Raw genomic sequence first — 230,686 nt, 5'->3', positions numbered from 1 at the left:
TTACTTTCAAATTCTGAAAATATTATGAAGCTTGTTAGAAGAATTACAAAAAAGGTGAAATGAACCCAGAGAGATGCTTTGAGATAAGTTTTATTTTTAAATAATACCCATATAATACTTAAAGAGATTGTTAGATTGATTAGAAAGCGTAGTGTTAGTGAATATGTTAATCGTACTATGTTAAAATCAGGGATTGGTAAATTTTGAAAGTTACTTTTGAAGTAAAAATTGAAAGGATCGTAAAATAAATTTGATTCAAAAACTCTTACTGATATCAATGCTACGATTAATAGAGAAACGGAGATAATCATCTGGACTTTACGCATTTTTAATATGTTTGATCCAGTATAGCCAAAGTGCGATAACAGCACCGTAGATAATAGTTGGGAATATTATTTCATGAGCAAAATGTGCATGTTCTTTATAGGATACATATATTAATGCCAACAGTACTAATCTAATTAAATTAACTATGTATATAAAGACTATTCCAAATAATATAAATAAAAGTGTTTTCTTCAAGCTTTGAGCAAAAGCAATGATAAATGATGTAAATAAGATCATTACGCTTACCGCATTACAACCTTCTATTACTCTATAAATTCTCATTTCATTTATAAACATAATTACAGATGGATGCTTTGGTGAATTGATGGTTTCTGCTTGATGTCCTATTAAGTTGAGAATTCTTTTAGTTTGATGTCCTATTTGTGAAGTTATAGGGTCTGGATAGTTGTAACTACTCCAATCCCAATTTAAAAACAGATAATAACTTATTGAAAGCAGAATGTATATACCGAAAAAAACAGCAACAAACTTGAATATAGGATAATAAGGTTTTAATGTTTCCAAATAGATTTATTTTACACAAATTTAGTTATTATAAGGAAACCAAATACTAGCTTTGCTTTTAATTAAAGTTAGAATATGAATTTAGATACCTTAAAGCCTCAAATTACAGATATTATAAATAATAATGTTGATGTTAAGAAAACTATGCAATCAATTTGTGATCTACTACAGAGTAATATCGATACATATAACTGGGTAGGTTTTTATATGGCGCATCAGTCTGAGCCTACCTTGCATCTTTGGAGCCAGGCAGGGATACCGACAGACCACTTAGTAATACCATTTGGTAAAGGTATTTGCGGACAAGTAGCTGTCTCTAACTCTAATTTTGTTGTCGAAGATGTGCATGCGCAGGATAATTATATTGCTTGTAGTATTCATGTGAAAAGTGAGGTAGTTATTCCCATGTTTAAAGATGGTAAAAATATCGGTCAGATCGATATAGATAGTAATACTATAAATGCTTTTAATGAATCTGATGAGCGTTTTCTTGAGTGGATTAATGTTCAAGTGGCAACATTACTATAAGATGTTTATTTTTAAGTAAATTGCAGTATGAATAATTTACTCTATTTTGATGCTGGTCTTGGAATGATGATTGCTCAGGGAGCTATTGCAGCACTAGCAGGTTTTGTTTTGTTTTACAAAAAAGTTAATACTATTATAAAGGGTTGGTTCGGTTTAAGAAAAGCGGCAAAGGAGAGTAGTTTTGAAAGTAATTACAACAAAGACTCTGAAATTAAGTAATATTGAGACACCCTTCATCATATAGAGATCCTTCTGGATTTATTTTTAAAGAGAATAATAAAGTCTATAGACAGATTAATCCGGTATTTTTTGATGAGTATAAAGCCGCGGTGTCTGCAGGTATATATAATTCTCTATTTGATAAAAAATGGTTAGTCCGACATAAGGAAATATCTTCTGATTCTAGTAGAATTGTACTAGAGCCAGTGCCATTAGATTTCATTACTTATCCGTATGAGTGGAGTTTTACACAATATAAACATGCTGCGCAATTAACTCTCAGATTGCAAATATGGTTATTAGAGAATAATTTTTCCCTTAAAGATGCCACTGCCTTTAATGTAACGTTTCAAAAGGGAAAGGCAATCTTTATAGATACTCTTAGTATAGAGCAATATAAAATAAATACGCCATGGAGAGGGCTCAAACAGTTTAATGAGCATTTTTTTGGGCCTCTTTTACTTGCTCAATACCATGGAAGTTTACATTTGAAAACTCTGCAACATTCTATCAATGGTATTGATCTTAATGTGGTAAAAAGGCAATTACCTTTTATTAGTAGATTTAATCCTACGGTTTACAGTCATATTTACTTATTATCTAAATCTGAAGCAGAAAATGATAATAAAGAAGGTGGATCTGACCGATCTGTGGAGCTTAGTAAAGCTAGACAGATAAAAATGCTATCTGCCCTGGAGATGTATATAGATGGCATGGAATCCAAGGAGAACACAGAGTGGTCTAAATATTATTCTGAGACCAACTATAATAAGAAGTCTTTTAAGTTTAAGAAAGATCTTATTGTCAAATGGAATAAAGAATTAAATTCCAAAAAGGTTATTGATCTAGGTGGTAACGACGGTACGTTTGGTAAAGAATTATTACCACAGATAGATCAACTCATAGTGTGTGATATAGATCAGCCTGCTATTGATCAATGTTATCTAGAACACATTAAAAATGATTCTAGTAAGTTAACATGTTTGGTAAATGATCTGTTGCAACCATCTCCAGCAATAGGGTTTAATAGCCAGGAGAGAGCTTCTTTTAATTCTAGAGTTATTGATTTTGCACCAGATTTGAGCATGGCGTTAGCTTTAATTCATCATATTACTTTAAGTGGAAACGTTCCATTTGAAATGAGTGCTCAATATTTTTCGCAGCTTTCTAAATACTTAATTATTGAATTCCCAGATAGAGAAGATAGTTGGGTTGAATTTATTCTAAATAGTAAGCGAGAGGCTCGTCATTTATTTGATGATTATACTATTTCTGCTTTCGCGAAAGCGTATCAAAAGTATTTTAATTTGATTAAATCTGAAAAGATACAAGGAACAGCACGTACATTATTCTTGTTTCAAAGACTGTAGTGACGAGAATTTAGATGTGTCTATATTTCTTTGATTATTATTCTTTCTTCATCATTCTAAATAAATAGATAATGTTTGTTTAATTGATTTAAGTAAAATCAACTTGTAGTTTCTTATATATGTTAGATGAAGACGATAATGAGTTTTTACAGCTGATTTAACTCATGATATTCTTGTGGTTACTGCCCTTTGAGATTCTACTTGATGAGTTTTATGTTTTTGCGCTGTGTTAAGCTCTTTAGAGGTCTTACTTTCTATTTTAACGCATACCTATTCTTTTTAGGTGAATACATTGCTTAAAAGCTGCTGTAAGCCTTTATGGGTGTTTCTTATGGAATCGGTTGTGACCTATTTTGGAAAGAGTAAATCAATAGTATAAGATGATTGATTTTAATGAATTTTTCATGCTGTTAATTTAAGCTTGTTTCTGCTTAAATTTATTGCATAAAAAAAAGGTCTTCATTTCTGAAGACCTTTTGTGGGCGCTAAGGGATTCGAACCCCTGACCCCTTGGGTGTAAACCAAGTGCTCTGAACCAACTGAGCTAAGCGCCCTAAGCGGTTGCAAATATACGACCCTTTTTTGGAACACAAAGAATTTTTAGAAGTTTTTTTTAAATTATTTCTGAAATAACAAATGTACTACCAGTTACAAGGATCAAATCTTCATGTTTTGCAGCTGTTTTTGCTGCTTCAAATGCCTGATTTAGAGTAGTAAAGATGGTGTTGGGTAAATTGTGATTATTTAAATGAGAACTTAAAATATTTTTTTTCATTCCTCGAGGAATATTTGGTGTTGAGATGTAATATGTGGCATTTTTGGGTAAAAATTGGATAACACTATCCGCATCTTTATCGCTTACCATTCCTAAAACTATGTGTAATTCTTGAAATGACTCCTTTTTTACCTGATTTATCAATAGATTTATTCCTGCTACATTATGTGCGGTATCTAATATTGTTTTAGGATGCTCGTTAATTACATCATATCTGCCTCTTAATCCTGTATTGTGGGCCACGCTCAGTAAACCTTTGCTTATGTGTTCTTTTGTAATGGTGAAGTGTGTTGGACTAATTAACTCTATCATTTTACTCGCAACTCTTACATTTGACTTTTGATAATTGCCTTTAAGATCTGTTGGTAAGCTCGTTGTTCTATGGTCTATGATATGTATAGGGCTGTCTAGCTCATTAGCAATTTGGGTGAATAGCTGTTTTAAGTAGCTTCTTTTTTCACCTATAACTACCGGTACAGAATTTTTAATAATACCTGCTTTTTCTATTGCTATTTTAGAATAAGTATTACCTAAAATAGCAGTATGATCTTTATCTATATTAGTAATAGCACTGATAATAGGAGTGATGATATTAGTAGAGTCTAGTCTACCACCTAGACCTGTTTCTATCACAGCTATATCAACATTCTCTTCTTTAAAGTATTGAAAAGCCATGCCTACGGTCATTTCAAAAAATGATAGTTGGTTGTTCTTAAAGAATGTTTGATGTTTGTGGATAAAATCTATTACAAACTGTTCGGTACACATTTTACCGTTTATCCTTATGCGTTCTCTAAAATCCTTGAGATGTGGTGATGTGTATAAGCCTACTTTGTAACCAGCTTCTTGTAATACGCTAGCAATCATGTGGCTGGTAGATCCCTTACCATTAGTACCTGCTAGGTGTATTGTTTTATATGCTTTATGAGGGTTACCTAGATAATTATCTAGGTTTATGGTGTTTTGTAAATCGGCTTTATAGGCTGCTTTTCCAGCTCTTTGATACATAGGTAGCTGTGAGAATAGCCAGTCTAAGGTTTCTTTATAAGTAAGCAATGTTATTCTCCTACTTTAAATATGACTTCTATAAACCCTACTTGTGTAGGCTGGGCTTTAGGTGCAGGGCTAAATTTATAAGTCATAGCACTTTGTTTTGCTGCTTGTAATAAACAATTTGCTTTATTTGTGGTTCCTTTCTTACCTGGGAATGCTTGTGTAACCTTTCCAGATCGATCTACATGAATCTCTACGATTACTTTACCACTTTCAAAACAGTCAGGAGTAACGCCGCTACCAGCAACTTTACCGCGACCATTTAATCCATATCCTTTACCGCCTTGTCCGCTGCCAGGTGCTCCATAATACGTGTTTGCATATGGATCTCCATTAATGTCTCCTTTATTACCAGGACCGTCTCCAGGACCTTGTCCTGTGCTAGTTTCTCCATCTACAGTTTCTGCTCCTGCGACACTATTTAAAGCATCTAATACTGAAGAATCTGGTTTAGGTTCTGGCTTAGGTTTTACAGGTTTGGTGACTGGTTTAGTTACAGGCTTCGGATCTGGTTTTGCATCAGGATTTGATTCTACCGTAGGTGCGTCTGTATTTTCTTGTGTGACTATATTTTCAGATTGGGGCGTTTCTTGTTGTTCAACCTCTTCTGGTTTAGATTCAGGAGCAACCTTAGTAGGTTTTGCTGGTTCAACAGGTCCAGATCCTACAGCTGTGTTACCAAAGTTGATAGCGATACCAGCATCTTCTGGTGGTTCAATTACATTAATTACAGAGACAAATCTGAATACGAGAATAAGCATCAGAATAAGTAGAGTACTTATTCCTGCAGATATCTTTTGTTCTTTTGTCTTTAAGTAACTCATGTTTAATTGTTTTTGACCGCTAGGACTATTTGAATTTTATTCCTATTTGCAATATCCATTACTTTGACAGAGTAACTTACTGCAGCGTCTTTGTCAGATCGCAACATGATAGTAGGTTTTTCTTTGCCTTGTAAGGTGTTCAATATTCTGCTTTCTAGATCTTCTTCTGTTGCCTGTGTTGCATCTACATAGTACACACCTTCTTTAGAGATGCTTACAGTTACCTTACCTTGTGTAGATGTTTTACCGCCAGCACTAGGTAATAATAGGTCCAGAGCTTCTGGAGTTATAGATGGAGATGTAAGCAAAAAGAATACCAAAAGTAAAAACACGATATCAGTCATGGACGACATCGAGAATTCTGGACTAACTTTATTTCTACCTCTTAAATTCATAATTAAGCAGGTTCGTTTAATAGATCTAAGAAGTCAGATGCATTCTCTTCCATCTGGTGTACCACCTTGTCAGTTTTTACAACTAGATGATTGTAACCTATATAAGCAACGATACCTACTATAAGGCCGGCAACTGTAGTAATCATAGCTGTGTAAATACCACCAGCTAGGCTACCCATGTCTGCACTACCACCAGCATCTGCTAGTGTTTTAAAGGCTAGCACCATACCGATAACGGTACCTAAGAATCCTATCATAGGTGCGGCACCTGCAATAGTTGCTAGCATGCTCACGTTTTTCTCTAATTTGTAAACCTCTAATTTACCAGCGTTTTCTATCGCACTATTGATATCTTCTAGAGGTGAGCCTATACGGCTTATACCTTTTTCAGTCAGTCTTGCAACTGGAGAATCTTCTTTTGCACAAAGCATTTTTGCACTGTCTAGTCTACCATTAGAGATATGGTCTTTAATGTTAAGCATGAATGAGCTGTCTATTTTAGAACTAGATCTTATTTTCATAAGTCGCTCAAAATAAATGTACAAAGCAAAAAATAACAAAAGAATTAATACAGCTATAATGATAGTTCCAGATGGTCCACCAGCGGTAATTAATCCTAGCAAAGATTCAGATTGTTCGTTTACTAGAGGTGCTGCCTCTGTGGTAACGTCTGCGGTTTCTTGAAAAAGTAGGCTCATTAATTAAGTAATTTGTATGGTTGTTAACGCAATTTAAGGGCGTTTCATTGCCTTTTAAATTGCGTTTTAATTTTAAATGTTCCGCTTTCGCGAAAGCGAGATCACAACAATCTCTTACAATAATACTCTTTTATTATAAAAAGTATACTACACAACCTAATCCTACTAGTGTCAATACAATAGTATAAGGTAAAGCCATTTTCACCATTTTACCATATGATAAATTGATAAGAGGTGCTAGTGCCGATGTAAGTAAGAATAAGAATGCCGCCTGACCATTAGGTGTTGCAACACTAGGCAGGTTAGTTCCTGTGTTAATAGCTACTGCTAGATGTTCATACTGTTCTCTTGTGATAGTTCCTGCGGTATAAGCGTTACTAACCTCGTTAATATATACGGTTGCAACAAAAACATTGTCTGAGATCATACTTAAGAAACCATTTGCAAGGTAAAATATTGCTGGCTGACTAGATGCGTCCTGGCTTAATGCCCATTCTATAATAGGAGCAAATAAGTGTTGATCATGTATCATAGCAACGATTACAAAGAAAACAACTAATAAACCTGTAAAAGGTAATGCTTCTTCAAATGCTTTACCTAGACTGTGCTCGTCAGTGATACCCATAAATGCAGTTTGAATCACTATTAATCCTAGTCCTATAAATCCTACTGGGGCAAGGTGTAATGCAAGAGCGGCAATTAATAAAACAGCAGATATACCTTGTACAACTAATGCATATTTTTCTTTACTAGTTCTTTCTGCATCTCTTTTTTCCATCCATCCTTCAATAATAGATCTAACTACTGGAGGCATTTTTTGACCAAAACCAAAAGTTTTAGTCGTTTCTAAAAAGACAGTTGTCAATACACCGGCAACGAGTACAGGCATAGTGATAATAGACATTACTTTAAAGAATTCAATGAAATCCCAACCCATTTTAGAACCTATCAATAGGTTTTGAGGTTCTCCTACTATTGTACAAACACCACCTAGTGCAGTACCTACAACACCGTGCATTACTAAACTACGTAAGAAAGCACGGAACTGTTCAAGAGTTTCACCACTTAATTGTTCTCTATCTAATTTGTTGTCTTTATCTAAATCTAGATCACTAGAATGAATAGTGTGATATACATTATAGAAACCTATACCTACACTTATTAATACAGCTGTCACAGTAAGAGCATCTAAGAAAGCAGATAGAATCGCACTTAATAAGAGGAATACTAGTGATAGAACTATTTTTGATTTAATCTTAGTAAAAAGTTTTACAAAGATGTACATTAATAGAGGTTTCATGAAGTAGATACCTGCTACCATGAATACCAGAAGAAGAATTACCTCTAGGTTTTGAGCAACCTCTGCATATACACCACCCAGCACATGATTACCTAGCTCATCCAGAACAGGCTTGTGTGTGTCGTGGTCTATTTTATACATAGGGTGCGTTAACCCTAAAACTAAAACTTGTATGGCTAGTAGACCACCAGATTGTAGTGGGTAACATTTTAATGCCATCGCTAGACAGAAAATAAATTCTGCAATGAAAACCCATCCCATGACCATACCGCTTAGTGCAAAGTAACCGATCACGTTAAAGATTAAGAAAAATATCATGGTTAATTTAAACCACTTGGGACTATTACCTAAAAAGTATTTCATCAAACTAATTGTTTAAGTGCTATTTCAAATGCAGTAGAACTGATTTGTTTTTTTGAACTGTTATTATTAAAAGTATTCTGAATAGCATTACGTATAGTCATGCTAGTATCATTAAAAATTGCTTCGTCGGTCATTTGTACACGACGCTCCATGAAGTAGGCAAATACTCTAGCCATACCACAATTAGAGATAAAGTCAGGGATTAAACTAACTTGCTCATCTGTATGCTCCATAATAGAGCCGAAGAAAATTTCCTTATCTGCAAACGGAACATTTGCACCACAAGAAATAACCTCTAATCCAGATGCGATCATTTGATCTATTTGATCTTGAGATATTAATCTAGAAGCCGCACAAGGAGCAAAAATCTCAGTTTTGATTTTCCAGATGCGATCATTTACTTCTTCAAAAGGTATAAGATTTTTTGCCTTAAGAGTATTTCCGTCCTTATTTAAAAATAATTGGGTAATCTCTTCATGGCTAAAACCATCTTCATTAATCAAACCACCAGCGCGATCTATAATTCCTACTATTTTTGCTCCCATTTGAGAAAGGTAAAAAGCAGCAGAGCTACCTACATTACCAAATCCTTGAACAACCGCGCGTTTTCCTTTTACGTTACCACCATAAATATCATAGAAATGCTTTACGGCCTCTGCAACACCATAACCGGTGATCATGTCTGCAACAGTATATTTTCTAGAAACGTCTGGAGAAAATGTTGGGTTTTCTATAACTTTAATTACACCCTGACGCAATTGTCCGATGCGATTAATTTTATCTGCTTCACTAGGAGAAAAATGTCCGGTAAAAACACCTTCTTGTGGGTGCCATACTCCACAATCTTCTGTCATAGGTATAACCTCGTGAATTTCATCTACGTTAAGGTCTCCACCGGTACCATAATAACTTTTTAATAATGGAGAGACTGCTTTGTACCATCTTTCTAGAACGCCTTTTTTACGAGGGTCTTGTGGGTCAAAGTTAATTCCAGATTTTGCTCCACCTATTGCTGGACCAGAAACTGTAAACTTTATTTCCATTGTTTTTGCTAGAGAAAGCACCTCGTTTTTATCAAGTCCTTTTCTCATTCTAGTACCACCACCTGCTGCACCACCACGTAAACTATTAATAACTGTCCATCCTTCGGCATCTGTTTCTGGATCATTCCAGTGGAAAACGATTTCGGGACTCGCGTTTTCATAACGTTTAAGTAGTTCTTTCATTTAGCTAGATTAGTTTGCACAAATATAATATAGTGACAATTGGAAATCTACTTTTTTACAATTTCTTAAGGTACGTAGATGACACCGCTGCTATGGTCTTTACTTGCTCCAGTAACACTTGATAAACAGTTGTTTGTGTTGCGTAATTTTAAAACGCCTAGTAATGCAAATATTAAAGCTTCCTTATTTTCTACAATTTCATCTTCTGGAATAGTGATTTTTACCGCTGTATGTTTCTTTAGAGAATCTATTAAATAAGTGTTGAAAGTACCGCCACCAGTGATTAATAATGTTTTTTTATCTTGTAATTGGTTTGCTATTTGAATTGCAACGTGTTCTGTGAATGTAGCTATAGCATCTATGCTTTGAATAGAGTCTAGGATCTTAAAAATGTGTTCATTCACCCATTCCATGCCTAGGGATTTAGGGGCGACTTCTTGATAAAATGCTAGTTGATTTAATAATTTTAATTGAGGTGTTTGAATTTTTCCCGCTTTCGCGAAAGCGCCACCTGCATCATACTCTTTACCTAATTTTAGGGAATAGTGATTGAGAACAACATTTACAGGGCATATGTCATAAGCGATTCTTTGCGTGTGTTTTTCAAAACTCAGGTTTGCAAATCCGCCTAGGTTAAGACAGTAGTCGTAATTTCCAAATAATAAACGATCGCCTATGGGTACTAATGGTGCTCCCTGCCCATGTAATTCTACATCTTGTACTCTAAAATCGCATACCACGCGTTCTTTAATAATTTTAGCTAGATGAGGAAGATTACCTATTTGTAGCGTATATTTTTCTTGTGGTTTATGAAAAATGGTATGACCGTGAGAACAAACGGCTACTATTTCTTTGATTTGATTATTAGTGATAAAGGTATTTATTGTGTTACCTAAATACTCAGTGTATTCTTCATTTAGTTCTTTTATTGCCGCAGGATCAAAGTGAATAGCCTCGGCTAGTTTTTGTTTCATCGATGGCGTGTAGGCTATAGTTTCTGCACTGTGAATTTGAAAGCTCCAGACATCTTTGCGTACTAATGTAATGTGTGCGATGTCTATGCCGTCTAGGGAAGTTCCGGACATTACTCCTAAAACGTTATAGTACTGATGATTCATAAGTTAAAGGTGTTGAAAATGGTGTAGAATAACATTAGATTTGCAAAACGGAAAAATAACTAAAAAAATACAAGAATAAATGGATTTTGGCCTAACAGAAGAGCATCTAATGATAAGAGATGCTGCAAGAGATTTTGCAAGAACAGAGCTTTTACCTGGAGTTATAGAAAGAGATAATCTTCAAAGATTTCCTGCTGAGCAGGTTAAGAAAATGGGTGAGCTAGGTTTTCTAGGTATGATGGCTTCTCCTAAGTATGGTGGTGGTGGTATGGATACTATTTCTTATGTACTAGTGATGGAAGAGCTTTCTAAAATAGACGCAAGTGCATCAGTAATCGTTTCTGTAAATAATTCATTAGTATGTTGGGGTCTTGATACATATGGTACAGAGGCTCAAAAGGAAAAATATCTAACTAAGCTTACTACTGGAGAATCTATAGGTGCTTTTTGTTTATCTGAGCCAGAAGCTGGTAGTGATGCTACATCTCAAAAGACTACAGCTATAGATAAAGGTGACCATTATGTACTTAATGGAACTAAAAACTGGATTACTAATGGTAATAGCGCAGATTTTTACCTTGTGATCGCGCAAACCGATAAAGAGAAAAAACATAAAGGTATCAACGCTTTTATAGTAGAAAAAGGTTGGGACGGTTTTGAAGTAGGTGCAAAAGAAGATAAGTTAGGAATACGTGGTAGTGATACTCATTCTTTAATTTTCAATGATGTTAAAGTGCCTAAAGAAAATAGAATAGGTAAAGATGGTTTTGGATTTAAATTTGCCATGAAAACTCTTTCTGGTGGTCGTATTGGTATTGCTGCACAGGCATTAGGTATCGCGTCTGGTGCTTATGAGCTAGCTAGAGATTATTCTAAGGTGAGAAAAGCATTTGGTACTGAGATCTGTAATCACCAAGCTATTGCTTTTAAACTAGCAGATATGCACACTAATATTACTGCTGCTCGTCATCTAGTTATGCAAAGTGCTTGGGATAAAGATCAAGGTCGTAATTATGATATGAGTGGTGCTATGGCAAAACTTTTTGCTTCACAAACTGCAATGGACGTGTCTGTAGAAGCGGTGCAAGTGCATGGAGGTAATGGTTTTGTTAAAGAATATCACGTAGAACGTTTAATGAGAGATGCAAAAATTACTCAGATTTATGAAGGTACTAGCGAGATTCAAAAAATAGTAATCTCTAGAGGATTACTTAAAGACTAATATTCTTAAAAGAATATAATTTAAAGAGCTGTAATTTTTACAGCTCTTTTTTTTATGTATTTTATTTAAATAATGTAGTTTTACAATCTATGAAAATATTAGTAACAGGAGGTTTAGGTTATATAGGTTCTCATGTGGTGGTGGAGCTACAAGAACAAGGTTATGAGGTTGTAATTATAGATAACTTATCTAACACTTCTATTGATGTTCTAGATAATATAAAATCCATTACTAATATTGAGCCGGCGTTTGAAAATGTAGACGTAAGAGACAAAGATGGTCTGTCTAAGTTTTTTAATCAGTATCCAGATATATCCGGAATTATTCATTTTGCCGCTTCAAAAGCGGTAGGCGAGAGCGTGAATAATCCATTATTGTACTATGAGAATAATATTAACGCATTAGTTTATCTATTACAAAATGTTCAGGATAAAGAAATGAGTATTATATTTAGTTCTTCTTGTACTGTTTATGGTCAGGCAGACGTGTTGCCAGTTACTGAAAATGCACCTATAAAACCTGCGGAATCTCCATATGGTAATACAAAGCAAGTAGGGGAAGAGATAATTAAGGACACATGTAAAGTAAAACCTAACCTTAAAGCGATTGCATTAAGGTATTTTAACCCTATAGGTGCTCATGAAAGTGCAAAAATAGGCGAGTTGCCACTAGGAGTACCTCAAAACCTAGTTCCATATATAACTCAAACCGCTATAGGTTTAAGAGAACAACTTTCTGTTTATGGAGATGATTACCCAACTAGAGATGGTACAGCTATAAGAGATTATATTCATGTAGTGGATCTAGCTAAAGCTCATGTAGCGGCTCTATCCAGACTGTTAGAAAAGAAAGCTGATGAAAACTTTGAAGTATTTAACGTAGGTACAGGAACTGGGTCAACTGTGTTAGAAGTTATTGCTGCTTTTGAAAAAGCTAGTGGACAAAAATTAAATTATAAAATAGTAGGCCGCCGTGCAGGAGATGTGGTAGAGGCTTATGCTCAAACTGATAAAGTAAGAAATATTCTGGGTTGGGAATCAAAATATAGTCTGGAAGAAGCATTAGGTAGTTCTTGGGTTTGGGAAAAAAGAGTGAGGAATAAATAAATAATATTTATATTTTAAAAGCAGCCGATTCATTACTTATGAGTCGGCTTTTTTATGGTTACACTTTCTCCATCCTGATTAAAGTATTGATAGACGCCACTATTACTCGTCTCTTTAATTATTATGTAACTAGATGCATCTCTAGTGGTTTGAGGTTGGGACTGGCCCGATAGGTAAGTGAATAGTTCTGGAAATAAGTTGATAGAACTGGTTATTCGTTCTTGATAAGGGGCAAACGATTCAGGTGCTTTAACTGCTAGCAAAGAATTAAATATACTTTTCTTTAATTCTAAATTATTAGTAATTTCCTGATAAGCCTTCTCGGTATATTTAAAGCCGGCAAACCCTCCATGATCTGCTGCAATTATAATTATTCCATCCTTGTCATGAGTTGTAATTAAATTTATAAGCTTATTTACCTCTGTGTTGATATCAGGTATTTTTTCTAAATAAATCTCAGTTTCTTTTTCAATTCCTAAACTAAATGTTTTGCTGTGACTAATATGACTAGGGCTCAATATCTCTATAAAGAAAAATTGCGGTGCTGTACTTTGGTTATCGTTCAACCTATTTTTGAAGTCAAAATAATAATCAATATTATTATGAAATACGGGAAAAAAGGAAATGTCTTCCATTTCTATGTTTGTATAATCATAGAACACATCAGGTCTATTATATAATAAGTAGTTACTCTGTAGAATAGCATTTGTCTCGTATCCATTATTTTTAAAAGTTCTCAAGACTGGATTTGCTCCCATGATTTTGTCTCTGGCATTAAATAGCTCGTTCTTTGCCTTGCCTTGGTTAAAATAATGATGTTGTGCGTTAAATAGTGTACTGTTAGATGATAGTGTAGAGGGATAGTTACTGCGGTAATTATGATTAAAATTAAAGTTGTAGGTTTCTAGATTATCATAAAATTGATCATTTGGGTAATTGTATAGCTGTCCAGTCATCGTGGGTTTACCTACATAACCATCTGGTTGAATAAGATATATATTAGGTTTTTTTTGAAAAGTGAATTTTTCAAAATCTTCTGGTGTAGACCATTCTTGAAGACTGTATACAGATTGATAATAATAATTGCCAAATTGTAATACTGCTGGAATAATCATAAGACCTAAAAGTAGTACGCCTATTTTATAGAATTTAGATAAGTATTTAGAAGTAGCTATGGTTATTATAAATACTAGAATAAGAGGTTTCCATCTCCACCTCATAAAAACAAATAAGGATAGAATGATAGCAAGGTTAATGATTAAAAAACAATAGTATAAATGTTTTCGGTCTATACAGACTTTCTTTTTGAATACCAAGTCCAATAAAACTAGAGCTGTAGATGGGGCAACTATAAAATAAATTAAGAAGGCTATAAACTGCTCCCATGAATTAATTAAAGTAAAGTTGTTTTGGTATAAATATAACAGAGAATAGATGCCTGGTAAAACAGCTACGGTCCACCAGTAATGATGGTCGTTTTTCAAATATTCTAAAATTTTGGCTTTCATATTTTAATTGGAATATTCGTTTTCTTCTTAATATAGTTTAAGGATGGAGTAGGAAGTAAAGTGAATATGGTTAGGAATCAAATATAAATAAATAGCTTTTAAGTGTGGATTATGATATCTATTCAGTTGATTTTATTGAATAGAAAAAGCCGATTCATTTAAATGAATCGGCTTTTGATGAATTTCTAAATGTAAACTAATTACTTAGGATCAAGTATCATGTTAATTCTTTCTACTAAATCTTGTAGGTGAATTTTAGATAACTTATCACTAGTACGACTAGCTGCACGAGTAGCATCTCTTTTAAGAGTAACTAACTCTGCACGTACGATAGGTCTAATATCGCTTTGTTCTACATCTACTCTTGTACCACCAAAACGGCTTCTAGGAGCTTCATTAGTCATGATAAACTCAAGTCTTTCTACATAAGCACGTTGTAGGTTACGACGGTAACGATCAATAGTTTGACCTTTAGGTAGTTCTTTGAAGAGACCTTTTCTTAATTCAGTCATCATATCAAGTAAACCATATGCATTGCTACCGTTAACTTCTTCATTTTCCATAAGTCTAGCCATACGGCCAAAGTCAAGAACACTATTAAGTGTGCGTACTTGCATACCACGTATTCTCTCTATACCACCAGCAGATTCTATTTTATTGAAAATATTTTGATCGATTAACCACTCTGGTGTATCAAATAATTGAGTGTGTAAGAAAGCCATTGCACGTTGTTGTTTGTCCTTTGAAGCATGCTCATAAACAGCACCTTCTTGGCCATAAGCTTTGTAAGTTTCTTTAACTCCACCTATGTTTCCAGTAACGTGACCCATATAACGGTTAAATTGTCCTACAAGTTGACCATACATACCTTCTAACTCGTCAAAGTTCTCACCTTCTTCACCTGTCCATTTACCTAAGTTAGGAACAATACGTTTTAAGTTTTTAATACCGTATTCACTAGCACGCATAGAGTCATCCCCTAAATCTTCAGTTTGTGAAGTATGGTCTACCACACCAAATTGCTGACGACCAAATCTGTAAACTGGATCTCCAGCCTTTTCAAGAATCCAGCTATCAAGTGTTTTCTTTTCTTCAATTGCAGTTTTATCAGGTATAGGCATGTAACCCCATTTGATAGAGTATTTATCATAAGGACCTACTTCTGGCATAAGAGCTACATCTCCATCTTCTGGCTGTGCGATATAATTAAAACGAGCATAATCCATAATAGATGGTGCAGTACCGAATTCTTTAGTAAAAGCAGGGTCTCTTAATTTTTCTACAGGGTAAGCAATAGAACTACCCATGTTATGAGGTAAACCTAGTGTGTGACCTACTTCATGAGAACTTACAAAACGTATTAAACGTCCCATAACCTCGTCATCAAAGTTATTCATACGTGCATCTGGATTAATTGCAGCCGTTTGTATAAAGAACCAGTTGTGTAATAAAGTCATTACATTGTGGTACCAATTGATGTCGCTTTCTAGAATCTCTCCAGATCTTGGGTCACTTACGTGAGGTCCATTTGCATTAGGAATAGGAGATGCTAAGTATCTTACCGTTGAGAATCTAACATCTTCAGGACTCCATTCTGGGTCTTCTTCTTTGGTAGGTGCATCTTTTGCTATGATAGCTTCTTTAAAACCAGCAGCTTCAAAAGCAACTTGCCAGTCTTCAATACCTTGCTTGATATATTTTCTCCATTGAACAGGTGTTGCAGGATCGATATAATAAACGATTTGCTTTTTAGGTACTACTAATTCACCAGCCTTAAATTTAGCCATGTCCTCATCTCTTACCTCAAGTCTCCATCGGTCTAGGTAGGTAACTGTTTTTGTTTTCTGATCATTAAGACCGTAATCTTGTTGGCCTCTAGCAAACCATCCTACACGCTGGTCAAAGTAACGTCTCTTCATAGGTACTTTAGGTAAAAGTATCATAGAGTTACTTAATTCTAATGATATAGATTGCACACTTCTGTTAGAAGGTGGTGCGCTAGAAAAGTATGTTTTTACGTGTCTAGTTTCTATATTTTGTGGATAAGAACGTAGGGTGTCTATGTATGATCTCGTAGCGTCGACTCTACTTACTTTGTATCTTGTTCTAGCTCTTTGTGGAAAACCTATAGCCTTAACATCCTTAGTAAAGAAGTCTGTTACGTCTATTACTGTGTTGTTAGTAACACTGTCTTTCTTTATAGCTTTAATAGGGAAAGAGTAAAGAATAGGTTCAAAATTTGAGTTTTCTACTGCAATACTTACCGGTAAAGAGTCTGCTGCAACTACTTGATGAGATACAACTCTTAGAAGTACGTCTTTATTTTTCTTTTGCCATCTTAAGGTTTGGGTATTTTGTTTACCACCTCCGAAACCTAAGCCTGAAGCAGTTTTTGCAATACGAGTTACCATTAACATCTCTCTATTAAAAAGGCTGTCAGGTATTTCATAGAACCACTTTTCACCTACTTGATGCACGGTAAATAAACCTTCATCACTTTTGGCTTTTTTAGTGATTACCTTTGAGTAAGGTTGTATGTCACCTTTTTTAGGTTTCTTAGCTGCTGCGCTTGTCTTAGGCGCTGTTTTCTTTTTCCCTTGGAAAACAGAACAGCTTGTTGTCATGAAGACTGCTAGTAGCAGCATCATCAACATTTTAATTTTGCTCATTGATTTTGTTTTTTTATTGATGCCTAAATATATTGTCATAAACCTCAATATTTCTTAACAAGACGTTAACGCGATATAGGAATTTCTGTTAAAGTTAATTTTTGTAAATGAATTCTTACGTATTCCGCTTTCGCGAAAGCGAGATTAAAACAAAAAAACTCGATAATTAAATTATCGAGTTTCTAGTAAGGAGATTCAAAATAGCGATCTCTATTTTTTTAATGTAAGTTCATTTTTAGATTAAGCAACAAGGGTGTTTTGTTAACTCACTAATTTTTTTTTTTGATAAAATTCTTACTTTGAACTCATTTTATTATTTAAGACTAGTTAAATAAATACATCGTTCGTTTCTGATCGTTAGGTAGGCCTATTATATTATTAGCATAATCTTCTTGGTAGATCATGTCGCCTTTTTTAATATAGCCTTGTGCATAAGGGACACATGTTGCCCATGATCCTGATGGTTTGCACTTAGAGACATCGTCTATTTTTACTACTGTATGGTTTTCTACGGTGATAAAAATGTATTTAAAATCTGTAGCTTTTTTTAAAGCTTCTCCAAAGTTTTCTTTTGAAATATCGATTTTTTCTGCTGCGGTGTCATCGGCAAGTTTTTGAAAATTTTCAATAGAGTTCCCTTTTTCAGATCGAGCAAACGACTTTATATCTTTTAAAAAATCAGTAACGCTGCCACTAGCGACTATTGCATTGCTTTTTGTAGCTGAGGTTACTGTGTTACTATCTGCGTGTTGGTCAGTAGAAGTGGCTGCGGTGTTTTCATTTGCAGGAGGTAGGCTAGTGGTGATTTCTTTATCTTCTTTACAGCTTACTAATAAAGTTAGTAGAAAAAGAATACTTAAATATTTCATAGTTCGGTTTTATGATTAACGGTTTTTGGGATTCTATATTTTATATAGCCCAATGTACGTGAGTTAATTAAAATATAAAAGCCATCTCTTAAGAGATGGCTTTTATTTAAAATAAGGTTAAGAAAAATAATTTACATCATTCCGCCCATTCCTCCTGGCATACCAGCAGGCATACCGCCACCAGCGTTATCTTCCTTAATTTCTATAAGTGCACACTCTGTAGTAAGTATCATTCCAGAAACAGATGCTGCATTTTCTAATGCAACACGCGTTACTTTTTTAGGATCGATAATTCCTTCTTTAAGCATGTCTACATATTTATCGTTTTTGGCATCATAACCATTAGATCCTTTAGTTTCTAATACTTTTGATACGACAACACTTCCTTCACCACCAGCATTTTCTACGATAGTTCTTAGAGGTGCTTCTATAGCACGAGCTACGATAGAGATTCCTGTTTCTTCGTCTGCATTGTTAGCTTTAACTTTAGAAAGAACAGATTTTGCACGTACTAGAGCAACACCACCACCGGCTACAATACCTTCTTCTACAGCTGCACGAGTTGCATGAAGTGCGTCATCTACACGGTCCTTCTTTTCTTTCATTTCTACTTCACTTGCAGCACCTACATAAAGTACAGCAACACCACCTGCAAGTTTTGCTAGACGTTCTTGAAGTTTTTCTTTATCATAGTCAGATGTAGTATTCTCAATTTGAGATTTGATCTGTCCTACTCTAGATTTAATATCGGCATTATTACCAGCACCGTTAACTAGAGTTGTGTTATCTTTATTGATATCTGCTTTTTCACAAGTACCTAGCATTTCTAGAGTTGTGTTTTCTAAAGTAAATCCTCTTTCTTCAGATATTACAGTACCGCCAGTAAGAATAGCAATGTCTTCTAACATAGCTTTTCTTCTATCTCCAAAACCTGGTGCTTTAACAGCAGCAATTTTTAAAGAACCTCTTAATTTGTTTACTACTAATGTGGCAAGAGCTTCTCCATCTACATCTTCAGCAATAATAAGGAGAGGTTTACCAGTCTGAGCAACTGGTTCTAGAACTGGCATTAATTCTTTCATGGTAGAGATCTTCTTGTCGAATAACAAGATGTATGGATTCTCCAGTTCGGTAGTCATCTTTTCAGAATTAGTTACGAAGTATGGAGATAGATATCCACGATCGAACTGCATTCCTTCTACTACGTCCACGTAAGTCTCGGTTCCTTTAGCTTCTTCTACGGTGATAACACCTTCTTTACCTACTTTTCCAAAAGCCTTAGCGATAAGATCACCTACTACCTCGTCATTATTTGCAGATATAGATGCTACTTGCTTAATCATCTCGCTAGAGTCACCTACCTTTTTAGCTTGCTTTTCAAGATCTTTTACGATAGATTCAACAGCTTTGTCGATACCGCGTTTTAAATCCATAGGATTTGCTCCAGCAGCTACATTTTTAAGACCTTCTTTTACGATAGCTTGTGCAAGTACAGTAGCAGTTGTAGTACCATCACCTGCAAGGTCATTAGTTCTAGAAGCAACTTCTTTTACCATTTGCGCACCCATGTTTTCCAGCTCGTTTTCTAGCTCGATTTCTTTGGCAACACTTACCCCATCTTTTGTTACTACAGGAGCACCAAATGATTTACCTATAATTACATTACGACCTTTAGGGCCTAATGTTACTTTTACTGCATTAGCAAGTGCGTCAACTCCACGTTTGATTCCGTCTCTTGCTTCTATATCAAATTTTATGTCTTTAGCCATTTCTTTAATTTTTTAAAATTTACTGTTTTGAACAGTTGTTTTTTTAATCGTTAAAATTATTGATGTTGTTCTCGCTTTCGCGAAAGCGGATCATTTTATTAAACTATCGCTAGAATATCATCCTCTCGCATGATAAGGTAATCGCTACCGTCTAATTTTAATTCTGTACCACTGTATTTACCATAAAGAACGGTATCACCCACTTTTACAGTCATGTCGTGATCTTTTTTTCCATTTCCTACAGCAACTACTTTACCTTGTTGAGGTTTTTCTTTTGCTGTATCAGGAATATATAAACCAGAAGCTGTTTTTTGCTCTGCAGCAGTTGGTTCTATAACTACTCTGTCTGATAAAGGTTGAATATTTAATGCCATTTTAAAAAATGTTTATTTGATTATTAATGATGTTGGGAGTTCCATAAATATGCCAATTTATTTTCACTGACAAAACTTCTGTAAACAAAAATATCCAGCCTTGTGGGCTGGATATTTTGTCAGTTTATGATGTAGTGATTTACTATTTACTGTCAGTATCTGTACCTTCAGTAGTGTTAGTAGCATCGCTAGGTATATTGTTAGTTGTGCTTTCTACAGCTGTAGGATCTGTTACCTGGATAGAGCTTACAGACTTACCTTGAATTAAAGATGTACTAGCAAGAAGTATAAGGACAAGAAGTGCAGTAGAAAGTATCCATGTACTTTTATCTAAAAAATCACCTGTTTTCTTTACACCACCTAATTGTTGTGTGCCGCCACCACCAAAGCTAGAAGATAAACCACCTCCTTTAGGGTTTTGTACCATGATAACTACTATTAGTAAAAATGCTACTAAAACGATGAGTGCTAAAAAAATATAAAATGTTGTCATTATGTGTTGTTACTTTGTAAATTCTTAATTTCTTGAATTTGGTCTGCAAATAAACCACTTTTTTCTGGATGTTGCAATACTAAAATCTCATAAGCCTTCAAGGCTTTGGAATAGTTTTTTTGTGCAAGGTAAACTTTAGCAAGAGTTTCAGTCATAAATTGACTCGGATCTTGATATTGATTTGCTACATTAATCGAGGGACTGGGCGATTTACGAGGCTTTATCTTTGGTTTTTCGGCAAGAAATTGATCAATGCGAGCCATCTTTCTAGCGCGATCATCTTCTTCCTGAATTATTTCTGAAGATATTAAATTTTCATTTATTTCTTCTTCTTTTTTTGAAGTAACCTGCTTTTCATCTTCAATTTGCGTTGTTCTATCAATAGGTTGAAGACTGGTTAATTGCAACCACTGAGAGAAACTATAGGTTTCATTTTTGTTAAACTCTAATGGCTCATCTGCTATAGAGGTGCTTTTCTTTTTTTCAAAAAGATCTATATCTGTTACTTGCGTGAAATCAGTGCTGGCATTAAAGTCTTCTTCTATAGGTTTTTGAATAGCAAGTACTTCAGGAGTAGTTGATAATGTATTTTCAACATTTTCGTTTTCCTTTTCTTCTTCTCGAAGTTGCTTTATTTGTTCACTAACTTTATTCTGTATAAATGAATCTGACGTGATGAAGTCAAATAATACGGATCTGTCTGTAGTGTGTGAGGCTGTCCTTTGTAATTCTTTATTATATAAAGGACTGCTTTCATTTTTTAGTCCTTTAAGATAAATGCTGCGAGCCGCCTGGAAATATGGGAACTTTATAAGTGTCTCTTGTAGCAAGGCTATATGATCTACAGTGACCTGGTCAGGTTGTGCAAGTACATTATTTATGTGATTTACATCTACCATTTAGCTAGTGTGTCGTTTACAATATCTTGTGTGATTTGCTCATAGATTACCTCTAGGGCTGTTTCTAGAGCAGCGCCTTGTAATTGCACATTTGCGCTGTAGTCATAGAAAAAACTGTATTTCTTTTCAAAACTCTCTTCGTCTCTCTTAGTGTCTGTAAATCGTACATTTATCTCTATAGTTAATCGGTTTTGAGAGGCTGTACTATTTGCGGTAGCAGTCATAGGAGCGATGTAGTATCTAGTAATTTCTCCTTGATATATGTAATCGCCATTTTTAGTAACTAGATTTAAAGATGATTGATCTTGAATAAGTTCTTCTAATTTTATTTTAAAATCTCTTTCTATACCTGGTTCTACTAAGGTTGCCTGATAACCGAAGTAATCTACTTGATAGGTCTTAATGTCTGCCGGTATGGTTACTCCACTTAAACTATAAAGCCCACAAGAACTTAAGCTTAAAAAAGCGAGTCCAATAATTAAAAAGCGTAGATTCTTAAAGATCATATTGTTTTATTTTACGGTATAGAGTGCGCTCTGAGATCCCTAGATCGTCTGCAGCGGCTTTTCTTTTACCTTTATGTCTGTCTAACGATTTTTTAATCAGTTCTATTTCCTTATCGGCTAGAGAAAGTGATTCTTCTTCTTCTATTTCTTGTGCAAAGTCATAACGGTCACTACTAGGTTGTACAGGTTCTACATAGTGATTATCTATGTTTGCTTTTTGAACAGGCGCTATGTGTTCTTCTTGTGTGTAGTCGTATGCGTTATCTATAACGTCTTCATAATCCTGCTCATTTTCTTTATGGTTCCCATAAATACGTTTAATTAAACCAGGATTCTCTTCTCTTACATCTTTTGCGTTACCTTTTTCCATCAACTCATTGGTGAGTTTTTTGAGATCGTTCAAGTCATTTTTCATGTCAAATAAGACTTTGTACAAGATCTCACGCTCGTTTGCAAACTCACTATCGGTTTTTTTCTTCTCACCTATAACAGCAGGTAAGTTTTTACCAGCGTCTGGTAAGTAATTGTGTAAAGTTGCGGCGGTTATATTTCTTTCTTTTTCTAGAACACTTATTTGCTCTGCAATGTTGCGCAACTGTCTTATGTTACCACTCCATCTATAATTGGTAAGCATGGAGATAGCATTTTCATCTAGACGCAAAGTGGGCATCTTGTACTTCATTGCAAAATCACTTGCAAATTTTCTGAAAAGCAAATGAATATCTCCCTTGCGTTCTCTTAATGGCGGTAAGTCTATTTCTACAGTGCTTAGTCTGTAGTAAAGGTCTTCTCTAAATTTTCCTTTTTCAATCGCATCATACATTCTTACGTTAGTGGCTGCAACTATGCGTACATCAGTTTTTTGTGTGGTAGAAGATCCTACTTTAAGAAACTCACCATTTTCTAATACACGTAATAAACGTACTTGTGTAGGTAGCGGTAATTCTCCTACTTCGTCCAGGAATATGGTTCCGCCGTCTGCTACCTCAAAATATCCAGATCTAGTAGAAGTGGCACCTGTAAAAGCACCTTTTTCATGACCAAATAATTCTGAGTCTATGGTTCCCTCTGGGATTGCACCACAGTTTACAGCGATATATTTTGCATGTTTCCTAAAAGATTGTGAGTGTATGATTTTGGGTATACTTTCTTTACCGACTCCACTCTCTCCAGTAACAAGTACAGAAATATCTGTAGGAGCGACCTGTAATGACTTTTCTATCGCTCTATTAAAGCCGGGATCATTACCTATTAATTCAAAACGCTGTTTTACTGATTGTACACTTTCCATATTATACGGTGTCGTAAGTTAATGGTCCTTTCATGTCGCTATACCCTATAGCTTTTCCTTTAAGAGTAGCGCTTGTACAGTCTGTAATTTCTACCATAACATATTCACCTACTTTGTAATCTTCTTTATCAAAAATAGCAACGTAGTTTTGGGTATTTCTTCCAGCCCAGTGTCGATCAGATTTTTTAGATTCCTTTTCAATGAGGCATTCTACTGTTTTACCTACAAAGTATTGTGCTCTTTCATGACCAGTTCTTCTTTGTACGGCTATAATCTCACTAAGTCTCCTGCTTTTTACTTCTTCAGGTACATCGTCTTCTAGTTTACGAGCTGCCATTGTTCCTGGTCGCTCAGAATAAGAAAACATGAATCCATAATCATACTTTACATATTCCATAAGACTTAAAGTGTCTTGATGGTCTTCTTCTGTTTCTGTTGGGAAACCAGTGATCATATCTTGAGAGACCGCACATTCTGGTATAATAGCGTGTACACGATCTATTAGATTCATGTATTCTTCACGAGTGTGTAGTCTGTTCATTTCTTTTAAGATACGATTGCTGCCAGACTGTACAGGCAGGTGTATGTAATTACATATGTTTCTATGGGCTGCAATAGCATGTAAAACATCATCACTGATATCTTGTGGATTACTTGTAGAAAAACGTATTCTTAAGTCTGGATGTGCGTTTGCTACTTTGTGTAATAATTGAGCAAAATCTACCGCAGTGGCCTTTGCCATTTTACTAGCTTTCTTAAAATCTTTTTTAAGACCACCACCGTACCACAAGAAAGAATCTACATTCTGTCCTAATAAAGTGATTTCTTTAAAACCCTTATTCCATAAATCATTTACCTCTTCTAGAATAGAATGTGGGTCACGACTGCGTTCACGACCACGAGTAAATGGTACTACACAAAACGTGCACATGTTATCACAACCTCTGGTAATAGATACAAAAGCAGTTACTCCATTTGAATTTAATCTTACCGGCGCGATGTCTCCATAAGTCTCTTCTTTAGATAGAAGTACATTTACAGCATCTCTTCCTTCATCTATTTCTGCAACGAGATTAGGTAGGTCTTTATAAGCATCTGGTCCTACGACCATATCTACTATTTTTTCTTCTTCAAGAAACTTAGATTTCAACCTTTCGGCCATGCAGCCTAGAACACCTACTTTCATGTTAGGGTTCTTACGTTCCTTAACACGGTTATATTTTTCTAATCTTTTACGTACAGTTTGTTCGGCTTTGTCTCTAATAGAACAGGTGTTAACTAATACTAGATCAGCTTCCTCCATGTTGTTAGTAGTGTTGAATCCTTCTTTTGCAAGAATAGAAGCAACTATCTCACTATCAGAAAAATTCATCTGACATCCGTAACTTTCTATATAGAGTTTGCGTGTGTTGGTGGCATTGTGTTCTAACACGACAGCAGTCCCTTGCTTATCTTCTTCAATAATCTTTTCCATCAATCGTCATCATTAATATAACGTTGCAAAGATATGTTTTATGACACAATGGCAGCATTAAGTTGGTTAATATTTTTTCAACCTAATTTAAGGCCTCCTTTCATAGAGGTAATAAACAATATAATAAGGACGGTTTTTGATGTGGTTTCGCTTTCGCGAAAGCGGAATTCTAAACGTCTTTTTACACAAAAAAACATTTTTATAGAGTAAAATAATGGTAAGATACAGATATGTGCCTAAGGTTAAACGTCAAGAACTGAACGGTTTAAAATTTCAAGAGTCTTTTTAACTACTTGTTTAACAGATGTTTGTGGAGGTCATAAAAATAACTCATACCTTTGCATTTCAAAAATCATAGTTTAATGGCAAAGAATCTTGTTATTGTAGAGTCGCCGGCTAAGGCGAAAACGATAGAAAAATTTCTAGGTAAAGATTTTAAAGTGGCGTCCAGTTTTGGGCATATTGCAGACTTACCTTCTAAGGAATTAGGTGTAGATGTAGATAAGAATTTTGAGCCTAAATACATAGTGAGTAGTGACAAGAAGGATCTTGTTAGAAAACTCAAAAAAATGGCTGCCGATGCAGAAATGGTCTGGCTAGCAAGTGATGAGGATCGAGAAGGTGAGGCCATTGCCTGGCACCTGGCAGAACAACTGGATCTTAAAGCAGGAAATATTAAGCGTATCGTGTTTAATGCGATTACTAAAAGTGCTGTGCAAAACGCGATTGATAACCCACGTACTATAGATTATGACCTAGTTAATGCGCAACAAGCGCGTCGTATACTAGATCGTATAGTTGGGTATGAAATTTCACCTATTTTATGGCGTAAGGTAAAAGGTGGAGCGAGCGCAGGACGTGTACAGTCGGTAGCTGTGCGTTTAATCGTAGAACGTGAGGATGAAATACTGAACTTTAATTCTGATAATTTTTTCAGAGTCGATGCAGATTTTAATACGGAAGAAGGAGCGTTACTTAAAGCAAAGCTACCTAGCAATTTAAAGTCACTTAAAGAGGCTCAAGATTTTCTTGAGGTAAATAAAGGGGCTAAATTTGAAGTAGCAGACCTTGTTAAAAAGCCGGCTAAAAAATCTCCAGCACCACCATTTACTACTTCTACTTTACAACAAGAAGCATCACGTAAATTGTTTTTTAACGTAAGTCGCACCATGCAACTAGCACAGCGTCTTTATGAGGCTGGTTTAATTACTTATATGAGAACAGATTCTGTTAACTTAAGTAAGGAGGCAAAGCAAGGTGCTGAAGAGGAGATACATAAAGCTTATGGAAGTGAATTCCATAAGGAACGTAATTATAAAGGAAAGTCTAAAGGTGCTCAAGAGGCGCATGAGGCTATACGTCCTACTAATTTTGCTGTCCATAGTTCTGGAGCAGATCGCGACCAGATACGTCTGTATGAATTGATCTGGAAAAGAGCAATTGCAAGTCAGATGAGTGATGCAAAATTAGAACGAACTAATGTTACTATATCTGCAGATAAGCATGAGAAGAATTTTACTGCTAGTGGTGAGATTGTAAAGTTTGAAGGTTTCTTAAAAGTATATTTAGAAAGTACGGATGATGAAGATCTTGAGCAGCAAGGATTATTACCAGATCTTAAAATAGGGCAATCGTTACTAAATAAAAGAATTACGGCTACAGAGAGGTTTACTAGACCACCTTACAGGTATACTGAAGCGTCTCTAGTTAAACAGTTAGAAGAATTAGGTATAGGACGTCCATCTACATATGCGCCTACTATTACCACTATTCAAAATAGAAAATATATAGAAAAAGGACAGTCAGAAGGTCTAGAGCGTGATTATGTTCAACTTACTTTAAGTAAAGATAAGGTGGCAGAGAAAAAGCTTACTGAAAAGACTGGGTCTGATAAAAATAAAATGATTCCTACCGATGTTGGTAGAGTTGTGAACAGCTTTTTAGTAGAACACTTTGGTAGTATTTTAGATTATAATTTCACAGCAAATGTGGAAGAGTCTTTTGATAATATCGCCGAAGGTAAGGAGGAATGGACCGACATGATGGGGCATTTTTATAAGAGTTTTCATCCTACGGTACAAGATGTTGCTGAAAATGCAGAGCGTGAAGTGGGAGAACGTGTATTAGGAGTCCATCCAGAAAGTGGTAAGCCTATTAGTGTGCGTTTAGGAAGATTCGGTGCTATGGCGCAAATAGGTACAGTAGAAGATGAAGAGAAACCTGAGTTTGCTAGTTTGTTACCTACTCAACACCTGAATACGATTACTCTAGAAGAGGTAATGGAGTTGTTTAAATTGCCTAGAACTGTAGGTGAGTATAATGGTTATCCAGTAGAGGTGAATCAAGGGCGTTTTGGTCCCTATGTGAAATTTAATGAAAAGACCTTTGTAAGTCTAGAGAAGGATGATGACCCTATGACTCTTACATTTGAGCGTGCTGCAGAGTTGATTCAGATGAAAGAAAAAGCAGATGCTCCTATTTATAGTTATGACGAGCAGCCTGTGACTAAAGGTGTTGGTCGTTTTGGTCCGTATATTAAATGGGCAGGCATGTTTATTTCTGTAAACAAGAAATATGATTTTGATAATCTTTCTAATGACGATATTGAAACCTTGATAAAGGACAAGATTCAGAAAGAGAAGGATAAGCTTATCGTAGACTGGGAAGAAGAGGGAATACGAATTGAGAAGGCTAGATGGGGTAGGCATAATGTTATTAAAGGAAAGATTAAGGTTGAGCTTTCTAAGGATATCGATCCGTTGAAAATAACATTAGAAAAAGCTCAAGAGCTTATCGCAAAAAAGGCTCCTAAGAAAAAAGCAGCGGCTAAAAAGAAGGCGCCTGCAAAAAAGAAAACCGTTGCTAAGAAAAAAACACCGGTTAAAAAGAAAACAACAAAGAAATAAGTAAATGGCTTTAGAGTTTCTAAAACCTCTCAACGATACCGTTGTTACACATGCCGAATTGCAACCTAGTCAGACTATAGCAAAAACTATAAGGTTGCATACTGTACAAGATGGCTTGCCTAGTTTAAAAGGTGTGCAGTTAGTTCTTATAGGCGTATTAGAAAATCGTAGAGATTCTAATGCACTTTTTCAAGTGGAAAGCCTGGACCATGTGCGTGAGAAATTATATGAACTATATCCTGGTAACTGGAGTAGTGCGCTAGCAGATCTTGGAGATGTTCACGCTGGAGATAGTGTTGAAGACACGTATTATGTAGTTCGACAAATTACGGAGTTTTTCTTAAGAGAAGGTATTATTCCTATATTCTTAGGAGGTAGTCAGGATTTAATGTATCCTATATATCGTGCTTTTGACGAATTTCAACACATGATAAACGTGGTGAACGTAGATTGCAGATTTGATTTAGGTGATATTGAGCTACCTATTACTTCTCGCAGTTATGTAGGTAAAATGATTGCGTTAGAACCTTACAATTTATTTAATTATAGCAATCTAGGTTTTCAGACTTATTTTAACTCACAAGATGAGATAGATCTTTTAGATAGGATGTATTTTGATGCAATACGATTGGGGCACTTGGATAATGATATTACGTTAGCTGAACCTGTTATTAGAGATGCAGATATTGTTGGGGTAGATATGAGTGTGGTGAGAGCTGGAGATCTTTCTTACAAAAAAGCAAACCCAAACGGACTTGATGGAAAGCAAGTATGCAGTTTGTCGAGATATGCAGGGATAAGTGATCGGCTTAAAGTTTTTGGAGTTTTTGAGATTAATAGCGAGAGAAATTCTGGAGCTCAACTTGCAGCAGAGATGATTTGGTACTTCATCGAAGGATTCAATTATCGAAGTTTTGAGTATCCTGTCGATATCTCAAATGGATGTATGATCTATAAAGTACCTATTGATGACGAAATTCTTACCTTTTACAAATCTAATGATAGTGGACGCTGGTGGATTGAATTACCATTTATTTCAAATGTTAATAATAAACTAAAACAAAATACGTTATTACCATGCGATCGACGAGATTATGAGATGGCATGTGATCAAATTCTTCCTGATAGATGGTTGAAAGCGAGACGTAAGAATGAAATATAGAGAAGTAATCTTTTCTTATATTAATTTATTGATAAAAAAAAGTTGTGGAATCGAAATCTTTTAGATAGGTTTACGGCCTTAATTCATAAAGAAAACTTAAAATACCCTTATGAAAAAGTTATTTGTCCTTTTAGCAGTAGTAGCACTGTTTGCAAGTTGTGGAAAAGGAGACCGAGGAATGGTTACAGGAGAGCGTGGAAAGAAATGGCATCCAGAAAAACCTTATGGTATGACGTTAGTGCCTGGTGGTGCATTTATTATGGGTAAATCCGATGATGATATTGCGGCAACTCGTAACGCGCCTACTAAGACCGTTACAGTTCCTTCCTATTATATGGATGAAACTGAAATTACTAATGCAGAATATCGTCAGTTCGTTTACTGGACAAGAGATTCTTTATTCAGAACTAATCTTGCGATTATGGCTGATGAGAATGGAGCTCTTCCTGGAGATGATGGAATCGGTGAGTTTGCATTTCTTGACTCTGAAGGGGTTGAAGGAGAGGAGTTAACGCCTTGGGAGCAATATGTTCAAGATAACTATGTAGGGTTAGGTCCTACAGGTTATGAAGGTCGTAAATTGAATCATGATATTGATTTAATTTGGGATACGGAAGATATGCCGGATGAATTCTATGCAGAAGTTTATGATAATATGATCATACCTTTTGAAGAAGCTTATAACGGAGAGCGTACTATTGATACAGAGAAAATTATCTTTACTTATACGAGTCTTGATGTGAATGCGGCGGCTAGAAACCGTGATGAGTCTAAGTCAAGAAAAGATTTTATCGAGCAGGTTCCTGTAAAAATCTATCCTGATACAACTGTATGGATTCGTGACTTTAACTATAGTTATAATGAGCCTATGCATAATGATTATTTCTATCATGAAGCATATAGTGATTACCCTGTAGTAGGTGTTAACTGGAATCAGGCTAAAGCTTTTTGTCAGTGGAGAACATTGTATCACAATGCTTACCGTAAGCAAAGAAATGTAGAGCGTGTAAATGAATACCGTCTTCCTACTGAGGCAGAATGGGAGTATGCTGCTCGTGGTGGTTTAGAAGGAGCGACTTATCCTTGGGGTGGTCCTTATGCAAAGAATGATAGAGGTTGTTTCTTAGCTAACTTTAAACCTTTAAGAGGTGATTATGCTGCTGATCAAGCTTTGTATACTGTAGAGGCTGATGCATATGAGCCTAATGAGTATAATCTTTATAACATGGCAGGTAACGTTTCAGAATGGGTAAACTCTTCTTATGAAGCTGGTGCATATGAGCATATGTCTTCTATGAGTCCTGTAGTGAATGATGCGAGTAATAAGCGTAAAGGTGTACGTGGTGGATCTTGGAAAGATGTTTCTTATTTCCTTCAAGTTGGTACACGTGATTATGAATATCAAGATAGCGCAAGAAGTTATATAGGTTTCCGTACGGTACAATCGTACATGGGTACTGATGTTACTCTTAACGCTGCAACTAACTAGATTTTCAATCAAGTAAATAATAACTTAACTTAACTTAATTTAAAAAACTTAACACAATGGCACAGTCTAAAACAACAAAGAAAATATTTAACATGGCTTACGGTATCGGAGCCTCTGTAGTAATTGTTGGAGCATTATTTAAAATCCTTCACTGGGATTTCGGATACGGTTTTTCTGGAAACAACCTTCTTATGATCGGTTTGATCACTGAAGCAGTTATTTTCTTTATCTCTGCATTTGAACCAGTAGAAGATGAATTAGACTGGTCTCTAGTATACCCAGAATTAGCTGGTGGACAATTAGCTAATAAAAAAGCCGTTAAAAAAGAAGAGCCTAAAGATGCTCAAGGATTATTATCTCAAAAGTTAGATGCTATGCTTAAAGAAGCTAAGCTTGATGGTGAGTTGATGTCTAGTTTAGGTAACAGTATCCGTTCTTTTGAAGGTGCTGCTAAAGGAATTGCTCCAACTGCTGAAGCAATGTCTTCTACTAAAAAATATTCTGAAGAAATGGCTCTTGCTGCTGCTCAAATGGAATCTTTAAACAGCCTTTATAAAGTTCAAGTTGAAAGCTCTTCTCGTCAAGCGCAAGCTAATGAAGCTATTGCAGAAAATGCAACAAAACTTCAAGAGCAAATGGCAGGTCTTACTAATAACTTGTCTTCTCTTAACGGAGTTTATGGTAACATGTTAGGAGCTATGAAAGCTTAATTAGTTTATTGTTAAAACTATTATTAAAAATAACTAATTAGAATATTATGGCAGGAGGAAAACAGTCCCCAAGACAGAAGATGGTAAACCTGATGTATCTGGTTTTTATCTCAATGTTAGCATTAAACATGAGTAAAGAGGTGCTTAATGCATTCGGTTTACTTAATGTAAATATAGAAGAGAGTAATGTTGCTGCAACTGCAAAGAATAATGCAGCTATGGCAGGATTAGCAGAGCTAGCTGGTGAGCAACCTGAGAAGTATGCACCGCTTAAAGTTAAAGGTGAGCAAGTAGAAAAAATTTCTAACGATTATTATTCTTATCTAGAAGCTCTTAAAGGTGAAATGGAAGGTAGTGTTGAAGATGCAACTGACTATGCAACTATGGATAAAGGAGATTTTCTTGACGTAAAATTCCTTAAAGGAGGTGTTATTACTGAAGATGGTCAAGAGTTTTTATCTAAAATGGATACTTACCGTAAGGATATGCAAGCAATCGTTCCTGAGAATAAGGAAATTCAAACGGCATTAGGTGCTAAATTTACTCCTAGTGATGTAGAAAACGGTGAAGGTGTAACAATGTCTTATTTAGACTATAACTATAAAGGTTATCCTATCATTGCTTCTATTGCTAAGGTTACTTTATTACAAAGTCAAGTTAAAACAACACAAGCTGAAGTTCTTAGTTCTTTACTTGCTGGACAGATGAAGAAAGAAGTTAGTATGGATAATTATACTACTCTTATGGAATCTCCTAAGTCAGCTTACTATAATGGTGAAACTTTTGATGGTCAAATCGTATTGGGTCGTAAAGACGCAACTTTAAAGCCTAAAAGAGTAGAGCTTAAATTAGACGGTAATACACTTAGTGAAAATCAATATACTATCGAGTCTGGTAGGATTAGTCTTAAAGTTGGAGCAGGGTCTGCAGGTGATCATAAGATTACTGGTGCACTTTATTTTGACGAGGATGGTGAGGAAAAAGAAGTTGTTGTAGATCAATCTTTCGCAACTATTCCTAAGCCTAATTCAGCAACTATTGCTGCAGATAAGATGAATGTTGTTTACCGTGGTGTGGCTAACCCAATGACTATCTCTTTTGCAGGTATTTCTGGAAATAGCGTTAATGCTTCTGCACCTGGTTTAACTAAGAAGAGCGGTAATAGTTATATGATGAGTCCTGGTTCAGGTAAAACTGTTAAAATTAATGTAACAGGAACTCTGCCTGATGGAGCTAAGGTTTCAGATTCAAAAGAATTTCGTATTAAGAATTTACCTCGTCCTACAGGTATGATAAGTAAGTCTTATGAAAATGTGAGTAAGACACGTTCTAACCTTGGTATTTCTACGGTTTCTGCTGAGTTTTTAGACTTTGATTTTGACTTAAAACCTCGTGTTACAGGTTTCTTATTTAAAGTTCCTGGACAGCCTTCTGTGCCTGTTTCTGGTACTAAGTTAAATTCATCTGCTAAGAATACTTTGAAGAAAGCACGTAAGGGAGATATTGTTCAGATTACTAAAATCAAGGCGTCATTGCCTGGTGTTAATGTGAAGAGTGTTTCTGACATCGCTATCGAAATTACAGATTAATAAAAATTTAAATTCAAATTATGAATAAGATCATAGTTTTATTGGCAGCAGTTGTTCTTTCAGGGACGGCTTATGCACAAAACAATATCCTTAACGCTAAAAGTCCAGCTGAGTTCGGTACTAAAACTGAATCTCAAATGGAAAATGATAACGATAAGCCATTACCTTATGGTTTTGTAGGAGATCGTGATATCTTATGGCAACGTACGGTATGGGAATCTATAGATCTTGATGAGAGAGTTAATTTCCCATTATACTATCCTGTAGATACTAACTATGTCGGTAAGGAACGTCGTTCTTTATATCATGTCTTGACTAAGGCGGCAATGTCTGGTGAGATTACCCTTTTTGGTGATTCTTATTTCAACGAAGCTCGTGAGTTTAAAGATATTGAGAGTACTTTAAAAAGTCAGATTATTACCAATGCTGGTATTGATGTTCTTAATGACGAAGGAGTTGTTGTTGATGAAGGTGTTAGGCCTTTAGATATAGATACTACTTATAATATTCCTGGCTTTGATGAATATATCGAGACTAAAGCTATAGGTGCTGATGATGTAAAGGAATATAGAATTAGAGGTTTATGGTATTTTGATACACGTCAAAGCGAATTAAGATATAGATTATTGGGTATTTGTCCAGTAACTCCAGATGTAAACTTCCCAGATGACCCAACAGGTGTTGAGTTGTTTTGGATCTATTATCCAGACGCAAGAGAGATGTTACATAATTCAAAAGCGTTTAATACTTTGAATTCTGCTAGACCTATTTCTTTTGATCACATTTTAAATTCAAGAAGATTCAATGCTCTTATTTATAAGATGGATAACGTTCAAGGAGATAGAGAGATCGATCAGTATATTTCTGATAACTCTATGATGCAACTTCTAGAGTCTGATAGACTTAAGGAGATCGTTCGTAATTTTGAAATTGATATGTGGAACTATTAATAGTTCACGTATGATAATATTAATGCCTCGCAATAGCGAGGCATTTTTTTTGCTTTTAATTTTAAATCATATTTGTAACTTATATCATCTTTATTAAATATTATGAGTTTAAAAAAATCGGTAGATGTAGTAATTGTAGGTTCTGGAATTGCTGGTTGTACGCTTGCCTGGCAGTGGATTTTAAAAGGGAAATCTATTATTATGATTTCTGATGTAGAGAAAGGGTCTTCAGCAGTTGCAGCAGGTGTTTATAATCCTACTATACTAAAAAGGTTTACTAGTGTGTGGAAGTCTAGGGAACAATTAGAGGTTCTTAATTCATTTTATCCTTTAGTGGAGCAAACGGTAGGCGTTTCTTTTCTGCATCCTATCAATATTCTTAGAAGATTTCATGACGATAAAGAAATTAAGACATGGTTAAGAAAATCTTATAAGGAGGATTTGAAGGATTTCATGTATTCGGACATAATCGACCGTGATATTTATGGTATTGATGCTCCATTTAATTTTGGTCTTGTAAAAGAAACCGGTTGGTTGGATACTATTGGTTTTATGAATGCTAGTTTAGATTATTTCAAGAGTTTGTCTTCATTGATTTTGGAGTCCTTTGATTTTGATCAATTGTCTCATCACGAAGATTATATTTATTATAAAGAGATTAAGGTAAATAAAATCATTTTTGCTGAGGGTTTTAAAATGCGATCTAATCCTTATTTTAGTGATTTGCCTTTACAGGGTAATAAAGGCGAGGTGCTTACTATAAAAGTTCCTGGTTTAAAGTTGGATCATATTGTTAAATCATCTGTTTTTCTCATGCCTTATGTAGATGATTTGTTTTGGGTAGGCGCGACATATAGTAGAGAAGATCTTACAGATAATTCTACAGAAATCGCAAAGGAGTTTTTAACCTCTAGGTTAGAACGTTTCCTGAGTTTGCCTTATGAAGTTATAGATCATAAACACGGTATAAGACCTACTACACTAGATAGGAGGCCGTTTATAGGATCACACAAAGATTATAAGAATTATTATGTGTTTAACGGTATGGGCAGTAGAGCAGTGTTAATTGCGCCTTGGGCTGCACAAAATTTATACGATAGTATGTATCATGATGCAGATATTAATGAAGAAATGAATGTGGGAAGGTGTTATAAATAATTCACACAGTTCTATATATTAAAATTACAAAAGCCGCTTTAAAATATTTTAAAGCGGCTTTTGTAATATGTGTACTAGCTTAGTTTGCTATCTTTTTTTGTCTTTTGTTTTATCATAATCCATGAATATATTGATCCATATATTTCTAGATACCCTTATAACCATTGGTAAGGTAATTATAGAAATTAATGTAATAGCTATGAATATATTCCATCGAGATAAGTCTAGTACGTAGTAACCCAGTACAAAAGTGGCGATAGCAATAGCTACACCTACTCCATAACTCACATACATCGATCCGTAGAAAAAGCTAGGTTCGATTTTATACTTAGTATCACAATGACTGCATCTCTCGTTCATTTCCTGTGTTTTACTAGGATTATAGAGATTGTGACTAGTGTACATGGACTCATTTTGGCATACAGGGCATGTTCCTGTAAAAATGCTGTATAATTTAGTACCTTTTAGCATAAGAAAGCTTTAGTGTTAACGCGCAGTTGCGCATCTTTGCAAAGATACAAAACGACTATGCTCAACGTTCACGATTTACATGTAAGTTTCGGTGGAGAACCGTTATTTGAAGAAATTACTTTTAGGCTTAATCCGGGCAACCGTGTAGGTTTAATAGGTAAAAATGGTGCTGGAAAATCTACACTGTTAAAAGTTATTTCTGGTGATATCCCTTATGACCAAGGTAATATTGCTATCGAGAAGGACATCAGTATAGGTTTCCTTAAACAAGATATCGACTTTGTAAAAGGCCGTACGGTTTTAGAAGAGGCGTATACCGCTTTCGCGAAAGCGAGACAAATAGAAGCTCAAATAGAGATAATCAACGAGCAGCTAGCCACTAGAACCGATTATGAGTCTGACTCGTATTCTAAATTAATAGAAGATATAGGAGATCTTAATCATGAATATGAAATTATAGGTGGATATCAATACAAAGGAGAGACAGAAAAAATTCTTAAAGGTCTTGCTTTTAAACCAGAGCAATTTGACAAGCTCACAGATGAGCTTTCTGGTGGATGGCGCATGAGGATCGAACTCGCAAAACTATTATTAGAAAAGCATGACATTCTTCTATTAGATGAGCCTACTAACCACCTTGATATAGATTCTATTCTTTGGTTAGAATCATTTTTACAAACTTATCCAGGTGCAGTCGTTATAGTAAGTCACGATAAGATGTTTCTAGATAATGTAACTAATCGTACTATAGAGATAAGTCTAGGTCGTATTTATGATTATCCAAAACCTTATACTAAATTCTTAGCACTACGTGCAGAGATGCGCGAGCAGCAAGAAGCTACCTTTAAGAATCAACAAAAGGAAATAGAACGTACAGAAAAGTTAATTCAAAAATTTAAAGCCAAAGCCAGCAAAGCTACCATGGCGCAGTCGCTAGTTAAAAAACTAGACCGTATGGATGTGGTGGAGATAGAGCAGACAGATAATGCTGCGATGAATATAAATTTTGCTAAGTCCATACAGCCTGGTAAAATAGTTCTTGAGATCGATCAGGTGAGTAAATCATTTGGTGATAAAGATGTCTTAGATAACGTAAGTCTTACTCTAGAGCGTGGTAAGCGTGTCGCTTTTGTAGGCCAGAATGGAATGGGGAAATCTACCTTAGCAAAAATTATTGTGGGTGATGTAAAAGCTCAAGGTGATATTAATTTAGGACACAATGTTCAATTAGGATACTTTGCTCAAAATCAGGCAGAGTATTTAGACGGAGAGAAAACCGTGTTAGATATCATGCTAGATGCTGCTACAGACAGTAATAGGGTAAAAGTGCGTGATATGTTAGGTTCCTTTCTTTTTAGAGGTGACGAGGCAGAGAAGAAAGTGAAAGTACTTAGTGGTGGAGAGCGCAATAGATTAGCATTATGTAAACTGTTGTTACAGCCATTTAATGTTCTAATTATGGATGAGCCTACTAACCACTTAGATATTCAGTCTAAGAATGTACTTAAGGCTGCCTTATTAAAATTTGATGGAACCTTAATTGTAGTATCTCACGATAGGGAATTCTTACAGGGTTTAACAGAGACGGTTTATGAATTCCGCGATCATAAATTAAACTTATACCTCGGTGATATAGATTATTATCTAGGTAAAAGAAAGGCCGAAGATATGAGGGCGATTGAAAAAGTAGATGTGGTTAAAGATGTTTCGCTTTCGCGAAAGCAAGAAACAGAAAAGAAACAACTCTCTTATGAAGATCAGAAAAAGCAAAAATCCCTTAATAATAGACTCTCTAAAGCCGAAGCTAAGATTAACGACTTAGAAAAAACCATTAAAAAGCTAGATGCAGAGCTTGCTGCAAACTATGATGAACTGGTTAAGAAAGAAGGTTTCTTTGATGGTTACCAAGCAAAAAAGAAAGAGTTAGAAGAGTGGATGACAAAGTGGGAAACCGTGTCTGAAGAATTAGATCAGTTTAACAGCTAGCTTTAAGGATAATTTAAGATTCGTGAATTTTTACTGAAGTAGATTTGGTGTCGCTGCAAAGCCTCACTAAATCAATACAATGCGTAAAGCTATTCTTACAATTCTTGCTGTTATAATTATCATTGGAGCTTATTTTGCTTCACAAATGATTGCTGATAGTAAAACAGCTCCTAAACCTATAGTAAAAAAGGACGTTAAAATCGTTGTTACAGACACGATCCAAAACACAACAGTACCCATTATAATTCCAGCAAATGGAATTTTACAAGCTAAAAAGCGTGTGGAATTATATGCAGAAGTTAGTGGTGTCTTTAATTCTACCGGTAAGTTGTTTAGAAAAGGTCAAGAATACAGCGCAGGTCAGACCATGATAAGCATGGATAACAGAGAATTTTATGCACAGGTACAAAGTGCTAGAAGTAATCTTAATAATCAAATTACTGCAATCATGCCCGATTTAAGACTGGATTATCCAGATTCTTTTGCGCAGTGGCAGTCTTATCTTTCTAACTGGAATAGTAACGCAAGTACTCCAGCTTTACCTACTGCTGTTAATGAGCAAGAAAAGTACTTTATTACAGGACGTAATATCTATACTACTTATTATAATATTAAAAATCTAGAAAGTCGTTTAAGTAAATATAGAATTAGCGCTCCTTTTAAAGGTGTGCTTACTGAGGCTATGGTGACTGAAGGTACTCTAATAAGAAGTGGGCAGCAGCTAGGTGAGTTTATACAGACAGGATCTTATGAATTGCAAGTTGCTATAAGTGCAGATTTTGCTGACTTGTTAAAAGTAGGAGAAGAAGTAGAACTCAAAAATATTTCTAGTTTAAAATCTTATCAAGGAAAGGTGACTCGTATTAATGGAAAAGTAGATCAAGCATCTCAAACTATTACTACAGTTATAGAAGTAAACAACGACAGCCTTAAAGAAGGTATGTACCTTACAGCAAATCTAGATGCACAACAAATTGAAGACGCAGTAGAGTTGGATCGTAGTTTAATACAAAATGAGAATCAATTATTTGCTGTTAAGGATGGTAAACTAGATTTGATAACCGTACAGCCTATTCATTACTCAGATAAAACAGTGGTGGTTAAAGGTATCAAAGATGGAACAGTTATAATATCTCAATCAGTGCCTGGAGCTTATCAAGGAATGATCGTGGAGACAGAAGAAACTGCAAGTAAGGCCAGTAATGATGAGTTAGATTCTAAAAAAGCAGCATGAGATCAATAATAGGTTATTTCATAAAGCATAGTGTTGCTGTAAATGTCGTTATAGTAGGGATGATAATTTTTGGGGTTTTTGGGATGGTTTCCCTTAAATCTTCTTTCTTCCCACTTACTGACTCAAAAATCATAAATATAAATGCGACTTACCCTGGAGCATCGCCTCAAGAGATAGAAGAAGGTGTTGTTCTTAAGATTGAGGATAATCTTAAAGGTATAGAGGGAATAGATAGGGTAACGTCTGCATCTCGAGAAAACTCAGGAAGCATTACTGTAGAGATACTTAAGGGGTATAATATAGACTTCATGTTGTTAGAGGTGAAAAATGCGGTAGATCGCGTTTCTTCTTTTCCTGTTGGTATGGAGCCATTAGTTGTTTCTAAAAGAGAAGAGTCTAGGCCTACTATATCTTTTGCCCTTAGTGGTGAAGACGTGCCGCTTAGAACCTTAAAACAACTAGCTAGAGAGATAGAAAATGATCTAAGAGGTATAGACGGTATTTCTCAAATAGCCATAGAAGGATATCCAGATGAAGAAATAGAGATCGCTGTAAATGAAAATACACTTAATGGATATGGTCTTAGTTTTCAGGATATTTCTGACGCTGTATCTAGTTCAAATATTCTCACCACTGGTGGTAATATTAAAACAGATACAGAAGAATACCTGATTAGAGCAAATAGTAGATCTTATTATGGTGATGAATTAAGTCATATCCCTGTAAAAACATTGTCCGACGGTAGAAGTGTTCTTTTAAAAGATGTTGCTATAATTAGAGATCGATTTTCTGAAACACCTAATGCTACTTATTTTGATGATAAACTTGCTGTAAATATTACAGTAACAAGTACAAATGCCGAGGATTTAATAGACGCGGCAGATAATGTTAAAGAGTATATAGAAAATTATAATCAACGATTTACTAACGTACATCTAGATATTGTTAGAGATCTCTCTGTAACTTTAAATCAGCGTACAGCACTATTGACAGAAAACGCTATCGTCGGTATGTTGTTAGTTTTGTTGTTTCTTTCTGTGTTCTTAAACACTAGATTAGCATTTTGGGTAGCCTTTGGTTTACCTATTGCATTTTTAGGAATGTTCATATTTGCAGGTCAGTTTGATGTTACCATAAATGTACTTTCCCTCTTTGGGATGATTATCGTAATAGGTATTCTAGTAGATGACGGTATTGTGATAGCCGAAAATATCTACCAACATTATGAAGATGGTAAGTCACCGGTACAAGCAGCTATCGATGGTACTATGGAGGTGATTCCACCTATTTTAAGTGCTATCATAACTACATTACTCGCGTTTTCTACATTTTTATTTTTAGAAGGTAGAATAGGAGATATTTTTGGAGAAGTCTCAGTCATTGTTATTTTAACTCTTATTGTGTCGCTAGTAGAAGCGCTGGTTATACTTCCTGCTCACTTAGCACACTCTAAAGCTCTACAGCCTAAGTCGGATAAGCCTAAAAAAGGTATTGCAAAGGCATTTCAAAAAATGCGAGTGATTAATGAATATGGAGATAAATCTATGAACTGGATGCGTGATAAATTGTACGCACCTGTTTTGAAATTTTCATTATCTCATAAACTTTTTGTTTTCTCACTATTCTTTGCGGCATTGTTTTTAACAGTAGGGTCTATGAATGGAGGTGTTATTAAAAGAGCCTTCTTTCCACGTATATCAAGTGATCAAGTTACAGTGACACTAGCCATGCCTAACGGTACGTCAGAGTTTATAACAGACTCGATCATTAACTCGATAGAGGTAAAAGCGCTGCAGGTAAACAAAGAATTTACAGCAAAATATTTGCAAGACGAGATTTATGGTGATAGCATCCAGTTGTTTGAGAATATCATTAAATCACAAACATCGTCCTCATCAGCTAGTTTACGTATCAATTTATTGCCTGGAGAGAGTAGGCCAGATGATCTAGACGCCGCCATAGTGTCTAATTATTTGAGAGATCTTGTAGGGGTTGTTCCTAGTGCAGAAACTCTTACTTATGGTTCTGGTGGTAACTTTGGTGGTAGTCCTGTGGCAGTTTCTTTACTAAGTAATGATATTACAGAACTTAAAGCCGCCACAGCAGAGTTTAAAGAAATACTAGCGGCAAATCCTTTGTTGAAAGATATAGAAGATAACGACCCTGCTGGTATAAAAGAAATCAATCTAGTATTGAAAGAGACAGCCTATTCACTAGGTCTAACCACTAGAACAGTTATGGCACAGGTGCGATCTGGTTTCTTTGGGACAGAGGCACAACGTTTTCAGCGTGGTCAGGATGAAATAAGAGTGTGGGTGCGTTATGATCGAGATAATCGTAATAGTATTAAAGACTTAGATGAATTTAGGGTATTAACTCCTGCTGGTGACCGTGTGCCACTAAGAGATGTAGCATCTTACACGATAGAAAGAGGAGATGTTGTCATCAATCACCTAGAAGGTAGAAGAGAGGTTCTTATTAGTGCAGATCTTAAAGACCCAAGCCAGGATGCTACAGAGATATTAGAAAATATTAAGTCAGAGGTTATTCCTAGTCTACAAAACAAATATCCGACTATATCGCCTAATTATTTGAGTGGTCAGGCACGTGAGGCAGATAAATTTATATCGAGCCTTAATGTAGCAGGTCCGGTTATCTTGCTATTGATTTATTTTGTGATTGCATTCACCTTCCGTAGTTGGTTGCAGCCAATCATGCTTATTGTTCTTATACCTTTTAGTTTTGTAGCTGTAGGGTGGGGACACTGGATTCATGGTTTTCCGGTTAATATTTTATCATTGCTCGGTATTATCGCCTTGATAGGTATTATGGTAAATGATGGACTTGTGCTTATAGGTAAGTTTAATAGCTCCATAAAAGAAGGGTTGAGTTTTGATGATGCTCTTTTTGAGGCGGGAAAAAGCCGTTTCAGGGCAATTTTCTTAACCTCTATAACTACTATAGCTGGTCTAGCGCCACTATTATTAGAAAAGAGTAGGCAGGCACAGTTTTTAAAACCTATGGCTATTTCTATTTCTTATGGTATAGCAATGGCTACCGTGCTAACCTTGATTATGTTGCCACTATTTTTAAGTTTTGGTAATAGTGCAGAGGCTGCTATATATTGGTTACGTACTGGTAAAAAGGCTAAAAAAAGAGATTTGACAGGTGTCGCACCAGAGCAAAATGAACTAGATGATAATGAAAATGAATAAGCAATTATATAGTTTAGGTCTTGTTATGTGTTTCGCTTTCGCGAAAGCGTACTCACAACAATTCACAGAGACATTATTGAGTAGGGAGCAGGCTGTTGAGCTCATGCTGGAAAATAACTACGGTATTAAAATAGCAAAGAACACGACTGAAATTGCTGAAAATAATGCAGGTATATTAAATTCAGGTTACCTACCTTCTTTACAAGGAACTGCTAGTGCTAGTTATGACGATACAGATTCTACTACAGACTTTGACGGTGCGCTAGATGCGAGTGGAGTGCCGCGCACAAACATTGAGATCAATGATGCAGAAACTAGACAGTACAATGCTGGTATCGCTTTAAATTATACTTTATTTGACGGATTAGGTAGGTTATATAATTACAAGCGTTTAAAAGAACAATATAGTCTAAGCAAATTAGACGCTCGAGCGACTGTAGAGAATACGACTTTACAATTAATGAGTGTTTACCTAGAGATTTCAAGAATTACAGAAAACTTAAGGGTTTTTGAACAAACGTTGGAAATTTCTAAAAAACGAGAAGAGAGAGCACAGTACCAGTTTGAGTACGGCCAGGTAAATAAACTAGAGGTGCTCAATGCTAGGGTAGATATAAATACGGATAGTGTAAATGTTCTTAATACTAGACAACAGCTGCGTAATTCTAAACGCGATCTTAATTTGTTATTAAATAGAGATTTAACAAGTGATTTTAAGGTAGATACTACTATTGTACTTCAAAATTTATTAAAAGTAGATAGTTATCTGGAAAAGGTAAGTGAAAATAACATACGTCTATTGCAGTCTGCATCTACTTTACAAATAAGTGATTATGATATAAAGACGAGTAAAGCACTGTTACTACCTAATATCGGTTTATCTGGTTCTTATGGATGGAATCAAACTGATAGTCCATCTAGTGCGTTTTTTCCTGCTACTACTAGAACAAGTGGTTCTTTGAGAGTAGGAGCAACTCTAACATGGGATATTTTTGATGGTGGTAGAAGTATTACTGGACTGCGCAATGCAAAAATAGCTTTTAAGAATGAAGAGTTTTTTAAGAAGCAAGTAGAGCAAGAGGTAGGTAGAGATATAGCAAATGCCAAAGGCAATTATACCAATGCCCTTGCTATTTATAGAATGCAGCAGCAAAATGTGCTCACTAATAATAGTAATTTTGAAAGAACTGAAGAGCAATTTAAGTTGGGACAGGTTTCAAGTATCGAGTTTAGACAGGCGCAAGTAAACTTGTTAAATGCAAAAACTATTGAGAATCTAGCAAAATATGATGCAAAACTAGCGGAGTATCAATTGCTACAACTAGCTGGTCAATTGCTTAATATCCCTTTATGATAGAACATTTTTTCATGTGTCCTCATTGCTGGCAAGAGATATCTATGTTATTAGATCCGGCTTATTCACAGGTTTATGTCGAGGATTGTGAAGTGTGTTGTAATCCTATTGAGTTAAAAGTAACTTTTTTTGATGGTGAAATGTCTGATTTTGAGGCTAGAGAGATTGGGCAGTAAAAGTTTTTTCAAAAAAGCTTGTGTAAGGTTTAAAGGCTGCGTATATTTGCAGCCCATTAGAACAGGAAGTTGTCAGAGTAATGATCTGAGGTTGTAAAACAAGTAACTGATCGTTTTTAAATCGCGAGGTAGAGCAGTAGGTAGCTCGTCGGGCTCATAACCCGAAGGTCGCTGGTTCGAGTCCAGTCCTCGCTACTAAGAAAAGAAAGCTCTTGAGAAATCAAGGGCTTTTTTTGGTTTTATATATTTAAGTGCGGCCCGCTTTTATGGGAAAACACTATTTTTATATTAGAATATTTTTCAAATGATTTCAAGAACAACTGTAGATGCTGTATTTGACGCTGCTCGTGTAGAGGAGGTGATCGGTGATTTTGTTCAATTAAAGAAGTCTGGTTCTAATTTTAAAGGATTAAGTCCTTTTACCGAAGAACGATCGCCTAGTTTTATGGTTAGTCCGGTTAAGCAAATTTGGAAAGACTTTAGTTCTGGTAAGGGTGGTAATGCGGTTACTTTTATTATGGAACATGAGCATTTTACGTTTCCTGAAGCGATAAAATGGCTGGCAAAAAAGTATGGCATTGAAATCGAAGAAACACAACAAACTGATGAGCAGAAACAGGTTCAAAATGAGAAAGAGTCTATGTTTCTGGTTTCTAAGTATGCAGCAGATTGGTTTCATGGGCAGTTAAAAACTGATGAAGGTAAAGCGATAGGATATAGCTATTTTAAAGAGCGTGGCTTTACAGATGAAACGATAGATTATTTTCAGTTAGGTTATAATCCAGATCAATGGAGTGCTTTTACCGACGCAGCTATAAAAGCAGGTTATCAACTAGAGTTTTTAAATAAGACAGGTGTTTCAATTGTTAAGGAGGACAAGAAATTTGATCGATTCAAAGGTCGTGTTATGTTTCCTATACGTAGTCTTTCTGGGCGAGTTTTAGGTTTTGGAGGTAGAATTCTCAATAATGAGAAAAAAGCGGCTAAATATCTCAATTCTCCACAGAGTGAGATTTATGATAAATCAAATGTTCTTTACGGTATATATGAGGCAAAGCAGGCTATAGCAAAAGAAGATCTCTGTTATCTAGTTGAGGGTTATACTGATGTAATTCAATTGCATCAGGCAGGAGTTAAGAATGTGGTTTCTAGTTCTGGTACTGCGCTGACTAGTCAACAAATTAGATTAATACAGCGACTTACAAAGAATATTACTGTATTATATGATGGTGATGCGGCTGGTATGAGAGCGGCCATAAGAGGTACTGATCTTATATTAGAAACCGGAATGAATGTACGTGTTTGCACTTTTCCTGATGGTGAGGATCCAGACTCTTTTGCAAAATCTCATACGGAATCTGAAATAGTAGATTTTCTTACTAATAATGCTCGTGATTTTATTTCGTTTAAATCAAACCTTCTTAAAGAAGAAGCTGCTGGTGATCCCATTAAGAAAGCTGATATGATTAGGGATATAGTAAATAGTATAGCAAAAATACCTGATGATATATCTAGAGAGATATATGTTAGAGAAAGTGCTGCTATTCTAGATATAGGTGAAGATGTGTTGTTTTCTACCCTAGCACAAGTACGCAATTCTGGACTAATAGAGCAAAAAAAGAAGCAGGTCAAAGAAAAAGCGCAAGCGCCTATGACTAAAGTGGAGATTTCTCCAGAGAACTTAAATGTAGACCGTAGAGGATTGTTAGAACGCTCTATTATTGCTATCTTGTTATTATACGGAGGAAAAGATGAAGTTTTTGAAGATGAATATATTCAGGATGGTAGTGGTGTAGAAGTCGAATATGAAACAGTAAAAGGAGAGCAACGTGTTTATGAGAAAATATACATGGACCTACACTCTGATGAGATTAAGTTTGCTAATCCTGATTTTCAGGCGATATATACTAAAATAATTGATGTTCTACTATTAGAGCAAAAGCTGGACGTTCAATTGATACTATCTGCTTTTGAGGGGCAATATGCAAGTGTTATCGCAGATATTACCATGTCAGATGATAAGTATAGTCTTCATGATTGGGAGCGTAATCAGATTTTTCCTAAACACAAAGATCAGTCTGTGTCGGAATATACTAGTCAAGTTCTATTGCATTTTAGGCAGTTTCTTATTTATGATCTAGTGGAGAATATTAATAGGATTATAGCAAAAAACTCCCCTGAAATTGATAATCAAGAGGCTTTAAGGCAAGTAATGGATTATAATTTGTTAAGGACTAAAATTGATTTAAAAAACAGAACGGTTATACCTTCTGATGGTTTAAGTAGGTTCTTGTTTAGCTAGTGATTTGTAATAAGCGTGACTGATGTATTAAGTCTGCTATATTATCAACGTTTAGTTTTTTAAGTAATCTAGTTTTATAAGTACTTACTGTTTTCTCATTGATAGATAGTTGTTGAGCTATTTCTTTATTACGCTTACCTCTAGATAATAAGTTTAAGACCTCTATCTCTCTAGTAGATAGTTTTTTGAATTTAAGAATATTACTAGTTTGCTTGTTGTTTAATTGATTTTTAATATCCTCAGAGAGGAATGTTTCTCCACTGGCAACAGTAAGTAATGATTTTCTTATTTCTTTTACAGAACGCGTTTTTGCTATGTAGCCATTTGCGCCTGCCTTTACTGAGCTTATAGCGTATATTTCTTCAGGATGACAGCTTACAACTAGAATTTTGATATTTGGAAAATGAGACCTTATTTCTCTAAGGGATCCCACACCGTTAGAATTGGGTAAATCGACTTCGAGAATTAGCACATCGGGATCGTGTTTTGTGATACCAGAAATAAGATCTTTACCGTCATCTATTTTGCCTACAAATTGAAAGTCTTTATAGTCTTTCATCATAGCTTTTAACCCTTTATTAAAGATGGGATGATGGTCTGCTAATAAAATGTCCATTTCTTATTAATTATTGTATCTACAAATATATACAGCTCATAGTAATTCTTACAAAATCAAGTGTGCGTATTGCCTTACATCACAGAGAATTAGGTGTTAAAAATTACCTAAAATTAGAGGGTATTTCGCACACGGGAATAGGGTTCATCTTGTGTTGATTCCTTCTGTTAAATGATAAATAAATGTTTAACACTTCTTGCTCTCTATCGCTTAAATCTTCAACATTATGACCTTTATCTATTTGATTCATAGCCCATTCTAGCTCGTCATAACTGGCTCCTATTTGGTCTTCGTCTGTTTTTTCAGCTCCATAAAGACCGTCACTAGGTGCTGCTTTCATAATGCTTTCAGGTACGTTTACCAGTTTACCGATGGCATAAACCTCACTTTTCATTAAATCTGCAATAGGACTAACGTCCACACCGCCGTCGCCATATTTAGTGTAAAAACCAACTCCAAAATCTTCTACTTTATTACCTGTTCCAGCAACTAATAAGCCATTTACACCTCCATGATAATAGAGTGTGGTCATTCTCAATCTTGCTCTAGTGTTTCCTAGAGTTAGTTCTACCTGTGGAGTGCTGTCTATGCTAGGCATGTTTGATTTGAAAATATCAAAAACAGGTGTTAGGTCACTACGTACATCGCTAACATTGCTGAAACGATTTTTTAGTTGCTCTATGTGTTCTTGAGCTCTTGTCACATGATCTTCATGCTGGTGGATAGGCATTTCTACGCAAAGTAGATCTAGCCCGGTCATTGCGCATAAAGTAGAGGTAACGGCGCTATCTATACCGCCACTTACGCCTACCACATAACCTTTAACTCCGGCTTTCGTAGCATAATCTTTTAACCATTTTACTATATAATCAGTAACTTTATCAGTTTTCATAATCGTATTTTTGCAAGCCTAAAAATAAATAAAATAATAGCGAGTTATTGATGTATGAAGATTAAGTTATTTAAGTTTTTTGTTATTGTCGCTTTCGCGAAAGCGATAACCTCATGTACATCTAGTTCAAAAGTAGAAGATGAGATTTCTAATATACCTCTAGATGTAGAGTTCGTGAAGTTTCATGAGGAATTTGCAGATGCTCAAAAAGCAGATTTGTCTACGATGAAAGGAGAATATCCACTGTTTTTTCCAGTAACAGTGCCTGATAGCGTGTGGATGGCAAAAATGGAAGGTAAAGATTCTATACATAATGTATTAGAAAAAGCCGTAGACGACGCTGATTTTAATTATGTAGAAATAGAAGAAGAGTTAGAAGATGTGATGCGACACGTGGTGTATTATTTTCCAGATTTTGAGCCCACTCTTGTTGTAACAGTCCTGTCAGATGTGAATTATAGACAGAAGGTGATACCTACTGCAAGTCAATTAATAGTTTCTATAGATACTTATTTAGGTAAGGACCATGAGTTGTACATAGGGATTAATAAGTATCAGAGGGAGAATTTAAACATAGAACAGCTACCGGCTGATGCTTCTCTAGCGTATGCGCGACTCTTTGTTGAGCCTAGTATGGAACGTAGTTTACTGGGTAATATGATTTATCACGGTAAGTTACATTATCTACAAGAATTATTTGCGCCTAACGCAACTGGTGATCAGTTGTTTAGTTATACTCCTGAGAAATATGCTTTTACTGTTGAGAATGAAGGTGAGATGTGGAGGTATTTTATAGATAACGAGTTATTATACGATACAGATTCAAAATTATTATCTCGTTTCATACTACCAGCACCTTTTTCTAAATTCTATCTAGAGGTAGACCAGCAGACGCCAGGTGGTGTAGGTCGCTATATAGGATACAGAATGGTGAAATCATTTATGGAGAATAACGAGGTGGATATAGAAACAATGATTCAATTAAAACCAGAAGAAATTTTTAAACGATCTAAATACAAACCATTACAATAATGTCAGATAATAAAAATAGATCTACTATTAAGATAGGGATCGAGCTAGATGAAAATAGAGTGCCAGAACACATAAGATGGAGTGCGCCAGATGGTGGTGTAGATGCTGCAGAGGCTAAGGCTATGATGGTTTCTATGTGGAATAGTGTAGAGAAGGAGTCTTTCCGTATAGATTTATGGACCAAAGATATGCCTGTGGATGAGATGAGAGTCTTTTTTCATCAGACACTTGTTTCTATGGCAGACACTTATCATCGTGCTACAAATGATGATAAAATGAGAGATACGATGATTGATTTTTGCGATTATTTTGCAGAAAAATTAAACCTTAAAGAGAGTAAGTAACTCTTTTAAATAAATGGAAGAACCATTATTTGATCACAATCTATTGATAGAAATGTCATGGTATAAAATGCCCTTCGGTGCTCACAAAGGTAAATTCCTTAGTGAGTTACCGGAGTCGTATTATGTCTGGTTTAGAAGGCAGGGGTTTCCTAAAGGTAAATTAGGTAACTATATGACGACTGTTTTTGATATGAAAGTAAATGGTATCGAGGATATCTTACGTGAGATACGTAAAAATACCGTTAATGATAGACCAGTTTTTTAACGGTCTTATAAGCTATCGTTTATACCTCCTATGTATTCTAATAGTTCTTCTTTTCCTTGATTGTTTGAAGAGCTAGTGACAAAGTATGGAGGCATTTCTTCCCAAGATCCTTCAGTAAGGTACTTTTTGTAAGCCTCTACATTACGTTCTAAAGCATTAGGCTTTAATTTGTCAGCTTTGGTAAAAATGATACTAAAAGGAATACCACTCTCGCCTAGCCATTCCATGAATTCAACGTCTATAGGTTGTGGCTCATGTCTTACATCTACTAATACAAATCCTGAGATTAACTGCTTGCGCTGTTCAAAATATTTAGTGATAAATTTTTGAAACTTTGCTTTGCTAGTCTTAGAAACTCTCGCATATCCATAACCAGGTAAATCGACTAGGTGCCAAGATTTATTGATTAGAAAATGGTTGATTAATTGCGTTTTTCCAGGTCTGCCAGATGTTTTTGCTAGGCTCTTCTTGTTTGTAAGCATGTTGATTAAAGAAGATTTTCCTACGTTAGATCTACCTATAAATGCATATTCTGGAATTCCAGAGTTAGGACATCTTTTTACGTCTTGGTTAGATATAACAAATTCTGCGCTAGTAATTTTCATATGGCAAAGGTAATGATTAGTCGGCTAGATTTATGATCAGACAGTGTATAGTAACTGTTTGATTCACGATGACTATGGATTAATAATGGAAAAATATTTCTTTATAATAAATTTCTTTTTACTAGCCAGCTATTAAGAATTTCATTGAACTCATCAGGGTGTTCCATCATGGCTGCATGCCCACATTTATCTATCCAGTACAGGTCGCTGTCTGCAAGTTTTTCATGAAACTCGTCTGCAACTGCAGGTGGTGTCACGCTATCTTGTTTACCCCATATGATACAAACCGGAGTTGTCATGTTAGGTAAATCCTTAGACATGTTATGTCTAATAGCACTTTTTGCTATGGCTAGTGTTTTAAGCAGTTTATTGCGATCGTTAACCGTGGCAAATACTTCGTCTACTATTTCTTTAGTAGCGACAGCAGGATCATAAAATACGTCTTGACTTTTTTCTTTGATGTAGTCGTAATTTCCTTTTTTAGGATAACTCTCACCCATCGCGCTTTCATAAAGGCCAGAACTACCGGTGATTATAAGGGCTTTAATTTTTTCAGGGAATAACTTTGTAGTAACTAGTCCGATATGGCCTCCTAGAGAATTGCCTAGTAAAATAACCTCTTTCCAGCCCATATGGTCGATAAAGGCGTTGATGTGCTTTGCAAATGTACCGACGCTAGTTTTAATAAGTGGCGTGGTGTACAGCGGTAAAGTAGGCACAACTACTTGATAACCTTTTGAGGGGAAATAATCGATCACACCCTGGAAATTACTCAATCCACCCATTAAACCATGAAGTATGATTATAGGTGTTCCTTCTCCTGTAATGTAATATTCAAATTTACCGTCTTTGATTAAGTCGTGCGTCATAGGGTAATTCTAAGTGGCAAATATAGTTGTTTTGAATGTAGCAAGATGCCTCAATTTCTTTAGTTTTTAAAGAGAAAATTCAGTTTTCATTTAAAATATTAAATGTTGCTGTCTCGCTTTCGCGAAAGCGGAATTAACATCCTTTTTGAATATTAAGTACCGATTCTTAAATTGTTAATAACTAGGGTAGTTATTCAGAATAAGGCTCACTTATCAACAATGTGGTAAAATGTGGTAAAAAGTGGTATTTAATTTCTTATTTTTGATTTAATAGCGCTAAACAGCTATTTCTAGTGAACAATTTTATAGGTACATACGAGTGTAAAACTGACGCCAAAGGGCGATTTATGATGCCAGCTGCTTTAAAAAAGCAAATGACACCGGTCGTTCAGGATGGTTTTGTGATTAAACGAGCTGTTTTTCAGCCTTGTTTAGAGCTCTATCCTATGAGTCAGTGGAATAAAATGATGGAAAAATTGAACGGTTTAAATCGTTTCAATAGAAAGCATAATGATTTTATACGTCGTTTTACAGCAGGAGTTAAAACTGTTGAGGTAGATGCAAATGGACGATTACTTATACCTAAGGATCTTATAACCTTTGCTGGAATTACAAAAGAAGTAACCGTGTCGAGTGCGGTGAATATATTAGAAATCTGGGATAAGCAAAAGTATGAAGCGGCTATAGATGACTCGCTAGATGACTTTGCTGATCTCGCTGAAGAAGTAATGGGAAATGACACAATCGACCTCTTATCATAATCCGGTTCTTTTAAAAGAGACCGTAGATGGATTAAATATTAATCCGTCAGGAACGTATGTGGACGTCACCTTTGGTGGTGGTGGTCACTCCCGTGAGATTCTCTCACGTTTAGGTCCGGATGGAAGACTGTTTGCATTTGATCAAGATACAGATGCGCTGGCAAATGCCATTGATGACGATCGTTTTATGTTGATCAATCAAAATTTTGGTTACATGAAAAGGTTTTTAAGGCTTTATGGAGCTAAAGAGGTGGATGGTATTCTTGCTGACTTGGGTGTTAGTTCTCATCAATTTGACGAGGCTGCGCGTGGTTTTTCTACTCGATTTGACGCTAGACTTGATATGCGTATGAATCAAGAACAAGAGTTAGACGCTGTAGTCGTAGTTAATGAGTATGATGAAGAAGATCTCGTAAGGATTTTTAAGGCTTATGGAGAGTTGCGTATTGCGCATAAACTAGCTAGAAGAATAGTAAGTGCTAGAGCAGAGGCTGAGATATTAACCGTCGCAGACCTTAAAGAGATTTGTTCACCACTTGTGCCGGAGAGAATTGAGCATAAGTTAATGGCTCAAGTGTTTCAGGCTATACGTATAGAAGTGAATAAGGAAATGGAGGTGCTGTATGATTTTTTAAGACAGTCAGAAGAGGTGCTTAAAGTGGGTGGTAGATTGAGTGTTATTTCTTATCACTCTTTAGAAGATAGGCCTGTAAAAAGGTTTATGCGCAATGGTCTTTTTGAAGGAGAACCAGAGAAGGATGTTTTCGGTAGATCTAGTGTTCCTTTTAAAAGGATAGGTAAAATGATTATCCCTTCTAAAGAAGAGATAAAAATGAATAATAGGGCAAGAAGTGCCAAGTTGCGTATAGCAGAAAAAATAGAGAGAGAATAAATGGCTACCAAAGTATATGACATATTAAAGGGTAGTTTCTTAACTAATGACGACGCTTTTAAAAACTGGCGTTTCATATTATTTGCTGCGGTACTTGCAATTGCTATGATTTTTACTGGTCATAGTTATGAGAGAAAAGTGCATAAGCTAGCTGCTGTTAATGAACAAGTGACAGAGCTGCATAGCGAGTATACAGATTTAGAAAGAAGATTAATGTTTATGCAAATGGAGTCTACCATTGCAAGAAAAATAGGAAATAAAGGGATTGCTCCGGCTAAGAGTCCGCCGCAGAAAATAGTAATTGTAAAAAGCAAAGATGGCAACAACTAATAAAAATATATTGAACAAGATGTACTTGGTGAGTGCACTGTTTGTTGTTGTTGCGTTATTGGTAGTGGTTCAAATTATCAATATTCAATTTATTGAAGGAGATGATTACCGTGCCAAAGCAGAGCAACGCGTTTTTAGAAACGACACTATTCCTTCTACTAGAGGTAATTTATATGATGCAAATGGACAGTTGCTAGCAACTTCTATAAGTAAGTACGATATACGATTTGATGCTTTAGCGCCATCTAGTAAAGATTTTAATGAGAATATAGCTGCTCTTGCTGAGGAGTTGGGAAAGAAATTTGACAAATCTAAAAGTTATTATTTACAGAAATTAAGAAAAGCGCATAGTAACAAAAATCGTTACATGCTTATTGCAAAAAATCTCAATTATGGAGATTATAAAGAGATAAGAGAATTTCCTCTTTTTGAAAAAGGGCCTTACCGTGGTGGTTTAATAGTAGAGAAAAGAATAGTGCGCGAGCATCCGTTAGGTAAAATGGCAGAGCGTATCGTGGGTTATGATCGCAGAGGAAGTGCTCCTGTAGGATTGGAAGGTGCTTTTGCTCCATATTTGAGAGGTAGTGATGGTGTTAAGTTAGAGCAGAAAATAGGTAAAAATCAATGGAAACCCATTAATAGCGAGAATGAATTAGATCCTAATGATGGTTTTGACGTATACACGACCATAGATGTGAATATGCAGGATGTTGCGCATCATGCATTACTAAAACAATTAGAATATTTTGAAGCAGATCATGGTACTGCGGTAGTAATGGAGGTTGCAACAGGTGAGATTAAGGCGTTATCTAATCTAGGTAGAGGAGATAACGGTAAGTATTTTGAAAAGAGAAATTATGCTGTATGGGAATCTCATGAACCTGGTTCTACATTTAAATTGATGAGTGTTATCGCTGCGCTAGAAGATAAAGTAGTAGATACCAGTACTGTGTTTGATACAAAAGGCGGTAAGATTTCTTATTACGGCCGTAATGTACGCGATTCTAAATATGGTGGTTATGGTAAAATAAGCGTGGCTAAAGCCTTTGAGGTTTCTTCAAATACAGCACTTGTGCAAATGATACAGAATAATTATAAATCTAATCCAGAAGATTATGTGGATAGATTATATAGTATGAATCTTAACGAGAAGTTGAGCCTGCCTATTAAAGGAGAAGGTGTTCCTATGATACCTCACCCAGATGATAAGAACTGGAGTGGATTATCCTTGCCGTGGATGGGGTTTGGTTATGGGGTGCAATTAACGCCTTTGCAAACTCTTACATTTTATAATGCTGTTGCAAATAATGGTGTAATGGTAAAGCCTAGATTAATTAGAGAAGTGAAGTCAAAGGAAAAGGTCATTGAAAAATTTGATCGAGAGATAATAAACCCTGCGATATGTTCTCAGAATACAATTGATAAGGTAAAAGTAATGATGGAGAATGTGGTGAAAAGAGGGACTGCAGATAACCTGTATAGTGAAAACTTTTCTATGGCTGGTAAAACAGGGACATGTCAGACAGAATACTGGAAGTCTTCAGGTAATTATATAGCTTCTTTTGCAGGGTATTTTCCGGCAGATAAGCCTAAATATAGCTGCATAGTGGTGATAACAAAACCTAGTGTTAGAAAAGGGTATTACGGTAATATAGTTGCTGGACCTGTTTTTAAAACAATTGCGCAAAAAATATATGCTAACAATCCTTTAATAGATCAGCTAGAGTTGCAACAGGCTATTCCAACACAAATGGTTGTTTCAACAGATTCTTATTTAAGTAAAGCTCATGCCCAAAATGAAGTTTCTTCCATGAAGATTCCTAGTTTGATAGGTATGGAAGCGATGGATGCCATTGCAATAGTAGAAAATTTAGGAGCTAATGTTATTCTAAAAGGTTCTGGAAAAGTAAAATCACAAAGTCTAAAAGCAGGTACTAAAATATCTCCATCAGATAAAGTAACTCTAACATTGATATGATGATTCTAAAAGACATATTATATAAAGTCGGTCTAGATATAGTTATTGGCTCAACAGATGTTCAGATCAATGATATACATTTTGATTCTAGAGCTGTAAAAGAGAATGATCTTTTTGTGGCTATTAAAGGAACAGCTGTAGATGGTCATGATTACATTGAAAAAGCAGTGTCACAAGGGGCTAAAGCTGTCGTTCTTGAGGTAATGCCAGATTATCAAGATGAAAATGTGACTTATATAAAAGTTGAGAACGCACATAAAGCGCTGGCTTTAATGGCTGCTAACTTTTATGAAAACCCATCTAGACAACTAAAGTTGGTAGGAGTTACTGGAACAAATGGTAAAACGACTACAACATCTTTATTATACCAGCTTTTTAAAAAGTCCGGTTTTAAGACAGGTTTAATTTCTACCGTAGAGATTTTAATTGATGAGAAAGTAGTTGCGACAAAGCATACAACTCCAGATCCTATGACCATTAATAAACATCTTGCAGCTATGGTTGCGATAGGTGTAGATTATTGTTTTATGGAGGTAAGTAGTCATGGAATAGCGCAAGAAAGAGTGACAGGCCTTGAGTTTGCAGGAGGAGTGTTTACTAACCTTACTCATGATCATTTAGATTACCACAGCACTTTTGCAGAATATCGAGATGTGAAGAAAAGATTCTTTGATCAGTTGCCTAAAGATGCATTTGCATTAACAAATCTAGACGATAAGAATGGAGCTGTGATGCTGCAAAATACAAAGGCTAAAAAGCTGGGGTATGCATTAAAGACATTTACAGACTATCGCGCTCAGATTATAGAAAATCAGTTCGGTGGTTTGTTGTTAAAGATCAATGAGCATGAAGTGTGGTCTAAAATGGTAGGTGAATTTAATGCCTATAATGTTTTGGCTATTTATGCTTGTGCTATAGAATTAGGACTAGAAGAGATAGAGGTGTTAGAAGTGATCTCCCAGTTAGAAGGTGTGTCAGGTAGGTTTCAATATTTTACTACGGTAGAGAATAGAATTACTGCCATTGTAGATTATGCCCATACACCAGACGCTCTCAAGAATGTATTAGAAACTATTAATTCTATACGTACTAGAAATGAGACTGTAATAACAGTAGTAGGTTGTGGTGGCGATCGTGATACATCAAAAAGGCCTAAAATGGCTCACATAGCTGCTGCTTTAAGTGACCAAGTTATTTTCACAAGTGATAATCCTCGTACAGAAGATCCACAATTGATTCTTGATGATATGGAAGCAGGAGTAGAGCCACAGGATTATAAAAAAACTATAACTATTCTAGATAGAAGTCAGGCTATTAAAGCGGCAGCAAAAATGGCAGATAAAAATGACATTATTCTAATAGCAGGAAAAGGTCACGAAACATACCAAGAGATAAATGGTGTACGATCTGATTTTGATGATCGTAAAATAATAGCCGATATCCTTAATAAACTCAACAAGTAACAAATGTTATATTATTTATTTAAATATTTTGAAGAAGAATTTAATATGCCAGGGGCATCACTTTTTGGGTTCATAACCTTTAGAGCTGCCATAGCATTTGTTCTTTCTTTAGCATTTTCTACCATTTATGGTAAGCGTATTATTACATTTTTACAAAGACAACAAGTGGGCGAGACTGTTCGTGATCTTGGACTAGAAGGTCAGGCGCAAAAGGCTGGTACGCCTACCATGGGTGGTATTATAATTATACTAGCGACTTTAATACCGGTATTTCTATTATGTCAACTAGATAACATTTATGTGGTTATGCTTATCATCACTACAGTATGGATGGGGCTAATAGGTTTTACAGACGATTATATTAAAATCTTTAAAAAAGATAAGGGTGGTCTTAAAGGTATATTTAAAGTAATAGGTCAGGTAGGTTTAGGTGCTATTATAGGTTCTATTATGTTTTTTCATGATGGGGTTACTATAAAAGAAGAAAAAGTAAACCCAAAGAACTCACAGGAATTAATTACTCAAAACTCACCTATCGAGTTTGAAGCTGCAAAAAAGTCTACAAAAACGACTATTCCTTTTGTAAGAGATAATGAGTTTGATTATGCGAGCTTAATCGATTGGATAGATCCTAGTCTTGCTAACTGGGCTTGGTTAGTTTTTATACCTATAGTAATCATAATAGTGACAGCAGTTTCTAACGGTGCAAATCTTACAGACGGTATAGATGGGCTTGCTGCAGGAACCAGTGCTATAGTTGTGATAACTCTGGCATTGTTTGCATGGATTTCAGGAAATATCGTTTTTTCAGATTATCTCAATGTTATGTATATACCTAACTCTGGTGAGATGGTAGTTTTTATTACCGCATTTGCTGGTGCTTTAGTTGGTTTTTTATGGTACAATACTTTCCCTGCGCAAGTATTTATGGGAGATACTGGTAGTTTAACTATAGGTGGAATCATTGCGGTACTGGCTATTGCTACTAGAAAAGAATTATTAATACCTATTCTTTGTGGGGTTTTCTTAATGGAAAATCTTTCTGTTATGATGCAAGTAAGTTGGTTTAAGTATACTAAAAAGAGACATGGAGAAGGCCGCCGTATATTCTTGATGTCACCTTTACACCATCATTATCAAAAACGTGGTATTCATGAAAGTAAAATAGTCGTGAGATTTTGGATCGTTGGTATTTTACTTGCGATCATAAGTGTGGTAACCCTTAAAATGCGATAATGAATCAATCGCAAAAACATATCGATAGAAAACGCCTGGTTATTCTAGGTGGTGGAATCAGTGGCATGGGAGCGGCAATGTTAGGGGCTCAAAAAGGCTACGATGTTTTTTTAAGTGATGGAGGTGATTTAGGTTCCGCTTTCGCGAAAGCGTTACAAAAACATTCTATTACCTATGAATCTGGAGGGCATTCTATGGATAAGATTCTTGATGCATCTCTAGTGGTAAAAAGTCCTGGGATACCAGATACCGCCGCGATGATTTTAAAGATTAAATCTGAAGGTATTGAAGTAATTTCTGAAATAGAATTTGCGTCTAGGTTTACTGAAGAAAATATTATTGCTGTGACAGGAGCAAATGGTAAGACTACCGTTACTAGTCTCATAGATCATATTTTAAATGTGGCGGAGTTAGATCATACTACCGGTGGGAATATCGGTAAGAGTTTTGCTCAGCAAGTATTTGAAGGTGAATCAGAGAATAGATTACTAGAAGTGAGTAGTTTTCAATTAGATGGAATAACCAGTTTTAAACCTCACATCGCGATTATTTTAAATATCACTCCAGATCATCTGGATAGGTATGATTACAAGTTTGAAAACTATGTCGCTAGTAAAATGCGTATTACGATGAATCAAGATGAGAACGATTACCTCATTTACAATATCGATGATATAGCAATTACAGACGCGATAGAAAAATTAGATATTAAAGCACAACTCATTCCTTTTTCAATGGAAAGAGAATTAAAAACAGGAGCGTGTTTGCTCGATAACAACATACATATTAACACCCATAACTCAGTATTTACTATGCCTACAGAAAAATTATCAATTAAAGGGAAGCACAACACTGCAAATGCAATGGCAGCTTCTACTGCGTCAAAACTTTTACAGATAAGAAAAGAGACTATTAGACAAAGTCTTACTTCATTTGAAGGAGTGGAGCACCGCCTGGAAAATGTGTTGAAAATCAATAAGGTTCAATACATCAATGATTCTAAGGCTACTAATGTAAATGCTACTTATTATGCGCTAGATACTATGGAGCAACCTACGGTATGGATAGTAGGAGGTGTTGATAAAGGAAACAATTATTCAGAACTTTATAGTCTGGTAAATCGTAATGTAAAAGCAATCGTATGTTTAGGAGAAGATAACTCTAAGATAGTAGAGGCTTTTGGCAATTGTGTAGAGCAAATGGTAGAGACTAGTAGTATGGAAGACGCAGTTAGAGTAGCTTATAAATTAGCTCAGGCTGGTGATAACGTATTATTGAGTCCTGCTTGTGCAAGTTTTGATCTTTTCAAAAACTATGAAGATCGTGGACGTCAGTTTAAAAATGCAGTAAGAGGATTATAAATTGAGGATTAAAAACTACATATCTGGAGATACCTTTTTGTGGGCGCTAGTAATCATATTGCTGGTGTTTTCTTTCCTGCCTGTATATAGCGCAAGTGCAAATCTTGCCTACATAGGTAAGGGAACAGGTAATACTACCAAATTTTTGGTAAAGCATTTTGGTCATGTAGTTATAGGTTTGGGGCTTTTGTACTCTGTACATAAAATCCCTTATAGATATTTTAGAGGATTGAGTGTATTGCTACTTCCGGTGGTGATAATTTTACTAGGTTACACTGCTATGCAAGGCACCGTTATGGGTGGTGCTAGCGCAAGTAGATGGATGACAGTTCCTGTTATAGGAATGAAATTTCAGACCAGTACGTTTGCCTTTGTAGTACTTATGGCATATGTGGCAAAATATCTAGCCTCAATTAAGGATAAAGTAGTAACGTTTAAAGAATCTATACTACCATTGTGGGTTCCTGTAGGGATTATTTTGATGCTTATCGTTCCTTTTAATCTGTCTACTGCTGTACTCATTTTTGCGATGATTTTATTGATTTGTTTTGTAGGTGGGTATCCTTTAAAGTATTTACTAGCGATGTTAGGTGTAGGGTTTGTAGCGCTTACTTTATTCGTTTTAACTGCTAAAGCTTTTCCTGGTGTATTCCCTAATCGTGTAGATACTTGGGTGTCGCGTATTGCTACATTCGGTGGTGAGGGAGATTCAGATTCTACATATCAAGTAGAGCGAGCAAAAACAGCTATCGCAAATGGTTATATAGTAGGAGTAGGTCCAGGTAAAAGTGTTACAAAGCATGTGTTACCGCAGTCTGCTAGTGATTTTATATTTGCTATTATCCTAGAAGAATTTGGAATTATAGGTGGTTTAATTATTCTGTCTTTGTACCTATTCTTCTTGTTTAGGCTTATAATAATATCAACAAAGGCTGCTTCTGTTTTTGGGCAGTTGCTGGTTATAGGCGTAGGATTCCCTATTGTTTTTCAGGCACTGACTAATATGGCTGTGGCGGTAAATTTAATACCGGTTACAGGACAGACGCTACCATTAATAAGTAGCGGTGGTACTTCTATTTTGATGACTTGTATGGCAGTTGGGATAGTGTTAAGTGTAAGCGCGCAAAGAGAAGAGGTGAAAGCCCGAGAGAAAATAAAAGAAGATGAAATGAACCCTTTAGACGTACTTAGTGAAGCCATTTAAAATAATCATATCAGGAGGAGGAACAGGTGGTCACATCTATCCAGCTATTTCTATTGCAAATGAATGCAGGAGAAGGTGGGCAGACTGTGAGATACTTTTTGTAGGAGCAAGCGATCGTATGGAGATGGAAAAAGTCCCTGCAGCTGGTTATGACATTAAGGGATTGTGGATAAGTGGTATTCAAAGAAGCTTGTCGCTCAAGAACCTTGCTTTTCCGCTTAAAGTAATAAAGAGTTTATATGATGCTGGTAAGATTATTAAATCTTTTCAACCAGATATTGCTATAGGTACTGGAGGATTTGCTAGCGGTCCTTTACTTTTCATGGCAAATAAAAAAGGGATCCCTACATTGATACAAGAGCAAAATTCTTATCCTGGAATTACTAATAAATTGCTGAGTAAGAAAGTAAATAAAATATGTGTCGCGAGTACAGGTCTGGAGCGATTTTTCCCAAAGGAAAAGATAGTTTTAACTGGTAACCCTGTACGTCAGGACTTACTTAACGTTGACTCTTTAAGAGCAGAAGCTTTATCGCATTATAATCTAGACGCAAGTAAAAAAACATTACTTGTTCTGGGTGGTAGTCTAGGAGCAAGAAGAGTAAATCAATTAATAGATAGTAATCTAGAGTTGTTTACAAAAGAAAATGTTCAAGTAATCTGGCAATGTGGTAAGTTTTATTATCAAGAATATAAAGAAAAGGCACAACCAGGAATTCAGGTACATGCATTTTTAAACAGAATGGACCTGGCATATGCCGCTGCAGATTTTATTATCTCGAGAGCAGGTGCAGGCTCTATTTCAGAATTATGTATAGTAGGTAAACCGGTAGTTTTTATTCCTTCACCTCACGTTGCTGAAGATCACCAAACCAAAAATGCACAAGCAATCACTGCTCAGGATGCTGCCTTAATGATTAAAGAAGTAGATCTAGATCAAAACTTTAAAACCTTATGGACCGGTTTATTATCAAATATAGAATTGCAGAAAAAACTTTCTGAAAATATAAAGAAACAAGCACTTCCAGATGCTACTAAAACTATAGTTAACGAGTTAGAGCAATTATTAAAATGAAAGAACTAGAACACATATCGCATTTTTATTTCATCGGTATCGGTGGGATAGGTATGAGTGCGCTTGCTCGTTACTTAAATGATCAAGGTAAGCACGTGGCTGGTTATGACCGCGTCGTGACAGCTCTTTCTAAAAAGTTGGAGGATGAAGGTATCTCCATTCATTATTCTGATAGTTTTGGTAAAATACCTGAAGAGTTTAAAAACATAGAAACGGCACAAGTAATTTATACACCAGCTGTTCCAGCAGATTTTGGAGAATTAGTTCGCTTTCGCGAAAGCGGAATTAACATCTTAAAACGTGCCCAATTATTAGGTCAGATTTCTAGAACCATGACCTGTCTTGCAATTGCAGGAACGCATGGTAAAACAACAACTAGTGCTATACTAGCGCACTTGCTTTATAAGAGTGACGTTAAGGTAACTGCCTTTTTAGGTGGGATTCTAGAAGGCTACGACACTAATTATTTGTGTTCTGGTACAGATGTTATGGTGGTAGAAGCAGACGAGTTTGATAGGTCTTTCATGCAGTTAGATCCGGATATCGCAGGAATAACATCAATGGATGCAGACCATCTTGATATTTATGGAGATGCTGCGACTTTTGAAAAGACTTTCCATGATTTTGCCGGTTTACTCGATGGTAAAACCTTGCTATTAAATGAAAAATTAGACCTTCAAGGTTTAAAAGTAGGATTAGATTCTGGTGATTATGAGGCTGTCGATGAGGTCATCATAGATGGTGCTTATCATTTTGATTTGATAACACCGCAAGGTAAAATAGATAAATGTCTTTTAAAATTACCAGGTAAACATAACTTGAGTAATGCTATACTAGCTATGGCTGTCGCATTAGAGCAAGGTGCAAATCCTGAAAAATTAAAATATGCACTCGCATCATTTCCAGGTGTGAAACGTAGATTTACTTACAGGGTTGATAATGAGCGTAGGGTTTTAATTGATGATTATGCACATCACCCTAAGGAGATAGATGCAGTTTATCAAGCGGTTACAGAAATGTATCCTGAGCAAGAAAAGCTAGTAGTTTTTCAGCCGCATTTGTTTTCTAGAACACGAGATTTTATAGATGAATTTGCATTATCGTTGAGTAAGTTTGATAAAGTAGCTCTTCTAGACATTTATCCAGCTAGAGAATTGCCTATAGAGGGTATAACGTCAGAGTTGCTATGCAGAAAGATTAATGCACTAGAGCAATCACCTGAGGTGGTTACCGTTGTAGAAAAAGACGATATAGAAGAGTTTATTAACGATATGGGCACGAGAATTGTTATTATGTTAGGTGCTGGAGATATAGGAGTGGAGATAAATAAATTAACTGAAAAGTGGTCCAATGCATAAAATAAAAAACATCATAAAATTGGTGTTGGTTATCGTGTTGGTAATCAGTCTTTACGCATTTGCGTCAAATAGATATGAAGCTAGAAAGCTTAAAGATGTAAGTATCACATTTACAGATTATAGTGATCCTTTGATATCTGAAAAGAACGTTAATAAATTGTTGATACAAAATAACGATTCTATAGAGAACTTGACGATAGAAAATCTAGATTTGAATAAGAGTGAATTACGACTTGTTCAAAACGCAATGATCAGAGATGCAGAGGTTTCCGTTTCTCTCGATGGATTGCTTAAAGCTGTTGTGCGCCCTAGAAAGCCTATTGCAAGGATTATGGGTACGCCAGATGCTTATCTAGATCAGGATAATTTAATGATGCCGTTATCAAAAGAACACACTGTTAATGTGCCTCTCGTTTACGGTTTTACTGAAAATGTGCAGGATAAAACATTTGAGCTGATCAATTTTATTAGAAATGACGAGTTATTAAAAGCATCTTTTACTCAAATCAAATTTGATAAAAGAGAAGAAGTAACACTTTCTGTAAGAGCTTTAGATTTTAAAGTGAAGCTGGGGAGAGTTGAAAAACTAGATCATAAGATGATCAATTACAAAGCGTTTCTAACAAAAATGCAAAAAGATAAACAACTAGGTGATATTAAAACAATAGACTTGAGATTTGATAATCAAGTAGTAGTAACAAAAAGGTAGGGAAATGGAACAACAAGAATATGCAGTAGGTCTGGATATAGGTACAACAAAGATTGTAGCTATGATAGGTCGCAAGAATGAATACGGCAAACTTGAGATTCTAGGTGTAGGTAAGTCAAAAAGTTTAGGAGTACACAGAGGTGTAGTGAATAACATCACACAAACTATAACATCTATACAGCAGGCGGTTAGTCAGGCCGAAGGTGTGAGTGGTATAAAAATAAATGATGTTACTGTAGGTATAGCAGGACAGCACATACGCAGCTTGCAACACAGTGATTATATCACACGTGGAGATAGCGAGACAGTAATTGATCAAGAGGATATTACAAAATTATGTAATCAGGTTTTAAAATTAGTCATGTTACCTGGTGAAGAGATTATACATGTTTTACCTCAAGAATATAAAATAGACGGGCAGTCAGACGTTAAAGAGCCTGTCGGGATGTACGGCGGTCGCTTAGAGGCAAATTTTCATGTTGTTGTAGGTCAGGTGGCTTCTATACGCAATATTTATCGTTGTGTTAAAAGTGCTAATTTAGGACTGAAAGCTATTACATTAGAACCTCTTGCTAGTGCAGACGCTGTATTGAGTCAAGAAGAAAAAGAAGCCGGTGTTGCGCTTATCGATATAGGTGGTGGTACTACAGATCTTGCTATTTTTAAAGATGGTATTATACGTCATACAGCTGTAATCCCTCAAGGAGGTAATATCATTACTCAAGATATTAAAGAAGGTTGTTCTATAATTGAAAAGCAGGCAGAATTGCTCAAAACTAAATTCGGTAGTGCGTGGCCTGGAGAGAATAAAGAAAATGAAATAGTTTCCATTCCTGGATTAAGAGGTCGCGAGCCTAAAGAAATTACACTTAAAAATTTAAGTAAGATTATTCATGCTCGTGTCATTGAAATTTTAGAAACAGTTTTTGTTGAGATAAAAAACTATGGTCATGAAGAGCCTAAAAAGCAATTGATAGCCGGCGTGGTTTTAACAGGTGGTGGTAGCCAGTTAAAGCATATCAAGCAACTGGCAGAGTATGTAACAGGAATGCCTAGTAGAATTGGATATCCTAACGAGCATCTTGCTGGTGGTAGTGATACAGAAAACACAAGTCCTTTATTTGCAACCGCAGTAGGATTAGTGATGAAAGGTCTAGATGCACAACAAGAAGAAGTGGTAGAGGAAGAAGAGGTGATTGAACCTGAAGTAGAAGAGGTTGTAGAAGAGGAAGAAGAGAAAGTAGTAGAAGAGGAGCAAGAAGAAAATACCACACCTCAAGAAAATAAAAGTAAAGGGATTTTTGATTCTTGGGCAACTAAGTTCAAAGAGTTCTTAGATAAAGCAGAATAACGATCTATTGATAGTTAATTTTGTAGATTGAAAAAGAAAGAAAAAGAAAAATACCGTGGTGTTAGAGCCACAAGCTTAAACCATAAAGTAGCAATATTATGAGTGAAGAATTTAACAGCATCGCGTTTGATTTGCCTAAAAACAAATCTAACGTAATCAAAGTCATCGGTGTAGGTGGTGGTGGTAGTAATGCTATCAAACACATGTACCAGCAGGGAATTAAAGGAGTGGATTTTGTAATCTGTAATACAGATTCTCAGGCACTAGATAATAGCCCTGTGCCTAATAAAATACAGCTAGGTGTTACCTTAACAGAAGGTCTAGGTGCTGGAGCAAATCCAGAGGTAGGAGAGCATGCAGCAAAAGAAAGTATAGAAGACGTTAGAGCATTATTAGATAGTAATACTAAGATGGTTTTCATCACAGCAGGAATGGGTGGTGGTACTGGTACAGGTGCTGCGCCAGTTATCGCTCAAATTGCTCGTGATATGGACATACTTACAGTAGGTATAGTTACAACACCGTTTCAGTTTGAAGGAAAAGTACGTAATGAACAAGCGCAAAAGGGAATTGAAAAATTCCGCAGTAGTGTAGATTCTCTAATAATTATCAATAACAATAAACTGAGAGATGTGTATGGAAACTTAGGTTTCAAAGCAGGATTCTCAAAAGCAGATGAGGTACTTGCTACTGCCTCTCGCGGTATTGCAGAGGTTATTACAAATCACTACACTCAAAACATTGATTTACGTGATGCAAAAACAGTACTCGCTAATAGTGGTACTGCTATCATGGGTAGTGCACAGTCTACTGGTTCTAACCGTGCTCAAGAAGGGATTCTTAAAGCATTAGATTCTCCACTTTTAAATGATAATAAAATATCTGGAGCAAAGAACGTGTTGCTGTTAATAGTTTCTGGTACAGAAGAGATTACTATTGATGAAATAGGTGAAGTAAACGAGCACATTCAAAATGAAGCTGGTGGTGTCGCAAACATTATTATGGGTGTAGGTGAAGATGAAGCTCTGGGAGACGCCATCTCTATTACGGTTATTGCTACTGGTTTTGATGTAGAACAGCAAAATGAGATCTCAAATACTGAGGCAAAAAGAATTATCCATACGCTAGAAGAAGAGCAACGTGCTACGGCTATCCTGGACGAGGCAAACAGCGATATTGTTGCAGGTGAGCTTATCATGGACCTTGAAGAAGAGGTGGTTGAGGATATCGCTTTCGCGGAAGCGGAACCAGAACCAATTCCTGTGCCAGCGGAGCCTGAAAAACCTTTAGTTATTGTTCATGAATTAGGTGAAGAAGAGCCAGAAGAAGCCGCTATTCCAGTTGTTGAAGAAAATGTTTTGATACCTACTACAGAGTTTATAAATAACTTAAATGTGGTTTATGAAGAAGTTTTAGATCAAACTCAAGACTTCGTGATCAAAGAAGTATCTGCAGAAAAAGTAGAGACCGAAGAACAGATGGTAATTAAGGAAGAAATTGAAGTAAAAGAGGAGGATGAAGATCAGTTCTTTTTAGACTTTGACATGCCATTATCTGCTCAATTAAAAGAAGAAGAGCAAACGCCACCAGCAAAGAAGTATCATCAATTAGAAGATATTGAAGTTAACGAGCCGATTAATGTTGTCCCTGTTAATGATGATACTAAAGAAGGTGTTACAGTTTATTCTCTAGAAGATTATGCTGAAGAAGAAGAGCGTTTAAATAATGCAAAGCCACAACATAGAATTGAAGAGAAGGAAGTGGTTGTAGAGCCAGAACCTGAGATTAAAATCGTTTCTAAAACTGCCCCTGTAACACCGCAAGAATCTAAAACTGAAATACTAGATAAAGATGTAGATCCTACAGATTTACCGCTTAATGAGGTTTTAGTGCAAAGAGCAGAAGAACGTAAACGTAAAATGCATGCTTATAATTATAAATTTAAAAACTCTCATAGATTAGATGAGATAGAAAAGCAGCCAGCATATTTGAGACAAGGTGTTGAATTGGATAAATTACCTAAAGAAGGAGAAAGGTCTAGAACCACTCTTTCTACAGATGAGAATAATGAAATCCAGTTCAGATCTAACAATAATTCTTTTCTACATGATAATGTAGACTAGAAGCATTTTCCCCTAAATGCACATAGCCCAAATACTGTAATGGTATTTGGGTTTTTTTATGCAATTCAAATTCGTATTTTTGAAAGGTATTAAGAGCTATATAAAACATAATCGTTGTGACGGATTAAATGTACAGCGGTGAATAGATAATAAAATTATGAGTTTAGAAAAAGATATAATGGCAGCTATGAAAGAAGCCATGAAAGCAAAAGATCAAGTTGCACTGGCGTCTTTAAGAGCGGTAAAAAGCGAGTTGTTATTATCAAAAACATCTGGAGGTGGAGAATTAACCGAGGAAGATGAAATCAAAATTGTCCAAAAACTAGTTAAGCAACGCAAGGATAGCGCTCGTATATTTTCTGAACAAAATAGAGAAGATCTTTCTGAGCCAGAACTAGCTCAAGCGGCTGTATTAGAAAAATTCTTGCCAGAGCAATTAAGTGAAGAAGATGTTGCTGCCATAGTCAAGGAAATTATTTCTAAGACTGGAGCAACTGGTATGAAAGATATGGGTAAAGTAATGGGCATGGCAAACAAAGAACTTGCTGGTAAAGCAGATGGTAGAACTATAAGTACTGTAGTAAAAGCACAGCTTACATAACCTATTTAAAATTATTTTGTAAAAAAGGCTGCAATCTCTCGCAGCCTTTTTTTTTTGTGTAAATTTCTGTAATTGCTTGTATTAATAGGTGATTAAGACGCATTATTGATAGAGAAAATTATACTCATTAGGTACAGGATTGTATAATTATTGCACAAATCTATTGATATGCCTTAAGTTTGTGCCTCAACTAAAAGAAATTATGTCACAAAAAGTAGTAACTCTAGGTGAGGTTTTGATGAGATTAACCGTGCCTAATAATAAAAGATTATTTCAAACTGTCAATTTTGATGTGACCTTTGGTGGTTCAGAGGCTAACGTAGGTGTTTCTCTTGCTCATTTTGGATTAAAAGCTACACACATAACCGCTTTACCTCATAATGATTTAGGAGAGCGCGTTTCTCGTTTTCTAAAATTAAATGGTGTAAGTAATAAAGGAGTGGTCCGTAAAGAAGGACGTTTAGGTATCTATTATTTAGAATCTGGCGCAATGCAAAGACCTTCTAGGATAGTTTATGACCGTTTTGACACCACTTTTGGAGATCTAGATGAGTCAGAAGTAAATTGGGATGTAGTTTTTAAAGGTGCTGACTGGTTTCATTACAGTGGTATTACACCAGCTATTTCTCAAAAAGCTGCAGATGTTACTCTACGCGCTTTAAAAGAAGCTCGTAAAAGAGGTATAACGACTAGTGGGGATATCAACTATCGAAGAAATTTATGGCAATATGGTAAGCAGCCGCTAGATGTAATGCCTGGTCTTGTAGAACTTACAGATGTGGTAGTAGGTGGACGTGTAGATCTAGAAAACTGTTTAGGTATAGTTAATGAAGACTGGGAGACTAATTGTAAAATGGTACAGGAAAAATATCCTCACATAAAGGCTTTTTCTAAAACTATACGTAATGCAATGTCTGCTTCTAGAAATGAACTGACAGCAGTAATGTATAAAGACGGTAAGATGTATACATCTAAGACCTATGAAATGAAAAACATTGTAGACCGTATAGGTGGTGGAGATGCGTTCATGGCAGGCTTAATTTATGGATTACTAAATTTAGAAGAGCAACAAACTGTAGAGTTTGCAATAGCAGCCTCTGTTTTAAAACACAGTACAATAGGTGATGTGAACTTGAGCAGTAAAGAAGAAGTAGAAGAACTAGTTAGTGGTAATAGTGTAGGAAGACTTTTAAGATAATGGATACTAAAAATTTTATAAAACTTACAGAAGATCATAAAATAGTGCCTGTTTTTTTTAATGAAAACAGTGACGTTGTGATCAAAACGATACAAGCCTCTTATAATGGAGGAGTTAGGATTTTTGAATTTGTAAATCGTGGTACAAATGGTTTAGAAACTTTTAAAAAGGTTTCTAAGCATTTTTCTGATTTAACCGATTTAATTCTAGGTGTGGGAACTATTTATGATTCTCAAACAGCTCAAACTTTTATCGAGAGTGGAGCGCAATTTATTGTTTCGCCTGGCCTTGTTATTGAACTGGGTGAGTATTGTAAGGAAAGTAATATTGCTTACATTCCTGGAGTTGCTACTATTACAGAAACGATCACTGCTATGCACTTAGGTTGTGAGATGATTAAGATATTTCCAGCAAATGTTATTGGTTCCGCTTTCGCGAAAGCGGTAAAATCAGTTATGCCTCACTTAGCAATTATGCCTACAGGAGGTGTAGAGCCTACCAGCGACTCTATGGGAGAATGGTTTAATGCAGGAGTAAATTGTGTAGGAATGGGAAGTCAGCTTTTTGATAAAAAGAAAATAAGCAGTGGCGACTTTGAAGGATTAGAGAAAGATATATCAATCGCGGTAGAAGTTGCGAAAACGATAAATATGTAGCCTTTTATTGACATATGTTCATCTAAAAATGCAAATATTACTAAATCTAAAAATTTTTGGCTTAGAATATTTGCATATCTCTAACTATTCACTTTAATTTGGGCAACCAGATTGGTAAACCAATTTTTGAATGCTAGAACACGGTCTACAACTTGTAAATTTAATAACTGATAACGATAACGATGTAGATCGCGACGTTGAGGTTATGAATAAAATAAAAGCACTAATTGAAAAACATCAATTAGAGGTTGGAGATAAGTTACCCTCAGAACGAAAGCTTTCTGAAAAGCTTAGTGTATCACGTAATCAGATACGTGCAGCGATTCAAAAATTAGAGTTTTATGGTATTATTAAAACAATGCCTCAAAGTGGTTCTGTAATTACAGGTATAGGAATGCCATCTATCAATAGTATGATGACAGATATTCTAGACCTAGAGTTACCAGATTTTAGATCTTTAGTAGAAACGAGAGTCATTATAGAGACGCAAGCTATAAAACTAGCAGCTGTTAGACGTAGTGAAGAGTCTTTAAAAGAATTAGAAGAAGCTCAATTAGATTTTCAAGAGAAAATACTTAATGGAGAACCTTCTGTAATTGAAGATTTGAAATTTCATCTTGCTATAGTTAAATGTAGTGAGAATACAGTAATATATGGCCTTATGAAAATTATTGTTCCAGGTATTATCGGTCACTTTAATAAGGAGCATATATGTGATAGATCTGAGGCTGTGAAATTGAATAAAGAACACAATGCTATTTTAAAAGGGATAAAAGATAAAAATCCAGAAGAAGCTTTAAAAGCAATGGAGATTCATTTTACCGCCTTGAGAGAATACATTAAAAAATAAAAAAGCACGAGCTGCCACTCATGCTTTTTATGAAAATTAAAATAATCAACAAAAAGAGTAAGACTCTTTAATAGCGAAATTAACAATTTAGGCGCATTTTTTATAAGAATGTGATGCTTATTTTGATGATTTTAAGTTAAAGTGTCTTAACAAATATTTTAAAAATGAATATGAGAAAGATACTTTTTATTTTCTGCTTACTTTGTTTACCCACTATATCGATTGCGCAAAGTGGTAAGGAAGTCACTGGTACTGTGACATCTGGAGCAGATTTAGAGTCTATTTTAGGCGCTACTGTCCAAATTTTAAATACCAATAGAGCTGCTGTTACAGATTTAGATGGGAAATTTAAAATTATGGCAAGTCCAGAAGATGTTCTGGTTATTAGTTCTTTGGGTTTTAAGACTCAAAACATTATTGTAGGTGATAAAACTACATTTGAAATCATCATGCAAGAAGATGAAGAAACTTTAGATGAAGTAATAGTAGTCGCTTACGGTAAGTCTTCCAGAAGTAACCTTACTAACTCTGTAAGTCAGCTTAAAAATGAAAACCTTGATGAATTAACTTACTCAGGTGTAGGTGACGCTTTAAAAGGTAAGTTGGCAGGGGTGCAAATTAAGAACACATCAGGTCAAGTAGGTGATGCCCCAGAGATTAGTATTCGTGGTTTATCTTCTATTACTGCTAGTGGTACACCTTTAATAGTGGTAGATGGTTTTCCTATCGCAGATGCGTTAGAGTTTATCAATCCTAGTTCTATTAAATCTATTGAGGTTCTTAAAGACGCTAGTTCTGCTGCTCTTTATGGTTCTCGTGGTGCTAACGGTGTTATTTTAGTTACTACTAAAGATGGAGACGGTGAGCCTAAGTTTAGTTTCAAAGCATTTACAGGTGTAAAATCTGTTTTAAGATTGCCTGAGATTTTAAATACTACTGAGTTTACTGAGTTAACAAGAAATGAAAGACAAATAGCAGAAAATGCAACTGCATTGAGTGAAGGTCGTGATCCAGCTTCAATTGGTTTTTCTAATTTAGAACTTGCTCGTCGTATCATTGCTCAAGGAACAAGTGGGAGTACAGATGGTACAGACTGGTTAGAAGAGGCTAAGGCAGATGATGTGACTATACAGAATTATCAATTTGATGTAGGTGGTGGTAGTCGTTTAACTAAATACTATTTCTCTGGTCAGTATATACAGGATGAAGGATTAGTAAAAGGTATGGATTATAAAGCGTTGAACCTTCAGGCACGTTTTAATACTAAATTAAACGACAAGGTGAAGTTAGGTGTTAACTTTAGACCTTCTTATTCTAGACAGCAACGTACTGCATTAGATTTCTCAAATTTTTCTAGAAATTATAATTTCTTTGCTCCTTATCACAATGAGTTCAGTAGTAATTTAACAGGACAGCCTGTAGGTAGTTATGCACACCCTAGACATTTTACAAACTTAGATTTAAGTTATGTAGATGACGAAGGTCAACAACAAGACTTTACACAGTCTAGTATTTGGGGTTCTAGTAATAACAATCCATTATCTAGATTATTAGAAGATAAAAGAGTACGTTATGAATACCGTTTTGTAGCAGATGGTAAGCTAGATTGGAAAATTGCAAAGAATTTTAATTATCAAGGTAGAGTAGGTGCTTATTTCAGATTAAGAGTTGATGAGCGTTTTAGAACATCTGAAGGTAATAGTAATGGGCAGTCTTTTGGTGAAGATGTGAATAGCATAAGAAACCGTGTAGTAACTGAGCATACATTTGATTATAACTACAAAACTGGTGATCATAATTTTGACTTTTTAGCAGGTGGTACTTATGAGTATACTTTCTTAAAAACTTCAAGCATTTTGGGTAACAATTTCCCAACAGACTTTATTGAGACAATTAATGCAGCTACTATTATTGATGCAAATGATACATTTACTCTTAAAGAAGAGATAGGTTTACTTTCTGGTCTTGCTCGTGTAAACTATAATTATGATAACAAATATTTGATTTCTGTTGCTGCTAGAGCAGATGGTAGTTCTTTATTTGGTCCTGAGAATAGATATGGTTTCTTCCCTTCAGCTAGTGCGGGATGGAATATTCATAATGAAGATTTTTTCAATGAAAAAGTTCCTTTCTTCAATCAATTAAAAATGAGAGCTAGTTATGGTGTTGTAGGTAATAATAATATTGACAACTATTCATTTACTAACTTATTATTCCCATCAAACTATTCATTAGGTGATGGACCTGGAGCGATTGTTTCTGGTCTTGCAGAGAGTGGAAATACTCTTGCAAACAGAAGTATCAGTTGGGAGCAAACAGATTCTTACGATTTAGGTATCGATGCAGCTATCTTAGATAAAAGGGTAAGATTTACTGCAGATTATTATTATTCGATCACAAAAGATCTATTGCTTAATCAAAATGTTTCTTTTGCTACTGGTCATGATAATTTCATAAATAATGTTGGTAAAATTCAAAATCAAGGTATTGAATTTGCAGTTTCTACTGATTTTGATTTTGGTGATCTTAACTGGGTATTCTCAGGTAACATAAGTTCTAATAGTAATAAATTAATATCTCTAGGTGGAGAAGAGCAATTTATTAATAACGGAGAAAGAGAAGATCAATACATTTCTAGAGTAGGTGAAGAAGCTATTCAGTTTTATGGATATCAATCTATAGGTGTATGGCAAAGTCAAGCAGAAATTGATGCAAATCCTAGTTCTGCAGAAGACGCGCCAGGAGGAATAAGAGTAGCTGATATTAACGAAGATGGTGTTATAACAACAGCAGATAGAACTACTTTAGGTAGTCCTTTCCCTGACTTTACTTGGGGTGTGTCTAACACGTTTAAGTATAAAGGATTTGACTTATACTTCTTGTTACAAGGTAGCCATGGTGCTGAAGTGTTTTATGGTGATGGATTCTATATTGAAACTAGAGCATTACATGCAGACTTCTTAGAAGATCGTTGGGTACATGCAGACGTACCAGCTAGTCAGCCTACTGGTCGTGTAGGTCGTGAGTGGACAGCAACAGATCAGTTAATTCAAGATGCTAGTTATGTAGCATTAAGAGAAGCTGTTTTAGGTTACACTTTTACAGATAAAGTAACAGAGTCTATGGGTATTGAATCTTTTAGAATCTTTGCTTCGGCACAAAACTTATTTTACATTTTTGCCGATGATTATTATGGTAATAATCCTGAAGAAGTACGTACGTCAGGACAGTATGCTTCACCTTTAGTTTCTGGATACCAGAGAGGTGCTGACCCATTAAGCAGACAGTTTGCAGTAGGAATTGATATTACATTTTAAAAAGTAGCAGGATGAAGACATATATTTATAAAATAGCCGCCTTAATAGTAATTGCAACTGCATTACACTCATGTGAGGACGCCATAGATTTAGAACCTATATCAGACATCGGTGCTGATGGTTTTTATGCCAATGCAGATCAGGTAAATCTTGGTATAATAGGAGCTTATAACTCTTTACAAGAAAAACAATTTGATGAATGGGTGGTTACAGAATTGCGTAGTGATAATACTCAATTAAGTTTTGATAATTCACAAAATGCAAACGTACCTTACCGTCAGTTAGACCAGTTCGTTTCTAACCCATTAAATGAATTTACTTCTAGCTACTGGAGAGCATCTTATAAAACTATAGGTTTAAGTAATCACGTAATTGAAGCGATAGATGTAGTAGAAGATGCAACTCTTGCAGCACAGTATGAAGGCGAGGCAAGATTTTTAAGAGGTCACTCTTTATTTAATTTAGTTAGATTATACGGTGGTGTATTTATAGTTACAGAAACAGTTGATGCTTCTCAGGCTAGAAACCTAGAGCGTAAAAGTATTGAAGAGGCTTATACAGTTATTATAGAAGACCTAGAATTTGCTTATAACAATTTACCGGACAGTTATGGTTCTGATCAAGCAGGTAGAGCAACCAAATGGGCTGCAGGTTTAGAATTAGGTAAAGCATTACTAACATTAGGGACTAGTGATAGTAAAGTAAGAGCAGAGATTGTTTTACGTGATGTAGTTTCCTCTAGTGGTGGACGTCTGTTAGATAATTATGAAGATGTATTTGATACCAATAATGAAATGAATGACGAGATATTCTTTGCAGTTCGTTATCAATCAGGCCTAGTAGGTTTAGGTGCTCCATTTGCAAATTTATTCTCACCTAGAGCGAGTGAAAATTCTGTAGTATTCGGTGGTGGAGATGAGTTTAACGTTCCTACAGAAGGTATGGAATCTCTTTATGCTGCAAATGATCCTAGAGCTGGTGTTAACTTTTCAACTTCATGGGTTGATAATGTTGGTAATACAAATTTTGAACGTTTCATCAGTAAATATAATTCTGATTTTGGTAATGTAGATGACGCTCCTAACGACTGGGTTATCAGCCGCTATGCAGATGCTGTTTTACTTCTTGCTGAAACAATCAATGAAAATTCAGGTCCAACTACAGAAGCTGTAGATTTATTAAACCTTGTGAAAAATAGAGCAAACCAACCAGACGCAGTTGCAACAGATGTGGATACTTTCTTTGAATTTAAGTTAGCGCTAGAAGAGGAAAGACGTAAAGAATTTGCATTTGAAAATCACAGATGGTTTGATTTAGTTCGTAATAATAGAGCTGTTACAGTAATGAATAATCACTTTGCAACAGATTTTCAATACAATGATCCAGACGCACCATTTTTCAATACTGCGCCTATTCAACAGTTTCAGACTTTGCTTCCTATTCCTCAGTATGAGATCGATTTAAATCCGTCAGTTGCACAAAACGTAGGTTATTAATGAAGATTAGAGTTAACATAATCATATGGTTTGTTTTGTGTTTCGCTTTCGCGAAAGCGCAAAATATACCAGTAGATAATTCTCAATCTCTTAATGCAGCTATTAAAAAAGCTGTGCCAGGTGATACTATTATCATGGCAGATCAAGAATGGCGTGATATAGACATTAAATTTAAATCTAATGGTACTGCTGATAAACCAGTTGTTCTTAGAGCCCAAACACCTGGTAAAGTAAAATTAACAGGTAGCTCTTCATTGAGAATAGGAGGAGATTATCTAGAGGTTCATGGATTATGGTTTGATGGTGGAGATACCGGAAAAAATAATGTCATCAGATTTGAGGCAGACTCAGATACGCCTGCGAGATATAGTAGACTGACTAATTGTGCCATAATAGGTGTAGGACCAGAGCAAAGAGATATTACTTCTTATTATGTAGCATTACATGGTAAGAATAATAGAGTAGATCATTGTGCTTTTTTAGGTAAAACTAATAAGGGACCTACGGTAGCTGTTAGACTTAAAAATGGTGCCGATAATCAACATAGGATTGACCATAATTATTTTGGTGAACGCATACCGTTAGGGTTTAATGGTGGCGAGACTATACGTATAGGTACTTCTACTTACTCGATGGAATCTTCTCGTACTATAGTAGAGAATAATTTTTTTGAAAAGTGTAATGGTGAAATAGAAATTATCTCTATTAAATCTGGGAATAACATTGTACGTAACAATTTAATTCTAGGAAGTGAAGGGACTATTACTCTACGTCATGGTAATAATAATTTAATTGATGGTAACGTCATTATAGGTAACAATGTACCTAAGTCTGGTGGTATCAGAATGATTAATAAAGGTAATATCGTTCAGAATAACATCTTAATAGGAATAAAAGGAAAGGAATATCGAGCACCTTTAGTTATCATGAATGGAATTCCTAATACTGAGTTGAATGGCTACCATCAGGTTGAAAACGGTATTATTCAAAACAATACTATCATTAACTCTGCACCAGTTGCACTAGCAATTAATTCCAGAAAAGGAGCTGATGCCGCACCACTGAATACTAAGTTTTTAAATAATCTTTTTTATAGTGATGATAGATCGTTAGTTGCAGCTGCCTTTGGAGATGTAACTGGTATTCATATGGACGGTAATGTCGCAAGTACGTTTGTTATTCAGGATTTTAAAGGAATAAAGACGATAGATTTTAAGATGACTGCGGTTAATGGTATTGCTGTGCCGTCTAGAGAATTTGATTCATTACTTGTAGGAGTAAAAACGAAACCTAAAGTACGTGTTGACGCTACAGGAACTCTTAGATCTAATCTGAGAGCTGGTGCAGTTGTACCAGGTAACTTTAAGCCACCATTGGCCTTAGTGTCTGAAGCAGGTGTAAGTTTTATCAGTATAGCAGAGATGAGAGCTATTGCTGAGAAGGTGTCTGAAGTGGTTGTTAAAGTCGCTCCAGGAGAACGTACGCTAGAAAAAGCAATTAAAAATACGATAGGTCCCACTACAATTATTCTTGAAGAAGGTATTTACTCTCTTTCTAAAGGGAATAAAATAGCCAATGAAATTACTATTAAAGGTGCAGGGATAGATAAAACATTTATTAAGATAGCTGAAAATGTAGAGAAAACACCTCAATATATTTTTAGAATGGATGGTTCAAAGTCTTTGACTGTTCAAGATGTTAGTATCGACGGTGCTAATGAAGGAAACGATGCTGTGAAGTATGCGTTTACTTCTCCTAATAATGCTACTACTCAAATTTATAACCTTTTTGTTCACAATGTAAGGTTGGATAATTTTAATAATTCTGATGGAGGCGCTGTCTATAAAGCTTATAAAGGTACTAAGGCAGATACAATCTCTTTTTCAAATACACATATTAAGAACGCTTTTAGAGGTCTGAATCTTTCTTATGAAAAAAGTTCTGACGGTAAGTATAATGCAGAAAATATAATGATTTTCAACAGTTCGTTTACAGATATAGAAGAGTTTGCAATTAACTATTCTAGAAAAGGTAAAGAATTGGGGACTACTGGTGGAAACCTTTTAATAGATCATTGTGTCTTTTATAGAGTAGATGATTCTGAAAAAGGTAGAATTATAAAAGTCCAAGGAATAGAAAATGTTAGCATTAAAAATTCAATCATTGATAATTCTAGAAATACTGAAAGTATCATTCAGTTAAAAGGTGCTAATCAAAAAATTGAAAATTGTGTTATTTATAATAGCGGTAAAGTGAAAATCACGGGAGGCGCTTCAGATAATAATATATTAAGAACTAACCCTAAGTGGGATAGTTTAGAGTCTTTCTCATTAAAAAGTAATTCTGAGCTTTTAAATGCAGGAACAGATCAAAAGAATATCGGATTAATTAAATAGGAAATTAAAAATTCAAATCATGAAAAACATATACAAATTACTTGTTGTTTTGACCATATTTGCTGGAGTGTTTATCGCTTGTGATGCAGATGTTGAGATAGACCAAACAGTAGAGGAGATCCAGTCGGCACAGCCTACCATTACTTCTTTTTCACCTGGTACAGCTGCAGTAAACTCTATTGTTACAGTAGAAGGTACATTTTTGAACTTTGCTACAGAAGCTTATATCAATGATGTTGAAGCAGTTATTACATCTAGAATTACAGGTGAAACATTACAAATTCAAGTACCTAATAATGCAACGAGTGGAGTGATTAAGATCGTAACAGAGCAAGGGAAAGAAGCTGAAAGCGCAGACGGTCTAACAGTTACTTATCCTGTTCCTGCAGTGACTAATACTTTACCTGCGGCAGGCGATGTGAATTCTGTTATTAATTTAACTGGTACTGATCTAGCTGGTGTAACAGAAGTTTCTTTTGGAGGTACTCCAGCAGTTATTGAATTTCAAGAAGATCAAGCTTTAGTAATTCGTGTTCCTAATAACGTAGGATTTGTGGATGTAGCTATTAACTATTTATCTTCTACCGGCCCTGAATCTACAATTATAGCAACAGGTTTTGAAGTAATTCTTCCACAGCCTACAATAGGAGGTTTTCCATCTGTGTTAACTCGTGATAATGAAGTAATCGTTACAGGTCAAGATATGAACCTTATTACTGATGGTAATGTTAATGGTACTAATGTTGTTTTTACAACACAAACACCTACAGAAGTAAGATTTAATGTGCCTACTTCAATCGTTACTGGATATGTAGACGTTAATCTTAACTTTCAAGGAGGTGGTACTATATCGCAAACAGGTTTACCATATATTAACGGTCAGTTTGAGCAATTATATGAATTTGATTCAGATTCTGCATCTGTTTTTGCAATTGATGCTTCTAAAGATCCACTAGCAGTAGTAACAGTTAATGGTAATGTGCCACAACCTCCATTTCCTGGTAACAATTATTATGCACTAGAGATGAACACATCTACTAGTTCTACAGTAGGTAGAGCAAAAATTCATGATACTACGACTAGCGCAACATTCAATAATATTCTAGACGCTGGTAACTACGGTGATAATCCAGTACTACACTTCTGGATGAATACTGAAGATACTGAGATGGCATTTAAAATATACCTTGGTGGTACAGGTTCTGCTAATAGACGTAGTCTTCAAGGAGCTGAGGCAAATACTGGTAATAACTGGAAACTTCACGCCGTAAGACTTAATGGATTTATTCCAAATCAGTCTAGTGTAGCTAATGTTTTTGAATTAAGAATTACACCAGGTAGTAGTAGTGCAGCAGTACCAGCTTATTTCAATTTTGATTGGTTGATTGTTACTGATAGAGTACTTACTGAATTTGGTGCAGTAGATGTAACTGATGACTTTAGACCAGCAGGATAGACTTAGCTCTATTGTAAAAAGAAAATATTTTTTAAATCAAAATATATAGTAAAAGCGGTATTGTTTAAAATGCCGCTTTAAGTAAAAAAAAGATTATTACTCTATACAGTTCATGCTGTAGAAGCTATACTATTTTGGTGTCATTTTAATTTAATCCATATTTATTTATGAAAACAAAATTACCTTTAATAGCTATGCTTTTTGGAATGTTTGCTTTTGCGCAACTTCCAGGAGATATCATTGTTTCAGAGATCATGATCGATCCTAACGGTGATGAGAGAGTAAGAGAATGGTTTGAAGTTTACAACACAACTTCTACTGCCATTGACATGAATGGATGGACCATTTTAGATAAATCTAGTAACGGTAGAGCTCACGTTATCACTTCTGCTACACCAGTGATGGTTCCAGCGGGAGAGTATGCTGTATTAGCAAATAGTACAGATGTATTATTAAATGGCGGTATGACTGCTGCCACAAATAATATTATATATGTATACAGTTACAATAGCCCAGTAGGTGGACCAGCAACTCCAGGTGTAGGAACAGACTGGCCTACATGGAACAATGAAACAACGTATTCTGGTGGATCTACAAATGACGATGGTATCGGACTAGAAACAGCGTCAGGAGTTTTGATAGATGAAATTCTTTACGGTTTTGGCTATGCAGGTCTTAATGCATGGCCAGCACAAGGTGCTCCACAGTTTACAAGTTACCAGTTAGATGCCTCTACACTAGATAGTGCTTCTAATGATGTTGCTGCAAACTGGTTAGAAAGCACTGCTTCTTATGGTACAGATGGAGCTGTAGGGACTCCAGGATTAGCAAATTTCTCTGCAGGTGGTACAGCAGCTATTAATGCTGGAGATATTGTTATTACAGAAATGATGATAGACCCAGACGGTACTGAAGCAAACACGGAATGGTTTGAAGTTTATAATACTACGTCTAATCCTATTGACATGATGGGATGGACTATAGGTGATGAATCTTCTAGTAGCCGTATTCATGAAATTACTACTTCAGTAATAGTAGCGCCAGGTTCATATGCTGTATTCTCACCTACTTCTGATGCGACACTTAATGATGGGATTACAAACGTGGCTTATGCATATGGTTTTGACTCACCAGTAGGTGGTCCAGTAAATTTAATGGGTACTAGTTTCCCTAGATTCAATAATGAATCTTCTTTTAACGATTCAGATCAAACAGATAATGAAACTGATGGTATCATACTTACCTCTGACACTGGTCTTGTAATTGACGAGGCGCTTTATGATTATGGTTATGGTACTGCGCCTATAGGCTGGCCAGCTCAAGGTACTTCTGGAGGTGCTAGTTGGGAATCAAATACATTTGATAATGTAGCAAACGATATGTCTTCAGCATGGGATAGAGCTACTGCTACTTATGGTAGTAGAAGTACTTTGCAACAAGGTACTCCTGGTGTAAGAAATACATTAAGTGTGTCTACTGCTACTTTAGGAACTATTAAATTATACCCTAACCCTTCTCAAGATTTTATTTCTATTACTATGGATAATGGTCAGTGGGATACTTTGCAAGTTTATAATGTAACTGGTCAGGTTGTAATGAATGTTACTAACTATACAGAAAGAGTAAACGTTACTTCTTTAAATACAGGTACATATTTTGTAAAAGTTAATGCAACGCAAGGATCTGAAACTATACAGTTTCTAGTTAAATAAAGTTCACTTAAATAGTGATGTTAATCACAGCCTTATCTTTACTTTTTAAGTAGGATAAGGCTGTTTTTATTTAAGATTACTAGATATGTCTTAATGATGTTTTAAATTTCAATGGCTAGTGGTAGAATATATTAGTAATTCATGAGATTTGAAACTAATAATAGCAATTTAAGATACAATGGTAATAACTTTTATACGATGTGATACTATTGAAATATAAACATTCGATATTTGTTAAGTGCCGAGTAATTGAAGGTGTAGGTTCAGAAAGTTATTTAAAACTTTCGGATCTAATTATTCTAGGAAGAAGTAGTTTGAAGGTTACGCTTTCGCGAAAGCGAGATACCCACAAAATCCATATCTATAATTATTACTGGTTTATGTAGTGAGATGAAACGATGTTTTACATACTAACAATGGTTTTGTATAGGGCTCAATATGCTCAACAGCTATGATCGGTTATGGAATGAGAAAGTGAAATGGAATGTTTAATTATAACAAGTTTAAAATTATTAACATGAGGATTTATATTATACTAGTACTATTAATGTCAAGTTTATCTGGAGTGTGTCAATCACAGAAAGAAGATCTTATTAGAATTCTAGTCGCTCCGGTAAGTGATAGTTATGAATATGAAGTAGGTGAAAGAGCAGACTTTGAGATCTCTATTTTTAAATATGGTAAATTAGTAAAGAATGCAAAGGTTCAATATACCATTGCTGAAGAACAAATGTTACCTACTATTAATTCTACCATTACACTTAAAACAGGTCATGGTACTATAGAGGGAATTAAGATGGATCAACCAGGTTTTTTAAGGTTAACGGTAAATTATAAAGAGAATGGCAAGACTTTTTCTAATACTGCCACAGCAGGAATAGATGTGGATAATATCAAGACCTTTACTCAAATGCCAGCAGATTTTGATTCTTTTTGGAAAAAAGCGATAAGACAAGCTCGTAAAATAGAACTGAATCCCCAGTATACAAGACTTCCAGAGCAGGATACAGATAAGAACCTTGCTTATCATATAAGATTTAATCACGGTAAGAAGTCTTACATATATGGAATTTTAATGATGCCTAAAAAAGAAGGGATTTATCCAGCTGTGTTAACTGTTCCAGGTGCAGGTGTGCGTTCTTATAAAGGCACTAATAAGAGTGATGACGTTATTTCTTTACAAATAGGTATTCATGGTATACCAGTAAACTTATATGGCAGCGATGTTTATGATAACCTTGATAAAGGAGCTTTATATAAATATTACTGGAATAGAATGGACGACCGTGATGCGTATTATTACAAGCGTGTGTACACTGCTTGTATTAGAGCGATAGATTTTATTCATACGATTGATAAATTTGATGGTGATAACCTAGCAGTAATGGGTGGATCTCAAGGTGGAGCGCTTACTATAATGACAGCTGCTCTAGATGATAGGGTAGATGCTATTGCGGCATTTTATCCGGCTCTAGCAGATCTAGATGGTTTTAATAATGGGCGCGCAGGTGGCTGGCCTAGAATTTTTGAAAGAGGATTTGATTTTACAGAAGAAAAAAGAGCAGTAGCTAGATATTATGACATCGTGAATTTTGCTAGAAATCTTAAAACGCCAGGTTATTATGCTTATGGTTATAATGACAATATAGTTCCGGCCAGCTCTGTTACCGCTATGTTACAGGAGATAAAAGCAAAGAAAACCATAGAGATCGCATATGATGCTGCCCACTGGATGTACCCAGAAGTACAACAACAAGGTAAAAAATGGTTGTTCAAAAAAATTAAAGTGTCTGGATATTAATCCTCAACCTATATTAGATAATTTGATTTTGATAACACAGGGATTTCTGTGTTTATCTTAAGAGTGGTATGTATTCTATGATATTAATCGCTATACCTGTCTTTTTAACACGGCAACGCTAGTTAAATTAGATACCTAAAAGTCGCAATTTGTTTTCTATTTGCGCAATACATTTATACTAATTTTCATAAGTAATGTCAATTGTGTAACCGTTGGAATCAATAAGAATTAAATAAAAAAATAGACAACTAACTTATTACATAGTAGTTTATCTAAGCTTACAGTAAAATGGTTTAAAATCAAACTATTTAACTATTTTTAAACCCCAACTTATTTTACTCTTTATGTGTAGATCGCTTTGCGCCATTATATTTATTTTTTCTTGTATTGCGACTGCCCAGACCGGTCGTTTTCAATTTAAACATTTGTCTACAGATGACGGTCTGTCTCAAAGTAGCGCTACTGCCATAGAACAAGATAATTTAGGGCAAGTATGGATAGCCACTAGAGATGGTCTTAATCGCTATGATGGTCATAAAATTTCTGTATTTAAAACAGAAGATGGAAATGATAATTCTTTAAGTAGTAGCGATATATTATCATTAGAAACAGGTCTAGATGGTAAATTATGGATAGGTACGTATAATGGATTAAATAATTATGATCCTAGGACAGAGTTGTTTACTCGATTTTTTGCACAAGAAGGAATTAATTCTATTCTAAGTAATAGAATACAAGAAGTTTACGCTACAAAAGATGGTCATATATGGTTAGGTACTTCTAAGGGGCTTTCTATATATAACCCTCAAGAAAATGTCTTTTATAATGATGTTTTTAATGTAAATCACTCTTCAATAAAAGTAGAAAGTGTTTTAGAATTAGAAAACGATTCTTATTTAGTAGCTTCTAATAAGGGGCTATGGCTAATTATAAAGCAAAATAAAGGTAAATATGACGCCCAAAAAATACCAGTTTTTAAAGATGAACATATATCAGATTTAATTCCTGCTGGTGGAGATGATTATTTACTTGCCACTAACAGCTCTGGGGTTTTAATTTATAATAAAAATACCAAAGCAATAGTTCCACATCCTATCAATAAAGTTCAAAAGATTGATGAAATTAGAAAATTAAGGGTGGATAATTCTGGACGATTATGGATCGGTACCGATAACGGTATCTATATTTATGAAGACGGCATAGTAACTCATCTCCAAAATAATCTAGAAGATAAAAATAGCCTCTCAAAAAATTTGGTAAAATCACTGCATAAAGACTCTAGTGGATCTATATGGGTAGGAACCTATTATGGAGGTGCAAATATTTGGAACGCTACAAATGGTAATTTTAGAAATTATATAAACAATGGTGAAAAGTCTGGTCTCAACTATTCTGTCGTAAGCTCGTTACAAGCAAATGATAAATATTTATTTATAGGCACAGAACAAGGAGGATTAAATATCCTTGATCTACAGACAGAACTTTTCTCTTATCTAACCACAGCAAATAGTGAGTTGTTGGATGATAATATAAAATCCAGCTATCTGGATAAAAATAGATTGTTTATCGGTACTTTATCTCATGGTTTTCAAATCTATAATATCAATACCAACTCATTTGAAAAGGAAGATAGATTTGCTGCGATAAATGATTCTTTGCTTAGTACAGGGGTTTATGCTTTTGCCAAAGATCAAGACCAGTTATTTATAGGTACTGCTGGTAAAGGAATAGGTGTGGTGTCTACCCTGCTAGATGCAGAAGTGTCATTTTTTAATAAAAACAATGGTTTGAGTAGCAATATTGTGAGAACCTTATTGCTAGACAATAATAAAACTTTGTGGATAGGAACAGAAAATGGATTAAATGCTCTTGATGAGAATAAAAATATAAAAAGCTATTTGTACAACAGTAATCAAGCGGCTGGTTTTAATATATTAACTGTCTTCCAGTCTTTTGATAATAAGTTATGGGTAGGTACTAAGGCTCATGGACTTTTTGTGAAATCTAACGACACATTTAATCAGGTGCCTCTTAATTATGAAGGAAATGATATAACGACCATTCACGCTATTCTACAAGATAAAGATGGTTATTTATGGTTAAGTAGTAATCAAGGCGTGTTACAGTATGATGTTGTAGAACAAAAGGTAATTGCACTTAAAGGTAAAAAGGATGGTTTGGTCGGAAACGAGTTTAGCAATGGATCTGCCATTAAATTGTTTAATGACGATTTACTCTTTGGCGGTATATCTGGGATTACACGTTTTAACACCGCTAGATTGTTTAAAGATTCTTTCGTCCCTTCAGTTTTGATAACTGGTTTTTCTACAGGTTATGACAGTAAACCGATCTTAGAATATGAGGGAGATGTTGTTGATAATATCGCTTTCGCGAAAGCGGTAAAACTAGATCATCATCAACGTAATTTTACTATAGAATTTGCTATGCCTAGCTTTCATAACGCATCGAGCAATACTTATGAGTATAGATTAAATGGTCTAGAAGAAAACTGGAATACGACTAGTCAAAATGCGGCTACCTATACATTACAAAATTCTGGAAATTATGTTTTTGAAGTAAGAGGTATTAATGGAGATGGAGCAAAAAGCGGTATTACTAGACTAGATGTGGCTGCAAAACCTACTCCGTGGTTGAGCTGGTGGGCTTTATTAGGATATGCGTTAGTCCTAGGGATAGCGATTTATTTTATTCTTAACGTGTTAAAATCTAAAACTCGATTACAGCAAGAGCTTAAATTCGAGCAATTACAGAAAGAAAGAGATCGCGGTATAAACGAGGCAAAATTAAAATTCTTTACAAACATTTCTCACGAGTTTAGAACACCTCTTACGCTCATTTTAGGTCCATTGCAGCAATTACTTGCCGATTATAAGGGAAGTAATAAGATGTACAAAAAATTACTCGTTGTAGAGAGCAATGCAAATCATCTCTTACAATTGATTAATAGATTAATGGATTTTAGAAAGCTAGAACAAAATCAATTTGAGCTACAAAGCGCTCGAGGTAATATTGTTAAATTTCTAGAAGAGATCTATCTTAGTTTTAATGAATATGCTAAAGTAGGAGAGTACGACTACAGCTTTGAGTCTGTAGAAGATGAGATTTTAGTTTATTATGATAGAAAAAAGCTAGAAAGAGTTTTCTTTAACCTTATTTCTAATGCATTTAAATATACGGACAAAGGCGGTGCCATTGATATTAAAGTGACTAAAAGTGATCGAGAAATATTTGTGTCTATTAATGACACTGGTATAGGGATATCACCAGTAGAACAAGATAAAGTATTTGATAGGTTTTATGAGGTAGAAGCAGATAGAGAAAAACCTTCTCCATACCATCAAGGTACCGGTATAGGTTTAAATATTGCAAAGAACATAGTAGAATTACATCATGGTACGATAATCATAGAAAGTGAAAAAGGTCAGGGATCTAGTTTTAAAGTTGCTTTAAAATTGGGAAGAGAGCACCTTGAAGATCATGAGATTTTAAAAGATTTTAAATTTAGTGACGACCTATCTCAATATACATCGCAGTTAAGTGAACTTCCTACATTTTCAAATAGTGAAGATCTAGATCTATTAAGTGACGATGATAAGCCTACCATACTAGTTGTGGAAGACAACCACTCATTACTTTCTTTTATGGTTAATTTATTAAAACCAGATTTTAATGTTATCGAAGCAGATAATGGAGAAGACGCTTTTAAACTAGCTATTAAAAACAGTCCAGACTTAATAGTAAGTGATGTGGTGATGCCTAAGATGGCAGGTACAGAGCTATGTGCAAATGTTAAAAAGGATATTAGAACTAGCCATATACAGGTGATTCTTTTAACATCTAGATCTTCTTTAATATATAAACTTGAGGGACTAGAAAGTGGTGCAGATGATTATATAAGTAAACCGTTTAATATAAATGAGTTTCAATTACGTATTAAAAACTTACTGCATAGTAAGGCAAAACTGAAAGAAAAATTTGGTTCTTCAAATGACTTCTCTCCCGAGGAGATAAATGTAACCTCTGTAGATGAGCAATTACTTAAAAAAGCCATTGCTATAGTCGAGGAGAACATTCCTAATGAACAATTTGATATTCCATCATTCAGTTCTGAATTAGGTGTAAGTCGTACCATGTTATTTATTAAAGTAAAGGCATGGACTAATTTTACTCCTAATGAATTTATTCAACATTTTAGAATGAAAAGAGCGGCTCAACTTCTTGAATTAGGAACTCTTAATATTTCTGAAGTGAGTTATAAAGTTGGGTTTAGAAACCCAAAATATTTCAGTAAATGCTTCCAAAAAGCATATGGAGAAACGCCTTCTAATTATTCAAAGAAATTCTCAGAGTAATTTACGGAAAATGTAAATTTTTCACCGTGAAGCCTATATTTTTAAGGGTTTCGGATTTTTGTATACCCTTTTCTGAATTATTGATCGCTAAGGTTAAGTTAATTTTATCACAACGTTAAAGAGGTGTTCTCTGCCGCATGGTTTTCGCAAACGATGTAGGACATTTTTTTAAAAACTAACTTAAAATATTTCAACTTAAAGAAAATCTTATGCAACAAAAAAACAAACCGCAATTATTAAGATATGGACTCTTGCTAATTTGCATTTTTGGTTCATTCTTAACCTATGCGCAAACTTCTACAATAACAGGTAAAGTTGTGAGTACTGAAGGAGAAGAGCTATTAGGTGTGAGTGTTTCTATAAAAGGTACATCTACAGGTACATCTACAGATTTTAATGGTGATTATACGATAACAGTTCCTAATGCAGAGGCTGTATTAATGTTTAGTTCTATAGGTTACACTACGTTAGATGTTCCTGTTAACGGACAGACTGTAATTAATGTTACTTTACAAGATGATCTAGCTTTACTAGACCAAGTAGTAGTTATAGGTTATGGTACTCGTAAAAAAAGTGATGTAACTGGCGCCGTTAGTTCTGTAAAATCAGAAGAACTTAATGCTTTCCCAGTATTAGATGCTGCTCAGGCTCTTCAAGGTCGTGCGGCAGGAGTTGAGGTGCAAACAAATAATGGTGGTGAGCCTGGCGCGCCCATTAATATACGTATTAGAGGTAATACATCTATAAACGCTAGTAGTAGTCCTTTAATAGTTGTTGATGGATTTGTAGGAGCTAATTTTCCACAACCAGCAGATATTGCTTCCATAGAGGTGTTAAAAGATGCGTCAGCAACTGCAATTTACGGTTCTCGTGGTTCTAACGGTGTTGTACTTGTTACTACTAAGAGAGGTAAGGTTGGAAAAATAAGTGTTGAATATAATTTTAATTATTCTAACCAAAGAACCGCAAATGAGTTAGATTTATTAAATGCAGATCAATTTACGACTTATCAGCAGATAATTAATCCAGCATATGTTTCAAATGGATCTAATACAGATTGGCAAGATTTGATTTATCAAAATGGAAACATTCAACAACATCAATTTTCATTCTCAGGAGGAACTGAGGATATAAATTTCTATGCTTCTGCAAATTACTTTGATCAAGAAGGTGTGGTTGTGAATTCTGACTTTGAAAGGTTTACATTCTTATCTAATCTTGATGCTCAAGTAAATGACAAATTAAAATTAGGACTGAATTTATTTGCAAGCAGAGGAACTCAAAACGGTGTACCTACTCAATCAAACGGTAATCTGGCTAACGGTGGTGGAGATGATGTAGTTGCATCTTCATTTAGATTTGCACCAGATTTAGGTGTCTTTGATACAGATGGAAACTTTACAGTGAATTCTGTAGGTGATGATATTGACAACCCATTTGCTGTAGCAACACAAAGTGTTAATGAAACCAAAAATGATTTATATCGTGCTAACTTGTCTCTTAATTATGAAATAATTGAAGGTTTAACTTTTAGATCATCCTTAGGTTATGAGTCAGAAAATGAAACTGCTGGAGTATTCAGACCATCTTCATTAACTATTACTGCTGGTGGAGTAGGTGGAGTAGCTGCAATAAGTAGTTTTAAACGATCTAATTTATTGAGTGAGAACTTCCTTACTTACAAGCGTGAAATAGGAAAAGGAGATCTAACTTTACTAGGTGGATATTCTTATCAAAATTTAACAAATCAGAATTATGCAGCTGGTGCTCAGCAATTTATTTCTGATTCATTCTCTTACTTCAATCTAGGTGGTGGTTCTGTTCAATTGATACCATCATCTTCAAGAACCGTTTCTGAAATTCAGTCGCAATTCGGTCGTGTCAATTATGATTATGATGATAAATATTTAATAACAGCTACCATACGTCGTGATGGTGCTTCAAATTTTGCAGAAAATGAAAAGCATGCGGTTTTTCCTTCTGGGGCGATTGGATGGAAAATTTCAAATGAACCTTTCTTTGCTAACGTAAATAATATTTCTGAATTAAAGTTGCGAGCAAGTTATGGTGCTACAGGTAATCAAGGGATTTCTGCTTTCCAATCGCTTGCTAGGTTTAATAGCGTTTATGCTGTAATCAATGGTGATGCAGTTAATAATGTGGTTCCAGATCAGCCGGCAAATCCAAATCTTAAGTGGGAAACATCTTATCAAACAAATGTAGGTCTAGATGTAGGTTTATTAAATGATAGAATAACTTTATCTGCGGATTATTATAATATTGATACAGAGGATTTAATTATTGCTGATGACAGTCAAGCAGAATACCTAGGTTTCTTGACTACCGCCAGTTTACGTAATATTGGAGAGGTTAATAATAAAGGATTTGAATTTAATATTAATAGTAGGAATATTGTTGGTGAGAATTTTACTTGGTCTACAGATTTTAATATCTCTACAAATCGTAATGAAGTTAGCACATTACTTAATGGTGAAGATATTTTCTTAGACGCTTCTCCAGGATATTTTAATATTGATGAGACTCATGTTTTAAGAGAAGGAGAATCGACTGGAGCTTTTTATGGATATGAATATAGAGGTGTGTATCAAGGAGGTGCTCTTCCTGAAGGAACCGCAGTTTTCAGTGGTTCTGTAGCTGGAGATCCTTTGTATACTGATATACCTAATGAAGATGGAATGATAGATGGTGAGATTACGACAGCTGATCGTAAAATTCTAGGTGATCCTAATCCGGATTTTTCTTTTGGTTTCAGTAATAATTTTACTTATAAGAATTTTGATATGAATATATTCTTTCAAGGTGCGGTCGGTGGAGATATTATGAATTTAACAGCTTTACAACTTAATAGTGGTGATTCTAATGCTTCTACCGATATTTTAAATGCTTGGACTCCTTCAAATACGAATACAAATATTCCTAGTGTTGCTTTAAGAACAAAGAGAATTTCGTCTCAATTCTTAGAAGATGGAAGTTATGTGAGACTTAAAAATATCTCTGTGGGTTATACTTTTCCTAATACGTTTGTGGAAAAAATGGGGGTCAGTAGTGTTAGGTTAGCAATTAGTGCGCAAAATCTGTTTACTATAACTAATTATTCTGGTCTTGATCCTGAAGCTAGTTATTTCGGTGCTGGCTCAGTTTCAAACAGAGATTCAAATACAACGAGAGGTTTTGATTTTGGTAACTATCCTACATTAAGATCGTTTAACTTCAGTGCAAATATTAAATTTTAATAAAATAACATCAAAATAAATAGAAATATGAAAGCTTATAAATATATATTCCTAGTTATAGGATTGTCGATATTGGGTTGTTCAGATCTAGAAGAGGAACCTGTAGGACTGCTTGCTCCAGAAGGATTCTTTCAGTCAACACAAGATATTCAGACTGCGGTAAATGGAACTTATGGTCATATGTTGCATGAAGATTTTTGGGGGCGTAAGATGTCCTTAACCTTAATGCTTCGTAGTGACATGGTTGCCATAGGAGATCCGACAACCTCATCCCGAAGAATTGAGCATGACCAATTCAACGTTCCTGCAGATAATGGTATGATTTCAGGATACTGGAATAGAACGTATCAAATTATTGCTGCTGCAAATAACGCTATCGCCGGAGCAGAGTTGGTAGCTGATACTGATGAGAATAAAAACCCTATCGTTGCTCAAGCATATTTTGCAAGGGCGTTTACCTATTTTCATCTCGTTAGGCAATTTGGTGCGATACCTTATTTAAGTGAACCGGTAACAGATGTTCAAGCGGCCAATAGTATCAGTAAGACTTCAGTTGACGATGTATACGCAAATATTATTGCTGACTTAGAATTTGCAGAGCAGTGGTTACCAGATACACAACCTGCAAGATCCCTGCCGGCAAAATCTGCAGCGCAGTCATACCTTGCTCTTGTTTATTTAACACGTGGAGAGCATCAGCCTGCTTATGATTGGGCATTTGAAGTAATTAGTAATGAAGGTGCTTACAACTTAGATTTAGATCCTGATTTTCAAAACTTATTTAATGCAGATGCAGTAGATTCTTCTGTAGAGCCTATCTTTTCTTTAGACTTTAACGGTTTTAGTCCTAGTGATGATGGAAGAGATTACATGCCAGCATTAACAGGAATAAGAGGTGATGAGCAATATGAACCTAATGTAACAGGTGGCGGTTGGTCAGTAGGGGTGCCTACTCTAGCTGTATATAATGACTGGGATGATAATGATTACAGAAAAGAAGTGAGTTTTGATGATACTAACATAGTAGACGATGTAGAAAATTCTTTCACGATTTTTCAAAGTTTAGATTCTCGAGCAGTGAATAGACCGCATATAGCAAAATACACGAGATTTACTGGTCTAACAGGTAATGGTAATGGTAGAAACTCTAGCCATAACTACCATTTTATGCGCTATGCCGAGGTTCTTTTGATCGCAGCAGAAGCTTTAAATGAAGTTAGTGGTGGTAGTGATGAAGCTATGGGGTATGTTAATCGTGTTAGGGCAAGAGCTCGTAGTGGTAATGGTTCTGCTTTTCCAGCAGATGTATCTGGATTAAATCAAGATGATTTAAGAGATGTTATTATAGATGAGAGAAGATTAGAATTAGCTTTTGAGTTTAAAAGATGGTATGATATAGCTAGATTAAGAAATGGTAGTGAGGTATTCGGATCTACCGGTTATGAAGGTCTTGTTCCTGGATTTGATCCAGCGCAAGATTATTTATTGCCTCTTCCAGCAGATGAACTTTCTAGAAATCCTAATTTATTACCTCAAAATCCAGGTTACTAAATAGAAGATTGAAATAGCCAATTGCTTTAATCCCAACGATGTTAATTCGTTGGGATTTTTGTTTGCTTAAATTTAAGTAGCATTTATCAAAGCTATTTATTTTTATCCATTTAATTAGAGAATTAAAAGTCATAATAAAACTAGACGTTGTAGTTTTGTCGGCTGTATAATTGACTAGTATATTATTAATAACTCAACATCATTGATGTTTTATTTTATTTAAAGTGAAAGACCTACAAAAAGCTATTGTTTACATGTTGTTCAGTACACTGGCATTTGCAGTTATGAATGGACTTGTAAAATATTTGATAGATTTCAGTGCCTATGAATTAGTGTTTTTTAGATCGCTAGGGACTTTAATTCTTACTATGGTGTTCTTACTTTATAAGAAAATACCAATATTAGGGAATAAAAGAAGTTTATTAGTAACTAGAGGTATTGCTGGTGCTGTTTCTTTAATATTATTTTTTCTTTCTTTAAAGTATTTACCTGTAGGGACTGCCGTTGTACTTAGGTACTTATCACCTGTATTTGCAGCTATTTTTGCTGTGATATGGCTCAAGGAAAAAATAAGACCTATTCAATGGTTGTTCTTTCTATTAGCTTTTTCTGGTGTGTTAGTAATGAAAGGTTTTGATAACGACCTTAGTTTAATTGGTCTCGTCTTGATATTTTCATCTGCATTGGTAATGGGAATCGTATTTGTAACTATTTCTAAAATAGGTAAGCAAGATCACCCTATTGTAATCATTAATTATTTTATGGCGATAGGAACTTTGCTAGGAGGTGTTTTGGCTCTCAATGATTGGAGGACTCCTCAAGGTAATGAGTGGATTATTTTAAGTAGTCTAGGTGTTGTAGGCTTTGTAGGGCAACTTTTTATGACCAAAGCTTTTCAAATAGCATCTACAAATCAAGTTGCACCTCTTAAATATCTAGAAGTTATTTTTACTGTCCTTATAGGCGCGTTCTGGTTTATGGAAACCTATACGATATGGGCTATTTTAGGTATGGTGATGGTCATTGCAGGATTATTACTTAATATCTTTTACAAGTCAAGAAAAGTAAGCTAAAACACTCTTATTTTTAATGAGTTAATTCCTAGTGTTTCACAAATAATACATCTCTTTCTTAAGATAGATGCCTTTGTGTCTATAATTCCTTAAACAAACTATAGTTTAATTTGCAAATTCGCATTTATTGTCTTTAATTTGGGCAACCAGATTGGTCAACCAATTTATCTTTATCTTTTGATAATACTATTGGTTTTTACTCAATTAACCTTCTAGAAGATTATGAATTGGAAATTAATTTTAATTGTATGCCTTTTAGGTGTTGTCTCTTGCGAGGACAGTACTACTGCAGGTGGTGATACTACAACGATAGAGGCTACTAACTCTAGTTCAAAATTGCTTTTAAGCGACGATGGAATAGCAGATTTTAAATCCTCAAATAGTGATGTTGTAAAAAACACTTTAAAAGAATTATCACAATCTGTAGATGTTATTCTTACTGCACCTATAGAGATACCGCAACCAGTAGATGCAGGTGGTGGTTATTCTCATGAAAAACACAAACAAAATTATGCCGAACTTTATAAAGTAGCATTATCTCAAAGTTTAGATCCTCAAGAAGATAAGCTTACTTATATAAGAAATATGTTTGATGGATATGCAAATATGTATCCTACCTTAGGTATGCACCCTAAAGACAAGGAGAATCATCCAGGCGGTAAATTATACTGGCAAGGTCTTAACGAGGCAGTAACTCTTTTTTATATGATACAATCATATGATCTTACTCGTGGTTATCTAACCGAAGATGAACGCTTAAAAATAGAAAAAGATTTATTACGCCCTATGGCAAAATTCTTAAGTGAAGATAGTTATGAGGTTTTTAATAAAATCCACAATCATGGAACATGGTCTGTAGCTGCTGTCGGTATGACTGGTATGGTGTTAGGAGATGATGATATGGTACAAAGATCTATTTATGGATCTAATAAAGATGGTAAAACTGGTTTTATTGCACAACTAGATCATTTATTCTCTAGCGACGGTTTCTATAGTGAAGGTCCTTATTACCATAGGTATGCTATTTTGCCCTTTATTGCATTTGCTCAAGCTATTGAAAATAATGAACCAGAGGTTAAGATCTTTGAACATAGAGATGGTATTCTTAGAAAAGCGGTAACTACATTACTGCAACTTACAGATGAGCAAGGAAGATTTTATCCTATTAATGATGCCATTAAAAGTAAGACATGGGAAAGTGATGAGGTAGTCTTTGCCACTAACATAGCTTATAAGCAATATAAAGATGCAAGTCTTTTACCAGTCATTAAAATGATGAATAAAATATCATACACTGACGCTGGTGTTATAGCTGCCAATGCTATTACAGACGATACAGAAGATTTCTATAACAGACCTAGTATGTTTATAGCAGATGGTGTAGAAGGAAAAAGCGGTGGTCTTGCATTAATGCGCAGTCCACAAAATACATCAGGTCAACTACAGGCGGTTCTTAAATTTTCTACTCAAGGAATGGGTCATGGACACTTTGATAGATTAAGTTTATCTGTATATGATTATGGTAACGAGATCATGCCAGATTATGGTGCGGCACGTTTTTTAAATATAGAAACTAAAAGAGGTGGTAGGTATCTACCAGAAAATAAAACATATGCACAGCATACCATTGCACATGGAGCAGTTGTTCTAGATGAGAAATCTCAATATAAAGGAAATGTAAAATATTCTGAAGAACATGTTTCTCATGCTGTAAAAACAGATATGAGTGGAGAACGTTTGCAAGTAAGTATAGCAGCAGATTCAACAGCATATAATGGTACAAACTTGTCTCGTTCTATAACCATGATTAATGAACCAGAAATTTCTAACAGACCATTCCTTATTGATTTGTATCACATCGATTCTAAAACGAGTCATCAAATGGATTTAAATTATCCTTTCTTTGGTGATATTATAGATACTCAATTTGATTATAGCAGACCAGTTAACAAAACGGTTTTAGGAAAAGATAATGGTTATAATCATCTAGAAGTATTAGCACAAGGTTCTCCTAAATCAAATGCTACTAACACTCAGTTTTCATTCTTACAAGCACAACGTTTTTATAGTATTACTAGTGTTACTGATGCTAGTACCCAACTATTTATTACCCAAACTGGTGCTAATGATCCTGAATTTAATATAAACCTACAGAGACAGTATTTAATAAGACAGCCTAAGAATAAAACTAGTCACACATTTGCAAGTGTTATTGAGCCTCATGGATTCTTTGATCCTGTTAAAGAGACAGTGACTTATCCTAAATCTGTAATTTCAAACTTAAAGCATGAGCAGCAAGATGGTTATGATATCGTGACCTTTAATGCTGGCGGTGCTATGTATTTATATACGCTTTCGCGAAAGCGAGATAACAACAAGAATCATACAATAGAATATAACGGGAAATCCTATTCTTGGGATGGAACACACCAATTAATAAAATTATAAGTCATGAAAAGATATAGTGAAAAGTACATTCTTACAGAAGAAATGAAATGGGAAAATCTAGGAGGTGGAGTTTCTCGTAAATTTTTAGGGTACGATAACCAGATAATGATGGTTCAAGTAAAGTTTGAAAAAGGAGCTGAAGGAGCGCCACACAAACATTTTCATACACAAACTACTTATGTAGCGGCTGGTAAGTTTGAATTTATTATTGATGGAGTAAAGCAAATAGTGAGCGCTGGAGACGGTGTTTATATGGAACCTAACCTTTTACATAGCGCAGTATGCCTAGAAGAAGGGATGTTAATTGATGTTTTTGCACCTGTACGTGAAGATTTTTTAGATGGTAGTGGTGTATCTTATTTTGGAGACAAAGAGGCATAATCTATGAAAGTCAAAGGATTAAGATGGTGGGTAGTAGGGTTAATTGCCCTAGCAGCCGTAATAAATTATATAGACAGACAGGCGTTTTCTGTTTTATGGGAAACTGAAGGAGGTATTGCTGATGAGCTTTACCCTGAATTAGATGCAGACGGTAGAAAAAAAATATATGGAAGTATTGGTACATATTTCATTATCGCCTATGCTTTAGGTCAGGCATTATTCGGTAGAATTTTTGATAAATTAGGAACACGTTTTGGTTTTGCTTTATCTATTGGTTTTTGGTCACTAGCGACTGGTTTACATGCTTTAGTAAGTGGTGTTCTAGGTTTTACATTTGTGAGATCTCTTTTAGGACTAGCTGAAGCTGGTAACTGGCCTGGTGCTGCAAAAGGTAATGCAGAGTGGTTCCCTACTAATGAGCGTGCAATCGCCCAAGGTATATTTAATTTTGGTGCTTCTTTTGGAGCGTTAATATCGATACCTCTTATTGGATTTATGGCACAAAAACTACATTGGCACATCATCTTTATGATTATCGCTTTACTAGGGTTTCTTTGGTTAATACCATGGTTAGTTGTTGTGAAAATTGGACCTAAAAAACACCCTTGGCTTACAGATGAGGAAAAAGATCGTATTCTTAATGGTCAGAAAAATGAAGTTGCCACTGTAGAAGGTGAGGTAGAACCTAAGAGTATGTCTTACGGTAAATTATTAGGCTTTAAACAAAGTTGGGGTGTTATTATAGCATCTGCGGCTATAGACCCTATCTGGTGGATTTTTGTAGTCTGGATACCTAACTACCTTGTAAACGTATTCGGTGTGGGTATAGAAGGTATTACGAAATATGGATGGATACCTTATCTAGGTGCTATGATTGGTGCTTGGTTCGGTGGTTTGTTAGCAAAGAATTTCTTTAATAGAGGATGGGATGTTAACAAGGTAAGAAAAACAACTATAGGTGTAGGGTGTGCAATCATGCTTCCTGCATTATTATCATTAAGTAATCCTGGTAGTCCATTAATAGCTGTTTTAATCATGGCTGTCGTTTTATTCGGATTCCAAACTGCGATAGGAAATATTCAAACTTTACCTAGTGATTTATATAGTGGTAAATCGGTTGGTACGCTATCAGGACTAGCTGGTATGTCTGCAAAGTTTGCTGCTGCAGGACTAACATGGTACATAGGTTCAAAATTACCAGCAGATAAGTATTCTTTTGTATTTCTTATAGGGGCTGTACTTGTAGCAATCGTTGTGTTTGCTGTTTGGGTACTTATCCCTAAGATTAAGCCATTACAAAGAGCTTAAAAAATTAAAAAAAAATAAATTTAAACTAAATCAATAATATGAAATTTGAAGGAAAAGTAGCGGTAGTAACTGGGGCAACTGGTGGTATCGGTTTTGAAGTAGCAAAAAGATTAGGTAAAGATGGTTATACGGTTGTTTTAAACGGTATAGATGATGAGGCTGGAGCAAAAAGAGTTGAAGAACTTACTGCTGAAGGTGTTACTGCTGAATACCTAGGTTTTGATGTTACTAAAGAAGATGCTGTAACTGCTAATATTACTGAAATAGGTAATAAATATGGTAGAATTGATGTGCTAGTAAACAACGCTGGTGGTTTAGGTGGTAGATCTAGATTTGAAGAGATGACTACTGAGTTTTATAGATTTGTAATGGCTCTTAACCTTGATTCTGTATTTTTTGCATCAAGAGCAGCTATACCATTTCTTAAAAATGGAGAACACCCTTCTATAATTAACTATACTTCTAACGCTGCATGGAATGCTGGTGGACCAGGTGCAGGTATTTATGGAACGTCTAAAGCTGGTGTGCATGCTATTACAAGAGCACTTGCAAAGGATCTTGCAGAATATGGAATTAGAGTAAATGCAGTATCTCCTGGTACTATTGATACTCCTTTCCATGCGCAAATCAAATCTACTAAGCCAGAAGTATTTGCTTCTTGGGCAAATAATATCTTATTAGGTAGACTAGGACAGCCAGAAGATGTTGCTGGTGTTGTTTCTTTCTTAGCTAGTAAAGATGCATCATTCATAACTGCAGAAACTATCCAAATAGGTGGTGGTCAGGCATTAGGTATCTAATAGTAGATACTATGAATTCTGAAAAATCAATTTGATTTTTCAATAAATTAGCCAACATGTTTAAGAATTATCCCTGATAGATTTCCTATCAGGGATTTTTTTATGCAAAATTTTGAGATTTATTTTTCAATTTGATAGTGAACTATAAATCTTAAAATAGAGGCTTTCTTCCATGTTTGTACAAAGTGTTCTTGTATTATGATGCTATATAAATCTATAGAAAGAGCTGTTTCATGAACTTAATTTGCATAGAATAAGATTATACAAATGATTGACCATGTTCAATGATGTCCTTATGAAGAGATATAAGGGAGGTTTACTAAAAGCAGGTAATAGTTTACGATACGAGCTTTATAAGTGATTTATATATATCTATTTAGAAAGATTGGGCGCTATTTTACTAGTGTTTATGGATTTTAGGATTATATGAAAGCACATAAAAAAAGCCTAATGACATTCAAATCATTAGGCTTTACTTTAAGAGAATTAAAAATTAATTCTACAATATTCTTTAAATTAATAAACTAGTTTCAATTCTATATTTTCAACTACTTTAATTTCACCAGAGTTAGTAACTGTATTGTTAACCGGTTGTTGCCCTTTGGCACCCCATAAAACAGCTGTAAACTTAGTGTCGTTATTAGTAAAAGTATTGTTCTCAAAAGTCACGTTTACGATACCTCTAGTATTGATTAGAATTTCATCTTTATCTAGTTTACCAGAGTTGGTAAAAGTGTTGCCAGAAAGGTTTAAAATACCTCCTATGGTAGACTCATCATAACCACCTCTATAGAAATCTATCACTTCGTTAGATATGTTGTCAAAATTAGATTTTGTTATAGTTAGAAACTCTACGTTGTAATCTCCTTTATCATCTATTTCCTTGTCTAGCAAAAATCCGTTGATACAGTTTTTAAAAGTAGAATTGTTAACTATAATCTCATCTGCAAATGAACTTTTAGACGCATCTAACACAGATTTGAAATTTTCAACACTTATGTCATTAAGATGTATACCATATGCCTTAGACATATCCTTATCTTCTGTCCTGAAGAAATCTTGGTCTGCAGTACCTAGAATATTTAAATTTTCTAAATGTAAAATACCTTTAGGTTGCATTAAGAAAGCAGTCTTTAAATTATCAAATTGTATAGTTGCTCTAGCATCTTTATTGGCAGATGTTATTTTTAACTCCTTAGCTAGTGTGATCGTTTCATCTATCAAGTAAGTACCTTCTTTTAAAGAAAGAATATCTTCAGAATTAGCATCTTTAATAGCTGCCATGAACTCACTCGCATTTGTAACTGTATGAGTTTTTATATCTTTATTTCCAGTAGAAGGTGTAAACCATTTTGCACCATAAATAGAATAATCTACCGTTGCTTTTTTATCGCTCACTGGTGGGATAATAGCACCTATGTAATTTTGATCTTGGTTTCTAGATTTACCAAAAAGATCTACATCGATATCATTAAAACCATAACCATCATATAACTTACCATCATACTGTGCAGGAGTGTAAAAAAGCTCGTCACCTAACGTATTAGAGATAGATTTTAATGTGAAATCTTCACGATCAGAATCCATGTTTTTATTACTTAACAGTAAATTGTTTTTAAATTTCACACCATCTATTTTATCATAAGCCTTAATAGGATAAGAAGTAAATCTGTCATTATAAACAAGATTATTAGCAAATATGACTCTTTTAGGACGTGCAGATCTTATTTCAGACGGTGGTAAAACCTCTGCCTGATCAGTGTTTACACCTACAGAAAAATGTATAGGTTGTTCACAGTCTATCCAGCTATTGTGCGCTATAACTACATCAGTTACCTGGTTATATCTATTTAAAGGAGATTTAGGGATACCGTTCATAACAGCCAGTCCACTACGGAATTCTGTACCGCGCATTTTATAGAAATAATTATTAGTTACTACGTGACCAGTATTAATAACACGTATTCCACCTACATAAGGGTTATCATTACCTATAAATATGTTACCACTTATAGTTGCATAATTACCATGTCTAGTTACTACAGATCCTTCACTCTCTAGAAATACGTTATTAGAAAAGTTATTAAAATTAGATTTACTAGAAATAATTTCTACCTCACCATTACATTTTTCAAAAAGGTTATTAGTTACTTGAGTATAGGACGGTGTCATAGACGTTGTACTAGCACCTAGTTGCATAGTCTCAGCCTTAGGACCACCTTTTCTAGGTCTAGGCCCGAAATGGTTGTCATGTATCTTATGATAATTATTTACATGTTCGTTACCATTAAGATATACCTTTAAAGTAGGTCCTTCATTAGATTTTCCAGCAATATAACTGTGATCTAGTTCATTATGTTTGCCATAAAACTCTATCCAGTGATCTTTTCTATGACGATCAGGTTGTGTAAACTCTTCTATAACTGTACCAGTAACACGACAGTTAAAAGCGATAGAGTCAGGGGAGTTTCTAAATATTATAACTGCTTCGTCTGGTGTGTATCCATTCTTAAAATAAAGATCTTTGGCAACTAGATATTCACCACTTAATTTTAAAAAAGACTGTCCTTCTAAGATTACCTCACCAGGTGTTTCTGCTTTTAAAACTATAGGTTTTTGCTCTGTTCCCATTCCATGAAATTTGATTTGAGCATCCTTCCAGATACCGTTTTTCATGGTGATAACATCTCCGGCTTTTGAGTCGTCAATTGCACTTTGCAGCTCGTCTATATTTGATACGTTTATAGAAGTCAGCTTTTGATCATTACATGAGATTAAAGCTATGGCTAGCGCTAGTAAAAATATTCTTTTCATAGGTTGTTTTAAGAGAATTCAAGATACCTACTAAAACGATATAGCTAGGTCTTAAAGAGTCCTAAATGAAGTATAGAATCGTACCGTTTTCATTAATTTCTCTATTTGAAGCCACTAAAACAGAGAGATTCTCATTTTTAGACAATTGTTTGTAGTAATTCCGCTTTCGCGAAAGCGGAACCTAAATCACATAGCTATAATTAATAAAAAGCCTATCTTTATGAACCAACTTAGCTTTATGAAATCAATAAAACATTACGATATAGGATATGCAGATATATTCATTTTTAAACTTTATTTAATTGTACAAGTTAAAGAGGGATATTCTGTTGAAGTAGATGATATCGATATCTTCCATGCGTTGATTGAAAATCATTTCAGCGATCAAAAATTCATTTATATTTCTAACCGAGTGTATTCCTATTCAGTAAATCCGTTAATTTACCCTAAGGTTGCAGCTGTTGAGAATTTAATCGGTATGGCTGTAGTTGCAGACAATGGAATTAAAATCAAAACAGCTAGTTTTGAAAAAAACTTTTTATCAAAGCCTTTTATAATTTGTTCTACACTAGATGAGGCTATCATTTGGGCTTCACAACAATTTTAAGTGCTGTATTGATATTTCTACTTTACAGCACAACATTTTGCTTCTTTCTTAACACCCAATTTAACTAGAATAGTTTCTAGTAAACACCACTTTGTAAATGCAGACTGTATAAGGTTAACACCTATAAATACCGTAAACCACATCCAGTTTGGGTTTACATAAACGGTTAACACCACGCTTAAAAGTACCATGGTACCTACGATTACTCTAAAATATGTATTTAACATTGCTTGATTTTATTATTTATAATTTTTCTTTTCTATCATATAATAAACTAATGGTACTACCAGTAGGGTCAATACAGTAGACACAATAGTTCCACCCATTAATGATATTGCCAACCCTTGAAAAATAGGGTCAAATAGTATGACAAATGCGCCTATAACAACTGTACCTGCTGTAAGCAAGATAGGAGTGGTACGTACCGCACCAGCTTCAATAGCAGCCTGTTTAAGAGGCACACCTTCGGCAGTTCTTAAATTAATGAAGTCTATTAATAGTACAGAGTTCCTAACCATAATACCGGCTAGGGCTATCATTCCTATAAAAGATGTTGCGGTAAAGAAAGCACCCATAATCCAGTGACCTAAAATAATACCGATTAGGGATAACGGTATGGCCACCATCATAACGATAGGTGCTTTAAAATTTTGAAACCATCCTACAATCAATATGTAGATTAATATAATGGCACCTAGAAATGCAATTCCCAGATCTCTAAATACTTCTAATGTTATTTGCCATTCGCCATCCCACTTTACCGTATAATCATCTTCAAAATCTGGTTGACCTAAATACATTTCGCTTATACTGTAGCCTTCAGGCATAGGAATTGATTTTAATTTTTCTTCCATGCCTAGGATAGCATATGCAGGACTTTCTAGTTCTCCTGCCATATCTGCCATGACGTATACGACTCTTTTTTGATTTTTACGATAAATACTTTTTGCACTTATAGACTCACTGATCTCTACTAAGTCTGCGATAGGTACCATGGTTCCCTGATTAGAAGCAACTTTAAGTTGTGAAATGTCTTGAATCGTTGACTTCTCTTTTTCATCTAGTGCTAGTACGATACCTATTTGTTGAACTGCATCTTCATCATATAAATTAGTTACAGGTCTATCAGATAGTGCTAGGTGCATGGTGTAGGCTATTTGTTGCGGTGCCACGCCATATAACATTGCCTTTTCTTTGTTGATAGTAAATTGATATTCAGTTTGGTCGTTTTCTACCATCCAGTCTATATCAACTACATCATCCGTGTTCTTTAAAATATTTTGCACCTCATTTGCTACAGTAATTTGTTGCTCATAATCTGGACCATAAATTTCTGCAACAATTGTGGAAAGTACTGGTGGTCCTGGCGGTACTTCAACTAGTTTTACATTGGCATTATACTTCGCAGCGATTTTTTGAATATCAGGACGAAATAAGCTAGCGATATCATGACTTTGTGCACTACGTTTTTCTTTATCAATTAGATTAACTTGTATGTCAGCCATATTACTACCACCACGCAAATCATAATGACGCACTAGTCCGTTAAAAGTGATAGGTGCAGATGTCCCGATGTAATTTTGATAATTGACTACTTCTGGTCTAGTAGATAAATACTGAGATATTTCTTGAGCGACCACACCAGTGCGTTCTAGAGTTGTACCTTCAGGCATATCTATGACCACTTGAAACTCGTTTTTATTGTCAAATGGCAACATTTTTACCGCAACAGAATTTGTGAAAAACAATCCCATGGTAACTAATAATATCACAAACGTACCACTTAGAAATAACCATCGTTTGAAACGATTCTCCATTAAAGGACGTTCAAATTTATTATACAATCGATAAATAAGAGTTTCTTCAAGCGGCTTCTCCGTTTTTACAACAGCACCTTTTTTCTCTTTTTCTCTTAGGAATATATAACCTAAGTATGGAGTAATGGTTAAGGCTACAAACAAAGATAAAATCATAGCAATGGAAGCTCCTATAGGCATAGGTGCCATATATGGTCCCATTAATCCAGATACAAAAGCCATAGGTAATACAGATGCGATTACCGTAAAGGTTGCTAGGATAGTAGGGTTCCCTACTTCGTTTATAGCATATAAGGCAGCATCTTTAAAAGGCAATCGCTTCATTTTAAAGTGTCGGTGCATATTCTCTGCTATAATGATGGAATCATCAACTACAATACCGGTTACAAACACTAATGCAAATAAGGTAATCCTGTTTAAGGTGTAGTCCAGCATGTAATAACTCAATAAAGTTAATGCAAACGTGATCGGTACAGAAAGAAATACAACGAGTCCACCACGCCAGCCCATCGCTAGCATTACAACAAAGGTTACAGCAATAATGGAACCTATAAGGTGCAATAATAATTCTGACACTTTATGAGATGCCGTCTCGCCATAATTACGTGTAATTTCTACTTGTACATCATCTGGTATTAAAGTCTTACGCAGGTGTTCAACTTTGGTAATAATGACATCTGCAATTTTCATAGCATCTGCACCTTTACGTTTTGCAACAGATATAGTTACCGCTGGATATTCAGATAAGAAACCGGTTTTTTTATCACTTCCTTGACCAAAGCCTAAACTCACATAACTTTGAGGTACCTCTGGTCCATCAATTATTTGAGCGACTTGTTTTAAATAGATAGGTTGATTTTGTTGCACACCAACTACAAGATTTTCAACATCAGTAGTACTGGCTAGAAAATCACCAGTGTTAACGATAAACTCGGTGTCGTTTTTATCAAATTTACCAGCATTAAGTTGGGCATTATTAGCCTTGATCATTTGAGATACTTGCATAAAATCTAAACCACTAGAGGCTAGTTTATCCTTATCTAAAACAACTCTTAATTGACGTTCTCTACCACCTATTTTATGTGTGATAGCGACATCATTTATTTTTTTTATTTCGGCTTCTAATTCATGAGCCATCTGTCCTAGTTGATAATCACTATAATTCTCACTCCATAAAGTAAGGCCTAGCATAGGGACATCATCTATGGCACGTGTTTTTACCAGTGGCATGGTCACGCCTTCAGGCATTTGATCCATGTGTTTATTGATCTCGTTATAGAGTTTTACAAAACTGCGTTCAATATCCTCGCCTACATAAAACTGTACAATCACCATTCCTTGTTCCTTCATAGAAGTAGAGTAGACGTACTCGACACCTTTGATGTTAGAAATAAGTTGCTCCAGTGGTTTAATAACACGAGATTCCACCTCAGTAGGGCTAGCACCTGGATAACCTACAAAGATATCTGCCATAGGTACATCGATCTGTGGTTCTTCTTCACGTGGTATTAAAAATGAGCTGTATACTCCTACGACCATAAAGACGATCATTAAGAGCACAGTCAGCTTTGAATTCATAAAGACTTTGGCAACTTTACCAGCTAATCCTTCTTTCATTAGATATATTTTTTGGGCGTTTTAACAGGCTATCCGTTACAATCTTTTTGAAGGCAGTTTTCGCGAAAGCGAAAAAAACCACAAAAAGGATTTTCACTACTATCCTTAACGCAATATTGAATTATTGTATAGTCACTTTTGCACCGTTAAATAGCTTACCATTTGATGAGGTAATGTATTTTTCATCGGCATTAAGTCCTGATAATATTTCTACTTGATCATCTAGAGTTCTACCTAATCGCAACCAGCGTAGCATAGCAGTATTATTCTCGCTGATGGTGTACACACCAGTAAGTTGACCTTTTGTAATAAGTGCCGATGACGGAATTAGAACATTATGATTTGCAGCTTTTCTTTCAACTGGGAAAGCAATAGTGGCAAACATGCCAGATAGAACCGGTACATCTGTTTTATCTAACGTTATTTTTACTAGATACTGACCACCAGTTTGTTGTGCAGATGTACTTACTTCTTTTACCTTACCAGTTAATGTTTGTTGAATGGAAGATATCGTTACCTGTACTTCTGTTTCTTTTTTAATTTGAGAGATCTCAGTTTCAGGTACCATAGCCATTACTTCAAAATCGCCAGGCGCCTCTATTGAAAGTAACGGCTGTCCAGGATTTGCCATGTCACCTTTTTTAATGTTTTTGCTAGTAATAACACCATTAAAAGGCGCGGTTATATTAGAATAAGCAAACTGAGCATTAATTTCGTTTTTCATTTGCTGTGTACCTTCTAGACGAGCCTTGGCCATGTTAAAATTTGCCGTGATGTCATCTAGTTCTTTTTGTGACGCACTATTATCTGCAAACAGGTTTTTGAATCTGTTGTAATCTTTTTGAGCATTATTAAATGCTGCAGTAGCTTCGGTAATACTTGCGTTTACTTGTCCCTTTTTTGCCTGTAAATCTGCATTATTAATGGACACTAACAACTGACCTTTTTTTACTGGATCACCTACGTTAACTAGAACATTATTTACAAATCCCATCATGCGTGTACTTAATTGTGCGCTATTTGCGGCTTGCACTTTACCACTTACCGCAAGAAAAGGACTGCTATTGTTGTCAATTACTGCCTGTACCGTTACAGGAATTGCAGGAGAATTGTCCACCACTGGTTGAGACTCTTTTTCACCACAGCTCATTATTAGTAAGGTAAAGACTGCGGTTAATAGGATATATGATTTTTTCATTCTTTATATTTTATAAATAAAAAGCTTGGGCTCTTTTATTAGATGGATTTGTTATTCTGACTTGGTTAAAAAGTTGATATACGCCTGTGCATAGTTGAATTCAAAAACCGTTTGATAATATTCTAATTGTTTTTGAGCAAATTGCGTTTCGGCATTTAGTAGGTCTGATGTTTTTTCAAGACCTTCTTTAAATCTATTGGTACGTATGCGTAATGATTCTTTAGACTGATCCAGTGCTAGTTGTGCTAGTTTTATTCTGTTTTCTGCATCATTTAGCATGCGCTGCGCTTTATTAATTTCTAATTTTGATTTAGAAACATATTGCTCATATTGTAATTTTGATTTCTCTAATGTTGCTTTACTTTTATTAGCCTGACCGATACGTTGTGATCCTTTAAAAAGATCCCAGCTCAATTGTGCACCTACCACATATCCATTTGCACTTGCTTGAAATAGGTTTTCATCATACAATTCATAGGATCCAAATGCATTAAGTCTAGGTAGAAAAGCCATCTTGTCTGCCTTGTTTGCTGCTTCATAAGCAGTAGTAGCAAGCTGCATGGCTTTAATATCTGATCTGTTTTCAGAAAAGTTATTATCCTTTATAGTGATGCTTTTAATCGTTAAGCTATCACTAGGCTGGTATATGGTATAACCATTGTCATCCATTAAATAAGAAAGATAGTCAGATGCATTTTGCACGTTACTACGCGCAGTTTGTAGTTGGTTTTGAACTTCTGTAAGTCTTACTTCTACGTTTAATACATCTGCACGTTGCAGGTATCCTTGCTTTAATCTGTTTTGCGCTAGTTTTAAATTCTCTTGAGCGGCTTCTTGAACTTTTTCTAGCACCGCAATTCCTTTGTAAGCTAGTTGTAATTGCATGTAAGCGTTTTCTACTTCAAAAGATAGATATTCTTCTGTGCGCTGTTTTTTAAGTAAAACGGCTTCCATTGAGGCTCTTGCAGCTTTACGTTGGTACAATCCATCTATATTGATTAAGGGTTGTTGGACTTCTATTATAGTTGCAAAGTTTTGAATCTGATCTGGATCATTAAGAAGATCTGGATTGAAGTCGTTTGAAGTTAAGATTCCTTGATTTAATTTAGAACCAAAAGCCATCAATGGATTAGTGGTGATAATACCAGTATGACTTGCGGTTATATTAGGCAAGAAAACAGCTTTAGTCTGATCAAAATCTGCTTTTGCTTCTAGAAATTCTTGCTCAGATATTTTTATAGAATTGTTGTTTTTAACCACTTTTTCAGCAACTTCTTCTTTTGAAATTAGAGTAGTTTGCTGTGCTGTCGCTTGCGTTAATATCGCAATGCTAAAGGTTATAAATAATAAGATTTTCTTCATTACAAGAGATTAGTAAAGCAAATTTAACTCGCTATTTTTCTTGCTAGAGTAACCTATGTTACTCAACCTTATTTAAATTAAAAAGCCACCTATTAATAGATGGCTTTTTGTTGATTTATCTCGCTTTCGCGAAAGCGTAATTATAACACTTTATGACTAGTAACTGGTATCGTCTAATTGAACTTTACCATTAAATGTTTTATATAAAAAGATAAGATATCCAGCAAGAAGTGGAGCTCCTACGACTACCATAGTAAGCATGATTCCTAATGATTTTTGAGAAGATGCTGCATTGTATATAGTAACGCTAAAAGCCGGATCTATCGTTGATGGTAATAATACTGGATATAGTTGAAAGGCTACTAACATTAATAAAAAGGCCATCGTTAAAGATGAAAAGATCAATGCTTGAAAATATTTTTTCTTAGAGACCAATCGAGGCACATTTGCCACTGCTAGAAATGCTAATATAGGAAGTGCAAAAAATAATGGTTGTTCCTTAAACCGATCAGTCACACCTGGTAAGAATATGAGTGTGTATAACGAGGTTACTGCAAAACTAATGATAAAGAAAATCATCCCTTTTTTGAGTAAAAAAGTTAATCTGCTGTGTAGTCTTCCTTCTGTTTTAAGCAACAAGAAAATAGCACCTTGGGTCATGAATAAAGATAGTGTTGTAAATCCAGCCATGATGGCATAAGGACTTAGAAAAGCAAAGAAAATCCCGCCTTTATAGGTATAATTTTCTCCTAGTTCAAAACCTTGTAAAACATTACCTAAAACTACTCCTAATAAAAATGCAATTAATGTATTAGATATAAAGTAGATGATGTCCCAAGTGGTGCGCCACCATTTCATCTCTTCAGAACTTCTAAATTTAATGGCAGATGATCTTAGGACCAGCAATAATAAAAACAGCATAAATGGAATGTACATAGCAGATAACATGGTAGCGTACATCACAGGAAACCCTGCAAATAAGGCACCACCACCTATAATAAGCCATACTTGATTTGCATCCCATAAAGGTCCTATGGCATTAATAGCGATACGTCGACTTAAATCTTTTTTGAAAAATAAATGCCATGCTCCAGCACCATAATCAAAGCCTTCTAAAATTGCATATCCTGAGAATAATAATCCAACAACTAAATACCATAGTGTAGGGTAATCTATACCTAAAAAAGTTTCCATAATGCTGGTCTTAAACGTATTTTAAAAATTCATCTGGGTTTTTTGCCTCGTCATATGGGCCGTGCTTTATCTTCTTATTTACGGAATAAATAAATAAAAGAAACAATACTGTGTAAACCACTAAGAATAAAATTAACGAGAACAATATCTGATTAGATGATACTTCTTGAGAGAATCCTTCATCAGTTCTTAAATGACCATAGACTATCCATGGTTGTCTTCCCATCTCTGCAGCAAACCAGCCTACTTGATTTGCTATTTGTGGTAAAAGAACTGAGTAAGCAAATATCTTCAACAGCCATTTTTTATCAAATAAAGTACCTCGCCACCATAAATAGCATGCGTATAAGGTCAATCCTATTAAAAACATGCCTATCGATATCATAATATGATAAAACTGGAAAACAGCATTTACCTGTCCAGGACGTTCATTTTCTGGAAAAGCGTTTAAACCTGTGATAGGCTCTTCAAAATCTTGATGTACTAGAAATGAGAGTCCGCCAGGTAATTTGATACCGGTGACTTCTTGCGTGTCATTATCTACCCAACCGAACAGGTATAGATCTGCAGGTGCAGATTTTTCATAATGGCCTTCCATCGCAGCTAGCTTTGCCGGTTGATTAACGGCAACGCCATCTGCAGAGCTGTGTCCAGAAAGCAATTGTGTTAAAGAAATAATAGTTGCAACGGCTAGGGAAATTTTAAAGGCTTTTTTTGATATTTCTACATATCGACCTTTTAATAAATAGTAAGCATGTACACTAAGAACTAGAAAAGTTCCAGCAAGAAAAGCACCTTGCCAGACGTGAATGATTCTATCGACACTCGATGGGTTAAAAACCATAGCCCAGAAGTCAGTCACTTCAGCTCTGGCATCAAATCCTTCACCTACGATATGGTATCCGGCCGGTGTTTGTTGCCAGCTATTTGCCACAACAATCCATACCGCAGAAAACATAGAACCTAAGAACACCATTATAGTTGAGAAGAAGTGAACCTTAGGAGAAACTCGATTCCACCCAAAAAGTAGAATTCCTAGAAAAGTACTCTCCAGACCAAATGCAAAGAGACCTTCGGCAGCAAGTGCACTTCCAAAAATATCTCCTACATATCTAGAGTAAACTGACCAATTAGTACCAAATTCAAATTCCATGATGATACCAGTCGCAACACCTATCCCAAAAGTGATCGCAAATATTTTTAACCAAAAACGAGTCAGGACCTCATATTGTTTATTACCGGTTTTGAGATATAAACCTTCCATAATTGCCATAATTAATCCTATCCCTATACTTAAAGGTGGATATATGTAGTGAAAGGCAATGGTAAAAGCAAATTGTATACGGGCTAGAATTTCTGTATCCATCGTGACATGATTTTGTTTTACAAAAATAGGTTCTAGACTTAGTTTCTTATGTTACAATAGTCACTTAAAACCGTTAATTTTTTAAAATCTCGCTTTCGCGAAAGCGGGATCATCTGTCACATTTTCATAGATTCCATTTCAGGAAAGTCATAAATATTTATGAATGGTATGTAATGGAGTTACACGTAACTTTAGAACATGATCTGCTATTTCAGCTAACTGCATTAATGCACCGTGTAACTTTTTAAATTTAAGATGTATAGTTCAATGATTTTCTCCATTTATATCCATTGAAACATCTTAGGTTCATGTAAAGTAATTGATAGTTTGTGAGAAAATAATTAAGCTCAATTGCTGCGATTTAATCGACTGATAGCTTTATTTATATTTCTCCTGATTTTCTATTTAAATAGATAAAGTTGTCTACCTCCAGTTCATAAAGCCACCTTGTAAATCATAAATTTCTTTAAAACCTATGTTTTCAAGTTTTCTAGCGGCATTATTACTACGGCTACCAGAACGACAGTATAAATAAATGGCCTTTTCTTTATCATATTTTTGTAACGCATCCATAAATTTAGACGTGTTAAAAAAGTCAATATTAACGGCGCCTTTAATGTGACCACTCTTAAATTCGCTAGGTGTTCTTACATCTACTAATTGTTTTGTCTTGTCCATACTTTTAATAGCCTGCTTAAAATCTACAGGAGATAATTTCTTTATTTGATCAGACGATGATTTTGTGCCAAAAAGGCTGCTTAAAAATGACATAAGAATAGTGTTATTAATTTTTCAATATAAAAATACCACGTCCTAAGCTATTTAAAAGTGACCTTTGTTACACTAATTCATTATAATTACAAATGTTAGATTATTAAATTTACACTTATGAATTTTGAGCAAACAAATGACCTGCTAGGTGGTATTGATATTTATATTATTGACCAGATTTTAAAAAATCGATATCAACCACAACAATCTATTTTAGATGCAGGTTGTGGTAAAGGAAGAAATTTAAAATGGTTCTATGACAATGATTTTGAGATCTATGGTAATGATGTAGACTCTGATTTTCTCGCTTTCGCGAAAGCGAAATACCCAAAGAGTAAAGCTAATTTTATAAATTCAAATCTGGATGAACTACCGTATAAGGATAGTAATTTTGACCACGTTTTATGTTGTGCTGTATTGCATTTTGCAAAAAGCGAAAAGCAATTTACAGAAATGTTTAAAGAGTTGATACGAGTATTAAAACCTGGTGGCACTCTATTAATTAGAATGGCCTCAAACATCGGGCTTGATGGTAATGCCCCAATAGTACGGTTTAAAGATAATGGACAAAAAGGTACTTATTATTTAACCAGAGAACGCATTACATTATTGCTTTCAGAATTTCAATTAGAATTATTAGAACCGGTAAAAACGACTAATGTGCAAGATGAACGAGCCATGACAACTTTAGTTCTATCCAAATAAAAAAAGCGACAATTTCTTGCCGCTTTCAACTAACTCAACCATAATTTGATACCTTACTAAAGTGTCGATGGACAGACATAATTAGTAACAGCGATATCAGTTTCTTTAATAGCGTTAAATCCTCCTTCTACATTTATTAAATTATGTATACCTCGACTTTTTAATATCGATGCTGCAATCATGCTTCTATAACCACCAGCGCAGTGAATGAAAAAAGTGTTTTCTGGAAATGATGCTAGGTGATCATTAATGTAATCTAGTGGAGTGTTGTGAGCGTCCACGACATGTTCTGATAAAAACTCACCTTCTTTACGTACATCAAAAATAGGCAGATGACGTTCATTTTGCTCTTCTTCAAATTGCTTAACTGTTATTGAGGTCACTTTATCATATTCCATAGCGGCTTGTTTCCATGCTTCAAATCCGCCTTTTAAGAAGCCAATTGTTTGGTCAAAGCCTACTCGGGAAAGTCTTGTTAGAGTTTCTTTTTCTCGACCTTTTGTTGTAATAAGTAATAATGGTTGTTTGACATCTGCAATTAGCGATCCTACCCATTGTGCAAAATTACCGTCTAAACCTACAAATATGGATCTAGGGATATGACCGTTTGCAAATTCTTCTTGAGATCTTACATCTAGGATGATTGCTCCAGTTTCATTTGCTGCAGCTTCAAACGCTGCTGGTGATAGAGCTTTTGTCGCCCTATCCATAACGGTGTCTAAACTTTCATAACCTTTAATATTCATCATTACATTTTGAGGGAAATAACCTGGTGGTGGTGTGAGACCAGTAAGAAGTGCTTTTTTAAATTCTTCTTTACTCATTTCTTGCAATGCATAATTGGTTTGTTTCTGGTTCCCTAAGGTATCTGTCGTTTCCTTGCTCATCATTTTACCACATGCTGATCCAGCACCATGATTAGGGTACACAATTAAATCATCGCTTAAAGGCAAAATTTTGTTACGCAGCGAATCGTACAAGTAACCAGCTAGTTTGTCTTCTGTAAGATCTTCTACAACATGCTGAGCTAGATCTGGACGTCCTACATCTCCTATAAATAAAGTATCTCCTGTAATGATACCGTGTTCTTTACCATCTTGATCGATTAATAAATAGGTCGTACTTTCCATAGTGTGACCAGGAGTATGGATTACTTTTATTTTATAATCACCTAACTCAAAAACCTGCTCGTCTTTTGCAATTAAAGCGTCGTAACCAGGTTGTGCCGTAGGTCCAAAAACAATTTGTGCTCCTGTTCGTTCACGTAGGTCTAGGTGACCGCTCACAAAATCGGCATGAAAATGAGTCTCAAAAACATACTTAATCTTTGCGTTATCTTTTGCTGCTCTTTCTATATAAGGATTCACCTCTCTTAGAGGATCAAATACCGCAGCTTCACCATTGCTTTCTATGTAATATGCAGCGTGAGCAATGCATCCTGTATAAATTTGTTCTATTTTCATGATGATTTTATTTCTTGTTTAAAATTAAAAAAAGTGATCATTTAAAATGGTAACATAAGTCACATAACAAGTTCTTTGATGATGATATATATACCCATCACCAAGACAAACCAACCAAATGCTTTTTTTAGTTTTTTACCGTCTATAAATTTATTGAGATAGATTCCTAAGAAAATTCCAATAATAGAAAGCGCTGTAAAGGGTAATAAAAAGAACCAATCTATTTCCAGATTTTTTACATCACCTAGAAATCCTATCAATGAATTTATGGAAATAATGAATAGGGAAGTGGCTACTGCTTTTTTCATGGGTAGTTTTGCGAGTAGTACTAAAGAAGGTATGATTAAAAATCCACCACCAGCGCCTACTATTCCAGTAATGGTACCGACTACCAAACCTTCTACAATAATTATGGGGTAGTTGTAAGTTACCACGCTGTCATCATCGCTTTCTTTGCGCTTATTACGTATCATGGAAAAAGATGCTAATAACATTACAAAAGCAAAAAATAGCATGATTGCAAGGTTTTTAGTTAGCACAAATCCGTTTACCGTAAATAATTCATCTGGTATCGCTGGTATTAAATACGCTCTAGTTAGGTAAACCGCTATAAAGGCTGGAATGGCAAATATGATAGCGGTTTTAAAGTCTACCAAACCTTTAGTCATATTCTTGATAGCACCTACGAGAGATGTCGTACCTACTACAAAAAGAGAATATGCAGTGGCTAGAACAGGGTTTAATGTAAGGGCATAGACTAAAATGGGTACAGTAAGAATGGAACCACCGCCGCCTACAAGCCCAAGAACAAAGCCTATTAAAAGAGCTCCTATAAATCCTAATATTTCTATTATTTCCATTCTATAAATTTTAAAAACTCAAATATAGAAGGAGCTTAATCGCATGTTTGTAACAGATGTTACACGACTTCAATAAAACTGCGGTGTAGCTTTATCTTATTAATATTTTCCATTTTTTTAAGTAGTCGAGAGATGACAACTCTGCTGGTATGTAAATCTGCAGCAATTTCTTTGTGAGTAGTATAGATATGTTTACTATTAAGAATTTTAATTTTATCGTTCAAGTAATTCTCTAAGCGCTCATCCATATTATTAAAAGCAATATTATCTACACTTTCTAATAGCTCCATCATACGTGTGTGATAACTGGTAAAGACAAAATTGCGCCAAGTCTTATATTTAGAAGACCATTCTTCCATTTTTGTAACAGGTATCATTAATAGTTTAACTGGAGTCTCTGTAACAGCATGAATTTCACTTTTAGTATTTCCTACACAGCAAGTCATAGTCATGGCACAAGTGTTACCTTTTTCTAGATGGTAGAGTAATAACTCATTGCCATCAGCATCGGGACGCATAATTTTAATGCTTCCAGAAAGTAAAAGTGGCATGGATTTAATGTATTGACCAGGCTTTATTAAATCCTGTCCAGCAGGAACTTCCATAAAAGTTGCCACGCTATTGATGTCTTCTATAAGTGCTAGCTCAAATTGTGAACCATAATATTCTTTAAGCTCTTGTATCATTTTTAACTTGTTTTGCAATTATAGGATCGTACTTAAAAAAAAGATGTGCCCATATCGCTTTAGAAACGGCACCTATATATGGAAATGTTAAGGCGAGTATGGCAACTATCGCTATAAAGATAGTTAAAGGATTATCTGCAACACCTAAAAATAATAAAATTACATATGTTGCTACTGCAAAAGCGATTCCTACAGCATAACTAACATACATCGCACCAGTATAGAAACTAGGTTCAATACTGAATTTTAATTCACATTTTGAACATCTTTCTTTTACCTTATTCATCTTAGAAATTTTATAAGGATTTGCTTCAAGAAAATTCCCTTGACGGCATTGAGGACATTTTAAAAAGAGGATACTGTATATAATAGATTTCTTAAACATCTTTTTATTTCAAAGCTACTTATTGCAGCCTCTTTTATGTGTAACAATAGTTACATACATACTGAATTGACAACGGTAATTCTATTTTAAAAATAAGACTTTGTTCCTTTATTTAAGAAGATTAACTCATAGGCCGCATTATAGTGTGCTATTATAAAATTCTTATTTTAAAGCTGTTTTGTTTTTAAATAGATATGAAATGGGGCGATTATTAACAGATTTTAAAATAAACAGTTAAAATATATCGATTGTAAATGTTTGTGCTCTACATTTAAAAAAAAATAAACGATGTTCAAGAATTTTACTTTTTACGCGTTGCTTATAGCCACTGTTGGGATTTTTTCATGTTCTTCAGAATCTGATGAACAAAATAATTTTATACAATTAGTGCCTAATGATGATGATACTACAGATGGTGATACAACAGAAATCGATAATGTACCAGGTGATAATTTTGCATTAGCTACACTTCAAATAGAAACCAGCTGGAACACGGCAGATAGAGCTACCGTTTCTGAAGATGCAACCACTCATGGCCCGACGGCATATTACTTTATGGAGAATCAAGAAATGGTTTTAATAAGTAAAGAACCAGATGGCAAACGCACAGAGCTTAAAGAAACTCCTGGACAAGAGCGTTCTCTAGATGTGGTGAAATCACTTTCTTACACAGCTACTATATTTAATATACCAGAAAACGGTGTGACTATCGCACAAGTACATAATAGAAGTACTGGTGTATTAAGACCACTAGTCAGAGTTTATATAGACGACGACCACAGGATTAAATTTAAACTAACGGACGACCCAGATAGCGATTCTCAATATACTACTATAAATGGACCTTTGTACCAAGAAGGAGAGACCATACAAGTTTCTATGAGTACATCAAATGGAACAGCGTCTTTTACAGCAACGACACCAGCTGGTACATTTTCTGAAACCTTTACACCTTCTAATAACTGGACACCATACAGTAATGGGTACTATTTTAAAGCAGGTGTTTATACAGAAGGAAATGATACTCGTGCCGAAATTCGCTTCTCTGAATTTGAATTAATTAAATAAAATTAAACTACAAGAACTATAACAACATCGTTATTTATTAAAGCCCAAGAAGTGAATAATCAAAATCACTGACGGGCTTTTTTGCTTTTTTTAATACCCATAAACCTTCGGCAGGAGGTATTTCTAGATCTAGATTTTCATCCATTTCATTTTGCATAAACCATATACCATTCATGGCTTTCTTCTTATAATCAAAAGAGCCATTATAAACGATCTCAAAATTGTGTTCTATCTCTTCTGTATTGAAACCATCTTCTAGAATAACATCATTACTGGTATAAGAGACCGTTAAAGAAATTAGATTTTGTTCCCAAAACCCAGTAAAATTTACCGTTCTACCAGTTGAGAATGGTCCTTTTTCTTCGGTATGATGACCGGTTATAATGCCGTCTTTGAATTCCATTTCGGTAAATAACCTGACTTTTTCTCCAAAGAAAGGAAGATCAAAACCTAATCCATAGATAAAATAACCTTCCCAATAACCGCTTAATTCCTCCATTATTTTTTCTCTTTCTCAATCACGAGATACTTTAAATTCAATGCATTAAACTGCTCGTTGAATTTTTTAATATCAGATTGTAAAACTTGGTCAAAAATAGCTAGTTGCTTTTCAATCTCAGCAGTTAATTCATCTTTAACTTCTATACTTTGTGAAGTAGGAGCAAAGTCACCTATTTGTGCCAGACTATTTAAATGAGCCAGTTTATTAGTTAATCTTATAGGGAAATTTAAAGGGTCTTGACCACTGCGGTTTTTAGTTTGATAAAGTGCTTTTTCTACCTCGCTAAATTTCTTTTTCATCTCCTTAGACATGGCAATCATATCTTTAACACCTTGTTCTTCTCTATCTCCATACAACGCTTCAAAAGCACTTAATTTTTTATTGAATGCACGTATGTTTTTAATTGATTTGTGAGCTTTGTCTACAGTAGCGTTTACTTCATTTACATAATTAAATTGTGCTAGCATATCTGCATCGCTAGCCTCGCTATTAGGAGTAGATATAATAGTGATAGGTTGTGATTCCATTTTACCATTTACTGATAATTCTACTTTGTAAGATCCAGGTACGGCCTTAGGTCCAGACATATTTGCCCACCATAGAATCATACCTGGTAGTTTTTCTGCTCCATCATAAACCGTATTCCAATTAAAAGAGTTGGCTCCTTCTTTTACTTTTAATTTGTTCTTTTTATCATAGGTAGCATAGGTTTTTATCAACTCGTTTTTAGAATCATAAAAAGAAAGTGATACACTATCTTTTTCTTTCAACGTCGGAATATAAAAATGTACTTGTACTCCTGCGGGATGATTTGCTCCTGCGGTAAGTGAACCTGCACGACCATTTCCTGCCATACGGTAAGAGGTTTTAGGTTTGAAAAGTTTGTTTTCGTCTTGCTTTCGCGAAAGCGAACTAGAAAAAGCTTCTCTCACTAATCCTAGATCATCATGTACCCATAAACTTCTACCTTGTGTCGCGATAATTAGATTGTTATCCTTTACAGCTAGATCTGTAACTGGTACGATAGGTAAATTCATCTGGAATGATTTCCATGATTTTCCATCGTCGGTAGAAATGTATAAACCAGTTTCTGTTCCTGCATACAGCATTCCTTGTACTTGATCATCTTCTCTTACGACTCTAGAAAAATGCTCTGATGGGATGCCATTTGTTATTTTTTTCCATGATTTACCATAATCTGTAGTTCTATATAAGTAAGGGGTAAAATCGCCTAATTTATAACGTGTAGCAGCGACATAACAAGTAGCCGCGTCATAACGGCTAGGTTCTATGCTGTTAATTTGTGCCCATTCTGGTAATCCCTTAGGTGTAATATTACTCCAGTTTTTACCACCATCTTTAGAAAGGTGTATGAGTCCATCGTCGCTACCTATCCATAACTCGCCAGCGTTTAAAGGAGATTCTGCTGCGGCAAAAATGGTACAGTAATACTCTACACTTGTATTATCTTGAGTAATCGGTCCACCGCTAGAAACTAGTTTTGTTGGATCGTTTCTAGTTAGATCAGGTGAGATGGTTTCCCAGCTCTGACCTTCATTAGTAGTGACGTGTACATTGTTAGAAAATGCATAGAGTTTATTAGGCTCATGTTGAGAGAACAGAATAGGGAAATTCCACTGAAAGCGGTATTTCATTCCTTCGGCACCATGTCCCATAGGGTTATCTGGCCATACATTAATCGCTCTTTGTGATTTAGTCTTGTGATTATAACGAGTTAAATAACCACCATAACTACCTCCATAAACGATGTCGTTATCTTTAGGATCTACAGCAATATGTGCACTCTCGCCACCTGCAGTTCCTTCCCAATCGTTATCTGTAATGCTACGTCCAGTGGTGCGATGAGGTAATCTTATCGTCCCATTATCTTGTTGTGCTACATAGATTCTATAAGGAAAAGAGTTATCTGTAGTCACACGATAATATTGTGCTGTAGGCTGATTGTGATACGTACTCCACGTCTCACCACCGTCATAAGTGATTTGTGCGCCACCGTCATCTCCCATAATCATACGGTCAGAATCTTCTGGTGCGATCCATAAATCGTGATGATCACCATGTGGTGCTCTCGCGCTAGAAAAGTTTTTACCACCATCGGTACTTTTATGATAGTTGACATTAACGACATAAACTTTATCGACATCTTTTGTGTCTGCATAAATACGTGTATAATACCAGGCACGTTGTCTTAAACTGCGATCACTGTTTGTCTTTTTCCATGTTAAACCTGCATCATCACTGCGGTACAATCCACCTTGATCTTTATTTTCTACGATGGCATATAATCTGTCAGAATCTACAGGTGAGACGGTAATTCCCATAATTCCTAGAGTTCCTTTTGCAAAACCTTCATTTTTTGAGATCTCTTTCCACGTTTCTCCATAATCAGTACTTTTCCATAAAGCACTACCATCGCCACCACTAGATAGACTGTATGGTGTACGTTGTAATCTCCAGGTACTTGCATACAATACACGTGGATTACTAGGGTCTATGATTAAATCTACCGCACCGGCTAGCTCATTAGTAAATAGTTTTTTACTCCATGTTTTACCACCATCGGTACTTTTATAAACGCCACGATCTGTAGTAGGCTTATAAATGTTACCTAACACGGCGGCATAAACGGTATTATGATCGTTAGGATCTATAACTATTCTAGGTACGTGACGGCTTTTAGGTAATCCAGCCTCAGTCCATGTTTTACCGGCATCTTCTGTTTTCCATATGCCATAGCCGCTGGAAACATTACCACGCACCGTTTTCTCGCCACCACCTACATAAATTACGTTATGATCGCTAGGCGCAACAGTTACGGCACCTATAGAACCGCCAAAAAATCCATCAGAGATATTGCTCCAGGTACGTCCACCATCTAAAGTCTTCCAAACGCCACCACCTGTACTACCGAAATAGAAAAGATTAGGTTTTCCGGGAACTCCGGTAACCGCAGCACTACGTCCACCACGGAATGGTCCCAAGAGTCTAAATTCCTGCGATTCATAGAACTTCTGTTCTTTTGGTGGTTCTGGTAATTGTTGTGATTCCGCTTTCGCGAAAGCGAGAACAACAAATACAAATAGTATATAGTACAACTTATTCATGGTAGGAAAATTTCCTATAAAGATACTACACCATTTGTAATTTATCGTATCGGGAATAATAGAACAGTACTCGGGAAATGAACACATTTTTAAAGGCTACTTACTGTCGCATCTTTGTAGTGTCCTAAGGGATAAGAAAATAACAATAATTAAAAGTATATAATATCATGGCAACATTTAATGTACCACAAAGAAGTGAAGTAAACGAAGTGAATCAAGGAATTTTTGATAACCTAGAAAAGCAATTAGGTTTTGTTCCTAATTTATATGCCACTTATGCATTATCTAATAACGCATTAAATAATTACCTTTCTTTATCTGGAGCAAAAACATCTTTAAACAATAAAGAAAAAGAAGTAGTAAACCTAGCAGTAAGTGAAGTAAATGGTTGTGATTACTGTCTTGCAGCGCATACGGCTATAGCGCAAATGAATGGTTTTACTCAAGAACAAACTCTAGAATTAAGAGCTGGTAAAGCGTCTTTCCAGACTAGTTATAATGCTCTTGCAGGTCTAGCAAAAAACATTACAGAGAATAGAGGTAGAGCAGATAAGGCTGTAGTAGATTCTTTTCTAGCGGCAGGTTATACTCAAGAAAATCTAGTAGATACTATAGTTTTAGTAGGTGATAAAACCATCTCAAACTATTTACACAATACAACTCAAGTACCAGTTGATTTCCCAGCGGTACAACCTTTAGATGCTTAATAACATTTAGGTAAGAGTTAAATTTTTCATAGTTGGTTAGTTGAAACAGGTCTGTCTCTTAGGAGTACGGGCCTGTTTTGTTATATCTAATATTGAAAAGTAATGGTTAAAAATAAAAGCGAGTTACCACCTAGTTTTATAGGACAGTAACTCACTTTTATACGTACTTAAAATACGTTGTTTTTTTAATTTATTGCTTTCTAAAGGAAAGTGGAGAGGTGCCCACTTGCTTTTTAAAGAATTTAGAAAAATGACTAGGCTCATTATAACCTAGTTCATAAGCTATCTCTTCGGCACTTTTGTCAGAGTAGAGTAAAAGTCTTTTAGCCTCTGCAGTGATGCGCTCGTTGATTATCTTAAGAGGTGATTTTACATCATGCTTCTTAAAAAAGTTAGAAAGTGTTTTAGGAGATTTAAAAAGTAAGTCTGCATAGTCTGCTACCTGGTGCTTTTCTTTGAAATGCTGTTCTACTAGTATGTTAAATCGTCTTACTAGATCGACTTGCTTTACCGTTAAATCTGGCTGGTAACTTTCTTGTTTAATCAGTCTGGTAGAGGTAATCAACATTCTTTTTAATAAAGTACGTAACATCTCACCCTGAATATGATCTTTAGTATCAAATTCTTCCTGAAATAAAACCAGCATCGCATTAAAACTAGCTTGTTCTTTTACAGTTAAGTCTATTATAGGTGCTGTAGAAGAACCGAAAAACAACATTCCCATACAGGATACCTCAGAATCATTATGCTGTATGCAATAGAACTCACGGTTAAACACAAACGCTATTAATCCATAATTATCCTTTGGGATTTCTACTATGTTCACAGGGGTACAAAAAAGTACTTGATTCTTTTTAAGTACGACTTCATATCCATCTACAATAAGGCGTTCTTCACCTTCTGTACACCAGACTATTTTATATAAACCCTTTTTTTTAAGTAGCTGTAATGATGGTCCACATTGAAAACTTGTCACAGTAAACCTTCCTTCGTCTTTGATGTTATGGTAATCTAATTTCATAGATTAAAAATAGGAAGAATATATAACTAAAGTATCACGACTTCAAATATTTTCTCATAGAACCTATACCACCGGCATTTACAACTTTATAACCATTGGCTTTTAATTTTCCAGCAGCGATATTACTTCTTCCTCCCATGGCACAGTACACGATTAATGGCTTTTCTTTATCGAGAGCATTCATTTGTTGATCAATAACTTGAACAGGTATATTTTTAGACCCTTCTATATGACCGCCGTTAAATTCAGATGCGGTACGCACATCCAGTAATTGTGCACCTTCTTTAAGGTATTTCTGTATTGTTTCTTTTTTCTTATTTTTAAATAGACCGAACATAGTTTTCTTTATTGAGACGTTTGTTTTTAGTTTACTTACCTGCAAAGTAGTAAATTGTTATTATAATTTCGCTTTCGCGAAAGCGGAACCACAACATTTCACTTTTAATACCTACATTAGGATCATGGGAGCAATTATTGGGTACATTTTTGTCGGTTTACTAGTAGGACTAGTAGTTATTCAGTTTTTAAAAGAGTTGGATAGAAAAGAAGTACAAGCTAGAAAGCTGGTAGGAGCAAAGGGTCTGCATAAATTGGAAATACAACGCAATGCTATTTTACAAGAACTAGAACAAAAGTCTCCGGAAAAAACAGCCGTTAAAACAAAGGCAGTTTCATTGATCTATAAACTTGCAGCCAGTAAAAATAAATTTACTTTAAAAGATATAGAGCATACCACTCAACAACTTCAAAACCTGTATGACCAGAACATAGAAGGTGCATCTGTCTATAAAATTAATTTTCCAGAAAAGGAATTACTCAATTTTGAACCTAGAGAGATCTTGTCTTTATTAATTATTATTAATGAAGGCTTGCACAACGCAGCTATTCATTCTCAAGCTAACTATATATTCAATATCGCATCTATAGAAGACGATTCCTTACATATAATTACCCACGATAACGGACTAGGTTATGATCGTAAAGCTGTCGCAAATGGTGATGGTATTCAACAAATCACGACAGCTGTAAATGAATTAAATGGTGACTTAAAACTGACCAGCACACAAGGTAATGGTACTGTTGTAAATGCCATTATACCATTAACTGATTTTAGTTAACCTATCAATTCTTCAATCTCCTCAATAAGCAGCCACTGCTCAGGATAATCATTTTCTACTTGAGCTTTTAATTCCTCAAGTAACGGTTTATTTATTTTATCTTCTTCTCTATAATTGCGTACTTTCTCGTATAAACCTTGAATGGTAATCTCTCTTTTTGAGAAAACGGGCTTTATGGTTTTAGTATCACTCTCATGAAAAACAAGGTCAAAACTGTAATAGTCTGCAGGGCCAGCATAGGCACTTACTATTTCTTTTCCTACGGCTAGGTTAAGCATGCCGTCTTCTGGCGTAAATAGAACCTCGTCCTTATAAGTTACGGTGCAGTCGGTAAACTGAATGAGCATTAATTTACCATTCAAATTACGCTGTCCAGTGACGTTTAAACCTTCTACTTTAATTCCACTTTCATAGGTGAATTCAATGCGCTCGTTATCATAAAAATTATAAGCCTGTAAATCACGAGGTCCCATATCTTCTATAGCTAGATTGATTCCCTTAAGTTTCCCTAGCGGACTCAAAAAACCGTTTTTATGTGTACTGCGGCCATGACCTATAAGCTCTTTTTCTCTATAGGCAAGAGCATTCTCTCCAGTCGTTTCAAAGAAAACCACCTCGTTGTCATCATTAGTAATCATGCGTGTAAAATGACCACTTATTTGTAATCCAGTACTTAACTCAATAGTCCCAAGAGATTTTGAATTAATTAATTTTTGTAAGCCACGATGTCCGCCTTTACGCACTGCCATGGTGTTTGCAAATTCTTCTAGTACCTCACTAAGGGTCGCAAAATTAGGCGTTACATAAAGATGAGGTTGCTTGCGCGTGATATCAAAATCTTGATAAGCTGCATCAATAGTATACAGTCTTTTTTCTACCGCAGGTTCTAGACAGCTTTTACTTTCTCCTAGACTTGATAATAATCCGGCACCATAAAGTTTAGGATTATCTAGCGTACCTACCAGACCGTATTCTACCGTCCACCAGTGTAAATTTCTAATTAAAGACATTTCACTAGGTTCTACATCTTTGTTTTGAAGACGCTCTATATTTGCCTCGGCAGCTGCGATTTCTTTATCCAGCTCTGGGTTTTCTGTCTCGCTACGAGTTTCTTTAAGAATAGAAATCTTGCGCACTGCCTCATACATTTCATGATCGTGTGCGCTAGAAATAGCTTTGCTGCCTATCTCGCCAAAACGTCTTAAATATTCTGCATAATCTGGGCTTGCGATAATAGGAGCGTGCCCAGCAGCTTCATGAATAATGTCTGGTGCAGGAGTGTATTCTATGTTATCCAGCTTTCTTATGTCTGCCGCAATGACTAATATTTTATAAGCCTGAAATTCCATAAAAGCTGCTGGCGGTATAAAACCATCTACAGCAACAGCTGCCCAGCCTATTTCTTTTAGAATGCGATTCATACCATACATGGACGGTATGTTATCTATAGAAATACCTGTTTTCTTAAGTCCAGCAATATAAGATCCATGAGCCACCTGACTCAAGAATTCTACATTTTTGCTCATCACATGACGCCACACAGCCTGATCTTGATAGGTATAAAGTTCATAATTTTGAGGCTTTATAAACTGTTTTAGATGCGGTGGTAATCTTTCAAGAAGCGGATTAATTTCTATATTCTCTAACATTGTCGTAGGGTAAAGTTCAAAGCTAGTCTAAAACAAATTATTCTAATTATTGTGAATAGACTTTTAATCAATTTTATGATAGTCATGTTCTATTATATTTGCAACTTATGTCTCGCAAAAAACAAATTCTCAAAACAGCTGCTCAACTTTTCAAAGAACGTGGTTATAGCGCTGTCACCATGCGCGATCTCGCTGCCGCTATGGATATGAAAGCGGCTAGTTTGTACAATCATATCTCTGGGAAACAAGAAATTCTTGCCACACTCATTCTAGAAGTTGCTCATGAATTTACAACTGGTATGGATACGGTAGAGATGGATGATAAGTCCGCTTTCGCGAAAGCGGAACAGCTCATTCTATTACACATAAAAATAGCACTAGAATATACGGATGCACTGGCTGTATTAAATACCGACTGGATGCACCTAGAAGGAGTGCCTTATCAAGAATATATCAAGTTGCGTAAAGACTATGAACTAGATTTTAAAAATATATTAGAGAGTGGAATAAAAGCTGATGAGTTTAAATTATTGAACGTGGAGACCATGCTTTTTAATCTTCTAAGCACGTTAAGATCCATATACCTATGGATACCAAAAAAGTCGACTACCGAAGTAGCCGACCTTAAAAAAGAGTTGCCTCAAATATTACTTACAGGAATTAGTTCTTAGCCTTTTCTTCTTCTAAAGTAGGGTAGTCTGTATAACCTTCACGACCTTGTGTATAAAAGGTTTCCATATTCCAGTCTGCTGTTTCAGCCTTTAATTCAAAACGATGTGCAAGATCTGGATTAGAAATAAATAATTTACCAAAGGCAACCAGGTCTGCATGACCTTCTTCAATTACCTTATTACCAGATTCACGATCAAATTGATTGTTGATCATTAAGTTTCCATTGTAAATAGGACGGTAATGTTTTGCTATTTCACTTACCAGAAAATCGATCTTACTTACATCTGTAAATGGCTCTGAAAGGTGTAAATAAGCCAGGTCGTATTCATTTAATCTATTAATTAAATAATCAAAAAACGGAATAGTATCTGGTGTTCCATCAATTCCAAAAACTCCATTTAATGATGGATTTAATCTACATCCTATTCTATTATTTGGGAATGATTCTTTTACCGCATCTAAAACTTCAAAGAAAAAACGAGCTTTATTCTCATTGCTACCTCCATACTCGTCTGTACGTAAGTTAGATTTATTATTAAAAAATTGGTGTATTAAATATCCATTAGAACTGTGTATTTCTACACCATCAAAACCTGCCTTTTTAGCATTTGCAGCAGCGTTTCCATAATCTTTTACTGTTTGCTCTATTTCTTCTACCGTCATAGCGTGTGGCGTCACAGTCATTTTCTTCTCGCCAGTAGGGTTTCTATGTTCCACTTCTGGATTTACAGCACTAGGTGCCCAAGGTAACTGGCCGTCATGAAAATCTGGCAAAGAAATACGTCCTACGTGCCATAATTGTAAAACTATTTTCCCGCCTTCTTTATGTACACTATCTACGACATTTTTCCATCCTTCTACTTGGGCTTCATTAAATATTCCAGCCACATGTGCATATCCTCTTGCTTGTTTTGATATCTCACTAGCTTCTGTTATAATAAGTCCAGCACCAGCTCGCTGCGTGTAATAATCTATGTGTTTTTGATCTGGCGATTGGTTCTCATTAGTGGCTCTAGATCTAGTTAGAGGCGCCATTACAATTCTGTTTTTTAATTCAATTGCTCCTAGGCTTATCGGTTTTAAAAGGGGTTGTGTCGTGCTCATATCTGTTTTTAAGTAAAAATATTGTATGTACAAGTAAATACGGTTAAGAGCGCGTTAATTAGAGTTTTTTTAAAGTTTTGGAGCATTAAAAAAGCGGTTATATCATCAAATTTGATACAACCGCTTTTATTATTTATAAATAAATATTATCCTATTTATTTATGCCTTTTAGCGAGCTCTTTCTCAATATCTGCTAGAGATAATCCTTTTGCTTTAAGCAACACTAGATAATGGTACATCAAATCACCAGCTTCGTAAATAAAATCTTCTTCCTTACCATTTATAGCATCGATAACGGTTTCCACAGCTTCTTCACCTACTTTTTGAGCTACTTTATTAATTCCTTTTTGGATTAAAGAATAGGTATAAGATCCTTCTACTTGATCGTCAATACGCTGGTGGATGGTTTTCTCAAGATCATTAATTGTAAAGCTGTTCTCGCTTTCGCGCAAGCGAGATTCATCACCATTATCAAAACAACTCACCGTACCGGTATGACAAGTAGGTCCATGTGCATTTGCTTTAATAAGAATGGTATCTTGATCACAATCGATTTTTATAGCTACCACATCTAGAAAATTATTGGAAGATTCTCCTTTGGTCCAAAGTCGTTGTTTGCTACGTGAGTAAAAAGTCACTCTGTTTTCAGCTTTAGTTTTTTCAAAAGCCTCTTCATTCATATAGCCTAACATCAACACTTCTTTGTTAGTAGCGTCTTGTACAATTACAGGCAATAATCCGTTTTCTCCTTTATTCCAGTCTAGTTTCATATTTGTTCCCACGAAAGTGGGAATCTCTTCGATTCAACACTTTCGATTTTATTTACGCAGGCGGAAATCTTCATTTCCCCACCGCAATCATTTTTAATGTCAAGCCATCGTAGGCCAGACTTTATGTTGTCATTCCGCTACGTAGCGGAATCGTTTTATTTTATCGCAATCCTATTTTAATTTCTCACAGCAACTCCAGCCGCAGCCAATTGTTTTTTCAACTCAGGAACTGGTAATTCTCCAAAATGGAAAATACTTGCTGCTAGTCCCGCACTCGCTTCTGTGTCTTTAAATAAGTCTGCAAAATGAGCACTTGTTCCTCCACCACCTGATGCAATGATAGGAATACTCAATTTTCTAGAAATGGCATCGGTAAGTTCTAGAGCAAAACCATTTTTTGTACCATCATGATCCATACTCGTAAGCAAGATTTCTCCAGCACCTAATCGTTCAATTTCTTGACACCAAGAAATAGTTTCTAATTCGGTCTCTACACGTCCACCAGCTACATAGACTTTATTTCCGCGCAGGCGGAAATCTGTAGGTGTTGACTCGCTAGGCTTTCTTTTTGAATCAGCTAGATCCTCACTTTCCTGGGAATGCTTCGTATCCACCGCAACCACAATACACTGACTACCTAACTCAGCAGCGAGTTCACTAATTAGTTCTGGTCTTTTTACGGCTGCACTATTGATAGCTATTTTATCAGCACCAGCTTTAATGATTTCTTTGGCAAGAGCTACGTCGTTAATTCCGCCACCTACTGTAAATGGAATATTTAAAACAGCAGCGATTTCACGAACTAGCGGTACTAAAGTGTCACGCTTCTCAATAGTTGCGGTAATATCTAGAAAACATAACTCGTCAGCACCTTGAGCAGCATATTGCTTTGCAAGTTCTACTGGATCACCAGCATCTCGCAATCCAACAAAGTTGATCCCTTTTACGGTACGTCCATCCTTAATATCAAGGCATGGTATAATTCTTTTTTTTAAGCTCATACAAATTCTCTCAATTCCTTAAATGTAATTCTACCTTCATAGAATGCTTTTCCTACTATGGCTCCTTCACAATTCATTTCGCGCAAGCGATATAAATCTTCTACGACAGCAACGCCACCGCTAGCTATTAATTTAACAGGTGCTGTGTTAAGGATTTCCTTATACAGCTCATTACTAGTTCCAGCAAGCATACCGTCTTTTGCTATATCGGTACAAATCACATACTCGATTCCTTTTTTATTCCACTCTTTGATGAATTCTACCACTTCTAGTTCGCTACTTTCTAGCCAGCCGTGTGTGGCGATCATTCCATCCTTAGCATCTGCTCCTAGGATGATTTTATCAGTTCCATATCTGGAAATCCAACCTTCAAAAGTTGCAGCATCCTTAACAGCAATACTACCGCCAGTAACTTGTTTTGCTCCACTTTCAAATACGACCTTTATGTCTTCGTCAGTTTTCACACCACCGCCAAAATCAACCTGCAAACCAGTCTGTCCAGCGATGCGCTCGAGCACTTTCCAGTTCACGACGTGACTACTTTTTGCTCCATCTAGATCAACCAAATGCAAGTGTTTTATTCCATTTGCTTCAAACTCTTTGGCTACTTCTAGTGGGTCTTCATTATAAACCGTTTTTTGGTTGTAATCGCCTTGTGATAGACGTACACATTTACCGTCTATAATATCTATTGCTGGTATAATACGCATACTATAATTCTATAAAGTTCTTTAATATCTGCTCACCTATTCCAGCACTTTTCTCAGGATGAAATTGTGTTGCATAAAAATTGTCTTTTTGCAAGACACTACTGAAAGGCAAAATATAATCACAAGCCGCAACTGTGTTTTCGCAAACTTCAGCATAGTACGAGTGTACATAATATACATCTGCTGCTGGTTGTAAGCCTTGCAAGATGGAAGATTGTTGATCAACAACTTCAGTATTTAAACTATTCCATCCCATGTGAGGCACTTTCATTCCTTCGGTAGCCGGAAATTTCTTTACGGTAGTGTCAAAAATCCCTAGACATTCTGTATCACCTTCTTCACTGTGGCTGCACATCAATTGCATTCCTAAGCATATTCCTAGCACAGGCTGTTTCAATTCTCTTATGACTTGATCTAGTCCACGTTCACGCAAATAGTTCATCGCGGTGCCAGCTTCTCCTACGCCAGGGAAAATAACTTTGTCTGCCGCCTTTAATTCTTCAGGATCGTCAGTTACTTTATTCTCTATTCCTAGTCTGTTGAGCGCATTAGTGACGCTTCCTATATTACCTGCGTTATATTTTACAATGGCAATCATAAAGTTCCTTTTGTACTCGGTAATTTACCATCACCAGTTTGTTTTACCGCCATTTTTATCGCTTTTGCAAACGCTTTAAATAAACTTTCTATTTTGTGATGCTCGTTATCACCTTCTACTTTCATGTTCAGATTGCATTTTGCCGCATCGCTGAATGATTTAAAGAAGTGGAAGAACAATTCTGTAGGCATATCGCCCACATATTCACGTTTAAATTCTGCTTCCCATACGATCCATGGTCTACCACCGAAGTCTATTCCTACTTGTGCTAGCGAGTCATCCATAGGTAGCAAGAAGCCATACCTATTGATTCCTTTTTTTGAGGATAACGCTTTCGCGAAAGCGTCACCTAAAGCAATCGCCGTGTCTTCAATAGTGTGATGTTCATCTATTTCAAGATCGCCATTTACCTTAATATCTAAATCTAATGAGCCGTGACGTTGTAACTGCTCTAGCATGTGATCGTAGAATTTTAAACCGGTATCTATTTTTCCGTTTCCAGATCCATCAAGGTTTAAAACGATGTTGATATCGGTTTCATTTGTTTTACGGCTTACCGTGACCTTGCGAGGTTGTCCTTTTAAAAATTCAAAAATCTCTTTCCAAGATTCTGTTTTAAGAACTACTAGTTCGTCTTCAAAAGTAGAGTCGTCAGTAATACTAGGTAGCTGTATTCCTTTACAGCCTAAATTCTTAGCCAGTTGCATATCGCTATTGCGATCACCGATTACAAAACTATTCTCAAGGTCGTAATTACCTTTTATATAATGCGTCAATAAACCAGTTTGTGGTTTACGAGTAGGTGCATTTTGCTCAGGAAATGAACGGTCTATTAAAACTTCACTGAAGTTAATCCCTTCATTCTCTAGAACATTCATCATTAAATTATGCACTGGCCAGAAGGTGTCTTCTGGAAAACTATCCGTTCCTAATCCATCTTGATTAGTCACCATAACTAATTCATAATCTAACTCACGAGCGATGCGATGTAGCTGAGTAATCGCCACAGGCAAGAACTCTAACTTTTCATAACTATCTAGTTGATAATCTACTGGTGGCTCTTTTACGATGGTACCATCGCGATCTATAAATAATACTTTTTTCATGTATTTCCGCGAAGGCGGAAACCTCTTCCCGCAATCGACTTTATTTGATTAAATGCCATCAACGATGACTCTTTTATAATTTTTAAACTATTGAAGAACAGCTTCGGTTTTAATTCATCTAATTCTCTTTAATTTCTCGCAACGCAGTAATTACCGCTTTACATTCCATCATCGTACCAACGGTAAAACGCAACGTGTCTTCAATCTGACTGCTACGATTACGTATAATAATACCTTTATCACGTAGGTAATTATAAACTTGCGTAGCATTTTCTACTTTGGCAAGAACAAAATTTGCCTCACTAGGATATACTTCTTTTATAAAGTTAAAACTGTTTAAATGCTCCATAAGAAAATCTCTGTTATTGATAATTTCTTCTATTTCATTTTTTGTTTTTTCTTCGTTTTGTAACGCTTCTAGAACTGCTTTTTGAGACAATTCATTTACGTTATACGGTGGCTTTGTTCTATTGAATAATTCAATGATTTCTGGAGAAGAAAAGGCAAATCCTACTCGCGCACCAGCCATACCATGAGCCTTAGACATGGTTTGTAACACCACAAGATTAGGATAATCTTCTAATCGTTTTATAAAACTCATGTTCTCTGTAAAATCTTGATAAGCCTCATCTACAACGATAATTCCATTAAAACTACCGAACAAGCGATCTAATTGTCTTTGGTTTTCTAGCATTTCTGCCTCAAACTCTGGAGCAAATGGCATATCCATCATACCACCACGAGTATAATTTTGTGCTTGCCAGTCGTGTTTTAAATCGGCTTTGAGCAATACGTTACCTGTAGGATTATTAGGAGAGCATATCCATAATAGTTTTATATCCGCGCAGGCGGATATCTCTTCGAGTATTTCATCAACGTTCAACTCAAAGCGATCATTCAAAGGAACCTTCAAAACACTAACATCATTAATCGCTGCACTAACTTCATACATTCCATAAGTAGGCGGACAAGTAATTACTGTGTCTTTTCCTGGTTCACAGAAAATGCGATACAATAAATCAATAGCCTCATCACTTCCATTACCTACAAAAATTTGATTTGGTGAAATGTCTTTTTGTTTTGCGAGTTCTTCCTTTATCGAAGACTGCAATGGATCTGGGTAACGATTTAAATCTCCCTTAGGATTTTCATTTGCGTCTAGTAACGTCAGCTCATTTTTATCGCTGCCGTATAAATCAAATTCACTGCGCGCACTAGAATAAGGCTTCAAATTCCAAATGTTCTTGCGGACTATGTTTTCTAAATTAAATTCCATTTTTATTCTGTCATTCCGCTGTATAGCGGAATCGCTTAGTTATAATTCTCAATTTCTTTTAATCGCACACTCACCGCATTTTTATGCGCATCGAGACCTTCGGCAGTAGCCATAATTTCAACGGCTGGTCCTAGGTTCTTCAATCCCTGTGGTGTTGCTTTTTGATAGGTCACTTTATTCACAAAACTATCTACTGACACGCCGCTATAATTACGCGCATATCCATAGGTAGGTAATGTGTGGTTTGTACCACTAGCATAATCACCTAAACTTTCACAAGTGTAAGAACCTATAAAAATAGATCCAGCAACTTGAATTTGTTCTGCTACATCATCAGCATTTTCTGTATTTATGATCAAGTGTTCTGGTGCATATGCGTCCGACCATTTGATGCATTCTTCTATGCTTTCTAGAACGATAGTTTTACTGTTTTCAATAGCTTTTTCTGCTGTTTGCTTTCGCGAAAGCGTACTTAATTGAATAGTTAATTGTTCATTTACAGCCTCGGCTAGAGTAGTAGAATCAGTTAATAGAATTACTTGAGAGTCTGGTCCATGTTCTGCTTGTGCTAGTAAGTCTGCTGCTACAAATGCTGGGTTTGCTTCTTGGTCTGCAATTACTAAAACCTCTGACGGTCCAGCAGGCATATCAATGGCGACACCTTGTTGTTGAGCAAGTTCTTTAGCACGTGTTACAAATGCGTTTCCAGGGCCAAATATTTTGTCAACGGCAGGAATACTTTCTGTTCCATGAGTCATTGCAGCAATGGCTTGTGCACCGCCGGCTTTATAGATTTCTGTAACTCCACAGAGACTTGCTGTATATAATACGGCTGGATTTATATCTCCGTTTGCATCTGTAGGGCTACAAAGTACAACACGTTTATTACCTGCAATCTTAGTAGGAATGGCTAGCATTAATACCGTAGAAAAAAGAGGAGCAGAGCCACCAGGAATATACAGTCCTACTTTTTGAATAGGTAAAGATTTTCTCCAGCAGGTCATGCCAGGCATGGTTTCTAATACGGGATAGTCCTTTGTAAAACAAATGACGTGAAACTTATAAATGTTTTGGTAAGCCGTTTGAATTGCTTCTTTTAATTCTGGCGCTACAAGTGTTGCTGCGTGCTCGATTTCTTTTTCTGTAACTCTTAGAGAATTTAATTGTGCTTTATCAAACTTCTCTGCAAAAGCAAATAACGCCTGATCACCATTTTCTCTAACCAGCTGTATAATATCTTTTACAGCAGTCTCTACATTAGCACGTTCTTGTTGCGGACGTTCTAATAGGTCTTGTTGTTGAGAATAGTCAGGATTAGAAATAATTTTCATTATGCGATCAATTTTTCAATTGGACTTACTAAAATGCCTTGCGCACCAGCATCTTTTAATCGGTCGATTACATTCCAGAAATCATTTTCTTCAATCACAGAGTGTAAACTGGACCATCCTTCTTCAGCAAGTGGTAAAACTGTTGGGCTTTTCATACCTGGTAATAAGGCAGATATTTCTTCTATCTTATCATTAGGTGCGTTCAATAAGATGTATTTGCTTTTTTGTGCATTTTGCACAGCATCTATTCTAAAGGTAAGCTTATTTAATAACTCTTGCTTATCACCGCTTAGATTAGGATTCGAAATTAAAACAGCTTCACTATACATTACTGTTTCTACTTCTTTAAGACCGTTCATTATAAGAGTAGATCCTGTAGAAACGATATCGCAAATACCTTCGGCAAGGCCTATTCCTGGTGCAATCTCTACAGATCCGCCTATTTCTTCTGTCGTTGCATCGATTCCTTTTTCTGTAAAGAATTTTTTAACGATTGTAGTATAACTACTAGCTACCTTTTTACCGTTAAACCATTCTAGACCTGGATAGTCTACATCTTTTTGAACAGCTAGACTTAAACGACAGCCTGCAAAACCTAGTTGCTTGATTACGTCTACTTCTTGGTCTTTTTCTTCTACCTCATTAAGTCCTAGAATTCCAAGGTCTGCAACACCATTAGCGACGTATTGTGGTATATCATCATCTCTTAAAAAAAGAATTTCCATAGGGAAATTTTTTGCTTGAGTAGATAATTTGCGACCACCGTTGTCAAATTTAATTCCGCAATCCTTTAGGAGTTGCAAAGATTTGTCTGATAGTCTTCCTGATTTTTGTACTGCTATTCTGATCATAATTTTTGTTGCCATTCTATTTTGAGAATGTTGTTTAAGCTGCTTACAAACTGTTTTTTATTTCAAACTTTTTTAAAACAAAAAAACCGCCTGAAACAGACGGTTTTTTGTAAAATATGTTTGAGTTACATCAATACATTTTTAGCTCGCCTGACGGGAAGTAAAAAAAATGATGATGATGTACGTTTTGTGTTTTCATTGTGGTGCAAACATAATACTGAAAATTGAATATTAAAAGGATATCCTAGCTTATTGATAGGATTTAACTTTAATTTAAAACTTTATCCGTTTTGATTATGCTTTAAAGATAAACTTATTTAATCGATGCTACAAAATTTGTAGCTGCCTTAGATATATCCTCTACATCAGTAATTTGTCTTATAAATTCACTACCTATAATTGCTCCATTTACATACTTACAGGCATCGTTAAAATTCTGTTGATTTTTAATATTAAAGCCGGTAAGAATAGGAGTTTTTAGTTCCATGTCTTTAAGCTTACCTAAGTAGTCTGCTGCTGCAGAGAAATCTGTTTTAGATCCTGTAGTACTTGCAGAGCTTACTGCATAAATAAAGCCGTTAGAGTTATCGTCGATTTCTCTAATGCGTTTTTCTGAAGTTTGAGGAGTTACTAAGAATATGTTGCTGATGTTATATTTCTCAAAGACTTCTTTAAATTCTGTCTGATAAATATACATAGGTAAGTCAGGAACAATTAATCCGTCCACACCTACTTCTTGACATCTTTTGCAAAATGCCTCAAGGCCATATTGCATCACAGGATTGAGATATCCCATTAGAAGAACAGGAACTTTAGGAGTATTATTTTCTAATTGAGAAAATAATTTTTCAATAGACATTCCATTCTCTAAAGCAATTTTACTACTTTCTTGAATAGTAGGGCCATCTGCTAGTGGATCGCTGAAAGGGATTCCTATTTCTACTAGATCAACCTTTGCGTTTTCGAGTGCTGTTAATAGAGTAGTGGTGTCCTCTAATTGAGGATATCCAGCGGTATAGAATATATTCAACAAGTTTTGAGGCTTGTTTTTAAGTAATTCTGTGAGTTTATTTTTCATTTTTTTTCAGTTTTCAGCGCATCGCATGCGCTTAGTTGGGCGATGTGCAATCCATCCTTGTGTTTTCAGCACATCCACATGCGCTCTATTCTAGGTAAGTACCACCTATCTTAATATTTTCAACGCATGACATGGCATGCGCACAGCATAGTAAGTGTGACTTTGTTTCTACAGTAGGTTCAACTCTTCCATATACGTATTCATATCCTTATCTCCACGACCAGAAAGGTTAATCACTACACGATCAGTTGGTTTTAAGTCTAAGTCTTTTAAGACAGAAAATGCATGAGCAGTTTCTAAAGCTGGAATGATACCTTCTAATCTACTTACCTCTACAGCAGCTTCTAGTGCTTCAGCATCTGTAACAGCCATATATTGAGCGCGGTCAGACACTTTTAACCATGCATGTGCTGGTCCTATTCCAGGATAGTCTAGTCCAGCACTTATACTATGCGGCTCGATAACCTGTCCATCTTTATCCTGCATCATTATAGAACGACTAGCGTGCAATACACCAGGAGTTCCTAGAGTTAATGTAGCCGCGGTCTTATCGGTATCGACACCTAAACCAGCCGCTTCTACCCCTATTAATTTTACTTCTTTATCATCTAAAAAGTGATAAAAAGCTCCCATAGCGTTAGAACCGCCACCTACACATGCAATGACATAATCTGGTAAACCATCCATTTGCTTCTTAATCTCTTCAGAAATCACCGATTGATATCTTGCTACCATGTCAGGATAAGGATGTGGTCCAACTACTGAGCCTATAATGTAATGAGTGTCTTCTGGATTATTGATCCAGTCTCGCATTGCCTCATTAGTCGCGTCTTTTAAAGTTTTAGAACCGCTAGTTGCAGGTCTAACCGTTGCACCTAACATTTTCATGCGGGCAACATTAGGCGCTTGACGTTCTATATCTTTCTCACCCATGTAAACGATGCATTCCAGGCCTTTTAATGCACATACGGTTGCTGTTGCTACACCATGTTGTCCAGCACCAGTCTCTGCAATGATTCTTTTTTTACCTAGTTTTTCGGCAAGTAAAATCTGACCGATCGTGTTATTTACTTTATGAGCACCGGTATGACAAAGATCTTCTCTCTTTAACCAGATTTGAGCTCCATATTTTTCAGAAAGTCGCTTAGCTAAAAATAATGGAGTAGGGCGACCTACATAATCTTTAAGCAATTGATGAAACTCTTCTTGAAATTCTGGTGATTTTTCTATTGCTAGATAATTCTCTTGTAGTTCTTCAATATTAGGATAGAGCAATTCTGGAATGAATGCACCACCGAATTCTCCATAAAACCCTTGTTCATTTACTTGATAGCTCATTTTCTTAATTTTTCTATGAATGTTTTTATTTCTTCTATGTTTTTAACGCCAGGTTCAGTTTCAAATTTTGAATTAAGATCAATACCTAAAAACATATTGTGTTTAAATTCTTTTACTAATGCGACATCATCTTTTGAAATGCCACCGCTCAATAAAAAAGGAACTTCTCCTTTATAAGAGTCGAGAATAGACCAATTAAATTTCTTACCACTACCACCATAATTTGGAGTAGCTGTGTCAAATAAGAAGAATAGTTTACCAACATATTGTGCTGCAAGTTCTTCCCATTCTTTTAAACTATTGAAATCAAAGTCCTCTGTGATTTGAAATGCTTTAAATATCTTGATGTCTATTTCTAGTAACGCTTTCGCGAAAGCGGAATCCTCATCACCATGTAATTGAATAACATCTAGTTGCAATGGTATAACATCTTTTAAAATGTTTTCAAATGTTTCATTTACATACACGCCTACGGTACCTTTATTCATGGTTTGTTGGGCGACCTTTTCTTTTTGAGAATCGTCTACAAATCGTTTAGACTTTGAGTAACGTATAATTCCCATAAAATCAATATCCAGTTCTTGTAACTGGTTAATGTTTTCTATATCGCGCATACCGCATACTTTAATCATCATGACTTTATGGCTTTTATAAATTGCTCGCAGCTTGCTCCTGGTAGATCTGTTTTCATGAAGTTTTCTCCTATTAGGAAACCTTCAAAGCCTAGTGTTTTAAGTTCTTTTACTATTTCAGGATCTGAGATACCGCTCTCTGATATGGCAAGAACATTTTTAGGAAAATGAGGTAAAAGATCTTTACTGTTTTGAATATCAGTTTTAAACCTTTTTAAATCACGATTATTAACTCCTATCACAAACTTAGACGTATTCAAAGAAGTGGTTACCTCTTTAATGCGATTAAGCTCTTCTAAATCATGAACCTCAAAAAGAATTTCAAGACCTAGATTGATCGCCTCTAGAGACATGGTTTTTAATTCTTCATTATTTAGACATGCTGCGATAAGTAGGATAGCGTCTGCTCCATAAGCTCGCGCTTCATGAATTTGATATAAATCTATCATGAAATCCTTGCGCAGGATAGGTATGTTAACTTGTGATCTTGCTTCTATTAAATCGTCTAGCGTACCGCCAAAGAAAGGCAAGTCAGTTAGACAACTAATAGCACTTACACCAGCATTTTCATAACCTGTCACTACTTCTTGTAAACTAGCAGGGCAATTAAAAGAACCTTTACTAGGACTTTGTCTCTTATGCTCGGCAATAATACCGCTGCCTTTCTTCAAACTATCGTTTAAGGATAGCGTTTCTCTAGAATAATAAGGCATCTCTCTTAGGTCAGAAAGAGAGGTAACCTGCTTTCTTGCTTTTAAATCTAGTGCGGTTTGATTTGTTATTTTCTTAAGAATGTCTTCCATTTTATTTCTTTTTAGGCAGGTGTCACCTGGCCTTACTTTTAAACGCTTAATAAGCGTCAGTCTAAAACTGCTTCTAGGGTTTACCTCTGAACGTTTTGTAAGCGGTTAAAACTTTTCAATGCTTTTCCAGATTCTAGAGATTCTCTAGCTACTATAGCTCCTTGATGTAAATTTAAATCCTGAGCTACAGAAATAGCAGTTGCGGCATTTGCTATCACTACATTTTTTTGTGCTTCGGTCGCTTTGTTTTCTAATACTTTCATGAAAATATGTGCCGCTTCTTCTACAGTTTCTCCACCATAAATATCTGCCTGCTTTAATAGTTTCATACCGAAATCACTAGCAGATAGATCGCTTACTCCTGCGTTTCTAGCAAGTCTTACTTTTCCTGTAAGACTTACCTCGTCATAACCTTCATGTGAATGGAGAATAGCGTATTTCTTATCTGTTTCAGACTGAAATAAGTATTCATAATTACGCGCTAGTTGTAAATTGAAAACACCAACACTTTGTAATTTAGGTTTTGCAGGATTTACTAAAGGGCCCAACATATTAAAAAATGTTTTTACACCTAATTGTCTTCTAATAGGTGCAACAGCTTTCATCGCAGGGTGAAATAATGGTGCGTGTAAGAATGTAATGTTTGCCTCAGAAATTTGTTTTCTCAGCACATCATGGTCATTTGTAAAAACAAATCCTAGATGTTCCATAACATTAGAAGAACCACTTACTGAACTTACTCCATAGTTACCGTGTTTAGCAACAGGTACACCTGCACCAGCAGTTACAAAACTAGCTAGGGTACTGATGTTAAAAGTGTCTTTTCCATCACCGCCAGTACCACACAAGTCTATCGGATTAAATTCTGATAGGTCGATGAGGTTTGCTTGTTCTAGCATCGCGTCTCTAAATCCAGCTAATTCTTCTACAGTGATACTACGCATTCCATATACGGTTAAAAAAGCAGCGATTTGTGCATCATTAACGGTACCACTAGTTATTGCAGTTAAAATATCATGAGCAGCTAATCTAGAAAGCGTACGATGATTAAATAATTCATTTAAAATATCTTTCATTCTATAAAGTCTCTATAAAGTTCTTAAGCATTTGTTTTCCTTGCGGAGTCATAATACTTTCTGGGTGAAATTGTAAACCGTAAATAGGTAGTTCTTTATGTTTAAGAGCCATGATTTGACCGTTTTCATCAGTTGCTGTTATTTCTAGAACATCTGGAAAACTGCTATTTTGTGCAGCCCAAGAGTGGTAACGTCCTGCATCAAAATTAGTGTCGATATGATTAAATATCTCATTACCGTTATGTGTCATGTTAGTAGAGATACCGTGATATACTTTATCTAGGTTTATAATTTCTCCACCGAATACCTCAGTTATCGCTTGATGACCTAAACAAATTCCTAAAAGTGGTTTTTTATCTTTAAGGTGATCAATTATCGCAATTAAATTTCCAGCTTCATTGGGTATACCTGGTCCTGGAGATAGCACTACCGCGTCATAATTCTCGCATTCTTGAGGTGTGATTTGATCATTGCGCACCACAGTGAGTTGAGCGCCTAATTCTTCTAGATAGTGCACAAGGTTGTACGTAAAAGAATCATAGTTGTCTATTAATAATAATCTCTTATTCATCTTTCAAAGTTTTAATACTACCATCAGTTTCTATTTGTGCTATAGTTTCTTCACCACCTGGACAGTTGGTAATTATTCTTAGGTCCGAAGTTACTTTTCCTTCACATTGTAATCCATCAAGAGTAGAGGCTATTACCATTTCATCTTTTATTTTACCATCTTTACTATAGGTTCTAACTAAAAATCCATGTTTATAACCATCTTTTGAAAAAAAACTTCTAGTAAACACTCTAACTTTAATAACTTCATTTTGATAAATAGGTGGAGCGACTTTAATCTCGCTAGACATTATTCTGTAGTAATCTTGGTTATTGAATAAAGAGGATGCGCTATCTCTTGCATTATTAAAGGTTAAATTAGGTAGGTATTGAAAAACCGTTTCGCCATCTTTTTCAACTATTTTAATATCGATTAAGTCTTCTTTCTTGCTATCCTGACACGAGAATAATAGAAAATTAAAAGAAAGAAGGGCGATTGATAAATATCTTAATTTCATAATTAATATTGATTTGCTTTATTGATAGCACTGCGTAGTGCGTTAGTCTTGTTGTAAACTTCTTGCATTTCGTTTTCTAAGTTACTTTCTACAACCACACCAGCACCTGCTCTAAATAGTAACTTATTATTACGTGATAATATACTTCTAATAATTATGGCGTGGTTAAAATTGCCGTCAAATCCAAGATAACCTATCGCGCCACCATAAAATTCTCTAGAAGATTTTTCATATTGATCTATGAGTTGCATGGCTCTATATTTAGGAGCACCACTCAATGTACCTGCTGGGAATGTATCTCCTATAAGTTTGATTTTATCATTTTCATTAATGGTACCGCTCACTTTACTTACCATGTGAATAACGTGAGAGTAGAAATGTATGTTTTGATAATCTTCTACCTTTACATCTCTAGCATGACGGCTAAGGTCATTTCTTGCAAGGTCTACTAGCATAATATGCTCGGCAGTTTCTTTAGGGTCTTTTTTTAGTTCTTCGGCAGCTTTTAAATCTGCAACATCATTACCGGTTCTTTTATAAGTACCTGCAATAGGTTGAATACTAGCTTTAGTATCTGAAATTAATAACTGCGCTTCTGGAGAAGAACCGAATATTCTAAAATTACCGTAATCAAAATAAAATAAATATGGACTAGGGTTTATCGCTCGTAACTGCCTGTAGACATTAAAATCATCACCTTTAAAGGGTTGTTCAAATTTTCTAGATAGAACGATTTGAAAAACATCGCCTCTACGACAGTGTTCTTTACCTTTTTCTACAAGTTCTTTGAAATCATTATCAGTCATTTCAGAAGACTCTTCTTCTGTACATTCAAAACTATAGTTTGCTACATCGCGATGATTAATAACTGCTACGATCTCATCTAGTTTTGATTCAAAATCGGCATATTGATGATCAAATACATAAAGCTGGTTATGGTAATGATCAAAAACGATTACATTTTGAAATACTTGATAGTAGGCAAGAGGTATGTTGTTGGTATCGCTTTCGCGAAAGCGAAACTCTAAATCTTCAAATAATTGAACAGCATCATAACTAAGGTATCCGAAAAGCCCGTTAGTAGGGAAGGGGAAATCATCTGTTACTTTTTCAAAAGAATTTTTAAATTCATTTAAACCTGTAGTAAGGTCAAAAGTAGAACTGTAATCTTGTGAACTTATAGAGTTATCTGGAAAAGTAGATTTTATCTCATTCTCATTTACCTCAAAAGTAGCAACTGGATTACAGCAAATAAAAGAATAACTATTACTGCGCTGTCCATACTCATTACTTTCTAGAAGAATGCTATTTGGGTATTTATCCCTTAATCTCATGTACATAGCGACTGGGGTAAGGGTGTCTGCTAGTATGACTTTATGAGCTGTATTTGCTTTATGTAATTCTTGAACTGAGTTCATTAGATATTTTTTACTAATTAATGTAAATGAAAAAAGGTCTACCGTTAAGTAGACCTTTATCGTTTATAAATAAACATGCGGGCGACTTTACGGCTGTTGAGCTGTATTATTCCACCACCATGTATGATTTGTTCTTTTCATTGAGTGCCAAATGTAGTTAGGCTATTTGAAAGGCACAACTTTTTTACATTTTTTTAATAACCTTCGTCATGAACACCACTTACTGCACGTCCCGATGGATCGTTCATGTTTTTAAAAGCCTCGTCCCATTCTAATGCTACTGGAGTAGAACAAGCTACTGATTTTAAAGAAGGTACACAGCTTGCTGCAGCGTCACTAGGGAAATGTTCTGAGAAAATACTACGGTAGTAATATTCTTCCTTATTCTGTGGCGGATTGATTTTAAATTTAAAGGGAGCTGCCTCCATCATTTCATCAGTCACAACACCTTCTACTACTTCTTTTAATGTGTCGATCCAGCTGTATCCTACACCATCGCTGAATTGTTCCTTTTGTCTCCAGGCAACGCTTTTAGGTAGGTCATCTTCAAATGCCTCTCTTAAAATGTGTTTTTCCATTTTTCCATTTCCACACATTTTATCTTTAGGGTTGAGTCTCATAGCTACATCCATAAATTCTTTATCTAAGAATGGAACGCGACCTTCTATACCCCATGCTGCAAGCGATTTATTTGCTCTAAGGTTATCATATAGATGTAAGGTATCTAATTTACGTACGGTTTCTTTATGAAATTCTTCGGCACTAGGTGCTTTGTGAAAATATAAGTAACCTCCGAAAATCTCATCACTTCCTTCTCCAGATAAAACCATTTTAATTCCCATAGATTTTATAACGCGTGCAAGAAGATACATAGGTGTGGACGCTCTAATGGTAGTAACATCATAGGTCTCTAGAAAATAAACTACGTCCTTTATTGCGTCTAGACCTTCTTGAATTGTGAAGTTAACACTGTGATGTACGGTGCCTATATGGTCTGCAACTTCTTGAGCAGCTGCTAGATCAGGACTGCCTTCTAGTCCTATGGCAAATGAATGTAGTTGAGGCCACCAGGCATCTTTGTTATCACCTGATTCTATACGTTTTGCCGCATATTTTTTTGCAACGGCACTTACTATAGAACTATCTAGACCACCAGATAATAAAACCCCATAAGGGACATCGCTCATTAAATGTCTGTGTACGGAGTCTTCCATAGCTTGTTTAAGATCTGCTACGGAACTTGTGTTGTCTTTTACCGCATCATAATCTTTCCATTCTCTATCGTACCATTTTATAAATTCACCTGTTTCACTATAGTAATAATGTCCAGGTGGGAATGGAGCTATCTCATTACAAGTTCCCTCTAAGGCCTTAAGCTCGCTCGCCACATAAAACTGTCCTAACTCGTCATAACCATAATAAAGTGGTATGATACCCTGATGATCTCTGGCGCATAAAAAGACATCTTTTTCGATATCATATAATGCAAAACCGTACATACCAGTAAGCTCATCCATGAAGTCAACGCCTTTATCTTGATATAGAGCAAGGATTACCTCGCAGTCAGATTTTGTTTTAAATTTATAATCACTGTAGTTGTCTCTCAGGCTTTGGTGGTTATATATTTCACCGTTAACAGCAAGTACTACTTTACCATCAGGACTATAAAGCGGTTGTCCTCCAGACTGAGGATCTACTATAGTTAATCTCTCGTGTGCTAGAATGGCGTTATCACCACAATAGATTCCAGACCAGTCTGGTCCACGATGTCTTAGTTTTTTAGATAATTCTAAGACTTTTTCTCTTTGTTCCTGGCTGTCTTTTTTCAACTGAAACATTCCTACAATTCCGCACATAATTTGTTTTTTTAAATGAAAAAAGGCCTACCGTTAGGTAGACCTTTTGAATATATTAAAATACCAGATTCTACCCCTTACGTTTGTAAAGAATTATTATTGATTCTGATATTATTATTTAATGACATAAGACAAATGTAATTAAAATGTTGAAAGGAACAAGTTTCTCTTGAGATAAATTGTTCGTTTTACTTTTAATGTTGTGCTTCTGGTTTAATTACTTGCGGCATTTTTTGAGCAAATTTTCTAAATCTAGGTATAGATACTCCTCTTATATAACCGTGTGTAGGGTGCAGTTTTGCATAATCTTGGTGGTAATCTTCGGCAATCCAGAATTTTTGAAAAGGTTTTACCTCGGCTCCAATACTGAATCCTTCTTGTGTTAAGCTGGTAATTTTATCTTCAATAATTTTTTTCTGATCATCATTTTGATAAAAAATAATACTTCTATATTGAGAACCATGATCAGGACCCTGACCATTAACTTGTTCTATGTTTTGAGAAGCAAAGTAAACATCTACTAGTGTTTTAAAAGAAACGACGCTAGGGTCGTATATGATTTCATTAGTTTCAGCATGTCCCGTTTTACCAGTATTACTGTCTTCATAGGTAGGATTTTGAGTGTGGCCACCAGAATAGCCAGAAATAGATTCACTAACACCTATTACGCCTTCATATATTTCTTCTACACACCAGAAACAACCACTTGCAAAATAAGCTCTTTCCATACCTTCTTGAGAAGGAACCTCAATAGGGTCAGTATTAACAGCAGTTTGTGAGGCGTTATTATCTTGTTCGTTACAATTAGATGCTAGGAACATCATAATTAAAATTGATACTATTTTCATTTACTATAAGTTTTAAACGATAAAAATAGGATTAGCTCTTCATGAAGTGTATTAAAAAAGGGTTAAATAAAAAAAATCCCTTTATTAAAAAAATAAAGGGATTAAATATGAAGAAAAAAGTTTTACTATAATTTAGCAAATACTTTATCCATTTTTTCTACTTGTTCATATGCAAGAGCAGCATCTACAAGAATTCTACCAGAATGCTCATCTGTAATGATTTTCTTGCGACTTGCGATTTCTACTTGTACTTGTGGCGGTATAGTAAAGTAAGAACCACCAGAAGCACCTCTTTCAATAGGTACAACTGCAAGACCGTTCTTTACGCTTGTTCTGATACGAGTATATGCCTTGATTAACCTTTCTTCGATTGATTTTGCATGATCCTCGCTCATCTTCATAAGGTTTTCTTCTTCTTTTTGAGTTTCCTTAAGGATCTCTTCTAGTTCAGATTTCTTATGCTTTAAGTGGTCAGTTTTATCAGCAAGACGCTTCTTACTTTTATCGATAACCTCTTTTTGTTGCTCTATTTGAGCTTTGAATTCACGTATATGTTTTTCAGCAAGTTCCATTTCTAGTTCTTGAAATTCCATTTCTTTAGAAAGAGAATTGAACTCACGGTTGTTACGTACGTTTTTTTGTTGATCTGTATATTTTGTAATCAGGGCTTTGGCCTCTTCAATTAAATTCTTTTTGGACTTAATGTTTTCACTAAGTTCATCAGAATGTGCGTCTAATTTAGACAGTCGAGTTTTTAATCCTTCTACTTCATCTTCAAGATCTTGTACTTCTAGAGGTAATTCACCACGCACATTGCGTATCTCATCTATTCTAGAATCGATTAATTGTAGATTGTAAAGTTCTCTTAACTTATCTTCTACAGTAGCCTCGGTCTTTTTTGCCATCTTTTAAAAATAATTAACTGGGTTTGTTCGCGCTTGTGCACAAAGGACTGCAAAACTACTAAATTTTTCTGTAAGATATTCATGTAAAAGGTTTTTTGTAAACTGCTCGCTTTCATAATGTCCCACATCACATAATAGGATGTCTTGACCTTGAAAGAAATCGTGATATTTTAGATCGGCTGTGATGTAAGCGTCAGCACCTGATTGAATAGCATTTTTTATTGCAAACGCTCCAGAGCCTCCTAGCAGTGCGACTTTTTTAATGTTCCGCTTTCGCGAAAGCGAGCTTCTAACAACTCCAGTTTTAAATACGGTCTTTGTTTTTTGTAAAAATTCTTCTACACTCAGGCTTTCTGGCAGCTCACCGATTGTGCCCATTCCTATGTTTTGATAACTGTTTTCTAGCGTAGAAATTTCAAAAGATACCTCTTCATATGGGTGGGAATGGATTAATGCGGCTTTTATCGTACTTTCTAAATGAGGTAAAAATGTAATAGAAAGCATCTTTTCTTCTATGTTCTCCCGGTTTAATTTTTCTCCAATTTTAGGTTTGCTATCTTCATTTCCCTTAAATGTCCCTATTCCCGAAATAGAAAAACTACAATCTGTATAATTACCTAATGATCCTGCACCGGCATTAAATAATGCTTCTTTAACCTCTTCAAATGAGTTAGCAGGTATATATGTTACCAGTTTTTTTATTAATTGTGATTTAGGAAGTAGTGTTTTTACTTTATTTAGTCCCATTTCTTGAGCCATTCTATAGCTTACACCACCTTTTGTGACGTCCAGTGCGGTATGAGTTGCGTATATGGCTATATCGTTTTTAATAGCCTTAACAACAGCACTGCGTACATAATCGCTAGGTTGTAAGTGTTTTAAACCAGAAAATATAATGGGGTGGAAACTTACAATTAGATTACAATTATTTTCAATAGCTTCATCGACAACGTTTTCTAAACAATCTAGAGTGACTAGAATACCTGATAAATCGGTGTTTTTATCACCGGTTAATAAGCCTGTGTTGTCAAAATCTTCTGCATAGTGTCTAGGAGCAAGTAGTTCTAGATGTGAGATAACATCTTTAATTTTCATAATGGTACTATTTATGTCTGTTGTAAAATTAACCTACTTTTGAGCTCATGCAAAATTTGAGACTTTTATTATATCCATTTTCCATAGTTTATGATGGAATTACTTCATTGCGCAATTATGCCTTTAATAAAGGTATAATAGAACAACATGAATTTGATATACCTATAATAGCCGTGGGTAATTTAAGTACTGGTGGTACTGGTAAAACACCTATGATCGAGTATTTTATAAAGAAAAATAAAGATTTAAAGTTAGGTGTGCTAAGTCGTGGATATGGTAGGAGGACGTCTGGTTATATTGAAATAAATCTAAATGATACGGTAGAAAAAGTAGGAGATGAGCCTTTACAAATTAAACTTAAGTTTAAAAATTTGATCGTGAGTGCTGTTTGTGAAAAGCGAGTAGATGGAATTAATAATCTATTAAAGAATCATGATTTAGATCTTATTTTATTAGATGATGCATACCAGCACAGACATGTAAAGGCGAGTCATTATGTCTTATTGACTAGCTATGGTAATCTATATAAAGATGATTATTTGTTACCGGCTGGTAATCTAAGAGAGTCTCGAAGTGGTGCAAAACGTGCACAAACTGTCGTAGTTACTAAATGCCCGTCTTCCATTAGTGTTGAAGATACTCTTAAGATTAAACAAAAGCTACAATTGTTGCCATCTCAGCAATTGTGTTTCTCTTACATAGCCTATGATGATTTTGTTTACGGAGCTAATGATTCTAAAAATCTTAGTGATTTTAAAGGATTAGAAGTATCGGTCGTGACTGGTATTGCAAACCCTATACCTTTCATAGAATATTTGAAGAAATTTATAACTGTAGATCATCTTAAATATACAGATCATCATAATTTTACAAATGAAGAAGTAGAGCTTATTAGAAGTAAAAAAATAGTTATTACTACCGAGAAAGATTACGTGAGGCTAAGGAATTATGATTTAAGTAACGTTATGTATTTACCTATACAGACTAAGTTTATAGGGAAAGAACCTAGTTTATAGAACTTCAAAATTAGAAAATGCTTTTTGAATCTTTTCAAAAAACTCATCCATTTTAAATGGTTTTGGGATGATATCATCAAAACCTATTTCGTAGAATTCTTTTTCAGAATCGTTTAAAGTTACCGCTGTGAGTGCTATTATAGGAATCTCTCTGTCAAAGCTCCTTATGTCTCTAGTAGCTTCTTTTCCATCTTTTATGGGCATGTGAACGTCCATAAGTATTAGGTCGTACTTTCTGGTTTTTGCCGCTATCACCGCTTCTTCACCGTTATTAGCAACCTCGCATGTGAAATTCTTACCTTCAAGAATCTTTCTAGTGATCATTTGATTGATCTTGTTGTCCTCTACTATTAATATGCGTTTGTTCAATAACTCAGTGGGTGACGCTGGTTTAGAGCTTATCACTTCATCCTTGGTTTTTTCTGACTTTGTCACTTCAGGATCGCTATATTCGTTCTTTTTAGGAATATTTAAATCTATATTAGGTAAGATTACTTCTTTATGACCGGTAATAGTGGTTGTTGTAGAGTGAGTGATATTACTTGTTTCAGGATAATGATTCTCGTTAAAGAACCTGTTAGAGTCTGGTAGGTCAAACCATATTTCAAAAGTGAATTTACTACCTATTCCTACTTTACTGTCTAGTTGAACTGAGCCGCCCATTAATTCTACTAGATTCTTTACGATAGCTAGGCCTAAACCTGTACCACCATATTCTCTAGTTGTACTAGACCCTTCTTGCGTAAAGTTTTCAAAAATCGCTTGTTGTTTCTCTTCAGAAATTCCTTTACCGTTATCTTCTACTTCAAATTTTATAAGGCATTTATCCTCAATGGTGTTTATTTTATGAGCCCTTACCCATACATCTCCATCTTTGGTAAACTTGATAGCATTACCCATCAGGTTGATTAAGATCTGTGATATTTTAACTGGGTCACCTTGTAATCTAGATGGTATGTTATCATCATATTGAATATGAAGATTATTTCTTTGATCTGTAGCTTGTCCTTTTAAAGATAGGCTTATATCATTTACCCTTTTATTTAGGTCAAATGGAATGGCTTCTAATTCAACTTTGTTAGCTTCTAGCTTGTTGAAATCGAGTATATTATCAATAAGTGATAATAAATATTCTCCTGAGGATTGTAACGTTTCTAAGTGTTCTTTTTGATCTATTCTAGGATCTGTTTCTAATAATAAATGGGTAAGACCAGTAACAGCATACATAGGTGTTCTTAACTCATGCGTTATGGTAGATAGGAAATCTGCCTTTATTTTTGCAGCATCTTGAGCTCTATCCCTTTCATCTATAAGAGCAGAGTTTTTATCTTCTAGCACATGATTACTCTTTGCTCTTAATTTGTTATTCTTAAATAATGATAAAGTTAACAAAGAGAGTAGTGTGATAAAAACACATAATAATATATAAGATGTGTCTTTACCTTTTAGTTCTCTCGCTTTTTCATTGTTGGATACCACCAGGGCTTCATTCTCTTCCTTAAGTTTCTTAAATTCTAGAAGCTCTTCATTAGAAACCATAGAATTCATATCTTTCTTAGTGAGCTCGGTGTATTTCTGTAGATAAGAGATGCTACTTTTATAATCGCCTTGTTGTTCTAATAACTCTGAATAGAGGTAAAAGCCATTTTTTAAGATATCGTTAAATTGATATTTTTCTGCTATGGAAATACTTTGTTGTGTGTATTCTTTGGATAAATTCAACTCTCCTTTTCCAGCAGCTATTTGAGCTAGTTCTAGACTCACTTGTGCAGTAGAGTAGTGCTGGTTGTTATTTTTAAGATGAGGTAATAATTCTATAAACGATTCTCTGGCCTCATCTACCTTATTGATCCTTAGGTTTAATTGTGCTATTCTTAATTTTAAAATAGCATTGAGATTTTCGTTTTTAGTTTGTGCTAGAATTAATTGCGCATTTGTAATCTCTTCTTTAGCATGGACTAATTGGTTAGATCTAATAAGTACATCTGACTTTAAAAGTAATAATTGTGCATTACCTAGAGAAGATTTATCAAAATAAGGAGCGATTCTTTTAATAACCTCGCTAGCATTTTTTAATTGACCTGTTTTATTTAAGTAAGAAACTCTTAATAATTGAGTTTGAGCATAAATGGAAGAATCTTTTGCTATGTCGGTAGCGCCAGTGATTAAATTATCGGCTTCGATGTAATTTGCTCTTTGTAGAGCAAGTTGTGCCTTTTCTAACATTAAATCAACAGCAAGTTGTTGATTAGGTTTAGATATATAATCTTCTTGACCATTAGCTTTTTGAAGAAAACTAATAGTGCATAAACACATTACAATAAAGTATAAAACTCTAGAAGACAAATCTATTAATTAGGTAGACAAATATAAAAGGACTTGATTCTATTCAAATAAAAAACGATTATAATCTTATCATAAATGCTTTTAAACGATGTTTTTACGAGGGGTTATGTCTTATTTTATGCTTTTGGCGTAAACTACCATATCTCTTAATCGGTGAGAATACCCACTTTCATTATCGTACCATCCTATAATTTTCACCATTTTACCTATCACACTAGTCATTAATGAGTCGTATATGCAAGAATATGGGCTTCCTGATATATCTATCGATACTAATGGAACATTTGTAAAGGAGAATGTTGTAGGATTCGCTTTCGCGAAAGCGGAAAAAGCATCATTAATCTCTTCTATAGAAGTGTCACGTTTTACATTAATAGTAAGGTCAGTCAGGCTACCGTTAGGTACTGGTACTCTGATACCACAACCACCTATGACATCATTTAAATCTGGGAAGATTCTAGTTAGCGCCTTTGCAGCACCAGTGGTGGTAGGTACTATGGACTGCCCAGCAGCTCTTGCTCTACGTAAATCTCTATGAGGTTGATCGTGTAAGCTCTGGTCGGTGGTATAACTATGTACCGTGGTTATGTATGCTTGTTCTATGCCACAAAGCTCATTCATTACTTTAATAAGTGGAGCGGCATTATTTGTCGTACAGCTGGCATTTGAGAAAATAAGATCTTCTTTATTTAATATATGCTCATTAACACCTAGAACCACTGTTTTAATATCGTCTTCTATAGGCGGTGCGCTCAGGATTACTTTTCCAGCGCCAGCGTTAATGTGTTTTTGTAATTCTTTTCTCGTTTTAAATTTACCAGTAGATTCTATTACCGTGTGTATACCGTCCCAGTTTAAATCTTCTAAATTGCGGTGGTGTGTAAAGGCGATTTTATGATCATTAACGGTAATAGAATTTGCGTCAAAAGTAACCTGAGCATCTAGTATACCGTGAATAGAATCATATTTTAAGAGGTGTGCCATTACCTCTGTAGATGCGAGGTCATTAATAGCTACTACTTCAATTTGAGGGTCGTTGTAAACCGTTCTTAAAAAAGTACGTCCTATACGACCGAATCCATTAATGGCTACTTTAATCATTTGATAAGATTATTTTCTTTTTAACCTCCTAGTAGTTGGAGTTAAAATTATGAATACTGCAAATTCCTGAAATTAAAATAAACCAGAATGACTATCAGAAATTTTAAATTGAGATAGTGGAACCTATTAAAGATAATACCATTAAAGTAGAAGTTATCTTTAATAAGGTTCCATATGTTTTTATGTAAACTACGTAGAGTTTACAAAATATGTTTGTGTGCCTTGTAAGAACTTCTCACTAGAGCGCCACTCTCCACATGTCTAAAGCCCATTTCTAGACCTATAGTTTCATATTTCTTGAATTGTTCTGGCGTGATAAATTCTTTTACAGGTAAATGTTTCTTAGATGGCTGTAGGTACTGACCTATAGTAACCACATCTACATTATTATCTCTAAGATCTCTCATAGTCTGGATTACCTCTTCTTCCAGCTCTCCTAGACCCAGCATAATCCCAGATTTAGTTCTGTTGATACCTTGTTGTTTTAGATATCTTAATACTTCTAGGCTTGTATCATACTTAGCCTGTATACGCACCTCACGAGTTAATCTTCTTACCGTTTCCATGTTGTGAGAAACCACTTCTGGATTTGCCTCTACGATGCGATCTAGATTACGCGTGTTGCCTTGAAAATCTGGAATAAGAGTTTCTAGTGTCGTTTCAGGATTCATACGTCTTATGGCAGCAACAGTTTCCTTCCATATTATAGACCCCATATCTTTTAAATCATCACGATCTACACTAGTGATAACACCGTGTTTAATCCCCATTAATTTAATACTACGTGCTACTTTCTCAGGCTCTGCCCAGTCCACAGTGTCCGGTCTTCCAGTTTTTACACCACAAAAACCACAAGAACGTGTACAGGTATTACCTAGAATCATGAAAGTTGCAGTTCCTTCTGTCCAGCATTCACCCATATTAGGGCAGCTACCAGATGTACAGATGGTATGTAAATCATACTTCTCTACGGTACTTCTTAATTCTTTATATTTTTGACCTACAGGTAATTTAACGCGCAACCATTTTGGTTTGCCCTTTGCCTTAGGTGGTGCTACAGATGTTTTTACTGATTCCATATTACAAAGTTAGTGATAAAGTAGTCGTTTGAATAAGAATACCTAACTAGTTCCATTGTTTAGGTTTATTAACCATGTTTGAAACAAATAATGCTAGCTGACTTAAAATTAATAATAATTCTAAAAAAGGAAGTAGGATAATGATATCGCTTTCGCGAAAGCGAGATAAACCTTTACCCATCACTATCCAGAATATCAAATATCTAAATAGTACAACCCCTAAGATAATCATCCAGTTAATACCGAATACGAATCCTAGAATAGCTGAAATAACAAACCCTATTTGAGATATGTAAAATAAACCTAATAAGAATTTATGAGCTCCTTTATAGTGACTCGCTGTATTTATGTGTCGTTTTTTCTGTTTCCACCAGGTGGACCAGCTCTGTTTTGCTATACTAATAGTAAAAGAATCTGGATTTAAAGAGACAATAGTGTTCTTGTTAGTCGCTGCTTGATTTACAAAAAGGTCGTCATCTCCACCCATAATTTTCATATGACTCATAAAGCCACTTACATCATAAAATTGAGTAGCGGTATAGGCCAGGTTGCGGCCTACGCCCATATATGGGTTACCACTCATGGCATAACTAAAATATTGAATAGCTGTCAGTCCAGTTTCAAATCTTATTAATGCATTAAGAAGTGAATTTTTAACCTTTTGATAGCCGCCATATCCTAAAACGATTTTTTTCTCTTCAGATAAATGAACCGCCATAAGGGAAAGCCATTGCTTACTATTAGGTGTACAGTCTGCATCGATAAATATTAAATGATCGTTTACGGCTTTTTTGATACCTAGGGTAAGTGCATATTTTTTATTACCCCAAAAACTTTCATTGTTCACGACATCTACCATTTTTACACGAGCGTCTTGAGACATGAAATCTTCAATAACATCTCTAGTGTCGTCATAACTAGCATCATTAATTAGAATTAATTCAAAATTAGGATGATCTTGTTCTAATAGTTGAGGTACTAGTGTTTTAAGGTTTTCTTGTTCGTTTTTAGAACATACGATTACTGAAACAGCATTTTTTAAATCTCCTTGTGGTTGTGGTGTTTTACCAAAACCGGCTTTTGAATAGAAGAAATAATAAATTATATTGATCAAGGCAAAGCCTGTCAACACATAGAAGAATACACCTATTTCCATGAAGAAAGGCCTAAGCTGTTAGCTCTTCGTTTTTGCAATCTTGCTCTTCTGGTAGTTTACCACACATGCTGCATGCTTCACCATCTTTGTTAAGAAAAGGACTTTGACTGGCACAAGTTCCAGCAAATTTACCATCCTTTTTACCCCATATTTTTATTGCTATTCCTGCAAATCCAAGAGCTAATAATACAAACGATATAAGTACGAGTTTTAAATCCATAATGCAAAGATAAGGTATGGTTATAAGTCTCTAATGAGAACCACAGTTTAATTATAAATACAATTATTAGTTATTCTAATAGTTTATTAATCGATTAGGTTTACTTCAGTATCAATTTTAATGCCGTATCGATTCATGACATGTTGTTGTATTTTATGAGCAACATCAAGTATTTCTTTACCGGTGGCATCTCCATAATTTACTAAAACTAATGCTTGTTTTTCATGCACACCAGCATCACCATATCTTTTTCCTTTAAAACCAGACTGGTCTATAAGCCAGCCAGCAGGGACTTTTACATAATTCTCGTCTAGAGGATAAGATGGCATGTCAGGATGCATTCTTATAAGGTCTTCATAAACAGTTCTTTTAATAACTGGATTTTTGAAAAAACTACCACTATTACCTAATACTTTAGGATCAGGTAACTTACTGCTTCTTATATTAATTACAGCTTGTGATATTTTTTGAATAGTAAGGTCGCCTTGTAAACCGTCTAACTCTTCTTTAATAGCGCCATAGCCTATCTTGAAATCATAATCAATAGTCTGATTAAGATCTGTTAATTTAAAAGTCACTGACGTAATTACATATTTACCAGCAGCGTCGTTTTTAAATATAGAATCTCTGTATCCGAATTTACAGTCGGCTAGAGTGAGTGTTTTTTCTTCTAGCGATTTTAAATCAATTACTTCACAGCTATGGAAAACATCTTTAAGTTCTACACCATAAGCGCCTATATTCTGAATAGGAGATGTGCCCACGTTACCAGGAATGAGTGATAAATTCTCAACACCTGCTAGATTATTTTCTATACAATAAAGTATAAAGTCATGCCAGTTTTCTCCTGCCATGACTTTAAGAAATACATTATTTTCTTCTCGCCTAGTAACTTCCATTCCTTTTAATAGAACATGAATTACTGGTTTTTGAATATCGTTTATAAGTAGCATGTTACTACCGCCGCCTAATAAAAAGATATCTTGACCTACATAGTAACCTAGAGATTCTTTTAATTGTTGCGTTGTAGTTGTTGCTGAGTACGCTTTCGCGAAAGCGGATATTCCAAAAGTATTGTAACTTTTTAAAGAAAAATGATGCTTAATTTCTATCATGCTTTATATGCTTTCAACGCATGATCTAAGATACGTACCGCTTTTTCTAGAGATTCCTTTTCTAGAACATAAGCTATTCTTATTTGGTTTTTTCCCATTCCTGGAGTACTGTAAAAACCAGCTGCAGGTGCTACCATAATGGTCTCGCCATCTAGTTCAAAGTTTTCTAACATCCATTGTGCAAAAACGTCTGTGTCCTCTACAGGAAGTTGTGCCACACAATAAAATGCGCCGCCAGGATTTGCCACTTCTACACCGTCTATTTTCTTAAGACCGTCGATGAGAACGTCGCGACGCTCTATGTATTCTCCTATAACCTCGTCAAAGTATTCTTGTTTTGTTTCTAAAGCAGCCTCTGCAGCTATTTGTGCAAATGTAGGAGGGCTTAATCTAGCTTGTGCAAATTTCATTGCGGTAGCCATTACTTCTTTATTTTTTGAGACCATGCAACCTATACGTGCACCGCACATACTATATCTTTTTGATACAGAATCTATCATGATGGCATGTTCTTCTAGACCAGTAATGTTCATTACTGAGAGATGTTTACGGCCGTCATAGGCAAATTCTCTATAAACCTCGTCAGATAAAAGGAAAAGATCGTGTTTTTTAACTAGAGCAGTTAATTGATCCATTTCTTCTTGAGTGTATAAATAACCAGTTGGATTTCCTGGGTTACATATAAGAATAGCCTTAGTTTTATCAGTAATCAGTTTTTCAAACTCGCTTATTGCAGGTAAAGCAAAGTTGTTTTCAATGGTTGTTGAGATAGGTTTTACAGTAACACCGCTTGCTGTTGCAAAACCGTTGTAATTTGCATAAAATGGCTCAGGTATAATAACCTCGTCTCCATTATCACAAATACTACCCATGGCAAACATTAACGCCTCACTACCACCAGTAGAGACTATTATGTTTTCATCAGTTAGATTCATGCCTATTTTATTGTAATGTACCGCCAGTTTATCTCTGTAAGATTGGTTTCCTGCACTGTGGCTGTATGCAAGAACAGTCATATCAGTATCTTTAACAGCATTAATTGCTTGTTCTGGCGTTTTAATATCTGGTTGACCTATGTTAAGTTGATAGATGTGAACACCTCTAGCTTTTGCAGCTTCGGCATAAGGAACTAATTTTCTAACAGGGGAAGAAGGCATTTTAAGCCCTTTTTCAGAAATCTTTGGCATAACTTATTTTTATTACTACAAATGTACTACTTGAGTAAGGATGCTCAAAAGACTTTGACTAAACCTTATATTTATTGTTCATGAAAAACGCGGTTCTTTTATTTTCTTTGATTTTCTGTTTGTGTAGTGCAACTGCTCAAGAAGGTTTTGTATTTAATAAGAATATAAAAAAGGATAAGATTGCTTTTGATCAATATTCTAATTTAATCGTACTGCCAGTAACAGTTAATGATGTAGAGTTTAACTTCATGCTAGACACTGGTGCAGCAAGAACTATTATTTTTAATTTAAAAGGTATAGACTCTCTTAGTATTAAGGAAGGTAAGTATATCTCAGTAAATGGTTATGGTAGTAATGAGGCGTTGAGTGCTTATTATTCTAGAGGGAATAAAATAGAAATAGGCGATTTTATAAGCGATACTCATGCAGATGTTCTTGTTCTAAGCGATAGCGAGATAGATATATCACCAAAGTTAGATGTAGAAATACATGGAATTCTGGGAGTTAATTTTCTTGAGAATTTTGTTACACATATAGATTATGAAAGTAGTTATTTAAAGATATATGAGAACTTTGAAGATCTTCCATTTTCATTGAGAAAAGCAAAGCAGTTTAATGTTACTACTTATAATAGTAGGTTGTTTGTCAATCTAGAATTAGATAATAGGTTAGTAAAAGGCGATTTTAAACTACTTCTGGATTCAGGAAGTGGCGATGCTTTATGGATTTTTGACGACATAGATGATGCGATGACTATTGAGAATAGTTTTGAAGACTATTTAGGTTTTGGTATAAATGGAGAGATTTTTGGGTTAAGGACTAAAGTAAATGCGGTTCATTTATTCAATTCTACTTTAAAAAATGTGGCCGTTTCCTATCCTTTTAAAAAGTATCAAAGTACAGAAAAAGCAAATACCTCTCATGATGGTAGCTTAGGAGGAGAGGTGTTAAGAAGATTTGACGTGGTGATCGATTATCCCAAGGGTAAAATCAGTATGAAACCTAATAATAGTTTTGAAGAAGGTTTTTATTACAATATGACCGGACTAGGTGTTAAGAAAGGCGAGTTAGAATTATTCACACATTTAGATAGAGATTTTACAAACAGAAACGTAGATGGTTCTAGTAGTCAGATAACGCTTACTTCTAAGACTAGAATGACTTATCAATACGTCCCTAAAATATATGTAGACTATTTGCGAGAAGGCTCTCCTGCTCATAAAGCTGGCATTCAAATAGGAGATCAAATTATTTCTGTTAATGGGCGACAAAAAAAACAGCTCACTGTAAATAATGTCAGTGAACTGTTTTATAAAAATCCTTATAAGAAGTTGAAAATAAAATTAAAAAGAGGAGAAATGGTATTTAATGTAAAGATTATAAATGTTCCATTAATCCGTTAATTAAATTATTCTTCTTCCTTAGCTGGTAATACTTCACCTTTTAATCGCAAAGGGATCAATTTTTTTTCAATATTAGCATAAGCCGTGATGGTCTTTACAATAGGACCTACCTTTTTAGTGTCGTATTTTACAACTATTTCACCTGTCATGCCTTGTGCAATAGGTTCTTCTGGCTTTGATAAAATGTCACAACTACATGAAGAGTATATTTTATATATCTTCAATGGGTTCTCACCAGTATTTTTAAAAGTAAAAGTTCTGACACCATCACTTCCTTTTTCAACTTTTCCATAATCAATAGTAGAAGTTTCAAATTCTACGGTAGTCATAGGGTCTAAAGTTGTACTATCTTGTGCTTGCATACTTGTAGAAACGAGTCCTGTAAACAAGAAAATAAGTAGTAAATTTTTCATCATTATTTATTTAAGTTAATAAAAGTAAACTATCGAGCTTAAAGTGGCCGTTAATGGCGTGTAATTTTTAAGTTAATAGTACTTTTGTCGTTGTAAATTCAAAAACTAAGCCAAACATGTCCTTAGCATCTAAATACGATTCTAAAACTACTGAAGAGAAGTGGTATAAATTCTGGATGGATAACGATTTCTTTAAATCTGTACCAGACGAGAGAGAAAGTTACACCATTGTAATCCCACCACCTAATGTGACAGGAGTCTTGCACATGGGCCACATGTTGAATAATACTATTCAAGATGTATTGATACGTCGTGCTCGTTTAAAAGGTTACAATGCATGTTGGGTTCCTGGAACAGATCATGCTTCTATCGCGACAGAGGCTAAGGTAGTTAAGAAACTTAAAGAACAAGGAATTGATAAAAATGACTTGTCTAGAGAAGAGTTTTTAAAACACGCTTGGGACTGGACAGATGAATATGGAGGTATTATCCTGGAGCAACTTAAAAAACTAGGTGCTAGTTGTGACTGGTCTCGTACTAAATTTACTCTAGATGACGATATGTCTGCATCTGTCATAAAGGTATTTATTGATCTTTATAATAAAGGACTGATTTATCGTGGTTACCGTATGGTTAACTGGGATCCAGAAGCAAAAACAACTCTTAGTGATGAAGAGGTTATTTACGAAGAACGTAACGGACACTTGTATCATTTAAAATATCAAATTAAAGGAAGTGAAGGTTTTGTAAGTATTGCAACTACACGTCCTGAAACTATTTTAGGAGACGCAGCTATTTGTGTGCATCCAGAAGATGAGCGTTACACAGATTTAATAGGTAAAACTGTTATTGTACCTATCGTAAATCGTGAGATACCAGTTATAGCAGACTCTTATGTAGATATGGAATTCGGTACAGGAGCGTTAAAAATCACTCCTGCGCATGATGAAAATGATAAGAAAATAGGAGAGACGCATAATCTAGAAGTAATAGATATCTTTAATGCAGACGCAACTTTAAACAGTTTTGGTCTTCACTATGAAGGTAAAGATCGTTTTGTAGTGCGTAAGGAAATCTCTACTGAGCTAGAAGAAAAAGGTTTCTTGATAAAGAAAGAAGATCACATACATAAAGTAGGAACTAGTGAGCGTACTAAGGCAGTAATAGAACCACGTCTATCAGACCAGTGGTTCCTTAAAATGGAAGACCTTGCTCAACCAGCTATAAAAGCAGTTAAGGAAGATATAGTAGAATTATTGCCTCCTAAATTTAAGAGTACGTATTTCCACTGGATGGAGAATGTGCGCGATTGGAATATCTCTAGACAATTAATGTGGGGACAGCGCATACCGGCTTATTACTTTGGTGATGGAAAGGATGACTTTGTTGTTGCAAATAGTATAGAAGAGGCTGTTACGCTTTCGCGAAAGCGAACTAATAACGATAACCTGAAAGCAGAAGATCTACGTCAGGAAAACGACGTTCTTGATACTTGGTTCTCTAGTTGGTTATGGCCTATAAGTGTATTTAATGGTGTTCTTGAACCAGAAAATGAGGAGATTAATTATTATTATCCTACTCGTGATCTAGTAACTGGTCCAGATATTCTTTTCTTTTGGGTAGCTAGAATGATAGTTGCTGGTTATGAATTAAGAGATGAGAAGCCATTTGATAAAGTTTATCTTACAGGATTAGTAAGAGATAAACAGCGCCGCAAGATGTCAAAATCTTTAGGTAATTCTCCCGATGCACTAGGCTTGCTAGAACAATATGGTGCAGATGGTGTGCGTGTAGGATTGCTTTTAAGTGCAGCTGCAGGAAATGACATTATGTTTGATGAAGATCTTTGTCAGCAAGGAAAAGGTTTTGTAAATAAAATGTGGAATGCATTTAAACTTACCCAAATGTGGGAAGTTGATAACTCAATTGCACAACCAGCGCATAGCGCACAAGCAATAGCATGGTATAGAAGTCGTTTTAATGAAACTCTTGCTTTAATAGAAGATCATTACTCTAAGTATAGAATTAGTGATGTGTTAATGACATCGTACAAATTAATCTATGACGATTTTTGTGGTTGGTTATTAGAGATCATTAAACCAGAATATCAAAAACCGATAGATGCAAAAACACTCGCTGAGGTTATCGAGCTTTTTGAAGATAATTTGCGATTGATGCATCCGTTTACTCCATTTATTACAGAAGAGATATGGCAAACTATTTCAGAACGTAAGGTAGAAGATGCCTTATGTATTAATACATGGCCTAAAGGAGGTGATGTTGACACTGCTTTGTTATCTGACTTTGTACTGGTGCAAGATGTGATATCTGGTATTAGAACTGTACGTAAAGAGAAGCAAATTGCCTTTAAAAATGAAATTGAATTAAAAACAATTAATAACGAAAACCTTGATACAGCTTATAATCCGTTAATTCAAAAAATGGGTAATGTTTCAAGTGTTGAGGTGATTACAGAACAGTTGTCTGGTGCTGCAAGTTATCGTGTAAAATCTAATGAGTATTTTATACCGTTAGAAGGAAACATAGACGTAGCTGCAGAATTAGTTAAACTGGAAGGAGAGCTTAAAAGAGCTAAAGGCTTTTTAATTGGTGTGCAAAAGAAGTTAAGTAATGAGCGTTTTGTAAGTAGTGCTCCAGAGCAAGTAGTTGCAATAGAAAAGAAAAAAGAAGCAGATACTCTTGCTAAAATCGAGACCATCGAAGCGAGTATAAATGCCTTAAAGTAATTTATATGGACACTGTAGATACTAAAGCTTTATTTATATTAGGTGGCGCGATACTTTTTGTTGTTATACTAGTGGTAATAGTAATGAGGTATATGACTTATTTACTCAATAAAAGAAAATAATATATGAATCCATTTGTAACTATAGTTGTTGTTTTAGGTGCTGCAGTATTGTGTTTAACAATACTTGCTATCTATATTCTTAGAAAAAAAGAGTAATTGCCTGCACCTCTTTTAACTAAAAACCCTCAAAAGAAATTATTCTTTTGAGGGTTTTTAGTTGATTCTGTGTGGTGAGAATGATGATTTCTTTACCAAGGTTTAGGATATAATTTTTCAATTATCTCTATGTATTTTCTCTTAGCTTCGGTTTTAGTAAGAGATTGCACTTGTATAAGTGCGTTCATCTTAAATGCGCTTCTCAGGTCGTTAGATTCAAAGCTACGATTGTTAACATAAGGTTCGTCTATCGCGCGCTTATAATAGGCGTATAGATGTAATTGCAAGTCTGGTGGCACTAGAGATTGTTCTTCAGTGGATGCCTTGTCAAACGCCTTATTAAAAGCTATGTCTATATCTTTTTCTGTCATTTAAAATGTAGCCAGTACAGTTTCTCCTCCTTTTACTTTTTCATTCAGTTTTACGGTTACTGGAGTGTCTATAGGTAAATAAACATCCACACGACTACCGAATTTTATAAAACCACTATCGCTTCCTTGTACAATTTGCTCGTTTTCTTGTGCATAATTTACAATACGTTTTGCAAGTGCGCCTGCTATCTGGCGATACATTACTTGTATTTGATTTTTGTGATTTATAACTACAGTCGTTCTTTCGTTTTCTTCACTTGCTTTAGGGTGCCATGCTACTAGATATTTACCAGGGTGGTATTTACTGTAGGCTACCTGACCAGAAATAGGGTATCTGGTAACATGAACATTTATAGGCGACATAAACACAGAAATCATTAATCGTTCTCCTTTGAAGTATTCATTATCGGTAACTTTTTCTATAACAACCACTTTTCCATCTACTGGAGAAACTATCGTTTTGTCATTCAATTCTGTATTTCTTTTAGGGTTTCTAAAAAATTGTAGAATTATAAATAAGAATCCAATAGTAAATACAGATAGGGCTATTTGTAACCATTGTGGCATACTTACAAGCCATATAGCGCTCATTATTGCAGTAGTTAATAGAAATGCAATTAAGATTATTTTACTTCCTTCTTTATGAAACATGATTGATAATTATAAATGTTGCGTAAGCAAATGGGGCTGCAAATATAATACTATCCATACGGTCAAAAATACCACCATGTCCAGGCATTATACTACCGCTGTCCTTCACCTCGGCCTGTCTTTTAATTTTACTTTGTATTAAGTCTCCTATGGTACCAAAAAATGCTACTACAAATGCGATAATCATCCAGTCCCAAACAGTATAGTTAATGATACCTATATAAAGTAGGTAGTAATAAAGGCCAGCACCTGCTGCAATTGCCATAACTAGGCCACCTAAAAAACCTTCAATAGTTTTTTTGGGTGATATGCGCTTCATTAATTTGTGCTTACCAAAGTTTTTACCAAACAGATAGGCAAAACTGTCGTTGGTCCAGATAATAGCAAAAATACCAATTAATAATTCTGGTTGATACTTTGGTGTTACTAGGTCCAGTTGTTCTACAACATCTGGTATGAGTGCTAGAAATAAACTACTACCTATAAGATACAATAAAGCAATGATGTGTTTTTTTGTGTTAAATAGTGCAATCCTATCTACCAGTACTAGATCTCTTATCAAGTAAATGTTTACTAATAAAGTAGCACCTAGTAGGACATAAATAAATTCCATCGATACGCTTTTCCACACAATGAAATAATAGGCAATAGGTAGAATAGGGTATATAAACCACTGTTTAAGCCTAATCATTGGCATTAATTCTAGAAGGCAGATAAATGCAAATACACAAAATAAAACGATAAATACATCCCTAGAAAATAGAGCGCTTAATACCACTAAGGAAACGTAAACGATTCCTGATATGGAACGAGTTATTAATTCTCTCATTTACAAGTCTTCTAAAAGTAAAAGATATACTCTTTTATTAGGTGTACCGTAGTCCATTAAATCTTTTTCTTGTTTAAGAACTTTTTCTTTAAAGTTTTTAAGCGTCGTGATATTTGTAGGAATATGAGCTTTACTATTATGTTTAATACCTCTCAATCCTTCTCCTATAGATTCGACTATCTGACTAGTGCTGGCTAGAATTACATAAGTGTCTGGTAACTCAGCTGGTTTAGTTTCTTTAATCTGTCTAGAAGAAAAAAGTATGGCTCCATTATTTGCAATAACGTTTTCACAAGTTCCTAAGAAAAATTCTCCATCTAGCTTTGTAGATGAAAAATTAAGATTGAAACCCTGAAAACGTTTGCTTAGTTCGTGATCAAAACACAAAACATTCTTTTCAAAATAATCGTGCTCTACAAGAATATCTTCAAAATGTTGCTGAATTTCTTTTTCATCTATGGCATAAAGAAATCTACCACCTTGATGCTGGAAATTATGAATAAACTCCTCATCTAGAGGAGGTTTTTCTTCTGGCATATATTTAGAACGTTCCGGTCCAGAACCTTCAACAGGTTTAGATTCAGTGGATTTCTTGAAAAACTTTTTAAATATACTCATTGCCTATGACAGCATTAATTTAGGGATGAAATGTAAATATAGTTACTATTACTTATGCTAGCAAACTATTCTTCTTCATCCACAGATGGAGTACTGTTTAAAACAGGTCGATTAGACGATTTTAAAGAGATGGCTTCTTCCTTAATAAATGGTCTTTTTCCAAATATTTTTTCTAGATCATCTTTAAAGATTACCTCTTTCTCTAAAAGGATTTCAGCTAGCTCAGTTAATTTATCTTTATTTTCATCAAGAATCTTGATAGCGCGCTGGTATTGCTCTTCTATAATTTTAGAGATTTCTTCATCTATAACTACAGCAGTTTGTTCACTATATGGCTTAGTCATAGAATACTCTTGTTGACCACTAGAATCGTAATAAGTAATGTTACCTACTTTATCATTAAGACCGTAAATAGTAACCATAGCTCTTGCTTGTTTGGTTACTTTTTCAAGATCACTAAGAGCACCTGTAGAAATGTTGTTAAAGATAACCTTCTCTGCCGCGCGACCACCCATAGTAGCACACATCTCATCTAGCATTTGCTCTGGACGTACAATTTGCCTTTCTTCAGGTAAATACCATGCAGCACCTAGTGACTGCCCGCGTGGTACTATAGTAACCTTGATTAGTGGAGCAGCATGTTCAGTCATCCAGCTTACCGTTGCGTGACCAGCTTCATGGTATGCAATAGTTTTCTTTTCTGACGGTGTGATTAATTTATTTTTCTTTTCTAGTCCACCTACTATACGGTCTACAGCATCTAAGAAATCTTGTTTTCCTACCGCTTTTTTACCATTTCTTGCTGCGATTAGAGCAGCTTCATTACATACGTTTGCAATATCTGCACCAGAGAAACCAGGTGTTTGTTTTGCTAAAAACGCCGTGTCTAGTTCATTTTCTACCTTTTTCAGAGGTCTCAAGTGCACTTCAAATATTTGCTCACGTTCTCTTACATCTGGAAGATCTACATAAATCTGTCTGTCAAATCGTCCAGCACGCATAAGTGCTTTATCTAATATATCTGCACGGTTAGTAGCGGCTAGTACAATTACGTTAGTGTTAGTACCAAATCCGTCCATTTCTGTTAGGAGTTGATTTAACGTGTTTTCTCTTTCATCATTAGAACCAGACATGTTTGATTTTCCACGCGCACGTCCTATAGCGTCTATTTCGTCTATAAAGATAATCGCAGGTGATTTTTCTTTAGCTTGTTTAAATAAATCACGTACACGACTGGCACCTACACCTACAAACATTTCAACAAAGTCAGATCCACTTAAAGAGAAGAAAGGAACCTTTGCTTCTCCAGCAACAGCCTTAGCAAGTAATGTTTTACCAGTACCTGGTGAACCTACAAGTAATGCTCCTTTAGGTATTTTACCACCTAATGACGTGTATTTTTCTGGGTTTTTAAGGAAATCTACTATCTCTTGTACTTCTTCCTTAGCACCTTCTAATCCTGCAACATCTTTAAATGTTGTTTTTATATCAGTTTTCTGATCAAATAATTTAGCTTTTGATTTTCCTATATTGAAAATCTGTCCGCCGCCGCCGCCAGCACCGCCGCCACTCATACGTCTCATTAAGAATAACCATATTCCTATGATAAATATAAACGGTAAAAAGGAAATTAATAGATCGATGATCCCTTCATCTTCACGATCAAAAACTAATTTAGTTTCTGGGCTAGATTCATTTATTTCAAGAATTAATCTTTCTTCAAAAGTCTTTGCATCACCAAATTCTACCGTGTAATTAGGTAGTTTAATGCCTCCTAGAGAAGGGTCTTTTTTTGCAGCTTTATGTTCTTCTAGTTTTAAAGCCTCTTTAGTAAGGTATACTTGAGCGATACCTCTGTTGCTAACAACAACGATACTGTCTACCTGTTTTGCATCTATAGATTTAAAAAACTCTAAGTAATTTAATTTCTTAGTTTGATTAAACGTGCTATTAAATACACTGTACCCTACAAAAAGTAGCGCGATAGGTACTACTACCCACCATATACTGTATTTAGGTTTTCCTTGTCCAGGCATTAAATTAGGACGTTTTTTATCTGAATCTTTCTTTTGATTTTCTGACATTACGTGGTGTGATCTTAATTAATAAGTGCTTTCTATAACTGTAGATTTTGCATCGCCCCAAAGTTCTTCAAGGTCGTAATATTCTCTGATTTGTTTTTGAAATACGTGAACTACTACGTTTACATAATCCATTAAAACCCATTCTCCTTGGTCAGTACCCTCTACATGCCATGCATTTTCATGTAGTTCTTTACGTACTCTTCTTTGAACTGAGTTTACTATTGCATTTACTTGAGTGTTAGAGTTACCATTGCATATTATAAAATAACTAGTAACAGTGTTTTCTAGTTCTCTTAAATCAAGTATTGTTATGTTATTTCCTTTTACATCCTCTATTCCTGCAACGATTTGTGCGATAAGGGCATCTGTAGAAACTTCTTGTTTAGTCATCAAATATTTTTTGTATTCACAAATTTATTCTTTTTTTGAGCTGGATTTGCTAAATATCCCATAAACTCGCGAATAAATTTTCGTTTTGAACATAGTCAAATTACATGCCACTACATCTACTAATGATGAGTTGAAATCTCGCTTTCGCGAAAGCGTGCTCCCACATCTAACTGCTATCTATAGTTTAAAGCAAACTAGAGGTAAAGGACAACAAGGTGCTCAATGGGTTACAGAAGATGGTAAAAACTTGACATTTAGTGTATTAATAACTGAAGGTGTCTCAGATTTAACACCTTTTTTAATTAATCAAGTCGTATCTGTCAGTATAGTGGAATGGTTAAAAAATGATTTACAGATTCAGTCAAAAATAAAATGGCCTAACGACATACTGTCAGTTAATCATAAATTAGCCGGTATTCTTATAGAGAATAGTTATTCTGGCAATTTTTTGTCAAGTAGTGTGGTAGGTATCGGTCTTAACGTAAATCAGGTCGAATTTGAAGGATTGCCCAAGGCTATTTCTTTAAAAAATATAACAGGCAAAGAATTTGAACTAGAGGTCTTACTGATAAGTTTTTTAAATGTTCTTAAAAACAATTTGCGCGACCCTTTAAAGGTCGCGCAAGATTATAATAAATATTTATTTAAATACCGTCAAGTAATTAGTTTTGAATCTAGTAATGCCGTTTTTAATGGCAGGGTAGAAGGTACAGATAAAGACGGTAAATTAATTTTAAGAGTCGATAATGAGTTAAAGATTTACGATCTTAAAGAATTGAAATGGATGTATTAAATCTTTTCAATACCGTTTGCTAGCTGTTCTAAAAACTTTTTTATTGGGCCTTTAATCATCATCGCCATCATGGCATTAAAGTCTCCGTCAAAGTTGAGTTGAGCTTCAGATCCTGTTGCTACTTCATCGATATTACAAGTTAATGTAAATGCTAGTTTATCACTAGTAGAACCCAATACTACTTTAGAAAAAGGTGTTTTTTCTTTTAGGCCTAGTGCTATTTCTGGCATGCCTTTAAGACCGAATAAGAATTTATCTTCTCCTTTTAATTCAAACTTAGTGTCTTCGGGCATTAATTCTTTGAAGTTTTCTACCTTAGTTAAAAAGTTATATAAATCTTCAGGATTCTTTTGTGTTTTTGCAATGCGGCTTTCTAGATTCATCTTGTTTAATTATGCGTTCCAGTTGCTAGGATCTTTTCTCCAGCTTTTTAATAATTCGATTTCTTCATCTTTAAAATGACCAGCTTGTGTAGCTTGTTCTATAAGATGGTTGTAATCACTTAGAGTAGTTAGCTCTATGTTGTATTCCTTAAAATTCTCTACTGCAAAATCAAAGCCATAAGAGAAAAGTGCTAACATTCCTTTTACGTCAGCGCCAGCTTCCTTAAGTGCATCCACTGCATTTAGGCTACTTTTACCTGTACTTATTAGATCTTCTACGACTACAACTTTTTGACCTTTTTCTAGATGTCCTTCTATTTGATTCTTGCGACCGTGCTTTTTTGCTTCTGGTCTTACGTATATGAAAGGAAGGTTCATGTAGTCTGCTACTAGCATTCCTATTCCTATTGCTCCTGTAGCAACTCCTGCAATAACATCTGGCTTACCATATAGTTCTTCTATACGTGCCGCAAGGTGTTCTCTTAAAAAGTTTCTAATCACTGGATATGATAGAGTAACTCTATTATCACAGTAGATTGGTGAACTCCATCCGCTGGCCCAAGTAAATGGTGTTTGCGGTTGCAGTTTAATTGCTTTAATTTGCAACAATAACTCAGCAGTTTTTATTGCTATATCCTTATCTCTTACCATGGCACAAATGTATAAAGTTTTTGTGAAAGAGGTGGCTATAATCGTCACTTCAGATAAAAGCAATTTTAAAGATCATAATACCTTTAATATTAAAAAGGTTGATTTTCATAAACTGGTAGAACAGATTGAAAATAAAGAACTTACAAATGTCGTATTGTATTCTAAAAATAAATCTAAGCTTTTAAAGAGACTTCATAAACTACTGCCTATTGTTATTGCAGGAGGTGGACTGGTTTTAAATCAAGAAAATGATTTCCTTTTTATTCACCGCAATGGAAAATGGGACCTCCCAAAGGGTAAGGCAGAAGACGGAGAAACTATTGAAGAAACTTCTATAAGAGAAGTGGAAGAAGAAACTGGTGTTAAAAATCTAGCGATCACTAATTACCTAGGTCATACGTATCATACTTTTTCCAGAAAGGGCAAGCTTAAATTAAAGCTTACCCACTGGTTTATTATGGAAACAGACTCTGTGAAAAAATTAAAACCTCAAAAGAAAGAGGGAATCGATAAAGCGGTATGGCTTAATAAAGAAATGGCTACCATGGCATTAAAAGATTCTTATGCTAACATTAGAGAGCTTTTTCCTGATGATATGTTAGTCGATAACGCGAGAAAGGTCTAAGTAATGGCTTAACTCAAAAGCGTTTATTTCTATTACTATCGTGTTGTTTAAAAAATCAAATTCTTTAGGTAATTCAACTGTTTTAGATACTCTTATTTTTTTAGAAACGTCACTTTTGAAATCAAGAGATAGACCGGTGTTTTGAAAATCTGCGGTTTCAAATTGGAAGACCTTATTTAATACATGTTCAGTAAACCTATTCTGTATTTCTCCTTCAGGTAATTCTAGTGCTAGGTTTGCAACTGCCTGTTGTAAATTTGCGTCAAAAATTATTTTAACATCTCTTCTTTTTTCTTCAGGGATAAGATCGTTAAGATATATTTCTTTGAGCTCTGGCTTTAAATACGTTTTTAGGATTCTTCCTTTGCTATTTGTTTTACTATATTCTATTTCATAACTAGTGAATTGAGTATTGTCAGTTACAAATAGTGTCTCTAATTGGGTAAAGCCCTCATTTTTTTTATCATCACATAATATGCGTTCTCTACGCGATGTGAATGTTTCAAAAAGAGATTTTAAAGGAGTACCCTTTGCATAGGTCACATCTATAAAGTCTTGGGTAATTAAGCTGGTAATTTCATGATTTAAAACAAGGTCAGCATCTGTATTAGAATTAAAATTAGGAATAGAATAGTCGTATGATGTTGCGTCACACTCTATCTTTTTATTTAGAATTTCATGAGATATTTCTCCAGTTATTTGGACTTCTATCTGTGGTTTTTCTATTTCAGTTTTTTTTGATTCATTACAGGATAGTAATGCTGCACAACATAGAATTAGGGCTGTTTTTTTCATTATTTGTTCCATTTGTAGATTGGGTAATTAAGGTGTGCTGGTTCATAATTTGCACTTCGTTTATGAATCCAGTTGAGTTGTAGGTGATTGTTTTCTTTAAATTTTTGATCGGCCTTTTTTAAGGAGTCAAATTCTCTTTTTAGAGCTTTGTTTTCACTCAATAATTTACGAGCTGTAGCTTCAAATACATAGCTAGAAAAACCTTCTTTTTGTTGTAAAATGGTGTCAAAGTAATTCCATTTAAAGAAAGAATCTGGTCCAGCAGGTTCTAGAGTTTCAATTATATATCTAATACCAGGTTGACGCGTTGGGATGATTATATCGCTTTCGCGAAAGCGTAACTCTACAACATCTTCTTTTACATCAATACCGCTATGTGGGTAATGACCTTCATATGCGTTAGTAGCTGTTTTGTAATTTGCTATGCGGTATTTACTTACTGTTAGTGTAGTGTCCTTAGTTAAAAACTCTAGTTGTATGTTATTGCGACGCATTAATTCAATTACTTTCCACTGACTTTGTGGTACTACATAATAATCTGGTATGGATATACTGTCGGTTGCTACAAAGTAATTGTGATAAACTGTTTTTTTATTAAATGGTTTACTGCGATCATATGTAAGTAAATCATTTCCTGTAACGTCACTCTTTCCTATGACTGCTTCATAACCTAGAAAATCTAATGTGTCTGCCTGTGTTTTATCTAAGGAATAATTGAGTGTGTAATGTGTTGCGTTTTCAAAGTTATTAAAGGAACTCTTGCGAGCTTTCTTTATGGTATCTACATTTTCAGATCCTATATGGATCATCTCTTCCATGATAGCTTTTGTACCTAATACTCTGTCTTTGTAGGGTTTTAACATGTGTGTTTCTACCATCATGCCTAGTGTGTTCCACAGGCTGGTATATCCAGTAGAATATCTAGGGTAATCCATGAATTGAGAGAAACCCTTAACTGGAGATGCGTTGTGCACGTTTACATAAGGCGTGATAGGAAGTTCTCGTGCTGCCAGTCTTTTTTCTAATTGTGGCTGTAATTGTGTATGTAAATAATGACCAGTAGTACTGCCTAATTTATTGTGTTGTGTAAAAAGATGGGTTAATGTGTACTGGTAGTCTGCACCGTTACTTACATGGTTATCAATAAAAATATCTGGATTTATTTTATGGTAGACTTCATAAAAAGCTAGTGCATTGCGCGAGTCTGCCTTTATAAAATCCCTATTGAGATCATAATTGCGTGCGTTACCTCTAAAACCATATTCTTCTGGACCATTTTGATTTGTGCGTGTAGATGAATTGCGATTTAAAGAGCCACCTACATTATAAACGGCAATGGTGCTGAAGATTAAATTCTCTGGAGCGTCTATAGCACCTGTAGCAAGATCTCTCATGAGCATCATGGTAGCATCTATACCATCGCTTTCTCCTGGGTGGATACCATTATTTATTAATATTTTAATTTTATCTTCATTAGCACTATTCCAGTCTATAGTATTTTTAGAGAAGCTTATTAAGTGCAAAGGTTTCCCACTGTCGGTCTGACCTATTTCTTCTAGCTCGATGTTAGAAAAGTCGGTAGAGAGTTCTTTGTAAAATTTAATAACTTCATTATAGGTCGCGGTTTGATTACCGTTACCTAGTTCAAAAGCAGTTGGGTATTCTTTGGCTTCTTGTATGGCTTCTTTTTGAGTAGTTTTATTACAAGAGTGGAGAAGAAGTGCTGCTGTAAAAAGTGCTATAAGTTTTTTCATATTTATATTCTTACTGTGTCTGGTACTAAACTGGTGTAATCACCATTATTTCTAATGACATCTCTTACTATAGAAGAAGAGATGTAGCTTTTACCAGAACTAGTAAGTAAAAATACAGTTTCGATTTCAGATAGTTTTCTGTTAGTGTGTGCGATGGCTTTTTCAAATTCAAAATCACCTGGATTACGCAGGCCTCTTAATATAAATTCAGCTTCTTGTTTTTTACAAAAATCTATGGTAAGTCCTGAGTAGGTCATCACCTTAATCTTTGATTCATGTTTAAAAGACTCTTCTATAAAACGCTTGCGCTCTTCTAATGAGAACATGTATTTCTTATCGGCATTAACGCCTATAGCGATAATAATCTCGTCAAAAAGGCCTAAACCTCTCTCTATAATATCAAAGTGACCTAATGTTATAGGGTCAAAACTCCCTGGAAAAACGGCTCTCTTCATTAGTTATGGTGTTTAATAGTGTTTTCAATAATCTCTGTAAATACATTTTTCATAGTATCTCCAGATGCTTTTATTTGTTGTGGTATTATACTTTCTTCACTCATTCCTGGATTTGTGTTAATCTCAATAAAATGAGGTGTGCCATTGTGAAAAATAAAGTCAGCACGTGCTAGACCTTTAAGCTTTAATACTTGGTAAATACGCCTAGTTGTTTCTTGAACTACACGCGTGTTTGCATCGGTAATACGTGCAGGTGTGATTTCTTTAGATTTACCTTGATATTTTGCCTCGTAATCAAAGAAGTCATTTTCACTAACAATTTCTGTAGGTAGTAAAACTTTTATCTCATCATCTATTTGATAGGCACCTACAGACACTTCTACACCATCTAGAAAGGATTCTATAATGATCTCATCATCTATTTTAAAGGCTATTTCTAGTGCAGCATCCATATCTTTAGTCTTATAGACCTTAGTCACGCCTAAACTACTACCACTACGATTTGCTTTAACAAAGCAAGGTAAACCTATGTTACGAGCTATTATTTCGGCATCTATTTGATCACCATGATTCAAGTACATGTGATTACCTGTGGTGATATTCCATGGTTTAAGTATGGCGATACAATCTCTCTTATTAAATGTAATAGCACTTTGATAAGAATCACAAGATGTTTGTGGAATGTTTAAAAGCTCTAACATCGCTTGTATTTTTCCATCTTCTCCTGGAGTACCGTGAATGGTGTTGTAACAACAGTCAAAGTAGACTTTGTCTCCATTTATGGTGAGGCTAAAATCATTTTTATCTATTTCATGACACTTACCAGCAGCATCTTTATAGTGCCAGCTATCTTTTAAAATAGCAACTGGATACACTTTATATAAGTCAGAATCTAAATTCTGGGTAATGACGGCGCCACTCTTCATAGAGATTTCCCACTCATGAGAATAGCCGGCCATTAAAACTGCGATGTTTTTCATTAATTTAATTTATAAACAAGCTTAAACAACAAAGTTAAAAAAGATGTCGTTCTAAGAACGTTTTCTATCCTTATCTTTGTTCTTTTATTAACGGTCATAGAAAAATACATCTTTTCGAGCCTATAAAATCATTTTATCCTTATGAATTTCTTCAGATTCATTTTTACTAAAGCCTTCTGGATCCAAGTAGTTATTGCTGGATTAGTTACTGTTTTATTATGTTTTGCTTATTTATTCTGGCTAGACTGGTATACTAATCACGATCAGGAAATTAAAGTGCCTAATTTAGAAAAACTGACACTCACTCAGGTAGATGAGCAGTTAGAACAGCTTAATCTACGTCGCAAGATTATCGATAGTGCTAGTTTTAACCCTGCTTATGCACCTAGAACGGTAATAGAACAAGATCCACTAGCAGATAAGTTAGTAAAAGAGAATAGACAGGTTTATATCAAATTAAATGCGTCTGGTTATGGGAAAGTTACTGTTCCAGATTTGATATTTAAAACTAAAAGGCAGGCTATACCTACATTAGAGGCGTTAGGATTTAAGATAGGTGATATTACTTATAAACCTAATATTGCAGAAAATACGGTGCTAGAAATGCGTTATAAAGGTAAAAAACTTGAGCCTGGAACACAATTAAGTAAAACATCTATAATTGATTTAGTCTTGGCAGACGGTGATAACCCATCAGAAATAGTAGAACCTACCGATAATGAATAACGAGTTAGAAAACGAGAATCATTATGTGCAACAAAAACATGAACATCATCACTTTGTTGCTGGTAGTGGACAAGACCCTTTACGTATAGATAAATATTTAATGAATTTTATAGAGAACGCAACACGTTCTAAAATTCAGCAAGGGATAAAAGAAGGAGCGGTTACCGTAAATGGAGACGTTGTAAAATCTAATTACAAGGTAAAACCTCATGATGATATTAGAGTTTTATTTGACCATCCGCCGCATGAATCACTTCTTGTTGCTGAAGATATTCCTCTAAATGTAGTTTATGAAGATGACCATTTAGTAGTCGTTAATAAGCCTGCAGGTATGGTGGTGCATCCAGGACATGGTAACTATTCAGGTACTTTAATTAATGCTCTGATTCACCATTTTGATAATTTACCTAATAATACGAGTAATAGACCAGGGCTGGTACATAGAATAGATAAAGATACCAGTGGTTTACTAGTTGTTGCAAAAACAGAAGAAGCAATGGCGCATCTATCTGCTCAATTTGCAGCAAAGACCAGTGAGAGAGAATATATCGCTATAGTATGGGGTAACTTTACAGAGCCTAAAGGAACAGTAGAAGGTAATATAGGACGCCACCCTAAAAACCGTTTACAAAACACTGTATGGTTAGGTGAAGATGCTTATAAAGGTAAGGTCGCAGTTACACACTATGAGGTGACTGAAGATCTAGGTTATGTAAGCGTTATAAGTTGTCGTCTAGAAACTGGTCGTACACATCAAATACGTGTACACATGAAATTTATAGGACACACCTTATTTAACGACGAGCGTTATGGAGGTGATAAGATTCTTAAAGGAACTAACTTCACTAAGTATAAACAATTTGTAGACAATTGTTTTAAAGTCTTACCGCGTCAGGCATTACATGCTAGAACACTAGGTTTTGAGCATCCACATACTAAGGAGTGGATGAGTTTTACAAGCGAGGTTCCCTCTGATATGGTAGAATGTATAGAGAAGTGGCGTGTATATGCTACTAATTCAAAAGATATGTAAATGAATGGTGATTATCTCGCTTTCGCGAAAGCGAGATAATTATTTACCAATCGTTATTATTACATCTAAACTATAGTATTTGATTATTAAAAACATATACATTATAATCATTACTTATACATGTATTAAGAACTTAACTTGAATTTGAGTGCTTAATCGCATTACCCATAGTATTTTTACGACTCAAAATTTAAGTCATGAAAATCTTACTTTCTCCAGCAAAATCCCTTGATTATAAAACCGATTTACCTACTGATAGAGCTACACAGCCCTTATTTGTAGAAGATGCCATTAAGATAAATGCAAAGTTAGAACGCATGAGTAAAGGTGAGGTAGGTAAATTAATGCATATTTCTGATAAGCTAGCAGATCTGAATTACCAACGCTATAAAAGTTTTGAGTCAGAATTTAATACAGAAAATGCACGTCCAGCGATCTATGCCTTCTCTGGAGATGTGTATACTGGTTTTAATGCCTATGATCTAGATTCTAAACATTTAGATTATGCACAAGATAATATTCGTATTCTATCTGGAATGTATGGTTACTTGAGACCATTAGATTTATTACAACCTTATCGCTTAGAAATGGGGACTTCTTTACCTATAGAAAGTAATAAAAATCTTTATGAATACTGGAAAGATAAAATCACACCAGCATTGAATAAAGAAATCAAAGAAGGTGAGTTATTAGTTAATCTAGCTAGTAATGAGTATTTTAAGGCTATAGATAAAAAGCAACAGCACGGTACGTTAATTTCTCCTGTTTTTAAGGACTTTAAAAACGGTAAATTAAAAATCATATCTTTCTTTGCAAAAAGAGCTAGAGGTACAATGGCAAGATATCTAGTAGAAAATAAGATTGATACTTTAAAAGGTATCCAGTCATTTGCAATGGATGATTATAAATACTCTGAGCAGGAAACCGTTAAAGAAAACGAGCCGGTTTTTGTGAGATAAGTTCTATCTTTCGTTCATGGAAGAAGAAAAAGCTCATTTTTCTATTAAAGACTGGTCGCTCAATGATAGACCTCGAGAAAAATTATTACATAAAGGTAGTTCATCACTTTCTGAGGCAGAGTTAATTGCTATCTTAATAGGTAGCGGTACACGTAAAATGAGTGCCGTAGAATTAAGTCGCATTATAGTTAATGACGCTCAAAATTCATTAGATATTTTAGGTAAAAAAAGCCTGAAGGAACTTATGAAATATAAGGGAATAGGAGAGGCTAAGGCTATTACCATTGCTGCGGCAATGGAACTGGGAAAACGTCGTGCTATGGAAATGCCTATAACATTACCTAAGATTAAATCTAGTAATGATGCTTTTAAAATATTGCAGCCTATTTTAGGTGAATTACCGCATGAAGAATTTTGGATTTTATTATTAGATAATAGCCATAAAGTTTTAGAGAAAAAAAATATAAGTATAGGTGGAATTACTGGAACTCTAGTAGACACAAGATTGGTTTTTAAAAAGGCTATAGAATCCGGTGCTGTCGCTATGGTGTTATCTCATAATCACCCTAGTGGTAATTTAAAACCTAGTCATCAAGATAAAGCTCTTACTATGAAACTGGTGGAAGCAGGTAAGTTATTAGATATTAAAGTTTTAGATCATTTAATTATAACGCAACAAGGCTTTTACAGCTTTGCAGACGAAGGCCTGATGTAATGATATTAGTTTACTGTTCTCATATAACGCCTAGGAAAGAATACATTTTCAAGCATATTTTCCGTAGAATGATGATGCAAGAATTTAAACTTACATCAGATGTAAGTGAATTTGTAAGTCACTCTGGTGTAAAGTTAAGTTATGGAGTTAAACCACTAGGAGATGAGCTTTTTATATGGTCTCAAGGATTATTGGATGAAACTGGTATAGATTATCACGAGATAGATTTTCATAAATGGGACGAGTTACCCATATTTTTTAAAGCACCAGATAGGAGTGATATTCCTTTTGATATATTCTCTGCAGCATTTTATTTAATCACTAGATACGAAGAGTATTTACCACAAGTAAAAGATGATTTAGGTAGATATAGTGCTAAAGAAAGTGTAGCAGTTCAAGGCTGCTTTATTTTAATGCCTGTAGTAGATTTATGGGTTAGAAAACTTCTAGATATATTAAATAGAAACTTTGAGGTCTCATTAACAAGAAAACAGAAGCTTAAAACTACTGTTGCTATTGAGGTGTCCTCCTTTTTTAAATATCGTGGTAGAGGTGCTCTAGATAATTCTATGATGCTTTATAATCACTTTAGAAGATTTAAAATAAGACCTTTTTTTAAACAGATTGTGGTGCTGTTGGGGTTAAGAGTAGATCCTTTTAAAAACTATGAAGAGTTAATCTCTACTATAAGGAAGAAATGGAAATACGGTAAGAAATCTACTAATGCAGCGCATAACATGGTTTTCTTTTTTCACCTAGGGAGCTATAATCGTGTAGATAATGGTATCAATTATACATCTAGAAAATACCGTGAGGCTATAAAACTAATAGGTGATTACCTAGATATAGGTTTACGTTTTTCATTTTATTGTAATGATAATGAGGTTCTAAAACAGGGTAGGAAGTTTGAAGAAATATCTAACCGATCTTTACATAAAACTATGGCAGCGTATTCTAAAATAGCAACACCTGGTCATTACAAGCGGTTAGTAGATTTAGAAAAATTAGAAGATTACAGCATGGGTTATGAATCCATGCCTGGTTTTAGAGCTAGTACGAGTCATCCATTCTATTTCTATGATTTAGATTATGAAGTACAAACCCCTTTATTAATATATCCATATGCTTTGCATTATAAAAGTATTTCTGGCAACATGCTCAATGGACAAAAACAAGTAGTACAACAATTAAAGCGCAGGGTAGAAGAGGTTTCAGGACATTTTATTGTTATGTTCAATTATGCTCAATTTGAGAAAGGATTAAAAAGTCATGCGACTACCACATTAGAATATATATACGATAATGAAGTTTAATAATATAGAACACATTTTTTTCGATTTGGACCATACCCTGTGGGATTTTGATCTAAATAGTAAATTAACCTATCAACAAATCTTTGAAGAGCATCATGTCGATTTAGATTTAGAAAAATTCATAAGGATATATGAACCGCTTAATCTGCAATTTTGGCGCATGTTTAGAGAAAACAAAATCACTAAAGAAGATTTACGTTTCCAACGACTTAAAACTGCTTTTGATGCTTGTGACTACCCATTAACAGACGAACAAATACATCTCTTTGCAGATTTGTATATCAAATACCTGCCCAATCATAATCATTTATTTGATGGTTGTATAGAACTTTTAGATGCACTGTATGAAAAGTATCAACTGCATCTAATTACTAATGGATTTAATGGTGTACAGCAAAATAAAGTGAAGAATTCTGGATTATCAAAATACTTCAAGGTAGTTCTTACAGGTGAGACAGCAGGTGTGAAAAAACCTGCGCCACAAATCTTTCATAAAGCATTAGAAATGGCAGGTGCCAAGATAGAAAATAGCATTATGATAGGTGACAGTTTTGAGGCAGATATTAAAGGAGCTCAGAATATAGGCCTGCCGACTATATGGTTTCATGTCACTAATGAAGAAATAAAAGAAGGAGAGGTAGTAGTGCATCACCTTAAGGATATTTATCCTTTATTATCATAATCATAATGATCTTTCCAGCGTTTTTGTAAAAAATCTCTTTGTGCTTGCTCTCTAGGGTTATTACCAGGTTCATAAAACTTGGTTTTACTTATTTCTGTAGGTAAAAAGTCATAATGAGCAAAATTACCAGGGTGGTCATGTGCATATTTGTATTGCTCTCCATAACCTAACTCTTTCATGAGCTTTGTAGGAGCGTTTCTTAGACCTAGTGGCACAGATAGGTCTCCGGTTTCTTTTACAGCACGTTGAGCGTTTCCTATAGCCATGTAGCTAGAATTGCTCTTTAAAGAAGTAGCGAGATAGACAGCACACTGACTTAAAATGATACGCGATTCAGGATAACCTATGGTAGACACTGCTTGGAACGTATTATTAGCCATGATTAATGCTGTAGGATTTGCATTACCTATATCTTCAGACGAGAGTATGAGCATTCTACGAGCTATAAATTTTAAATCTTCACCGCCTTCTATCATGCGGGCTAGCCAGTAAACCGCTCCATTAGGATCACTACCTCGTATGGATTTTATAAAAGCACTGATTATGTCATAATGTTGTTCTCCAGTTTTATCATACCTAGCTGGGTTTGCTTGGACTTGAGATAACACCATTTTATTAGTGATTATAATTTTGTCTTCAGTTTGTGCATTTACCACTAATTCAAAAACGTTGAGTAGTTTTCTCGCATCACCACCACTTATTCTTATTAGAGCTTCTGTTTCAATAATTTCTATATCTTTCTTAGATAATATTTCATCTATTTCTATAGCTCTATTAAGTAAATTTTCTAGGTCCGCTTTCGCGAAAGCGTCTAAAACATAAACCTGACAGCGAGATAAAAGTGCAGGAATGACTTCAAAACTTGGGTTCTCTGTAGTTGCCCCAATAAGAGTTACCCAGCCTTTTTCTACAGCACCCAGTAAAGAATCTTGTTGGGATTTACTAAAACGATGAATTTCATCTATAAAAAGTATAGGGTTCTTTGCAGTAAATAGTCCTCCTGAATTTTTAGCCTTTTCAATAACTTCTCTTATATCTTTTACACCACTATTTATGGCGCTCAAAATGTAGAAAGGTCGTTTACTTTCTGCAGCAATAATTTGTGCAAGAGTAGTCTTACCTGTACCTGGTGGTCCCCATAAAATCAAAGATGGAGTAGTACCGTTTAATATATGTTGTCTCAACGTTCCTTTGTCACCTACTAGATGTTGCTGACTTAGGTATTGATCAAGATTAATAGGTCTTATACGTTCTGCTAGAGGAGTGTTTTGCATGGTGCTAAATTAAAGTTTCTATCCTACTCATACAATTTGATTAACAATAGTTTTGTCGTTTATGTCATGACATTTTTGGTAGATATAGGTTTGGCTTCTATATTGATAACTTTGTTGTAATGAAAGATTCTGATTATTTTAAATTTGATATAGTAACCGTTTTTCCGGCCTTACTTTTTGTTCTTATTATGTGGACGGTATATTGGTTAGAAGTTAAATTTCACTTCCGCTTCAATAGTCATGGAATACAACCGCAGAAAGTGTCTGGTTTACAAGGTGTTGTTTTTGGGCCTTTTATTCATTCAGGTCTTAAACATTTATGGAGCAATTCTTTACCTAGTCTTGTACTTATAACAGCTTTGTCTTTTTTTTATAGAAGAATTAGCTTATTTGTTTTAATAATAGGACTTCTTTTAACCGGTATTCTTACATGGTTAATAGGTAGACCATCTTATCATATAGGAGCGAGTGGTGTAGTGTATATGTTAACAACTTTCTTGTTCTTCAAGGGTTTGTTTACTGGTCATTACAAACTGTTGTCATTAAGTTTTTTAGTTGCTTTTTTCTATGGAAGTATGGTGTGGTATGTTTTACCTATAGAAGAAGGTATTTCTTGGGAAGGACATTTAAGTGGTGCCATCTCTGGAATTGTCTTAGCAATTTTCACTAAAAACAAACTCCCACAAAAGAAAAAGTATTTGTGGGAGTTAGATCATTATAAAGAAGATGAAGATCCTTTTATGCGTCATTTTGACGAAAATGGAAACTTCATTGAATTCTCTGAAGAAGAGGAGTAGGAGTAAAGGGTTATAACTTTTGTCTTACTACTTCATATAACATGGCTCCACACGCTACAGACACATTTAATGAAGCGATATCACCTTGCATTGGTAATTTGACAACGTGATCTAGAATCTTTAAAGTAGATGGGTTAATGCCTCTCTCTTCACTACCCATAACTATGGCTAGTGGAGTGTTGAGATCTACATCATATATTAAATCTGTAGTTTTCTCATTTGCCCCAGCAGTTTTCACACCGTATGCTTGTAATAAAAACACAGCATCTTTAATGTGATTCACTTTACAAATAGGCATATTAAATACAGCTCCTGCACTTGTTTTTACAGTAGCTGCGTTTACAGGTGCGCTTCCTTTTTCAGATACTATAATGGCTTTTACTCCAGTACATTCTGCTGTGCGTATAATAGCACCAAAATTTCTTACATCAGTCACACCATCTAGTAATAAGAACAATGGTTTTGTTTCCATATCTGTATTTTCTAGAATCGTTTCTAGATCATGAAAATTAACAGGAGAGATACTAGCTGCTGCCCCTTGATGGTTTCCACCTTTGGCTATGTGATCAAGTTTTTCTGATGGTACATAAGATACGGCTATGTTGTTTTTACGAGCGGCATTTTGAAGTTGGTGCATAAGTACACCGTCAGCTTCTTTAAGAAGGTAGAGTTTAGATATCTCTTTGTTACTTTCTATAGCTTCTATAATTGCTCTTATTCCGTAAATGTATGTAGTCTTTTCCATGCTGCAAAGGTAGTAGTAATTATTTGAGTTTATTGCATAAAAAAACCCAAGCCTAAGCTTGGGTTTCTAAATTTATAATGTGTGTCAATAATTATTGATTCACACAGAAAGGTACTGATTGACTTGCGCCGAATGCACCACCACCTGTAGCAAAAGTAATAATTGAACAAGTGATTGTATAGTTACCTGTAGTAGTACTGTCTACTTGACCATCAGAATATGAGTCTGTTATAACTGCAGTATAACAACCATCAGCTAAGAAAATATCTGCTGTAAATGTTTGTACACCATTAGCTAAAGATCCAGTAGCTAATTCATAAACTATCACACCGGCATCATCTATGATTTGGAATCCAGTTTCAGAAGCAAAACTATCAGTGTTGATAGTTAAAGTTGCATCATTACAAACTATCTCACGGAAATAAGATACTGTAGCAATATCATTGTATGCACTTGCTCCTTCAGAAGGTGTAAGTTGTATCAATGCAGTTCTTACTTCTCCATCATTTCCTCCTATTTCATCAAAATCGATAGTAATGTCTAGAATTCCTTCATAAGAATTAGCTGGTATTACTACGCTTCCTAGAGTGAAAGCTGCAACATCATCAGATTCAGAAACAGATACATTAAAACTTCTACTTTCAGAAGAAATTGTTGTAATAGTTACTGGAAGAGTTATAGTTCTTCCTGCGGTAGGTACTGATGTTTCAATACTTGTTTGAGAAAAAGCTATCGCAGTTGATCCATTTACATTATCAAATTGCTCTTGTTCATCTGGATCACATGACGTTAGAATCACCGCCAAGCTTAAACCTAATATTTTAAAATAATTTTTCATTTTGTTTTATATTTAAATTAGTAACCAGGGTTTTGTTGGATTCCAGCATTAGCTCTGAACTCTACTGCAGGAATAGGAAGTGCTCTTGATCTAAAGTCACTAAATGATAAATCACATTCACTACCTTGTACAAAAGAACAGTCTGTTTCATTTCTGTCATAACCTACATTTGCTAAACCACCTAGACGCTTAATGTCAATATATCTATGTCCTTCTGCAAAAAGTTCAATTTTACGTTCAGCTAATACATCTTGCCATGCATCAATAGCACTAGCATATACAGGAGCTGCTTGTTGAATGGTATATCTAGCATCCCTGATTGTTTTTATTTGTGCAGATGCTTCAAGTAAATTCCCATTAACAATAGCTGCTTCAGCAAGAATAAAGTGCATTTCTGCAGTTCTAAAAACTTTTTGATCATTAGTGTACCCACCAACTAAACTAGGTATAGATGCATCACCAGGATATTTATCTACCACAAGTAGATCTTCTTCTCTTGGGTCTGTAGTTGCAGGATAATCTGCTGATATAATAGAAGTTGGATCAATGTAAATTTGTCTTCTTATGTCACCAAAGTTTGCTTCATTTTCTTCTAATTGATTGAATAGGTTTCTACTCATTTCATATAGAGGTGCTCCATCAGCCGTACTTGCGTTAGTATTATAGATTTGACCTATACTACTACCATTATTTTCAGTTGCATTGAATCTGAAAATAACTTCTTGATTTGTTGCTGGTAAAGTGTAAACATCTTCCCATAGATTTCCATAAGAAGCACTGTCTGCGGCTGCAGGTAAAGAGAAACTCGCTAAAACAGAATTTGCTGCTGTTACTGCCACACCATAGTTACCTACATATGCATTTGCTCTTGCTCTAAGTGCTCTAACAAAGTCTAATGATACAAAAATCGGAGAGTAAGTTGTTCCCGCGCTTGTTAATAAACGTTCTGCTTCATCAATATCATCATTAATGAAATCTATAGTTTCACCAACTGTATTACGTGGCAGAATATCTTCTATAGAAGGAACGAAATCAACATTTATGATACCAGCAGAGTTTCTGTCTGATAAATCCTCACCAAAATAAGCCAGTAGTTTTAAGTGAGCATATGCTCTTAATGCATAAGCTTCACCTATTGATTCATCAAATAAAGCTTGTTCTGCGGCATCTGCAGGTGTTATTTCATTTGATCCTAGTAATACAATGTTTGCGTTAAGGATTGTGGAGTAATTAGCAGCCCAGATACCTTCTGCAAATGGGTCGCTTACATTTAATTGTAATCTAGATGCCGCTGTTCCGGAACCTGCTGAGTTTCCTAATGCACATTCATCTGTGAAATGTGATGTGAATTGGATTTCATCCTGATTATCTGCAGATCCATATACTGCTATAGTAGAAGATTTTAAATCATCTACGCTTTGAAAAGCTGCAGCAAAGTTAAATTCACTTGGTTGAACGATATCTTGTGCGTCCTCACAGCTGTACAATAGAAAAGCAGCTGCTGTAATTGTTAATATTATTTTTTTCATCGCTTTTTTTTTAAAATTTTAAATCAAGTCCAACTGAAATAATTCTTGGTGTTGGGAATCTGTTCTCCTCAACTGTTCTTTGACTTTCTGGGTCACTACCTAACCATCCAGTCCACGTTGCAAGATTCTCTCCACTAGCATAAATTCTAGCTGATTTTAAGAACGTTCTGTCTAAAATTTCTTGGTCAAAGTTGTAACCTACTTGTAAGAAACGTAATCTTAAGAAGTCAGAATCTATTAAGAATCTATCTGTTGCAACACCAGGACTTATATTATCTGCGTCTAGTGATGGTATATCAGTTACACGATTATCAGGAGTCCATGCTCTGTCTAAATCACTTGATAATTGTAATTGACCTATTTCTGCTGGATTTAGATAGTTGAATAAGTTATTATCAAATCTTTGTAAGCCTGTCATATAACTAAATTGTGTCTCAATGAAGAAGTTTTTGTAAGATGCATTGAAACCAAAACCTCCGAAAAAGTCAGGGACTGAACTAGTACCAGTAAGTCTTCTATCATCAAGAGTAGGAGATTCAGTTAAGTTACCATTAATATCTTCGTACAAAAGATTACCGTTAGCTGGGTTTACACCTACGTAAGGAACAACGAAATATTCATTAAGTCTTTGCCCTTCTTGGATAACTGTTCCAGACGCACTGTTATCTTGTAAGCCATCAGGTAAGTCTATAAAATCAGCTTCATTTCGGTTGTATGCAATGTTTCCATATACTCTTAGATTTACTTCATCCTTATTGTTTGCTCTTAATAAATCATAAGAAGCAGTAAGTTCAATACCTGTGTTAGAAATATCTCCAAGGTTTGCATCTAGTTGTGATATTCCGCTTATTAGAGAAGTAGATCTAGCAAAGAATAAATCTTCTGTTTTTCTTTGGTATGCATCGATTGCTCCACGTAATCTGTTGTCAAACATTTCGAAATCGATACCGATGTTAACTGTCTTAATAGTTTCCCATCTTAAATCCTCATTTCCTATTTGATTTCTTACGAAGGTTTGTTGGTCATTGTAGCTTTGACCTGTAGCAAATAAAGTACGAGTACTGTTTAATGCTCCATAGTAACCACCCAATCCATCTGCTTCATTGATACGGTCATTACCAGTTGTACCATAAGATGCTCTAAGTTTTAAAGTATTTAACCAGTCTACTTCAGCTAAGAAATCTTCTTTGTGTAAGTTCCATCTACCAGCAACAGAGTAGAAAGTACCCCAAGCATTATCAGCTGTAAATCTTGAAGAAGCATCTCTTCTTATTGTAGCTTGGAAACCATACTTGTCATCATAATCATAATCAAATTCCCCAAAGTAAGAGAATAATCCAGTACTTGCTTTATTTGAAGTTACAAATGGTACATTGTTATCATCGGCTGCAGTATCGCCTATAAAAGCTCCACCATTGTTACCTGGGCTAAATGTTCTTGGGTTAAGACCAGTTTGTTGATACAAGAAATCTTTGTAATGTCCTTTTACATATTCTACATAACCATTTGCTATAACTGTATGTTGGTCCTTGTCACCATAAGATCTTTTGAATCTTAAGCTTAAGTTAGAGTTGAATCTAAAATCACGTAAAAAACTTTCTGTTTGTGCACCTTCCACAGCAGTTGGGCTAATGAAAGAAGCTCTAACTCTTGCTAAAGCAGAATTTGGATCAATCACTCTTAACCCTGTAGTTTGACCGTAATCAGCACCAATATTATATGCGAGTGTGAAATCATCGTTTAACTTATAAGCGAAATCTCCACCTACAATTAGCTTTAACTCATCATCTCTGTTACTATTGAATTGTATATTGTCAAATGTAACAAAAGGAGCGTTTCTTGCGGTAAATGCATTAATTCCAGTTAAGAAATCAGGAGTATACTCGTTGATATCTACATATGGCAGTCCTCTGTTAGCACCTAGAATAGAGCTGAAGAAAAATAATGTATTTCTGTTGTTTCCAGTTTCAGTTTGAGAATTACTTTGAGAATATCCTAAAGAGGCAGTAGTATTATAAGTAAATCTCTCATTGTCAGATTTACCTGAAACATTAGTCCTTACATTAAATCTTTGTAAGTCAGTTGCTAAAAGAGTTCCTTCTTGCTTCGTATAGTTTATAGATGTAAACTGTCTAGAGTTTTTACCTCCTGAAGATAATGATAGGTTATGTGATTGGTTAACACCTGTTCTGAAAAACACATCGTTCCAATCCGTTTGAATGTCATAAGCTGCAATTTCAGCTTCAGTTAACGTGTTACCAAATCCAGCTCCTCTTCTATTTTCAAGTGCTAATAAACCTCTAGAGCTATATAAATTATAGTCCGTGTCAATGAATTCTGTAAATGATGTTGTTCCAGAATAACTTATTGAAAGTGGGCTGTCATATTCACCTCTTTTAGTAGTTATTAGAATAACTCCATTTGCTCCTCTGTTACCATATATAGCAGTTGCTGCTGCATCTTTTAATATAGTCATGTTTTCAACGTCATTGGGGTTAAAAGTAGCAAAAGCATCTTCATCTACTGGTACTCCATCTACTAGAATTAGAGGTTCTGTGTTACCATTAATAGAACTAATACCTCTTAATTGAATAAGAGAATTTGCTCCTGGTTGACCAGAGTTAGTTTGCACTGTTAATCCTGCAACCTGACCTTGTAGTCTCTGTATTACAGATGCATTTGGTCTATCTACGATATCCTTGCTATCTACGGTTGTTGATGCAATGTTACTTCTTGGTTTCGTTGAATTACGATAACCAATTAATACTACAGTGTCAAGACTTGCTTGCAATGTTGTATTAATAACTGTTTGATTACCGACAAGGATAGATACGGTTTCATAACCTGAGTAGGTAAAAACTAATGTATCTTCTGGTCCAGCTAGGATCGTGTAGTTTCCATCAAAGTCGGTAGTTGCGTTAGCGCTACCTCCTTTTACTGATACAACTGCTCCTAATAGACCGCCATCGGCATCAGTTACCTTACCGGTAACAGTTTGCTGTGCAAACGCTACTTGCACAACTAACGCTAGTAAAAGCGTCAAAATTCCATTTAATTTTGTTTTCATGTTTAGATTTATTTGAATTAGCCAGCTCCAAAAATCAAAAAAAGAAGTTAATAAAACAACTTTTCTGTGTTCTATTTATACTATTTCTTAAGATCTCATTAACATTAAGCTAACATATCAGAAGTTTATTTTTAAGCTTATATGAGCTATTGTGCTGGATAAGTCCACTTTAGCATCTTCAAATCGGCCGTTTGCGATACTTAAATTTAATATTCCAGCTTGTGTTAAAATTGCAATTCCGCCTCCAAAACCGTAAAGCTTATCAAGGTTTTTACTGTTAAAATTCTCAAATACACCTATATCTAGAATGGTGTGAAGGTAAATTTGATCGTTTAAACGGTATCTATACTCTGTAGCGAGCGTCGTATAGAAAGAGCTGTCAATGCTATTTTGGTTAAAACCTCTAATGCTTCCCAATCCTCCGAACTGATAAAGCTCATTAAATTGTATGTTTTTCGATTTCAAATAATAGCTAGTGATATTGCTTAAAAATACACTTCTATGAGATAGATGCCATAACTTTAAAAAGGTTGCGTTAAAACTTAATTGTTTTTCATTTATTTCTATTCCAGTCCTTTTTATTAATCCGAAATTCGCTTTTAAATAGAGGTTTTCTGGCATTAAAGGATCAGTCGTGTTTTTTTGATAGTTAGATGTTAGTTCAATTCCGTTTTTGGTGTAGTTTTCTAGATTTGTATCGGTTGCTGTAGCATTGGATGTTTTTGATTTGTAGTTGATTCCTAAGCTAGTTTTCCAATTTGGTTTATAAAATAACCCAGTGCTGAATGATGTGCTTTGGTATGTGCTGTCTCTACGCTGAATATTTAATTCTGTACCTATGCCTATTGGAGTCTTCCATACATACGGTAGATTTATACTAGTTTGTAAATTGGTTTGATCTCCATTATCATTTCGATATTGTAAAATGAAAGTTTCAGCTCTATTTAAATTATTCTGTAATTTTAAATCTATATATCCATTCAGTTCTAGTTTTCCATCTGTGGTGTTGTTAAAGCCTAATAAGCCTTCTGCAGTATTGGTGTTGATTTTTTCTAAATAAACATAAATATTAGTGGAGTCTTTTTTAAATAGGACTTCGGTTTTTTTAGTTTGTTTTGCAAAAGGTATGTTTTTTATAATTTCATCTATTTCTTTAATTGTTTTTTCATTATAGTTTCTTGTTTTGTTGTTAAATGAAGATATAGTTGTTTTTGGAAAGTTAGTGTAGCCTTTCAAAATGATGTTGTCGATATAACGTTTTTCAATTATCTTGAAATTTAAATTTGCTGTTATAGTATCGCTATCTTTTAGTTTTATATTGGATAATTTTATTTCGTTAAAGGGGTATCCCATTTCTTTTAATTGCTCATTGTAATCATCAATGATTTTTTTTTGATCTTTAATTGTTATTATGTTTTCTTGCTTTCGCGAAAGCGAATGCATAATCAAACTATCTTGTTTATTTTTAATATTGAAAAAGTATTTAATGTGGGTGTATTTTCGGTTTAAGTTAATAGTTAACTTGGTAATATTATTTGTGATTCTTTTAGGTTCAGAAATTAATAGATTTAAATATCCTTGATTTTTTAATTGTGATTTTAAACTGTCGGTTATTTTATGAGGAGTGGTTGAATGGTTTAATTGTATAATTCTTGTAGAGTCTGCTTTTTTTGCAGTGTTGCTTTTGTACTGCAGTAAGACTTCTTTATTCTGTGATAATAAAGAATGGGTAGTTAGTATATATATAATAAGGACTATGCAGGATCTGATTTTCATTAATATCTATTGTTTTTCATTATTTTGTAAACGGTAATTTTTTCTTGTTTCTTGTGTATTTTGAAAAGATATTCTAAATATTTGAAACTGAGGTTTGAATAACTCTTTTTTATTCATACCTTTGCCGACTCTTAAAAAAGGGAATTAATTTATTAGCGTAAAACAATATGCCAACGATTTCACAATTAGTACGTAAAGGAAGAGCCAAAATAACCAAGAAGAGTAAATCGGCTGCTTTAGATTCTTGTCCTCAACGTCGTGGAGTATGTACACGTGTTTACACAACTACACCTAAGAAGCCTAACTCAGCAATGAGAAAGGTTGCAAGGGTTAGACTTACTAACGGTAAGGAAGTAAATGCTTACATCCCAGGAGAAGGACACAATCTACAAGAGCACTCGATAGTATTGGTTAGAGGTGGAAGGGTAAAAGATTTGCCAGGAGTTAGATATCATATCGTGCGTGGGGCACTGGACACCGCTGGTGTTGCAGACCGCACACAACGTAGGTCTAAGTATGGAGCAAAACGCCCAAAGAAGTAAACCAATTTTTAAAGATTCTAACAATACTCTGTTAGGGTTTTTTAATTAACAATTTCAACAAGAAGAAATGAGAAAAAGACAGGCCAAGAAACGTCCTATCCTTCCGGATCCACGTTTTAACGACCAGCTAGTGACACGTTTCGTTAACATGATGATGTTACACGGAAAAAAGTCTACAGCTTTCAAACTTTTCTATGATGCAATGGATATTGTAGAAGAAAAAAATCAAGATGAAGAGAAAACTTCTTTGGAAGTGTGGAAAGATGCGTTATCTAACGTTATGCCGCACGTTGAAGTGCGTTCACGCCGTGTAGGTGGTGCTACGTTTCAAATTCCAATGCAAATCAGACCAGATAGAAAGATATCTACAGCAATGAAGTGGTTGATTAGTTACTCTCGTAAGCGTAACGAAAAATCTTTTTCTGTAAGATTAGCTTCTGAAATCCTTGCTGCGGCTAAGGAAGAAGGTGCTGCTGTTAAGAAAAAGGTAGACACTCATAAGATGGCTGAAGCAAATAAAGCATTCTCACACTTTAGATTCTAAGAAATGTCAAGAGATTTAAAATTTACTAGAAACATAGGTATTGCTGCTCATATTGATGCAGGTAAAACAACTACTACTGAGCGTATCCTTTATTATACAGGAGTTTCTCATAAGATAGGTGAGGTTCATGATGGTGCTGCTACTATGGACTGGATGGAGCAAGAGCAAGAGCGTGGTATTACTATTACGTCTGCTGCTACTACTTGTACATGGAAGTTTCCATTAGAAAATGCTCAAACTACTCCTGATACGAAGGATTATCACTTTAATATTATTGACACACCTGGTCACGTTGATTTTACTGTAGAGGTAAATAGATCGTTACGTGTATTAGATGGTTTGGTTTTCTTGTTTAGTGCTGTAGATGGTGTTGAGCCACAATCAGAAACTAACTGGAGATTAGCAGATAATTACAAAGTGCCACGTATTGGTTTTGTAAATAAAATGGATCGTCAGGGATCTAATTTCTTAGCTGTTTGTCAGCAAGTTAAAGATATGTTGAAGTCTAATGCGGTGCCAATTGTATTGAACATTGGTGACGAAGATGAGTTCAAAGGTGTTGTTGATCTTGTAAAGAATCGTGCTATCGTATGGCATGATGCTACACAGGGTTCTACTTTTGATGTAGTTGACATTCCTGAGGACATGAAAGAGGAGGCGAGAAAATATCGTGGGTTGCTAATTGAAGAGGTTGCTGCTTATGATGAGAACCTTCTTGAGAAATTTATGGAAGATGAGGATTCTATTTCAGAGGATGAAGTGCATGCTGCTCTTCGTGCTGCTGTTATGGATATGTCTATCATTCCTATGATTTGTGGTTCTGCGTTTAAAAATAAAGGTGTTCAATTTTTATTAGATGCAGTTTGTCGTTACTTGCCTTCTCCTACGGATAAGGAAGGTATTGTTGGTACAAATCCGGATACAGAAGAACAAGAATTACGTAAGCCAAGTGTTAAGGAGCCTTTTGCTGCTCTTGCATTTAAAATTGCAACGGATCCTTTTGTAGGTCGTCTTGCATTTTTCCGTGCTTATTCAGGTCGTTTGGATGCTGGTTCTTATATATTAAATAATCGTTCAGGTAAAAAAGAACGTATTTCACGTATTTATCAAATGCATTCTAATAAACAGAATGCTATTGAATACATAGAAGCTGGTGATATTGGTGCAGCAGTAGGGTTTAAAGATATCAAGACTGGTGATACTATGTCTGATGAAAAGCATCCTATTGTTCTTGAGTCTATGGACTTCCCAGATCCAGTAATCGGTATTGCTGTAGAGCCTAAAACTAAGGCTGATGTGGATAAAATGGGTATGGCTTTGGCAAAATTAGCTGAAGAAGATCCTACTTTCCAGGTAAGAACTGATGAGGCTTCTGGTCAAACTATTATATCTGGTATGGGTGAGCTTCACCTTGATATTATCGTTGACCGTATGCGTCGTGAATTTAAAGTAGAGCTTAATCAAGGTGCTCCTCAAGTGGAGTATAAAGAAGCTATTACAAGATCTGCTGATCACAGAGAAACTTATAAGAAGCAATCTGGTGGTCGTGGTAAATTTGGAGATATTGTCTTTACTATTGAACCTGCTGAAGAAAATGAAGAAGGTAAGGTAGAAGAAGGTCTTCAGTTTGTTAATAAAATTAAAGGTGGTAATGTTCCTAAGGAATTTATTCCTGCAATTGAAAAAGGTTTCCGTGAAGCTATGAAGGCTGGTCCTCTTGCCGGATTCGAAATGGATAGTATGAAAGTTACTCTTACAGATGGTTCTTTTCACCCTGTAGATTCTGATGCTCTTTCTTTTGAATTAGCAGCTAGAATGGGTTATAAGGCTTCTGCAAAGTCTGCAGGTGCTGTTATATTAGAACCTATGATGAAACTTGAAGTTATTACTCCTGAAGAAAATATGGGTGATATAGTCGGTGACCTTAACCGTCGTCGTGGTCAAGTAAATGACATGGGTGACCGTAATGGTGCAAAGGTTGTAAAAGCTGATGTTCCTCTTTCTGAAATGTTTGGTTATGTAACAACGTTACGTACTCTTTCTTCAGGTCGTGCAACGTCTACAATGGAATTCTCTCATTATGCTGAGACACCTTCTAATATTAGTGAAGAGGTAATAGCAGCAACAAAAGGTAACAATTAATATTTCAAACGATGAGTCAAAAAATCAGAATTAAACTCAAATCATACGATTATAATCTGGTAGATAAATCTGCTGAAAAAATCGTTAAAACTGTAAAAAGTACTGGTGCTGTTGTAACTGGACCTATTCCACTTCCTACACACAAGAAGATTTTTACTGTATTAAGATCTCCTCACGTAAATAAAAAGTCACGTGAGCAATTTCAACTTAGTTCATATAAGAGACTATTAGATATATATAGTTCTTCTTCTAAGACCATTGATGCTCTTATGAAGCTTGAACTTCCTAGTGGTGTTGAAGTTGAAATTAAAGTGTAATTACTTTAATTTATTAAATCAAAATTTGGTTCCGTCTATTATTAGGCGGAACTGTTTTTAAAATTATATATAACAATTATTAATTAATATAAATATGTCTGGGTTAATAGGAAAAAAAGTCGGAATGACTAGTATTTATGATGAGAACGGCAAAAACATGCCTTGTACTGTTATAGAATTAGGTCCTTGCGTGGTTACCCAAGTCAGAACTGAGGAGGTAGATGGATATGCTGCTTTGCAATTAGGTTTCGATGACAAATCAGACAAGAATGCTTCTAAGGCTGCTCAAGGGCACTTTAAGAAAGCAGGAACTGCTGTCAAAAGAAAAGTTGCCGAATTCAAAAGTTTTGATGAGGAATACAAATTAGGAGATTCAATTACTGTTGATATGTTCACTGAAGGTGAATTTGTAGATGTTTCAGGAACCTCTAAAGGTAAAGGTTTTCAAGGTGTTGTTAAACGTCACGGTTTTGGTGGTGTTGGTCAAGCTACACATGGTCAACATAACCGTTTGAGAGCTCCAGGATCTATTGGAGCTGCATCTTATCCTGCACGTGTATTCAAAGGAATGCGCATGGCTGGACAGATGGGGAATGAAAAAGTAAAAGTTCAAAATTTAAGAGTTTTAAAGGTTGTTGCTGACAAGAACCTACTTGTGGTTAAAGGTTGTGTACCTGGTCATAAAAATTCTTATGTAATCGTACAGAAATAATGAAGGTAGCAGTATTAGATATAAAAGGAAAAGAAACTGGACGTCAGGTAGAATTATCTGAAGAGATATTCGGTATTGAGCCTAGTGAACACGCTATTTATCTTGATGTAAAGCAATATCTTGCTAATCAACGTCAAGGGACACACAAAGCTAAGCAACGTGCAGAGATTGCAGGTAGTACTCGTAAGATCAAAAAGCAAAAAGGAACAGGTACAGCTCGTGCTGGTTCTATCAAGTCTCCTGTATTTAGAGGTGGTGGTCGTATTTTTGGTCCTGTACCTCGTAGTTATTCATTCAAATTGAATAAAGGTCAGAAGAGATTAGCTCGTAAAAGTGCACTAAGTCAAAAGATGTCTGAAGGTACACTTTCAATTGTTGAGAATTTCAATTTAGATGCTCCAAGTACTAAGGATTTTGTTAAGGTTTTAGAAGGTCTAGGTCTTGAAAATAAAAAATCTCTAATTGTCTTGGGGGAATCAAATAATAATGTATATTTGTCTTCGCGAAATTTGAAGGGTTCTGATGTTGTACTTAACTCAGAATTAAGTACTTACAAAATTTTGAACGCAACTAATGTTGTTCTTTTGGAAGGTTCGTTAGAAGGAATTGAAGAAAATTTAAGTAAATAAGCTATGAGCATTTTAATTAAACCGATTATTACTGAGAAGGCAACTAGAGATAGTGAGCTTCTAAATCGTTATGGTTTTGAGGTGTCTTCAAAAGCTAATAAAGTACAGATAAAGAAAGAAGTTGAAGCGACGTATGGTGTTACTGTTCTTAAGGTTAGAACAATGAATACACGTATTGATCGTAATACTAAATATACTAAATCAGGGATTCAAGTTGGTAAAACAAGTGCGCGTAAGAAGGCATTTGTACAGCTTAAAGATGGTGAAACCATTGATCTTTATAGTAATCTATAATTAAAAGACAATAATGTCAGTAAGAAAATTAAAACCTGTAACTCCTGGACAGCGATTTAGAGTTGTGAATGGCTACGACGCTATTACAACTGATAAGCCGGAGAAGAGTTTACTCGCTCCGAAAAAACGTTCAGGTGGTCGTAATGCTAGTGGTCGTATGACTATGCGTTACATTGGTGGTGGTCATAAGAGGCGCTACCGTATCATTGATTTCAAAAGAGATCGTCATGGTGTTCCTGCAACTGTTGCGTCGATAGAGTATGATCCTAATCGTACTGCCTTCATAGCTTTAGTTAATTATCAAGATGGAGAGAAGCGTTATGTAATTGCTCAGAATGGTATGAAGGTTGGTCAGAATATTGTTTCTGGTGAATCTGCAACTCCAGATGTTGGTAATGCAATGAAGTTATCACAAATGCCTTTGGGTTCAATTATTAGTTGTATTGAGTTACGTCCTGGACAAGGGGCTGTGATCGCTCGTAGTGCTGGTTCTTTTGCTCAGTTAATGGCTAGAGATGGTAAGTATGCTACTGTTAAGATGCCTTCTGGTGAAACTAGATTGATTTTACAAGAATGTTTAGCTACTATTGGTGCTGTTTCTAACAGTGATCATCAACTTGTTGTTGGTGGTAAAGCTGGTAGATCTAGATGGTTAGGTAGAAGGCCTAGAACTAGACCGGTTGTGATGAATCCAGTGGATCACCCAATGGGTGGTGGTGAAGGTAAGTCTTCAGGTGGTCATCCAAGATCTCGTAATGGTATACCTGCTAAAGGTTATCGTACACGTGATAAGAATAAAGCTAGTACTCAATATATAATAGAACGTAGAAAGAAATAAATTATGGCTCGTTCACTTAAAAAAGGACCTTACGTATTTCATAAACTTGAATCTAAGGTGGCTCAAAATGTTGAGTCTGGTAAAAAAACTGTAATAAAAACTTGGTCTCGTGCGTCTATGATTACGCCGGACTTCGTTGGTCAGACAATTGCTGTTCATAACGGACGTCAGTTCATACCTGTGTATGTTACTGAGAACATGGTTGGACATAAACTTGGTGAATTTTCACCTACTAGATCTTATAGAGGTCATGGTGGTGCTAAGAACAAGGGTAAAAAATAATCTAAGCTATGGGAGTTCGTAAAAGACAAATGGCTGAAAGGCTAAAGGAAGAGAGAAGTAAGATAGCGTTTGCAAAATTAAACAACTGTCCTACATCTCCAAGAAAGATGAGATTGGTTGCTGATATAATTAGAGGTAAAAAGGTTGAGGATGCGTTAAATATCCTTAAGTTTTCTTCTAAAGAAGCGGCAAGAAGATTAGATAAGTTAGTTCTTAGTGCTGTTGCAAATTGGCAAGCTAAGAACGAGGATGCTGATGTGGCTGAGGCTGGACTCTTTATTAAAGAGATTCGAGTTGATGGTGGTGCTATGTTAAAAAGATTGCGTCCAGCACCGCAGGGTAGAGCGCATAGAATAAGAAAAAGATCAAACCACGTTACTCTTGTGTTAGGTCAGACTAATAATTTAGAGGTTAACTAATAAAGGTATGGGACAGAAAACAAATCCAATAGGAAATCGTTTAGGTATCATCAGAGGATGGGAATCTAATTGGTACGGTGGAAATGATTATGGTGATAAACTTGCTGAAGATGATAAAATACGCAAGTATATTCATGCTCGTTTGTCTAAAGCTAGTGTTTCACGTATCATTATTGAACGTACTTTAAAGTTAGTTACAGTTACTATTACTACTGCTAGACCTGGTATTATTATCGGTAAAGGTGGTACGGAAGTTGACCGTTTAAAGGAAGAGTTGAAAAAGATATCTGGTAAGGATGTGCAGATCAATATTCATGAAATTAAAAGACCTGAGCTAGATGCGCATTTAGTCGGTTCTAGTATTGCTAGACAAATAGAGAATAGGATTTCTTATAGACGTGCTATTAAGATGGCTATTGCCGCTGCGATGAGAATGAATTCTGAAGGTATTAAAGTTCAGATTTCTGGGAGATTGAATGGGGCTGAAATGGCTCGTTCTGAATCTTATAAAGATGGTCGTATTCCTCTTTCTACTTTTCGTGCTGATATAGATTATGCTTTAGTAGAATCTCATACTACGTATGGAAGGATTGGAGTTAAAGTATGGATTATGAAGGGCGAGGTTTATGGTAAAAGAGATTTATCTCCTTTGGCTGGCTTAGCAAAGAAACAACAAGGTAATAAAGGTGGTGGTGCAAACAATCGTGGAGGCAACCGTCGTCGTAGAAAATAATAATAGCTAGAAATGTTACAACCTAGAAAAACAAAGTTTAGAAAACAGCAGAAGGGTCGCATGAAAGGTGATTCAGGACGCGGTAACCAACTAGCCTATGGGACTTTTGGAATTAAATCTTTAGATGCAAATTTCATTAATTCTCGACAAATCGAAGCGGCGCGTATTGCAGCGACTAGATTTATGAAAAGAGAAGGTTCTTTATGGATAAAAATATTTCCGGATAAACCTATTACGAAAAAGCCTTTAGAGGTACGTATGGGTAAAGGTAAGGGTAATGTTGAGTATTGGGCTGCAGTGGTTAAACCAGGTAGAATTCTTTTTGAAATCTCAGGTGTACCGCAAGCAGTTGCACAAGAAGCTTTAAGGCTTGCTGCTCAGAAATTACCAGTTAAAACTAAATTCATAGTCGCTCGCGATTATCAAGAATAGATTTGAGTTATGAAACAATCAGAAGTTAAAGGATACTCTCTTGAAGAGTTAAAAGATAAGCTTGTAGAATCACAAGTTGCTTACGGAGATTTGAAAAGGACTCATAGTATGTCACCGCTGGATAATCCTTCACAGATTACCAAGTTACGTAAGACTATCGCGAGAATCAAGACTGCTATCAACAATAAATAGTACGACAATGGAGACTAGAAATTTAAGAAAAGAACGTGTAGGTGTTGTTAAAAGCAACAAGATGGACAAGAGTATTGTCGTAGCTGAAGTTAAAAGACAGAAGCATCCTATGTATGGTAAATTCGTTTTGAAAACTAAGAAATATGTTGCTCACGACGAAAATAATGACTGCAACGAAGGAGATACAGTTCGTATTATGGAAACTCGTCCTTTGAGTAAGTCTAAGAATTGGAGATTAGTAGAAATAATAGAAAGAGCTAAGTAATGGTACAACAAGAATCGAGATTAAGAGTCGCTGATAATACTGGTGCAAAGGAAGTTCTTTGTATACGTGTTCTTGGTGGTACTAAAAGAAGATATGCTTCGGTTGGTGATAAGATTGTTGTTTCTGTAAAGGAATCAACTCCTAATGGTAATATAAAAAAAGGTGCTGTTTCTACAGCGGTTGTAGTGCGTACTAAAAAAGAGGTGAGAAGACCTGATGGTTCTTATATCCGTTTTGATGATAACGCCTGCGTTTTGTTAAATCCTACATCTGACATGAGAGGTACTCGTGTTTTTGGACCTGTAGCACGTGAATTACGTGATAGACAGTTCATGAAAATTGTATCACTTGCTCCAGAAGTACTATAATAATTATTATGGCAAAGTTAAAAATTAAAACCGGAGATACAGTTAGAGTAACTGCTGGTGAGCATAAAGGTGCTGAAGGGAAAGTAACAAAAGTTTTTATCGAAAAGAATAGAGCTATTGTAGAAGGTGTTAATATGGTTTCTAAACATGAGAAACCTAGCGCTACTAATCCACAAGGTGGTATAAAAGAAAAAGAGGCTGCATTACACGTTTCTAACCTTTCTTTAATAGATAAGAATGGTAAGAATACTAGAGTTGGATATGAATCTAAGGATGGTAAAAACGTTCGTTTTGCTAAAACAACTAAAGAAGTAATATAATCATGTCATATTTACCAAGATTAAAAGGAGAATATAAAGAGCGTATTGCTGATGTTTTACAGAAGGAGTTTGCTTACAAGAATGTAATGGAGATTCCAAAGCTTCAGAAGATTGTACTAAGCCGTGGGGTTGGTGCTGCTGTAGCAGATAAGAAACTTATCGATTATGCATTGGAAGAACTAACAACTATAACTGGACAAAAAGCAGTTGCTACTTTATCTAAGAAAGATGTTGCGGCATTTAAGTTGCGTAAGGGAATGCCTATCGGTGTTAAGGTAACATTACGTGGAGAACGTATGTATGAATTTTTGGACCGTTTCGTAACCGTTGCTTTACCAAGGGTTAGAGATTTTCAAGGAATCAAAGCAGACGGTTTTGATGGAAGAGGAAATTATAATTTAGGTATTACTGAGCAAATTATATTTCCAGAGATAAACATAGATAAGGTTAACAAAATTTCAGGTATGGATATTGCTTTCGTTACCAGTGCTAATACTGATAAAGAAGCAAAGTCATTACTTACGGAACTAGGTTTACCATTTAAAAAGAACTAAGTAGAGATGGCAAAAGAATCAATGAAAGCGCGTGAGCGCAAGCGTCAGGCATTAGTGGATAAATATTCTGCTAAAAGAAAGGCACTTAAGGAAGCTGGCGACTACGAGGAGCTACAAAAGTTACCTAAGAATGCGTCTCCTGTTAGATTACATAATCGTTGTAAATTAACTGGAAGACCTAAGGGTTACATGAGACAATTTGGTATTTCTCGTGTAATGTTCAGACAAATGGCAAATCAAGGTTTAATCCCAGGCGTTAAAAAAGCTAGTTGGTAATCGCTTAAAGATATATTTATGAATACAGATCCAATCGCAGATTATCTAACGAGAATTAGAAATGCTGTAAGAGCAAATCACAGAGTAGTTGACGTTCCTGCTTCAAAATTAAAAAAAGAGATTACTAAAATCTTATTTGATCAGGGATATATCTTAAGCTATAAGTTTGAAGATAACACAACTCAACAAAATATCAAAATCGCTTTAAAATACGATAGAGATACAAAGGAATCAGTAATAAAAGATTTACAACGCTTATCAAAGCCAGGTTTACGTAAGTATTCAGGAGCTAATGATTTACCACGTGTTCTTAATGGTCTTGGTATTGCAATCATATCTACTTCTAGAGGTGTTATGACTGACAAGCAGGCTCGTTCTGAGAACGTAGGAGGTGAAGTTCTTTGTTACGTTTATTAATATACAGCTATGTCTAGAATAGGAAAAAATCCAGTAACTATACCTGCTGGTGTTACAGTAAAAGTTGAAAACAACGAGATTGTTGTAGAAGGAAAATTAGGAAAGTTGGTTCAGCCTTTTTCTGATGTATCAATTGAGGTTGATGCGGAAGAAGTAGTAGTTAGTAGACCTTCTGATGCTAAGGATCATAGAGCTAAACATGGCTTGTACAGATCTTTAATTAGCAATATGGTTGAAGGTGTTTCAACAGGTTGGACTAAGGAGTTAGAACTAGTTGGTGTTGGATATAGAGCATCAAATCAAGGGCAAAAACTAGACTTATCTTTAGGTTTTTCTCACAATATCGTTTTGAATATAGCTTCTGAAGTTAAGGTTGAAACGATCTCAGAGAAGGGTAAAAATCCTCGTGTAAAGCTTACATCATTTGACAAGCAGTTAGTTGGTCAGGTTGCTGCTAAAATTCGTGGTTTCCGTCCGCCAGAGCCTTATAAAGGAAAAGGTGTTAAGTTTGTTGGAGAAATTATTAGAAGAAAAGCTGGTAAATCAGCATAATTTATAGATATTATGGCATTTTCAAAGTCAGCAAGAAGAATAAAAATTCGTAGACGCATTCGTAAAACAGTTAATGGAACGGCTTTACGTCCTAGGTTATCTGTTTTTAGAAGTAATAAGGAGATTTATGCTCAAGTAATTAATGATGTAGATGGAGTGACCATTGCATCGGCTTCATCACGTGAATTAAAATCTACTGCTGGAAAGGTGGAGGTTGCTAAGGAAGTAGGTATTGCAGTTGCCGCTAAGGCTAAAGCTGCTGGTATTGAATCTGTTTCTTTTGATCGTGGTGGATATTTGTACCATGGTCGTGTGCTATCTCTTGCAGAGGGAGCTCGTGAAGGTGGTCTTAAATTTTAATTTGAAACATTTAATATAATGTACCAAAAATATAAAAACGTAGAAACGGTTAAGCCAGGAGGACTTGAGCTTAAGGATCGTTTAGTAGGTGTTCAACGTGTTACTAAGGTGACAAAAGGTGGTCGTGCATTTGGATTTTCTGCAATAGTTGTTGTAGGTGATGAAAATGGAGTTGTAGGTCATGGTTTAGGTAAATCTAAAGAGGTTTCTGAAGCTATTTCTAAATCTGTTGAAGATGCAAAAAAGAATTTAGTACGCATACCATTGCTAAAGGGAACTATTCCTCATGAGCAAAAAGGTAAGTTTGGTGGTGCTAGGGTGTTATTGATGCCTGCATCAACTGGTACCGGAGTTATTGCTGGTGGAGCAATTAGAGCTGTACTTGAGGCTGTAGGTGTTCATGATGTACTTAGTAAAAACCAGGGTTCTTCTAATCCTCATAATGTAGTTAAAGCAACTTTTGATGCTTTATTACAATTGAGAAGTGCAGAAACAGTAGCGAAGCAAAGAGGGATTTCAATGAATAAAGTATTTAACGGATAATTTCTATTATGGCTAAGTTAAAAGTAAAAAAAGTACGTAGTGCTATTAATAGGACTGCAAGACAAAAGAGGACTCTTGAGTCTCTTGGTCTAAGAAAAATGAATCAGGTTGTAGAGCATGAAGATAATTCTGTGATACAAGGAATGATCGCAAAAGTTCAACATTTGGTTTCTGTAGAGAAGGCTTAAAAATATTTATAATGGGTTTACATAATTTAAAACCGGCTGAAGGTTCTGTAAAGAGATCTGCAAAGATTATTGGTCGTGGTCAAGGATCTGGTAAAGGTGGTACTGCAACTCGTGGTCATAAGGGAGCTAAATCTCGTTCTGGTTACTCTAAGAAAGTAGGTTTCGAAGGTGGTCAAATGCCTCTTCAGCGTCGTGTTCCTAAATTTGGTTTCACGAATATTAATCGCAAGGAATATGCGGGAGTTAATTTAGACGTTATTCAGGCTTATCATGAAGCTGGTAGGTTTTCGGATACAATCACTATAGGTGATTTAGTAGCTGAAAGATTGGTTTCAAAAAATGACTTGGTAAAGATTCTTGGTCGTGGTGAGTTGAAGGCTAAAGTTAATATAACTGCACATAAATTTACTTCTACTGCAAAAGCTGCTATAGAAGGAGTAGGTGGACAAGCACAAACAATTTAATTTTACTCGATGAAGTTAATTGAAAATTTAAAGAATGTTTGGCAAATAGAAGAGCTAAGAGATCGTATTTTAATGACCTTTAGTTTGCTTCTTGTTTATAGGTTTGGTGCTCAAATTACCTTACCAGGTATAGATTCGACTCAATTAGTTGGTTTAGCTTCTAATTTTAAGGACGGAATTGGTGGTATACTTAATGCTTTTACAGGTGGTGCTTTTGCTAAAGCCTCTGTTTTTGCCTTAGGTATTATGCCGTATATATCTGCTAGTATTGTTGTTCAGTTAATGGGTATAGCTATACCTTATTTACAAAAACTTCAAAAAGAAGGTGAGTCTGGTAGAAGAAAGATTAATCAAATAACTAGATGGTTAACGATTGGTATTTGTTTAATACAAGCACCTAGCTATATGCTGTCTTTAGGTTCTTTAGGTGTTCCTGAGTCTGCATTTATGATGCAGGATCAACAAACTTTGTTTTTAGTAATTAGTACAATAATTTTAGTTACTGGCTGTGTTTTTGCAATGTGGCTTGGTGAAAAAATTACGGATAAAGGTATTGGTAATGGTATTTCATTATTAATTATGGTCGGTATTATTGCTACTTTGCCTCAAGCGTTTATTCAAGAAATAGGCTCTAGAGTAGATGGAGTAGGTGGATGGTTTCTCATTATTGTAGAAGTAGTGATTTGGCTTCTTGTTATAGCGGCTTGTATTATGCTTGTTATGGGTGTTAGAAAGATACCTGTTCAGTATGCTAGAAGGTCTGCAACTGGCGGTTATGAGAAGAATGTTTTCGGTTCTCGTCAGTACATTCCTCTTAAACTTAATGCTTCTGGCGTTATGCCAATAATTTTCGCTCAGGCTATTATGTTCGTACCGTCGGCTATTGGGCAGATGGATGCATCTTGGGCTAAGTCTATTGGTACTGCTTATGGCGATATTTTTGGTTTCTGGTATAATTTAACTTTTGCACTATTAATCATAGTTTTTACTTATTTTTACACCGCGATAACAGTTCCAACTAATAAGATGGCTGATGATCTTAAAAGAAATGGTGGTTTTATACCTGGAATTAGACCAGGGACTGAAACTTCTGAGTACTTAGATCGTATCATGTCACAGATTACATTACCTGGTTCTTTGTTTTTAGCAGCAGTGGCTATTTTTCCTGCAATTATTTCATTAATGGGTGTTACTCAATCATGGGCTTTGTTTTATGGTGGTACGTCATTATTAATTATGGTTGGAGTAGCAATAGATACAATGCAACAAATTAACTCTTATCTTCTTAATCGTCATTATGATGGTTTGATCAAAACTGGTAAGAATAGAAAAGCAGTAGCATAATGGCAAAACAATCAGCGATAGAGCAAGATGGTTCTATCATAGAAGCACTTTCTAATGCAATGTTTAGAGTTGAGTTAGAAAATGGTCACGTCGTGACTGCGCATATTTCAGGTAAAATGCGTATGCACTATATTAAATTATTACCTGGTGATAAAGTGAAATTAGAAATGAGTCCTTACGATCTTTCGAAAGCAAGGATAACTTATAGATACTAAAATGAAAGTAAGAGCGTCAATTAAAAAAAGAAGTGCTGACTGTAAGATAGTTCGTCGTAAGGGCAGACTATACGTCATTAACAAAAAGAATCCTAAATTTAAACAAAGACAAGGGTAAGCTATGGCTAGAATTGCAGGGGTAGATGTACCTAAAAATAAACGTGGAGAGATTGCATTAACTTACATTTACGGTGTAGGTAGGAATCGAGCTAAAGAAGTTCTTATGGCTACAGGAGTTGGTGTAGATAAGAAAGTTAGTGATTGGAATGACGATGAGATCAGTAAGATTCGTGCTGCTATTGGTGAATATACTATTGAAGGTGAATTAAGATCTGAGACGCAGTTGAATATTAAACGTCTTATGGATATAGGATGTTATAGAGGTATTCGTCATAGATCTGGGCTTCCATTAAGAGGTCAGCGTACAAAGAATAATTCTCGTACACGTAAAGGAAAACGTAAGACTGTTGCTAATAAAAAGAAAGCAACTAAATAATAAGTAACTGATATGGCAAAGTCTAAAGCGGTAGCTAAAAAACGTAAAGTTATAGTAGATAGTGTTGGTGAGGTTCACATTTCATCATCTTTCAATAATATTTTGATATCTCTAACAAATAAAAAAGGTGAAGTGATCTCTTGGTCATCAGCTGGTAAAATGGGTTTTCGTGGTTCAAAAAAGAATACACCTTATGCAGCGCAATTAGCAGCTGAGGATTGTTCTAAGGTGGCTCACGAGGCGGGATTACGTAAAGTGAAAGCATACGTAAAGGGACCTGGTAATGGTCGTGAAAGCGCTGTTCGTTCAATTCATAATGCAGGAATCGAAGTAACTGAAATCATTGATGTTACTCCTTTACCACATAATGGTTGTCGTCCTCCGAAAAGAAGAAGAGTTTAATTTAATTTTAATATCGAGTGATTATTAGATCATTGAAGGATATAGACCTGAATTCATGATACATCACTCACAAAATTTATAGAAATGGCAAGATATAGAGGTCCTAAGGCAAAAATTGCTCGTAGATTCAGAGAACCAATTTTTGGCCCTAGTAAAGCATTGGAGAAGAAAAACTATCCTCCAGGTATGCACGGTAACGCAAGACGCCGTGGTAAAGAGTCTGAATATGCTGTTCAGCTCAAAGAGAAGCAAAAAGCTAAGTATACTTATGGTATTTTAGAAAAGCAATTCAGACTTATGTTTGACAAAGCTGTTCGTAGTACAGGTATTACAGGTGAGGTGTTACTTCAACTTTGTGAGTCAAGACTAGATAACGTGGTTTATCGTATGGGTCTTGCTAGAACAAGAAGAGGAGCTAGACAACTTGTTTCTCACAGACACATGACGGTTAACGGTCAGTTGGTGAATATTCCTTCTTACCAATTAAAACCAGGTGATGTTGTTGCAGTTCGTGAAAAGTCAAAATCTTTAGCTACTATCGATGATTCTTTATCAAGTAATGATCGTGTTTACGATTTTATAACTTTCAATAAAGCTTCTTTATCAGGTACTTTCGTTAGCGTTCCAGAACGTCTACAAATACCTGAAAATGTTAAGGAACAACTGATAGTAGAATTGTACTCTAAATAATAACCAATTCATTAAGTAATCTTATGGCAATATTAAATTTCCAAAAGCCGGATAAAGTAATCATGATTGATTCGACTGATTTTGAAGGAAAATTCGAATTCAGACCGTTAGAACCAGGTTATGGACTTACCGTTGGTAATGCACTTAGAAGAGTACTTTTATCTTCTTTAGAAGGGTTCGCTATAACTTCAATTCGTATTGAGGGTGTGGATCATGAATTTTCTACAATCGAAGGTGTTGTTGAAGACGTTACTGAAATTATTCTTAATTTTAAACAAGTACGTTTTAGAAGACAAATTGACGAGGTAGATAGCGAAGTTGTTAATGTATCTTTTTCAGGTAAGAATCAATTTACTGCCGGAGATTTGCAAAAACATATTTCAGGTTTTCAAGTTTTGAACCCTGATATGGTTATTTGTAATACTGAAAGTAGTGTTAGTCTTAATTTAGAACTGACTATTGAAAAAGGTCGTGGTTATGTTCCTGCAGAGGAAAATAAAAACGTAAGTGCTGCGATTGGTACTATAGCAATAGATTCTATTTTTACACCTATTAAGAATGTTAAATATAGCATTGAAAACTATCGTGTAGAACAAAAGACAGATTTTGAAAAATTAGTTTTTGAAATTGTAACGGATGGTAGTATTCATCCAAAGCATGCATTAACTGAGGCTGCTAAAACTTTAATTCATCACTTTATGTTATTTTCTGATGAGAGAATAACTCTAGAGGCAGATGAGATAGCTCAGACTGAAACTTATGATGAAGAAAGTCTTCATATGCGTCAGTTGCTTAAGACTAAGTTGGTAGATATGGAGCTTTCTGTAAGAGCTTTAAACTGCTTGAAAGCTGCTGAAGTTGAAACATTGGGTGATCTTGTTTCATATAACAAGAATGATTTGATGAAGTTCAGAAACTTCGGTAAGAAGTCTTTAACTGAGTTAGAAGAATTAGTAAATGTCAAAGGCTTGAACTTTGGTATGGATCTAGCAAAATATAAATTAGACCGTGACTAGGTTCTTCCTAGTTCAAGAATATAATACAAAATGAGACACGGAAAAAAAGTAAACCATTTAAGTAGAAAGACTGCACACCGTAAGGCTATGCTTTCAAATATGAGTTGTTCTCTTATTGAGCACAAACGTATAAATACTACTGTGGCTAAGGCTAAAGCGCTTAAGCAATTTGTTGAGCCATTGATTACAAAGTCTAAAGAGGATACAACTCACAATAGAAGATTGGTTTTTGCTAAACTTAGAAGTAAGGAAGCAGTAACAGAGCTTTTTAGAGATGTAGCTGCAAAAGTAGGTGACCGTCCAGGTGGTTACACTAGAATTATCAAATTAGGTAATAGACTTGGTGATAATGCAGATATGGCTATGATAGAGCTTGTTGACTATAATGAAATTTATAAGTTAGAAGCTGGTGCTAAAAAAGCAACTACTAGACGTAGTAGAAGAAGTAAGTCATCTTCTGCCGCTGCTGTAGCTGATACAAAGTCAAATGAAGAAGAGTAAATTTCTTTATAATATGTAGAAAAAGGATCAATGATTATTTCATTGATCCTTTTTTTTTGCATTTTTTTTAGATTATTTTTGAATACAAACTGATTATGGGATATTTAGAGAAAAAAGACGCCATTATTTTGTTGGAAGATGGAACCATTTTTCACGGTAAGGCGGTAGGTAAGGGTGGTACTTCCACAGGCGAAATTTGTTTTAATACCGGAACTACGGGATATCAAGAGATCTTTACAGATCCTTCTTATTTCGGTCAGATTATGGTTACTACAAATGCGCATATTGGTAATTATGGTGTAACTAGTGTCGATGAAGAGTCAGACTCTGTGAAAATAGCAGGATTAATTTGTAAGAATTTTTCTGAAGTATTTTCAAGAGAAGCTGCACAAGGTGATTTGTTATCTTATTTAGAGAAAAAGGACCTAGTAATTCTATCAGACGTAGACACTCGTGCACTAGTTTCATATATTAGAGATAATGGTGCTCAAAATGCTATTATTTCTACTGAAATTGATGATTTAGATGGTCTTAAAAGACAACTAGCTACCGTTCCTTCTATGAAGGGCTTAGAGTTATCTTCTCAGGTTTCTTGCAAGGAGCCTTATTTTTATGGAGATGAAAATTCTAACATTAGAATTTCAGCCCTTGATTTAGGTATTAAAAAGAATATTCTTCGCAATCTAGCGAGTCGTGGTGCTTACATAAAGGTATTTCCATTTGATTCTACTTATGAACAAATGAAATCTTTTAATCCAGATGGTTATTTCCTATCAAATGGTCCTGGTGATCCAGAACCTTTAACGCAAGCAGTTCTTACTGCTAAGGATATTTTAAATGCTGAGGATCCATTATTCGGTATTTGCCTAGGACATCAAGTAATAGCTTTAGCAAACGGAATATCTACTTTTAAAATGCATAATGGTCATCGCGGTATTAATCATCCCGTTATGAATGTAGAAACTGGCAAAGGTGAGATAACTAGCCAAAATCATGGTTTTGCAATAAGTAGAGAAGATACTGAGAATAATTCAGATATCTCCATCACACATTATCATCTTAATGATAACACAGTTGCAGGTATAAAGCATAATAGTAAGCCATGTTTTTCAGTACAATATCATCCAGAAGCTGGCCCTGGTCCAAATGACGCTACTTATTTATTTGACCAATTTATCAATCTTATTAATTCAACAAAAGAAGTAACAATATGAGTACAATTATAGAAGTTCACGCAAGACAAATCTTTGATTCAAGAGGTAATCCTACTGTAGAGGTGGATGTCGTTACATCAAACGGAATTATGGGTAGAGCAGCAGTTCCATCTGGAGCTTCTACTGGTGAGCATGAAGCGGTAGAATTGCGCGATGGCGGTAAAGCTTTTATGGGTAAAGGTGTAAGTAAAGCTGTTAATAATGTGAATACCATTATTGCTGAAGAGCTTTTAGGAACTTCGGTTTTTGAACAAGCCTATATTGATCAATTAATGATACAATTAGATGGTACGCCTAACAAAGCTAGTTTAGGTGCAAATGCTATTTTAGGTGTTTCATTAGCTTGTGCAAAAGCTGCAGCTAGTGAGCTTAACCAGCCTTTATATAAATATATAGGAGGTATGAGTGCGAGTACTCTTCCAGTTCCTATGATGAATATCATTAATGGTGGATCGCATAGTGATGCGCCTATTGCTTTTCAAGAATTTATGGTTATGCCGGTAGAGGCAGAAAGTTTTTCTCATGCTCTTCAAATGGGTACTGAAATCTTTCACCATTTAAAGAAAGTTCTTCATGATAGAGGATTAAGTACTGCAGTAGGGGATGAAGGTGGTTTTGCACCTACATTAGATGGAACAGAAGATGCTTTAGATACTATATTATTAGCTATCAAAAATGCAGGCTATGAACCAGGAACACAAGTGATGATCGCTCTTGACTGTGCTGCTGCTGAATTTTTTGTAGATGGAAAATATGACTATACTAAGTTTGAAGGTGAAACTGGGGTTATTAGAACTTCAGAAGAACAAGCAACTTACCTTTCTGATCTGGCAGATAAATATCCTATTATCTCTATCGAAGATGGAATGGATGAAAACGATTGGGATGGTTGGAAATTTTTAACAGAAAAAGCTGGTCATAAAGTACAACTCGTAGGTGATGATTTGTTTGTTACTAACGTAGAAAGACTTTCTAGAGGTATTGAAAATGATATTGCAAATTCTATTTTAATTAAGGTTAATCAAATCGGTACTCTAACAGAGACTATCGCAGCTGTAACTATGGCACACAAAGCAGGATATACATCTGTGATGTCCCACCGTAGTGGAGAGACTGAAGATAATACTATTGCAGACCTTGCTGTGGCGTTATCTACAGGACAGATAAAAACAGGTTCTGCATCACGTTCAGACCGTATGGCAAAGTATAACCAACTTATCCGTATAGAAGAAGAGTTAGGTGATGCTGCTTATTACCCAGGTAGAAAAGCATTTCAGTTTTAATATAATTGATATTATTCCGCTTTCGCGAAAGCGGTAAAACACAAGCCACCTAGAACATAGGTGGCTTTTTTTATTGATATATGTTCATATCATTGGTTTTGAAAATCGATTAAATGCATTAAAAACCAATTAAAAGCGCTTTTTATAGATGAAGTAACCTAAAGTCAGACGAACTGTTGTTTATTTGTGATCCCAAAAATTCACAACAAATGAACAAAATTCTATTTTTTGCATTTTTAATTCTCTTACCGTTTTCTACTTATTCACAAACGATCTGGAAAAGTCCAGATATGTCTATAGTAGGTAAGATATCTAAAGATTTAAGACCGATACAGCCTAATAAATTTGATATTTTTGATATTGATGTAGATGCACTTTCTACAAAGTTAGATGGAGCTGTCGATAGATTTGATGGCGGCACAGCTATAGAAGTAGACTTTCCATTAGGTAATGATCAATTTGAAACATTTAGCATCTACACTTCTGGTGCTGTTTCTGAAGAGCTACATGCTCAATACCCACAGATTCAATCTTATGTAGGTCAGAGTAAAACAAACCTTTTAAATAAAATTTATTTTACCATTACACCTAAAGGTTTTCATGGTTTAATCACTGGAGAGAAGATTCTTTATATGGATCCATATTCTAAAGTATCTCCAGAATCTATTATGATCTATAATAGAAAAGATCTTAACCGTGCTAGTGACGATAATTTTGCGTGTCAGGTAGACGATAGTTTAGACGCATTAAGTAAGTCGTCTGTTGCTGTTGCACAAACAAAATCATTTAGAGATCTTACTTTTAGAACATATAGAATAGCAATTGCTGCTACTGCAGAATATACTGCCTACCATGATGATGGAAACATAGCCAATGGGAATGCCGTGTCAGATGCTCTTTCTGGAATAGTCGTTACTCTTACAAGAGTTAACTCTGTCTATGAACAAGAAATGTCTATGAGATTCAGTCTTGTAGGAAATAATAATAATGTTATTTATACAGATCCATCTACTGATCCTTACAGTAATTACTCTGGAAGTGATATGCTAGCTGAAAACACAAATACATTAACAAGTGTTTTGGGTACTGGTAGTTATGATATAGGTCATGTGTTCTCTACAGGTGGTGGTGGTATTGCTGGGACTAGTCCTTGTAGCACAGGTAAGGAACGTGGTGTAACGGGAATAGTTACTCCAGAATTTGATCCTTTTGATATCGATTATGTATGTCATGAGATAGGGCACCAATTTGGTGCTTCTCATACTTATTATAATCCATGTTTTGGTTCCGCTGGTGGTCAGCCGTTTGAGACAGGTAGTGCGTCAACCATCATGGGTTACGCAGGTATTTGTTCTCCAAATGTTCAGGAAAATAGTGATGCATATTTCCATGCAGCAAGTATTCAGCAAATGCATAATTCAATTGATGCAGATACTTGCGAAGTAGAAGTTAACTTAACTAATGATAATCCTACTGCTCCTATATCAAATGATTTAGCAGAAAAGTTTTTACCTATTTCTACTCCTTTTAAGCTGACTGGAAATTCTGGACAAGTTCCTGATAGTGGTGAGGTGTATACATATAACTGGGAGCAATGGGATGAAGGTACATCGGCAAATGCAGGATCAACTCAACCTCCGGTCAGCACAAATACGACTGGGCCTATGTTCCGAACTAAATTTGCAACAACTAGTCCTACTAGATATTTTCCGAACTTAGAGGAAGTGCTGAATGGTACAGATGATACTTGGGAAACTTTAAATTCGGTGTCGAGAGATATGAGGTTTGTTTGCACTATAAGAGATAATAATCTTTTTGGAGGTCAGACAGATCGTGGAGAAGTAATAGTTAAACCTAGGGATGTCGTAGGTCCCTTCGTAGTCAATACTCCATTGTTAAATGAAATATGGCACGAAGGAGAGATGCAAACTGTAACTTGGGATGTTGCTGGAACCAATAGAGTAGAGCTAGCAACTGAAGTTAATATCAAATTATCATTAGATGGAGGTTACACTTATCCGGTTACATTGGCATCTAATGTGAGTAATACAGGATCTAGTAGTGTTGTTATTCCTACTGGGACTAAAACTGCAAATGCTCGAATTATGGTAGAAGCTGTAGATAACTATTTCTTTAATGTGAATAACGGTAACTTTGAGATCAAAGAAGGAACATTTGAATTAACTGCAGTAACAAAAGACTTTTCTGTTTGTCAACCTGGTAACGGAACAACTTCTTTTCAATACAACGCTGCGCCTGGTTTTAATGAAACGGTTACATTTAGCGCAGTAGGTTTACCAGCAGGATTAATAGCAAGCTTTAACCCTAACACAACTACTGTAGACGCTACGGTAGATATTGTTATTTCAGGAACATCTTCGGTAGAAGCAAGTCAGTATGATTTTACTGTAGAGGCACAATCTTCTACGGCAACAATAGTTAAAGATTTTACTTTTAAACTATTTGATAATAGTATAGGAGATGTTCTTCAAGTAGCGCCAGTAAATGGTGCAGGAAATCAAGTTGCAAATCCATTACTAGAATGGGAGGATCTAGCTAGTGCTGCTAATTATTTTGTTGAAATATCAGAAAATCCTAGCTTTTCTACTATTGCAGAATCTGGTATGGTTTCTTTTGTGAATTCATATCAACCTACTGTATTAGAAGCAGGTAAAATCTATTACTGGAAAGTAACACCTTCTAGTGATTGTGTCGCTGGAACTATTAATTCAATAAGTTCTTTTCAAACAGCACAAGATGTATGTAGAACTTATGAAAATGAATATTTTGAAAACGGAGATAATGTGTGGGAAAACAGCGCAGTTAATGCTGTAAGCGCACGTATGAGTATTCCAGATGATATAGAAATTACTCAAGTGAGTTATTATATGCGAGCAAGTCATTCAGATACAGGAGATATTAAAATGCAATTTAGCGCACCTTCTGGAAGATTTTCTGAAGTATATAATCGGGAATGTGCAGATGGAGCAAACTTTGACCTTACAGTAAGTGATAATGGTACTCAGAACTTTAGCTGTGCTTCAACTTATCGTGGTGCCCTAACTGGTAATCAAAGACCAGGACAAGCTTTTACTCGTTTCAATGGGTTAAGTGCTCAAGGAGAATGGGTGCTTTTAGCAACCGATAGAGTAGGAACAGTCAGAGATAGATTTGGAAATATTACAACGCAAGATGGTGGAACATTCAATGAGTTTTCAGTTACCGTTTGTGGTAGATTACAATATGTAAATGATATCGATAATAATAGAAACTTAGGATTAACAACTGCTTTTAATGCAACTAGCATCATTGATAATACATTATTAAGATCGGTTCAAACAGGATTTACTAATGCAAACCTAGTTTATGTAGTAACTAACGATGTAGATTATGGACAAATTCAATTAAACGGTGTAGATCTTAATGTAGGAGATTCATTTAGTCAAGGAGATTTAAATAATAGTAATATTCAATATGTACATGACTCTATGGAGTTGGTTAATGAAGACTCATTTGGATATACAGTTTTAGGTAATTCAGACACTGTTTTATTAGGTGATGTATTTACTATCACGATAGAAGATCCTACACTTATATATGATGCTGGTGCATGGTCTCCATTTGCTCCTCATGCAGAAACAGGAGGTTTAAATGCTCAAGTATTAAGTGGTGTAGCTCCTATAGCTGTTAGTTCTGTGATTAATAATATGGACGTTATGGGTGCCATGAGTACTCTAGATATTAATGCAACACTTGCTGTAAAAGGCAACCTGACTGTAGATGGTCTAGTAGATGCAACAGATGGTGTTCTAGAAATAAGTGGAGCATCTAGTCAGACAGTAACTGGTACAGGATCTTTGGACTTAGATATTCTAGAGGTTAACAACACAGCTGGAGTGACCTTTGATGCTGTTACAAATATTTATAATGTCTTAAAACCTCAGTCATCTGTTATAAATGCCAATAATAATATTGTATTTAAGAGTAATGCAACCACAACAGGACAACTGGATAATGCTAGTCTAGCAACTATCAACGGCAGTGTAAAAGTAGAGCGTTATATACCAGCAAAACGAGCTTTTAGATTCCTCAGTTCTTCAGTAAACTCTACTGGTAGTATAAGAGAAAACTGGCAAGAGGATGGAAATGTTGCAACAGGATTAGGTACGCATATTACAGGGCCAAGCGCTGCAAACGGTTTTGATGTTACCTCTACAGGAGCTTATTCTCTATTTACATTTGATAATGATAATTATTTATGGAACGCGGTGCCTAATACTAATATAGAACAATTAGTTATAGGTACACCTATAAGAATGTTAGTAAGAGGAGATCGTAATACAGATTTAACAAATAATGCAGCAACACCTTCTAACACGACATTAAGGTCTAGTGGTGTTTTACATACAGGAGATTATTCGGCATCTTATGCAACTAGTAATGGAGAATTTGCGATGATAGCAAATCCATACCAGGCAGTCGTAGATTTTAAAAGCGTTCTATTAGATGCTGCAACTACTGGTATGAATGCAAACTTTGTTTATGTATGGGACCCTAATTTAAATGTACGTGGCGGTTATGCCACAGTAGATTTAGGTACGGCAAATGGTGACGCGATACCTATGTCTAGTACAGCAAATAAGTTCTTGCAACCAGGACAGTCTCTGTTTGTGTCCACTAGCGGTGCTAGTACTTTAACATTTAAAGAATCTCAAAAAGCAGTTAGCCAGCCGTTGACTCAAGTCTTTGGAATCTATGATTTAGATAATGAGATAATTATTGGATTAAAGGATGCAGCGACTAGGACTGTTTTAGATCAGGCTGTGATGCGTTTTAATAATTCATATAACGACCAGGTAGATAACAGTGATGCATTAAAGTTTAACAACTTAGATGAAACTCTTGCTATATCAAATGGTGTTGATATTCTAAGTGTAGAAAAAACACAACATCCACAGGCAGGAGATGTAACACCACTACATATTTCTAATTATAGAATCAATAATTATGTCATGGAATTAGATCTCAATTTAAACAGTGGTGTAACAGCGACTCTAGTAGATAATGAAATAGGAACGCGCACAATTTTACAAAACGGTGTGAATGTCGTTAATTTTAATGTAAGTGCTGCTGGTAGTAGTAGCAACAGATTTAAGATAGAATATGGGGCAGCGATACTTTCCTTAGAGCAGTCGTTATTAGAAAACGATCTAGAAGTATTTCCTAATCCGGTAGTAGGTAATTCGTTTCAAGTAAATAGTAGTTATTTAAGTGGTAAAGAAGTGACTATGACTTTGTATAATACGTTAGGTCAAAGGATTTATACCCATACAAATGAATTTAATGGTTCTCAAACCATAAAACCATCTACAGTGTTAAGCGCAGGTATGTATATTTTAAAAGTAGAAACAGATGTAGATGCTGCTGCTGTACAACTTATAGTGAAATAATTTTTTGTTAGTTTTTGGGACTACAAATTGCTTTACGGCGGCCTTTTTTGGTCGTCGTTTTGTTTTTAAGATGATTTTAGTTTCGCTTTCGCGAAAGCGGAATTCAAGTTAAAACTGTGCTTATTCGTAGAATATTCTAAGTTATCGCCCTAAATAGATGTATTAAAGATTAAATATTTATTAAATAATTAAACTTCACTTCTATATAGTATGAAAATTAAAGCTTGTGACGTATTTTCGTAGACAGAAAATCTAAAAATAAAAATGGCAGACAAGGCGATATTAGAGTTTGAAGGCAAGAAATACGAGTTTCCTGTTATTACTGGCTCAGAAGATGAAAAGGCAATAGACATAAAAACACTTAGAGGTGCAACTGGTGGACTTACCACTATTGACCCAGGTTATAAAAATACTGGTAGTTGTACTAGTGCAATAACATTCTTAAATGGTGAAGAAGGAATTCTTAGATATAGAGGTTACTCTATAGAAGACCTTGCAGATAAAGCTGATTTCCTTGAAGTTGCCTATTTATTAATCTTTGGTGAGTTACCTACAACTACTCAATTAGAGAAGTTTCACAGTGACATTAAAGCTCAATCTCATGTAGATGAAGATGTAAAGAAAATCTTAGATGGTTTTCCTAAAACGGCTCACCCTATGGGAGTGCTTTCTTCTTTAACAAGTGCGCTTATAGCATTTAATCCATCTTCAGTAAATGTAGATAGTGAAGAAGATATGTACAAAGCTATCGTGAACATCATGGGTAAATTCCCAGTTCTTGTAGCATGGGCATTAAGAAAACGTACAGGACAGCCACTTGATTATGGTGATGATAGTCTAGGTTATGTAGATAACATCCTTAAAATGATGTTTAAGAAACCTAATTCTGAATATAAAGTAGACCCTATTGTTTCTAACGCACTAGATAAATTATTAATCCTTCATGCAGACCATGAGCAAAACTGTTCTACAAGTACAGTACGTATCGTAGGTTCTTCTCATGCAGGTCTTTTTGCTAGTTTAAGTGCTGGTATATCTGCACTTTGGGGACCACTTCATGGTGGTGCTAACCAGGCAGTTCTTGAAATGCTAGAAGCAATTAAAGAAGATGGTGGTGATACTAAAAAGTATATGGCTAAGGCTAAGGATAAGAATGATCCATTCCGTTTAATGGGATTCGGACACAGAGTTTATAAAAACTTTGATCCACGTGCTAAGATCATAAAAGTAGCTGCAGACGAGGTTCTTGAAGCATTAGGTGTAGAAGATCCTATCTTAGACATTGCTAAAGGTCTAGAACAAGAAGCTCTTAACGATCCTTACTTTGTAGATCGTAAATTATATCCAAACGTAGATTTCTATTCTGGTATTATTTACCGTGCAATGGGAATTCCAGTTGAAATGTTTACAGTTATGTTTGCATTAGGACGTCTTCCAGGATGGATCGCACAATGGAAAGAAATGAGAGAAAATAAAGAACCTATAGGTAGACCACGTCAGGTTTATACAGGTGAAAACTTAAGATCTTTTAAAGAAGCATCTGACAGATAATCTCTTTTAAATTAGATATTTAAAACTCCCAAAAGTAATTGCTTTTGGGAGTTTTTTAATTTTATAAACTTTATAAGTTGATCTTTAAATGATTATAAAGAGTTGATAAAAGCATTGTGATATTAGTAGAAAAGACTAGCGGTAATTATTAAATTCGCATTATGGAAAAAATTAATCTTCATGTTAATAACGAGACCTCAAGGTTAAGGTCGGTAATTTTAGGTACAGCTAAAAGCAATGGTCCAGTGCCAGATCTAGTAGATGCCTATGACCCTAAGTCTAGAGAACACATCATAGCAGGTACTTATCCTAAAAATGAGGATATGGTAAGAGAGATGGAAGCGGTTGCTGCTGTGTTTGAGAAATATGATGTAAAGGTTTTTAGACCTGAACAAATAGAAGACTGTAATCAGATATTTACACGTGATATAGGTTTTGTAATCGATAATGTTTTTGTGAAGGCAAATATTCTCCCAGATCGTGAGGAAGAAATAGAGGCTATACAATACGTAATAGACCTAATTAATACTGACAACGTAGTACGACCTCCAGAAGAGGTTCATATAGAAGGTGGTGATGTTATGTTATATAACGATCATATTTTTGTAGGGACTTATCGTGGAGAGGACTATGCAGATTATATAATAGCTCGCACTAATGTACAAGGTGTAGAATGGCTAGAAAAAACTTTTCCTAATAAGAAAGTGGTCTCTTTTAATTTAAGAAAAGATAATCACGATCCATACAATAACGCATTGCATTTAGATTGTTGTTTCCAGCCTGTAGGTGACGGTAAATGTATTATACATAGAAACGGATTTTTACAAGAAGAAGAGTATCAATATTTAATTGATTTCTTTGGATCAGAAAATTGCTTTGAAATATCTCAAGAAGAGATGTATTACATGAATTCAAATATCTTTTCTATCGCTCCAGACGTAGTAGTGTCAGAAAAGAATTTTACAAGATTAAATACATGGTTGCGCAGTCACGGTATCACCGTAGAAGAAGTGCCATATGCTGAAATATCAAAACAAGAAGGTCTTTTAAGATGTTCTACCTTACCCTTAATTAGAGATTAATGAGACAAATTACTGATACCATTTTCATGGTACGCCCTATACAGTTCCGTTTAAACGAAGAAACTGCCGTAAACAACTATTATCAAGATGAAGGCGTAAAGATCATTGATCAAAACAAGAAAGCTCAAGATGAATTTGACGCTTTTGTAATAGCATTACAAGAAAAAGGAATTCATGTATTAGTAGTACAAGATCGCATAGAATTTGACACGCCAGATTCTATATTTCCTAACAACTGGATCTCTACTCATGAAAACGGAGACATCGCATTATATCCTATGTTTGCCGAGAACAGACGTAGAGAGAGAAGACCAGACGCTATGGAGTTAATGGAAACAGAAGGTTTCCAGATCAATAACGTTATAGATTACACAAGTGCTGAAGACGAAGGGATCTTTCTAGAAGGAACTGGTAGTTTGTTATTAGATCGTGTAAATCGTAAAGCATACTGTAGTTTATCTGCTCGTGCAGACGAAGAACTGATGATCGAATTTTGTGAAGATTTTGAATACACACCTGTTATCTTCAAAGCTTATCAAACAGTAGGAGAAGAGCGTCTATCTATTTATCATACTAACGTAATGATGGCTCTAGGAGAAGATTATGCAGTAATTTGCCTAGATTCCATTGATGATAAGAAAGAAGCTAAAAACGTTCTTAATCACCTTAAAGAAGACGGTAAAGAAGTAATAAAGATTACCGAAGAGCAAGTGAATGCGTTTGCAGGTAACATGATGCAGGTTCATAATGATAAAGGTGATCGCATTCTAGTAATGAGTGACCAGGCATATAAGTCGTTAACTCCTATGCAAATTGAAAAATTAGAAAAATATAACGAGATTTTACATCCATCTATTTCTACTATTGAAACCTTAGGTGGTGGCTCTGTAAGATGTATGATGGCCGAGGTGTTTTTACCTAAGGTATAGATGCTTTTGATTTTCTAGATTAATTTTTTCGACTCTTTTTTAACTTTTAAATGATGTTGTTTTAAGAACCACTGTTAAAGTTGTTGCGTTTATTTATAAACTTGTGGCATCTATTATAGGAATGCTTAAATTCATAGAAATAAGCGTAATACATAAATCTTAAAATTTAATATATGAGTTTTTTAGAATCGATGCAATGGAGGTATTCAACAAAAAGATATAATCCTTCAAAGAAAGTGGCGATAGATAAAATGGAAGAATTGAAAGAGATTCTTAGGTTATCACCTTCTTCTATTAATAGCCAGCCGTGGAATTTTACATTTGTAAATGATGCCGATTTAAAAGATAAATTAGCTGCAGCTTCTTATTTTAATGAACATAAAATTAAAGATTGTGATACTCTAGTTATCTTTAACAGAGTTGATAATTTAGAATTATTTGAAGAGCAGATAGAAAACTCATTGCCAGATGGTTCTGTAGAGTATTATAAGGATGTTTTAAAGCCATTATCTAAGAAAGATATAACTACATGGTTTGATAAGCAAGTTTATCTTTCTATAGGTGTACTATTGAGCGCTTGTGCTCAAATGAAAATAGATGCAACACCTATGGAAGGTATTGATGGTGTAAAGTATAATGAAATTTTAGGACATAAAGGTTATCATTCTATAGTCGCAGTGGCTGTTGGATATCGAGATGAAGATGATAGTAATCAAATAGATCGCAGTCCTAAATCTAGATTACCTATGGAAAAAGTTGTAACCTCTATTTAAAAAAATATGCTCACGAGAGATAGAGTTAAATTAACCTCTCGTGAGTATTTTTAATACTACTTCCCAGTTGCGATATGTTTCATCATACCAGCAAAAATAAAGTAATGAAACGGCAGCATAGAGTACCAGTATAATCTACCCCATATACCTTTGGGTCTAAAAGTGGCTGTTTGATGTACGACATTGTTCTCATCGATTTCAAATTCTAACCAGGCTTCTCCAGGCACACGCATTTCGGCAAATAGTAGTAACCTTTTTCCCTCACGGTCTGCAACAAGAACACGCCAAAAATCTAAGGCATCTCCAGCATAGATAGTGGTAGGATTTGTACGACCGCGTCGCAAGCCTACACCACCCAAAAGCTTATCCAGATAACCTCTTATTTTCCATAAAAACGTTGCGTAATAATAACCGTTTTTACCGCCTATGGACCAGATCCTTTCCAGCGCCGCGTCAGGATCATTAGCTGCTAGTTTTTGAGCATCCTTAAGACATCCATAACTTGGGACCTGTTTATATTTATTGAGATTGTATTTAAATCTACCGCTCACCATAGAATCTTTCCAGCTGCTTACTACCTGATTTTGCTCAATTTTTGCAAAAGCCATAGTAAGCGCTTCTTGATAATCGTATAATTCTATACCTAACCTTTGAGCAAGATCATTCTTAGAAGCGATCACTTCTATCGCCATGCTGTTCACTAGATTTTGAGCAAGTTTATAACTAGTGCTGGTCACAAAATACAACCAGTAACTGCTCAACTTAGGCGTCATAACAGGCACCGTAATTATAGCCAGTTTTAAATTCCTATTTTTAGCATAGCCTTGCATCATTTCCTTGTAAGTTAAAATGCTTTTACCACCTATATCAAAACTTTGACGGTAACAATCTTCTCTACCTAAAACACCTATTAAAAAACTCATCACATTGCGTATAGCGATGGGATGCGTTTTAGTATTCACCCATTTAGGAGTGATCATTACAGGTAACTTTTCACATAGGTCGCGTACTATTTCAAAAGAAGAACTACCACTACCCACAATTATTCCAGCTCTTAATACCGTGAGGTTATAATCTCCTGTATAAAGTATGTCTTCCACTCGCTTTCGCGAAAGCAAATGCTTACTCAATTTATCCTCGTTTACTATTCCGGAGAGATAAATAACTTGTTTACAGTCTGTTTCTCTAATTAATTTTACAAAGTGTTGAGCACTTTGCGCTTCTAGTTGATCAAAATCTTCTGTGCTCGATGTCATGGAATGGATCAAATAATAGGCAGCATCTATATCTTGAGGTAATTTTTGATTTAATTCTACCTTTAGAAAATCTACTTCTATAATCTCTATTTGATCGCGTATTTCTTGTGGCACAGATAGTCTTGCGGCATTGCGCACTGCACAAACCACCTTATGATCTGCTTTAAGAAGTTCATATAATAAACGGACTCCTATATAACCGTTGGCACCTGTAAGTAATACTTTCATGTCTTAAAGATACTACACTAGATAGGTACCTCGACCAATAGTTTGTTAAAACAAAAACGCCATCTGTTGAGGATGGCGTTTTAAGACTATTATAAAAGTATTTTACTCTTCTTTTTTCTTGCTGTCAGATTCGGTTACTTTTTTACGGTTATCATTAGTACCTCTATCTATTAGTTTGTTATAAGGGTCGATACCTACTTCTACAGGTTTCTTAGTAACGAGTATAGATTGATTATTCTCAATATCAGTAAATTTTAGTTTCTTTAAGAACAGCACTTCTTCTTCACCGGTTTCTTCATTTTCTTCTCCAAAGATTCCTATTTCTATATAGTCGGCAAGCGGTAGTGAAGAAATGGCTTTCTTTTTACCTTTTGGAGTAAAGTTAAGACTGTCTCCGGCAACTGATGCATAAGATTTCTCACCTCTTTTATCAGACCTATATTTGCTTACCAGACTCTTTATGTTCACCAAATATTCATCTTCATTGATCTTTGTGTAAGTTGCATCTGTTATTTCATTATCATAAAGAGTAATGGTCTCAAACATATCTTTTATTACATACTGTAATGAATCTGGAGTAACTAATTTTATGTCTTCTACAAATTCTATAGCTGTAGGGTAAGGAGCGCTTTTAAACTGATACTTTTCGGCAAATCTTTTAATGACTCCATTAAATTTCTTTTCTCCTATGTAATCGCTCATAGCATATAATACTAGAGAACCTTTTTGATAATGTATATACTGTTGGTTCTCATTATACATTAAAGGATTTTCTTTAATAGACTCTCCAGTACGTCCGGATAGATAACCATCTAGTGCGTCTTTAAGAAATTTGCGCATTTGATTTTTACCATAGACCTTTTCTAATACTTTAAGACAACTGTACTCAGACATACTTTCAGAAAGTAGAGTCGCACCTTTTGCATTTGCGCCTATTACCTGGTGTGCCCACCACTGGTGTGCCAGTTCATGCGCTGTAATTGCTAGCGGATAATCTACAGCATCCTTATCGGTATCATCAACATCGGCTATAAAACCTACACCTTCACTGAAAGGAATTGTATTTGCAAACGCCTGTGCAAAACTTCCATATCCCTTAGGGAATTCAATAATGCGTGCCTGTCTGTGCTGATAAGGCGTAAAATTCTCATTGTAATAATCCAGTCCTTCTTTTAAACCCTTCATCATGCGATCTAGGTTATAGGTGTGATCTGGATGGTGGTATATTTCTAGATTCACTCCATTGTGAACTTCTTTAACCACTTCATATCTACCGCTCAAAAACGAATAGAAATTAAGCATCTTAGAATCCATTTTATAATGGAAATACTTCTGTCCATTTTCTTCCCATTCTTTAATTAAATACCCAGGTGCGATGGCTATCTGATCTGGAGAGGTGCTTACTGTAGCTTCAAAATCTATCCAGTCACTATTACCACCTATATAATTATTATCGGTTGCACCAGGACTAGTAGCTGCAGGCAACCTATCCTTAGGAGGTAAGTCATACTTTTCTCTTAATTTTACATTGCGCAATTCATATGCATCATTATAACCTATAGATGGATACATGCTGTTATTTAAAAAAGTACCATTACTAGCAATAGGAGATTTATTATCCATAAATCTATTCTCCTCATTGTGCATGGTAAATTTCATGATAAGCGTGTCACCAGGTTGCAATGCTTCATTAAATTGATACATTCTATATTGATAATCTTCGTTATCATAGACCACTTCAGTAGCTCTGTCTAGTGTAAATTCTACAGGGTAATCTGTTACATTTACATGAAGAGTGTCTATCGCAACCATAGTCTGATTAATCAATGTATAGGTAGCACCAGCTTTAAAATCCTTTGTCTCAGGAAAGATGTCCATAAACGTATTTACAGCAACCAGTCTAGGTTGTGCAATGTTTAAATATTGTCCTAAATCTTTTTCATAATTCACACGACGTTCTTCTTGTTCTTTACCGGTTAGACGCTCATTGTCATAGTTGTTTATTTTCCATATGTAACCACCTAAACCTATAAAACCTAATAAAGAAATGGATGCAATGGTTATAATTGATTTTGATAATCTCGCTTTCGCGAAAGCGATACGACCAGCAACATCTGTGCTCATACCACGTCTGTAGAACAATAAAGCAATACAAAGTAACACGATGCCGAATAGAATCCAATACACTCGATAGGTATAATATGGCGCGAGCGCATCTCCATAACCGTTAAAGTCTGATGGGCTGGGTTCTCCTACAGAATTAAAGTCAAAAATAGCTTGGTCTATTCCTATGGCTCCGGTTACTGTAGGTATAGCCACCCCTAGAATTACTAATACAGCGAGTCCTAACCATTTGTTTTTGATTAGTGTATGTACTAACAGAGACATTAAAATCCATGGGATGTATTTCCAGATATTAAGGAAAAATGCCTGAAACAAATATAGGTCTATCTGGTAGTCATGGAAGGATAAAAGTGATTGTGTAGCTACACCACAAATTATAAGAATAACTTGTAAAACTGCTAGCATGAGGACTAGTGCACCAATATTAGAAACTAGAAATAACCAGCTCTTAGTAGGTGTCACATCTACTATTTGTTTAATGTGAGCAGAGTTAGAACGATCTATTAAAAATCCTGAATACAAGAAGATCAATAAAAAGGAAAATAACAGCACATACGTAGATGGAATACCTAGCATAACCCACGTTTTAGGCAATAATGGCGTGCTGAAAATAAGACCACTATTAAACATCATTACAAAAGTTAATACTATGGCAAGAAAAGCAATAATGATAAATGGCCACCCATAAATGATGTATTTAGTATCGCTTTTAATAAGAAGCCATAAAGTAGAAAGTTGGCCTTTTAAAGAAAAATCTGTAGAGACAGTAGGCAAGATTATTTTGCTTATCCCGCTTGTGTTTTCTTTAGTTACTTTTTTAGATTTTTTAGATTTGAATAAAGTCGCTGCATTTTGAGCAAAATTAAATCTTGCAATAACGAGACCTAGAATAAGTATAGAAATACCAGCCCATAGGACTCTATTCCATAGAATCATATCTTCAAATGGTAACATACGGAAACTCTGTTCTATAGGTGTCCAGTATTTTGTAGTCTGGCCAGTAGCCACAATTCCTAGTGGGTCTGCAAGAGCGAGCCAGAATGGATCTTCTACCTGATCTACATAAGAGGTCACTATTAATTGCACAATAATCAGAGTAAGAATAGACATGAAACCCACATTCATATTGCGAGTAAAAACGATAATGGCAAATACTATAGCACTATAAAAAATCACGTTAGGAACTACAACTATGAGAAATGGTTGTACATAATTCCATAGTTTAAAAGGACCGAGAAGTTCTGGGTTTGTTCCAGGTAGATAACCACCTATCATTAACCCCACGACTACTAGAAAAATAAGAATTAAGTAGATAGAAATACCAGCACAATATTTAGCCAGTAAGTATTCCCATTTTTTTATGGGATAAGAATAAAGCACGTTGTGCATGTTATTCTTGAAATCTCTGTAAATGGTGCTCCCTACAAATGTGGGAATCATCAAATAACAGAAAATAGAAATTATAGAAATAGATTTTAAAATCTCAAATGGACTGTTTATAAATGAATTGCTCGTGGTTGTTGCATTATCACCGTCAAAAAAGCCTGCAGGTATTGCCATCACTAGCATACCTAAAATTAAAAAGATTGCAGCAAATACATAAAAAAGCGGTTTCTTAAACCACGTTTTTATCTCGTGAATAAATATGGTAGAGAACATAATTAAACTATTTCTGGTTGGGTAGTAAACTTATCACTACTTAGTGTGGTGAAGTAAACGTCTTCTAGTGTCGGATTCGCTTTCGCGAAAGCGGCACCAGGACTAACATCTCCATAAACACGTACAGTAAGCATGTTGTCCTCATTATAACTAGAAGAAATAACATTATAATCTTTTTGCATTTTTTCTATAGCCTCACGATTTACCGTAGTAGTCCACACTTTGTCCTGTAGACTTGCAACCATTTGTTTAGGAGTGCTTTGTGCAAGTATTTTACCGCCGTTAAGAATAGCCATGTCGGTACATAATTCTTTTACGTCGTCTACAATGTGCGTAGAAAATATAACAATGTGGTTGGTCCCTATTTCTCTAAGAACATTTAAAAAACGATGACGCTCTGCAGGGTCCAGCCCAGCAGTAGGTTCATCTACTATAATAAGTTTTGGGTTATTTAATAATAATTGAGCGATACCAAAACGCTGTTTCATACCACCAGAATAACCAGCTACATGTTTGTCTTGGACATCAGTAAGATTAGTCACCTCAAGAGCTTTTTCTACTATGGCTCTACGTTCAGATTTATTGGTAATTCCTTTTAAACTAGCAAAATAATGTAATAAATCATGTGCACTCATTTTAGGATACACACCAAATTCTTGTGGTAGATAACCTAAGTTTTTTCTAAATTCAATCTTGTTATTTAAAATATCTAATCCGTCTAGATGTATACTACCAGAGTCAGGAGATTGTAAAGTAGCAATAGTTCTCATTAAGGAAGATTTACCAGCACCATTAGGACCTAGTAAACCGAACATACCAGCGTTGATATCTATCGTTACATTATCTAGCGCTTTTACACCATTACTATATGTTTTAGAAACATTCTTTAAACTGAGAATCATGTGATTGAAATTTATTATTTAAAGAGTTAGTGTCTCCTTCATCCAATACGTTACATTTTTCTCTTATAAAGACGCCGATTATAAGTCATCTATGTATTCAAAACCTTGGTCAGATTTTAATTGAGCTAGCTTTTCAAAAAACTTATGAATCTTCTTATGATCTGCCTTTACTTTAATAAAGTAGTTATCTCTATGTATGCTATACTCTTGGGCTTTTCCTTTATAAATAACCAGTTTATAATAGGGAATAGGCAGGGCATAGGTTTCTAGTAAAGATCTAAATCTTAATATCACACCGTTTTTCCTCAACTCCATGTTGCAAGAATTGATGTTGTTATCCAGTACTAATAGGTTGTGAATCTGTATGCTGCATGCGGTTATAAAAAGCTTAGGAGAACCAGATCCTTTTAATTTCCACCTTTCTTTTAAAGTGAGAATAGCACCTACCTCGCTAGAAATAGTGCGTTCAATTTTAGGATTATTGTAAGAGACATTATGTAGCATATCGTAAAGTTACTTTCTTAGTAGTAGTAATTCCCTAAGCCTTTCATAATCCTTATCTTTGCGGGCTTAAATTTTTATTATGACACTTTTTCAACAATTGGAGAACGCATCAAAAGAAGCTGTGAAATCTATTTTTTCTATAGAATTAGAAAATGTAGAAATTACGCTTACGCGAAAGGATCAAAACGGAGACTTTACCATCATGGTATTTCCTATGTTACGTCATATTAAAGGTAATCCTGCGGCGATAGGTCAGCAAATAGGAGAGTATCTAAAAGAGAATACTGATTTAGTTACCGATATAGAAGTCATTAAAGGTTTTTTAAACATAACAGTTGCTGCAACCGCATTCTTAAAAGACTTTAACCGAATACTTAGTGATGCAAATTATGGTGTAAAAAATCAAGATACTACCCAACCTGGTGTTATGGTAGAATATAGTTCTCCTAACACAAATAAACCGCTTCACTTAGGACATGTTAGAAATAACTTATTAGGTTTTTCTGTAGCAAATATTATTGAGGCGACTGGACGCACAGTAAACAAGACACAAATAATAAACGATCGCGGTATTCATATTTGTAAATCTATGCTAGCATGGGAGCAATATGGAGATGGCGAGACTCCAGAATCTACAGGTTTAAAAGGAGATAAGTTAGTAGGTAACTACTATGTGAAATTTGATCAGGAATATAAAAAGGAAATAGCAACTCTTATTGCTCAAGGTAAAACCGAAGAAGAAGCAAAGAAAGAAGCTCCATCTATTCTAGCAGCTCAAGAAATGCTTCAAAAATGGGAGCAAGGCGATGCTGAGGTAGTTGCACTATGGGAAAAGATGAACAGCTGGGTTTATGACGGTTTTGAAACTACGTATAGAAATCTAGGAGTAAACTTTGATAGTTTGTATTATGAAAGTAATACGTATTTATTAGGTAAGGATGTCGTACAAGAAGGTCTTGATAAAGGTGTTTTTGAAAAAGATCCTGATGGTTCTGTATGGATAGATCTTACAGAAGATGGGTTAGACAGAAAAATTGTTTTACGTAGTGATGGAACTGCAGTTTACATGACTCAAGATATAGGAACAGCTATACAGAGAGTAAAAGATCACAACATTAATTCTATGGTTTATACCGTAGGTAATGAACAAGATTATCACTTTAAAGTACTTTTCTTAATACTTAAGAAACTAGGTTTTGACTGGGCAGAGAATTTATACCACCTGAGTTATGGTATGGTAGAGCTTCCTTCTGGTAAAATGAAATCTCGTGAAGGAACTGTGGTAGATGCTGACGAGTTGATGGAAGAAATGACCTCAACTGCAAAAACCATTGCACAAGAACAAGGGAAATTAGAAGGTCTTTCTGAAGATGAGAAAGAACGTCTGTATAATATGATAGGCTTAGGGGCTTTAAAATACTTTATGTTGAAAGTAGATCCTAAGAAAAACATGATGTTTGATCCAGCAGAATCGGTAGATTTTCAAGGGAATACCGGTCCTTTTATTCAATATACACATGCTCGTATTCAGTCGATATTAAAGAAAACAGGATTTGATTCTAATAAATTAATGACTGCCACAAATTTAGAGTTGACAGATAAGGATACCGCAGTAATTATGTCATTACAGCAATATCCTAACATGATACAAACTGCGGCAGATAAATACAGTCCAGCATTAATAGCAAACTATGTATACGAGTTAGTTAAAGAATTCAATTCTTTCTATCAAAACGTACCTAAAATAGTAGAAGAAAATAATGCAGACTTGAAGCAATTCCGTTTGTTATTATGTTATAAGACAGCAGCGGTTGTGAAAAGCGCTTGTCACCTCATGGGAATAGAAGTTCCTGAACAAATGTAAAATATAGTAAGACTAATATATATATAGTACTAAGCTTCTTTTTAATTCATCGTGAATTAAGAAGAAGCTTTTTTTGTTATAGATAATTCATTGAACGGACTCTTTCTCTCAATTATTCTCATCATTTACTAGAATTAGATGATTTAATTCAAGTTTTAAGAACTGAGTTGGTCTAATCTTTTAGACGAATGACATCCTAATTTATGTGATTTCAGCTGTATTTGGGTATTTATACCCATTAGGTTATGGGTGTAAGTACGTAATTTTAAGTCATCGCCCTGATAACAGGTCATAGCAGGTATTTTTCAAGTGTATTTTTAGCGTCTCAAAACCTTAAAAATATAACCTGAAATTACTATTATGAAAAAAACTACTTTTATTTTATTATTCATGCTTTTAGGAAGCATTTATAATGTGAGTGCACAAGATGACTTTATAGGCGAAGTGAAAATGTTTGCTGGGAATTTCGCTCCTAGAGGATGGGCGCTTTGTCAAGGTCAATTATTACCTATTGCTCAAAATTCAGCTTTATTTAGTATAATAGGAACCACTTATGGTGGTGATGGTCGTACTACTTTTGGATTACCAGATTTACGTGGTAGAGTACCAGAAGGAGTTGGAACTGGTCCAGGATTATCTCCTGTCCAATGGGGACAAAGATCAGGAGCTGAAACTGTGACCTTAACAACGGCAAATTTACCATCACATAATCATGCGGTAAATGGTGTGTCAGAAGTAGGAACTACTAATGTTCCTTCAGGAGCTTATCCTGCAAATTCAGGTGTTTTTGATAACGAATATGGAACTGGAACATCTACTCCAATGCATGCAGGTATGATAGGATACACTGGTGGTGGTCAGTCAGTCAGTATCAAACAACCTTCTTTAGGTATGCATTACATCATTTGTTTACAAGGAATTTTCCCTTCAAGAAGTTAGTCATGAGAAATTTTTATAAAACCTTATGGGTCGGTTTGATATTTCTTACTGGCTCATTTACTTATGGACAGATAACTCTTAATGGGTGTGATGTTGTATTTGGAGATCAAGACTTTATATTTAATAATGTAGGAACAGACGCTACGGGAAGAAATATATATCAAACGACACCTTTACCACCAGCAGATATTCAATCTTGTCCTTTGGGCTTTTGCGAACTTCAGATTTCATGGAGTATTACAAATAATAGATGGGAACTTGTTGCAGACGATGGTGATGATGCTATCATTTTTAATGGAGAGAATTTGATCCAATTCAATACTAGTGCGTCTTTACCTAATCCACCAGATTTAACTTTAGGAACATGGACAGATGCTACTCCTGCAGGAGGTTGTGGAACCGATGGTTTTGATTCCTTAACTGGTGATGTGCAGTCCTCTATAATTTTGGGAAATCAAGATCCAGAGGTGACTTTAGCAACACGTACCTTCTTTTATACAGAAGGAGATCCAGCTACTATAGCTAATAATACTTTAACTGTAGTTGACGCTAATAATCATCCTATTACTTCAGCAAGTGTTAGTATATCAGGATTTTTTATTGGAGATGAATTGGCAGTAACAACTCCAGGCCCATATACTATAAGTTATAATTCAGTTACAGCGGTACTTACTTTAGTCGGTTCAGGGTCTCCCGCTCAAATGCAAACAGCTCTACGATCAATAACGTATAGAAATACAGGTGATGATCCTGCAAACGGTAATACTCAAAACACTCGTTTTTTAAATTATACAGTCACAGATTCCACAAATGGTTCAGGTACAACTGGAGCAAATTTTGGTATTTCTATAACTGCAGTTAACGATGACCCTACAATTTCTGGATTACCAACAGATGTTAGTGTATTGGAAAATACAGCTAGTAATGTAGATCTATCTGCTGTTATTTTTACAGATGTAGATGCAGGAACTAATGCTGTTACTTTAATAATCACTGCAGCTCAAGGAACACTAACAGCTTCTTCATCAGGTGGTGTTACAATAAGCGGTTCTGGTACAACAACTTTAACCTTAACAGGTAGTGATGTTAATATTGACAGTTATTTAAATATAACTTCAAATGTTCAATACATTGGCTCAGCAGCCTTAATAGGAGATAACGCATCGACTTTAAGTATCATGGCAAATGATGGAGGAAATACAGGAATTGGAGGCGGTTCAAATGTGGCTCTAGGAACAATTAATATCGATATAGAAATGTGTAGTGATCCAGTTCCTGACGCAGCTACATTGGTTAATATAACATCAGAATGTGAGGTAGTTTCACTACCGAGTCCTACAGCTACAAGTAATTGTGGAAGAACAGTAACGGTAACAAACGATGCAACATTACCTATCACAACGCAAGGAACTACAGTAGTAACTTGGACATATGATGATGGTAATGGAAATACGTCTACACAAAATCAGAATGTAATTATTGATGATGTTACTGCTCCAGTCATTTCCTGTCCTAGTAATATTACTCAAGTAAATGATACAGGAGATTGTGGTGCAGTTGTAACGTTTGCAACTCCTACTGCGACTGATAATTGCTCGACTGGAAATGTTTCTGCGACTCCTAGTCTTCAAACTGTCCTTACTGATTTCAATACTAATTTTAATACTTTAACAAGTCTTATACCTAATGCTTTTCCATTTACAGACGGTATTACAGGTGCTTCTATTATTGATGGAGGTAGTGATATGTATGATGGTGGCAATATTATGAATACAAATATTGGTACTTCAATTTCATATTCTGATAATACCCTGGTTAATCAGACTGCATTTGGTCCATCAGGACAATACTTTACTCGTAAAGTAGACAATATGTTTATAATGGCAGCTGATTTAGACGGAATTACTAGCTTTAGATTAAGCGGTAATAACGGAGCTGATGGCAGCGGTTTTGTTAACGGTTTTGTTGATGCTATAACGGTTAATGGAAATGATTATAATATTTTAGTAAAAAGAGTATATGGTACTAGTGATCCCTCTATAAATCATTTAGTTATTATTCCAGCAGATTCTGGTGTAAGTCAGACGTTTCCAACAAATACAAATGACGATGAACATATAATTTCCGGATTAGATAATGTAGGACGAATTTATTATCTTTTATATGCAGGAACTAGCGGTGGTTTTATCGATAACTCAACTACAGAGAGTATCGCAACAACTTTCATAGAAAATTTCCTGCCTAGTAGTGATGTTAATATAGTACAAACAGCAGGTTTAGCTTCAGGAAGTACATTCCCTGTAGGAACTACAACTAATACATTTAGTGTTACAGATGCTGGTGGTAATACTTCTACCTGTAGTTTTGATGTAGTGGTAACAGATAGTGAAGCTCCAGTAGCAGACGCAACAACTCTAACAGATGTAACTGCAGAATGTGAAGTAACAAGTTTAACTACTCCAGCAGCAACGGATAATTGTGCTACTACAGTGACGGTGACAAATGACGCAACATTACCTATCTCAGGAGAAGGAACTACAACAGTAATAACTTGGACTTATGATGATGGTAATGGTAACACTTCTACACAAACACAAAATGTAATTATAGATGACGTGACTGCTCCAGTAGCAGATGCAACAACTCTAATGGATATAACAGTAGAGTGTGAAGTAACAAGTTTAACAGCCCCAACAGCAACAGATAATTGTGCAGGTATAGTAACAGTTACTAACGATGCTACTTTACCTATCTCAGGAGAAGGAACTACTATAGTAGTAACTTGGACTTATGATGACGGTAATGGAAATACATCTACACAAACACAAAATGTAATTATAGATGACGTGACTGCTCCAGTAGCAGACGCAACAGCGTTAGCAGATGTTACTGCAGAGTGTGAAGTAACAAGTCTAGTTGCACCAACTGCAACTGATAATTGTGCCGCAACAGTAACCGTAACAAATGATGCTACTTTACCGATCAATACTCAAGGTACTACAACAGTTACTTGGACCTATGATGATGGAAATGGAAACATATCTACACAAACTCAAAATATTATTTTAGATGATGTTACTGCTCCGGTAGCTGACGCAACAGTTTTAACAGATGTAACTTCAGAATGTCAAGTAACTACTCTTACAGCCCCAACAGCAACAGATAATTGTGCAAGTATAGTAACGGTAACAAACGACGCAACTTTACCTATCTCAACTCAAGGAACTACAGTAGTAACTTGGACTTATGATGATGGTAATGGAAATACATCTACCCAAACTCAAAATGTAATTATAGATGATGTAACTGCTCCGATCATTACTTGTACTAGTAATATTACTCAAGTAAATGATGCAGGAGATTGTGGTGCGGTGGTAAATTATACTACACCTATTGTTTCAGATAATTGCACTATTTCTGAAACTAGAGATTATATTACTAATGGTAATTTTGAAAGCGGAGACCTTACAGGGTGGACTCCTATGAATTCTGGAGCTTCTAGTTTTGAATTGAATGATGGAACATTTATACCGTCTTCAAGTATTATATCACCAACATCAACACTACCAATTAACGGCCTTTTTGATATAGTAAGTGAACAAAATAACCCAGGGATAGCTATCGTATCACAACCTATTACGGTTCCACTAGCTGTTACAGGAGCAAACATCAGCTGGTTAGATAGAATACAAAATTTTAATACCGTATTCTCTGATCCAGATCAAGAATTCAGAGTTTTATTGTTAGATGCTACTATGTCACCTATTCAAGAAATTTATTCAACTAACGCAGGTGACGCTAATATGCAATTAGGTCCAAATACTAGAAATTTTGATGTTACATCATTATTACAAACTTTAGAAGGAACTACAGTGTATTTAAGTATTCAGGTAGAGACTCAACTCTTTTTTATGAATGTTTCAATAGATGATGTTAGTTTTATGATCACTTCAGGTAATACTATAAGTGTATCTCAAACAGCAGGTCTAGCTTCAGGAAGTACATTCCCTGTAGGAACTACAACTAATACATTTAGTGTTACAGATGCTGGTGGTAATACTTCTACTTGTAGCTTTGATGTGATTGTAACAGATAGTGAAGCTCCACTGGCAGACGCAACAGCTCTAATGGATGTAACTGCAGAATGTGAAGTGACTACATTAACAGCACCTACTGCGACAGATAATTGTGCAACTACAGTCACTGTAACTAACGACGCAACACTACCTATCTCAACTCAAGGAACTACAGTAGTGACCTGGACTTATGATGATGGTAATGGAAATACGTCTACGCAAACCCAAAATGTGATTATAGATGACGTTACTGCTCCAGTGGTTACTTGTCCTAGTGATGTTTTAATTACATGTTCAGACAGCGCCGTAGTAAACTATGTACTACCTACGGTAACAGATAACTGTAGTTTACAAGCGAGAGAAATAGGTGCAGACTTTACAAGTCTTGGTAACCTAAATGGTAAAGCATATTATATCTCAAACACTCCAGTTTCTTCTGTAGATGCTTTTGCAGCAGCTGCAACAAATGGATATAACTTGGTTACTATAAATAATCTTGAAGAAAATGACTTTTTATACAACCAGGTAAGTAGTTTAGGAGGTGAGATATTATTTGGTTTCAATGATGTAAACTCAGAAGGTACTTTTGTTTGGCAAGACGGTTCAACTTCTACGTATACAAATTGGAATACATTTGAACCTAATAATGCTAATGAAGAGGATTATACAGGTTTTACAACCAGCGGACGATGGAATGATATACAAGCACAAACTCTTGTTAGATACCTGATAGAGGTAGAGTCATTCTCTATAAATCAGACAGCAGGTTTAGCTTCTGGTAGTACGTTTCCAGTTGGGACCACTACAAATTCATTTACTATAACAGACCGTTCAGGGAATACTACTTCTTGTAGTTTTGATGTGGTAATAGTAGCAGATACTACTGCTCCAGTAGCAGATGTTGCAACGCTAACCGATGTAACTGCAGAGTGTGAGGTAACAAGTCTAATTGCACCAACAGCAACTGACGATTGTGCAACTACAGTAACGGTAACTAATGATGCTACTTTACCTATCTCAGGAGAAGGAACTACAACAGTAGTAACTTGGACTTATGATGACGGAAACGGTAATACATCTACACAAACACAAAATGTAATTATAGATGACGTGACTGCTCCAGTAGCAGACGCAACAACTCTAATGGACATAACTGCAGAATGTGAAGTAACTAGTTTAACTGCTCCAACTGCAACAGATAATTGTGCTACAACAGTAACGGTAACTAACGACGCTACATTACCTATCTCCGGAGAAGGGACTACAACTGTAGTGACTTGGACTTATGATGACGGTAACGGTAATACATCTACTCAAACACAAAATGTAACTATAGATGACGTGACTGCTCCAGTAGCAGACGCAACAGCTCTAATGGATGTAACTGCTCAATGTGAAATAACAAGTCTAGTTGCACCTACTGCAACAGATAACTGTGCAGGTATAGTAACAGTAACTAATAACGTGACTTTGCCTATTACAGTTCAAGGTACAACGGTAGTAACTTGGACCTATGATGACGGTAATGGAAATACATCTACACAAACACAAAATGTGATTTTAGATGATGTAACGTTACCTGTGGCAGACGCTGCTTCACTACCTGATTTAGTTTTTAATTGTGAGGTAGCTAGTTTAACTGCACCTACAGCAACAGATAATTGTGTTGGAGTGGTAACTGGTACAGCTACTTTTCCGATTACATCAACTACGGTAGTTTCTTGGCAGTTTGATGACGGTAACGGTAACGTGAGCTCTCAAGACCAATTAGTAATTATTGAGCAAAGAGCTATAGATGCTATTGCAAACGTTGCAGTATGTGATTCATTTACCCTAGCCACTATAACTGGTGACTATTTAACTGGTTCTCAATCATATTATACGCAAAGTGATGGTAATGGTATCGCTTTCGCGGAAGCGGATACTATAAACTTCTCTGATTTTGCAAGTTATCCGGTGACTATATATGCTTATGATACTGATATGTCAGGTTGTGGTGCACAAACTAGTTTCCAGTTGACTATTACAGAAACACCAGTTATAAATACGATAATGGACGTGACGGCTTGTGATGAGTATGTATTACCTGTATTAAGTGTAGGTTCTTATTATTCTTTCCCAGGTGGTAACGGTAGCTTGTTAAATGCAGGTACGGTGATCGATGCGACGCAAACTTTATTCGTTTATGCAGAAGATGTATCAGGAAACTGTACAGATCAAGAGACTTTTACAGTAACTATCTTACCGTTAGATGATGCGTCATTTAATTATAACACTACGGTTTATTGTCCTAGTGCTATAAATCCTACGCCTACTATAACAGGACTTGCTGGAGGTACTTTTACTTCTACAGCAGGGTTAGTTATTAATGCGGCAACAGGAAGTGTAGATCTAGATACTTCTATGAGAGGTACTTATATAGTTACTTATACAACTAACGGTGATTGCCCGCAATCAACAACGGTAAGTTTCACCATCGAAGATAATGTAGCGCCTACACCAGACACAACTGTTCTTGCAGATGTTGTTGCAGAATGTGAAGTGACTACTCTAGTAGCACCTACTGCGACAGATGATTGTAGTGCTGTAGTAACGGTAACTAACGATGCGATATTCCCAATCACAGGAGAAGGAACTACAACAGTAGTAACTTGGACTTATGA

General features: G+C 35.3%; 204 protein-coding genes and 2 tRNA genes (1 of these 206 cut by a window edge). 113 read left to right on the top strand and 93 right to left on the bottom strand.

Translation table 11 applies throughout. The annotated features are described in order from the left end of the window. A protein-coding gene (locus tag LY01_RS10550) for an exosortase F system-associated membrane protein (RefSeq protein ID WP_245890700.1) crosses the window boundary here: on the bottom strand, positions 1–311 show its 5' portion. The gene continues 115 nt to the left of window position 1, outside the view; only the first 311 of its 426 coding nucleotides appear in the window; the start codon lies at positions 309–311; its stop codon lies off the left edge, out of view. Positions 312–318: 7 nt separating this feature from the next. Beyond that, positions 319–852: an exosortase family protein XrtF gene (gene xrtF, locus LY01_RS10545; protein ID WP_104515810.1), complete on the bottom strand. Its 534-nt coding sequence runs from the start codon at positions 850–852 to the stop codon at positions 319–321. A 75-nt stretch (positions 853–927) separates the two neighbouring features. On the opposite strand from xrtF, the gene LY01_RS10540 reads away from it, so the two are divergent. Genes LY01_RS10540 through LY01_RS10530 form a run of 3 tightly spaced genes read left to right on the top strand, consistent with a single transcriptional unit; the run spans position 928 to position 2,969 of the window. Next, on the top strand, positions 928–1,380 hold the full coding sequence (locus tag LY01_RS10540) for a GAF domain-containing protein (protein WP_104515809.1): 453 nt from the start codon (positions 928–930) through the stop codon (positions 1,378–1,380). Positions 1,381–1,407: 27 nt separating this feature from the next. Then, a complete protein-coding gene (locus tag LY01_RS10535; protein WP_104515808.1) occupies positions 1,408–1,599 on the top strand; it encodes a hypothetical protein in 192 nt (63 codons plus the stop codon). A 2-nt stretch (positions 1,600–1,601) separates the two neighbouring features. Beyond that, positions 1,602–2,969, top strand: coding sequence for a class I SAM-dependent methyltransferase (locus tag LY01_RS10530; protein WP_245890698.1), 1,368 nt, complete (start codon positions 1,602–1,604; stop codon positions 2,967–2,969). Between the two features lie 479 nt (positions 2,970–3,448). Here LY01_RS10530 and LY01_RS10525 read toward each other — a convergent pair. From LY01_RS10525 to LY01_RS10490, 8 genes are all read right to left on the bottom strand, one after another. After that, positions 3,449–3,523 (bottom strand) — tRNA-Val (locus LY01_RS10525). A gap of 59 nt (positions 3,524–3,582) precedes the next feature. Further along, positions 3,583–4,752, bottom strand: a complete 1,170-nt coding sequence (locus tag LY01_RS10520) for a bifunctional folylpolyglutamate synthase/dihydrofolate synthase (protein WP_104515823.1) — start codon at positions 4,750–4,752, stop codon at positions 3,583–3,585. A 50-nt stretch (positions 4,753–4,802) separates the two neighbouring features. Next, positions 4,803–5,621, bottom strand: a complete 819-nt coding sequence (locus LY01_RS10515) for an energy transducer TonB (protein WP_104515806.1) — start codon at positions 5,619–5,621, stop codon at positions 4,803–4,805. 2 nt (positions 5,622–5,623) lie between these two features. Then, complete coding sequence (locus LY01_RS10510) at positions 5,624–6,016, bottom strand: ExbD/TolR family protein (protein WP_104515805.1); 393 nt, start codon at positions 6,014–6,016, stop codon at positions 5,624–5,626. 2 nt (positions 6,017–6,018) lie between these two features. Continuing rightward, complete coding sequence (locus LY01_RS10505; RefSeq protein ID WP_104515804.1) at positions 6,019–6,714, bottom strand: MotA/TolQ/ExbB proton channel family protein; 696 nt, start codon at positions 6,712–6,714, stop codon at positions 6,019–6,021. A 133-nt stretch (positions 6,715–6,847) separates the two neighbouring features. Further along, on the bottom strand, positions 6,848–8,377 hold the full coding sequence (gene nhaB, locus LY01_RS10500; protein ID WP_245890696.1) for a sodium/proton antiporter NhaB: 1,530 nt from the start codon (positions 8,375–8,377) through the stop codon (positions 6,848–6,850). Beyond that, positions 8,377–9,603 (bottom strand): Glu/Leu/Phe/Val dehydrogenase dimerization domain-containing protein, encoded by a 1,227-nt coding sequence (locus LY01_RS10495; RefSeq protein ID WP_104515802.1) that lies wholly within the window; start codon positions 9,601–9,603, stop codon positions 8,377–8,379. Before LY01_RS10495 ends, nhaB begins: the two co-directional genes overlap by 1 nt. Positions 9,604–9,668: 65 nt before the next feature. Further along, positions 9,669–10,721, bottom strand: a complete 1,053-nt coding sequence (locus LY01_RS10490) for an anhydro-N-acetylmuramic acid kinase (RefSeq protein WP_104515801.1) — start codon at positions 10,719–10,721, stop codon at positions 9,669–9,671. Positions 10,722–10,800: 79 nt separating this feature from the next. On the opposite strand from LY01_RS10490, the gene LY01_RS10485 reads away from it, so the two are divergent. Next, positions 10,801–11,943, top strand: coding sequence for an acyl-CoA dehydrogenase (locus LY01_RS10485; protein ID WP_104515800.1), 1,143 nt, complete (start codon positions 10,801–10,803; stop codon positions 11,941–11,943). Positions 11,944–12,032: 89 nt separating this feature from the next. Continuing rightward, positions 12,033–13,049 carry a UDP-glucose 4-epimerase GalE gene (galE, locus tag LY01_RS10480; protein ID WP_104515799.1) on the top strand — a complete coding sequence of 339 codons (1,017 nt, stop codon included), beginning with the start codon at positions 12,033–12,035 and terminating at the stop codon, positions 13,047–13,049. Positions 13,050–13,081: 32 nt separating this feature from the next. On the opposite strand, the gene LY01_RS10475 is transcribed toward galE, so the two are convergent. The 10 genes from LY01_RS10475 to miaB form a co-directional block, all read right to left on the bottom strand. Next, entirely contained in the window at positions 13,082–14,557 is a 1,476-nt protein-coding gene (locus LY01_RS10475; protein ID WP_146080413.1) for an alkaline phosphatase family protein, read from the bottom strand. Between the two features lie 200 nt (positions 14,558–14,757). Further along, positions 14,758–17,226: a zinc-dependent metalloprotease gene (locus LY01_RS10470; protein ID WP_170034603.1), complete on the bottom strand. Its 2,469-nt coding sequence runs from the start codon at positions 17,224–17,226 to the stop codon at positions 14,758–14,760. Between the two features lie 323 nt (positions 17,227–17,549). Then, entirely contained in the window at positions 17,550–18,095 is a 546-nt protein-coding gene (locus LY01_RS10465) for a hypothetical protein (RefSeq protein WP_104515797.1), read from the bottom strand. Positions 18,096–18,226: 131 nt separating this feature from the next. Then, the gene (gene groL, locus LY01_RS10460; protein ID WP_104515796.1) at positions 18,227–19,864 is read right to left on the bottom strand and encodes a chaperonin GroEL; all 1,638 of its coding nucleotides are present in this window, start codon (positions 19,862–19,864) and stop codon (positions 18,227–18,229) included. A 98-nt stretch (positions 19,865–19,962) separates the two neighbouring features. After that, complete coding sequence (locus LY01_RS10455; RefSeq protein WP_104515795.1) at positions 19,963–20,238, bottom strand: co-chaperone GroES; 276 nt, start codon at positions 20,236–20,238, stop codon at positions 19,963–19,965. Between the two features lie 142 nt (positions 20,239–20,380). After that, positions 20,381–20,731 carry a preprotein translocase subunit SecG gene (secG, locus tag LY01_RS10450; RefSeq protein ID WP_104515794.1) on the bottom strand — a complete coding sequence of 117 codons (351 nt, stop codon included), beginning with the start codon at positions 20,729–20,731 and terminating at the stop codon, positions 20,381–20,383. Next, a complete protein-coding gene (locus LY01_RS10445) occupies positions 20,731–21,630 on the bottom strand; it encodes a hypothetical protein (RefSeq protein ID WP_104515793.1) in 900 nt (299 codons plus the stop codon). The genes secG and LY01_RS10445 overlap by 1 nt, the downstream gene beginning before the upstream one ends. Next, on the bottom strand, positions 21,624–22,136 hold the full coding sequence (gene lptE, locus LY01_RS10440; RefSeq protein WP_104515792.1) for an LPS assembly lipoprotein LptE: 513 nt from the start codon (positions 22,134–22,136) through the stop codon (positions 21,624–21,626). The genes LY01_RS10445 and lptE overlap by 7 nt, the downstream gene beginning before the upstream one ends. Further along, the gene (locus LY01_RS10435) at positions 22,126–23,427 is read right to left on the bottom strand and encodes a sigma 54-interacting transcriptional regulator (protein ID WP_104515791.1); all 1,302 of its coding nucleotides are present in this window, start codon (positions 23,425–23,427) and stop codon (positions 22,126–22,128) included. The genes lptE and LY01_RS10435 overlap by 11 nt, the downstream gene beginning before the upstream one ends. Before the next feature lies 1 nt (position 23,428). Beyond that, entirely contained in the window at positions 23,429–24,901 is a 1,473-nt protein-coding gene (gene miaB / locus LY01_RS10430; RefSeq protein WP_104515790.1) for a tRNA (N6-isopentenyl adenosine(37)-C2)-methylthiotransferase MiaB, read from the bottom strand. A 362-nt stretch (positions 24,902–25,263) separates the two neighbouring features. Between miaB and topA the strand changes: the two genes are divergently transcribed. The 7 genes from topA to LY01_RS10395 all read left to right on the top strand — a co-directional run bounded on the left by topA (position 25,264) and on the right by LY01_RS10395 (position 34,865). Continuing rightward, positions 25,264–27,807 (top strand): type I DNA topoisomerase, encoded by a 2,544-nt coding sequence (topA, locus tag LY01_RS10425; RefSeq protein WP_104515789.1) that lies wholly within the window; start codon positions 25,264–25,266, stop codon positions 27,805–27,807. Between the two features lie 4 nt (positions 27,808–27,811). Further along, positions 27,812–28,969, top strand: a complete 1,158-nt coding sequence (locus tag LY01_RS10420; protein ID WP_104515788.1) for a formimidoylglutamase — start codon at positions 27,812–27,814, stop codon at positions 28,967–28,969. 109 nt (positions 28,970–29,078) lie between these two features. Next, positions 29,079–30,458, top strand: coding sequence for a T9SS ring complex lipoprotein PorK/GldK (gene porK / locus LY01_RS10415; protein WP_104515787.1), 1,380 nt, complete (start codon positions 29,079–29,081; stop codon positions 30,456–30,458). Between the two features lie 56 nt (positions 30,459–30,514). After that, positions 30,515–31,168 (top strand): type IX secretion system motor protein PorL/GldL, encoded by a 654-nt coding sequence (gene porL, locus LY01_RS10410; protein ID WP_104515786.1) that lies wholly within the window; start codon positions 30,515–30,517, stop codon positions 31,166–31,168. Between the two features lie 47 nt (positions 31,169–31,215). After that, positions 31,216–32,757 carry a type IX secretion system motor protein PorM/GldM gene (porM, locus tag LY01_RS10405; protein ID WP_104515785.1) on the top strand — a complete coding sequence of 514 codons (1,542 nt, stop codon included), beginning with the start codon at positions 31,216–31,218 and terminating at the stop codon, positions 32,755–32,757. Between the two features lie 20 nt (positions 32,758–32,777). Beyond that, on the top strand, positions 32,778–33,707 hold the full coding sequence (gene porN, locus LY01_RS10400) for a type IX secretion system ring subunit PorN/GldN (protein WP_104515784.1): 930 nt from the start codon (positions 32,778–32,780) through the stop codon (positions 33,705–33,707). A 102-nt stretch (positions 33,708–33,809) separates the two neighbouring features. Next, positions 33,810–34,865 carry an NAD(P)/FAD-dependent oxidoreductase gene (locus tag LY01_RS10395; RefSeq protein WP_104515783.1) on the top strand — a complete coding sequence of 352 codons (1,056 nt, stop codon included), beginning with the start codon at positions 33,810–33,812 and terminating at the stop codon, positions 34,863–34,865. A gap of 87 nt (positions 34,866–34,952) precedes the next feature. Here the strand turns inward: LY01_RS10395 and LY01_RS10390 are convergent, their stop codons facing one another. Further along, on the bottom strand, positions 34,953–35,336 hold the full coding sequence (locus tag LY01_RS10390; protein WP_104515782.1) for a DUF983 domain-containing protein: 384 nt from the start codon (positions 35,334–35,336) through the stop codon (positions 34,953–34,955). 57 nt (positions 35,337–35,393) lie between these two features. Between LY01_RS10390 and LY01_RS10385 the strand changes: the two genes are divergently transcribed. The 7 genes from LY01_RS10385 (at position 35,394) to dnaG (ending at position 45,603) form a co-directional block, all read left to right on the top strand. Next, positions 35,394–37,322, top strand: coding sequence for an ABC-F family ATP-binding cassette domain-containing protein (locus tag LY01_RS10385; protein WP_104515781.1), 1,929 nt, complete (start codon positions 35,394–35,396; stop codon positions 37,320–37,322). Positions 37,323–37,401: 79 nt separating this feature from the next. Then, a complete protein-coding gene (locus tag LY01_RS10380; protein WP_104515780.1) occupies positions 37,402–38,556 on the top strand; it encodes an efflux RND transporter periplasmic adaptor subunit in 1,155 nt (384 codons plus the stop codon). Continuing rightward, the gene (locus LY01_RS10375) at positions 38,553–41,771 is read left to right on the top strand and encodes an efflux RND transporter permease subunit (RefSeq protein ID WP_104515779.1); all 3,219 of its coding nucleotides are present in this window, start codon (positions 38,553–38,555) and stop codon (positions 41,769–41,771) included. The genes LY01_RS10380 and LY01_RS10375 overlap by 4 nt, the downstream gene beginning before the upstream one ends. Then, positions 41,758–43,125 (top strand): TolC family protein, encoded by a 1,368-nt coding sequence (locus LY01_RS10370; protein WP_104515821.1) that lies wholly within the window; start codon positions 41,758–41,760, stop codon positions 43,123–43,125. Before LY01_RS10375 ends, LY01_RS10370 begins: the two co-directional genes overlap by 14 nt. Further along, positions 43,122–43,301 (top strand): CPXCG motif-containing cysteine-rich protein, encoded by a 180-nt coding sequence (locus LY01_RS10365; protein WP_104515778.1) that lies wholly within the window; start codon positions 43,122–43,124, stop codon positions 43,299–43,301. Before LY01_RS10370 ends, LY01_RS10365 begins: the two co-directional genes overlap by 4 nt. A gap of 122 nt (positions 43,302–43,423) precedes the next feature. Beyond that, positions 43,424–43,496 (top strand) — tRNA-Met (locus LY01_RS10360). Between the two features lie 109 nt (positions 43,497–43,605). Next, complete coding sequence (dnaG, locus tag LY01_RS10355; protein WP_104515777.1) at positions 43,606–45,603, top strand: DNA primase; 1,998 nt, start codon at positions 43,606–43,608, stop codon at positions 45,601–45,603. On the opposite strand, the gene LY01_RS10350 is transcribed toward dnaG, so the two are convergent. Beyond that, positions 45,596–46,219, bottom strand: a complete 624-nt coding sequence (locus tag LY01_RS10350; RefSeq protein ID WP_104515776.1) for a response regulator — start codon at positions 46,217–46,219, stop codon at positions 45,596–45,598. The two genes, dnaG and LY01_RS10350, sit on opposite strands and share 8 nt — an antisense overlap. Before the next feature lie 103 nt (positions 46,220–46,322). Beyond that, on the bottom strand, positions 46,323–47,111 hold the full coding sequence (gene nadE / locus LY01_RS10345; RefSeq protein ID WP_104515775.1) for an NAD(+) synthase: 789 nt from the start codon (positions 47,109–47,111) through the stop codon (positions 46,323–46,325). A gap of 54 nt (positions 47,112–47,165) precedes the next feature. On the opposite strand from nadE, the gene gldB reads away from it, so the two are divergent. From gldB to LY01_RS10330, 3 genes are read left to right on the top strand one after another with little or no spacing between them, the layout of a single operon-like run. Continuing rightward, positions 47,166–48,143 carry a gliding motility lipoprotein GldB gene (gene gldB, locus LY01_RS10340; RefSeq protein ID WP_104515774.1) on the top strand — a complete coding sequence of 326 codons (978 nt, stop codon included), beginning with the start codon at positions 47,166–47,168 and terminating at the stop codon, positions 48,141–48,143. Next, a complete protein-coding gene (gldC, locus tag LY01_RS10335) occupies positions 48,143–48,487 on the top strand; it encodes a gliding motility protein GldC (protein ID WP_104515773.1) in 345 nt (114 codons plus the stop codon). Before gldB ends, gldC begins: the two co-directional genes overlap by 1 nt. Positions 48,488–48,500: 13 nt before the next feature. Then, complete coding sequence (locus LY01_RS10330) at positions 48,501–48,752, top strand: DUF3820 family protein (protein WP_104515772.1); 252 nt, start codon at positions 48,501–48,503, stop codon at positions 48,750–48,752. Between the two features lie 5 nt (positions 48,753–48,757). On the opposite strand, the gene yihA is transcribed toward LY01_RS10330, so the two are convergent. Together yihA and LY01_RS10320 are read right to left on the bottom strand one after the other, a co-directional pair. Next, positions 48,758–49,357 carry a ribosome biogenesis GTP-binding protein YihA/YsxC gene (yihA, locus tag LY01_RS10325; RefSeq protein WP_104515771.1) on the bottom strand — a complete coding sequence of 200 codons (600 nt, stop codon included), beginning with the start codon at positions 49,355–49,357 and terminating at the stop codon, positions 48,758–48,760. Positions 49,358–49,458: 101 nt separating this feature from the next. Next, positions 49,459–50,226 carry an alpha/beta fold hydrolase gene (locus tag LY01_RS10320; protein WP_104515770.1) on the bottom strand — a complete coding sequence of 256 codons (768 nt, stop codon included), beginning with the start codon at positions 50,224–50,226 and terminating at the stop codon, positions 49,459–49,461. Between the two features lie 293 nt (positions 50,227–50,519). Between LY01_RS10320 and mraZ the strand changes: the two genes are divergently transcribed. From mraZ to LY01_RS10165, 31 genes are all read left to right on the top strand, one after another. Next, positions 50,520–50,987 (top strand): division/cell wall cluster transcriptional repressor MraZ, encoded by a 468-nt coding sequence (gene mraZ, locus LY01_RS10315; protein ID WP_104515769.1) that lies wholly within the window; start codon positions 50,520–50,522, stop codon positions 50,985–50,987. Next, on the top strand, positions 50,962–51,879 hold the full coding sequence (gene rsmH, locus LY01_RS10310; RefSeq protein WP_104515768.1) for a 16S rRNA (cytosine(1402)-N(4))-methyltransferase RsmH: 918 nt from the start codon (positions 50,962–50,964) through the stop codon (positions 51,877–51,879). The genes mraZ and rsmH overlap by 26 nt, the downstream gene beginning before the upstream one ends. Beyond that, positions 51,880–52,209 (top strand): FtsL-like putative cell division protein, encoded by a 330-nt coding sequence (locus tag LY01_RS10305; RefSeq protein WP_170034601.1) that lies wholly within the window; start codon positions 51,880–51,882, stop codon positions 52,207–52,209. Continuing rightward, entirely contained in the window at positions 52,196–54,187 is a 1,992-nt protein-coding gene (locus LY01_RS10300) for a penicillin-binding protein (RefSeq protein ID WP_170034599.1), read from the top strand. The genes LY01_RS10305 and LY01_RS10300 overlap by 14 nt, the downstream gene beginning before the upstream one ends. Continuing rightward, positions 54,184–55,650, top strand: coding sequence for a UDP-N-acetylmuramoyl-L-alanyl-D-glutamate--2,6-diaminopimelate ligase (locus tag LY01_RS10295; RefSeq protein ID WP_104515767.1), 1,467 nt, complete (start codon positions 54,184–54,186; stop codon positions 55,648–55,650). The genes LY01_RS10300 and LY01_RS10295 overlap by 4 nt, the downstream gene beginning before the upstream one ends. A 3-nt stretch (positions 55,651–55,653) precedes the next feature. After that, the gene (mraY, locus tag LY01_RS10290; RefSeq protein ID WP_104515766.1) at positions 55,654–56,886 is read left to right on the top strand and encodes a phospho-N-acetylmuramoyl-pentapeptide-transferase; all 1,233 of its coding nucleotides are present in this window, start codon (positions 55,654–55,656) and stop codon (positions 56,884–56,886) included. Further along, positions 56,886–58,247: a UDP-N-acetylmuramoyl-L-alanine--D-glutamate ligase gene (gene murD, locus LY01_RS10285; RefSeq protein ID WP_104515765.1), complete on the top strand. Its 1,362-nt coding sequence runs from the start codon at positions 56,886–56,888 to the stop codon at positions 58,245–58,247. The genes mraY and murD overlap by 1 nt, the downstream gene beginning before the upstream one ends. Position 58,248: 1 nt before the next feature. Continuing rightward, positions 58,249–59,451: an FtsW/RodA/SpoVE family cell cycle protein gene (locus LY01_RS10280; RefSeq protein WP_104515764.1), complete on the top strand. Its 1,203-nt coding sequence runs from the start codon at positions 58,249–58,251 to the stop codon at positions 59,449–59,451. Then, a complete protein-coding gene (gene murG, locus LY01_RS10275) occupies positions 59,438–60,526 on the top strand; it encodes an undecaprenyldiphospho-muramoylpentapeptide beta-N-acetylglucosaminyltransferase (RefSeq protein WP_104515763.1) in 1,089 nt (362 codons plus the stop codon). The genes LY01_RS10280 and murG overlap by 14 nt, the downstream gene beginning before the upstream one ends. Continuing rightward, positions 60,523–61,884 carry a UDP-N-acetylmuramate--L-alanine ligase gene (murC, locus tag LY01_RS10270; RefSeq protein ID WP_104515762.1) on the top strand — a complete coding sequence of 454 codons (1,362 nt, stop codon included), beginning with the start codon at positions 60,523–60,525 and terminating at the stop codon, positions 61,882–61,884. The genes murG and murC overlap by 4 nt, the downstream gene beginning before the upstream one ends. After that, on the top strand, positions 61,877–62,593 hold the full coding sequence (locus LY01_RS10265; protein WP_245890694.1) for a cell division protein FtsQ/DivIB: 717 nt from the start codon (positions 61,877–61,879) through the stop codon (positions 62,591–62,593). The genes murC and LY01_RS10265 overlap by 8 nt, the downstream gene beginning before the upstream one ends. A 4-nt stretch (positions 62,594–62,597) precedes the next feature. Beyond that, positions 62,598–63,944 (top strand): cell division protein FtsA, encoded by a 1,347-nt coding sequence (gene ftsA, locus LY01_RS10260; protein ID WP_104515761.1) that lies wholly within the window; start codon positions 62,598–62,600, stop codon positions 63,942–63,944. 98 nt (positions 63,945–64,042) lie between these two features. Then, on the top strand, positions 64,043–66,067 hold the full coding sequence (gene ftsZ, locus LY01_RS10255; RefSeq protein WP_104515760.1) for a cell division protein FtsZ: 2,025 nt from the start codon (positions 64,043–64,045) through the stop codon (positions 66,065–66,067). 157 nt (positions 66,068–66,224) lie between these two features. Next, a complete protein-coding gene (locus LY01_RS10250; protein ID WP_104515759.1) occupies positions 66,225–66,668 on the top strand; it encodes a GatB/YqeY domain-containing protein in 444 nt (147 codons plus the stop codon). Positions 66,669–66,870: 202 nt separating this feature from the next. Beyond that, the gene (locus LY01_RS10245; protein WP_104515758.1) at positions 66,871–67,866 is read left to right on the top strand and encodes a sugar kinase; all 996 of its coding nucleotides are present in this window, start codon (positions 66,871–66,873) and stop codon (positions 67,864–67,866) included. Next, positions 67,866–68,522 (top strand): bifunctional 4-hydroxy-2-oxoglutarate aldolase/2-dehydro-3-deoxy-phosphogluconate aldolase, encoded by a 657-nt coding sequence (locus tag LY01_RS10240; RefSeq protein ID WP_104515757.1) that lies wholly within the window; start codon positions 67,866–67,868, stop codon positions 68,520–68,522. Before LY01_RS10245 ends, LY01_RS10240 begins: the two co-directional genes overlap by 1 nt. Before the next feature lie 130 nt (positions 68,523–68,652). Continuing rightward, positions 68,653–69,372, top strand: coding sequence for a FadR/GntR family transcriptional regulator (locus tag LY01_RS10235; protein WP_104515756.1), 720 nt, complete (start codon positions 68,653–68,655; stop codon positions 69,370–69,372). Between the two features lie 170 nt (positions 69,373–69,542). Continuing rightward, the gene (locus LY01_RS10230; RefSeq protein WP_170034597.1) at positions 69,543–72,689 is read left to right on the top strand and encodes a SusC/RagA family TonB-linked outer membrane protein; all 3,147 of its coding nucleotides are present in this window, start codon (positions 69,543–69,545) and stop codon (positions 72,687–72,689) included. Positions 72,690–72,700: 11 nt separating this feature from the next. After that, the gene (locus LY01_RS10225) at positions 72,701–74,185 is read left to right on the top strand and encodes a RagB/SusD family nutrient uptake outer membrane protein (RefSeq protein WP_104515754.1); all 1,485 of its coding nucleotides are present in this window, start codon (positions 72,701–72,703) and stop codon (positions 74,183–74,185) included. Continuing rightward, a complete protein-coding gene (locus tag LY01_RS10220) occupies positions 74,185–76,581 on the top strand; it encodes a polysaccharide lyase 6 family protein (RefSeq protein WP_104515753.1) in 2,397 nt (798 codons plus the stop codon). The genes LY01_RS10225 and LY01_RS10220 overlap by 1 nt, the downstream gene beginning before the upstream one ends. A 19-nt stretch (positions 76,582–76,600) precedes the next feature. After that, complete coding sequence (locus tag LY01_RS10215; protein ID WP_104515752.1) at positions 76,601–78,037, top strand: IPT/TIG domain-containing protein; 1,437 nt, start codon at positions 76,601–76,603, stop codon at positions 78,035–78,037. A gap of 167 nt (positions 78,038–78,204) precedes the next feature. Further along, positions 78,205–79,749, top strand: a complete 1,545-nt coding sequence (locus tag LY01_RS10210) for a lamin tail domain-containing protein (RefSeq protein ID WP_104515751.1) — start codon at positions 78,205–78,207, stop codon at positions 79,747–79,749. 517 nt (positions 79,750–80,266) lie between these two features. Beyond that, entirely contained in the window at positions 80,267–81,550 is a 1,284-nt protein-coding gene (locus LY01_RS10205; RefSeq protein ID WP_104515750.1) for an acetylxylan esterase, read from the top strand. Positions 81,551–81,894: 344 nt separating this feature from the next. After that, a complete protein-coding gene (locus LY01_RS10200; RefSeq protein ID WP_104515749.1) occupies positions 81,895–85,923 on the top strand; it encodes a hybrid sensor histidine kinase/response regulator transcription factor in 4,029 nt (1,342 codons plus the stop codon). A gap of 209 nt (positions 85,924–86,132) precedes the next feature. Beyond that, the gene (locus LY01_RS10195) at positions 86,133–89,177 is read left to right on the top strand and encodes a SusC/RagA family TonB-linked outer membrane protein (RefSeq protein WP_245890692.1); all 3,045 of its coding nucleotides are present in this window, start codon (positions 86,133–86,135) and stop codon (positions 89,175–89,177) included. Positions 89,178–89,204: 27 nt separating this feature from the next. Beyond that, positions 89,205–90,728: a RagB/SusD family nutrient uptake outer membrane protein gene (locus LY01_RS10190; protein ID WP_104515748.1), complete on the top strand. Its 1,524-nt coding sequence runs from the start codon at positions 89,205–89,207 to the stop codon at positions 90,726–90,728. Positions 90,729–90,952: 224 nt separating this feature from the next. Beyond that, positions 90,953–91,801, top strand: coding sequence for a DMT family transporter (locus LY01_RS10185; protein ID WP_317044700.1), 849 nt, complete (start codon positions 90,953–90,955; stop codon positions 91,799–91,801). 222 nt (positions 91,802–92,023) lie between these two features. Further along, positions 92,024–94,249 carry a heparinase II/III domain-containing protein gene (locus tag LY01_RS10180; RefSeq protein WP_104515747.1) on the top strand — a complete coding sequence of 742 codons (2,226 nt, stop codon included), beginning with the start codon at positions 92,024–92,026 and terminating at the stop codon, positions 94,247–94,249. Positions 94,250–94,252: 3 nt separating this feature from the next. Further along, positions 94,253–94,630 carry a cupin domain-containing protein gene (locus LY01_RS10175; protein WP_104515746.1) on the top strand — a complete coding sequence of 126 codons (378 nt, stop codon included), beginning with the start codon at positions 94,253–94,255 and terminating at the stop codon, positions 94,628–94,630. A gap of 3 nt (positions 94,631–94,633) precedes the next feature. Further along, the gene (locus tag LY01_RS10170; RefSeq protein WP_104515745.1) at positions 94,634–95,938 is read left to right on the top strand and encodes an MFS transporter; all 1,305 of its coding nucleotides are present in this window, start codon (positions 94,634–94,636) and stop codon (positions 95,936–95,938) included. A 38-nt stretch (positions 95,939–95,976) separates the two neighbouring features. Beyond that, positions 95,977–96,738 (top strand): SDR family NAD(P)-dependent oxidoreductase, encoded by a 762-nt coding sequence (locus LY01_RS10165; RefSeq protein WP_104515744.1) that lies wholly within the window; start codon positions 95,977–95,979, stop codon positions 96,736–96,738. Between the two features lie 516 nt (positions 96,739–97,254). Here the strand turns inward: LY01_RS10165 and LY01_RS10160 are convergent. Then, a complete protein-coding gene (locus tag LY01_RS10160) occupies positions 97,255–99,552 on the bottom strand; it encodes a chondroitinase-B domain-containing protein (protein ID WP_104515743.1) in 2,298 nt (765 codons plus the stop codon). A 238-nt stretch (positions 99,553–99,790) separates the two neighbouring features. Here LY01_RS10160 and LY01_RS10155 point away from each other — a divergent pair, with 238 nt between their 5' ends. Further along, on the top strand, positions 99,791–100,159 hold the full coding sequence (locus LY01_RS10155) for a hypothetical protein (RefSeq protein ID WP_104515742.1): 369 nt from the start codon (positions 99,791–99,793) through the stop codon (positions 100,157–100,159). Between the two features lie 17 nt (positions 100,160–100,176). Here LY01_RS10155 and LY01_RS10150 read toward each other — a convergent pair whose 3' ends face one another. The 7 genes from LY01_RS10150 to LY01_RS10120 form a co-directional block, all read right to left on the bottom strand. Next, positions 100,177–100,386: a YgaP family membrane protein gene (locus LY01_RS10150; RefSeq protein ID WP_104515741.1), complete on the bottom strand. Its 210-nt coding sequence runs from the start codon at positions 100,384–100,386 to the stop codon at positions 100,177–100,179. Positions 100,387–100,398: 12 nt separating this feature from the next. Further along, a complete protein-coding gene (locus LY01_RS10145) occupies positions 100,399–103,593 on the bottom strand; it encodes an efflux RND transporter permease subunit (protein WP_104515740.1) in 3,195 nt (1,064 codons plus the stop codon). A gap of 121 nt (positions 103,594–103,714) precedes the next feature. After that, positions 103,715–104,791 (bottom strand): efflux RND transporter periplasmic adaptor subunit, encoded by a 1,077-nt coding sequence (locus LY01_RS10140; protein ID WP_104515739.1) that lies wholly within the window; start codon positions 104,789–104,791, stop codon positions 103,715–103,717. Positions 104,792–104,842: 51 nt separating this feature from the next. Beyond that, positions 104,843–106,153: a TolC family protein gene (locus LY01_RS10135; protein WP_104515738.1), complete on the bottom strand. Its 1,311-nt coding sequence runs from the start codon at positions 106,151–106,153 to the stop codon at positions 104,843–104,845. Between the two features lie 156 nt (positions 106,154–106,309). Further along, on the bottom strand, positions 106,310–107,347 hold the full coding sequence (gene cydB / locus LY01_RS10130) for a cytochrome d ubiquinol oxidase subunit II (protein WP_104515737.1): 1,038 nt from the start codon (positions 107,345–107,347) through the stop codon (positions 106,310–106,312). 10 nt (positions 107,348–107,357) lie between these two features. Then, positions 107,358–108,713, bottom strand: a complete 1,356-nt coding sequence (locus tag LY01_RS10125) for a cytochrome ubiquinol oxidase subunit I (RefSeq protein WP_104515736.1) — start codon at positions 108,711–108,713, stop codon at positions 107,358–107,360. A 423-nt stretch (positions 108,714–109,136) separates the two neighbouring features. Continuing rightward, positions 109,137–109,484 (bottom strand): rhodanese-like domain-containing protein, encoded by a 348-nt coding sequence (locus LY01_RS10120; protein ID WP_104515735.1) that lies wholly within the window; start codon positions 109,482–109,484, stop codon positions 109,137–109,139. Positions 109,485–109,601: 117 nt separating this feature from the next. On the opposite strand from LY01_RS10120, the gene LY01_RS10115 reads away from it, so the two are divergent. Then, complete coding sequence (locus tag LY01_RS10115) at positions 109,602–110,189, top strand: class I SAM-dependent methyltransferase (protein ID WP_104515734.1); 588 nt, start codon at positions 109,602–109,604, stop codon at positions 110,187–110,189. Between the two features lie 56 nt (positions 110,190–110,245). On the opposite strand, the gene LY01_RS10110 is transcribed toward LY01_RS10115, so the two are convergent. Genes LY01_RS10110 through LY01_RS10095 form a run of 4 tightly spaced genes read right to left on the bottom strand, consistent with a single transcriptional unit; the run spans position 110,246 to position 113,484 of the window. Beyond that, positions 110,246–111,652: an MBL fold metallo-hydrolase gene (locus LY01_RS10110; RefSeq protein WP_104515733.1), complete on the bottom strand. Its 1,407-nt coding sequence runs from the start codon at positions 111,650–111,652 to the stop codon at positions 110,246–110,248. Between the two features lie 59 nt (positions 111,653–111,711). Continuing rightward, positions 111,712–112,512 (bottom strand): sulfite exporter TauE/SafE family protein, encoded by an 801-nt coding sequence (locus LY01_RS10105; protein WP_104515732.1) that lies wholly within the window; start codon positions 112,510–112,512, stop codon positions 111,712–111,714. 59 nt (positions 112,513–112,571) lie between these two features. Further along, positions 112,572–113,198 (bottom strand): Crp/Fnr family transcriptional regulator, encoded by a 627-nt coding sequence (locus LY01_RS10100; RefSeq protein WP_104515731.1) that lies wholly within the window; start codon positions 113,196–113,198, stop codon positions 112,572–112,574. Beyond that, entirely contained in the window at positions 113,182–113,484 is a 303-nt protein-coding gene (locus LY01_RS10095) for a DUF983 domain-containing protein (RefSeq protein WP_317044698.1), read from the bottom strand. Before LY01_RS10095 ends, LY01_RS10100 begins: the two co-directional genes overlap by 17 nt. 387 nt (positions 113,485–113,871) lie before the next feature. On the opposite strand from LY01_RS10095, the gene LY01_RS10090 reads away from it, so the two are divergent. Further along, the gene (locus LY01_RS10090; RefSeq protein WP_104515729.1) at positions 113,872–114,651 is read left to right on the top strand and encodes a polysaccharide lyase family 7 protein; all 780 of its coding nucleotides are present in this window, start codon (positions 113,872–113,874) and stop codon (positions 114,649–114,651) included. 37 nt (positions 114,652–114,688) lie between these two features. Here the strand turns inward: LY01_RS10090 and LY01_RS10085 are convergent, their stop codons facing one another. Both LY01_RS10085 and LY01_RS10080 read right to left on the bottom strand, forming a co-directional pair. After that, entirely contained in the window at positions 114,689–115,150 is a 462-nt protein-coding gene (locus LY01_RS10085) for a hypothetical protein (RefSeq protein ID WP_104515728.1), read from the bottom strand. After that, positions 115,150–118,278 carry a WD40/YVTN/BNR-like repeat-containing protein gene (locus tag LY01_RS10080; protein WP_104515727.1) on the bottom strand — a complete coding sequence of 1,043 codons (3,129 nt, stop codon included), beginning with the start codon at positions 118,276–118,278 and terminating at the stop codon, positions 115,150–115,152. The genes LY01_RS10085 and LY01_RS10080 overlap by 1 nt, the downstream gene beginning before the upstream one ends. 167 nt (positions 118,279–118,445) lie before the next feature. Here LY01_RS10080 and LY01_RS10075 point away from each other — a divergent pair, with 167 nt between their 5' ends. After that, positions 118,446–118,985: a carboxymuconolactone decarboxylase family protein gene (locus LY01_RS10075; RefSeq protein WP_104515726.1), complete on the top strand. Its 540-nt coding sequence runs from the start codon at positions 118,446–118,448 to the stop codon at positions 118,983–118,985. A 190-nt stretch (positions 118,986–119,175) separates the two neighbouring features. Here LY01_RS10075 and LY01_RS10070 read toward each other — a convergent pair whose 3' ends face one another. Both LY01_RS10070 and LY01_RS10065 read right to left on the bottom strand, forming a co-directional pair. Then, a complete protein-coding gene (locus LY01_RS10070; protein ID WP_104515725.1) occupies positions 119,176–120,006 on the bottom strand; it encodes a helix-turn-helix domain-containing protein in 831 nt (276 codons plus the stop codon). Positions 120,007–120,040: 34 nt separating this feature from the next. After that, entirely contained in the window at positions 120,041–120,343 is a 303-nt protein-coding gene (locus LY01_RS10065) for a rhodanese-like domain-containing protein (RefSeq protein ID WP_104515815.1), read from the bottom strand. A 124-nt stretch (positions 120,344–120,467) separates the two neighbouring features. Here LY01_RS10065 and LY01_RS10060 point away from each other — a divergent pair, with 124 nt between their 5' ends. Then, positions 120,468–121,124 carry a sensor histidine kinase gene (locus LY01_RS10060; protein WP_104515724.1) on the top strand — a complete coding sequence of 219 codons (657 nt, stop codon included), beginning with the start codon at positions 120,468–120,470 and terminating at the stop codon, positions 121,122–121,124. Here LY01_RS10060 and LY01_RS10055 read toward each other — a convergent pair. Further along, positions 121,121–122,773, bottom strand: a complete 1,653-nt coding sequence (locus LY01_RS10055) for an aromatic amino acid hydroxylase (protein WP_104515723.1) — start codon at positions 122,771–122,773, stop codon at positions 121,121–121,123. The genes LY01_RS10060 and LY01_RS10055 overlap by 4 nt on opposite strands. A 107-nt stretch (positions 122,774–122,880) precedes the next feature. Here LY01_RS10055 and LY01_RS10050 point away from each other — a divergent pair, with 107 nt between their 5' ends. Further along, positions 122,881–123,444: a TetR/AcrR family transcriptional regulator gene (locus tag LY01_RS10050; RefSeq protein WP_104515722.1), complete on the top strand. Its 564-nt coding sequence runs from the start codon at positions 122,881–122,883 to the stop codon at positions 123,442–123,444. On the opposite strand, the gene LY01_RS10045 is transcribed toward LY01_RS10050, so the two are convergent. The 21 genes from LY01_RS10045 to LY01_RS09945 all read right to left on the bottom strand — a co-directional run bounded on the left by LY01_RS10045 (position 123,434) and on the right by LY01_RS09945 (position 144,308). After that, a complete protein-coding gene (locus tag LY01_RS10045; protein ID WP_104515721.1) occupies positions 123,434–124,549 on the bottom strand; it encodes an alkene reductase in 1,116 nt (371 codons plus the stop codon). The genes LY01_RS10050 and LY01_RS10045 overlap by 11 nt on opposite strands. A 155-nt stretch (positions 124,550–124,704) precedes the next feature. Then, positions 124,705–125,319: a bifunctional phosphoribosyl-AMP cyclohydrolase/phosphoribosyl-ATP diphosphatase HisIE gene (gene hisIE, locus LY01_RS10040; RefSeq protein WP_104515720.1), complete on the bottom strand. Its 615-nt coding sequence runs from the start codon at positions 125,317–125,319 to the stop codon at positions 124,705–124,707. A 176-nt stretch (positions 125,320–125,495) separates the two neighbouring features. Further along, positions 125,496–126,320 carry an imidazole glycerol phosphate synthase subunit HisF gene (hisF, locus tag LY01_RS10035; RefSeq protein WP_104515719.1) on the bottom strand — a complete coding sequence of 275 codons (825 nt, stop codon included), beginning with the start codon at positions 126,318–126,320 and terminating at the stop codon, positions 125,496–125,498. After that, positions 126,317–127,030 (bottom strand): 1-(5-phosphoribosyl)-5-[(5-phosphoribosylamino)methylideneamino]imidazole-4-carboxamide isomerase, encoded by a 714-nt coding sequence (gene hisA / locus LY01_RS10030; protein ID WP_104515718.1) that lies wholly within the window; start codon positions 127,028–127,030, stop codon positions 126,317–126,319. The genes hisF and hisA overlap by 4 nt, the downstream gene beginning before the upstream one ends. Position 127,031: 1 nt before the next feature. Next, on the bottom strand, positions 127,032–127,628 hold the full coding sequence (hisH, locus tag LY01_RS10025) for an imidazole glycerol phosphate synthase subunit HisH (protein WP_104515717.1): 597 nt from the start codon (positions 127,626–127,628) through the stop codon (positions 127,032–127,034). Next, positions 127,625–128,734 carry a bifunctional histidinol-phosphatase/imidazoleglycerol-phosphate dehydratase HisB gene (gene hisB, locus LY01_RS10020; protein WP_104515716.1) on the bottom strand — a complete coding sequence of 370 codons (1,110 nt, stop codon included), beginning with the start codon at positions 128,732–128,734 and terminating at the stop codon, positions 127,625–127,627. The genes hisH and hisB overlap by 4 nt, the downstream gene beginning before the upstream one ends. 118 nt (positions 128,735–128,852) lie before the next feature. Beyond that, on the bottom strand, positions 128,853–130,010 hold the full coding sequence (locus LY01_RS10015) for a pyridoxal phosphate-dependent aminotransferase (protein ID WP_104515715.1): 1,158 nt from the start codon (positions 130,008–130,010) through the stop codon (positions 128,853–128,855). A gap of 35 nt (positions 130,011–130,045) precedes the next feature. Beyond that, entirely contained in the window at positions 130,046–131,341 is a 1,296-nt protein-coding gene (gene hisD / locus LY01_RS10010) for a histidinol dehydrogenase (protein WP_104515714.1), read from the bottom strand. Then, the gene (gene hisG / locus LY01_RS10005; protein WP_104515713.1) at positions 131,341–132,207 is read right to left on the bottom strand and encodes an ATP phosphoribosyltransferase; all 867 of its coding nucleotides are present in this window, start codon (positions 132,205–132,207) and stop codon (positions 131,341–131,343) included. Before hisG ends, hisD begins: the two co-directional genes overlap by 1 nt. A gap of 298 nt (positions 132,208–132,505) precedes the next feature. Then, on the bottom strand, positions 132,506–133,270 hold the full coding sequence (gene trpA, locus LY01_RS10000) for a tryptophan synthase subunit alpha (protein WP_104515712.1): 765 nt from the start codon (positions 133,268–133,270) through the stop codon (positions 132,506–132,508). A gap of 168 nt (positions 133,271–133,438) precedes the next feature. After that, a complete protein-coding gene (gene trpB, locus LY01_RS09995) occupies positions 133,439–134,608 on the bottom strand; it encodes a tryptophan synthase subunit beta (RefSeq protein ID WP_104515711.1) in 1,170 nt (389 codons plus the stop codon). Next, positions 134,605–135,243, bottom strand: a complete 639-nt coding sequence (locus tag LY01_RS09990; protein ID WP_042295463.1) for a phosphoribosylanthranilate isomerase — start codon at positions 135,241–135,243, stop codon at positions 134,605–134,607. The genes trpB and LY01_RS09990 overlap by 4 nt, the downstream gene beginning before the upstream one ends. Beyond that, positions 135,240–136,043, bottom strand: a complete 804-nt coding sequence (gene trpC, locus LY01_RS09985) for an indole-3-glycerol phosphate synthase TrpC (RefSeq protein ID WP_104515710.1) — start codon at positions 136,041–136,043, stop codon at positions 135,240–135,242. Before trpC ends, LY01_RS09990 begins: the two co-directional genes overlap by 4 nt. Before the next feature lie 80 nt (positions 136,044–136,123). Beyond that, complete coding sequence (gene trpD / locus LY01_RS09980) at positions 136,124–137,119, bottom strand: anthranilate phosphoribosyltransferase (protein ID WP_104515709.1); 996 nt, start codon at positions 137,117–137,119, stop codon at positions 136,124–136,126. A 1-nt stretch (position 137,120) separates the two neighbouring features. After that, on the bottom strand, positions 137,121–137,690 hold the full coding sequence (locus LY01_RS09975; RefSeq protein WP_104515708.1) for an anthranilate synthase component II: 570 nt from the start codon (positions 137,688–137,690) through the stop codon (positions 137,121–137,123). After that, the gene (locus LY01_RS09970; protein ID WP_104515707.1) at positions 137,683–138,186 is read right to left on the bottom strand and encodes a hypothetical protein; all 504 of its coding nucleotides are present in this window, start codon (positions 138,184–138,186) and stop codon (positions 137,683–137,685) included. Before LY01_RS09970 ends, LY01_RS09975 begins: the two co-directional genes overlap by 8 nt. Before the next feature lie 2 nt (positions 138,187–138,188). Beyond that, positions 138,189–139,604 carry an anthranilate synthase component I family protein gene (locus LY01_RS09965; protein WP_104515706.1) on the bottom strand — a complete coding sequence of 472 codons (1,416 nt, stop codon included), beginning with the start codon at positions 139,602–139,604 and terminating at the stop codon, positions 138,189–138,191. A gap of 194 nt (positions 139,605–139,798) precedes the next feature. Further along, positions 139,799–141,460 (bottom strand): asparagine synthase B, encoded by a 1,662-nt coding sequence (gene asnB, locus LY01_RS09960; protein ID WP_104515705.1) that lies wholly within the window; start codon positions 141,458–141,460, stop codon positions 139,799–139,801. 194 nt (positions 141,461–141,654) lie between these two features. After that, complete coding sequence (gene msrA / locus LY01_RS09955) at positions 141,655–142,308, bottom strand: peptide-methionine (S)-S-oxide reductase MsrA (RefSeq protein WP_104515704.1); 654 nt, start codon at positions 142,306–142,308, stop codon at positions 141,655–141,657. Between the two features lie 125 nt (positions 142,309–142,433). Next, entirely contained in the window at positions 142,434–143,213 is a 780-nt protein-coding gene (locus LY01_RS09950) for a zinc ribbon domain-containing protein (protein ID WP_104515703.1), read from the bottom strand. A gap of 3 nt (positions 143,214–143,216) precedes the next feature. Continuing rightward, positions 143,217–144,308, bottom strand: coding sequence for a Nif3-like dinuclear metal center hexameric protein (locus LY01_RS09945; RefSeq protein WP_104515702.1), 1,092 nt, complete (start codon positions 144,306–144,308; stop codon positions 143,217–143,219). Positions 144,309–144,355: 47 nt separating this feature from the next. On the opposite strand from LY01_RS09945, the gene lpxK reads away from it, so the two are divergent. Further along, a complete protein-coding gene (lpxK, locus tag LY01_RS09940) occupies positions 144,356–145,324 on the top strand; it encodes a tetraacyldisaccharide 4'-kinase (protein ID WP_104515701.1) in 969 nt (322 codons plus the stop codon). Here the strand turns inward: lpxK and LY01_RS09935 are convergent. The 7 genes from LY01_RS09935 to LY01_RS09905 all read right to left on the bottom strand — a co-directional run bounded on the left by LY01_RS09935 (position 145,319) and on the right by LY01_RS09905 (position 153,528). Next, positions 145,319–147,640 (bottom strand): hybrid sensor histidine kinase/response regulator, encoded by a 2,322-nt coding sequence (locus LY01_RS09935; protein ID WP_245890689.1) that lies wholly within the window; start codon positions 147,638–147,640, stop codon positions 145,319–145,321. The two genes, lpxK and LY01_RS09935, sit on opposite strands and share 6 nt — an antisense overlap. Before the next feature lie 141 nt (positions 147,641–147,781). Continuing rightward, positions 147,782–148,771 (bottom strand): type I glyceraldehyde-3-phosphate dehydrogenase, encoded by a 990-nt coding sequence (gene gap / locus LY01_RS09930; RefSeq protein ID WP_104515700.1) that lies wholly within the window; start codon positions 148,769–148,771, stop codon positions 147,782–147,784. Positions 148,772–148,971: 200 nt separating this feature from the next. Further along, the gene (gene lipA, locus LY01_RS09925) at positions 148,972–149,850 is read right to left on the bottom strand and encodes a lipoyl synthase (protein ID WP_104515699.1); all 879 of its coding nucleotides are present in this window, start codon (positions 149,848–149,850) and stop codon (positions 148,972–148,974) included. Positions 149,851–149,896: 46 nt separating this feature from the next. Then, positions 149,897–151,006, bottom strand: coding sequence for a glycosyltransferase (locus tag LY01_RS09920; protein WP_104515698.1), 1,110 nt, complete (start codon positions 151,004–151,006; stop codon positions 149,897–149,899). A gap of 10 nt (positions 151,007–151,016) precedes the next feature. Next, positions 151,017–151,226 carry a membrane or secreted protein gene (locus LY01_RS09915; protein WP_104515697.1) on the bottom strand — a complete coding sequence of 70 codons (210 nt, stop codon included), beginning with the start codon at positions 151,224–151,226 and terminating at the stop codon, positions 151,017–151,019. Between the two features lie 86 nt (positions 151,227–151,312). Then, positions 151,313–152,341, bottom strand: coding sequence for a UDP-N-acetylmuramate dehydrogenase (murB, locus tag LY01_RS09910; protein ID WP_104515696.1), 1,029 nt, complete (start codon positions 152,339–152,341; stop codon positions 151,313–151,315). Then, positions 152,338–153,528, bottom strand: a complete 1,191-nt coding sequence (locus LY01_RS09905; RefSeq protein ID WP_104515695.1) for a pyridoxal phosphate-dependent aminotransferase — start codon at positions 153,526–153,528, stop codon at positions 152,338–152,340. The genes murB and LY01_RS09905 overlap by 4 nt, the downstream gene beginning before the upstream one ends. Positions 153,529–153,608: 80 nt before the next feature. Here LY01_RS09905 and LY01_RS09900 point away from each other — a divergent pair, with 80 nt between their 5' ends. Next, the gene (locus LY01_RS09900) at positions 153,609–154,931 is read left to right on the top strand and encodes an aspartyl protease family protein (protein ID WP_104515694.1); all 1,323 of its coding nucleotides are present in this window, start codon (positions 153,609–153,611) and stop codon (positions 154,929–154,931) included. 5 nt (positions 154,932–154,936) lie between these two features. Here LY01_RS09900 and LY01_RS09895 read toward each other — a convergent pair whose 3' ends face one another. Next, positions 154,937–155,344 carry a DUF1573 domain-containing protein gene (locus tag LY01_RS09895; protein ID WP_317044694.1) on the bottom strand — a complete coding sequence of 136 codons (408 nt, stop codon included), beginning with the start codon at positions 155,342–155,344 and terminating at the stop codon, positions 154,937–154,939. 116 nt (positions 155,345–155,460) lie between these two features. Between LY01_RS09895 and LY01_RS09890 the strand changes: the two genes are divergently transcribed. Continuing rightward, complete coding sequence (locus tag LY01_RS09890) at positions 155,461–158,091, top strand: valine--tRNA ligase (RefSeq protein WP_104515692.1); 2,631 nt, start codon at positions 155,461–155,463, stop codon at positions 158,089–158,091. Positions 158,092–158,401: 310 nt separating this feature from the next. On the opposite strand, the gene LY01_RS09885 is transcribed toward LY01_RS09890, so the two are convergent. The 6 genes from LY01_RS09885 to rsfS all read right to left on the bottom strand — a co-directional run bounded on the left by LY01_RS09885 (position 158,402) and on the right by rsfS (position 163,252). Then, a complete protein-coding gene (locus LY01_RS09885) occupies positions 158,402–158,680 on the bottom strand; it encodes an acyl-CoA-binding protein (RefSeq protein ID WP_104515691.1) in 279 nt (92 codons plus the stop codon). Continuing rightward, positions 158,681–159,331, bottom strand: coding sequence for a phosphatidylserine decarboxylase family protein (locus LY01_RS09880; protein WP_104515690.1), 651 nt, complete (start codon positions 159,329–159,331; stop codon positions 158,681–158,683). Continuing rightward, the gene (locus LY01_RS09875; RefSeq protein ID WP_104515689.1) at positions 159,321–160,160 is read right to left on the bottom strand and encodes a phosphatidate cytidylyltransferase; all 840 of its coding nucleotides are present in this window, start codon (positions 160,158–160,160) and stop codon (positions 159,321–159,323) included. The genes LY01_RS09880 and LY01_RS09875 overlap by 11 nt, the downstream gene beginning before the upstream one ends. Next, entirely contained in the window at positions 160,161–160,778 is a 618-nt protein-coding gene (locus LY01_RS09870) for a lactate utilization protein B/C (RefSeq protein WP_104515688.1), read from the bottom strand. Positions 160,779–160,843: 65 nt separating this feature from the next. Beyond that, complete coding sequence (ftsH, locus tag LY01_RS09865; protein ID WP_104515687.1) at positions 160,844–162,862, bottom strand: ATP-dependent zinc metalloprotease FtsH; 2,019 nt, start codon at positions 162,860–162,862, stop codon at positions 160,844–160,846. An 18-nt stretch (positions 162,863–162,880) separates the two neighbouring features. Further along, the gene (gene rsfS, locus LY01_RS09860) at positions 162,881–163,252 is read right to left on the bottom strand and encodes a ribosome silencing factor (protein WP_104515686.1); all 372 of its coding nucleotides are present in this window, start codon (positions 163,250–163,252) and stop codon (positions 162,881–162,883) included. A gap of 85 nt (positions 163,253–163,337) precedes the next feature. Between rsfS and LY01_RS09855 the strand changes: the two genes are divergently transcribed. Beyond that, positions 163,338–164,045, top strand: coding sequence for a biotin--[acetyl-CoA-carboxylase] ligase (locus LY01_RS09855; RefSeq protein WP_104515685.1), 708 nt, complete (start codon positions 163,338–163,340; stop codon positions 164,043–164,045). Here LY01_RS09855 and LY01_RS09850 read toward each other — a convergent pair. Further along, the gene (locus tag LY01_RS09850) at positions 164,042–164,428 is read right to left on the bottom strand and encodes an orotate phosphoribosyltransferase (RefSeq protein ID WP_104515684.1); all 387 of its coding nucleotides are present in this window, start codon (positions 164,426–164,428) and stop codon (positions 164,042–164,044) included. The genes LY01_RS09855 and LY01_RS09850 overlap by 4 nt on opposite strands. 9 nt (positions 164,429–164,437) lie before the next feature. After that, complete coding sequence (gene pyrE / locus LY01_RS09845; protein ID WP_104515683.1) at positions 164,438–165,079, bottom strand: orotate phosphoribosyltransferase; 642 nt, start codon at positions 165,077–165,079, stop codon at positions 164,438–164,440. On the opposite strand from pyrE, the gene LY01_RS09840 reads away from it, so the two are divergent. Beyond that, entirely contained in the window at positions 165,078–165,704 is a 627-nt protein-coding gene (locus LY01_RS09840; protein WP_104515682.1) for an NUDIX hydrolase, read from the top strand. The genes pyrE and LY01_RS09840 overlap by 2 nt on opposite strands. Here the strand turns inward: LY01_RS09840 and LY01_RS09835 are convergent. From LY01_RS09835 to LY01_RS09820, 4 genes are read right to left on the bottom strand one after another with little or no spacing between them, the layout of a single operon-like run. Then, positions 165,678–166,511 (bottom strand): hypothetical protein, encoded by an 834-nt coding sequence (locus LY01_RS09835; protein ID WP_104515681.1) that lies wholly within the window; start codon positions 166,509–166,511, stop codon positions 165,678–165,680. The genes LY01_RS09840 and LY01_RS09835 overlap by 27 nt on opposite strands. Then, positions 166,499–168,253 carry a M14 family metallopeptidase gene (locus tag LY01_RS09830; protein ID WP_104515680.1) on the bottom strand — a complete coding sequence of 585 codons (1,755 nt, stop codon included), beginning with the start codon at positions 168,251–168,253 and terminating at the stop codon, positions 166,499–166,501. Before LY01_RS09830 ends, LY01_RS09835 begins: the two co-directional genes overlap by 13 nt. A gap of 2 nt (positions 168,254–168,255) precedes the next feature. After that, positions 168,256–168,708, bottom strand: a complete 453-nt coding sequence (gene coaD / locus LY01_RS09825; protein ID WP_104515679.1) for a pantetheine-phosphate adenylyltransferase — start codon at positions 168,706–168,708, stop codon at positions 168,256–168,258. Then, positions 168,708–169,688: a D-alanine--D-alanine ligase gene (locus tag LY01_RS09820; RefSeq protein ID WP_104515678.1), complete on the bottom strand. Its 981-nt coding sequence runs from the start codon at positions 169,686–169,688 to the stop codon at positions 168,708–168,710. The genes coaD and LY01_RS09820 overlap by 1 nt, the downstream gene beginning before the upstream one ends. Before the next feature lie 141 nt (positions 169,689–169,829). Between LY01_RS09820 and LY01_RS09815 the strand changes: the two genes are divergently transcribed. The 6 genes from LY01_RS09815 (at position 169,830) to LY01_RS09790 (ending at position 175,116) form a co-directional block, all read left to right on the top strand. Continuing rightward, positions 169,830–170,414 carry a PASTA domain-containing protein gene (locus LY01_RS09815; RefSeq protein WP_104515677.1) on the top strand — a complete coding sequence of 195 codons (585 nt, stop codon included), beginning with the start codon at positions 169,830–169,832 and terminating at the stop codon, positions 170,412–170,414. Then, positions 170,407–171,447: an RluA family pseudouridine synthase gene (locus tag LY01_RS09810; protein ID WP_104515676.1), complete on the top strand. Its 1,041-nt coding sequence runs from the start codon at positions 170,407–170,409 to the stop codon at positions 171,445–171,447. The genes LY01_RS09815 and LY01_RS09810 overlap by 8 nt, the downstream gene beginning before the upstream one ends. Before the next feature lie 197 nt (positions 171,448–171,644). Then, a complete protein-coding gene (gene yaaA, locus LY01_RS09805) occupies positions 171,645–172,406 on the top strand; it encodes a peroxide stress protein YaaA (protein WP_104515675.1) in 762 nt (253 codons plus the stop codon). A 16-nt stretch (positions 172,407–172,422) separates the two neighbouring features. Further along, positions 172,423–173,121: a RadC family protein gene (gene radC, locus LY01_RS09800; protein ID WP_104515674.1), complete on the top strand. Its 699-nt coding sequence runs from the start codon at positions 172,423–172,425 to the stop codon at positions 173,119–173,121. Continuing rightward, on the top strand, positions 173,121–174,434 hold the full coding sequence (locus LY01_RS09795; protein ID WP_245890687.1) for a DUF7033 domain-containing protein: 1,314 nt from the start codon (positions 173,121–173,123) through the stop codon (positions 174,432–174,434). The genes radC and LY01_RS09795 overlap by 1 nt, the downstream gene beginning before the upstream one ends. Continuing rightward, positions 174,424–175,116, top strand: a complete 693-nt coding sequence (locus LY01_RS09790; RefSeq protein WP_104515673.1) for a YjjG family noncanonical pyrimidine nucleotidase — start codon at positions 174,424–174,426, stop codon at positions 175,114–175,116. Before LY01_RS09795 ends, LY01_RS09790 begins: the two co-directional genes overlap by 11 nt. Here the strand turns inward: LY01_RS09790 and LY01_RS09785 are convergent. Next, complete coding sequence (locus LY01_RS09785) at positions 175,098–176,390, bottom strand: replication-associated recombination protein A (RefSeq protein ID WP_104515672.1); 1,293 nt, start codon at positions 176,388–176,390, stop codon at positions 175,098–175,100. The genes LY01_RS09790 and LY01_RS09785 overlap by 19 nt on opposite strands. 119 nt (positions 176,391–176,509) lie before the next feature. On the opposite strand from LY01_RS09785, the gene LY01_RS09780 reads away from it, so the two are divergent. After that, a complete protein-coding gene (locus LY01_RS09780) occupies positions 176,510–177,187 on the top strand; it encodes a rhomboid family intramembrane serine protease (protein ID WP_104515671.1) in 678 nt (225 codons plus the stop codon). Between the two features lie 10 nt (positions 177,188–177,197). On the opposite strand, the gene rlmB is transcribed toward LY01_RS09780, so the two are convergent. The 5 genes from rlmB to LY01_RS09755 form a co-directional block, all read right to left on the bottom strand. Then, positions 177,198–177,932, bottom strand: coding sequence for a 23S rRNA (guanosine(2251)-2'-O)-methyltransferase RlmB (gene rlmB / locus LY01_RS09775; RefSeq protein ID WP_104515670.1), 735 nt, complete (start codon positions 177,930–177,932; stop codon positions 177,198–177,200). Positions 177,933–178,023: 91 nt separating this feature from the next. Further along, on the bottom strand, positions 178,024–178,770 hold the full coding sequence (locus LY01_RS09770) for a hypothetical protein (RefSeq protein ID WP_104515669.1): 747 nt from the start codon (positions 178,768–178,770) through the stop codon (positions 178,024–178,026). Positions 178,771–178,787: 17 nt separating this feature from the next. Next, positions 178,788–180,299, bottom strand: a complete 1,512-nt coding sequence (locus LY01_RS09765) for a RagB/SusD family nutrient uptake outer membrane protein (RefSeq protein WP_104515668.1) — start codon at positions 180,297–180,299, stop codon at positions 178,788–178,790. Positions 180,300–180,309: 10 nt separating this feature from the next. Next, positions 180,310–183,366 (bottom strand): SusC/RagA family TonB-linked outer membrane protein, encoded by a 3,057-nt coding sequence (locus LY01_RS09760; RefSeq protein WP_104515667.1) that lies wholly within the window; start codon positions 183,364–183,366, stop codon positions 180,310–180,312. 117 nt (positions 183,367–183,483) lie between these two features. Continuing rightward, the gene (locus LY01_RS09755; protein ID WP_104515666.1) at positions 183,484–185,142 is read right to left on the bottom strand and encodes a BamA/TamA family outer membrane protein; all 1,659 of its coding nucleotides are present in this window, start codon (positions 185,140–185,142) and stop codon (positions 183,484–183,486) included. Positions 185,143–185,309: 167 nt separating this feature from the next. On the opposite strand from LY01_RS09755, the gene rpsL reads away from it, so the two are divergent. The 39 genes from rpsL to LY01_RS09560 all read left to right on the top strand — a co-directional run bounded on the left by rpsL (position 185,310) and on the right by LY01_RS09560 (position 214,471). Continuing rightward, the gene (gene rpsL, locus LY01_RS09750; protein ID WP_015361172.1) at positions 185,310–185,684 is read left to right on the top strand and encodes a 30S ribosomal protein S12; all 375 of its coding nucleotides are present in this window, start codon (positions 185,310–185,312) and stop codon (positions 185,682–185,684) included. Positions 185,685–185,751: 67 nt separating this feature from the next. Then, a complete protein-coding gene (rpsG, locus tag LY01_RS09745; protein ID WP_041566866.1) occupies positions 185,752–186,228 on the top strand; it encodes a 30S ribosomal protein S7 in 477 nt (158 codons plus the stop codon). Positions 186,229–186,231: 3 nt separating this feature from the next. Continuing rightward, positions 186,232–188,370: an elongation factor G gene (gene fusA, locus LY01_RS09740; RefSeq protein ID WP_104515665.1), complete on the top strand. Its 2,139-nt coding sequence runs from the start codon at positions 186,232–186,234 to the stop codon at positions 188,368–188,370. 11 nt (positions 188,371–188,381) lie between these two features. After that, positions 188,382–188,687: a 30S ribosomal protein S10 gene (gene rpsJ / locus LY01_RS09735; RefSeq protein ID WP_008992279.1), complete on the top strand. Its 306-nt coding sequence runs from the start codon at positions 188,382–188,384 to the stop codon at positions 188,685–188,687. A 94-nt stretch (positions 188,688–188,781) separates the two neighbouring features. Continuing rightward, positions 188,782–189,399, top strand: coding sequence for a 50S ribosomal protein L3 (rplC, locus tag LY01_RS09730; protein ID WP_104515664.1), 618 nt, complete (start codon positions 188,782–188,784; stop codon positions 189,397–189,399). Beyond that, the gene (rplD, locus tag LY01_RS09725) at positions 189,399–190,028 is read left to right on the top strand and encodes a 50S ribosomal protein L4 (RefSeq protein ID WP_104515663.1); all 630 of its coding nucleotides are present in this window, start codon (positions 189,399–189,401) and stop codon (positions 190,026–190,028) included. The genes rplC and rplD overlap by 1 nt, the downstream gene beginning before the upstream one ends. Before the next feature lie 3 nt (positions 190,029–190,031). Then, positions 190,032–190,322: a 50S ribosomal protein L23 gene (rplW, locus tag LY01_RS09720; RefSeq protein WP_104515662.1), complete on the top strand. Its 291-nt coding sequence runs from the start codon at positions 190,032–190,034 to the stop codon at positions 190,320–190,322. A gap of 13 nt (positions 190,323–190,335) precedes the next feature. Beyond that, positions 190,336–191,160 carry a 50S ribosomal protein L2 gene (gene rplB / locus LY01_RS09715; RefSeq protein WP_104515661.1) on the top strand — a complete coding sequence of 275 codons (825 nt, stop codon included), beginning with the start codon at positions 190,336–190,338 and terminating at the stop codon, positions 191,158–191,160. A 3-nt stretch (positions 191,161–191,163) separates the two neighbouring features. Beyond that, entirely contained in the window at positions 191,164–191,442 is a 279-nt protein-coding gene (gene rpsS / locus LY01_RS09710) for a 30S ribosomal protein S19 (protein WP_104515660.1), read from the top strand. A gap of 8 nt (positions 191,443–191,450) precedes the next feature. Then, positions 191,451–191,861 carry a 50S ribosomal protein L22 gene (gene rplV, locus LY01_RS09705; protein WP_104515659.1) on the top strand — a complete coding sequence of 137 codons (411 nt, stop codon included), beginning with the start codon at positions 191,451–191,453 and terminating at the stop codon, positions 191,859–191,861. 7 nt (positions 191,862–191,868) lie between these two features. After that, positions 191,869–192,594: a 30S ribosomal protein S3 gene (gene rpsC, locus LY01_RS09700; RefSeq protein ID WP_104515658.1), complete on the top strand. Its 726-nt coding sequence runs from the start codon at positions 191,869–191,871 to the stop codon at positions 192,592–192,594. 12 nt (positions 192,595–192,606) lie between these two features. Further along, positions 192,607–193,026: a 50S ribosomal protein L16 gene (rplP, locus tag LY01_RS09695; RefSeq protein ID WP_104515657.1), complete on the top strand. Its 420-nt coding sequence runs from the start codon at positions 192,607–192,609 to the stop codon at positions 193,024–193,026. A 9-nt stretch (positions 193,027–193,035) separates the two neighbouring features. Further along, complete coding sequence (rpmC, locus tag LY01_RS09690) at positions 193,036–193,218, top strand: 50S ribosomal protein L29 (RefSeq protein ID WP_104515656.1); 183 nt, start codon at positions 193,036–193,038, stop codon at positions 193,216–193,218. A 7-nt stretch (positions 193,219–193,225) separates the two neighbouring features. Continuing rightward, positions 193,226–193,483: a 30S ribosomal protein S17 gene (gene rpsQ / locus LY01_RS09685; protein WP_104515655.1), complete on the top strand. Its 258-nt coding sequence runs from the start codon at positions 193,226–193,228 to the stop codon at positions 193,481–193,483. Continuing rightward, positions 193,483–193,851: a 50S ribosomal protein L14 gene (gene rplN / locus LY01_RS09680; RefSeq protein ID WP_104515654.1), complete on the top strand. Its 369-nt coding sequence runs from the start codon at positions 193,483–193,485 to the stop codon at positions 193,849–193,851. The genes rpsQ and rplN overlap by 1 nt, the downstream gene beginning before the upstream one ends. Before the next feature lie 8 nt (positions 193,852–193,859). After that, positions 193,860–194,171 carry a 50S ribosomal protein L24 gene (gene rplX / locus LY01_RS09675; RefSeq protein WP_104515653.1) on the top strand — a complete coding sequence of 104 codons (312 nt, stop codon included), beginning with the start codon at positions 193,860–193,862 and terminating at the stop codon, positions 194,169–194,171. A 2-nt stretch (positions 194,172–194,173) separates the two neighbouring features. Then, the gene (gene rplE, locus LY01_RS09670) at positions 194,174–194,725 is read left to right on the top strand and encodes a 50S ribosomal protein L5 (protein ID WP_104515652.1); all 552 of its coding nucleotides are present in this window, start codon (positions 194,174–194,176) and stop codon (positions 194,723–194,725) included. Between the two features lie 6 nt (positions 194,726–194,731). Further along, positions 194,732–195,001 carry a 30S ribosomal protein S14 gene (gene rpsN / locus LY01_RS09665; RefSeq protein WP_104515651.1) on the top strand — a complete coding sequence of 90 codons (270 nt, stop codon included), beginning with the start codon at positions 194,732–194,734 and terminating at the stop codon, positions 194,999–195,001. Positions 195,002–195,019: 18 nt separating this feature from the next. Then, positions 195,020–195,418, top strand: coding sequence for a 30S ribosomal protein S8 (gene rpsH / locus LY01_RS09660; RefSeq protein WP_104515650.1), 399 nt, complete (start codon positions 195,020–195,022; stop codon positions 195,416–195,418). 9 nt (positions 195,419–195,427) lie between these two features. Then, the gene (gene rplF / locus LY01_RS09655; protein WP_104515649.1) at positions 195,428–195,970 is read left to right on the top strand and encodes a 50S ribosomal protein L6; all 543 of its coding nucleotides are present in this window, start codon (positions 195,428–195,430) and stop codon (positions 195,968–195,970) included. Between the two features lie 12 nt (positions 195,971–195,982). Further along, entirely contained in the window at positions 195,983–196,330 is a 348-nt protein-coding gene (rplR, locus tag LY01_RS09650; RefSeq protein WP_104515648.1) for a 50S ribosomal protein L18, read from the top strand. Between the two features lie 18 nt (positions 196,331–196,348). After that, positions 196,349–196,873 carry a 30S ribosomal protein S5 gene (gene rpsE, locus LY01_RS09645; protein WP_104515647.1) on the top strand — a complete coding sequence of 175 codons (525 nt, stop codon included), beginning with the start codon at positions 196,349–196,351 and terminating at the stop codon, positions 196,871–196,873. Positions 196,874–196,881: 8 nt separating this feature from the next. Beyond that, positions 196,882–197,061, top strand: coding sequence for a 50S ribosomal protein L30 (gene rpmD / locus LY01_RS09640; RefSeq protein ID WP_104515646.1), 180 nt, complete (start codon positions 196,882–196,884; stop codon positions 197,059–197,061). Between the two features lie 11 nt (positions 197,062–197,072). Next, complete coding sequence (rplO, locus tag LY01_RS09635; protein WP_104515645.1) at positions 197,073–197,525, top strand: 50S ribosomal protein L15; 453 nt, start codon at positions 197,073–197,075, stop codon at positions 197,523–197,525. Between the two features lie 9 nt (positions 197,526–197,534). Continuing rightward, positions 197,535–198,869, top strand: a complete 1,335-nt coding sequence (secY, locus tag LY01_RS09630) for a preprotein translocase subunit SecY (protein WP_104515644.1) — start codon at positions 197,535–197,537, stop codon at positions 198,867–198,869. After that, positions 198,869–199,084 carry a translation initiation factor IF-1 gene (gene infA / locus LY01_RS09625; protein WP_013549436.1) on the top strand — a complete coding sequence of 72 codons (216 nt, stop codon included), beginning with the start codon at positions 198,869–198,871 and terminating at the stop codon, positions 199,082–199,084. The genes secY and infA overlap by 1 nt, the downstream gene beginning before the upstream one ends. A 1-nt stretch (position 199,085) precedes the next feature. Next, positions 199,086–199,202, top strand: coding sequence for a type B 50S ribosomal protein L36 (gene ykgO / locus LY01_RS09620; RefSeq protein WP_015361145.1), 117 nt, complete (start codon positions 199,086–199,088; stop codon positions 199,200–199,202). 3 nt (positions 199,203–199,205) lie between these two features. Continuing rightward, entirely contained in the window at positions 199,206–199,580 is a 375-nt protein-coding gene (gene rpsM, locus LY01_RS09615; RefSeq protein ID WP_104515643.1) for a 30S ribosomal protein S13, read from the top strand. 12 nt (positions 199,581–199,592) lie between these two features. Beyond that, complete coding sequence (gene rpsK / locus LY01_RS09610) at positions 199,593–199,982, top strand: 30S ribosomal protein S11 (protein WP_104515642.1); 390 nt, start codon at positions 199,593–199,595, stop codon at positions 199,980–199,982. An 84-nt stretch (positions 199,983–200,066) separates the two neighbouring features. Beyond that, positions 200,067–200,672 (top strand): 30S ribosomal protein S4, encoded by a 606-nt coding sequence (rpsD, locus tag LY01_RS09605; protein ID WP_104515641.1) that lies wholly within the window; start codon positions 200,067–200,069, stop codon positions 200,670–200,672. 23 nt (positions 200,673–200,695) lie between these two features. Beyond that, complete coding sequence (locus LY01_RS09600) at positions 200,696–201,688, top strand: DNA-directed RNA polymerase subunit alpha (RefSeq protein WP_104515640.1); 993 nt, start codon at positions 200,696–200,698, stop codon at positions 201,686–201,688. A gap of 30 nt (positions 201,689–201,718) precedes the next feature. Further along, positions 201,719–202,189, top strand: coding sequence for a 50S ribosomal protein L17 (gene rplQ / locus LY01_RS09595; protein ID WP_104515639.1), 471 nt, complete (start codon positions 201,719–201,721; stop codon positions 202,187–202,189). A gap of 95 nt (positions 202,190–202,284) precedes the next feature. After that, entirely contained in the window at positions 202,285–203,403 is a 1,119-nt protein-coding gene (gene carA / locus LY01_RS09590; protein WP_104515638.1) for a glutamine-hydrolyzing carbamoyl-phosphate synthase small subunit, read from the top strand. Then, positions 203,400–204,686, top strand: a complete 1,287-nt coding sequence (eno, locus tag LY01_RS09585) for a phosphopyruvate hydratase (RefSeq protein WP_104515637.1) — start codon at positions 203,400–203,402, stop codon at positions 204,684–204,686. Before carA ends, eno begins: the two co-directional genes overlap by 4 nt. A 209-nt stretch (positions 204,687–204,895) precedes the next feature. Beyond that, positions 204,896–210,136, top strand: a complete 5,241-nt coding sequence (locus LY01_RS09580; protein WP_104515636.1) for a reprolysin-like metallopeptidase — start codon at positions 204,896–204,898, stop codon at positions 210,134–210,136. 264 nt (positions 210,137–210,400) lie between these two features. Then, positions 210,401–211,687, top strand: a complete 1,287-nt coding sequence (locus tag LY01_RS09575; RefSeq protein ID WP_104515635.1) for a citrate synthase — start codon at positions 210,401–210,403, stop codon at positions 211,685–211,687. A 161-nt stretch (positions 211,688–211,848) separates the two neighbouring features. Further along, positions 211,849–212,769 carry a dimethylarginine dimethylaminohydrolase family protein gene (locus LY01_RS09570; RefSeq protein ID WP_104515634.1) on the top strand — a complete coding sequence of 307 codons (921 nt, stop codon included), beginning with the start codon at positions 211,849–211,851 and terminating at the stop codon, positions 212,767–212,769. Further along, the gene (ctlX, locus tag LY01_RS09565) at positions 212,769–213,698 is read left to right on the top strand and encodes a citrulline utilization hydrolase CtlX (RefSeq protein WP_104515633.1); all 930 of its coding nucleotides are present in this window, start codon (positions 212,769–212,771) and stop codon (positions 213,696–213,698) included. Before LY01_RS09570 ends, ctlX begins: the two co-directional genes overlap by 1 nt. Positions 213,699–213,871: 173 nt before the next feature. Continuing rightward, positions 213,872–214,471 carry a nitroreductase family protein gene (locus LY01_RS09560; protein ID WP_104515632.1) on the top strand — a complete coding sequence of 200 codons (600 nt, stop codon included), beginning with the start codon at positions 213,872–213,874 and terminating at the stop codon, positions 214,469–214,471. Between the two features lie 56 nt (positions 214,472–214,527). On the opposite strand, the gene LY01_RS09555 is transcribed toward LY01_RS09560, so the two are convergent. The 4 genes from LY01_RS09555 to LY01_RS09540 form a co-directional block, all read right to left on the bottom strand. After that, a complete protein-coding gene (locus tag LY01_RS09555) occupies positions 214,528–215,955 on the bottom strand; it encodes an SDR family oxidoreductase (RefSeq protein WP_104515631.1) in 1,428 nt (475 codons plus the stop codon). Positions 215,956–216,057: 102 nt separating this feature from the next. Next, the gene (locus LY01_RS09550) at positions 216,058–219,738 is read right to left on the bottom strand and encodes an ABC transporter permease/M1 family aminopeptidase (protein ID WP_104515630.1); all 3,681 of its coding nucleotides are present in this window, start codon (positions 219,736–219,738) and stop codon (positions 216,058–216,060) included. Between the two features lie 2 nt (positions 219,739–219,740). After that, a complete protein-coding gene (locus LY01_RS09545) occupies positions 219,741–220,640 on the bottom strand; it encodes an ABC transporter ATP-binding protein (RefSeq protein ID WP_104515629.1) in 900 nt (299 codons plus the stop codon). Between the two features lie 78 nt (positions 220,641–220,718). Continuing rightward, positions 220,719–221,144, bottom strand: a complete 426-nt coding sequence (locus LY01_RS09540; protein ID WP_104515628.1) for a hypothetical protein — start codon at positions 221,142–221,144, stop codon at positions 220,719–220,721. 79 nt (positions 221,145–221,223) lie between these two features. Between LY01_RS09540 and argS the strand changes: the two genes are divergently transcribed. From argS to LY01_RS09525, 3 genes are all read left to right on the top strand, one after another. Continuing rightward, positions 221,224–223,008: an arginine--tRNA ligase gene (argS, locus tag LY01_RS09535; RefSeq protein ID WP_104515627.1), complete on the top strand. Its 1,785-nt coding sequence runs from the start codon at positions 221,224–221,226 to the stop codon at positions 223,006–223,008. A 360-nt stretch (positions 223,009–223,368) separates the two neighbouring features. Further along, positions 223,369–223,947 carry a phage tail protein gene (locus LY01_RS09530; protein ID WP_245890685.1) on the top strand — a complete coding sequence of 193 codons (579 nt, stop codon included), beginning with the start codon at positions 223,369–223,371 and terminating at the stop codon, positions 223,945–223,947. A gap of 2 nt (positions 223,948–223,949) precedes the next feature. Beyond that, positions 223,950–230,686, top strand: a 6,737-nt coding sequence (locus tag LY01_RS09525; RefSeq protein WP_146080411.1) for a beta strand repeat-containing protein, incomplete at its 3' end; no start/stop codon positions are given.

The sequence above is a fragment of the Nonlabens xylanidelens genome (assembly GCF_002934445.1).
GTDB lineage: Bacteria > Bacteroidota > Bacteroidia > Flavobacteriales > Flavobacteriaceae > Nonlabens > Nonlabens xylanidelens.
The sequence above is the reverse complement of the archived record's forward strand: the minus strand, read 5'-3'. Positions and strand labels throughout refer to the sequence as shown.

Bases quoted from the DNA above. Each gene is read 5' to 3' on its own strand.
- LY01_RS10540 (WP_104515809.1), top strand. From the start codon at position 928: ATGAATTTAGATACCTTAAAGCCTCAAATTACAGATATTATAAATAAT.
- LY01_RS10535 (WP_104515808.1), top strand. From the start codon at position 1,408: ATGAATAATTTACTCTATTTTGATGCTGGTCTTGGAATGATGATTGCT.
- LY01_RS10520 (WP_104515823.1), bottom strand. From the start codon at position 4,752: ATGTATCAAAGAGCTGGAAAAGCAGCCTATAAAGCCGATTTACAAAAC.
- LY01_RS10515 (WP_104515806.1), bottom strand. From the start codon at position 5,621: ATGAGTTACTTAAAGACAAAAGAACAAAAGATATCTGCAGGAATAAGT.
- LY01_RS10510 (WP_104515805.1), bottom strand. From the start codon at position 6,016: ATGAATTTAAGAGGTAGAAATAAAGTTAGTCCAGAATTCTCGATGTCG.
- LY01_RS10505 (WP_104515804.1), bottom strand. From the start codon at position 6,714: ATGAGCCTACTTTTTCAAGAAACCGCAGACGTTACCACAGAGGCAGCA.
- nhaB (WP_245890696.1), bottom strand. From the start codon at position 8,377: ATGAAATACTTTTTAGGTAATAGTCCCAAGTGGTTTAAATTAACCATG.
- LY01_RS10495 (WP_104515802.1), bottom strand. From the start codon at position 9,603: ATGAAAGAACTACTTAAACGTTATGAAAACGCGAGTCCCGAAATCGTT.
- LY01_RS10490 (WP_104515801.1), bottom strand. From the start codon at position 10,721: ATGAATCATCAGTACTATAACGTTTTAGGAGTAATGTCCGGAACTTCC.
- LY01_RS10485 (WP_104515800.1), top strand. From the start codon at position 10,801: ATGGATTTTGGCCTAACAGAAGAGCATCTAATGATAAGAGATGCTGCA.
- galE (WP_104515799.1), top strand. From the start codon at position 12,033: ATGAAAATATTAGTAACAGGAGGTTTAGGTTATATAGGTTCTCATGTG.
- LY01_RS10475 (WP_146080413.1), bottom strand. From the start codon at position 14,557: ATGAAAGCCAAAATTTTAGAATATTTGAAAAACGACCATCATTACTGG.
- LY01_RS10470 (WP_170034603.1), bottom strand. From the start codon at position 17,226: ATGAGCAAAATTAAAATGTTGATGATGCTGCTACTAGCAGTCTTCATG.
- LY01_RS10465 (WP_104515797.1), bottom strand. From the start codon at position 18,095: ATGAAATATTTAAGTATTCTTTTTCTACTAACTTTATTAGTAAGCTGT.
- groL (WP_104515796.1), bottom strand. From the start codon at position 19,864: ATGGCTAAAGACATAAAATTTGATATAGAAGCAAGAGACGGAATCAAA.
- LY01_RS10455 (WP_104515795.1), bottom strand. From the start codon at position 20,238: ATGGCATTAAATATTCAACCTTTATCAGACAGAGTAGTTATAGAACCA.
- secG (WP_104515794.1), bottom strand. From the start codon at position 20,731: ATGACAACATTTTATATTTTTTTAGCACTCATCGTTTTAGTAGCATTT.
- LY01_RS10445 (WP_104515793.1), bottom strand. From the start codon at position 21,630: ATGGTAGATGTAAATCACATAAATAATGTACTTGCACAACCTGACCAG.
- lptE (WP_104515792.1), bottom strand. From the start codon at position 22,136: ATGATCTTTAAGAATCTACGCTTTTTAATTATTGGACTCGCTTTTTTA.
- LY01_RS10435 (WP_104515791.1), bottom strand. From the start codon at position 23,427: ATGGAAAGTGTACAATCAGTAAAACAGCGTTTTGAATTAATAGGTAAT.
- miaB (WP_104515790.1), bottom strand. From the start codon at position 24,901: ATGGAAAAGATTATTGAAGAAGATAAGCAAGGGACTGCTGTCGTGTTA.
- topA (WP_104515789.1), top strand. From the start codon at position 25,264: ATGGCAAAGAATCTTGTTATTGTAGAGTCGCCGGCTAAGGCGAAAACG.
- LY01_RS10420 (WP_104515788.1), top strand. From the start codon at position 27,812: ATGGCTTTAGAGTTTCTAAAACCTCTCAACGATACCGTTGTTACACAT.
- porK (WP_104515787.1), top strand. From the start codon at position 29,079: ATGAAAAAGTTATTTGTCCTTTTAGCAGTAGTAGCACTGTTTGCAAGT.
- porL (WP_104515786.1), top strand. From the start codon at position 30,515: ATGGCACAGTCTAAAACAACAAAGAAAATATTTAACATGGCTTACGGT.
- porM (WP_104515785.1), top strand. From the start codon at position 31,216: ATGGCAGGAGGAAAACAGTCCCCAAGACAGAAGATGGTAAACCTGATG.
- porN (WP_104515784.1), top strand. From the start codon at position 32,778: ATGAATAAGATCATAGTTTTATTGGCAGCAGTTGTTCTTTCAGGGACG.
- LY01_RS10395 (WP_104515783.1), top strand. From the start codon at position 33,810: ATGAGTTTAAAAAAATCGGTAGATGTAGTAATTGTAGGTTCTGGAATT.
- LY01_RS10390 (WP_104515782.1), bottom strand. From the start codon at position 35,336: ATGCTAAAAGGTACTAAATTATACAGCATTTTTACAGGAACATGCCCT.
- LY01_RS10385 (WP_104515781.1), top strand. From the start codon at position 35,394: ATGCTCAACGTTCACGATTTACATGTAAGTTTCGGTGGAGAACCGTTA.
- LY01_RS10380 (WP_104515780.1), top strand. From the start codon at position 37,402: ATGCGTAAAGCTATTCTTACAATTCTTGCTGTTATAATTATCATTGGA.
- LY01_RS10375 (WP_104515779.1), top strand. From the start codon at position 38,553: ATGAGATCAATAATAGGTTATTTCATAAAGCATAGTGTTGCTGTAAAT.
- LY01_RS10370 (WP_104515821.1), top strand. From the start codon at position 41,758: ATGAAAATGAATAAGCAATTATATAGTTTAGGTCTTGTTATGTGTTTC.
- LY01_RS10365 (WP_104515778.1), top strand. From the start codon at position 43,122: ATGATAGAACATTTTTTCATGTGTCCTCATTGCTGGCAAGAGATATCT.
- dnaG (WP_104515777.1), top strand. From the start codon at position 43,606: ATGATTTCAAGAACAACTGTAGATGCTGTATTTGACGCTGCTCGTGTA.
- LY01_RS10350 (WP_104515776.1), bottom strand. From the start codon at position 46,219: ATGGACATTTTATTAGCAGACCATCATCCCATCTTTAATAAAGGGTTA.
- nadE (WP_104515775.1), bottom strand. From the start codon at position 47,111: ATGAAAACTGATAAAGTTACTGATTATATAGTAAAATGGTTAAAAGAT.
- gldB (WP_104515774.1), top strand. From the start codon at position 47,166: ATGAAGATTAAGTTATTTAAGTTTTTTGTTATTGTCGCTTTCGCGAAA.
- gldC (WP_104515773.1), top strand. From the start codon at position 48,143: ATGTCAGATAATAAAAATAGATCTACTATTAAGATAGGGATCGAGCTA.
- LY01_RS10330 (WP_104515772.1), top strand. From the start codon at position 48,501: ATGGAAGAACCATTATTTGATCACAATCTATTGATAGAAATGTCATGG.
- yihA (WP_104515771.1), bottom strand. From the start codon at position 49,357: ATGAAAATTACTAGCGCAGAATTTGTTATATCTAACCAAGACGTAAAA.
- LY01_RS10320 (WP_104515770.1), bottom strand. From the start codon at position 50,226: ATGACGCACGACTTAATCAAAGACGGTAAATTTGAATATTACATTACA.
- rsmH (WP_104515768.1), top strand. From the start codon at position 50,962: ATGACACAATCGACCTCTTATCATAATCCGGTTCTTTTAAAAGAGACC.
- LY01_RS10305 (WP_170034601.1), top strand. From the start codon at position 51,880: ATGGCTACCAAAGTATATGACATATTAAAGGGTAGTTTCTTAACTAAT.
- LY01_RS10300 (WP_170034599.1), top strand. From the start codon at position 52,196: ATGGCAACAACTAATAAAAATATATTGAACAAGATGTACTTGGTGAGT.
- LY01_RS10295 (WP_104515767.1), top strand. From the start codon at position 54,184: ATGATGATTCTAAAAGACATATTATATAAAGTCGGTCTAGATATAGTT.
- mraY (WP_104515766.1), top strand. From the start codon at position 55,654: ATGTTATATTATTTATTTAAATATTTTGAAGAAGAATTTAATATGCCA.
- murD (WP_104515765.1), top strand. From the start codon at position 56,886: ATGAATCAATCGCAAAAACATATCGATAGAAAACGCCTGGTTATTCTA.
- murC (WP_104515762.1), top strand. From the start codon at position 60,523: ATGAAAGAACTAGAACACATATCGCATTTTTATTTCATCGGTATCGGT.
- LY01_RS10265 (WP_245890694.1), top strand. From the start codon at position 61,877: ATGCATAAAATAAAAAACATCATAAAATTGGTGTTGGTTATCGTGTTG.
- ftsA (WP_104515761.1), top strand. From the start codon at position 62,598: ATGGAACAACAAGAATATGCAGTAGGTCTGGATATAGGTACAACAAAG.
- ftsZ (WP_104515760.1), top strand. From the start codon at position 64,043: ATGAGTGAAGAATTTAACAGCATCGCGTTTGATTTGCCTAAAAACAAA.
- LY01_RS10250 (WP_104515759.1), top strand. From the start codon at position 66,225: ATGAGTTTAGAAAAAGATATAATGGCAGCTATGAAAGAAGCCATGAAA.
- LY01_RS10245 (WP_104515758.1), top strand. From the start codon at position 66,871: ATGTCACAAAAAGTAGTAACTCTAGGTGAGGTTTTGATGAGATTAACC.
- LY01_RS10240 (WP_104515757.1), top strand. From the start codon at position 67,866: ATGGATACTAAAAATTTTATAAAACTTACAGAAGATCATAAAATAGTG.
- LY01_RS10235 (WP_104515756.1), top strand. From the start codon at position 68,653: ATGCTAGAACACGGTCTACAACTTGTAAATTTAATAACTGATAACGAT.
- LY01_RS10230 (WP_170034597.1), top strand. From the start codon at position 69,543: ATGAGAAAGATACTTTTTATTTTCTGCTTACTTTGTTTACCCACTATA.
- LY01_RS10225 (WP_104515754.1), top strand. From the start codon at position 72,701: ATGAAGACATATATTTATAAAATAGCCGCCTTAATAGTAATTGCAACT.
- LY01_RS10220 (WP_104515753.1), top strand. From the start codon at position 74,185: ATGAAGATTAGAGTTAACATAATCATATGGTTTGTTTTGTGTTTCGCT.
- LY01_RS10215 (WP_104515752.1), top strand. From the start codon at position 76,601: ATGAAAAACATATACAAATTACTTGTTGTTTTGACCATATTTGCTGGA.
- LY01_RS10210 (WP_104515751.1), top strand. From the start codon at position 78,205: ATGAAAACAAAATTACCTTTAATAGCTATGCTTTTTGGAATGTTTGCT.
- LY01_RS10205 (WP_104515750.1), top strand. From the start codon at position 80,267: ATGAGGATTTATATTATACTAGTACTATTAATGTCAAGTTTATCTGGA.
- LY01_RS10200 (WP_104515749.1), top strand. From the start codon at position 81,895: ATGTGTAGATCGCTTTGCGCCATTATATTTATTTTTTCTTGTATTGCG.
- LY01_RS10195 (WP_245890692.1), top strand. From the start codon at position 86,133: ATGCAACAAAAAAACAAACCGCAATTATTAAGATATGGACTCTTGCTA.
- LY01_RS10190 (WP_104515748.1), top strand. From the start codon at position 89,205: ATGAAAGCTTATAAATATATATTCCTAGTTATAGGATTGTCGATATTG.
- LY01_RS10180 (WP_104515747.1), top strand. From the start codon at position 92,024: ATGAATTGGAAATTAATTTTAATTGTATGCCTTTTAGGTGTTGTCTCT.
- LY01_RS10175 (WP_104515746.1), top strand. From the start codon at position 94,253: ATGAAAAGATATAGTGAAAAGTACATTCTTACAGAAGAAATGAAATGG.
- LY01_RS10170 (WP_104515745.1), top strand. From the start codon at position 94,634: ATGAAAGTCAAAGGATTAAGATGGTGGGTAGTAGGGTTAATTGCCCTA.
- LY01_RS10165 (WP_104515744.1), top strand. From the start codon at position 95,977: ATGAAATTTGAAGGAAAAGTAGCGGTAGTAACTGGGGCAACTGGTGGT.
- LY01_RS10160 (WP_104515743.1), bottom strand. From the start codon at position 99,552: ATGAAAAGAATATTTTTACTAGCGCTAGCCATAGCTTTAATCTCATGT.
- LY01_RS10155 (WP_104515742.1), top strand. From the start codon at position 99,791: ATGAAATCAATAAAACATTACGATATAGGATATGCAGATATATTCATT.
- LY01_RS10150 (WP_104515741.1), bottom strand. From the start codon at position 100,386: ATGTTAAATACATATTTTAGAGTAATCGTAGGTACCATGGTACTTTTA.
- LY01_RS10145 (WP_104515740.1), bottom strand. From the start codon at position 103,593: ATGAAAGAAGGATTAGCTGGTAAAGTTGCCAAAGTCTTTATGAATTCA.
- LY01_RS10140 (WP_104515739.1), bottom strand. From the start codon at position 104,791: ATGAAAAAATCATATATCCTATTAACCGCAGTCTTTACCTTACTAATA.
- LY01_RS10135 (WP_104515738.1), bottom strand. From the start codon at position 106,153: ATGAAGAAAATCTTATTATTTATAACCTTTAGCATTGCGATATTAACG.
- cydB (WP_104515737.1), bottom strand. From the start codon at position 107,347: ATGGAAACTTTTTTAGGTATAGATTACCCTACACTATGGTATTTAGTT.
- LY01_RS10125 (WP_104515736.1), bottom strand. From the start codon at position 108,713: ATGGATACAGAAATTCTAGCCCGTATACAATTTGCTTTTACCATTGCC.
- LY01_RS10120 (WP_104515735.1), bottom strand. From the start codon at position 109,484: ATGTCATTTTTAAGCAGCCTTTTTGGCACAAAATCATCGTCTGATCAA.
- LY01_RS10115 (WP_104515734.1), top strand. From the start codon at position 109,602: ATGAATTTTGAGCAAACAAATGACCTGCTAGGTGGTATTGATATTTAT.
- LY01_RS10110 (WP_104515733.1), bottom strand. From the start codon at position 111,652: ATGAAAATAGAACAAATTTATACAGGATGCATTGCTCACGCTGCATAT.
- LY01_RS10105 (WP_104515732.1), bottom strand. From the start codon at position 112,512: ATGGAAATAATAGAAATATTAGGATTTATAGGAGCTCTTTTAATAGGC.
- LY01_RS10100 (WP_104515731.1), bottom strand. From the start codon at position 113,198: ATGATACAAGAGCTTAAAGAATATTATGGTTCACAATTTGAGCTAGCA.
- LY01_RS10095 (WP_317044698.1), bottom strand. From the start codon at position 113,484: ATGAATAAGGTAAAAGAAAGATGTTCAAAATGTGAATTAAAATTCAGT.
- LY01_RS10090 (WP_104515729.1), top strand. From the start codon at position 113,872: ATGTTCAAGAATTTTACTTTTTACGCGTTGCTTATAGCCACTGTTGGG.
- LY01_RS10085 (WP_104515728.1), bottom strand. From the start codon at position 115,150: ATGGAGGAATTAAGCGGTTATTGGGAAGGTTATTTTATCTATGGATTA.
- LY01_RS10080 (WP_104515727.1), bottom strand. From the start codon at position 118,278: ATGAATAAGTTGTACTATATACTATTTGTATTTGTTGTTCTCGCTTTC.
- LY01_RS10075 (WP_104515726.1), top strand. From the start codon at position 118,446: ATGGCAACATTTAATGTACCACAAAGAAGTGAAGTAAACGAAGTGAAT.
- LY01_RS10070 (WP_104515725.1), bottom strand. From the start codon at position 120,006: ATGAAATTAGATTACCATAACATCAAAGACGAAGGAAGGTTTACTGTG.
- LY01_RS10065 (WP_104515815.1), bottom strand. From the start codon at position 120,343: ATGTTCGGTCTATTTAAAAATAAGAAAAAAGAAACAATACAGAAATAC.
- LY01_RS10060 (WP_104515724.1), top strand. From the start codon at position 120,468: ATGGGAGCAATTATTGGGTACATTTTTGTCGGTTTACTAGTAGGACTA.
- LY01_RS10055 (WP_104515723.1), bottom strand. From the start codon at position 122,773: ATGTTAGAGAATATAGAAATTAATCCGCTTCTTGAAAGATTACCACCG.
- LY01_RS10050 (WP_104515722.1), top strand. From the start codon at position 122,881: ATGTCTCGCAAAAAACAAATTCTCAAAACAGCTGCTCAACTTTTCAAA.
- LY01_RS10045 (WP_104515721.1), bottom strand. From the start codon at position 124,549: ATGAGCACGACACAACCCCTTTTAAAACCGATAAGCCTAGGAGCAATT.
- hisIE (WP_104515720.1), bottom strand. From the start codon at position 125,319: ATGAAACTAGACTGGAATAAAGGAGAAAACGGATTATTGCCTGTAATT.
- hisF (WP_104515719.1), bottom strand. From the start codon at position 126,320: ATGAGCTTAAAAAAAAGAATTATACCATGCCTTGATATTAAGGATGGA.
- hisA (WP_104515718.1), bottom strand. From the start codon at position 127,030: ATGCGTATTATACCAGCAATAGATATTATAGACGGTAAATGTGTACGT.
- hisH (WP_104515717.1), bottom strand. From the start codon at position 127,628: ATGATTGCCATTGTAAAATATAACGCAGGTAATATAGGAAGCGTCACT.
- hisB (WP_104515716.1), bottom strand. From the start codon at position 128,734: ATGAAAAAAGTATTATTTATAGATCGCGATGGTACCATCGTAAAAGAG.
- LY01_RS10015 (WP_104515715.1), bottom strand. From the start codon at position 130,010: ATGGAATTTAATTTAGAAAACATAGTCCGCAAGAACATTTGGAATTTG.
- hisD (WP_104515714.1), bottom strand. From the start codon at position 131,341: ATGAAAATTATTTCTAATCCTGACTATTCTCAACAACAAGACCTATTA.
- hisG (WP_104515713.1), bottom strand. From the start codon at position 132,207: ATGGCAACAAAAATTATGATCAGAATAGCAGTACAAAAATCAGGAAGA.
- trpA (WP_104515712.1), bottom strand. From the start codon at position 133,270: ATGAAAAATAAACTCACAGAATTACTTAAAAACAAGCCTCAAAACTTG.
- trpB (WP_104515711.1), bottom strand. From the start codon at position 134,608: ATGAGCTATCAAGTAAATGAACAAGGGTTTTATGGAGAATTCGGTGGT.
- LY01_RS09990 (WP_042295463.1), bottom strand. From the start codon at position 135,243: ATGATGATTAAAGTATGCGGTATGCGCGATATAGAAAACATTAACCAG.
- trpC (WP_104515710.1), bottom strand. From the start codon at position 136,043: ATGGAAGACATTCTTAAGAAAATAACAAATCAAACCGCACTAGATTTA.
- trpD (WP_104515709.1), bottom strand. From the start codon at position 137,119: ATGAAAGATATTTTAAATGAATTATTTAATCATCGTACGCTTTCTAGA.
- LY01_RS09975 (WP_104515708.1), bottom strand. From the start codon at position 137,690: ATGAATAAGAGATTATTATTAATAGACAACTATGATTCTTTTACGTAC.
- LY01_RS09970 (WP_104515707.1), bottom strand. From the start codon at position 138,186: ATGAAATTAAGATATTTATCAATCGCCCTTCTTTCTTTTAATTTTCTA.
- LY01_RS09965 (WP_104515706.1), bottom strand. From the start codon at position 139,604: ATGAACTCAGTTCAAGAATTACATAAAGCAAATACAGCTCATAAAGTC.
- asnB (WP_104515705.1), bottom strand. From the start codon at position 141,460: ATGTGCGGAATTGTAGGAATGTTTCAGTTGAAAAAAGACAGCCAGGAA.
- msrA (WP_104515704.1), bottom strand. From the start codon at position 142,308: ATGAAAATAGTATCAATTTTAATTATGATGTTCCTAGCATCTAATTGT.
- LY01_RS09950 (WP_104515703.1), bottom strand. From the start codon at position 143,213: ATGGCAAAAAAGACCGAGGCTACTGTAGAAGATAAGTTAAGAGAACTT.
- LY01_RS09945 (WP_104515702.1), bottom strand. From the start codon at position 144,308: ATGAAAATTAAAGATGTTATCTCACATCTAGAACTACTTGCTCCTAGA.
- lpxK (WP_104515701.1), top strand. From the start codon at position 144,356: ATGCAAAATTTGAGACTTTTATTATATCCATTTTCCATAGTTTATGAT.
- LY01_RS09935 (WP_245890689.1), bottom strand. From the start codon at position 147,640: ATGTGTTTATGCACTATTAGTTTTCTTCAAAAAGCTAATGGTCAAGAA.
- gap (WP_104515700.1), bottom strand. From the start codon at position 148,771: ATGATTAAAGTAGCCATTAATGGATTCGGTCGTATAGGACGTACTTTT.
- lipA (WP_104515699.1), bottom strand. From the start codon at position 149,850: ATGGAATCAGTAAAAACATCTGTAGCACCACCTAAGGCAAAGGGCAAA.
- LY01_RS09920 (WP_104515698.1), bottom strand. From the start codon at position 151,006: ATGGAAATAGGTGTATTCTTCTATGTGTTGACAGGCTTTGCCTTGATC.
- LY01_RS09915 (WP_104515697.1), bottom strand. From the start codon at position 151,226: ATGGATTTAAAACTCGTACTTATATCGTTTGTATTATTAGCTCTTGGA.
- murB (WP_104515696.1), bottom strand. From the start codon at position 152,341: ATGATAGAAATTAAGCATCATTTTTCTTTAAAAAGTTACAATACTTTT.
- LY01_RS09905 (WP_104515695.1), bottom strand. From the start codon at position 153,528: ATGCCAAAGATTTCTGAAAAAGGGCTTAAAATGCCTTCTTCCCCTGTT.
- LY01_RS09900 (WP_104515694.1), top strand. From the start codon at position 153,609: ATGAAAAACGCGGTTCTTTTATTTTCTTTGATTTTCTGTTTGTGTAGT.
- LY01_RS09895 (WP_317044694.1), bottom strand. From the start codon at position 155,344: ATGAAAAATTTACTACTTATTTTCTTGTTTACAGGACTCGTTTCTACA.
- LY01_RS09890 (WP_104515692.1), top strand. From the start codon at position 155,461: ATGTCCTTAGCATCTAAATACGATTCTAAAACTACTGAAGAGAAGTGG.
- LY01_RS09885 (WP_104515691.1), bottom strand. From the start codon at position 158,680: ATGACAGAAAAAGATATAGACATAGCTTTTAATAAGGCGTTTGACAAG.
- LY01_RS09880 (WP_104515690.1), bottom strand. From the start codon at position 159,331: ATGTTTCATAAAGAAGGAAGTAAAATAATCTTAATTGCATTTCTATTA.
- LY01_RS09875 (WP_104515689.1), bottom strand. From the start codon at position 160,160: ATGAGAGAATTAATAACTCGTTCCATATCAGGAATCGTTTACGTTTCC.
- LY01_RS09870 (WP_104515688.1), bottom strand. From the start codon at position 160,778: ATGAGTATATTTAAAAAGTTTTTCAAGAAATCCACTGAATCTAAACCT.
- ftsH (WP_104515687.1), bottom strand. From the start codon at position 162,862: ATGTCAGAAAATCAAAAGAAAGATTCAGATAAAAAACGTCCTAATTTA.
- rsfS (WP_104515686.1), bottom strand. From the start codon at position 163,252: ATGACTAAACAAGAAGTTTCTACAGATGCCCTTATCGCACAAATCGTT.
- LY01_RS09850 (WP_104515684.1), bottom strand. From the start codon at position 164,428: ATGAATCTAGAAAGCCGCATTGCAAAAACACAAAAGAATCCTGAAGAT.
- LY01_RS09840 (WP_104515682.1), top strand. From the start codon at position 165,078: ATGGCACAAATGTATAAAGTTTTTGTGAAAGAGGTGGCTATAATCGTC.
- pyrE (WP_104515683.1), bottom strand. From the start codon at position 165,079: ATGGTAAGAGATAAGGATATAGCAATAAAAACTGCTGAGTTATTGTTG.
- LY01_RS09835 (WP_104515681.1), bottom strand. From the start codon at position 166,511: ATGGAACAAATAATGAAAAAAACAGCCCTAATTCTATGTTGTGCAGCA.
- LY01_RS09830 (WP_104515680.1), bottom strand. From the start codon at position 168,253: ATGAAAAAACTTATAGCACTTTTTACAGCAGCACTTCTTCTCCACTCT.
- coaD (WP_104515679.1), bottom strand. From the start codon at position 168,708: ATGAAGAGAGCCGTTTTTCCAGGGAGTTTTGACCCTATAACATTAGGT.
- LY01_RS09820 (WP_104515678.1), bottom strand. From the start codon at position 169,688: ATGAAAAACATCGCAGTTTTAATGGCCGGCTATTCTCATGAGTGGGAA.
- LY01_RS09815 (WP_104515677.1), top strand. From the start codon at position 169,830: ATGAATTTCTTCAGATTCATTTTTACTAAAGCCTTCTGGATCCAAGTA.
- LY01_RS09810 (WP_104515676.1), top strand. From the start codon at position 170,407: ATGAATAACGAGTTAGAAAACGAGAATCATTATGTGCAACAAAAACAT.
- yaaA (WP_104515675.1), top strand. From the start codon at position 171,645: ATGAAAATCTTACTTTCTCCAGCAAAATCCCTTGATTATAAAACCGAT.
- radC (WP_104515674.1), top strand. From the start codon at position 172,423: ATGGAAGAAGAAAAAGCTCATTTTTCTATTAAAGACTGGTCGCTCAAT.
- LY01_RS09795 (WP_245890687.1), top strand. From the start codon at position 173,121: ATGATATTAGTTTACTGTTCTCATATAACGCCTAGGAAAGAATACATT.
- LY01_RS09790 (WP_104515673.1), top strand. From the start codon at position 174,424: ATGAAGTTTAATAATATAGAACACATTTTTTTCGATTTGGACCATACC.
- LY01_RS09785 (WP_104515672.1), bottom strand. From the start codon at position 176,390: ATGCAAAACACTCCTCTAGCAGAACGTATAAGACCTATTAATCTTGAT.
- LY01_RS09780 (WP_104515671.1), top strand. From the start codon at position 176,510: ATGAAAGATTCTGATTATTTTAAATTTGATATAGTAACCGTTTTTCCG.
- rlmB (WP_104515670.1), bottom strand. From the start codon at position 177,932: ATGGAAAAGACTACATACATTTACGGAATAAGAGCAATTATAGAAGCT.
- LY01_RS09770 (WP_104515669.1), bottom strand. From the start codon at position 178,770: ATGAAAAATTATTTTAAAATATTAGGTTTAAGCTTGGCGGTGATTCTA.
- LY01_RS09765 (WP_104515668.1), bottom strand. From the start codon at position 180,299: ATGAAAAAAATAATATTAACAATTACAGCAGCTGCTTTTCTATTGTAC.
- LY01_RS09760 (WP_104515667.1), bottom strand. From the start codon at position 183,366: ATGAAAACAAAATTAAATGGAATTTTGACGCTTTTACTAGCGTTAGTT.
- LY01_RS09755 (WP_104515666.1), bottom strand. From the start codon at position 185,142: ATGAAAATCAGATCCTGCATAGTCCTTATTATATATATACTAACTACC.
- rpsL (WP_015361172.1), top strand. From the start codon at position 185,310: ATGCCAACGATTTCACAATTAGTACGTAAAGGAAGAGCCAAAATAACC.
- rpsG (WP_041566866.1), top strand. From the start codon at position 185,752: ATGAGAAAAAGACAGGCCAAGAAACGTCCTATCCTTCCGGATCCACGT.
- fusA (WP_104515665.1), top strand. From the start codon at position 186,232: ATGTCAAGAGATTTAAAATTTACTAGAAACATAGGTATTGCTGCTCAT.
- rpsJ (WP_008992279.1), top strand. From the start codon at position 188,382: ATGAGTCAAAAAATCAGAATTAAACTCAAATCATACGATTATAATCTG.
- rplC (WP_104515664.1), top strand. From the start codon at position 188,782: ATGTCTGGGTTAATAGGAAAAAAAGTCGGAATGACTAGTATTTATGAT.
- rplD (WP_104515663.1), top strand. From the start codon at position 189,399: ATGAAGGTAGCAGTATTAGATATAAAAGGAAAAGAAACTGGACGTCAG.
- rplW (WP_104515662.1), top strand. From the start codon at position 190,032: ATGAGCATTTTAATTAAACCGATTATTACTGAGAAGGCAACTAGAGAT.
- rplB (WP_104515661.1), top strand. From the start codon at position 190,336: ATGTCAGTAAGAAAATTAAAACCTGTAACTCCTGGACAGCGATTTAGA.
- rpsS (WP_104515660.1), top strand. From the start codon at position 191,164: ATGGCTCGTTCACTTAAAAAAGGACCTTACGTATTTCATAAACTTGAA.
- rplV (WP_104515659.1), top strand. From the start codon at position 191,451: ATGGGAGTTCGTAAAAGACAAATGGCTGAAAGGCTAAAGGAAGAGAGA.
- rpsC (WP_104515658.1), top strand. From the start codon at position 191,869: ATGGGACAGAAAACAAATCCAATAGGAAATCGTTTAGGTATCATCAGA.
- rplP (WP_104515657.1), top strand. From the start codon at position 192,607: ATGTTACAACCTAGAAAAACAAAGTTTAGAAAACAGCAGAAGGGTCGC.
- rpmC (WP_104515656.1), top strand. From the start codon at position 193,036: ATGAAACAATCAGAAGTTAAAGGATACTCTCTTGAAGAGTTAAAAGAT.
- rpsQ (WP_104515655.1), top strand. From the start codon at position 193,226: ATGGAGACTAGAAATTTAAGAAAAGAACGTGTAGGTGTTGTTAAAAGC.
- rplN (WP_104515654.1), top strand. From the start codon at position 193,483: ATGGTACAACAAGAATCGAGATTAAGAGTCGCTGATAATACTGGTGCA.
- rplX (WP_104515653.1), top strand. From the start codon at position 193,860: ATGGCAAAGTTAAAAATTAAAACCGGAGATACAGTTAGAGTAACTGCT.
- rplE (WP_104515652.1), top strand. From the start codon at position 194,174: ATGTCATATTTACCAAGATTAAAAGGAGAATATAAAGAGCGTATTGCT.
- rpsN (WP_104515651.1), top strand. From the start codon at position 194,732: ATGGCAAAAGAATCAATGAAAGCGCGTGAGCGCAAGCGTCAGGCATTA.
- rpsH (WP_104515650.1), top strand. From the start codon at position 195,020: ATGAATACAGATCCAATCGCAGATTATCTAACGAGAATTAGAAATGCT.
- rplF (WP_104515649.1), top strand. From the start codon at position 195,428: ATGTCTAGAATAGGAAAAAATCCAGTAACTATACCTGCTGGTGTTACA.
- rplR (WP_104515648.1), top strand. From the start codon at position 195,983: ATGGCATTTTCAAAGTCAGCAAGAAGAATAAAAATTCGTAGACGCATT.
- rpsE (WP_104515647.1), top strand. From the start codon at position 196,349: ATGTACCAAAAATATAAAAACGTAGAAACGGTTAAGCCAGGAGGACTT.
- rpmD (WP_104515646.1), top strand. From the start codon at position 196,882: ATGGCTAAGTTAAAAGTAAAAAAAGTACGTAGTGCTATTAATAGGACT.
- rplO (WP_104515645.1), top strand. From the start codon at position 197,073: ATGGGTTTACATAATTTAAAACCGGCTGAAGGTTCTGTAAAGAGATCT.
- secY (WP_104515644.1), top strand. From the start codon at position 197,535: ATGAAGTTAATTGAAAATTTAAAGAATGTTTGGCAAATAGAAGAGCTA.
- infA (WP_013549436.1), top strand. From the start codon at position 198,869: ATGGCAAAACAATCAGCGATAGAGCAAGATGGTTCTATCATAGAAGCA.
- ykgO (WP_015361145.1), top strand. From the start codon at position 199,086: ATGAAAGTAAGAGCGTCAATTAAAAAAAGAAGTGCTGACTGTAAGATA.
- rpsM (WP_104515643.1), top strand. From the start codon at position 199,206: ATGGCTAGAATTGCAGGGGTAGATGTACCTAAAAATAAACGTGGAGAG.
- rpsK (WP_104515642.1), top strand. From the start codon at position 199,593: ATGGCAAAGTCTAAAGCGGTAGCTAAAAAACGTAAAGTTATAGTAGAT.
- rpsD (WP_104515641.1), top strand. From the start codon at position 200,067: ATGGCAAGATATAGAGGTCCTAAGGCAAAAATTGCTCGTAGATTCAGA.
- LY01_RS09600 (WP_104515640.1), top strand. From the start codon at position 200,696: ATGGCAATATTAAATTTCCAAAAGCCGGATAAAGTAATCATGATTGAT.
- rplQ (WP_104515639.1), top strand. From the start codon at position 201,719: ATGAGACACGGAAAAAAAGTAAACCATTTAAGTAGAAAGACTGCACAC.
- carA (WP_104515638.1), top strand. From the start codon at position 202,285: ATGGGATATTTAGAGAAAAAAGACGCCATTATTTTGTTGGAAGATGGA.
- eno (WP_104515637.1), top strand. From the start codon at position 203,400: ATGAGTACAATTATAGAAGTTCACGCAAGACAAATCTTTGATTCAAGA.
- LY01_RS09580 (WP_104515636.1), top strand. From the start codon at position 204,896: ATGAACAAAATTCTATTTTTTGCATTTTTAATTCTCTTACCGTTTTCT.
- LY01_RS09575 (WP_104515635.1), top strand. From the start codon at position 210,401: ATGGCAGACAAGGCGATATTAGAGTTTGAAGGCAAGAAATACGAGTTT.
- LY01_RS09570 (WP_104515634.1), top strand. From the start codon at position 211,849: ATGGAAAAAATTAATCTTCATGTTAATAACGAGACCTCAAGGTTAAGG.
- ctlX (WP_104515633.1), top strand. From the start codon at position 212,769: ATGAGACAAATTACTGATACCATTTTCATGGTACGCCCTATACAGTTC.
- LY01_RS09560 (WP_104515632.1), top strand. From the start codon at position 213,872: ATGAGTTTTTTAGAATCGATGCAATGGAGGTATTCAACAAAAAGATAT.
- LY01_RS09555 (WP_104515631.1), bottom strand. From the start codon at position 215,955: ATGAAAGTATTACTTACAGGTGCCAACGGTTATATAGGAGTCCGTTTA.
- LY01_RS09550 (WP_104515630.1), bottom strand. From the start codon at position 219,738: ATGTTCTCTACCATATTTATTCACGAGATAAAAACGTGGTTTAAGAAA.
- LY01_RS09545 (WP_104515629.1), bottom strand. From the start codon at position 220,640: ATGATTCTCAGTTTAAAGAATGTTTCTAAAACATATAGTAATGGTGTA.
- LY01_RS09540 (WP_104515628.1), bottom strand. From the start codon at position 221,144: ATGCTACATAATGTCTCTTACAATAATCCTAAAATTGAACGCACTATT.
- argS (WP_104515627.1), top strand. From the start codon at position 221,224: ATGACACTTTTTCAACAATTGGAGAACGCATCAAAAGAAGCTGTGAAA.
- LY01_RS09530 (WP_245890685.1), top strand. From the start codon at position 223,369: ATGAAAAAAACTACTTTTATTTTATTATTCATGCTTTTAGGAAGCATT.